Below are 207,936 nucleotides of genomic sequence, written 5' to 3'. Positions count from 1 at the left end.
CGCGGCTCCCTGCCGACGTCACGCCGCTCCTTCGGGTCCTCCCGCGGCTCCCTGCCGACGTCACGCCGCTCCTTCGGGTCCTCCCGCGGCTCCCTGCCGACGTCACGCCGCTCCTTCGGGTCCTCCCGCGGCTCCCTGGCGACGTCCCGCTGATCGTGGGGACTCTCGCGCGGCTCCTTCGGAGAGGGGCGGTGCTCCGTCGAGTCCTTCGGGGTGGGGCGGTCGCGGTCCGGGTCCTCATCCTTGCCGGAGGCGGGCGTGCCGTTCATCGACACGTCCTTGGCCTGCTCCCCCGTCCGGGGCGCGGCCTCCTTCTTCTCCAGCAGCGCGAGCCGCGCCGTGACGTCGCGCGCCATGGTCTCGCACGCGTCGGCCACCTGCGAGGGCCGGTGCGTCGCGGGTGTCGCCAGCCCCGCGGTCCTGGTCACCTGCCCGACCCTGGCCTCGATCGTGCGCATCTGCTCGGCGGCCCGCCGTACCTCGGCCAGCAGGTCGCGTACCAGGGTCGGATCCATACCGTCGAACGAGCCCATGGGCCACACGGTAGGTGCAGGCGGAGCCCCCCGCCTCAGGGATAAACAGACGGCATCAATCGTCGGTGGCGACGTAGCCCACGATGCCGCGCAGCTTCTCCACCGGGATGGCGCCCTTCCTGAGCAGGCGGGGCACCGCCGTGGTCAGGTCGATGATCGTCGACGGCGTGTTGTCGGCGCACGCGCCGCCGTCCAGGTAGACCGTCACCGAGTCGCCGAGCTGCTGTTCGGCGTCGCTCGCGGTCGTCGCGGCGGGCGCGCCGGACCGGTTGGCGCTGGAGACGGCCATCGGCCCGGTCTCCTTCAGCAGGTCGAGCGCGACCGGGTGAAGCGGCATCCGGAGCGCGACCGTGCCCTTGGTGTCGCCGAGGTCCCACGACAGCGACCGGTTCGCCTTGCACACCAGCGTCAGCGGGCCGGGCCAGAAAGCGTCGATGAGGTCCTGGCCGTACGGGCCGAGGTCCTCCACCAGGGCGTTGGCCGCGCGTACGGTGCCGACGAGGACGGGCGGCGGCATGTCGCGCCCCCGGCCCTTGGCCTCGAGCAGCGCGGTCACCGCCGACGGGGTGAAGGCGTCGGCGCCGATGCCGTAGACGGTGTCCGTGGGCAGCACCACGAGCTCACCCTTGCGTACGGCCGAAGCCGCGTCGGTCAGGCCCGCGGCCCGCTGGTCGGGGTCTGCGCAGTCGTAACGTCGTCCCACGGCGTGCATCCTATTCCTGGCCGAACTTGGCGGTGACGAAGCGGTCCCTGCGGGTGAGGTCCTGGCGCAGCCGGGCGTCGCGCCAGCCCTTGTCCTCGGGGAACAGCCGGTAGACGGCCTGGCCCTGCTCGTCGGCGTGCTCGACGGCCACCAGGCCGCCCGGCCTGAGCAGGCGGCGGGCCGTACGCTCGACGGCTCTGACCTCGTTGAGGCCGTCGGCGCCGCTGCCGTACAGCGCCCGCGCCGGATCGTAGTCGCGCACCTCGGGGTCGCGCGGGATCGCGCCGGGCGGGATGTAGGGCGGGTTGGAGATGACGAGGTCGACCTTGCCGTTCAGCTCGGGCAGCGCGTCGGCGAGATCCTCGGGGTGCAGGTGGACCCGGCCCTGGCCGTGCTCGGCGATGTTGCGCTTGGCCCAGCCGTACGCGTCGGGGTCGACCTCGACCGCGTGCACCTGGGCGAGCGCGACCTCCTGCGCGATCGACAGCGCGATGGCGCCCGAACCGGTGCCGAGATCGACCACGAGCGGTTCGGCGACGTCCATCTCGCGCAGGCGCTCGATCGCCCAGCCCGCGACGACCTCGGTCTCGGGGCGCGGCACGAAGACGCCGGGGCCGACCGCCAGCTCCAGGTAACGGAAGTAGGCGTGGCCGGTGATGTGCTGCAGTGGCTCTCTGGCCTCGCGCCTGGCCACGCCCTCCCAGAAGAGGGCGTCGAAGTCGGCGTCCTTGACCGTGTGGAGCGCGCTCCTGCGCACGCCGTGGACGAACGCCGCGATCTCCTCGGCGTCAGTGCGCGGCGACGGCACCCCGGCCTCGGCCAGCCGAGCGGTTGCGAGGGCGATCTCGTCCAGCAGGAATGTCATGAGTGTTGTGCGAGCTTCTCCGCCATTTCGGCGTCGATGAGGGCCTGGGTGACAGCGCTCAGTTCTCCGTCGAGCACCTGGTCGAGGTTATACGCCTTGAACCCGACGCGGTGGTCGGAGATGCGGTTCTCGGGGAAGTTGTAGGTCCTGATGCGCTCGGAGCGGTCCATCGTGCGGACCTGTGACTTGCGCTCGGCCTGGGCGGCGGCCTCGGCCTCCTCCTGCGCCACGGCCAGCAGCCTGGCGCGCAGGATGCGCATCGCCGACTCCTTGTTCTGGAGCTGGCTCTTCTCGTTCTGGCAGGAGACGACCACGCCCGTCGGCAGGTGCGTGATGCGGACCGCCGAGTCGGTGGTGTTGACGCTCTGCCCGCCGGGGCCGCTGGAGCGGTAGACGTCAACGCGCAGGTCGTTGGGGTCGATGGTGACCTCGACCTCTTCGGCCTCGGGGTAGACCAGCACACCGGTGGCGCTGGTGTGGATCCGGCCCTGCGACTCGGTGACCGGCACCCGCTGCACGCGGTGCACGCCGCCCTCGTACTTCAGCCGCGACCAGACGCCCTCGTCGCCCTTGGCCTTGATGGCGATCGTGACGTCCTTGTAGCCACCGAGGTCGGAGTGCTGGGCGTCGATGATCTCGGTCTTCCAGCCGACCCGTTCGGCGTAGCGCAGGTACATCCGCAGCAGGTCGCCGGCGAACAGCGCCGACTCCTCGCCGCCCTCACCCTGCTTGATCTCCATGATGATGTCCTTGTCATCGTTGGGATCGCGCGGGATGAGCAGGTGCTTGAGTTTGTCCTCCAGCTTGGGGACGCGCTCCTCCAGTTGGGCGGCCTCCTCGGCGAAGGCGGCGTCCTCGGCCGCCAGCTCCTTGGCCGCGGCCAGGTCGTCGCGGACGGCCTCGAGCTCCCGGTAGGTGCCGATGACGGGCGTCAGCTGACGGTAGCGCCTGCCGAGCGTGCGGGCCTTGTTCTGGTCGGCGTGCACGGAGGGGTCCGCGAGCTGCTGCTCCAGCTCGGCGTACTCACCGAGCAGTTCGTCGAGATTCACCGTGCGTCCTTCTTCCGCTTTGTCGCCGCCCTCTTCACCACGAACGCCGACCCGGGAGCGCGGACGCGCGTCTCCGGGCCGGCGTGAGGGAAGCTACTTGCTGGCCTTCTTGCCGAAGCGCTGCTCGAAGCGCGCCACGCGACCGCCGGTGTCGAGGATCTTCTGCTTGCCCGTGTAGAACGGGTGGCAGGCCGAGCACACGTCGGCGTGGATGACGCCGTTCTTCGCGGTGCTGCGCGTGGTGAAGGAGTTGCCGCAGGTGCAGGTCACCTGCGTCACGTTGTACTCGGGGTGGATGTCGCGCTTCATGGCTGTCCTTTCGAGATGCGGTCGCCGGGTCGCTCCGTACGGCTTGCGCGCGGTCGCACACGGTCGGTCGCGCGCTGCGGGAACCGGTACCGCTTCGGTTCAGCTACCAGTGTGCCAGATCCTTGAACCATCCCAGGCCACGAGCGATTCCCGCCGATCTTGTGGACGGGTCACACCAGGCACACTAGGCTCCGGTGTCCAAACCGTAACTTTTGTTACATTTCAAACTGATGCAAGGGGCCCCATCACATGAAAAGAAGGATGCGGTTGCTGCTGGCGACCGCAACGGGGGTGGCTGTGCTCGTCGGGGGTGCCGGCCTCTCCTCGGCCAGCGCATCCGTGTCGCGGGCGGTCCACGCGGTGGCCGACGACATCACCAGTGTGTCCGTCGGCAACGCGTACGTGCCCGCTGACAAGGAGATCGAGGTCTCGTTCACCTTCCAGGTGTCGAACCCGCTCGGCACCGGCACCGCCGCCACGACGGACGCCGACAAGGTGACGATCGGCTCGGCCGCCATCACCCCGCCCGGCAAGAACGCCAGGCCGCTGAACGTCTCCTACACCGCGCCCGCCCACGTGGGCGAGAACCAGCCGCGCCCCGCCTCCGCGCCGGGCAGCGGCAAGTTCACCATCTCCAAGGACGACCCGTCCGGCGACTGGACCCTGACCATCGTGACCTCTCGCGGCACGAACAACTTCACCGTCAAGGTCGCGGCCAAGCAGGGAATCACCGGCGCCTCCATCACCCCCAACCCGGTCGACCTGATCAAGGGCAAGGAGGTCAAGGTCTCCGTCCGCGCCGCCGTCAAGGACGCCACGCTCGTCAGCGCCAAGATGGTCAGCGACACCACCTCCGAGTACTACGACCTCGGCAGCCTGGAAGTCGACACCGACGGCTACTACACCGGCGCCGTCTACTTCACCGACGACAGCGCGCCCGGCGCGTGGACGCTGGAGATCTCCGCGAGCCGCGGCAACGAGACCCTCAAGGGCGTCGGCTCGTTCACCGTCAACGCGCCGGCCGGCGGAACGTCGAAGAAGTCGAAGTCGAAGATCACGCTGACCGCGCCGAACAAGGCGACGACCGGCAAGGCCTTCAAGATCTACGGCAAGGTCTATCGGGGGACCAAGGCGTACTCGGGCAAGGTCGTCGAGGTGTACTTCAAGAAGAAGGGCACCAAGTCGTACAAGTTCATGGGCTTCGCGAAGGCCACGTCGACCGGCAAGTACACCAAGGCGGTCAAGCAGCGTTACGACGGTTACTGGCGCGCCAAGGTGCCGGCGTCCGGCAAGACGTACAGCTCCTGGTCGGCCCAGGAGTACGTGGACGTGAAGTAACGGCGTCCCTGATCGGCACGAACGGCCCGCTCCCCTCACGGCACTTTCCAGGGGGCGGGCCGTTTTCCTGTGTCCGGCGGCCGATGGGCCCGAACCCCCGCCGGCAACCGCAGAGCCCAGCGGACGGTCCGGCGGCAACCGTCCGCACGGCGCGGCCCGATCCCCGGCACGCGCCCTGGAAGCCCGAAAGCGCCCCGGGTGCGAGACCCGAGGCGCTTTCGCGTGACGTCGCGCTAGTCGCGGTCGGAGCTGACCGTCGTCTTCTGGACCTGAAGGAGGAACTCCGCGTTGGACTTCGTCTCCTTCATCTTCTCCAGAAGCAGCTCGAGCGCCTGCTGCATGTCCAGTGCGTGGAGCACGCGGCGGAGCTTCCAGACGATCTGGAGCTCCTCCTTGGCCATGAGGATCTCTTCCTTACGCGTGCCGGACGCGTCGACGTCGACCGCGGGGAAGATGCGCTTGTCGGCCAGGGAGCGGTTGAGCTTGAGCTCCATGTTGCCGGTGCCCTTGAACTCCTCGAAGATGACCTCGTCCATCTTGGACCCGGTCTCGACCAGGGCGGTGGCGAGGATCGTCAGCGAGCCGCCGTTCTCGATGTTGCGCGCGGCGCCGAAGAAACGCTTCGGCGGGTAGAGCGCGGTCGAGTCGACACCACCGGACAGGATGCGTCCGGACGCCGGGGCGGCCAGGTTGTAGGCGCGGCCGAGGCGGGTGATGGAGTCGAGCAGGACGACCACGTCGTGGCCCAGCTCGACCAGGCGCTTGGCGCGCTCGATGGCCAGCTCGGCGACGGTCGTGTGGTCCTCGGCGGGCCGGTCGAAGGTCGAGTGGATGACCTCGCCCTTGACCGAGCGCTGCATGTCGGTGACCTCTTCGGGCCGCTCGTCGACGAGGACGACCATGAGGTGGCACTCGGGGTTGTTGCGGGTGATCGCGTTGGCGATCGACTGCAGCACCATCGTCTTACCGGCCTTGGGCGGGGAGACGATGAGGCCGCGCTGGCCCTTGCCGATCGGCGACACGAGGTCGATGATCCGCGTGGTCAGGATGTTGGGCTCGGTCTCCAGGCGCAGCCGCTCCTGCGGGTAGAGCGGGGTGAGCTTGTTGAAGTCGGGCCGGTTGCGGGCCTGCTCCGGGTCCATGCCGTTGACGGTGTCGAGGCGGACCAGGGCGTTGAACTTCTCCCTGCGCTCGCCGTCGCGCGGCTGGCGGACGGCGCCGGTGATGACGTCGCCCTTGCGCAGGCCGTTGCGGCGGATCTGGGCCAGCGACACGTACACGTCGTTGGAGCCGGGCAGGTAGCCGCTGGTCCTGACGAAGGCGTAGTTGTCGAGGATGTCGAGGATGCCGGCGATCGGGATGAGAACGTCGTCGTCGCCGATCACGGGCTCGTTGCTGTCGAAGCGGTCACGGCCGCGGCCGCGGTTGCGCTCCCTGAAGCGACCGCGCCTGCCGCGCCCGCGCTCGTCGTCATCGCCGCCGCCGCGCTGGTCCTGCGAACGGTCCTGCGAACGGTCCTGGACGCGATCCTGCGAACGGTCCTGACGGTCCTGACGGTCCTGGCGGTCACGGTCCTGACGGTCACGGTCCTGACGGTCCTGGCCGCGGTCGGTGCGCTGCGGCTGCTGCTCGCCACGCTCCTGGCGCTCGCCGCCACGCTCCTGGCGGTCACCGCGCTCGCCACGCTCGCGGCGGCTGCGGCGCTCGCCGCGCTCGCGGCGGCTCTCGCCACGCTCGGCGCGGCCTTCGGCCTGCTGGTCCGCCTGCTCGACGGCCGGCTGCTGCGGCTGCTCGACGACGGGCGCGGCGGCGGCCACGGCGGGCTGCTCGGGGGCCGCCACGGGCTCGGCGGCGGTCACGGGCTCGGCGGCCGGCGCAGGGCGGGAACGTTCCCGGCGGCTGCGGGCGGGACGCTCGGCCACAGGCTGCGCCTCGGCGGGCGCGGCGGTCTCGGCGGGCGCCGGGGCACTGTCACCGGCGCCGACTCCCTGCTTCTCCTGGATACGCGCGATGAGCTCGCTCTTGCGCATCCGCCCGGTCCCGCTGATGCCGAGCTCGGCGGCGATCTTCTGCAACTCGGGCAGCACCTTCGCGGACAGTCCGGTGCCGGAGCGACGCGCGCGAGGCTTGGCCGGGGCGCGGGTGGGGGTGTCGCCGGACGCGCTCGCGGCGGAGCCGGAAGCGTCGGAGAGGAGTTCGGTGGTGTCGCTCAACTAAGGGTCCTTCCCAGGGGTCGGGCGTCGGCCGTGATCAGCCGATCGTCCTGGAGGTGCTGTCGATCCGGCGGGACAGACCGGGTCGAGGTGCACTTTGCGATCTTCGGCCGCCGCGCAGGACGGCCGCCACGGTTGGGGAGGGGCTCGTCCAGGCCGCCACAGGACAGTGGCACGTGGAATGAACCCCCCAGATTGCTGTCGCCAGCCAGATGTCGAGGTGGTTCGAACGCGCACTTCCCCGGATTCGCCGCCTCGCGTCGCGCCGACCGGTTGTGGGCCGAACGGGGCGAACGGATTCGGGGAGACAGCCATGCTGCTCACGCCTCGCGACGTGAAGCATGATGCAGCGATGTGTGGCTGACAAGCACGCACCCAACAAGGGGGCATCTGGTGCGGCTACCAGCCTAACATCACCAGCGCACACGGCTATTCCCTGAAGGTCTAAGAGGCATCAGCGTGTCTCGGGGAACTGAACGCTCGCACCATCGTGGTCGACGTCCATTTGCTGGATGTGCCAGTCATTACCCACTTCTGGCGCGATCAAATCCTGCGCATCCGGTGTCGAAAACGCAAGAATTGTGGGACCTGCTCCCGAAACGACGGCGGGTACCCCCACGGCACGCAGTCGTTCCACCAGATCGGCGGTCCGCCGCATGGCAGGCGCGCGATAGTCCTGGTGGAGACGATCTTCCGTGCCGGCCAGCAGCAGCTCGCGATCGGGCAGCCGGGTCAGGGCGGCGATCAGCAGTGCGGCCCGCCCCGCGTTGAAGGACGCGTCCGTGTGGGGCACGTCCTTGGGTAGCAGTCCCCTTGCCGTCTCCGTGGACAGCCGCGTGGCGGGTATCAGCACCACAGGTCTGATGTTCGCGTCGGGGACCAGTTTCACCATACGCGGAACTCCACCGTGGTCGCTCCAGGCGACGGTGAGCCCGCCCGCCAGGCAGGGGGCCACGTTGTCGGGATGCCCCTCCATCTCGGTGGCCAGCGCGAAGACCGCCTCGTCGCTCAGGTCGGCTGTTCGCTCAGAGCCGAGCGCCGTGCCGTCCTCGGCCGTGTACGGCATGCCCGCCAGCGCCCTGGCGGCGAGGATGCCCGCGCAGATGGCCGCCGACGACGAGCCGAGCCCCCTGGCGTGCGGGATGCGGTTGCGACAGTGCAGGCGGATCCCCGCCGGCCGAGGGGCGTTCATCCGGTCGAAGGTCTTGCGCACGGCCTGGATGACGAGGTGCTCGTCACCGAGGTCGAGTTCGCCGAAGCCCTCGCCCTCGACCGAGACCTCCACCACGCGCTGCCCGCTGGGCGGCGTGAACAGTGACGCCTCGATCTCGTCGTAGAGGCTCAGCGCCAGGCCGAGGGAGTCGAACCCGGGACCCAGGTTCGCCGATGTCGCCGGAACCCGGACGATCACCCTGCTGTCGGTCATGCGTCTCCTCAGGGTCGCCGTGACGGCGGGCGCCGGAGTCCTGCTGGGCGGCGCGCCTTCGGCGGACGGCGCCCCGTGACCACGGAGGCGCCGGGCCCGCTTGCCGTAGGGGAGGACAAGGTCATTCGAGGCCGAGGGCGGAGGCCGCGGCGTGGACGTCGATGGGGATGGTGACGGGCGCGGGAGCGCCCGAGATCGCCCAGTCGGGGTCCTTCAGGCCGTTGCCCGTGACCGTGCAGACGATGCGCCGGCCCGGCTCGACCAGCCCCTGCGCGTGGGCGTGGAGCAGGCCGGCGACGCTGGCCGCCGAGGCCAGCTCGACGAACACGCCCTCCTCCTGGGCCAGCAGCTTGTAGGCGGCGGCGATCTGCCGGTCGGTCACCGCCTGGATGAGCCCGCCGGACTCGTCGCGGGCCGCCTCGGCGAGCTTCCACGAGGCAGGGTTGCCGATGCGGATGGCGGTGGCGATGGTGTGCGGGTGGGTGACGGGCGCGCCGTTGACGATGGGCGCGGCGCCGCTGGCCTGGAAGCCGAACATGCGCGGCGCGGTGCCGTACTCCTGGTAGCCCATCCAGTAGGCGGAGATGTTGCCCGCGTTGCCCACGGGGATGCAGTGGATGTCGGGGGCGGCCCCGAGCGCGTCGACGATCTCGAAGGCGGCCGTCTTCTGGCCCTGCAGGCGGTACGGGTTGACCGAGTTGACCAGCGCGATCGGGTAGTTCTCCGACAGCTTCCTGGTCATCTCGAGGCAGTCGTCGAAGGACCCCTCGACCTGCAGCAGCGTCGCGCCGTGCACGAGCGCCTGCGCCAGCTTGCCCATGGCGATCTTGCCGCGCGGCACGAGCACCGCGCAGGTCAGCCCCCCGCGTACGGCGTAGGCGGCGGCCGAGGCGGAGGTGTTGCCGGTCGAGGCGCAGATGACGGCCTTGGCGCCCTCCTCCACGGCCTTGCTGATGGCCATGGTCATGCCGCGGTCCTTGAAGCTGCCGGTCGGGTTGGCACCCTCGACCTTCAGGTAGACCTCGCAGCCGGTCAGAGCCGAGACGCGGTGGGCGGGGACGAGCGGCGTGCCGCCTTCGAGAAGCGTCACCACGGGCGTCTTGTCGCTCACCGGCAGCCGGTCCCGGTATTCCTCGATGAGGCCTCGCCATGCCCTGGTCATGATGTGCTCCTGCGACTACCTGCGGTGTTGGGCACAGAGTCTACGGCCACCCGGCTCGCCCGGCGGAACGCACGTCCACTTGTTGGACAGACTTCTCCGCCAATACCCAGCAACCCCGGATAAGGTCTCCCACAGGGGACGGGGAGGGCTGGAAACACCATGACTGCGATGAGGCAGAACGACTACTCCGCGCTGACGCCGCCGCGGCTGGGCGCGTGGTCGCCCTCCCTGTCGGTGAGCGTGGTCGTCCCCGCCCACGGCGGCCCGCATCTCGACCTCGTCCTGGCCGCGCTGGCCGGGCAGAGCTATCCCGAGCACCTCATGGAGGTCGTGGTCGTCGACGACGGCAGCGAGCCGCCGATCAGGCTGCCGGAGATCCGGCCGGTCAACACGAGGATCGTCCGCGTGACGGACGGCTGGGGCATCTCCGACGCGGTCAACACCGGGGTGAAGGCCGCCGACGGCGAGATCATCCAGCGCCTCGACGCCGACATGGTGGCCTGCCGCGAGCACATCGAGGCGATGGCCAGATGGCACCACGTGTCGGACTACGTGGTGTCGATCGGGATGAAGAGGTTCGTCGAGGCCCCGCCGCTGACGCCGAAGCAGGTCCGCCGCGCGACGGACCTGGGCGAGCTGTTCGACCTGTCGTCGGCGCTTCCCAGCTCGACGGAGGCGACGATCGAGAAGACGGACGGGCTGCGCAAGAGCCGCAATCCCTACCACGTGTGCACGGGCCCGACGTTCGCCCTGCCCCGGGAGGTGTTCCACGCGGTGGGCGGCCTCGACCCGCACGTCTTGCGCGGCGAGGACACCGAGTTCGCCTACCGGCTGGCCATGCACGGCGTGGTGTTCGTGCCCGAGATGGAGGCGCGGGCCGTGCACCTGGGGCTGCCCGCGCAGCACCGCGACCGGGAACGGGCGGTGCGGGTGGTCGAGCCGTTCCTCGCGCACCGCATCCCGCTCCGCCGTGACCTGCGCAAGGACAAGGGCAGGCGGTGGCTGGTGCCGTACGTGGAGATCGTCCTGGATGTCACCGACACCTGCGAGGCCACGGTACGGCAGGCCGTGTCGGCGGCGCTCGACGGCAAGCTGCAGGACGTGGTCGTGACGCTCGTCGGGCCGTGGTCGCGGCTGCACGAGGGCAGGCGTTCGGTGCTCGGCGACGCCTGCTTCGAGCTCAGGGTGATGCGCGAGCTGTACGCGCACGACGACCGCGTCAGGCTCATCGACGAGGCCGCGCCGACGCCTTCGCCGACGCCGTTCCGCTACGTCGGTCCCGTCGACGTGCCGCTGCACCGGGCCACGCTGGAGCGGATGGTCGAGTCCGTGCAGAAGGACCTGGTCGGCGTGCTGGTCGTCGACCTGCCCGACGGGCGCACGGCCCGGCTGGAGCGCACGTCGGCGCTGGGCCGCGCGCGGCTGCTGGCCGCCGCCGGTACCGACCCCGACGAGGTCATCGAGGCCACCCACGGCATCAGGCGTGAGGGCCCGGACCGCTACTGGCCGGCGCCCGCCCCGCCCGCGCCGGTGTCGATCCCCGCGCCCGTGCCCACCCCGCCGGCGGACACCCCCGAGGAGCGCACCCTCCTGCGCCGTCTCAGGTCGGCGCTGCGACCCAACTGAGGCGCCCCGGCCGCGTCCCGCCTGACAGGTTCGTCCCGATTCCCGCCGGGGTAGCTTCGTAACGAGCGTCAGGTCCTCCCCCCGTGCACCTGGACAAGCACGAGACGAACGAGGTGAGGATCATGGGGGAACCGGCCAACGGACTCGAGGCTCTCGCGCGGGGCGACGTGCCCGTGCTGGAGACGCTGACCCAGATGACGGTCAACACGATGGAGCGGTCCGGGCTCGACCCCAAGACCTACATCCTCGTGCGGATCGCCGCGCTCGTCGCGCTGGACGCCTCGCAGCCGTCCTACCTGCTGAACGTCGGCGCGGCGGGTGAGATGGGCGTCTCTCTGGAGGAGATCAGGGGGACGCTCGTCGCGGTCGCGCCGGTGGTGGGCACGGCCAAGGTGGTCTCGAGCGCCGACAAGATCCTCCAGGTGCTGGGGGTCTGACGAGTAGGCGTCTGGCCTGGGAAAAGAGGGTCAGTCCTTCTTGCGCAGGGCGCGGCGCAGCGAGGTGGCGAGCGCGGCGCGCAGTCCGCGCTGCATCCGCCCCGCGGCGGCGAGCTGGCGGCGCAGCGTGCCGACCTCGCGCCGCAGCTCCACCGCGTTCCTGCGCCACTTGCCCGACTCCTCGCGCCACCGCTCGACCTGTCCCCGCAGCCGCTCCACGTCGGCGCGCAGCTTCGCGACCTCCGCCTGCGCGTCGAGCCTGGCCCGGTACACGCTGCCGCGCCCGGGGATCTCGCGGCCCTGCCGGGCGAACCCGTACGTCTCCCCCGCCACCCAGCGCACCCCGGACACCGTGTCCACCGCGTCGTCGAGGTCCTCCTCCGGCCCGGCCACGATCGCGGCCCTGGCGAAGGCGGCCGCGCGTTCGAACCTGGCGGTGACGACGCCGGCGGCCGACTCCGACAGCAGCACGTCGACCAGCCCCTGCCCCTCCGTCGTGGCCAGCTCGATCAGGCGGGCGAGGGAGTCGGGGCCCGGCACCCACCCGGCCGGCACTCTCAGCACGTACGGCACGGCCGGGTCGACCGCGTCGCCGGTCACCAGGCGCACCCTGCCCTCGTAGGCGTAGTGCCCCCGCACCAGCACCAGGTCGAGGCAGGGGTCCCTGAGCGGTGCCCGCCTGTCACGCTCGAGCGTGTCCCACGGTCCGACCAGCGCCACCCGCACGTCGGGGACGGTGCCCGCCAGCAGCGCGTCCACGGTCGCCCGCACGTCCTCGTAGCTGGAACCGGCGGCGTGGACGACGGCCTCGACGAAGGGCACCTTCCACTGGCGGCCGGGGTGCGAGCGCAGCCACCGGTAGGCGGGGATGCGGTCGGCGACGGTGGCGTGGCTGACCCGGTCGATGGGCGCCTTGTCACGCATGCGCATCGTGGGACCGAGGTGGTAGGCGCGGGCCAGCGGCTCCGGCACGAACACCGCGCCCGCCTGGGCCAGCCGGTAGCCCATCTCGGTGTCCTGGCCGAGGATGAGCTCCTCGTCCATGGGCCCCGCGGCGGCGATCAGGCGCGCGTTGACGGAGGTGGCGCCACCCACGTGCAGGCTGAAGGGACGCGTGGGATTGGCGGTGAGACCGTCGGTCCGCTCGACCAGGTCGACGATCCACTGGTGCGGCTCGGCCGGCTCGAAGCTCTTCTCCAGGTCGTCGGGCAGCTGCGCGGGCACGGGCGCGGAGGTGAAGCGGATGTAGCCGGTGACCACCAGGTACGGCGCGGCGTGGTGCCAGCGCATGTGGGCCTCGATGGCGCGCGGCGTGAGCACCACGTCGGAGTCGAGCCAGTGGACGACCTCGCCCGAGGCCACCTCGAGCCCGGCGTTGCGCGCGCAGGCCCGGCCCGGCCGCTCGCAGACGACGAGCTTGACCCACGACGGGACGCGCAGGGCGGGCTCGCTGCCGTTGTCGACCACGATGACCTCGGTCAGGTCACGCGGGTAGCTCTGCCTGCCGAGCGCCTCGACGACCAGATCGAGCTTGTCCTGGTCGCCGTAGGCGGGGATGACCACGCTGACGCTCATGGTGGGGGTCCACGAGCCGAGCGCGGGCACGTCGAGCGTGCGGTAGTCGTTGCCCCGCACCCGGGGAGGGATCATGTGGTTTCCAGGAGCAGACTGGGCCGGAAGCCGCGCCACTGGTTGTGGGCGACGTTGAGGAAGTGCGCCAGCGGTAGCTGCCAGGTGTGACCCTCGCTGAGCGAGCGGCGCAGCACGTAGCCGAGGCCGTGGGCGCGGTAGATCCGCGCGCCCTCGGCGTGCCGCGACTTCAGCAGCGCCGCGTCGACGCCGCGCGTCAGCGGCTCGAAACCGGGGAAGGCGTCCCTGCCGAGCAGGATCGTGCCGCCGGCGACGAAGTCGCTCCACACCTCGCTCTTGTAGGAGGTCCGACGAATCGTCGTCCTGAGCGGCTCGAGGTAGAAGAATTCGGCGGCCGTGCCGACGATGTCGGCGCCGGACGCGCGCTTGGCGAGCAGAAGATCGGAAAGATGCTCGGGGCCGTACCAGTCGTCGTCATCCCATTTGGCGATGAATTCGCCGGAGGCGTGCGCGGCAGCGCGGTTCAGCAGCGCGCCGAACGGCACGCCCGCCTCCGCCGACACCACGCGGATCGGCGCCGCGCAGGTCTCGACGGCCCTGCGGGCCAGCGGATGGTCCTCGATGCCGTGCAGGCCGAGCAGGACCTCCACCTGGACGTGGCGCTGCCGGGCGATCTGGTCGAGCGCGGAGCCGAGCAGGTGCGGCCGCATGCTCGACATCACGACGCTGACCGTGGGCGCGAGCGCGGGCTTGGGCGCGAGCCTGCGCAGCCGCACGCTGTGCTCCTCGCGGCGCAGGTCGGCGACGCAACGCGGCCCCGGCTCCCGCCGTACGGCGAGCCATGCCCGGTCGGCGAGCAGCCCGCCCAGCTCGGCGGGCACCCAGGACGGGACCGGCGCGGAAGGCTCGGCGGTCAGCGGCACGCCCGCGCAGGCGAGGGCGAGCAGCCCGTCGCCGGCCGCCCGCCGTTCGGCCGGCCCGATCTCCTCGGCCGCCGGCCACTCGATCGACAGCCCCGCCAGCGGCCTGAGCGTGTCGAGTTCGGGTAGCGGCGCCCCCTCGACGGTCCACCGCGCGCTCTCCCATCGGAGCGTCGCGATCCCTTTCGCCGGGGTGCGCAGGTAGCCGGCAGCCCCTTGCGTGCCCACGAAGGGGGTGGCGGTCATGGGGGGACTCCTCCTGCCTTCATCGTCGAGCCCGCCCACTTTACGCCGCTCTGACAAGCGCGGCCGAGGGGGCATGCCCAACGGGCACGTGGAGCCCAAGGTTCCCAGGGATCCTCCAGAAACTTGTGGCACGGTAGTGACCAGCCTTGACTATGGTGTAAATATCCAGACTTTTCCCAGGTTGGCGTTCAAACATGGAAAGGTATGCGCGGATGCTCTCGCCCCGCCGGCTGGCCGCGACCGCAATCCTCGGAGCTCTGGTGCTCGGCGCGCTGGCGATAACGGTGTACACGGGCGTCCTGTCCTTCACCGCCGCCCTCGCCGCGACCGCCGTCCTCCTGTCCCTGGGCGTGCCGGCCTTCCTGATGCTGGCCGTACGCCGCCTCGACGGCAAGGCGCACCGCATCGACCTGCGCGTCAAGAAGATCGAGACGGGCCTCGCGCAGACCGGCGCGGGACTCAAGCGGATCGAGACCCGCATCGACGCGCTCACGGCCGCCGTGGAGGAGGTCGCGCGCGGGCGCACCGAGGGCCTCAGCGCCATCCTCGCCTCCCTCGGCGAGGACCGCGTCAACGCGATGGCCCACGCCGAGGAGGTGGCCCTGCTCAGAGCGGAGCTCAGAGAGCTACGCAGGGAAAGCGTATGAGGATCCGCCACAACGACTACGGTGTGCTCAGCCCCGCGGTGATCGGGGCGTGGACGCCTGAGCTGTCCGTCACGGTGGTGATCCCCGCCTACGACTGCCAGGACGAGCTCGACCGGACGCTGGCCACGCTGACGGCGCAGACCTACCCGGCGCACCTGCTCGACGTGGTCGTCGTGGACGACGGCAGCGACCCGCCCCTGCGCGCGCGGCCCACCGGCCCCCTGGCCGTCAGGGTCGTCAGGGTCGAGGACGGCTGGGGCCGCGGCAACGCGAGGAACACCGGGGCGCGGGCCGCGACGGGCGAGGTGATCCACTGGCTCGACGCCGACATGATCCTGGCGCCCGACCACATCGAGGCGCACATGCGGTGGCACCACCTGATCGACCACGCGGTGGTGATCGGCGACATCGTGTTCGGCACCGGCTTCGCCGACGGGGCGGCGCAGCCGTACACGGCGAAGATGCTGGCCGAGACCCGGCGGCTCAAGGACGCGGGCGCCAGTGCCTACCTGCTGCACACCGGCGCGACGACATCGGTCCCGGCACGCCTGCTCGCCGACGCGGGCGGCGTCGACCCGCGCCTGAACATGGCCGAGGACACCGAGCTCGGCTACCGGCTCGCGCAGGCGGGCGCGGTCTTCATCCCCGACGGGGAGGCGCGCAGCCTGCACGTCGGGGAGTCGACGGTGATGCGCAGGCAGCAGGAGGTCCACCGGCACAACTGGTCCTTCCTCGGCGACCACATCCCCGACCTGCGCTGGCTGCGCGGCCACCCGCGCCGGCAGTGGCTGGTGCCGTACGTGCGGGTCGTGGTCGAGGCGGGCGGCTACGAGGAGACCCGCGCCACGGTGGACTCGGCGCTGGCCGGCTCGGTGCCCGACGTGGCGGTCACCCTGGTGGGTCCCTGGTCGCTGCTGACCGGCGGGCGGCGGTCGAGCCTCGACGACCCGCACCTCGACCTGCGGCTGCTGCGCAACCTGTACGAGCACGAGCCGCGCGTCGACTTCGCCGCGGCCGCGCCGGTCGGCGTGGCGCCGACGCCGTACCTGCTGACCGTGCCGCGCGGGTGGGTGCTGGGCGCCGACACCGTCGCCCGGCTCGTCGCCCGCGAGGAGGGGCTGGTCAGCGTGGCGCTGGCCGAGGCGGCCGAGGGGGTGGTCGCCGCGCGTCTGGAGCGCACGGCCGCCTTCGCCAGGGCGCGCAGGATCGGCGGGGACCTCGACGCGCTGGTGGACGAGATGTTCGGGTCGCTGTGGGTCGGCGCGGCCGAGTACGGCGTCACCACCGCGGAGGAGGCCGAGCCGCTCGCGGGCGATCCGGCCAAGTGGCGGGCGCTGGCCGCCCGGCGCAAGGACGAGATCAAGGCGCTGCAGGCCGAGGTGAGCAGGCTGAAGCGGCAGCTCGACACCCCCGCCACGGTGGCGCCGCCGCGCCGGGGCGGCCTGTCGACGTTCCTGAGGCGCGTCATATGATCGCCGACCTGGTGGCCGAGGCCCTGGCCCGCACCCCGGACGTCCGCGTCTTCCACGCGGGGCTCGACGTAGACGTCGAGGGCACCGACCTCGACCACGAGCTGGTCGAGCCGCCCCCGGCCGCCGAACGGGTCGCCGAGGTGCTGGTGCTCGCCGGCACGCCCGCCGACCTGCGCAGGATCGCCACGCTGCACAAGGTGCTGCCGGAAGCCGAGCGGGTCGTCGTCGCGGTCGCCGACACCCCTGCCGCGCACCCGGCCCCGGTGCCCACGCCCACCCCCGCCCATCGTTGGCGGTCACTGGCCGAGCTGCGCGTCCACCGGCCGAAGGACCGGGTGTGGGTGGTCGACGCGCGGTTCTCCGCGCCCACCCCGGCCGGCCGTACGGTCACCGCGACCGCCCGCGCCTTCGCCGGGCACCGGCTCGACGTGATCGCCGCGCCGGCCGCGGCCATCGCGGGCGTCGGCGCGGCGGACTGGCGTCCGGGCGACCCGAACGCGACTCCCGCCGACCTGACCGGTCCCGTGCCGGAACGCGTCGGCGCGCCGGGCGGCGACATCGTCCTGCGTACGGTCGAGACCGAGGTGGAGTGGACGGAGGACGAGCCGCCGGTGGACCGGCCGACGGCCGGGGCGACCAGCTGGGAGCGCATCGGCCGGCCTGGCGGCACCGGTCTGGCCGCCGTCCTCGCCGAGCCCTCGATGATCCCCCCGGTCGACGAGCGCCTGGTGAACCCCATGGGCTTCGTCACCACGCCGTCGCGGGGGACGGCGATGCTGGCCGAGTCGGGCGGCCGGTGGTCGGTCGTGCTGGACGGCAGGCCCGTGGTGACGTTCGCCGACTCCGGTGGCGTGACCGACGCCGACGTGGCCAGGCTGCGGCAGGTGCGCGGCGTGACGATCGACTGGCACCACGCGCACAGCGGGCCGCTGGCGGCCGTGCGGGTGCTGGCCGGGCTGGCCGCGGCGGGAGTGCCGCTGGTCGCCCAGGAGGTGCCGCGCTGGGCCGGCGCGCTCGGCGAACCGCTCGCCCGCCTCGTCACCTCACCCGTCGACCTGGCCGACGACCTGCGGCGCGAGGAGCACAGCGTCAGGCTGCGCCGCGAGGCGCTGCGCACCCACGGCGTGGCCGCCCGCTGGGAGCAGCTCGGCGCGCCGGCTCCCGCTCCCCCGCTGACCTCGGTGCTGCTGGCGACACGCCGGCCTGCCATGGTCGGCTTCGCGCTGGAGCAGGTGGCCAGGCAGCGTGACGTGCAGCTCGAGGTGATCCTGGCCCTGCACGGGTTCCCGGCCTCGCACGCCGACGTCGTGGACGCCGTCAAGCGCTTCGACCGGCCGATCACCGTCTTCGAGACCGAGTCGGTGTTCGGCGAGGTGCTCAACGACGCGGCGGCCCGCGCCTCCGGATCGTTCCTGCTGAAGATGGACGACGACGACTGGTACGGGCCCGACTTCCTGTCCGACCTGCTGCTGGCGCACTCCTACTCCGGCGCGCAGGTCGTCGGCACCGTGCCCGAGTTCGTCTACCTGACCTCGATCGACGTGACCGTGCACCGCAGCCAGGTCACCGAGCAGATCACCAGCTTCGTGGCGGGCGGCACCATCCTGGTCGAGCGGTCGGCGTTCCAGGCGGTCGGCGGGTTCCGGCCGCTGCGCCGTTCGGTCGACACCCAGTTCCAGGAGGCGCTGCAGGCGGCGGGCGGGCAGATCTACCGCACCCACGGCCTCGGCTACGTCCTGCGCAGGGGACCGGCCGCCGACCACACCTGGCAGGAGCCGATCGGCACGTTCCTGCGGCGCAACCGGCGGCAGTGGCGGGGCTTCCGGCCGAGCGCGCTGATGGAGCTGGCGCCATGAGGATCAGGCGCAACGACTTCGGGGTGCTCAGCCCGCCCGAGCTCGGCACCTGGGAGCCGACCATGACGGTGACCGTGGTGATCCCCGCCCACGACTGCCAGGAGACGCTCGACCTCACGCTGGCCGCCCTGTCGACGCAGACCTACCCCGCCCACCTGCTCGACGTCGTCGTGGTGGACGACGGCAGCAACCCGCCGCTCCAGGCGGCCGGCCCTGGAGACCCGCCGCGCCACGTCTCCCAGCCCGGTGACCCGCCGCGTCCTGCCCGCGTGCGGGTCGAGCGGGTGCGGGACAGCTGGGGCCGGGCCGCGGCGGTCCAGACGGGCCTGGAGGCGGCCACCGGTGACGTCGTGCTGGTGCTCGACGCCGACATGGTGCCGCACCCCGACCACGTCGAGGCCCAGATGCGGTGGCACCACCTGGCCCCCTACCTGGTGGTCCTCGGCTGGATCGACTTCACCCAGCCCGAGTCGCCGCCCACCCCGGCCGAGGTGGCCGCCGGGGCGAAGGACCTGTTCCCGATGTCCCCGCACCGGCACGACTGGGCGGAGGAGATCATCGCCGCGCACGACGGGCTCAGATCCGCGCCCAGCTCGCTGGTGTCGCGAGTGCACGTGGGCGCGACCGCGTCGTATCCGGCGTGGCTGCTGCGCGCGTGCGGCGGCATGGACGTCTCGCTCAAGCTCGCCGAGGACACCGAGCTCGGCTACCGGCTGACGCAGGCCGGCGCGGTCTTCGTGCCGGATCCCGAGGCGCGCGCCTGGCATCTCGGGCTGCCGACGGCCATGCGCTCGTTCGCCGAGCTGAAGCGCTACAACGACCCGTTCGTCGCCGACCGCGTGCCGTACCGGCGTTATCTGCGGGGCGATCAGGGGCGGCAGTGGCTGGTGCCGTACGTGGACGCGGTGGTCGAGGCGGGCTCCTACGAGGACGTCCGCGCCACGGTGGACGGCCTGCTGGCCGGGTCGCTGCCCGACGTCAGGGTCACGGTCACCGGGCCGTGGGAGTGGCTGACCGACGCGCGCCGTTCCCCGCTCGCCGATCCGCTGCTCGACCTGCGGCTGCTGCACGCGCAGTTCACCCACGACCCCCGGGTACGGCTGGACGGCCCGCCTTCCGGCGTGGCGCCGTTCCGGCTGCTGTGCCCGCCGGGCTGGATGCCGGGACACGACACGGTGGAGCGGCTGGTCGCGCACCTCGAGGACAGCGACGGCGGCGTCCTGTGCGTCGCGCTCGGCGAGCGGCCCGACGGGGTGGTGGCGGCGCGGCTGGAGCGGACGGCGGCGCTGTCGCGCGCGGCGCTCGTCATCCGCCCCGGCGAGATCCTCGACGACGTGCTGGACGAGGTGTTCGGCGTCGAGTGGGTGGACGGCGCCGAGTTCGGCTTCACGCGCCGGCCGCGCGTCTACCCGCCGCGCAGGCGCCCGCTGCCCGAGCACGAGCGCCTGGCGCGGCAGCGGGAGAAGGAGCTGGCCAGGTTGCGCGAGCGGGCGGCCGCGCTGCGCGCCGAGGTCGCCCAGCTGCGCAGGGAGGCGGCCAAGGGGCGCAGGGACACCGCCAGGTGGAAGGAGAAGGCCGAGCACTGGCGGCGGGAGGCCGTCAGGCTCGCCCGGGAGCGGAACCGCACCGTCCTCAACCGCGCGGTCCGGCGGGTCCGGAGCCTGACCTTCCCCGGCCGCTGAACCGGTCGGGAAAGCTGGGTACCTTCGCCCGCTGACCAGGCCGGGGAAGGCGGGCCGGTGCTCAGGTCCGCCGGCGCGGGTGGTGCTCAGGCCCGCCGGCGCAGGCGGGTGGTGCTCAGGCCCGCCGGCGCAGGTAGTAGGCGTAGGTGGCGGCGGCCAGGGCCAGCCCCCAGGGCAGCCACGCCAGGCCGGGCAGGAACGTGCCCCAGCGCTCGGCGGTGATGGTGATGTCCCCGGTGAGCATCGCCAGGTACAGCCGCGCGCCCGCCTGGACCAGCATGACCGACGCGGCCAGCCCCGGCACGACCGCGAACCAGACCGGCACCCGCCTGCCGCGCAGGAACGGGATCCATCGGGGAAAGACCTCACCCCAGCGCCGCACCAGACCGATCGTGAGGACGGCGCCCGCGACGCACAGGCCGCCGAGCACCGTCTCGGAGATCCACCCGCCATCGGCGTTCCCCGCCGCGATGTCCTCCGCCGGTATCCCGAGCGGGATGCCCGCCGCCCACGAGATGCGCGAGATCGCGTACGGCAGGGCCAGCAGCGCGGCCGCGTAGGTCACCGGCCTGCCCCATCGGACCGGCTCCCGCGTGCCGCCGCCCTGGTGGACCCAGGCCGCCGCCGCCCAGAGGGCTCCGCCCGCGATGCAGAACACCATGAACAGCAGGGGCCCGTCCCACAGGCCGGTGTATCCCATGAACAGGTAGGCGAAGTTCTGGATCACCCTGATGTCGGGCACGGCGACGAGCAGCGCGCCGCTCATCGCCCACGCGAAGACGAGCGGCCCCCTGGCCGGGGTGGCGCGGGCCATCCCCACCGCGACCACGGCGCCGAGCAGTCCGAGCACCGCCATGGCCGCGCCCACCGGCCCCGGCTCCGCCGCCGCGAACAGCGAGCCCACCTGCTCGGCTCGCGGATCGCCCGCGCCGAACGGGAAGCCGGCGCCCCCCACCGCCCAGTAGGCGCCCGCCGCCGCGAACGCCACCGACCACACCGCCGCCGCCGACGCCGCCCACCGTGTCCGGCCCCGCGTCCGGCCCCGTGCCGTGGCGGCCACGCTCACACTCTCTGTCATGGCCACCAGCCTGCTCCGTGCGGGCCCGGCGCCCCTCCCCTGCGCGGGGGAGGCCGCTCCCCTTCGCAGGTGAGCGGCCCCGTGCGGGCCGGCGTGCCAGAGGACGCTCACCTCAGCCGGGAAGCGGCCCCGTGCGGGCCAGCGTGGGGAGGCCGCCCTGCCGGGAGCGGCCCGCCCGTGCGGTCAGCGTGGGGAAGGCCGCCTCTCAGGCGGGGAGCGGCCCGCCTGTGCGGGTCAGCGCGGCGGCCAGCCGGGCGGCCAGTTCCCGGGCGAAGACATCCCGCTCCTGGCGGCGGATCAGGAACAGCCAGGCGAACACGGGACCGACCAGCAGGGCGTGGACCACGTCCAGCTCGGGCCGCTCCGCGAGCTCACCCCGCTGGACCGCGCGGTCCAGGACGGCCGTGACGCAGTCGCGCTGCCGTTCCATGAACGTCCGCTGGAACCTGGCCGTCAGGTCGGTGTCGGCGACGACGTCGGCCAGCAGCCCGGGAACCGTGACCAGGGCGACCGGGTTGCCCAGCGTGGCGAGGACGTCGTCGACGAGCGCGACCAGGTCGGTGACGAAGGAGCCCGTGTCGGGCGGGATCTCCAGGGCCATGGAATGGACGGTGGCGGCGAAGACCATTTCCTGCTTGGTGGCGTAGCGGCGGTAGATGGCGGCCTTGCCGACTCCCGCCCGTACGGCGACCGCGTCGACGGTGAGGCGGGCGTAGCCGGTCTCGGCGAGCACGTCCCTGGTCGCGACCAGGACGGCCGCGTCGACCCTGCTGTCTCTCGGCCGTCCTGTCCGCGTTGCCTGCGCGGCCCGCGTGCCCTGCCGTTCCACTGGCGTTCCTTTCCCGGTCACCGCGGCCCCTGGTCCGCGCCCGGCCCTCCGGCCTGCCCGCGCCGCCGGTCGGCTGCGGGAGCCGCGCTCACCGGCGCTTCCCGGCCGCGACGAGCAGCATCACGGCGGGCACCCAGACGGCGATGAACGGCGACGGCTCGAAGGTGAGCGCTCCGATCGTGCCCCACACGCCGAGCAACCATGCCACGAACGCCGGAGGAGTCGCGCCGCGCCGACCGGCCCAGTCGATCAGCAGGCCCAGCGCGAACAGCGGCAGGGCGAAGGACCCGATCGTGAGCCAGAAGCCGCCCAGTGCGGGAGGGAGCTCGCCCAGGCCGTTGGCGGGGAACCACAGCCCGCCCGAGAACCAGGTGGGCAGGTACCGGATGTTCAAGGCGACGGTGACGGCCATGTGGAACACGCCGAGGAAGGCGATGATCCGGCCGGCGAGAACGACCGTGCGGTGCGGGGAGGTGACAGAGACGTCCATGCTCGCTCCTAACGGAACCATGAGTTTCGGAACTCTTAGTTCCGTATGATGCCATGACGGGTGCACGGTGTCTTCCGCGGGTGACGGTCGGCGCGCCGCGTCGGGTGGCGACCCTCAACGCCGGCCGCGCGCCTGACGCCCCTGTGCCCCTCCGGGCATGGCGCCGGCCTGCCGTTCCTCCCGGGTACGGCAGGCCGGGTCGTCGCGGTTTCGGGTGTGTCGCTAGGGCGCCGGGTCGTCCCGGTACGCCGCGCCGGGTCGCGACGCCTCAGCCATCGCCACGGTCCGACACTTCGGCGGACTCGGCCGCCGATTCGTTCTGCCGCAGAGCCTCCTCGAGGAGGTCTCTGTCGATCCTTCGCTCGACTGCATCCACATAGGCGGAGAAACGGCTTGTTTCTCCACCCTCTTCACCAAAAGGCGGCGAGCACGACAAGGGGATCTCCTTCGGTGGGGAACCGAGAGCGTGGCGCGCCTCTCGGCGGAAAAGGGATATCCGTGCACGACCGCGCCCCGGGCGACCTGGGTGCCTGCATCACCGACGGCATGACCATGGTCGTCACGATCTCTCGATGGGCGCTCTTCAAGAATCGCCCATCGAGCATCTCTTCGCCCGGCGAATCAGATCAGCGATCCGCCATTTCCACAGGGCCGGTCACCGGCCCCGCACCAAATCCCGCAAGAAATCCCACAAGAAATCCCCGTGCCTGCCGGGTCAGTCGTCGCCCTCGACCCGCATCACGCCGGCGATCGCCCGCACGATGTCGAGGTTGCGCAGCCCCTCCATCGTCGCCGACAGCGCCGCGTCCGTCGCCCGGTGCGTGACGATGACGAGCTGGGCGTCGTCGCCGTGGCCCTCCTGGCGGACCGTCTGGATGGACACGTCGTGCTTGGCGAACAGCGTCGCCACCTGCGCCAGGACGCCCGGCTTGTCGGCGACGTCCAGGGACACGTGGCAGCGGGTGACGGTCTCGCCCATCGGGTGGACGGCCAGCGACGCGTAGATCGACTCGCTGGGACCCCTGGTGCCCGCGATCCGGTTGCGGGCCACCGCGACCAGGTCGCCGAGCACCGCGGACGCGGTCGGGGCGCCGCCCGCGCCCTTGCCGTAGAACATGAGCTGCCCGGCCGACTCGGCCTCGACGAAGACCGCGTTGTAGGCCTCGCGGACCCCGGCCAGCGGGTGCGACCTGGGGATCATCGCCGGGTGGACGCGGACCCCGATCGAGCGGCCGTCGTCGGAGCGGGAGCAGATGGCCAGCAGCTTGATGACGTAGCCCATGGCCTTGGCGCTGGCCACGTCGGTCGCGGTGATCTCGGTGATGCCCTCGCGGTGCACGTCGGCGGCGGTGACGCGGCTGTGGAAGGCGAGACCCGCGAGGATGGCGGCCTTGGCCGCGGCGTCGAAGCCCTCGACGTCGGCGGTGGGGTCGGCCTCGGCGTACCCGAGGGCCTGGGCCTCTTCGAGCGCGTCGGTGAACGAGGCGCCGGTGGAGTCCATCTTGTCGAGGATGTAGTTGGTGGTGCCGTTGACGATGCCGAGCACCCGTTTGACGTGGTCGCCGGCCAGCGACTCGCGCAGCGGGCGCAGCAGCGGGATGGCGCCGGCGACGCTGGCCTCGTAGTAGAGGTCGCCGCCGCCCGCGTGGATGGTGGCGCCGTCCTCGGCGAGCAGGGCCTTGTTGGCGGTGACCACCGCCTTGCCGCTGGCCATGGCGGCCAGGATGAGCGAGCGGGCCGGTTCGATGCCGCCGATCACCTCGATGACGATGTCGACGTCGTCGCGGGTGACCAGGCCCTCCGCATCGCTGGTCAGCAGGGCCGGGTCGAAGTGGACGTCGCGCTTGCGGCCGGGCTTCCTGACCGCGACGCCCGCCAGCTCCAGCGGGGCGCCGATGCGCGCGGCCAGGTCGTCGGCCTGCTCCTCCATGAGCCTGATGACCTGGGACCCGACGACGCCGCACCCCAGGAGCGCGACTTTCAGCGGTTTGCCACTCATAGCTGTCCCCTCAACAGGTCATCCTCGGTCTCGCCCTGCACGATGACGCGCGCCTGGCCGCCGGAGACGGCCACGACGGCGGGCTTGGGCAGGTAGTTGTAGTTGCTGGCCAGCGACCTGCAGTAGGCGCCGGTCGCGGCCACGGCGATCAGGTCGCCGGGCACGAGGTCGGCGGGCAGGTAGTGGTCGCGGACCACGATGTCGCCGCTCTCGCAGTGCTTGCCGACCACGCGCGACAGCATGGGGGCCGCGGCGGAGGCGCGGGAGGCGAGGACGGTGGTGTACTCGGCGCCGTAGAGGGCGGTGCGGGCGTTGTCGCTCATGCCGCCGTCGACGCTGACGTAGGTGCGCAGGCCCTCGACGTCCTTGACCGTGCCGACCTCGTAGAGGGTGACCCCGCCGGGGCCGACGATGGCCCGGCCCGGCTCGACCGTCAGGCGCGGCACGGGCAGCCCGGCGCCCGTGCAGACCTTGGCGACGATCTCGCGCAGGGCGTCGGCGATCACCTTGATGTCGGGGGCTTCGTCCTCGTCGACGTAGGCGATGCCGTAGCCGCCGCCGAGGTCGAGCTCGGGCAGCACGACGCCGTGCTCGTCCTTGATCTGCACCAGCAGGCCGGCCAGCCGGCTGGCGGCCACCTCGAAGCCGGCGGTGTCGACGATCTGCGATCCGATGTGGGAGTGCAGGCCGACGAGTTCGAGCTGCGGCAGGGCCAGGATGCGCCGGACGGCCTCGGCCGCGGCGCCCGAGCTGAGCGACAGGCCGAACTTCTGGTCGTCGTGCGCGGTGGCGATGAACTCGTGGGTGTGCGCCTCGACGCCGGTGGTCACGCGGACCATCACCCGGGGCCGCACGCCCCTCTCCTCGGCGAGGTAGCCCAGGCGGGCGATCTCCTCGAAGGAGTCGACGACGATGTGGCCGACGCCGACCTCGAGAGCGCGCGACAGCTCGGCGACCGACTTGTTGTTGCCGTGGAGCGTGATGCGCGAGGGCGGGAAGCCGACGCTGAGCGCCACGGCCAGCTCGCCGCCGCTGGCCACGTCGAGGCCCAGGTCCTCGTCCATCAGCCAGCGCACGATCTCCTTGCACAGGAACGCCTTGCCGGCGTAGTGGACGTCGGAGCCGGCGAAGGCGGTGGCGTACTCGCGCATCCGGGAGCGGACGTCGTCCTCGTCGATGACGTAGAGCGGCGTGCCGTACCGCTGGGCGAGGTCGCGCACGTCGACGCCGCCGATCGTGAGCGCGCCATCCGTTCGCGTCGACGTTCGCGGCCAGATCGAGGGGTTGATCCGGTTGAGGTCGGCGGGCGCCAGCGGCGGGCGCTCGTGGGGCAGCATCTCAGCGTGTCTGTCCCCGGCTGGATGGGCGAATCGACTCACCCGATCGAGGCTATCGGACGTGGTGCAGCTGATGGGACGTCCGACCACGGATCGAGACGAGATCGCGGGATGGAGAGGAAACTTTTGCCCTAAATCGTGCAATGGCCGGATATTTTCAGATTCGCTCTGGTCCGGGGAGCACGGTCCAGACGGCCGCCGCCAGCCGGACGCGCGCCGTGTGCACAGGCTCCGGGCTTCCGTCCCCCCGTGGTACGGCGGGCGCGTGCTCGTGGGCGTCGTGGTAGGCGAGGGCGAGCCGGGGAAGGTAGGACTGCCACCCGGGATCGCGGCTCGCCTCGCGCCCGGGGATCTCGGCCAGCAGCCTGAGCACCGCCCGGTCACGCGGATCGGTCAGCGCCCGCGGGTCGCGGCCGGTGCCGGGCACGCCCAGGTCGGCGGCCCACCTGATGACCGCCGCGGCCCGCGCGTGGGCGTATCGCACGACGAAGCCCGGGTTGTCCCAGGTGCGCGGGAGGTCGGGCCACGCGTCCTCGACCGGGATCCGCGCGAAGGGCTCGTCGAGCACCTCCCCCGGGTCGTCGACGGTGATGCGCAGGAACCCCCTGCCGGAGACCGTCACCGACCGCACGCCGGGAAGGGAGCTGACGTCGGCGGCCAGCCGCTCGGCCGGGATGCCGCGGCGCAGCGCGGCGGTGGACAGGTAGACGCCCTCCTCCGCCCAGCTCCCCTCGGGAGCCGGCGCGGCGCCGAGAACCTCGGCCAGCCGTCTCGGTCTCACGAGCCGAGCGTAGACCCCCGCCCGCGGCCGGGGAGCGGCGGGCGCCCCGGCGCGGCGCGGGGTGCGGTCAGATGAGCGCGTGGGGTTCGGCGGAGCCGTACTCGACCAGGTGGGCGGCGCCCAGCAGCCACCGGTCCTCGTCGCGCACCCGCACGTAGCCGAACCTGTCGGCGGAGAACACCTTGACCCCGTCCGTACGGCACTGCCGCATGAGCACCTCGTCCCACCCCTCGGTGAGGTCGGCGAACCCGACCGCCCGCAACGCGTGCCGTCTGGCCAGCAGCGTCGCCCCTGCGACCTCGGGGGTGTAGGTGTACTCCGCCTCCGGCTGCTTCAGCAGCGTGGCGTGCGCGGTGCGCAGGTGGGCGTAGAAGCAGGCCTTGCCCACGATGTCGGCGGTGGTGAACAGGAAGGCGCGGCTGAGGTCGTCCAGGTAGTGCGAGCCGTAGACGTCGCGCGGGTCCATGATCGCGACCAGGTCGGCCTCGCACAGGTCGAGCCCTCTGTTCAGCAGGGCTCCCGTGCTGGAGACGGGGTCGGGCTCGCGGTAGACGACCTCGCGCGGCGCCAGCACCTCCCGCGCCCGTTCCGCCCCGCCGGCGGGCCCGAAGACGATCACCTGGGTGACGCCCGACTGCTTGGCGACCTGGGCGAGGCCGTGCTCCAGCAGCGCCGGGTCGAGGACCGGGAGGATGACCGAGACGTTGAGCGTCGCGCGGGCGCTCGGCAGCCCGACGGCCTCCAGCAGCTCGTCGACGCGCTCGCTCATGGTGCCCATGGCGTAGGCCCTGCGCAGCGCCGCGTGCGCGCGCCTGGAGTCGCCCTCAGGGCCGATGGAGGTGCCGCAGGCGGCCAGCTCCGCCAGCCGCCACTGCGGCGTGCCGGGCGGGCAGTCGACGGCGATGGGCCAGCGGTAGGAGGTGAGCACGTCGGGGTAGCCGAGATGGTCGGGCAGCAGCTGGTCGAGGGTGAGCACCCGGCCGTAGCGCCCGCCGGACAGCGGCAGCGGGTTGTGGACGCGCGGCTGGACCGCGAACGGCAGGCGGGGCCAGCCGGCGGCCAGGTCGGTCGTGAAACGGTGGTCGAACAGCTCGGCGGCGGCGGCGTAGTCGGCGACGGTGCCCTGCGTGTGCCAGAAGACGGTGCGGATGCCGCGCTCGGCGCACCAGGCCAGCAGCTCGCGCAGCCCTTCACCCGGCTCGCCGGTGACCTCCTCGGCCCACGGCCCCTCCGTGACCGACTCGACGACCAGCAGGTGCGGCACCTCGGCCGCCAGGACGCGGGCGAAGTCGCGGGGCGTGAAGCCCGTGGTCTGCCGCCACTCGTAGCGCAGCAGCGCCTCGGCGTGCGGGTCGGCGATCACGGCGGCGGTCAGGTGCGGGCGCGTGTTGGGGCCCGTCGGGATCCGGAACGGCTTGAGCCGCACCGAGGTGCCCTCGACCGTCCTGGTGGTGCTGGTGGCCTGGAAGGCGGCTCCGGGACGCTCGTCCTTCGGCGCGCTGACGGCCAGAGGCTTGCGCTTGGGCGCCACGGGACGCTTGACCGGCCTGGTCGCGCCCTTCAGCCCCTTGGCGAGGCGGACCGGGTTGCGCTTGCCCGTCTTGATCGCGTCACCGATGCGGTTCCACCGGGCGACCTTGATGGAGGACAGCTTCCACTGGGCGACCTCGGCCTGGTAGCGCTGCTCGGCCAGCTCCTTGCGCAGCTTCTCGGCCGCGGCGCGCTCGCGCTCCAGCTCGCTCTCGGCCTCGGCGAGGCGCTCGCCCATCGTCTTGAGCTCCTCGGTGGCCCGCTCGGCCGCGGCGAGCCTGGCCTGGGCGGCGTCCAGCAGCCTGGCCAGCTCCGCCGCGCGCTCCGCCTCGGCGATGGCGTCACGCAGCGCGCGTCGCGTGCTCTCCAGCTCAGTAGTCACAGGCCCTCCGTCTCTCGGCCCGGCAAAGGATACTCTTTCGCTTGGAATCGGCGTTGAGGAGTGAGATCGCGTGCAGTGGCCGGCGTTCAATGTGAGGCCGTACGTGTGCGGCGCCCTCGGCCGGCTCGATGCGGGCCTGCTCGACAAGCTCGCGGGGTCGGGGCCCAAGGTCAGGCCCGCCCTCCAGACGGCCGAGGCGGCGCTCTACAGCTCCCAGCCGCTGCCGCCCTACCACCGCGCCGACGGCACGTTCGCGTTCGCGTGGGGCGAGCGCAGGCCCGCGGCGCCCGCCGACTGGATCACGGTCGCCGAGACCTACGAGACGCCCGGCCTGATCGGCGACGGCGCCCGCACGGTGCTGCACGCGGGGGCGCTCGGCCTGGTCGACGTCTACTACGTGCGCGTGGGCGAGGCGGTCTACTTCTCCTCGCTGCTGAAGCCGCTGCTGGAGCTGGTGCCCGTCGACATCGACTGGGCGGCGTGGGCGTCGATCATCCAGGTGACGTTCCCGCTCGGCGACGCCACGCCGTACCGGGGGATCAGCCGCCTGCCGGGCTCCAGCGCGCTGGTCCACGCCCACGGCAGGCTCTCGACCGAGCGGCGGCTGCCGCGCTGGCTGCGGCAGGAGCCGTACGAGGCCTGGCGCGGCGCCGGTGAGCTGCTGGAGATCCTGCACGGGGTCTACGACGACTACGAGGGGCGCCCGCTGCTGGTGCCGGTCAGCGGCGGCTACGACTCGCGGCTGCTGTGCTCGGTCGCGGTGGCGCGCGGCGCCGACGTGGAGTCGTGGACGACCAGCCCCGACGACGGCACCGACACCGACATCGCCTTCGCCCGCGCCATCACCCGCGAGCTGGGGGTACGGCACCGCGTCATCACCCAGGAGGCCGCCGCCTATCCGCGCGACGCGCTCGAGGTGGCGCGGCGGCTGGAGTTCATGACCCCGCACCACGCCTGGTACGCACCCTTCGCCAAGCAGGTGCACGGCGCGGGCCGCGTGCTCGTCGACGGCCTGGCCGGCGGCCCGCTGCTGAAGAACTTCATGGTCAGCGGCGCGGCGCTGGAGGCCAGGACGCAGGCCGAGCGCTCGGCGGCCGTGCTCGGCTCGCTGTCGCTCGGCGCGCCCTCGGTGCCCTTCCTGTCGCCCGCGGCAGAGGCGTGGATCGGCGACGTCGTGCGTGAGCAGTTCGCCGCCGCCACCTCGATGCTCCACGGGCACCGGGCCGAGCTGCCGCTGTCGGTGCTGCACACCCGTACCGTGCGCGGCATCGCCCGCTCGGCGGTCAACCTGGTCGGCCCTGAGGCCGGCTTCGCGGCGCCGTTCATCCACCCCGACTTCTTCGACGCGGCCCTGTCGGTCGGGGTGGCCCGCAAGGACAAGGGCCGCTTCTACCGGGAGCTGCTGCACGCGGCCAACCCGAGGGTGGCCGCGCTGCCGTCGACGAACGTGGTCAAGCAGCCGCTCCAGCGGGTGCCGCTGCGCTCGACCGCGGCCCCGGCCCGCGACTACTCGCACCGGATGCTGGTGAAGGTGACCGAAAAGGTGCCGAGCCTGTTTTCGGACACGCTGCACGAGGTGATCGCCTCGGGGCCGGACGCGCTGACCCGGTTCACCGGGTGGAACGACCGGTTCTGGGTGCGTGGCCTGGTGCTCTTCGGCGCCTGGCTGACGGACTACGAGAGCGACCTCGCCGAGCTGACGCCACCCTTCTGACCTGCGGGCATCCCCCGGGAGAACGCAGGGTTACAGAGCGGTTACATACGGATCTCGTGGGTATTACGACCGCTACAAAGAAGCGGGTTCCGGAGGGCCATGGGGCTGGTAGTGTTCGGCCCGAGAGCGTCGCAAGAACCGGGGCATCAGATCACAAATCTGGTCTCGGCCGGGCATGGAGATCGCAGGGATGACGACTCCATGCGACGCGGTCACCACACAACACGCCGGGGAAACCGGTGACTTCGTCCTGCCCACATCTCCTTCTGTGAGCGTCATATGAACAACCCATCGGTCTCCGAGGCCTTCGTCTCGGCCGATCCACGCTGGTACAAGCGGGCGGTGTTCTACGAGGTGCTCGTCCGGGGGTTCAAGGACTCCAACGGCGACGGGACCGGAGACCTGCGCGGTCTCATCGAGAAACTCGACTACCTCCAGTGGCTCGGCGTCGACTGCCTGTGGCTGTTGCCGCTGTACGAGTCGCCGCTGCGCGATGGCGGCTACGACATCTCCGACTACGGGAAGATCCTCCCGGACTTCGGTGATCTCGGAGACTTCGTCCAGCTCATCGAGTCGGCGCACGCGCGCGGGATCCGCATCATCACCGACCTGGTGATGAACCACACCAGCGACCAGCACCCCTGGTTCCAGGCCTCGCGCCACGACCCCGAGGGGCCCTACGGCGACTTCTACGTGTGGGCGGACGAGCCGACCGGTTACCCCGACGCGCCGATCATCTTCATCGGCGCGGAGGAGTCCAACTGGACCTACGACCCGGTGCGCAAGCAGTACTACTGGCACCGCTTCTTCCACCACCAGCCCGACCTCAACTACGACAACCCGGCCGTCCAGGAGGCGATGCTGGAGGTCCTGCGGTTCTGGCTGGACCTGGGCATCGACGGGTTCCGGCTGGACGCCGTGCCGTACCTGTTCGAGAGGGAGGGCACCAGCTGCAGCGGGCTGCCCGAGACCCACGCGTACCTGAGGAAGGTGCGCGCGGAGGTGGACCGCCTCTACCCCGACAGGGTGCTGCTGGCCGAGGCGAACGGCTGGCCCGAGGACGTGGTCGAGTACTTCGGCGACCCGACGACGGGCGGCGACGAGTGCCACATGGCCTTCCACTTCCCGCTGATGCCGCGCATCTACATGGCGGTGAAGAAGGAGACGCGCGAGCCGATCTCGGAGATCATGTCGCGCACCCCCAAGCTTCCCGATAACGCCCAGTGGGGCATCTTCCTCCGCAACCACGACGAGCTGACGCTCGAGACGGTGACCGAGGAAGAGCGCGACTACATGCACGCCGAGTACGCCAAGGACCCGCGCATGCGGGCCTACCTGGGCATCAGGCGGCGTCTGGCCCCGCTGCTCGACAACAACCGCGACCTGATCGAGCTGTTCACGGCGCTGCTTCTGAGCCTGCCCGGCTCGCCGGTGATGTACTACGGCGACGAGATCGGCATGGGCGACAACATCTGGCTGGAGGACCGCGACTCGGTCCGCACGCCGATGCAGTGGAGCCCCGACCGAAACGCGGGCTTCTCGACGGCCGACCCCGGCCGGCTCTACCTGCCCGCGGTCATGGACCCGATCTTCGGCTTCCAGGCGGTCAACGTGGAGGCGCAGCAGAAGACCGAGGCCTCGCTGCTGCACTTCACCAGGAAGATGCTGCACATCCGCCGCCAGCACCCGGTCTTCGGCACCGGCGCCTACACCGAGATGTGGTCGTCGAACCCGGCCGTCCTCACGTTCGTGCGTGAGGAGGGCGACGACCTGATGCTGTGCGTGAACAACCTGTCGAAGTTCCCGCAGCCCGTCGAGCTCGACCTGCGGCGCTTCGAGGGCATGGTGCCCGTCGAGGCCAGGGGCGGCGTCCGCTTCCCCAGGATCGGCGAGTCGCCGTACATGCTGACCCTGCCGGGGCACGGCTTCTACTGGTTCGCGCTCAAGGCCGGCTGAGCGCGCCCCTCCGGGGCGCGCTCTCGCGGGTGCCTGTCAACGGCGACAGGCACCCCTGCGGTTACCTGGCGGTGATCGGCACCTGCGCGCGGGCGGCCCTGCGGGCGGGGATGAGGGCGACGGCCAGCGCCGCCCCGATGGCAACCAGCACCGCCACGGCCAGCACGAGGGGCGAGGGCGGACGGGCGATGCCCGCCCCGACGCCGCTGGTGTGGCCCTGCAGGTCGATCAGGCCCTGCACGACGAACGAGCCCGCCGCGGTGCCGGCGACGACGCCGAGCACCACCAGCACCCCCGTGCCCATGACCAGCGTGGCCATGACCTGGCGCGGGGTGAGCCCCATCGCCTTCAGCACCGCGAGGTCGTAGGCGTGGTCGCGCAGCCCGAGCGCGCTGGCCGTCAACAGGTTGGCCAGGCCGATCAGCGCGAGCACGGCGACGAGCGCGACGATGACGACGCGGATGACCGCCAGGCGTTCGGCGGGGTTGACCACGCGCTGGATCTCCAGCCCCTCGCCCGAGGCCGCCAGGAGCCGGTCGCGCACCTCGGCGGGGTCGGCGCCCGGTTTCAGCGCCAGGCCCCAGAACTCCGGCGGCACCACGTCCTTGGCCGCGAGGCTGTCCACGCCGAGCGAGAGCACCTGGCCGTCGAGGTCGGGCTCCACGGTCCTGCCGACGATCCGCACGATCAGCGGGGTGCCGCCGACCGACAGCCACACCCGGTCGCCGATCTTCACCCGCAGCAGGTCGAGCAGGCCCTGTCCGGCGACCGCCTCACCCCTGTCGGCGTACATGCGTCCCTCGACCACCGGGAAGGGGTACGGCGAGGCCGAACCGCCGATCGCGCGCACCCTGATCGAGCGGGCCTCGCCGGGCACCAGCGCGTCGACCTCGGCCCCCGGATATACCTGCAGGACGGCCGGATCCCGCTCGGACAGGGCCTTGGCCTGCTCGGGGGTCAGCTTGTCCGGGCGCACCAGGAGCCGGGCGTGCTGGCCGACCTGCTCGGGGTGGGCGAGGAAGCCGTCGAGCGTGGCCCAGACGCCGAGCCCGATGGTGATCATCATCATCGGCACGGCCAGGCCGAACGCCGTCAGGAAGGCGGGCACCCGCCTGGAGAAGGCGTCGCGGGCGCCCAGCACGAGCGCGGGCGGCAGCCGTACCAGGAGGGCCAGCCTGGCCAGGCGCGACAGGCGGCCACGGGGCGGCGCCGCGGGCGCGGCGGGCAGGGGCGGCGTACGGCTGCCGCGCCAGGCGGGCACGCCGACGGCCACCAGCACGACCAGCGCGGTGCCCGCGGTGATGGCCAGCAGCGGCACGAGCGCGACGGAGGTCGTGTCGAGCACCAGCCAGGTCACCAGCCAGCCGGGCAGCACGCCCAGCGCGATGCCGAGCAGGCCGAGCGCGCCGTGCTCGACCAGCAGCAGACCCGCCACCTGGCCCCTGGTGAAGCCCATGGACTTCAGCGTCGCCAGGTCGCGCAGCTGCGACAGCACGCGCCCGCCGGCCGCGTTGGCCAGCGCCAGCACGGCGGCCACCAGGCCGACGATGCCGAACAGCGCCAGCAGCGTGCCGAGCAGCCGGTTGTCCAGCTCCATGGCGGCGCGCACCTCGCGCCAGGTGTAGACGCGCTGGACCTCCTCGTCCAGCATCACCACGACGCGCTGGGAGACGAACTGGGTGGCCTCGGGGTCCTCGAGGCGCAGGCCCGTCACCCACTCGCTGCGGCCGAGCTCAGGCTCGACCCGGTCGAGCTTCTCCGGCAGGACCCAGATCAGGCCGGGCGTCCACTCGGGATAGAACCCCTGGTCGGCCGAGTCGGCGATGCCCCGCACGTACAGCACGTGGCGGGCGCCGCTGAGCGCGGTCACGGTGACCGCGCTGCCCAGGCGCAGCCCGAGCGCCCTGGCGAAGGAACGCTCGACGACCACGCTGTCGGGCTGGGCGCGGTCGAGCCAGGCACCCTCGGCGACCACCGGCCTGGCCACCTCGGGGGCGGCGACCGGCATGGCGCGCAGCGCGGCCGGGGCCTTCCTGCGCTCCTGGAGCACGGTCACGGGCGCCGAGCGGTACGGCCCGGTCGCCTGCTCCACCCCGTCGATCTGCCTGAGCGCGACGACCTGCGGCCGGTCCTTGGTGTGGATCCACAGGTGGGCGCCGTTGGTCTCGGCGAACAGGCCGCGCCACGGGTTGGTGCCGTCCTCGAGCAGCGTGGCCGCGGTGATCAGCGCGGCCACGATCCCGGCGATCGTCAGCACGGTGAGGAGGGCCTGTCCGCGCCTGGCGCGCAGGTCGGCCCTGATCCATCGGAGGCCGGCTCTCATCGCAGGTCGATGACCTCTCCGGCGCCGCCCCTGCCGGGCCGCCTGCGGACGATCTTGCCGTCGTCGACGATCTGGCCGTCGAGCAGCGAGACGACCCTGTCGGCCAGGCTGGCCACCCTGGCGTCGTGGGTGACCAGGACGATCGTCTGCCCTTCGCGGTGCACCTCGCTGAGCAGGCGCAGCACGTCTCGGGTGTTGCGGCTGTCGAGGTTGCCGGTGGGCTCGTCGGCCAGCAGCAGGCTGGGTTTGTTGGACAGGGCGCGGGCCAGCGCCACCCGCTGCTGCTCGCCACCCGACAGCTGGGCAGGGGCGGCCTCGACCCGCTCGGTGAGGCCGAGCGCGTCGAGGAGGTACTCCCTGCGCTCGCGCGCCTCCTTCGGCGAGGCCCCCGCCAGCAGGGCGGGCAGCTCGACGTTGTCGGCGACGGTCATGCTGGCGACCAGGTTGAAGAACTGGAAGACGAAGCCGATCTTCTCCCGCCGCAGCAGCGCCCAGGCGCTCTCCGAGAGGGTGTCGGCGCGCTTGCCGTCCAGCCAGATCTCGCCGCTGGTGCGGGAGTCGAGCCCGCCGAGCATGTGCACGAGCGTCGACTTGCCGGAGCCCGAAGGACCCATGATGGCGACGAACTCGCCCTCGTCGACCTGCAGGTCAACCCCTCGTACGGCGGGCACGGGCACGTGGTTGTTCTGGTAGATCTTCACCAGGTTGACGGTCTTGAGCACGGTCACGTCAGGTCCTCCTGGCAGCGTTCGAGCCAGTCGAGGTCGGCCTGCAGGTGCAGCATGGCGCCCTCGATCAGCAGGAGCGCGACCTGATTCCCCGGATCGGTCCGCTCGGCGAGTTCGTTGAGATCGCGCATCAGCGCAAGGTAGTGGCGGCGCTGGCGGTTGATCAACGCCATCCGGTCGGCGATGCCGGTCAGGGGCGCGAGCACGAGCTTCATGAAGAACTCGTCGCGCACCCTCGGGCCCTCCGTCGGCTCGTCCACCCAGTCGGTGAGCACGTCGCGGCCCTTGGCGGTCAGGTAGTAGACCTTCTTGTTCGGCCGGTTGGACTGCTCCACGTCAACGGCTCTGACCAGGCCGTCCTTCTCCAGGCGGCCGAGCGTCACGTATATCTGGCCGATGTTGGGTGAGGGGTAGGCCGTGCCGAACGTCTGCTCCAGAGCCTGCTTGAGCTCGTACCCGTGGGCGGGTTCCTTCGCGAGGAGCGCCAGCAGGTGCAACCGCACGCCCCACCTCCTCGTTACGCGCTCGTTACGGACATATCCGTTGACGTTCAGATTAGCGCTGTGCATAACATGAATGCATCTACCTAACACGAATGTAATCCGGTCGGAATGTGGAGGTCATACGTGTTCCGCCCCATGTCCGTGATGCTGATCGCGCTCCTGGTGGCCGGATGCGCGTCGGTAACGGAAGAGGGCGGGGAGGACCCCAACGGTCCGATCACCTTCGCCACCGGGCGCGACACCACCGGCTACCTGCAGCCCCTGCTGGACCGCTGGAACAAGGCGCACCCGGCACAGAAGGTGACGCTGCTCGAACTGCCGGAAGCGGCCGACGAGCAGCGCGCGCAGCTGGCCGCCAACCTGCAGGCCAGGAGCGACCGCTACGACGTGCTCGGACTCGATGTGGTGTGGACGGCGGAGTTCGCCGACAACGGCTGGATCATCCCCCTGGAGCGCGGGCAGTTCCCGCTCGACAGGTTCCTGCCGCCCGTCGTGGACACCGCGGTCTACCGGGGCAAGCTCTGGGCGGTGCCGTACACGAGCAACGCAGGGCTGCTCTACTACCGCAAGGACCTGGTCAAGAAGCCGCCCACGACCTGGGCCGCGCTTCGCGCCCAGGCCCTTGCGATCACCAAGAAACACGACATCGGCGGCTACGCGGGACAGCTGGCCGCCTATGAGGGACTGACGGTCAACTTCGCCGAGGCGGTCCAGTCGGCGGGCGGGACGCTGCCCGACCTGGACCAGGCCAAGGCGAAGCAGGCGCTCGACTTCTTCACCCAGGGCCTGCGCGAGGGATGGATACCTCCGCAGGCGCTGAACTACAAGGAGGAGGAGTCCAGGCTGGCCTTCCAGAACGGCCAGCTGGTCTTCGCCCGCAACTGGCCCCACGCGTACGGGCCCGCCACCCAGTCCAAGGTGGCCGGCAAGTTCGCGGTGACCAGGCTCCCCGGACCCGACGGACCGGGATCGAGCTCGCTGGGCGGCGCCAACCTGGCCATCAGCGCCTACTCCAAGCGGCAGAACACCGCGCAGGAGTTCATCAAGTACTTCACCAGTCTGGAGAACGAGCGGCGCGTCCTGACCGAGGGTTCCTTCCCTCCGGTGTGGGCCGAGCTCTATGACGATCCTTCGCTGATCAAGCGCTTCCCCTATCTGCCCGTGCTGAAGGAGAGCATCCTCGCGGCCAAGCCGCGACCGGTCAGCGCGAACTACGACCAGCTGAGCCTGGTGATCGCCAGCGCGGTCTCCAAGGCGCTCAGCCCGCCGTACGACCAATCAACCGATGACGTGGCGGCCTCCATGAAGGCAGAGCTAGCCGAGATCATCGCAACCCAGTGATTCGAGGTCAGGCATCATGCGCAAAGCAGTTGTTCTGGCGGGGCTCGCGGTAGCCATCGCCGCCTGCGGCAACGCCCCAACGACCACCCCCCAGCAGACCGGCGCGGCCAGCTCCGCCCCGGCCGCCGGTGCCAAGCCCCTCGAGGGGGTGACCATCGAGGTCGCCGCCAAGTGGACGGGCGAGGAGCAGACGAACTTCGAGACCGTGCTGAAGGCCTTCCAGGACAAGACCGGCGCCAAGGTCACCTACGCCTCCACCGGTGAGGACACCGGCGCCTACCTCGGCCCCCGCATCCAGGGCGGCAGCCCGCCGGACATCGCGATCCTCCCGCAGCCCGGCCTGGTGAAGCAGTACGCCGACCAGAAGGCGCTCAAGCCCCTCAGCGCCGAGGTCCAGAAGCAGATCGACGACAACTACACCCCGTACTGGAAGGAGCTCGGCTCCGCCGACGGCCAGGTGTACGGCGTGCTCGTCAAGGCCGCGCACAAGTCGATCGTCTGGTACCGCGACGCCGCGTTCACCGACGCCGGCGTGCAGGCTCCAACCACCTGGGACGAGCTGATGAAGACCGCCCAGGCCATCGCCGACTCCGGCACCCCGCCGTTCTCGCTGTGCGGCGCCTCCGGCTGGACCCTCACCGACCTGTTCGAGAACGTCTACCTGTCGAGCGCGGGCCCGGAGAAGTACGACCAGCTCGCCAAGCACGAGATCCCGTGGACCGACGCCTCCGTCGTGACCGCGTTGGAGAAGATGGCGCAGATCTTCGGCAAGAAGGAGTACATGGTCGGCGGCAACAGCGGCGCCCTCCAGACCGACTTCCCGACCTGCGTGACCCAGGTGTACGGCCAGGACAAGGGCGCGATGGTCATCGAGGCCGACTTCGTGGCCGCCTCCGCCACCCAGTCCGGCGCCAAGATCGGCGAGACGGCCAAGGTGTTCCCCTTCCCGAAGGTCGGCGACACCGCGCCGGTCGTGCTCGGCGGTGACATCGCGGTCGCGCTGAAGGACTCCCCCGGCGCCATGGCGCTGCTGGAGTTCCTGGCCTCCAAGGAGGGCGGCGAGGTGTGGGCCAAGCTGCCCGGCTACCTGTCGCCGAACCGCAACGTCTCCCCCGACAACTACCCGAGCGACATGACCAAGCAGCTGGCGCAGACGATCATCTCCGCCGGTGAGAGCGTCCGGTACGACATGTCCGACCTCGCGCCGAGCGCCTTCGGCGGCACCGACGGCAAGGGCGAGTGGAAGGTCCTTCAGGACTTCCTGCGCAACCCCGCGGACGCCAAGGCCGCCGCCAAGGCCCTTGAGACCGAGGCCGCCAAGGCCTGGAAGTAAAGGGGCGAGGCCGTGACCGACCGGTTGAACGGCCCGACCGGCCCGCGCGACACCACGTCGCGCGGGTCCACCCCCGGGCCAGAACCCACCCCCCAGACGGAGTCGGGCACCTCCCCCACCGAGAACCCCGATCCCGCCGGCGCCGGCGCGACCGCACGCGCCGCCACCGCCACCGAGACGAGCAGCCGCCCTGCCGCCGCCAAGCCCGGCCGCGGCAAGCTGGGCCCCTCGGCCATCGTGGCCTGGTTCTTCGTCCTTCCCGCGATGCTCCTGCTGGGCATCTGGGTCATCTACCCGATCGTCTACTCGATCTTCCGCAGCCTCTACGACGCCACCGGCACCCAGTTCGTCGGGCTGCAGAACTTCGGCACCATCTTCACCGACTCCGGCACGCTCACCACGATCAGGAACAACCTGATCTGGGTGGTGGTGGGCCCGATCGTGGTCACCACCCTGGGCCTGATCTTCGCCGTCCTCACCGAGCGCATCAAGTGGGCCACCGCCTTCAAGCTCATCGTGTTCATGCCGATGGCCGTCTCGCTGATGGCCGCCGGCGTCATCTTCCGCCTGGTCTACGAGGAGGACCCGGACCGCGGCGTGGCCAACGCGCTCATGTCGACGGTCTCGAGCGTGTTCTCCAGCGGGGGCGGCCTGGAGGGAGCGCGACCGAGGGAGAACGACGCCTCGCCCGTGGCCGAGCAGGACGGCGCCGTCGTCACCAAGCAGCCCGCCCAGGCGGGCCAGCCGGTGCTGATCCCGCTGGTCGGGCTCAAGCCGGAGGCGGTGCCCGCCGACGCCAAGCCCGCCGCGGCGGCCTCGGGACAGGGGCTGAGCGGCACCGTCTGGCTGGACTTCACGCCCGGCGGCGGCGGCAAGGCCGGCCAGGTCGACGGCAGCGAGAAGGGCCTGCCAGGGGTGACCGTGGAGGCGGTCAGCGGCGACTCCGTCGCGGCCACCGCCACCACCGGACCCGACGGCACCTTCACCTTCGCGGGCCTGGCACCCGGCTCCTACACCGTACGGCTGCCGCAGTCGAACTTCGAGGCGCCGTTCAACGGCCTGACCTGGCTCGGCCCGACCCTGATCACGCCCGCCATCATCGGCGCGTTCGTCTGGGTGTGGGCGGGCTTCGCGATGGTGCTGATCGCCGCGGGCCTGGCGGGCATCCCGCGTGACGCGCTGGAGGCGGCCCGCATCGACGGCGCGACCGAGTGGCAGGTCTTCAGGAAGATCACCGTGCCGCTGCTGTCGCCCGTGCTTCTCGTCGTGTTCGTCACGATGATCATCAATACCTTGAAGGTCTTCGACCTGGTCTTCATCATCGCGCCGGGATCGGTGCAGCCGAACGCGAACGTGATCGCGCTGGAGATGTGGCGAGTCTCCTTCGGCGGCGGCAACAACCAGGGGCTGGGCAGCGCACTCGCGATCTTCCTGCTCATCCTGGTCCTGCCGTTCATGATCATGAACATCCGCCGGTTCAGGAGGGAGCAGTGATGGCTCACGTTCACGCGGGAGCCGTACGGCGAGGCCCCATCGGCAGGCTCGTCGACCGCCTCGGCAGCGGCGCGGTCCAGGTCGTGATGATCCTCATCGGGCTGTTCTGGCTGATCCCGACCCTCGGCCTGCTGGTGGTGTCGCTGCGCGACGAGACGGTGAACAACTCCGAGGGCTGGTGGACGATCTTCACCAAGCCGGCGGAGCTGACGATCAGCAGCTACACCAACCTGCTGGCCAGCGGCTTCACCGCCTCCTTCTGGAACACGGTGCTGATCACCGTGCCGACCACGGTGCTGGTGATCGGCATCGCGGCGATGGCGGCCTACGCCTTCGCCTGGATCGAGTTCCCCGGCCGCGACACGCTCTTCCTGGTCGTCGTCGGCCTGCTGATCGTGCCCATCCAGATCGCGCTGATCCCGATCGCCACCCTCTACGGCCAGGTCGGCATCTTCGGCACGATCCCCGGCGTGGTGCTGTTCCACGTCGCGTTCGGACTGCCGTTCGCGATCTTCCTGCTCCGCAACTTCTTCGTCGGCATCCCCTCCTCGCTTCTGGAGGCGGCCAGGATGGACGGCGCGTCGGAGTGGAAGATCTTCTCGACCGTGGTGTTCCCCCTGGGCAAGCCCGCGATCGCCTCGCTGGGGATCTTCCAGTTCCTGTGGGTGTGGAACGACCTGCTCATCGCCCTGGTCTTCGCGGACACCGCGTCCCAGCCGATGACCAAGGCGCTGCAGTCGCAGATGCGGCAGTTCGGCACCAACGTCGACATCATCGCGCCGGGCGCGTTCCTGTCGCTGATCATCCCGCTGGTGCTGTTCTTCGCCTTCCAGCGGTACTTCGTGCAGGGCATGATGGCCGGCTCGGTGAAGTGAGCCACCTGCACTGATCCACGGGCGCCCGCCTGGCTCGGGGCGGCGGGCGCCCGTGGATCACTCGGCCGGCGCCGCTCGCCACCGGCGGGCGGCCTCCGGCCCCGCGCGCTCCTGGCAGCGCTCGGCCCGCGTGCTCCGGGAGGGCGGCGCGCGCTGCGGGCGGGCGCTGCCGGGGTTGGCGACGCGCTCCCGGAACGGGGGCGCTTTCTGGCATCCCGCCTGGAATGGGGCCCTGGCTTCCGCCTGGAATGGGCCCTGGTTTCCGCCTGGAACAGAGGCGCGCCACTCCCGGCGGGCGGCGGGCGGTGGGCATGCGCTCCGAGCGGGCGGTGCGCGTGCGCGAGAATCGCTCTATGAAGCGTCTTCTCGCCGTGGCCGCCTTCACAGTCATCGCCCTTCCGCACGCCTCCGCCGTGGCCGACTCCCCCGGCGCCCCGGGCGCGGGCGACCCGTACTTCCCGGCGCAGGGCAACGGCGGCTACGACGCCCGCCACTACGACCTGGCGCTCGACTACGACCCCCGCACCCGCGTCCTGCAGGGCACGGCGACGATCGGCGCGCGCAGCACCCAGGCGCTCAGCCGGTTCAACCTCGACCTGGTCAGGACCATGACCGTCTCCTCCGTCACCGTCGACGGGACGGCCGCGCGGTTCACCCGCAGGAACGACGAGGTGGTCGTCACGCCGGCCGCCGGCATCGCCAAGGGGAAGGCGTTCACCGTCGCGGTGACCTACAACGGCCGGCCCACCTACGTCGTCGACCCCGACGGCTCCAAGGAAGGCTGGGTGCGCACCCCGGACGGCGTGTTCAACGCCAACCAGCCCCAGGGGGCCATGAGCTGGTACCCCGGCAACCACCACATGACCGACAAGGCCGGCTACCGGTTCAGGGTGACCGTGCCGAACGACCGCGTCGCGGTGGCCAACGGCGAACTGGTCTCCAAGAACGCCGCGATGGGCAAGACGACCTACGTCTGGTCCGCCAAGGAGCCCATGGCCAGCTACCTGGCGACCGTCACCATCGGCGCCTTCACCGTCACCGACACCAAGGTGAACGGCCTGCGCACGATCGTGGCCGTCGATCCCGCGCTCGGGAACGCCGGCAAGCGCCTGGCCCAACGGCACGGTCCCCTGCTCGCCTATTTCAGCCGGATGTTCGGCCCCTACCCGTTCTCCACCACCGGCGCCATCGCCGACAACGCTCCCACCGTCGGCTACGCGCTGGAGGCGCAGACCAGGCCCGTCTACCCGAACGTCCCCGACGACGTCCTGCTCTCGCACGAGCTGGCCCACCAGTGGTTCGGCGACGCCGTCACCCCCACCCGCTGGAAGGACATCTGGCTCAACGAGGGCTTCGCCACCTACGCCGAATGGATGTGGGCCGACAAGCTCGGCACCGTCCGCCTGTCGTCCGCCTTCGCCGACGCCTACGCCAAGCCCGCCGAGGACCCGTTCTGGAAGATTCCGCCCGCCGACCCCGGCGGCCCCAAGCACCTCTTCCACAACGCCGTCTACGTGCGCGGCGCGATGACCCTCCAGGTCCTGCGCAAGGCGGTCGGCGACCAGACGTTCTTCAGGATCCTGCGCACCTGGGTCACCGACCACAAGTACGGCAACGCCACCACCGCCGACTTCGTCGCCCTGTCGGAACGAATCTCCGGCAAGCAGCTCGACACCCTGTTCGATACCTGGCTGTACACACCGGGCAAGCCCGCTTTGTGATCTTTTCGGTACGGCCTGCGGTTTGTCGGAGCTGATCGGTAGGGTGCATGTCCATGGTCGGTCGTCCCCTACACGAAGTAGTCGAACCTGGATGGGCCAGCGCTCTCGAGCCCGTCGCCCAGCGCATCTCGGACATGGGAGATTTCCTCCGCAACGAGATCGCCGAGGGCAGGCAGTACCTTCCCTCCGGTTCCCACGTCCTGCGAGCCTTCAACCAGCCCTTCGACGAGGTCAAGGTGCTGATCGTGGGCCAGGACCCCTACCCCACGCCAGGGCACCCCGTGGGGCTGTCCTTCTCCGTGGCCCCCGACGTGCGCCCGCTGCCCGGCAGCCTGCGCAACATCTACAAGGAGATGGAGACCGACCTCGGCCTGCCGATGCCGTCCAACGGTGACCTGACCCCATGGGCCGAGCAGGGCGTCCTGCTGCTCAACAGGGTGTTGACCGTCATGCCGGGCAAGCCGGCCTCCCACCGCGGCAAGGGTTGGGAAGAGGTGACCGAGCAGGCCATCCACGCGCTGGTCGCGCGTGACAAGCCGATGGTGGCGATCCTGTGGGGCCGCGACGCCCGCAACCTCGCGCCCATGCTCGGACAGGTACCGCGCATCGAGTCCGCCCACCCGTCGCCCCTGTCGGCCCGCAGCGGTTTCTTCGGCTCGCGCCCCTTCAGCCGGGCCAATGAGCTGCTCGTCCAGCAAGGCGCGACGCCCGTGGAGTGGAAGCTGCCCTAGGCTCTTCTGCCATGAGTGATGAAGAAAAGTTCCTCCGCCTCACGGTCGAGCTGACCGTCGAGGTGCTGGACGTCGCCGCCCTGCAGGCGGCCGCCCTCGCCGAGATCCGGCACCCTGACGCCGACCTCGACGAGGACGAGCGCAAGGAGCAGGCGGAGCTGGTCAGCTCCGACGAGACGGGCGCGACCGCGCTGCAGTGGCTTATCGAGCCCGACCATGTCCTGTCGCTGATCGACCACATCCAGGAGGTCGAGCCGCGCGAGGCCGTTCTGGGCGTTGAGCCCTCCGAGGGGCCCAGCGACGAGGACGAGGATGACCACGAAGGTCACGACCACTGAGGCTCAGGGGTGGGAGCCACCGCTCCCACCCACGGCCCTTCCCCGGGAAGGGCACTCCTCCGGCATGCGCGGCGGGGGACGCGGCTCCCACGGGACCGCGACGCCGACGCGCCGGCCCGGCGGACAGCCCGACAACCAAACCGTCTGAGTAAACCGGAAACGTCGCGCACCGCGAACCGACCGGCAGCCGGGCGAGGAAAGCGCAGCAAGCCGGCAGCCCGGCACGGAAGAGCAGCGCGGGGCCGCCCGGCAGGCCGACGCCCGAACGTGGCCCGAGCCGATCGGTCACCCGGCAGCCCGGCGCCCGAACGCGGCCCGAGCCGATCGGTCACCCGGCAGCCCGGCGCCCGAACGCGGCCCGAGCCGATCGGTCACCCGGTAGACAAGCGGCCCGAGCTGATCGGTCACCCGGCGCGCAAGCGCAGCCCGAACCGATCGAGCACCCGATGCGGAAACGCAGCCCGAGCCGATCGGTCTGGCTGGTGCGCGCGCGAAGCGCGAGCCGGCTCGGTGGCATGGTGGTTTCTCGCGGCTAGGATCGAGTCATGATCGTTGCATTCTCCATCACGCCGCTCGGGGTCGGCGAGGGAGTCTCGGAGCCGGTGGCGCGCGCGGTCAAGGTGGTCCGCGACAGCGGGCTCCCCAACCGGACCGACGCCATGTTCACCACCGTCGAGGGCGAGTGGGACGAGGTGATGGACGTGGTGAAGCGGGCCGTCGAGGCCGTGGGCGAGGTCGCTCCCCGGGTCAGCCTGGTGCTGAAGGCGGACGTCCGTCCGGGCGTCACCGACGGTATGACGAGCAAGGTCGAACGGCTGGAGCAGCACCTGCGCGACTGATCGCGCACCACCCGCGCCGGAGCAGGCACGCCGGACACTCCGATCGAGGTGGCCCGCTCTCGGGCGCCTGCGATGCGCAGCCCAGGTGGCGGACTGGACCCGCGCTGGGCGCTGCCGCGTCGTCACGAAGATATGACGGGCGTGGCGAGGCCCCGCTGACTGCTGAGCCCGCGCTGCCGCGGCGATAACCGCTCAGGGGGTGCGACGCCCGTGCGGGAGCCGTACGGAGCGAACCCAAAGCCGGAACCCCGACCCGAAGCCGATGAGTCGAGCAACTCGAGATATATCTTGACGATCGAGAAGTCGCGTCATATCTTGACGATACGCGATATGTCTCGAAGGAGCGAACGATGCGAGTACCCGTACTGATCGTCGGCGGCGGCTACGCGGGCCTCAGCGCCGCGACCATGCTGGCCTGGCGGGGCGTCCCCGTCATGCTGGTCGAGCGGCACGCGAGCACCTCGATCCAGCCCAAGGCGTTCGGCGTCAGCACGCGCGCCGTCGAGCTGCTACGCCCCGTTTCCGGCCTGGAGGAAGAGCTCCGGGGTATCTGGCAGGGCATCGGCGAGAGCATGCGCATCGCGATCGCGGCCAGTCTCACCGACCCCGACGCCAACATCATCCTCGACACCAGCACCACGCCCTTCCCCCGGCACCTGTCACCCGCGCCCGACCTGGGCGCCCCCCAGGCCGAGGTCGAGCGGATCCTGCGCCGCAAGGCCGAAGAACTGGGCGCCGACCTGCGCTTCTCCACCGAACTGGTGTCGCTCGAGCAGGACGAGGACGGCGTGACCGCCCTGCTCCGCGCCGACGGCGTCGAGACGACCGTGCGGGCCGACTACGTCATCGCCGCCGACGGCTACCGCAGCCCGATCAGGGCCGCGCTCGGCGTCACCACCTCGGGCAAGGGGGTGCTCGGCCACATGCGCGCGATCATGTTCGACGCCGACCTCACCGCCCTGGTCAACGAGCGCGAGGTCACCCTCTGGTTCCTGCAGAACACCACCTTCACCGGCGCGCTCATCACCGGGACCGGCGTCGGCGCCCACGTGCTCGGCGTCAACTACGACGGCGAGGAGCCCGGCTTCGACGACGTCGAGATGGTACGGCTCGGCGTCGGCGTGCCCGACCTCGACGTCACCGTCCTGGACACCACGTCGTTCGCCATCGGCCACGTCCTGGCCGACACCTACCGTGTGGGGCGGGTGTTCCTGGCCGGCGACGCCGCCCACACCATGCCGCCGACCGGCGGGCAGGGCGGAAGCACCGCGCTGCAGGACGGCTGCGACATCGCCTGGCGGCTCTGGCTGGTCGTCTCGGGCCAGGCCGACCCCGCCTTCCTCGACTCCTACGACGCCGAACGCCGTCCGGTCGGCGAGCTGGTCGCCGACGCCCAGCTGGCCAACCTCGGCTTCCGCATGCCGCCGGCGGAGCGGGTCGACTACCCCGAGCCGCTCGAGGACCCTTTCGCCGCCATCCTCGGGTGCCGGTACCACTCCGCCGCGATCCTGTCGGAGCCGGACGACGACGGCTCGCTGCTGGAGGACCCGCGCGTCGCCACGGGCCGACCCGGCGGTCGAGCCCCGCACGTCGTCCTCGACTGGGACGGGCGCACGATCTCGACGCTCGACCTGTTCGGGTCGGGGTTCGTGCTGCTCGCCGGGCCGTACGGGCAGAGCTGGGTGGACGCCGGCCGCGCCGTCAGGGACCAGCTCGGCGTGCGCCTGGCGCCGCACCGCATCGGCGGCGAACTGCTGGACGTCGGGGGACAGTGGCTGGAGCGGTACGGCGTGGGCAAGGCCGGCGCGGTCCTCGTGCGCCCCGACGGGTACGTCGCCTGGCGCAGCGCCGGCCCCGACCTCGACCCGGCGGGCACGCTGGAGAGCGCGCTGGTGCGCATTCTCAGTCTCCTTTAGAGACTCGCCCGGCGTACAGTGAGGACATGAACCGAGACCTTCGCGGACAGGACATCCCCTGCTCGATCGCGCAGGCCGCGTCCGTGGTCGGCGACTGGTGGAGCCTGCTGATCGTGCGCGAGGCCACGCGGGGGCGCCGGCGCTTCGAGGAACTGCTGGTCGAGCTGGGCATCTCCCGCAAGGTCCTCACCGAACGGCTGCGGCACCTGGTCGAGCGCGGGGTGCTGGAGCGCAGGCCGTACCAGTCGGGGCCGGTCCGGCACGAGTACGTGCTCACCGACGTGGGATGGGCCCTCGCTCCGGTGCTGATCTCCCTGCAGGACTGGGGCGACCGCTGGCTCGCCGGGGACGGCACGCTGACCGGGGTGGCACCGCCCGGCAGCCCGGAGGCCCAGCGGGTGCGGGCGCTGGCCGGGACCGCGATCCCGGCGCCGGTGGAACTGCCGAGCGCCTCCGGCCCCGTCGAGCTGGTGGACGGTCCCACGGTGCTGTTCACCTACCCGGCCACCGGCGTGCCGTCGCCGCTGCCGCCCGCGTGGAACGAGGTGCCGGGGGCGGTGGGCTGCACCCTGGAGAACCGGCTGTTCAGGGACCACGCCGCCGCGTTCGCGGGCGACGGGATCGCGATTCGGGGGGTGAGCACGCAGCGTCCCGACGAGCAGGCGGTCTTCGCGGAACTGGAGGGGATCCCGTTCCCGCTGCTGTCGGACACCGAGTTGCGGCTGGCGGCGGCCCTGCGGCTGCCGACGTTCAGGGCGGGGCAGACGGTACGGCTCAAGCGGCTCATCCTTGTGGTGGACGGGCAGCGGGTGATCCGGCACACGATCTTCCCCGTCCTGGACATTCCGGCAGCGGTGAAGGAAGCGCACGAGGTCGCCCGCACCCTCCCCACCACCTGAGCTCTCAGCCCCTCAGCCACTCTCTCCCGGCACCCCGGCACCCCGGCACCCCGGCACCCCGGCACCCCGGCACCCCGGCACCGGGGAGTGTGCGTCGGTGTGGGGGGTTTGTCGACCCTGTTGAGGCCGGTGGTACTTCCGTCAGGGGGCGAGCAGTTCGTCGCGGCGGGCCAGGAGGGCGGTACGTTCGGCGGTCAGCTCGGCGCTCCGGCGGGCGATGGCCTCCACCGTCGCCCCGGCCCATTGCGCCACCTCCGCCACCGTGTCGCGCGTGCCGTTGATCCGCTGGTGCTTCAGTACGTCGGTGATGATGTTGTCGAAGAAGGTGTCCACGAACCACCGCGTGTCGACCTCGGGCAACCGAGGACTGGCGGCCACCCCGATGTCGGCCAGTTCCCTGGAGAAGACGTCCAGTGCCCGCTGCGCCTGCCACGCCGCCTGGTCCGCCTCCTCCAGCCGCCTGCGTTCGACCGCGTCCGCCATGTAGCCGCCGCCGAGCATGTCCCACTGCGACGCTCCACGCGCGCTGCCGAGCCGGTCGAGCACGTAGGCGAGTTCCCGCCCCGCGGCGACCCCCGCCTTGTGCGCTTCGTCGTGCTCGCGCAGGTCGGCGGCCCGGTCGCCGAGCCGTTCCGCCAGGTCTGCCAGCTCCCGGCCGCGCGGGTCGCCCGAGTCGATCAGCAGCCGTTCCTTCTCGGCGAGCAGCCTCGCGTACTCGTCGCGGACCGTGCCGAGCCGGGCCAGCTCACCGTCGATGGCTGCGAGGTCGGCCTCGAGCGAGGACACCCGGGCGCGCTGGCCGTCCAGCCGCTGACGTACGGCTTCCGCCTCCGCCCTCTCCTGGGTGAGCCGTTCCTCCTTCGAGCCGACCAGCTTCGCGAGGAACCCGGCGAAACCGGTCTCCAGGCGGGTCACGTCATTCTCTTCCTCGGCGAGGCGGGAGTGGAGGTCGGCGACCGCCTGCCGTACCTGGGACAGCTGGCCGGTGACCGCGCCTCGCTGCCGGGTGAGGTGGTCGAAGCGCCGCACCCGTTCCTTGGTCACCAGGAGCTGCTCGTCGATCCCCGCGAAATCCGTCATATCGGCTACGACGTAGGCCCGCCCACGATCGTTCCCACCCACACGAACCATCCGGGACCCGGCGAAGAGGGCTTGATCCGGCCGGCACAGGGCACACGCGAGCCGAACAAACCGCCCGCGACCCAAGCAACGGGACCCCACCGAACCGGCCGCAGCCGGGCAGGTCATCTCCCCGACATCGTGTACGTCGAGCCTCGCGTGGAAGCCGCACCACCAGGCCGCACAGGCTAACGCTGAGGCGGCCTGAGCGGACCGGCCGAGACCAGCGAAGGGGATCCGAACGAACGCCGCGACCGCACGAAGGCGAGCCCGACGAACCGGCCGAGAGCACGCGGAGCTGGACCGAAACGAACCGGCCGAGAGTGGGCGACGACAAACCGAGCTGGTCGCGCAGACCGGGGCGATGGCGAACCAGGCTGAGGCCGGCCGGAGCCGGAGACCTGGACGGACATGTCCGAACACTGGCCGTTCAGAGCTGCTCGCCGTTCAGAGCTGGCGGCCGGTCAGAGCTGCCAGCCGTTCAAAGCTGTCGGCCGGTCAGAACTGGCGGCCGGTCAGAGCTGGCGGCCGTGAGAGGCTCCGGCGGTTCGGAGCTCATGGCCGTCAGGGCTCCGGCCGGTCAGGGCCAGAAGCCGGTCAAAGCCAGATGCCGGTCAGGGCTCCGGCCGCTGGCGAGCACTGGTCGTTCAGGAGCGTGGGCCGTTCAGGGTTTGCGGCCGATGCCGGCCCAGCCCAGGATCGAGAACCGGCGCAGCAGATGGGCGGAGATGAACTTCCCCGAGTCGAGCAGCTCGAAGTCGCCGAAGAACCGCCTGATGTCGTCGAGGCTTCGGGGCACCACGCCCGAGCTCGCCTTCGAGTAGACCTGCCGTACGGTCTCGGTGTCGTCGCTACGTTCGTCCCGCATGGACAGATGCGTGATCACCAAGTGGCTGCCGGGCGCCATCAACTCCCTGAGCTTGGCGACCTCCTCGTACGGGTCCTCCAGGAAGTGGAGGACGGCGACGAGCAGTACTCCCACGGGTTGGCCGACGTCGATCAGCCCGGTCTCCAGCGCGCGGGACCAGATCTCCTCCGGCCTGCGCAGGTCGCCCTCGACCATGGCGACCGTGGGCGAGTTGGCGAGCAGGGCACGGCCGTGCACGCACACGATCGGGTCGTTGTCGACGTAGACGGCCCGCGCCTCCGGGTTCACGCCGTGGGCGACCTGGTGCACGGTGCTCTGGGTGGGCAGCCCGGCGCCGATGTCGATGAACTGACTGATCCCCGCCTCTGCCGCGAGATGGCGAACGGCGTTGCCGAGGAACTCGCGGTTGAGCTTCACGCCCTCCCTCGATTCGGGGAACGCCTTGATTATCTGCTCGGCCGCTTCCCTGTCGGCGGCGAAGTTGTCCTTGCCACCGAGCATGTAGTCGTAGATTCGCGCGACATTGGGCGTGTTCACATCAATACCCAGGGGAGCGTTCTCGCTCATTCAGTCACCCCTGGCTCGCCGGTCGGCGCTTCTCGGTTACTGAGGTGATTCTCGCGGTTACCGAGATGAATCGACGAGAAGGCGGATGAGATGACGCCGGACTGGGACATCGCGCCGTCGGGCATGCGTGCCCGTGAACGCTGCGCCGCCGCATCGCGTGCCTCCCTCGCGAGGACCCCGTGCGATAAGGATCATGTACGTCCGTGATCAGGGTACCAGCCCGTAACATCCACATAACTCCGGATTTGGCAGGGGTTTCCGGTCATCGGCCTTCGAGCTCGGATGTCCAGGCCGGGTGAATGACCACGACCTGCGGAAACGCCGCATGTCCGGCCGTTTCCGGGGATCATGCGACCACGCGTCCCCGCTGGCGAAGCGAGTCCGGTCGTTTTCGGCGATCATGCGGCTGTGCGTCCCCGTTGGCGAAGCCAGTCCGGATGTTCTCGGGGATCATGCGATTGTGCGTCCCCGCTGGCGAGGTGCAACCGTCCGGCGCGGCTCGCGGAAACGGCAGGAGCGCGACTCCGGTGACGGCCCCCCTGACTCGCCCCGCCCACGCGGCGGGAGGAGCCGTTCGATCGCCACACCAAGGCCGGATGGCATGACCGGCCGTGACGCGGCGAGCCCGCCGCGCGCCTGCCCGGGGCCATGGCGATGGCTCGGACCTGCGCCGAGGCCGCGCGACCAGCGGGATGGACCGAGAGGGTCGGGTCCGCGGTCGTCCAGCGCGCCACCCGTCGGAATCGCCGCCCGGACGTCTGCCGGGCGGTCCAACCAGCCGCCCGGCCGGCGACCCCACGAGATCCCCACACACGTTTGCCGGGCGGTCCAACCAGCCGCCGGGCCGGCGACCCCACGAGATCCCCACACAGACGCCCATCAGGCCGGCCAACCAGCCTTCCCACCGGCCACCCCACAGCATCCCACGCAGGCGCCCGCAGGGCCGGCCAACCAGCCTTCCCACCGGTCACCCCACGGCATCCTCACACCGACACCCGCCGGGCTGACCGACCAGTTGCTCAGCCGGCCACCCCACGAAATCCCCACACAGGCACCCGGCGGGTCATCCCCCTGGTGGCTCGACGGCACCCCCAAGAGGCAGGCCGCATCAAGGCCCGGCAGGGGAGCCGGTCACTCCAACCGGGCGGAGGGCCCCTCCCGCGAGCGGTCTTCCGGGCCCTCCAGCAGCGGAGACGCACCCACGCGGCAGGAACGGCCCACCGCGGTCGGGACCACCGTGGCGGCCGCGGGCCGGGCCGGCGCGCGGCACTCCCGGGAATCGTGCGCCTGAGGGGTGTGACGCTCGTGTACCACAGTGACTGCTGGGGAATGCTCCATCGAGGTTCCTCCCGGGTTGGGGGGTGGGGATCTCAGGATGGAGAATTGCGGCTTGACGAGCTGCGGCGAACGGGATTCTGTGGACGGTCAGGAGGGCTGTGGACGACCAGAGAACGCTCTCCCCCTCTCCGATCACCGTGGGTAACGAATATGTGGTGATTTGCACCTATTCGCCCCAGCTTTGTTACGGAACATGCCTTTGACGGCATCAGGTCTGCAACACTCTGCTGTGACCCCTTACCTCCGTCTACGGAGTAATGCTTCATTTTCCGCAAGACTGGCTGCGAAGTTTCAACCCCCAAGGAGTAAGTCCGTGTCATCTGCACGCAGGGCCGGAAGGTTCCTGGCAGCGGCGACGGGAGCAGCGATCCTGCTGACGGCCTGCGGCGCTACCGACAACGCGCCCGCCGCGGACCCGTCGGCCGGCGCCTCCGCTCCGGCCAGCGGCGCCGCGAACGCCTCGACGATCACGCACACGTTCGAGCAGGAGATCAGCTCCTACAACGCTCAGACCGCTGAGGAGTACTCCTCCAAGAACCACATCGTCCTCAACCGGGTCCTGGCGGACTTCTGGTACTACGGCGCCGACGGGTCCGTCACGCCGGACAAGGACATGGGCACGTACGAGAAGACCTCGGACGACCCGCTGACGGTGAAGTACACCATCAACCCGAACGCGGTCTGGTCCGACGGCAACGCCATCGCCTGCGACGACGTGATGCTCACCTACGCCGCGGCCTCCGGCAAGTTCCCCGAGTTCAGCTACATCAGCACGACGACGTGGGACAAGATCAAGATGCCGGACTGCAAGATCGGTGACAAGGAGGTGACGCTGAACTACACCAAGTCGTACGGTGACTGGGCAGCGGCCCCCGTCATCCAGCTGCCGGCGCACATCGTCGCCCAGCAGGGTGGGCTCAGCGAGCAGGAGCTGTTCGACGCCATCAAGGCCGAGGACCACGGCAAGCTCAAGAAGGCCGCCGAGTTCTTCAACAAGGGCTGGATCTTCAACGGCAAGCTGCCCGACAAGGCGCTCATCCCGTCCTCCGGCCAGTACGTGCTCGACTCGTTCTCCCCCGGCCAGTCCATCACCCTCGCCCGCAACGAGAAGTTCTGGGGCGAGAAGGCCAAGACCGAGAAGATCGTCATCCGCTTCATCGCGCAGGACCAGCAGGTCCAGGCGCTGCAGAACGGTGAGACGAACATCATCGAGCCGCAGTCGAACCCGGACGTCCTGGCTCAGGTGCAGGGTCTGCAGAACGTCACCGTCAAGACCGGTGAGCAGTTCCTCTACGACCACCTGGACTTCAACTTCAACAAGGGCCCGTTCAAGGACGCCAAGCTGCGTCAGGCCATCGCGCTCTGCGCCCCGCGTCAGCAGATCGTCGACAACCTGATCAAGCCGCAGAACCCGAACGCCGCCCCGATGAACGTCCGCAACATCGCGCCGTTCCAGCCGGGTTACGCCGAGGCCGTCACCGCCGCGGTCGGCACCAAGTACGACAAGGTCGACCTCGAGGGCGCCAAGAAGCTGGTGGCCGACTCGGGCGTCAAGACCCCGATCAAGGTCAACATCGGCTACAACCAGCCGAACCCGCGCCGCACCCAGGTCGTCGAGCTGATCAAGGCCTCCTGCGACCAGGTCGGCTTCCAGATCACCGACACCGGTAGCGAGAAGTTCTTCGACGACGCCGGTGACCTGGCCAACGGCAACTTCGACATCGCCCTGTTCGGTTGGGCCGGTTCGTCGCTGAACAGCGGCTGGACCTCCACCTACCAGACGCCCACGAAGTGCACCCCGTCGGCCAAGGGCAACAACAAGGGCTGCTACTCCAACAAGGAGTACGACAAGCTCGCCGAGCAGATCCTGGCCGAGACCGACCCGGCCAAGGTCGCGCCGCTGATCCAGCAGGTCGAGAAGATCCTCTGGGACGACCTGGCGACGATCCCGCTGTACTCGCAGCCGGCGCTGTCGGCCTGGAGCTCTAACCTCCAGAACATCCAGCCCAACCCCAGCCAGGCTTCCATCACCTGGAACATGCAGCAGTGGGCTGCCCAGTAGATTCGGCTTAACCGCCGGCTGACGCGGGGCCCGGTCTCAGACCGGCCCCGCGTCACGGGTGTCCACCCACGTCGTCAACATCGTCAGCCCGTCGAAGCCGCGCCCACGAGGCACCGTGGCGGGCCCGGTTTCCGGCCCGAGACCGGCCACCTCCCGCTGTGGCACCGGAAGCCGTCACCTGCAGGAGGTCGGGGAATTGCTTGTATTCATCGCACGTAGGCTCGCGATATCGAGCCTGACGTTGCTAGGCGCCACATTCATCATGTTCTTCCTGGTGGCGCTGTCGGGAGATCCTCTCGCCGACCTACGCGAGAGCTCGGCCCCCGAGGCTCCGAAGCTCATGGAGGCGCGCATCGCCGCCATGCACCTGAACGAGCCGATCCCTGTCCGCTACCTGTCCTGGCTGGCGGGCATCTTCCAGGGCGAGCTCGGCGTGAACAAGGCGGGGACCACGGTCTCCTCGCTGCTCTCCGCGGCCATGGAGTCGACGCTCAAGCTCGTCGTCGTGGCCACCGTGCTCGGCGCGGTGATCGGTATCACGATCGGCATCATCTCCGCGCTGCGTCAGTACAGCACCTTCGACCACGGGATCACCTTCGCAGCTTTCGTCTGCTTCTCGCTACCGATTTTCTGGGTCGCCACGCTGCTGAAGCAGTACGTCGCGATCGAGTTCAACGACTGGCTGCGTGACCCGTTCATTCCGCTTCCCGTCATCCTGGCCGTGGCGGTGTTCGCCGGCCTGGTGTGGTCGTCGATCTACAACGGCGACCGCAAGGGCAAGCTGATCGCGGCCGGCATCGGCTTCGCCGTGACGGCCGTCATCCTGTTCACGCTGTCGGCGACCCGCTGGTTCGCCGACCCCGGTCTCGGCTTCCCGTTCATCCTGGTCGTCGGCCTGGCCACGGCCGCGGGCGTGACGGCGCTGATCGCGGGCGTCGAGCACCTGCAGCCGATGTACGCCGCGCTGGCCGCCGCGGGCGTCGGCGCGCTGCTGTACTACCCGCTGCAGCCGATGCTGGTTTCTCCGTCGTTCCTGACCCTGCTGGGCCTGTTCGTGGTCGCCGGCCTGGTCAGCGCGGCGATCGGCTGGCAGTTGGGCGGCCTGCTGCGCCGCCAGGCGATCCCGCTGGCGGTCTTCAGCGGCCTGTTCGTCGCCGCCATGATGTTCATGGACCGGCTGCTGGAGGCGTGGGACGGCTACGCGCGGGCGCTCAAGGGCCGTCCGGTGGCCACCATCGGCTCGGAGACCCCGAACTTCATGGGCAACTTCTGGCAGACCACCCTCGACTCCGGCATGCACCTGCTGCTGCCCACGCTGGCGCTGATCCTCGTCGGCCTGGCCGGCCACTCCCGCTACAGCCGGGCCAGCATGCTCGAGGTGATGAACCAGGACTACGTCCGTACGGCACGCGCCAAGGGTCTGCCCGAGCGGACGGTCGTCATCAAGCACGCCTTCCGCAACGGCATGATCCCGATCACCACGATCCTCGCCCTCGACTTCGCGGGCGTCTTCAGCGGCGCGGTCATCACCGAGGCCGTCTTCGGCTGGAAGGGCATGGGGGCGCTGTTCAGCCAAGCGCTGAGAGAGGTCGACCCCATGCCGGTCATGGGCTTCTTCCTGATCACCGGCACCTCGATCGTCGTGTGGAACATGCTGGCCGACATCGCCTATGCCTACCTCGACCCGCGGATCAGGTTGTCATGACAGAGAAGACCGAGACCGAGATGACCATCAACAGGGACGAGAGCACGTCCAGCGCCGCGCAGGGCATGACGATCGTCGCCCGCACGCAGGCCCAGCTCGTCAGGCGGCGGTTCTTCCGCCACCGTGGCGCCCTCGTCGGCATGATCCTGTTCGGCATCGTGTTCGTGCTGGCCTTCAGCTCGATCGGCTTCGGCCCGATCCCCGGCTGGTGGGACAAGCCGTGGACGGGTTCGGGCACCGTGGTCGACAGGGGCCGCCCGACGCTCAGCCTCATCCCCGAGTTCCTCGGCGGCGCGGGCATCCACCTGGGCGAGCACCCCTTCGGCCAGGACAACATCGGCAAGGACTACTTCGCGCTGACCATGCGGGGCGCGCAGATCTCCATCATCGTCGCGCTGACCATCGGCCTGGTCTCCACGGTCGTCGGCACCGTGCTGGGCGCCGCCGCCGGATTCTTCCGGGGCAAGGTCGAGTCGGTCATCATGCGCTTCACCGACATCATGATCACCATCCCGGTGCTGGTGATCGCCGCGGTCGTCGGCAGCGCGACGGGCAACATGGGCCCCTACTTCATGGCCCTGTTCCTCGGACTGACCACCTGGACCAGCGTCACGCGCCTGGTGCGCGGCGAGTTCCTCTCGCTGCGCGAGAAGGAGTTCGTGGAGGCGGCGAGGGCGATCGGCACCTCCTCCTTCCGCATCATCTTCCGGCACATCCTGCCGAACACACTGGGCGTGATCATCGTCTCGGCCACGCTCGCGATCTCCGCCGGCATCCTGCTGGAGACCGCCCTCTCCTTCCTCGGCTTCGGCGTCAAGAGCCCCGACACCTCGCTCGGCCTGCTGATCAGCGACTACAAGAGCGCGATGCTCACCCGGCCGTGGCTGTTCTGGTGGCCAGGCCTGTTCATCATCGCGATCGCGCTGTCGGTCAACTTCATCGGTGACGGCCTGCGTGACGCCTTCGATCCCCGACAGAACAGGGTGCGCGACTGATGAGCTCCGTACACATCGCCAAGCGCCTGTCCGAGGCCACGCGCCCCGGCACGACCGAGGTGCTCAGGGTCGACAATCTCCAGGTGAGCTTCCCCACCGACGACGGCCTGGTCAAGGCCGTGCGCGGCGTGTCCTACGCGGTGCACGAGCGTGAGGTGCTCGGCATCGTCGGCGAGTCGGGCTCGGGCAAGTCGGTCTCCTCGATGGCGGTCATGGGCCTGCTGCCCAAGAGCGCCAGGATCACCGGCAGCATCTCCTACCGCGGTGACGACATCCTCAAGATGCCGGAGCGCAAGCGGCGGAGCCTGCGCGGCAGGAAGATCGCGATGGTCTTCCAGGACCCGATGACGGCGCTCAACCCGGTCCACACCATCGGCGACCAGCTCGCCGAGGCGGTGCTGGCGCACGAGCTGGTGCCGTACAAGCAGGCCCAGGCCCGGGCCAAGGAGATGCTCGACCTGGTCGGCATCCCGCAGGCGGCGGCCAGGCTGAAGTCCTACCCGCACGAGTTCTCCGGCGGCATGCGGCAGCGGGCGATGATCGCCATGGCGATCATCAACAACCCCGACGTGATCATCGCCGACGAGCCGACCACGGCGCTCGACGTGACCGTGCAGGCGCAGATCCTGGAGAAGCTGCTCGAGGTCAAGGACGCCGTCGACGCCGCGGTCGTGCTCATCACGCACGACCTGGGCGTCATCGCGGGCATGGCGCACCGGGTGCTGGTCATGTACGCGGGCAAGCCGGTCGAGATCGGCGACGTCGACCCGGTCTTCAACACGCCGCGCATGCCGTACACGGCGGGCCTGCTGGGCTCCATCCCCTCGCTGGAGGCCTCGGGCGACCGGCTGCGGCCGATCAAGGGCACCCCGCCCTCGCTGATCAACCTGCCGTCCGGATGCCCGTTCTCGCCGCGCTGCCCCATGGCGACGGCCGAGTGCACGGCGTCGGAGCCGGTCCTCGAGGAGACGGACAGCGGCGCGCATTACGCCGCGTGCCACCACTGGCCCAAACTGGCAGAGAAGGCGGATCCGACCGCCATCTTCCGCACGAACAGCGAGACCACCTCATGACCGAGAAACTGCTCGAGGTGACCGACCTCGTCATGAACTTCCCCGTCAGGGGGACCGGCCTCATGCGCCGCGTCGTCTCGCACGTGCAGGCGGTCAGCGGCGTGTCGCTGCACGTCGACAAGGGTGAGACCCTCGGCGTGGTGGGCGAGTCCGGCTGCGGCAAGTCGACCACCGGCCGGGCCATCCTGCAGCTGCACAAGCCGACCTCGGGTTCGGTGAAGTTCGGCGGCAAGGAGCTCACCTCGCTGTCGAACAAGCAGATGCAGGCCGTACGGCAGGACATGCAGATCGTCTTCCAGGACCCGTACGCGTCGCTGAACCCGAAGATGCCGGTCAACGACATCGTCGCCGAGCCGCTGAAGGTGCACGGCCGGTGGGACAAGAACGGGCCGAAGCGGGTCGCCGAGCTGCTGTCGCTGGTGGGCCTGTCTCCTGAGCACGGCAACCGCTATCCGCACGAGTTCTCCGGCGGCCAGCGGCAGCGTGTCGGCATCGCGCGGGCGCTGGCGCTGGAGCCGAAGCTGCTCATCCTGGACGAGCCGGTGTCGGCTCTCGACGTGTCGGTCCAGGCGGGCGTGGTGAACCTGCTGGAGGACCTGCAGGACTCGCTGGGTCTGGCGTACATGTTCATCGCGCACGACCTGTCGGTGGTGCGGCACATCTCCGACCGCGTGGCGGTGATGTACCTGGGCAAGGTCGTGGAGACCGGTCCTCGTGACGACCTGTACGACCGGCCGGCCCACCCGTACACCCAGGCGCTGCTGTCGGCGGCGCCGACGGCGAACCCGGAGGAGGAGCGCCAGCGCGAGCGGATCATCCTGACGGGTGACGTGCCGTCGCCGATGGACCCGCCGAGCGGCTGCCGGTTCCGGACGCGGTGCTGGAAGGCGCAGGAGATCTGCGCGACCGAGGAGCCGGCGCTGGTGGACCGGGGCAACGGGCACCCGGTGGCGTGCCACTTCGCCGAGGTGAACTCCAAGGTCGTCTGACGTCCTGAGTGGTTCAGGGGCTCCGTCGCGGGATGCGGCGGGGCCCTTTCCATGTTCCGGCAACCTGGCCTGTTGATACCTATTGTAAGGAAACTTTCTTGTCCGGATAATCACCCGCAGAGCTTCACCCCGACAGAAGGGTGCCCCCGTGAAGCGAACAACGCGTCCCATCCTGCTCGCCGTGGCCTTCCTCCTGGCCGTCGCCGGCGTATTCGGCGCGCAGACGTCCGCCCGAGCCGCCAACCTCCTCGTCAACCCGGGCTTCGAGACCGGAACGCTGTCCCCCTGGTCCTGCGCCGGCGGGCTGGGGTCGGTGGTCGCCACTCCAGTCCACTCCGGGTCGAAGGCGCTGGCCGGGGCGGCCAGTGGCGCCGACAACGCCAGGTGCGTCCAGACGGTGACCGTACGGCCGAGCACCGCCTACACGCTGACCGCCTGGGTCCGCGGCGGCTACGTCTACCTCGGCGTCACCGGCGGCGGGTCCACCTGGACCTCCTCCCCCGCGGCCTACACCCAGCTGTCGGTCTCCTTCACCACCGCCTCCGGCCAGACGAGCGCCGAGGTCTACCTGCACGGCTGGTACGGCCAGGGCACCTACTACGCCGACGACGTCAGCTTCGACGGCCCGGGCGGCCCGACCCCCACCCCGACGGTCACTCCGACCCCGACGGTGACGCCCACACCCACGCCGACCCCGACACCGACGCCCACACCGACGCCGACCGACACCACGTGCGCGGTGAAGTCACGCCCGGCGGGCAAGGTCCTGCAGGGCTACTGGGAGAACTGGGACGGCGCGGCCAACGGCGTGCACCCGCCGTTCGGCTGGACCCCGATCACCGACCCCCGCATCAAGGCGCACGGCTACAACGTCATCAACGCCGCCTTCCCCGTCATCCGCTCCGACGGGACCGTCCTGTGGGAGGACGGCATGGACGCCACCGTCAAGGTGCCCACCCCGGCCGAGATGTGCCAGGCCAAGGCGGCGGGGGCGACGATCCTGATGTCCATCGGCGGCGCCGCCGCCGGCATCGACCTCAGCTCCAGCGCCGTCGCCGACCGCTTCGTGGCGACCGTCGTGCCGATTCTCAAGCGCCACAACTTCGACGGCATCGACATCGACATCGAGACCGGGCTGACCGGCAGCGGCAACATCAACCAGCTGTCGCCGTCGCAGGCCAACCTCATCCGGATCATCGACGGCGTGCTCGCCCAGATGCCGGCCGGCTTCGGCCTGACCATGGCGCCGGAGACCGCCTACGTGACCGGCGGCAGCGTCGTCTACGGCTCGATCTGGGGCGCGTACCTGCCGATCATCAAGAAGTACGCCGACAACGGCCGCCTCTGGTGGCTGAACATGCAGTACTACAACGGCAGCATGTACGGCTGCAGCGGCGACTCCTACGCGGCGGGCACGGTGCAGGGCTTCACCGCGCAGACCACGTGCCTGAACAACGGCCTGGTCATCCAGGGCGTCACGATCAGGGTGCCGTACGACAAGCAGGTCCCCGGCCTGCCCGCCCAGCCGGGCGCGGGCGGCGGCCACATGGGCCCGTCGCTGGTGAGCCAGAGCTGGAACGCCTTCGGCGGCGCCCTCAAGGGGTTGATGACCTGGTCCATCAACTGGGACGGGTCGAAGAACTGGACGTTCGGCGACAACGTCAGGTCCCTGCAGGGCCGCTAGCGCCAGGCCGCCCATGACTGGATGACGCCCGGCCGGGATCCCGGCCGGGCGTCGTCAGACAGGTGTCGTCAGGCGGGCGTCACTGGGTGAAGCCGACCGTGGACCAGTCCTTGGTCGCGAAGCCGAACGCCCCGTAGTTCGCCAGCGTCTTCTTCGTGGCGTAGATGGCGGGCCGCTGGTACAGCGGGATGGTGTGCACCTCGTCCCAGATCAGCTTGTCGGCCTGGTTGCCGAGCTCGATGTACTTCGCCGGGTCCATCTCCCCCGCCGCCTGCTCGATCAGCGCGTCCAGCTCCGCCGACCCGATGCGCGGGAAGTTGCTGCCGAAGTTGTCCTTGCCGGTGGGCTGCTTGTAGATCTGCGGCAGCGCCCCGTTCGGGAACGGCGTGCCCAGCCACGAGAACGGCACCAGGTCGAAGTTGCCGGGGATGATGTAGTCGTCGAAGAACTTGTCGTCGGGGACCGGCTCCACCTTGACCTTGACGCCGACGTCCTTCAGCATCGCCTGGGTCAGCTCGCCCTCCTGCTTGGCCAGCGGGTAGGCGGCAGGGACGACGAAGCGCAGCTCGAGCTCCTTGCCGTCCTTCTTGCGGTAGTCGCCCTCCATCTTCCAGCCGGCCGCGTCGAGCAGCTGCTTGGCCTTCTCGGGGTTGTACTTCCCGAGCTCTCCGGAGTTGTCGACGTAACCCTTGTGGGTGTTCATGTACAGGTGGTTGTTGAGCACCTGCACCGGCCAGTCGAGGTCCTTGAGGTCGGACTGGGTGATGGCCTCGCGGTTGATGCCGAGCTGGACGGCCTGGCGGACCGACTTGTCGGTGAGGTTGGGCGCGGAGCCGTTGACGGTGATGTGCCGCCAGTTGGGCGCCGCGGCCTTGCGGATGTCGGCGTTCGGCACGTTCTTGGCGCGCTGCAGGTCGGCGGCGATGGGGCTGAGCTCCATCGCGTCGAGCTCGCCGTTGGCGAAGGCGTTCACGGTGGCGCCGGAGTCGAGGGCGCGGAAGATGACCTTGTCGAGCTTGGCCCGCTTGCCCCACCAGGCGTCGTCCCTGACGAGGGTGACGGTCTTGCCGGTCTGGTCGAGGGCGTCGACCTTGAACGGCCCCGCGGTCACCGGGATCCTGTTGATCCAGCTCTTGTTGAACGCGGTGGCGTCGGCGTTGGCGGAGGCCGGAAGGAGCGGGGAGAACATGCCCTTCCAGTCGGGGTACTGCTTGGCGAAGGTGACGACGACCTCGTGGTCGGTCGCGCCCTTCTCCACCGAGGCGACGCGGTCGTAGCCGTCGGTCGAGGTGGCCTGGAACTTCTTGTCGGTGCCGTTGAGCGCCTTCCACTGGGCGACGAAGTCCTTGTAGGTGATCGGCGTGCCGTCGGACCACTTCGCCTTGTCGTTGAGCCGGTAGGTGACGACCTGCTTGCCGCCCTCCAGCTCCGTCTTCCACTCGGTGACGTAGTCGGGGTTGTTGGTCACCTCGGCCTTGTCGTCGGCCTTGCCCATGCTGGGCATGACCGCGTCGAACACGTCGGAGACGGTCGCGTGCGTGCCGTTCACCTGGTTGTAGTTCCACTGCGTCTGCCACTGACTCAGCGCGAGGGTGACGGTCCCGCCGTCCTTGACCTGCTCGTAGGCGACCGGGTTGACGGCGCTTCCGGGCAGCGCGGCGGCCTGCTCCTGCGCCTGTGCGGTGGCCTGCGCCGAACCGGCCTGCGGCTTGTCGGCACCGCCACCGCAGGCGGCGAGGGCGAGAGCCAGCAGGGCCGCGCCCGCGGCGGCCTTGTAGGCGACAACCTTCACGAGTTCCTCACTTCGGGGTAGTGGCAGGCGGCGCCGTGATCGTCGGCGTGCGCGAGCCGTGCAACGGGGGGCTCTTCGGCCGCGCACCGCGCGCGCTCCGGCTCGGGGAGCAGGGCGCGCTTGGGGCAGCGGGTGTGGAAGCGGCAGCCCGTCGGGGGCGCCGCGGGGCTGGGCAGGTCGCCGTCGAGGATGATCCTCTTGCGCGATCGCTCCAGCGCGGGGTCCGGCAGCGGGATGGCCGACATGAGCGCCCTGGTGTAGGGGTGGGCGGGCGTGCCGTACACCTCGGTGACGGCGCCGATCTCGACGATCTTGCCGAGGTACATGACCGCGACGCGGTCGGCCAGATGGCGGACGACGGACAGGTCGTGGGCGACGAACAGGTAGGACAGGCCCAGCCGGGCCTTCAGGTCCTCCAGCAGGTTGATGACGCCCGCCTGGATCGACACGTCGAGCGCGGAGACCGGCTCGTCGAGGACGACCAGTTTCGGCTCCAGGGCCAGCGCGCGGGCGATGCCGATGCGCTGGCGCTGCCCGCCGGAGAAGTGCTGCGGGTAGCGCTCGGCGTAGGAGGCGTCGAGGCCGACGAGGTCGAGCAGCTCGGCGACACGCTTGGCGACGTCCTTGTGGCCGTGGGAGCGCAGCGGCTCGGCCAGGATGTCGCCGACCGGCATGCGCGGGTCGAGCGCGGCCATCGGGTCCTGGAAGACGATCTGCAGGTCGCGGCGCAGTTCCTTGCGCTCGCGGGTGGTGAGCGTGCCGCTGTCCTTGCCGAAGACCACGACCTTGCCACCCTGGGCGGCCTCCAGCTGCATGATCTGCTGGAGGGTGGTGGTCTTGCCGCAGCCCGACTCGCCGACGAGGGCCAGCGTCTCGCCGGAGGCGATGTCGAAGCTGATGCCGTCGACGGCGTGCACGGTGCCGACGCGCCGCTTGAAGACGGCGCCCTTCGTCAGCGGATAGTGCCGGACGAGGCCGTCGAGCTCGAGCACCTTGCCGCGCTCCGCGCGCGGCGCCGAGGCGTCGGGCCGGCCGAACCCCTCGGGTGCGGGGAAGACGTCGGCCCCCCTGAGCTTCTTCAGCTCGATCTCGTGGGAGCGGATGCAGGCCACCCGGCGCGCGCCGACTTCGACGAGCTCGGGCTCGGCGTCGTCGCACGCGGACACCTTCAGCGGGCAGCGGGGCGCAAAGGGGCAGCCCGGCGGCAGCGCGGCGGGCGAGGGCGGGGCGCCCTCGATCGGCACCAGGCGCCGGCTGTCCTGGTCCAGCCGCGGGATCGAGGCGAGCAACCCCATCGTGTACGGCATGCGAGGCTCGTAGTAGATCTCTTCGACCGTGCCCTGCTCGACCGGCTTGCCGGCGTACATCACCAGCACCCGGTCGGCGAGCCCCGCGACCACCCCCAGGTCGTGGGTGATCATGACGATACCGGCGCCGGTCTCCTTCTGCGCCGTCTTCAGCACTTCCAGCACCTGCGCCTGGATGGTGACGTCGAGTGCGGTGGTCGGCTCGTCGCAGATCAGCACGTCGGGGTCGTTGGCGATGGCCATCGCGATCATCGCGCGCTGCCGCATGCCGCCGGAGAACTCGTGCGGGAAGGCCTTGGCGCGCACGTCGGGGTGCGGGATGCCGACCAGGTCGAGCAGCTCGACGGCCTGCTTGGCGGCCTGCTCCCTGGTGACCTTCTGGTGGACGCGGACCGCCTCGGCGATCTGGTCCCCGATGGTGTAGACGGGGGTGAAGGCCGACAGCGGGTCCTGGAAGATCATGCTGATGGACTTGCCGCGCCGCTGGAGCATCTCCTGCTCCCGCATGCCGAGCAGCTCGTGGCCGTGCAGCCTGACCGAGCCGCTCACCTGCGCGCCGGCGGGCAGCAGGCCCATGACGGCGAGTGAGGTCACGGACTTGCCGGAGCCGGACTCGCCGACGATGCCCAGGATCTCACCCCTGCCGACCTGGTAGGAGACACCCCTGACGGCCTTGACGCCGCCGCGGAAGGTCACGTGGAGGTCGCTCACCTCGAGGATCGTCATGAGTTGCTTCCCGGGTCGAGGGCGTCGCGCAGGCCGTCGCCGATGAGGTTGATGCACAGGACCAGCAGGACGAGCAGTCCGGCGGGGAAGAGGAACAGCCACGGGTAGCTGATCGCCTCGCTGCCGCCCGCGGCGGAGATGAGGGTGCCGAGCGAGACGTCCGGCGGCTGCACGCCGAAGCCGAAGTAGGACAGCGCGGTCTCGCCGATGATGGCGGCGCTGACGTTCATGGTGGCGTCGATGATGAGCAGCGACGACAGGTTCGGCACGATGTGCCGGAAGATGATCTGCCGGTCGCTGATGCCCATGTAGCGGGCGGCCAGCACGTACTCCCGCTCGCGCAGGGACAGCGTCATGCTCCTGACCACCCTGGAGGTGATCATCCAGGAGAAGGCGGCGAGCAGCACCACGAACCACAGCCAGGTGGCGCCCTTCAGGCGTGGCGACAGGACCGCGATGATCAGGAAGCTGGGCAGCACCAGCAGCAGGTCGGCGCCCCACATCAGGGCCTTGTCCAGCCAGCCGCCGAAGTAGCCGGCGAACGCGCCGACCACCGCGGCCAGGCCGGTGGAGAACAGGGCGACGAGGAAGCCGATGACGATCGACTTGCGCATGGCGTGCAACGTCACCGTGAACACGTCCTGGCCGATCTGGGTGGTGCCCCACCAGTGGTCGGCGCCGGGCGGGGAGCGGAAGGCGGTGAAGTCCTTGTCCTCCAGGCCGTACGGCGAGACCACCGGGCCCAGGTACGCCAGGACGAGCAGCAGGAGGATTCCGGCCAGGCCGATGATGACCTGCGGCTTGGCCAGAACCCGGCGCAGGACGACCTTGGAACGCATCTCTAGCTCACCCGCACTCTCGGGTCGAGCGCCGCGACGAGCAGGTCGGACAGCAGTCCGGCGACCAGGACGCAGACGGCGGTGAACAGGGCGACGGCGGCCACGGAGTTGACGTCGTTGTGCTGGATCGACTCGACCAGCCAGGCGCCCATGCCGTGCCAGCCGAAGATCTTCTCGGTGAAGGTGGCGCCGGTGAGCATGGTGCCGAAGGCGAAGGCGAAGTAGGTGGCGGCCGGGATGAGCGCGGTGCGCAGGGCGTGCTTGTAGAGCGCGGTTCTGCGGGAGAGCCCCTTGGCCTGGGCCGTACGGACGAAGTCCTGGCCGAGCACGTCGAGCATCATGTTGCGCTGGATGCGGCTGTAGAAGGCGATCTGGCCGAGGCACAGCGACAACGTCGGCAGGATCAGGTGGTTGAGCCGGTTGAGCAACTGGTCGGTGCCGGTGAGCGCGGGGTTGTACTCGCCGGTGTACTCGATGAGCGTGTGCCCGAGCGCGTTGTTGATCCCGGTCGCGCCCATCGTCAGCAGGGTGGCCAGGACGAAGACGGGCACGGCCATGATGACGAACGAGGCCATGCCGATGGCCCTGTCGCTGAGGCGGTACTGCTTGACCGCGGCGAACGCGCCGACGGCCACGCCGAGGACGGAACCGAGGACGGTGCCGATCACCAGCAGGCGGAGGCTGACGCCGACCCGCCTGGCCATCTGGTCGTTGACCGACCCGCCGTCCCACGTCTTGCCGAAGTCGCCCCTGACCAGGCCGGACACCCAGGTTCCGTAGCGCTCGAGCAGGGGTGTCCTGTCGTTGAGGTTGTACTCGCTCAGCGTGCTGTCCACGACCCCGGCGGGGATGGGCGGCTGGCGCCCCTCGTAGTTGGCACGAGGGTTGAGGCTGCCGGCGGCGAGCAGGTACGCCAGGCTCGCGGCGATGGCGACCAGGATGACGCTCGACAGCAGCCTGCGCAGCAGGTACGTGCCCATTGCCCTCCGTTCGGACGAACGGGGGCCCTACAGCATGAAGCCGAGCGACGCCCCCACGACGAGAAAGCCGTGACCGTTCCTTGACGGGAACGTGACGACTCGTCGCAGGTTATCGGGCTGTCCGTATTACGGATTCATCTCGGACCGAAAGATCACCAGCGTCTGGCCCGGTACGGCGAGCCCGCCTGGAGCAGCGGAAACCCCCTCCTCGGAGGAAAGGAGAACCGACCCCACCGACACCGGCAACGTCACAGGATCCGTACAGAAATTTACCATGACGCTCAGTGACGATCTCTTGACAAGGAGCCATTTAGCCTGCTCATCGTAGTCGACCCGGGTCCGGTCCAGGCGCGGGTCCGTGAGCTCCGGCAGCGCCTTGCGCAGCGCGATCAGGTCGCGGTACCAGCACAGGACCGACCAGTGCTCCTCCTCCTTCAGCTCGCTCCAGTCGAGCTTGCTGCGCTGGAAGGTGTCCTCGGCCGACGGGTCGGGCGCGATCCAGTCGTAGCCGAAACCCTCGAACTCCTGAGCTCTGCGTTCGCCCTCGCCCTCGCGGAGGGCGGCCTCGACGTGGTCGGTGAAGAACAGGAACGGCGTGCGGGCCCCCCACTCCTCGCCCATGAACAGCATGGGGGTGAAGGGCGAGGTCAGCAGCAGCCCCGCGCCCAGCTTCAGCGCGGTCACGCCCAGACGGTCGCCGCCCGGCCGGTTGCCGATCTGGTCGTGGTTCTGCAGGCAGCACACCAGCCGGTAGCCGGGCACGCCGGTCAGCGGGGCGCCGTGCGAGCGGCCACGGAAGCCGGAGTAGCCCCCGTCGTGGACGAAGCCCGACGCCAGGGCCTTGGCCAGGGCCGCCATCGAGGCGAAGTCCTCGTAGTAGCCGTGCCGCTCCCCCGACACGGCGGCGTGCAGCGCGTGGTGGACGTCGTCGTTCCACTGGGCGCTCATGCCGAGGCCGCCCGCCTCCAGCGGAGTGATCATGCGCGGGTCGTTGAGGTCGGACTCGGCGATCAGGGTCAGCGGCCGGCCCACCGAGCAGGCCAGCGCGTCCACCTCCTGGGCGAGCTCGGCCAGCAGGTGGACGGCGCGCCGGTCGTGGAGGGCGTGGACCGCGTCCAGGCGCAGCCCGTCGACGTGGAAGTCGCGCAGCCACTGCAGCGCGTTGTCGATGAAGTACCGCCTGACCTCGTCGGATCCCGGGCCGTCGAGGTTGACCGCCTCGCCCCAGAAGCTGCCGCGGTAGCCGCCGAAGTACGGGCCGAAGGGGTGCAGAAAGTTGCCCGACGGGCCGAGGTGGTTGTAGACGACGTCGAGCAGCACGCCGAGCCCCGCCCGGTGGCAGGCGTCGACGAACTCCTTCAGGCCGTCGGGCCCGCCGTAGGTCTCGTTCACCGCGTAGAGGTCGACCCCGTCGTACCCCCAGTTGCGCCCGCCGGGCACCGGGGCGACCGGCATGACCTCGACGAAGTCGACGCCGAGCTCGACGAGGTGGTCCAGGCGCTCGAGCGCCGCGGTGAAGGTGCCCTCGGTGGTGAAGGTGCCGACGTGCAGCTCGTAGATGACCGAGCCGCGCAGGTCGCGGCCCTTCCAGTCGTGGTCGCTCCAGGTGAAGCGGGCATGGTCGTAGACGCGGCTGGGCCCGAAGATGCCCTCGGGCTGCCTGCGGCTGCGCGGGTCGGGGTAGGGCCCTTCGCCGTCGACCAGGTAGCGGTAGTCGGTGCCGTGCCCCGCCCCCGCCACCTCGGCCGACCACCAGCCGCCCGAGCCTGCCCGGAGCGGCTCCCGCCGGCCCATGGTCTCGATCTCAACGGAGGTCGCCTGCGGCGCCCACACCTCAAAGATCATGTCTCTCCAGGAGTGCGACGGGATAGCGGCTGAGCAGGTGGCCGACCGGGACGCGGCCGGTGTGGAGCTCGCGGGTCAGCAGGTCGCGCCAGCGTCCTGCGGGCAGCGTGACGGAGGTCGCGCCCCAGCCGCCGCGCCTGGCCAGCCGTACCGGCAGGCGGGTGGCGACCGCCACGGCGCGCCCCCTGCCGAAGACGACGGCGTGCTCGGCGGCCTCCCCCGAGGCCGCCATCGGCTCGTACGGCGCGGCGGGCCCCAGCCTGCGCCGCAGCCGCAGCGCCTGGGTGGTGACCAGCAGCTTGGCCGCGTCCCACGCCGACTCTGCGGCGCACGGGAAGGTGACGGGCCGCCGGTTGTCCGGATCGACGAGGGAGAAGTCGGTGCGCTCGTTGCCCTGGTAGACGTCCGGCACGCCCGGCATCATGAGCTGCACCAGTTTCTGGCCGAGCGAGTTGGCCACGGCGTACCGGTCCACCTCGGCGGTGAAGTCGCCGACCGGCAGCCCGACCGCCTTGCGGGCGAAGGCGCGCAGCCCGTCCTCGTAGGCGGGGTCGGGGGCGATCCACGAGGTGGCGGTCTTGGCCTCGCGGGCCGCCTTGAGCAGGTAGTCGGTGAACCTGTCGACGGAGATCGGCCAGGCGGCCATCAGCGTCTGCCACGCCAGGTAGTCGAGGCTGGGGTCGAAGGCGAGCTGGCCCGCCCAGCCCTCCACGGCCGCCGCCCACTCCTCGGACAGTTCCGACAGCACCTGCAGGCGGGCGCGGACGTCCTCCGAGCGCTTGGTGTCGTGGGTGGACAGCGTGGTCATCGTGAACGGGCGCATCCCGGCGCAGTAGGCGTGGAAGTCCTCGACCGGCAGCCCGAAGTGGTCGGGCTCGCCGCCCACCTCGTTCAGGCAGGCCAGCGGGAACCACCGGTAGAGCGCGGTGTCCTCCACCCCCTTGGCCATGACGGGGCCGCAGGTCTGCTGGAAGCGGACGACCGCCTCGGGCGGGCCGTCCAGGACCGCGCGGGCGGTCTCCTGGTTGGGCGCGGCTTCCTCCACGATCCGCCTGGCCTGCGGTCCGGCCGGCCGGCCCGGCGTGACGTAGGCCCGGTAGACCGGCATGGCCACCAGCAGGTCGGCCAGGTCGCCGGCCGGCGCGCCGGTGACGCGCGACAGCCGGTCGAGCTCGCCGCCGAAGAACAGCTCGATGACCTCGCGCTTGGCGCGTGTCCGCACGAGCGGGTAGTCGGGGTCCTCGCCGGTCAGGCGGGAGAACAGGGCGACCAGCGGCGCCCTGCCCTCCGGGTCGACGAACAGGCCGTTGACGCGGTTGAGCGCGTCGTAGCCGGTGGTGCCGTCGCACGCCCAGTCGTCGGGCAGCCGCTCCTGGCCGATGAGGATCTTCTCCACGACCGTCCACACGCCGCCGGTCCTGGCCCGGAGCTTGTCCAGGTAGTCGCGCGGGTCGGCGAGGCCGTCGGGGTGGTCGATCCGCAGCCCCTCGACCAGCCCCTCGTCGAGCAGCCAGAAGATCACCTCGTGCGTCGCGGACAGCACGGACGGGTCCTCGACGCGCAGCCCGATGAGCGAGGAGACGTCGAAGAAGCGCCGGTAGCCCGGCCCCTCCCGCCAGTCGACGATGTGGTAGTACTCCGACTCGGGCAGGTCCTCGGCGAAGGAGTGGACGGCCACCCTGCCCTCGCGCCACTCGATGTCGAACCAGTGCGCGTACGGCGAGGCCGCACCCTCGACGAGCACGCTCCTGAACTGCTCGTTGGCGGTGTTCATGTGGTTGGGCACGATGTCGATCACGATGCCCAGATCGTGGGCGGCCAGCGCGTCGGCCATCTCGCGGAACCCCTTGGCGCCGCCGAACTCCTCCCTGATCCGCGAGTGGTCGATGACGTCGTAGCCGTGCAGCGACTCGGGCACCGCCTGCAGGACGGGCGAGAGGTAGACGTGGCTGACGCCGAGGTCGCGCAGGTAGGGGGCGATGCCCGCGACCTCGGCGAAGCCGAAGTCGGGGGTCAGCTGGAGGCGGTAGGTCGAGACGGGCCTAGACACCGCGCAACACCCTCATCGAGCGTCCCGGCACCTGCAACCGCTCCCCTGCCCGCCTGACCCTGGTGTCCAGCATGATCGGCATCGCGGTGTCGATCTCGGTCAGCCACATCTCGCCGTAGTCCTTCGGGATCGTGAACCTGATGGTGTCGTGGTGGGCGTTGAACAGCACGAGAAACGAGTCGTCGACGATGGGTCTCCCCCTCCTGTCCGGCTCCGTGATCGCCTTGCCGTTGAGGTAGACGGCCAGCGACTTGGCGTAGCCCACGTTCCAGTCGGCCTCGGTCATCTCCTCTCCGGAGGGGGTCAGCCAGGCCATGTCGTAGTTGAAGCGCCTGCGCCGGAAGACGGGGTGCTCGCGGCGCAGCTTGGCCAGGCGCTGGGTGAACTCCAGCAGCAGCCAGTTGCGCCGCACGTCGGACCAGTCGACCCAGGTCAGCTCGTTGTCCTGGCAGTAGCCGTTGTTGTTGCCCTTCTGGGTGCGGCCCATCTCGTCGCCGTGGGAGAGCATGGGCACGCCCTGCGACAGGAAGAGCGTGGTCAGGAAGTTGCGCTTCTGCTGTTCCCGCAACGCCTCGGTGCCGGCGTCCCACGAGCGGTTGTCGTCGGTGCCGTCCCTGTTGTCCTCGCCGTTGGCCTCGTTGTGCTTCTCGTTGTAGGAGACCAGGTCGTGCAGGGTGAAGCCGTCGTGGCAGGTCACGAAGTTGACGGAGGCCACCGGGCGGCGGCTGTCGCTCTGGTAGAGGTCGCCGGAGCCGGTGAAGCGCGAGGCGAACTCGGGCAACGTGGCCGGCTCGCCCCGCCACAGGTCCCTGATCGTGTCGCGGTACTTGCCGTTCCACTCGGTCCACCTGGCCGGGAAGTTGCCGACCTGGTAGCCGCCGGGCCCCACGTCCCACGGCTCGGCGATCAGCTTGACCTGCGACAGCACGGGGTCCTGCTGCACCAGGTCGAAGAAGGCCGACAGCCGGTCGACCTCGTGCAGTTCGCGGGCCAGCGTGGCGGCCAGGTCGAAGCGGAAGCCGTCGACGTGCATCTCGGTGACCCAGTAGCGGAGCGAGTCCATGATCAGCTGGAGCACCTGGGGGCTGCGCATGAGCAGGCTGTTGCCGGTGCCGGTGGTGTCCATGTAGTGCTGGGGATCGCCGTCGACCAGGCGGTAGTAGGTGGGGTTGTCGATGCCCTTCAGGCCGAGCGTCGGGCCCAGGTGGTTGCCCTCGGCGGTGTGGTTGTAGACCACGTCCAGGATGACCTCGATGCCCGCCTCGTGCAGGTTCCTGACCATCGCCTTGAACTCCAGCACCTGCCCGCCGCGCTGCCCCTGGCTGGAGTAGCGGTTGTGCGGGGCGAAGTACCCGCTGGTGTTGTAGCCCCAGTAGTTCGTCAGCCCCTTCTCCTCCAGGAACTGGTCGGTGACGAACTGGTGGACCGGCATCAGCTCCAGGGCGGTCACGCCGAGCTTGGTCAGATGGTCGATGATCTCGGGGTGGCCGAGCGCGGCGTAGGTGCCGCGGATCCGCTCGGGGATCCTGGGGTGGGCGATCGTCAACCCCCGCACGTGCGCCTCGTAGATCACCGTGTCGTGGTACGGCTTGGCGGGCGGCCGGTCGTGCCCCCAGCCGAAGAAGGGGTTGATGACGATCGAGCGCGGGACGAAGGGCGCGGAGTCCTCGGGGTTGGGCCGGTCGCCGTCGTAGAGCGCCGCCTCCCAGGTGATGCCACCCTCGATCGCCTTGGCGTACGGGTCGAGCAGCAGCTTGGCGGGGTTGCAGCGCAGGCCGCGCGCGGGGTCGTAGGGGCCGTGGACGCGGTAGCCGTACCGCTGGCCGGGGCCGATGCCCGGCAGGTAGCCGTGCCAGACGAAGCCCTCGCACTCGGTGAGGGAGACCCGCGACTCCTTGTCGTTGTCGTCGAACAGGCAGAGCTCCACGCGATCGGCCACCTCGCTGAACAGCGCGAAGTTGGTGCCCGCGCCGTCGTAGGTGGCGCCGAGAGGATACGGGTCTCCCGGCCAGATCTCGATCATCGAGGCTCCCCTTACGCTCTGGCCCCCATGTTCGCCCAGGAGGCAGCGGCTGCCTAGATGCCCGCTGCGAAGCCACTGGTAACCCCGTCGCGGTCATCGTTCGCCTTCAGGGCCGCTGCCGTCCGGATCCCAGGCAGGAGTGGCAGGCGCCCCTCCTGGTGACCCCTTCCCCCGCGCAGCCGCCGCACGCGACCAGCGAGCCGAAGGCCGCGTGGCGGTAGACGTGGACGAGGGGCTGGGGCTTGACCACGGCCCAGCCCTGCGCCTCGGCCCTGCCGTCCCATCGGGCGAAGGTCCAGATGTCGAGCAGTTCGAGCAGGTTCCTGAACGGCAGGGTCAGCGCCGCTCTGACGTTGAGATCGCTGAGGCGCATCGGCACTCCTCTTTCCTCGCTGGAGATGTGCCCCGCTTGGCGGTCGCCAAAGGAATATGCCGGTTCTCCGCTTCTCGCTCCAGGAGTGGGAGAGTTCCGCGACGAGGTTTGGTGTGGCCCCCCACGGCAATATGCGTCCGCCATGGGTGGATTCAAGAAGTTCTTACTGAGGGGCAACATCGTCGAGCTCGCCGTCGCCGTCATCGTCGGGGCGACGTTCAGCGGGCTCGTGCAGGCGTTGGTCGCCGATCTCATCACACCGCTGATCGGGGCGGTCACCGGGGGCCGGGAGCCCGACTTCGCGCAGTACTCCTTCACCGTCAACGGCAGCGAGTTCAGGTACGGCGACTTCCTCAACCACCTGCTCAGCTTCCTGATCATCGCGGCGGTCGTCTACTGGCTGGTCGTGATGCCGATGACCAGGCTGATCAGCCTCTTCGAGGGCGACAAGGCGGCCACGGTGAAGGAGTGCCCCGAGTGCCTCAGCGAGGTCCCCGTCGCGGCGAGTCGGTGCGCGCACTGCACGGTCGAGCTCGTGCCCGAATCCGAGAAGCCCCAGGTCTGACCGCACCCGGCGGGCCTGCAAGATAGGGGCATGAGCATGGAGTTGATGGTCTGGCGCGCGGACGGTCCGGTCACCAGGGAGCGGGCCGCGGCCTTCTACCGCGCGGTCCGCGGCGCCGCACCCGCGACGGCGCAGACCGCCGCCGAGTCCACCGGGAGCGCCGGACCTGCCGAGAGCACCGGGGACGCCGGACCCGTCGCCGTCACCGGGCACGCCGAATCAGCCGAGGTCGCCGCGTTCGCCAAGGAACTGCCCGGCCACGCCACCGCCCTGGCCGGGCACGCGCTGGTCACCATGGCGCCCGAGGAGGTCGACGACGTCTCCAACGCGGCCTTCTCGCTGGCCCGGCAGTACGGCCTGGTCTGCTACGACCCGCAGCGCGACCTCGTGCACAACCTCGGGCCGCTCGGCGTCGACCCCGAGACCCAGCTCCACACCGGTGACGGCATGATGGTCGTCAACCCCGACCTGGGCCTGGTGCGTGACGTGCTCGCCACGCTCTCCCCGCAGAACCCCTTCGCCGTGCTGGTGACCTTCGGCCGCCACTTCATCCAGGTGTCGCCGGGCTACGAGCTGGAGTACAAGGAGGGCACGCTGCGCACCACGCTGGTGACCCGCCTGGAGGAGGTCCAGCGGGCCTTCGACGAGTACGCCAGGGGCGAGCGCGGCTTCCTCGACCGCTTCGCGTGGGTCGCCGGCTAGGGCGAGGGGTCCAGGTTGCCGCCCGACAGGACGGCCACCGTACGGCCCGGCGGCGTCCTGCCGGCCAGGTAGGCGGCGGTCGCGACCGCCCCGCTGGGTTCGGCGACCAGCCGCGCCCGGGCGGACAGGTGGCGCATCGCGTGGCGGATCTCGTCCTCCGTGACGGTCACGATGTCGTCGACTCGCGCCCGGACGTGGGCGAAGGTCAGCTCGGACAGGTCGGCCCGCAGCCCGTCGGCGATGGTGCGGAAGGTCCGCTCCGGCTCCCACGTGACGCGGCGCCCCGTTGCCAGGCTCTCCGCGGCGTCGGCGGCCAGCTCGGGTTCGACGCCGATCACCCGTACGGACGGGTCGAGCGCCTTGACCGCCGACGCGATGCCCGAGATGAGGCCGCCCCCGCTCACTGGGACCAGCACCACCTCGACGCCGGGCAGGTCGGCCATGATCTCCAGCCCGATGGTGCCCTGGCCCGCGATGACCGCCGGGTGGTCGTACGGCGGGACCAGCGTCAGGCCGCGCTCGGCGGCCAGCTGCTCGGCCGCGACCAGCCGCTGGGCCGGCGGCACGACGACCAGGTCGGCGCCCCACCCGCTGATCGCGTCGGTCTTGACCCGCGGGGCGCCCTCGGGGACGACCACGACGCAGCCGATGCCGCTGAGCCGGGCGGCGTAGGCGAGCGCCTGGCCGTGGTTGCCCGAGGAGTGGGTGACCACGCCGGGGGGTTCGAGGACGGCGAGCGCGTTGACCGCTCCCCTGATCTTGAAGGAGCCCACCCGCTGGAGGCTCTCCGGCTTGACCCAGAGGTCGTCGGCCTGGACCAGCGGGGTACGCAGCACGTGGGGGGCGACGCGGCCGGCGGCGGCCCGGATGTCGTCGATCGTGACCAGCTCCATGGCCCCATTGTCCGCGCCGGACCGCCCGCGGGAAGCCCGCCCGTCGGCCATGATCGACAAGGGGTTCCTGGAGGAGGGCCGGCTCATCCGCGACGTCCACACGATCCGGCACCTGCCCGCCGTCATCGTCCAGGGCCGCTACGACATGGCCACACCCGTCGCCACCGCGTGGGACCTGCACCGGACCTGGCCCGAGGCCACCTTCGAGATCGTGGAGGGGGCGGGGCACTCGGCCGGCGAGCCCGCCATCGCCGACCGGCTGGTCGCGGCCACCGACAGGTTCCGGTATGACAGGAGTCCATGAGCCTGTATCCACCCATTGAGCCCCACGACTCGGGCCTGCTCGACGTCGGCGACGGTAACGAGATCTACTGGGAGGTCTGCGGCAACCCGGAGGGCAAGCCGGCGGTCATGCTGCACGGCGGTCCCGGCAGCGGCTGCTCGGCGAAGCACCGCCGCCAGTGGGACCCGCAGGCCTACCGGATCGTCCTGTTCGACCAGCGCAACTGCGGCCGCAGCAGGCCGAACGCCGGCGACCCCGGCGTGTCGCTCGCGGCGAACACCACCTGGCATCTCGTGCGCGACATGGAACGGCTGCGCGAGCACCTCGGCATCGACGTCTGGCAGGTTTTCGGCGGGTCATGGGGCAGCGCGCTGGCGCTGGCCTACGCGCAGACGCATCCCGACAGGGTGAGCGAGCTGATCCTGCGCGGCATCTTCACCCTCAGGGAGCACGAGCTGCGCTGGTTCTATCAGGAGGGCGCCTCGTTCCTCTTCCCCGACCTGTGGGAGTCCTACCTGGCACCCATCCCGGAGGAGGAGCGCGGCGACCTGATCGCCGCGTTCGCGCGGCGCCTGGACAGCGCCGACGAGCAGGTACGGGTGGCCGCCGCCCGCGCCTGGTCGCAGTGGGAGGCGGCCACCATCACGCTGCTGCCGGATCCGGAGCACGTCGCCGAGTTCGGCGAGGCCCACCGGGCCGTCTCCTTCGCCAGGATCGAGAACCACTACTTCGTCCACGGCGGCTTCTTCGAGCCGGGACAGCTCATCCGCGACGTCGGCAAGGTCAGGCACATCCCCGCGGTGATCGTGCAGGGCCGCTACGACGCCTGCACGCCGATGACCACCGCGTGGGATCTGCACAAGGCGTGGCCCGAGGCCGCCTTCCACGTCGTCGACGACGCGGGCCACGCGTTCACCGAGCCTGGGATCGCGGCTCGGCTGGTCGAAGCCACCGACTCCTTTCGCGGACCCGCCGTACGACGGGGATGAGGGCGCCGACGGCCAGCAACGCCAGGAGGGGTGCCATGAGCACGCCGAACAGGAAGCCGACGGCCACGTCGTGGGGGTAGTGGACCCCGACGAACACGCGGGAGAAGGCCATCACCGCGGCCAGCGGTAGCACCAGCCACGCCAGCCGCCGCCAGACCAGGACCAGTGCGCCTGCCGAGGCGGCGGCGAGCACCGAGTGGTTGCTGGGGAAGGACCAGTCGCCGACCGGCGGGCACGCCGCGATGGTGGCGATCCCGCCCCGGCACGGCCGTTCTTCCTTGATCAGCAGCTTGATGCCCTCGCTGAGGACGTAGGCGCCGATGACGGCGATCGGGCCGGCGACGGCGAGCGCCAGGTCGCGGTCGGGTGCCGCCCGCGACCGCCAGGCGGCCAGCGCGAAGAGCGCGGCGAAGACCAGCAACCCTGCGTCCGTCCCGATCTCGGCGAGGGTGTGCACCCAGACCGGTGTGCTCATGGCGAAGCCGACGATGTCCCCGTACACGGTGGCGTCATGTCCAATCGGTGAAAGATCTATGAACAAGCCACCGTAGAGGGCGGAGCGCCCGTTCGCCTCGATCTTTCGGCCGATCTCAGGACCGTGTCAGGACCTGACGGTCGAGGTCGAGGTACTTCTGGCGTCGCTCGCCCTCGGTGATCAGGCCGCGGCGGTAGGCCTCGTTCGCCGCGTCACGTTCGGCGACGTAGTAGGCGGCCATGATCTCGCTGCGGAGCGGCGTGAAACCGTGCTCGACGCAGTCACAGAACACGTTGACCTTGCCTTCGACCAGCTCGGGTTCGACGGTGCAGGTCAGCTCTCTCGCTCTCAGCCTGCGCACCGCGTCGCGCAGGGTGGTCGGGCCGAGAGCACCGTTGAAACAGGTGTCAAGAGTGATCTTCGTCGTTCTCACCTTCCCCCCGACGTCCCTCTCTGACAACCCTCGTGACGGCATGAATATTCCCAGGTCAAGCGGGGTACGGGCGCATGGTGATCGGAGAGCACGTCGTCGTCGGATACACGCAGGACCCGGGTGGGCGTGACGCCCTCGCGCTCGGGGCGGCCATCGCCCGGCTCACCGGCGGCGAGCTGACGGTGGCCACGATCCACCCTCCCGGCAGCCCCGGGCTCGCCGTCGAGGCCCAGGCGAACCTGGCGCACGCGGCGCAGGCGCTGGGCGAGGTCCCGGCCGAGTACGTCACCTTCGAGAGCCGCGGCGCGGGCCGGGGCCTGTCGGTGCTGGCCGGCCGCATCAGGGCCGACCTGATCGTGGTGGGATCCGCGCAGGGCGGGGTGAGAGGCCGCATCACCATCGGCAGCACGGCCGACCATCTGCTGCACATGTCACCGGAGGCGGTGCTGCTCACGCCGGCCGGCTACGAGCCGCCGGCCGAGCCGAGCCGGCTGACCCTCGCCTACGTGCACCGGCCGCAGGCCGACGAGGCGGTCGAGCGGGTGGCGCAGGCGGCGCTGCGGCTCGGCGTGCCCATGCGGCTGCTCACCTTCGACCTGCGCGTCGACGACCCGGGACGGCTGCGCGACGACCTGGCGCTGGCCGTACGGCTGGCCTGGGAGAGCACGGGGATCGAGGCGGAGGCCGAGACCGCGGAGGGGCACGACGTGGCGAGCGCCCTGGCCAGCGTGGAGTGGCCGGCGGGCGACCTGCTGGTGTGCGCGGCCAGCGAGGACGCCCAGCCGCACCGGGTCTTCCTCGGCGAGGTGGCCAGGAAGGCGCTGAAGGCGTCCACCTGCCCGGTGGCCGTGCTGCCCAGGGGCTTCACCTGAGCCTGGGGTTCCTTTCCGGAGCCGTGTGGCCACTCCTGAGCCGGCGGCGCGCCCGGTCCCGGCAGTGTCGGCCGGGGGCCGGGTTCGCGGTCAGCCGGCCGCGCGCCGGGGCGTGCTGCGTGCGGCGCAGGCCTCGCCGTACAGGCGCAGGTAGCGGTCGGCCATGACCGCGGGCGAGAAGCGCCGGCGCGCCTCGCGGCGGCACTCCTCGGGGTCGATCTCGTCCACCCGCAGCAGCAGCTCGGCCAGTTCCTCCTCGGTGTCGGCGAGCCATCCCGTGCGGCCGTGGTCGACCAGCTCGGGCAGGCAGCCGCGGCGCAGGCCGACGGGCGGCACGCCCAGGGCGAGCGCCTCGACCACGGCGGTGCCGCCGGGTTCGTCCCACTGGATGGGGAACAGGGCCGCCTTGGCCGAGGCGTAGAGCTCGTCCCTCGCGCTCCCGCCCACCCCGCCGATCCAGCGGACCAGGTCGCCGTCCAGGTAGGGGGCGACCTGGTCGTGGTGGTAGCGGACGTCGGGGTGGCCGTGCAGCGGATGGTCGGGATCCTGCAGGACGGCCTCCAGCTCCGCCGGGGTGTTCAGGCCGCTCACCGGGCCCGCCATGACCAGCGGCAGGCCGAGCTTCTGGCACACCCGGGCCGCCAGGTGCTGGCCCTTGAGCGCGCAGACCCTGCCCATGACGACGACCTGCTCGCCGGCGCCGCCGGCCGGGTGCCCGTCGGTGAGCGGCGTGGCCAGATGGACCGCGCCGAGGGCGGCCGCGCGCAGGGCCGCGGGCGCGCGGGCCAGCTGCGACTGGGAGACGCCGTTGACCGCGACGCCCGGCGGGAAGGCGCCGTAGAACGCCGGATGCTTGCGCAGGTCCCAGTGAAGGGTGTGGAGGACGGGCGGGCCGCCGAAGGCCGACAGCGTCGCCGGGCCCACCACCTCCAGGTGGTCGTGGACCAGGTCGATGTCGTCGCGGCTGCGCAGTTCCTCGAGCACGCGCGCCTGGTGCGCGTGGGCCAGGCCCATGACCTGGTTGTACGGCTTGTGCAGCTCGCCGAACCGCCCGTCGGGGAAGGTCCAGACGAGCTCGTCGGCCTCGATCGTGCTGGAAGCGACGGAGGCGAGCACGACGTGCACGCCGCGCGCGCGGAGAGCGGGCACCAGCGTGGCGACGACGTTCTCGATGCCGCCGTAGCCCGAGGGCGGGACCGCGAGCCATGGCCCCGCGTTCACGAGGATCTTCATGCCACGTCCTCCTCCATGACGTCGATCAGGGACGCGAGCGGTGGCCGCTCGGCGACCGACACGTCGGTGACCGTGTCGGGGTGGAACTGGCGCAGCAGGGTGGCCGGCGGCTCGGAGGCGACGATCCGGCCCTGGCGCTCCAGCCTTGACCACGCGGTGAGGATGATCTGGCCCGCCATCCGGCCGAGCGCCGCGGTGCTCTGGTGGGAGTGCTCGCGGGTGCCGAGGTCCACCTGGGCCATGGCGTCCAGGCCGATCAACTCCAGGAGATCGACGAGCAGGCCGAACTCGACGCCGTACTCGGTGACGAACGGCACGCGTTCGAGAACCGACCTCCTGGCGGCGTACTCGCCGCCCAAGGGCTGGGCGAACCCGGCGAGCTCGGGCCAGAACAGGTTGAGCAGTGGCCGTGCGACCAGCTCGGTGACCCGGCCGCCCTCGCCCGGCCGTCCGCGCAGGGGCCGCTCGTAGGCGCCCTTCACGAACTGGACCTTCGGCTCGGTCAGCAGCGGCCCGAGCAACCCCGTGACGAAATGGGAGCGGAAGTTGCGCAGGTCGGCGTCGATGTAGACCACCAGATCGCCATGGCTGGCGGCCAGGCCCTTCCACAACGCCTCGCCCTTACCCGACAGCGGCGGCAGTTCGGGCAGCACGTCGTCCTGGCGGACGACCTTCGCCCCGGCCTTGGTGGCGCGCGCGGCCGTGGCGTCGGTGGAGCGGGAGTCGACGACGAGGATCTCGTCGACCAGTGCGGACAGGTCTCTGCGGATCGCCGAGACGATCGCGCCGACGGTGCGTTCCTCGTCGCGCGCTGGAAGCACCACGCTGACGGTCGTGCCGGTCTTGGCCAGCAGCAACGCGTCAAGCGGCCAGTCGGCGGCGGTGCTGGTACCTGGTTCCATGCAGTCTGCCCCGATCTGATGACGTCATGGATGGCAGAACTGCCCCACCGATAGCGATTCGAACATCATTGTTTGCTCGACCGCAGGTGAGGCATATGCCAGTCCGTGACCTCACTCACCCGTATCGGCATCATCGGAGCGGGAAATGTCGCCGCACGCCACGCTGACGTCCTCTCCACGTTCCCCGACGTGACGATTGCCGGAATCGCCGACACCGATCCCCACAAGGCCGAGGCTCTGGCCTCACGGCATGGCTCCCTCGCCTACGGCGACCACGCCGACCTGCTGGCTGCCGGCAGACTTGATGCGGTTTACGTGTGTGTACCTCCTTTCGCGCACGGTACGCCAGAGCTTGACTGCGTGGAGTCCGATCTACCGATATTTGTTGAAAAACCGCTCGCGCTCGACCTCGAGACCGCCGAGCAGATCGGCGCGGAGATCACGCGCAAAAACCTGCCCTCGGCCGTCGGGCACCACTGGCGCTACCTCGACCTCGTCGACTGGGCAAGGGACCTGCTCGAAGGCCGTCCGATCCAGCTGGCCATCGGCCACTGGCTGGACAAGGTGCCGCCGGTGCCGTGGTGGATCAGGCGCGAGCTGTCGGGCGGCCAGGTGCTGGAGCAGGCCGTGCACGTGCTCGACCTGGCCCGGGTGCTGGTCGGCGAGGTCACCATGGTGCACGCCGTGCCCGGCGGGATCCCCGAGGACGGGGAGGTCGACAGGGCGACGGCGGCGCTGCTGCGGTTCGACTCGGGAGCGGCGGGGCTGCTCGCGGTGAGCTGCCTGCTGCCCGCCAAGGGACGGGTCGGGCTCGAGGTGTGCGCGGACGGGGTCTCCCTGGATCTCAGCGAAACCCGGCTCGTGGCCGACGGACGGAGCATCATGGAGGATCCGGGCAAGGCCAAGACGCGGGTGGACAGAGAGTTCGTGAACGCGGTCCAGGGCAGGGCGAGCGACGTGCGGGTGCCGTACGAGGAGGCGCTGCGCACGCACCGGCTGGCGCACGCGGTGGCGCGGTCGGCCACCGATGGGATTCCCGTGATGCTGAATGGATGAGATCCGCACGCTGAGCATCGAGGCGCCGGGCGAGATCACCTTCGTCGAGGAGAAGGCGGGTCCGCTGGAGGACGGCGGCTTCCGCGTCGAGACCGTCTACAGCGGCGTGTCCGCGGGCACCGAGCTGACCTACGTGAAGGGCACCAACCCCTACCTGAACGCCACCTGGGATCCGGTGCTGGGGCTGTTCACCGAGGGCGTGCCGTCGATCGGGTATCCGGTGCGCGGCATCGGCTACATGCAGGTCGGCATGGTCACCGAGACCAGGACCGGAGCCGTGCACGAGGGCGCCCTGCTGGCGATGGCCTACGGGCACCGCACCGGCTACGTGGCCGACCCGCTCAAGGACCGTTTCGTCGAACTGCCCGACGACCTCGATCCGCTGCTCGGCATCTACGTCGCCCACATGGGCCCCATCTGCGCCAACGGCCTGCTCCACGCCGCCGCCGACCTGTACGGCCCCGCCTTCCACAGCCTGGGCGACGGCGTCAGGGGCCGCAGGGTGGCGATCACGGGCGCGGGCGTGGTCGGCCTGCTCACCGCGTCCTTCGCGATCCGGCACGGCGCGGCCGAGGTCGTCGTGGTGGACGAGACGCCCGAGCGGCTGCGGGTCGCCGAGGCGCTCGGCGCCACGACCGTCGAGGAGGATCCCGCCGTCACGCTGAAGGAGCGCTGGCGGCACACTCCGGGCGACCGGGGCGCCGACGTGGTGTTCCAGTGCCGGGGGCAGGCCCGCTACCTCGCGCTGGCGCTGAAGCTGCTGCGGCCGCAGGGCACGGTGATCGACCTGGCCTTCTATCCGCACGGCGCCGACGAGGTGCGCCTGGGCGAGGAGTTCCACCACAACGGGCTGTCGATCAGGTGCGCGCAGATCGGCAGGGTGCCGCGCGGCCTCGCCCACGCCTGGGACAGGGAACGCCTGTCCTACGAGACGGTCGAGCTGCTCAGGAACGCCAGGGGGCTACGCGAGCACCTGGTCACCGACGTCGTCGGATTCGGCCAGGCCCCCGAGCTCCTCACCGACCTGGCGCATGGACGCCGGCACGCCGTCCAGGCCGTACTGAGCCAGGACGTCGAGGACTAGCGCGGCCGACCAACTGAAGTCGCGGCAGCCGTGTCCCTCCGCGGTGAACGGGTGGAAGTACTCCCTGAAGCCGGAGGTGGTCACCGCCCTGATCATCCCGTCGGCCAGCAGCTCGGCCAGGTCGGCCCTGCGGTGGCGCAGGCCCTGCCAGACCAGCCAGGTCAGGTTGATCCAGCTCGGCCCTCTCCAGTAGCGGACCGGGTCGAACTCCGGCGTGCCGGGCGCGAAGCTGGGCAGCAGCCCGCTCTTGATCTCGAACCGGTCGAGAGCGGTGCCGATGAGCGCGTTGACGATCTCGCGCGGCAGGTCGGGCAGGATCAGCGGCACCAGGCCCGCCGCGCTGTGGGAGCGCAGCAGGATGCCGCTGGCGGTGTCGCGGCTGTGGAACAGGCCGTCGTCGTAGAGGTGCGCGACCATGGCGGCGGTGATCCTGGCCGCCTCGGCGTGATGCGGCGCGGGGTCGTGGCCGCAGACGGCGGCGATCTTCGCGAGGGCGGACTCGGACGCGCCGTAGGCGGCGTTGAACAGCGGGTCCTCCACGGCGAAGGCGCCCGCCCTGCGGTAGCCGGTGTCGCGGTAGGCGCGGGCGAGCGCGGTGTAATGCTCGTAGTCGCGGTCGGTGGGCCGCTCGTCGGCGCTGACGTGGGTGAGGTCGCGGCGCGCCACACCCGCCGGCCCGGTGGCGACGGCGGCCAGCGGGATGTCCCACGCGGGGCTGTTGTCCATGCCCGACTCCCACGGGTGGACGATCGACAGCAGTCCGTCGGCCGACCGGCGCGCCGTCCGCAGGAAGTGCTGCTGGGCGACCAGGCGGGGGTAGAGGCGGCGCAGGAAGGTGGTGTCGGGCTCGGCGAGGTGCACCTGCCAGGCCGCGATGGCGTGCACGGGCGGCTGCACGATGCCCGAGGTGGCGCTGCCGGACGGCGCGCGGACCGCCCAGAACTCCGGTCCGGGGAAGTAGGCGCCGTCGGGCACGTCGGGGTTGAAGACGATGTGCGGCACCCTGCCGTCGCGCCACTGCGCCCCGAACAGCGACAGCAGCTCCGAACGGGCCCGGCGCGGCGACCACCGCGCGTTGCCGATGGCGATGAAGGCCGAGTCCCAGCTCCACTGGTGGGGGTAGAGCCGCCGCGAGGGGACGGTGTAGCTGCCGTCCCAGTTGGCGACCAGGACACGCACGGCGTCGCGTGCGATCATAGGAACTTCCTGATGAAGGCGGCGGTCTGCGGAAGGACGATCTCGGGTTCGCCGCGCAGGCGGCACTCCAGCGCGAGGTAGCCGTCGTAGCCGATGGCGTCGAGCGTGGCCAGCTGCGCCCCCCAGTCGAGGTGCCCGGTGCCCGGCTGGTTCCTGTTCGACTCGCTGATCTGCATGTGGGCGAGGTACGGCCCGGCCTCCACCAGCGAGCGGCAGGGGTCGTCCTCCTCGATGTTCATGTGGTAGGTGTCGCCGGCGATCCTGATGGAGTCCATGGCGCAGTAGGACACCGCCTCGGCCAGGGTGTTGACCATGTGGTTCTCGTACCTGTTGAGCGGCTCCAGCATGATCTTCACGCCGTTGCGCTGGGCGTGCTCGCCCAGCAGGCCGAGCGCCTCGGCCAGCACCTCGCGGTCCTGCTCGGGCCCGCGCGGCGGCTCGAAGGGCGGCAGCCGCCGCGAGAACTGCCCCCAGGAGGCGGGGGTCATCACGCCGATGCCGCCGAGCTCGGCGATCACCGTGAGCTGGGAGCGCAGCTGCTGGATGGCGTCCTTGCGCTTGGCCGGGTCGAAGTCGCCGATGAAGTGCGGCATGTCGACGCAGACCGTCGGCATGACCACCCCGTCGGCCAGCGCGCGTTTGAGCTCGGTCAGCCTGGTGGCGAACTGGAAGTCGCCCTTGCCGCGCAGCTCGATCGCGTCGAACCCGGCGTCGACCGCGAACGCGAACTTCTCCTGCAGCGTGCGCCCCGGCAACAGCTGCTCCTGTACGGCCAGCTTCATACTGTGTTTCCTTCGAAGGCGAAGACGAGTTGCAGAACGTCGGCCGGATGCCGGTCGAGCAGGTCGAAGGCTTCGGCGGCGGACTCGACGGGCATGACGTGGCTGACCAGCTCCCGCGCGTCGACCTCGCCGCGGTAGGTCAGCTCCATGAAGGTGCGCTGCAGCCGCTCGACGTCCCAGCGGTGAGACAGCCACGAGGCCACGCCGCCGATCTGCGAGGAGACCAGCTGCACCTGGTTGTGGTGGAACTCCTCGCCGAGCCGCAGCCCGATCCCGTCGCCCTGGTAGAAGCCCGCCGCGACGACCCTGCCGCCCTTGCGGACGGTCCTGATGGCCTCCTGCAGGCCCTGGTGGGTGCCGCTCAGCTCGATGGCGGTGTCGGCGCCCTCGATGCGCTTGCGCACGAACTCGGCCACCGAGCCGGACCGCACGTCGAAGGTCTCGGCCGCGCCGAAGCGCTCGGCCAGGTCGAGGCGGCCGGGCAGGGCGTCGGCGGCGACCACGCGGGCCCCGTTGAGCACGGCGAGGCGGGTGGCCAGCAACCCGATGACGCCCTGCCCGAACACGGTGACTTGGTCGCCGAGGTGGATGTCGGCGGCGTGGACGGCGTTGAGCGCGATCGCCCCGACCCTCGCGAAGACGCCGAGCAGCGGATCGACGCCGGGCGGGATCAGGTGGCCGACCAGCTTCTCGGCCGGCACGACCGCCTCGTCGCGGTGGCCCCAGATGCCCCACACCAGCGACCCGACGGGCGGGTCGGCGACGTCGGGCGCGGCCTCGACGACCTCGCCGACCTCCTGGTAGCCCCAGCCCGCGAGGGGGTAGGAGTGGCTCTGGCCCTCGACGAACAGCCGGCGCTCGGTGTCCCAGCGGCGGTTGAGGTAGGGGTTGGTCCCTCGGTAGGCGGTCAGCTCGGTGCCCGCCGAGACGCCTGAGTACAGCGTGCGGACCCGCACGGTGCCGGGCGCCAGCTCGCCGGGCTCCTCCCGCGTGACGCGCACCAGACCCGGCTCTTGAATGGTGATGACGTGCATTCCCCACACTTACGCTTATTGATCAAACAAAAGTGGCTGATTTGGCGCATGATTGCAGACCATAGCTGCGCTCAATTCACACTTAAGTCTACGTCTTTAACCGAGCATTGCCGCGAATTGGAGGAGCTGTATCCGGAAAGCAACCTTTCCCATGATCAAACGCTCGGGCACTGACCAGCCACGACGGCCCGCCGAGTTTCTCAACGGATGCCGGAAATTGCACAGGGCGTTGCTCGCCCTGCTCCAGGGGTACTCCAGGCACATCACCTCAGGAGGAGCGAGCCATGCCGTACAAGGTAACCGCCGTCCTCTCCGCCGCGATCCTGGCCGTCACCATGGCCGCGTGCGGCGGCGGCGCGGAGGGTCAGCCCGCCGACACGATCACCGTGTGGACCGAGGAGAACCTCGCCGACCGCATGGCGGTGCAACAGCAGATCGTCGCCGACTTCACCCGGCGGACCGGGATCAAGGTCAACCTGGTCGGCGTCGCGGAGGACCAGTTCAGCCAGATCATCACCTCGGCGGCGGCAGCCGGCAGGCTGCCCGACGTCATCGGCGCGCTCCCGCTCGCCTCGGTCCGCGAGCTGGAGTCCAACGACCTGCTCGACACCGAGACACCGGGCAGGATCGTGGACCAGCTCGGCCGCGACACCTTCTCGGCCAGGGCGCTCCAGCTGGACAGCGCCTCGGGCAAGCTGCTGGCCGTTCCCAGTGACGGGTGGGCGCAGCTCATCCTCTACCGCAAGGACCTGTTCGAGAAGGCCGGGCTCGAACCGCCCGACACCTACGAGCGGCTGGAAGCCGCGGCCAGGAAGCTCCACACCGGCGGCATCGCGGGCATCACCCTCGCCATCGCACCCAAGGACTCCTTCACCGCGCAGAGCTTCGAGCACGTGGCCCTGGCCAACGGCTGCCAGCTGGTCGACGACGCGGGCACCGTCGCCCTCGAGTCCCCCGCCTGCGTGCAGGCCTTCGACTTCTACTCGCGTCTGGCCGGGCAGTACTCGGTGAAGGGCAAGCAGGACGTCGACTCCACCAGGGCCACCTACTTCGCCGGCAAGGCGGCGATGACGATCTGGTCGTCGTTCATCCTCGACGAGATGGCCGGGCTGCGGAACGACGCGCTGCCGTCCTGCGCGGCGTGCAAGGCGGACAAGCAGTGGCTGGCCGCCAACACCGGCGTGGTCACCGCGCTGAAGGGCCCCGCCGGCGGCACGCCCGCCCAGTACGGCGAGATCGTCTCGTGGGCGGTCACCAGGGACGCCGACGCCGCCGCCGCGCAGCGTTTCGTCGCCTTCATGATGAACGAGGGCTACGAGCGCTGGATCGGGATGGCCCCCGAGGGCAAGTTCCCCACCCGCAAGGGCTTCGAGTCGCGGTGGACCGCGCTGCCCGCTGGCGTCGACACCAAGAAGCCGCTGGCCGAGGTCTACCCCGCCGAGGTGCTCGAGGCGCTGCGCCGCAGCCCCGACACCTTCGCCCGGTGGGGCATCCCCCAGGGGCAGGGCAAGCTGGTCGGGGCCACCATGGGCGAGCTGCCCGTGCCCAAGGCCCTCAGCGCGATCGTGGACGGCTCGCTCACGCCGCAGGCCGCGGCCGCCCAGGCCGCGTCGGACGTCGAAGCGATCAAGCGCGGGATCAGGCAATGACCACCGGCATCGGCACCGGCGCGGGTCCCGGCCCCGTCACCGAGGAAAGGCAGGCGGGAAACCGGCCCGGCACGGCGGGCCGGACCAGGAGCAGGACGCTGCGGCAGCGGGAGGCGCGGGCCGGCCTGCTGCTCATCTCCCCCACTCTGGTCATCACCCTGGTCGTCGTGGTCGTCCCGCTGCTGTGGGCGATCATGCTGGCCTTCCAGGACGCCCGGCTCATCTCCATCAGGCGGACGGGCCTGTTCGGCGACTACACGCTCGAGAACTTCTCCTACGTCATCTCCGCGCCGGGCTTCTGGAGCTCCCTGGTCAACACGCTGGTCTACACCGTGGCGGGCACCGCCCTGTCGATCGCGCTCGGCCTGGTGGCGGCGCTGGCGCTGAAGAGCAGGTTCAAGGGGCGCACCCTGGTCAGGGCGGCCATCCTCATCCCCTACGTCGCCCCCGTCGTGGCCGTCGCCTTCCTGTGGGAGGTGATGCTGAACCCGCAGTTCGGCATCGTCAACACCTGGCTCAGCGAGCCGATCGCCTTCCTCACCCAGGCCAGGGGCAGCGTCCTCGGGCTCACCGTGCCGGTCGCGCTGCTGACCGTCATCGCCTTCGAGGCCTGGCGCTACTTCCCGTTCGCCTTCCTGTTCATCCTGGCCAGGCTCCAGGCGCTGCCCCGCGAGCTCGACGAGGCGGCGGTCGTGGACGGCGCGACGCCGACCCAGCGCTTCCGCCACGTGATCATGCCGCAGCTCTGGCGGGTGGTGGCGCTGCTGGCGGTGCTGCGGTTCGTGTTCACCTTCACCAAGTTCGACGACGTCTACCTGCTCACCGGCGGCGGCGCGGGCACCGAGGTGGTCAGCGTCAGGGTCTACACCTTCCTCACCGCGCGTGACGACATCGGCGCCTCGGCGGCCCAGGCGATCGTGCTGGCCCTGGTGCTGGCGGTCTTCCTGGTGGTGTACCTGAGGTCCTTCGGAGGCGAGCGTGAGTAGGGACCGCTTCGAACGCGCGCTGTTCAGGGTGCTCAGACCGCTCGTGATCGGGTTCCTGGCCGTGATCACCGGCTTCCCGTTCCTCTACATGGTGATGCTGTCGGTCCGCGACATCCAGGAGCTGATCCTCGACCCCGGATCGCTGTGGCCGCAGCGCTTCACCCTGGCGACCTACCAGGACGTGCTGGGCAGGCAGGGCTTCCTGACCTTCATGCGCAACAGCGCGATCGTCGCGGTGGCCTCGGTGGCGGTGACGCTGCTCATCTCGATCCCCGGCGCCTACGCGGTGGCCCGGCTGCGCTTCTTCGGCCGCCGTCAGGTGCACTTCCTGTTCCTGGCGGTCTACCTCTTCCCCGCGATCGTGCTGGCGATCCCGCTGTTCGTGCTGTTCACCATGCTCGGGCTGCGCGGGTCGCTGCCGGGGCTGATCCTGGTCTACATCGCCCAGATCGTGCCGGTCACCGTCTACATGCTGCGCAACTACTTCGAGACCGTGCCCCGCAGCGTGGAGGAGGCGGCCGCGATGGACGGCTGCGGCAGGATCGAGACGATCTGGCGGGTGGTGCTGCCGCTGTCGAAACCCGCCCTCATGGCCACCGGGCTCTACGCCTTCATGATCGCGTGGAACGAGTTCCTGTTCGCCCTGCTCTTCCTGGTGGAACGCAGGGAGAGCTGGACGGTCTCCCTCGGGCTGTCGCAGCTGGCGGGCAGTATCGAGATACCGACCACCGTTCTCATGGCAGGATCGGTCATCCTGACACTACCCATCGTCGTGGTGTTCTTCGCCGGCGAGCGGCTGCTGGCGGAGGGCCTGACGGCAGGCGCGGAGAAGGGCTAGTGATGCTGACGGCGGGACACGTCCTCCAGTTGATCAGGCAGGGCACGTGCCGTACCCGCAAGGAGCTGATCGACTACACCGGGCTGTCCAGGTCCACCATCACCGACAGGGTGGACCGGCTGATCGAGGCCGGCTACATCCGCGAGGCCGACAAGGGGGCGTCGGGCGGCGGGCGCCCTCCGTCGGTCCTCGCCCTCGACTCCACCGCCAGGGTCGTGCTCGTCGCCGACCTCGGCGCCGGCCACGCGCGGGTGGCGCTGACCGACCTCGCCGCCCGCCCGCAGGCCGAGGAGTCGGAGAGCATGCGCATCGACCGCGGCCCCGAGGAGGTGCTGGCCTGGGTGCTCCAGGCCTTCGAGCGCCTGCTCGACCGCACCGGCCGCACCAGGGAGCAGGTCTGCGGCGTCGGCCTCGACCTGCCCGGCTCGGTCGACCACACCTCGGGCAAGGTGCTCAGGTCCTTCCTGATGCCGGGGTGGGACGACCTGCCGATCAAGGCGGCCTTCGGCGCCCGGTTCGACGTGCCGATCCTGGTGGAGAACGACGCCAAGGCGATGGCGCTCGGCGAGTGGTGGGCCGCCTACCGGCACTCGCCGTCGCTGCTGCTGGTGAAGGTCTCCACCGGCATCGGCGCCGGCATCGTGCTCGACGGGCGCATCTACCGGGGCGTGGAGGAGGGCGCCGGCAACATCGGCCACGTACGGCTGCGCGAGAGCGACGACAGGGTCTGCACGTGCGGTTCGAAGGGGTGCGTCGCCTCGCTGGCCAGCGGCCACGCCGTGGCCAAGGACCTCGGGCAGAAGAGCAGCCGCGACGTGGTGCGCCTGGTGCAGGCGGGCGACCCCGAGGCCATCGCCCGTACCCAGGAGGCGGGGCGCACGCTCGGCCTGGTGCTGGCCACCGCGGTGAGCCTGCTCAACCCCGGCGTGCTGGTGCTGGCAGGCGACATGGCCGAGACGCGGGAGCACTACCTGACCGGCATCAGGGAGAGCGTCTACCGGCACAGCCTGCCGTACACGACGAGGAACCTGGAGATCGTCACCAGCGGGCTGGGCGGCAGGGCGGGCGTCATCGGGACCGCGGTGATGGTGACCGAGCATGTGCTCTCCCCGGAGAGCGTCGACGCGTCCCTGGGGTGAGCGCGGCAGGAAGCGCGGGCGGGATCGTCGGGGTGAGCACGGCGAGCACCGCGACGCCGAGCAGCATCCCCGCGACCACGTCGCTGACCCAGTGCACGCCGAGGGCGACGCGCGTGTAGGACACCGACAACACCAGGAAGGCGGCGATCCCCCAGGCCAGGACCAGGAGCACGGGCCTGCCGCGCAGCCTCGGGGTGAGCAGCAGCACGATCACCCCCGCGCCGAGCGTGGCGGTCAGCGCGTGGCCCGACGGGAACGACATGCCGACGGCGGTGGCGACCGGGTCGGGGAAGGCGGGCCTGGCCCGATCGATGACGATCTTCAACGCCTCGCCGAGCAGGCCGCCGGCCACGATCACCGTGAGCGCCCAGGCGCCGGCCCCGAGCCTGCCCTTCCAGATCAGCCAGGCCGCGATCGCGATCACCACGATCCGCCATGTGGCCGGGCCCAGGGCGTCGGTCCACAGCAGCAGGAGGCGCGTCCACGCCGGATCGGCGAGCGCCCCGGCGTACAGGTCGTGCGCCACCGCCCGGTCGACCTGGTTGAGCGGCTGCCTGGCCAGCAGGAGCAGCAGCCCGAACGGGATCAGGGACACGACGAGGACGAGCCTGGTCAGCATCACCCCATCCTGCCCGCTACAGGCCGAGACTAGCCCGCAGGACGTCAGGAGCCTCCACCATCGAGGGTCCGTACCAGGTCAGCAGCCGCCCGCTGACCAGCGCGCTGCCGGCGAAGCACTCCGGCCCGTCGTCCGCGCCGAAGGCGTACGGCTCGTCGGGCAGCACCACCACGTCCGGGTCCTTCGCCACGAGCTCCGCGAGAGGGATCTTGGGATAGCGCTCGGGATGGGCGGCGTAGAGGTTGTCGACGCCCAGCCGCCTCAGCACGTCGCCGGTGAAGGTGTCGCGGCCGACCACCATCCACGGCCGCCGCCAGATCGGGATGATCGCGGTGCGCCTGACCGCGGGCTCCGGCAGGTCCCACGCCCGGCGCGCCCGCTCCAGCCACTCCGGCTCCGGGGTGCGGCAGGCCAGCTCGAACATCCTGCCCAGGGAGACGAACGCGGCCTCGACCGTCTCGATCCTGGTCACCCATACCGCGATGCCCGCCTGCCTGAGCGCCTCGAGGTCGGGTTCCCTGTTCTCCTCGGCGTTGGCCAGCACCACGTCGGGCGCCAACGCCATGATCCGGTCGAGGTCGGGGTTCTTGGTGCCGCGCACCCTGACCACGTCGAGGCCGGCCGGGTGGGTACACCAGTCCGTGGCGCCGACCAGCTTGCCGGTGGGCGCCACGGACTCGGTGAGGGAGGGCACGAGGGAGACGACGCGTTCGACCGTCGCGGGCACCCGCACCTCGCGTCCTGTGTCGTCGACGGCCACGGGCTCCTCCTTCGGGCCTGGCGGCGGACCCCGCGGGGGCCCGCCGCGAACGGGCTAGGCCAGGGCCTTGAGCGCGGCCTCGTAGTCGGGCTCCTGGGTGATCTCGGGGACCAGCTCCGAGTAGACGACCTTGTTGTCGCCGTCGAGCACCACGACGGCGCGGGCGGCCAGACCGGCCAGCGGGCCGGACTCCTGGGCCACACCGTAGTCGGCCAGGAACTCCCTGCCCCGCATCAGCGACAGCGTCACCACGCTGTCGAGGCCCTCGGCGCCACAGAAGCGGCCCTGCGCGAACGGCAGGTCGGCCGAGACGCACAGCACGGCCACGTCGGGGTGCTCGGCCGCCACCTGGTTGAAGCGGCGGACCGACGCGGCGCACACGCCGGTGTCGACGCTGGGGAAGATGTTGAGCACCTTGGTCTTGCCGCCGAAGTCGGCGAGCGTCACGTCGGACAGGTCCTTGCCCACGAGGCTGAACGCGGGGGCCGCGTCGCCGGGCTGAGGGAAGGTGCCGCCCACGGTGATCGGGTTGCCCTTGAAGGTGACATCGGACATGAGCGCCTCCCGGCGAAAAGGTGACAAAAGCCAAGGGCTCGATCCTATTGCTTCCCCTTGCTGCGGCTTCCGCCGTACCGGCGCCGTGTGACTCAGTACACTCGGCGAGGTTCGACTGGCCCTCCCCTGGAGTGACATGTGAGCAGCGGTCTCGTGGCCGCCCCGCATCCGCCGTCGCCCTCCGCCGAGCCGCCCGCCGGGCGGCGGCGCTGGCTTCGCCGGGTCGTGGTGGCGACGACGGTGGTGGCGCTCGCCGTCGCCGGCGCGATGGTCGGCGCGTACGTCAAGCTGACCAGCAACGTGAAGCACATCGACGTCACCGGCGACCTCGACGCCACGCGACCGCCCAAGGCCGCCACCACCGCGCTCAACGTGCTGATCGTCGGCTCCGACCAGCGCGACGGCAGGAACGCCAGGTACGGCCGCGCCGTCGAGGGCGAGCGCACCGACACGATCATGCTGGCCCACGTGTCGTCCAGGCGTGACGGGGCCATGGTGATCAGCTTCCCCCGCGACTCGCTGGTCCAGCTTCCCGCCTGCCGCGCCAAGGGCAGGCTGCCGGGCCAGCCGGCCCATCTCGGCATGATCAACGAGTCGTTCAACTCGGGCGGCATCGGCTGCACGTGGAAGACGATCGAGTCGCTGACCGGCATCCACATCGACCACTTCGTGAAGGTCGACTTCACCGGGTTCAAGAGCATGGTCGACGCGGTCGGCGGGGTCGAAGTGTGCCTGCCCGAGCGGGTCGACGACACCAAGGCGCTGCTCCACCTCGACGCGGGACGGCAGTCGCTCGACGGCGAGCAGGCGCTCGGCTACGTCAGGGCCCGCTACAGCATGGGCGACGGCTCCGACATCGGGCGCATCCAGCGGCAGCAGATGTTCATCGCCGCCATGCTCAGGAAGGTCATGAGCGGGCGCACGCTCACCGACCCGGCCAGGCTCTTCGGCTTCCTCGACGCGGCCACCAAGGCCGTCACCACCGACCCGGGGCTCACGCCCGGCGTCATGAAGGACCTCGCCGAGAGCGCGCGGGGCATGACGGCGGGCCAGATCCGGTTCGTCACGACGCCGTGGTACTACTCCGTGTCCCATCCCGGGCGGGTGGAGTGGGTGCAGCCGCAGGCCAGGACCCTGTTCCAGATCGTCGCCAAGGACCTGGAGGTGACGGGGGTCAGGGGCGGGCAGGAGAAGGTGCCGCCGTCGCGGATCCAGGTGGAGGTGCGCAACGGGACCTTCCGGCCGGGCCTGGCCGGCCAGGTGGCGGTGGGGCTCGAACAGCGCGGCTACCACGTCTCCAGGATCGGCGACGCCTCGCGCAAGCCGTACCCGAAGACCCAGCTCGCCTACTCCCCCAACGGGGAGACGCGCGTCCCCACGATCACCCGCGACCTGCTGTCGGCCACGCCGCGGCTGGTGGCGGGGGCGGCCACGCCGCGGCTGGTGCTGACGATCGGGGACGACTGGCAGGGCCTCAAGCCGATGCAGGTGGGCGCCTCCGAGGCGCTGAAGGGGTTCGACGCCACCCACGACACGTGCGCGGCCTGAGAGCGCCGCGCCGGTCAGGCCGGAGGTCGGAGGCGGCCGTCGGCCAGACCCTGGTGGCCGAGCCTGATGAGGGTCTCGCCGAGCTCGGTCGCCTCCCGCAGGGCGTCCTCCATGGCGGCCAGCCGGCGGAAGGCGTCGCCGTAGGCCCGCTGCTCGCTGAGCGACAGCCTGGGCAGGCGGGTACGGCGCGCGTCGACCCTGCTGGAGCCGGCCGGCACCCGGGCCCCGGCCGAGCGCAGGAAACCGGCGAGGAAGTGGGGGTCCACGCGGCGCTGGTCGACCCGGTAGAGGGTGAGCTGCGGGCCGAGGACGGCGCCGTCCTGGCCGACCACCCTCGCGGTGGCGTAGGTGGCCACGACGTCGCCGGGCTGGATCCTGACCAGGCCGGGCTCGGCCGTGGTGGCGCCGGAGGGTGTGGTGGTGCCGCGCTCCACGTCGTCGGCCGTCAGCACCGGCAGGTCGCCGCCGTCGGCCGACATCCTGGGCGGCGCCTGGAGGATCGTGACCAGGCCTGCCTTGACCAGCTCGCCGATCGTGGTGACCGGCCGGTCGCGCGGCTCGTCGAGCACCACCAGATCGGGCGCGTCGACGGAGGCGGCCAGGAAACGGGCGCGGGCGTCGGCGAAGGCGCGCCCCAGGTCGGCTCCGCCGCGCGGGGCGTGGCGGGAGGGGCTGAGGTCCACCTCGTCGTCGAGCAGGTCGATGATGCGGACCCGGTGCGCTCCCTCGCGCAGGCCGGGCTCGACCCTGCTCAGGTCGCCCTCGGCGTCCATGATGACGATCTCGGACGGCGGGCGCTCCCCGCTCTGCGGCCTGCGCAGCAGCCACAGGTCGGGGCCGCCGGGCCAGAGCCCCACCACGGCGCGCAGGGCCCCGGCGCGCAGCAGGTTGCCCCTGATGCGGCGGCCGGCCCTGCGGCCGGCCGCGGCGACGGGCATGAGGATGGCCACCAGGCCGCCCGGCCTGACGTGGGTGAGGCAGTGCTGCACCCACGCCAGCTCGGACTCTCCGCGCGGCGGCAGGCCGTGCTCCCACCGCGGGTCGCCGGTGAGCTCGTCATAGCCCCACGACCGCTCGTTGAACGGCGGGTCGCAGACCACCGCGTCGGCCCGGGGGCCGGGGAAGGCGTCGCGCCTGAGCGAGTCGCCGTGGACGATCTCGGCCTCGACCCCGCGCAGCGCCAGCCGGGCGGCGGCGATGCGGGCCGAGGTGTCCTCCAGCTCCTGGCCGAGCACCCTCACGCCGTCGGGCGCCCCCGTGGCGCGGCCGCGGGGCGACAGCGGCAGCAGGAGGGTGCCGACGCCGCAGGCCGGGTCGAGGACGATGCCGCCGTCGGGGACGGCCAGCCGTACCATCAGGGCCGCGAGGTCCTCACGGGTGACGGAGAGCTTGCGGGAGTGGGCCTCGAAGTAGCGGGCGCACAGGAACTCGTAGGCGGCCGGCGCGCCCTGCTCGGCGGCCAGCTCGCGCAGCACCGCGACCTGTCCCTCGTCGAGCCCCTCGCCCCCGGCCCCGGGATCGGCGAGAAAACCTCCGGCGGCGGCCACGAGCTCGCCAAGCTGAAGATCTCCGGAAGCTTTCAGGCGTTGCCACGCGCGATCTGCCAGCGAGACCTGGTAGGACTTCCCATAGCGACTCAGCCATGCCTCGACCTCGCGCAGCGCGAAAAGCGGCTGTGCGGCGGTTCCGTCGACGGGTTTGGGGAAGTCGTCGTGGCGGCGGCGCCAGTTGCTCACCGCGGCCCGCCCGACACCGGCGAGCCGAGCGATGTCGCCGGCGTTCACGGTCGGGTCGTGGCTCATGGACGCCACATTAGTTCACAACACTCTTCAGCGCATCTGCTTGTGAAGTGTTTCAACCAATGATTTACTGCCTACTATGACGCACAACATCCGCTATGCCGCCGGGTCGGACGTGGGCCGACGAAGGGAGCAGAACGAGGATTCGGGCTACGTGAGCGCCCGCATGCTGGCGATCGCGGACGGGATGGGCGGCCACGCGGCCGGCGAGCTTGCCAGCTCCGCCACGATCGCGGTGCTGCGCGAGCTCGACGTCAGCTTGCCAGAGGCGGGGGCCGATCTCGAAACCGCCCTGGAGGCGGCCGTGCTGGAGGCGGGGCGCAGGCTTGCCGAACTGGTCGAGATCGACCCGGCTCGCAGGGGCATGGGCACGACGGTGACCGCCATGTTGTGGGACGGCGCGAGGTTCGCCCTGGCCCACCTGGGCGACTCGCGGGCGTACTTGCTGCGCGACGGCGCGCTCTACCAGATCACCAAGGACCACACGCTGGTCCAGTCGATGGTGGACGAAGGCCGCATCACGGAGGACCAGGCCGCGGTCCACCCGCGCCGCTCGATGGTGTTGCGCGTGCTCGGCAGCGAGGGCAGGGCCGAGCCCGACATGTCGCTGCGCGAGGCGGAGCTCGGCGACCGCTACATGTTGTGCTCCGACGGGCTGACCGACGTGCTCGGCCCCGAGACCCTCCACGAGATCCTGACCTCGTACGGCGAGCCCGACGCCGCCGTGCACAGGCTCATCGAACTGGCCAACGAGGGCGGAGGGCCCGACAACGTCACCGTCATCGTGGCCGACGTCGTACCGTCCGGCGAGGGCGGCACGTCGATGTACCGGGTGGGCGTCGGATCCTGATCGGTACGGCGGTTCTCAACCCATCTGAAAGCGCGGGAACCCACACTCTCGGTACAACGAGAAGGGACTCCCGATGAGGACCAGCCGTACCATCCTGATCGCCGCCGCCGGCCTGCTGGCGGCCTTACCCGCCACCGTCGCGTCCGCGTCCGCTTCCGCGCCTGATTCCGCCCCCATCTCCGCGTCCGCCGCCACGGGCGTCGGGGCCGGCCCCAGCACGACGTGGGGCCCGACGTTCTCCTCCGGCAGGAAGGCCGTCGCCCAGGGCAGGCTCACCGTGCTCAGCCGGGACACGTCCACCACGCCGACGACCGCCACGGTGGAGATCAATGGCGCGATCACCGACCTGACCAAGGGGCCGGCCTGCGGCTGGGCGGCCTTCCGCGTCTCCTTCCTCAAGAAGGACGGAAGCGTGCCGACCAAGCACCTCTACAGCCTCGACTGCACCAAGGGCACCCCGAAGTCCTTCTCCTTCGTCGAGAAGCGGGTCGTCCTGGTCGAGACGAAGGTCTGCGGCGAGATCAAGGCCTCGAAGCCGTCGGCCACCTGCCTGTACGGCGGCAGCTGGAAGAAGCTCTACAGCTATCTCGACTAGTACGTCCCAGCAGCAACACTGCGCATATTTCGCCTCATATCTAGACACTTTCCGGATGTCCGGCCCGCGGCCACGACGGCACTACTACAGTCCCTCGTTAGTCGCCGGTCTTCTGGGAAGGAGTCGTCCTGGACCCGATCGCTGAAGGACTGCTGAAGGCGGCTCGCCCCGAGCTCGGCTACCGCGAGAAGGGCGGCCAGTACACCAAGTTCGGCACGTGGTACGCCGACCTCGTCCAGGACCCCCAGTATCGCAACGCGCCGTGGTGCGACATGTTCATCACCTGGGCCGCGCACAAGGCGGGCCTGCAGGAGTACGTCGGGCAGTTCGCCTGGACGCCCTCGCACGCGGCCTGGTTCATCCAGCAGGGCGCCTGGTCGCCAAAACCCGAGCCAGGCGCCCTGGTCTTCTACGACTGGAGGGGCGGCAAGAGCTACAAGGGCATCGACCACGTCGGGATCGTCGAGAAGGTCGCCGGATCGAAGATCCACACGATCGAGGCGAACGTCGACAAGGTCTGGCTCAAGCGCAAGATCCGCGACACCGACAAGGTCGTCGGGTACGGGCTGCCCCGCCTGGTCAAGGAACATCCGACGCTGATCGAGGTACGCCCCTCCGACCAGCCGCTCGAGCCCTTCTCCGTCCAGGCGCACGTGCCGCCGGCGATGACACGGGAGTCGCCGTTCGACGTGCTGGGGACGCCGCAGGCCTTACTCGCCGCGATGGTGCTCACCACCGTGGTGGTCTCGTTCCGGATGGCGGGACGCTCCCGCGGCTCCGGGCGCCATCGCCGGGAACTCATCCCATGGGTCAGCCCCGACCCCGCGCCACCGCCACATGTCACCGCCGCCCGCACCACCCCCGCACCACCGCCGCACGTGACCGCCGCCCGCCTCACGCCATCACTCCACGGTCCCGTCCCCGCCCTGCCACCCCAGGCGCGCACCACGACCCCCGCACCGCCCGGCGTCCCCCGCACCCGCGTCCCGGCGGACGAGGCCCGCTCGCGCGCGCAGGCGGAACGCGCTCACCTGCCGTTGGAGCGTTCCGGCGAGCGCGCGCCGGCCGCGCCGGTCGCTGCGCACCCGCTCACCCCGCCGGGCGGTACGGCCAGGCGGCGCAGGCCGTATGAGACGGCCACTGGGAAATAGTAGGACGTCCTAGTATCTTCGAGAGGAGGCCCCTCACCAAGGAGTGATCAGGCGTGCACGTACCGGCCCATCCCGTCCGCTTCGTGACCGCGGCAGCGCTGTTCGACGGCCATGATGCCGCGATCAACATCATGCGGCGGATCCTGCAGTCACAAGGGGCGGAGGTCGTGCATCTCGGACACAACAGATCCGTCGACGAGATCGTCACCGCCGCCATCCAGGAAGACGTCCAGGGCGTCGCGATCAGCTCCTACCAGGGCGGGCACGTCGAGTTCTTCACCTACCTCGTCGAGCTCCTGCGCGAGCGCGGCGCCGGCCACATCAGGGTGTACGGCGGGGGCGGCGGCGTGATCGTCCCCGAGGAGATCGAGCTGCTGCACTCCAGGGGCGTGGCGAGGATCTTCTCCCCCGAGGACGGCCAGCGGCTCGGCCTCCCCGGAATGATCAACAAGCTGATCGAGGAATGCGACGCCGAGCTCGGCGACCCGCCGTCCGTGGAGGCCGTCGCGTCGGGCGACCAGGCGGCGCTGGCCAGGGCGATCACACTGATCGAGTCGGGGCGGGCGCCCGAGGAACTGCTCGCGGGGATCCGCGCCCTGGGCGGCGCGACCCCGGCCCAGAGCGCCACCGGTGTGACCGGCGATGCCGTGGCGGGGGCGGAGAACGTTCCGGGTGACGGTGCCGGATCGACCGTCCGGCGGGCGCCCGTCCTGGGCATCACCGGCACCGGCGGGTCCGGCAAGTCGTCGCTGACCGACGAGCTGCTGCGCAGGTTCCACGTCGACAACGACGACAAGCTGCGCATGGCGGTCATCGCCATCGACCCCACCAGGCGGCGCGGCGGCGGCGCCCTGCTCGGCGACCGCATCAGGATGAACAGCCTCGGCGGGCAGACCTACTTCCGTTCCCTCGCCACGCGAGGCGCGAGCGAGGTGCCCGACTGCCTCGACGACGTGATCGCCGCCTGCCGCGCGGCCGGGTACGACCTGGTCGTCATCGAGACACCCGGCATCGGGCAGGGCGACGCGGGGATCGTCCCGCACGTGGACGTGCCGATCTACGTGATGACGCCGGAGTTCGGCGCCGCCTCCCAGCTCGAGAAGATCGACATGCTCGACTTCGCCGAAGCCGTCGTGATCAACAAGTACGAGCGGCGCGGGGCCGAGGACGCGCTGCGCGACGTGCGCCGCCAGATGGTGCGCAACCGGTCCGCGTTCGGGGTGTCGCCCGACGCGATGCCGGTGTTCGGCACCATCGCCGCCCGCTACAACGACGCGGGGGTGACGGCGCTCTACCACCACCTGCGCGACCAGCTCGTGGAGCGGGGGATGCCGGCCGGCGCCGGCCTGCTGCCCCGGGTCGAGGGGCGCACCTCCAGGACGGCGGCGGCGGTGGTGCCGCCGGCACGGGTCCGCTACCTCGCGGAGATCGCCGAGACGGTGCGCGGCTACCACGCCGAGACGACGGCCCAGGTGGAGGTGGCTCGGCGCCGGCAGCAGCTGGCGGCCGTCCGGGCGCTCTTGGGCGAACCCGCCGGTTCGGCGGGCGGGTCGCAGGCGGGCGCCCCCGCCGACGGGCGAGGCGTGACGGATGCGCGCCTGGACGAGCCGGCTGCCCCCGCCGACAGGCGGGACGTGACGGATGCGCGTCTGGACGAGCTGGCTGCCCAGGCCGAGCGGGAGCTGTCCGACGAGAGCAGGGCGCTGCTGGCGGAGTGGCCCGCGTTGCGGGAGCAGTACACCGCCGACGAGCTCGTCGTACGGGTCCGCGACAGGGAGATCCACACCCCGCTGTGGCGCGAGACCCTCTCCGGCAACAGGATCCCGCGCGTCGCGCTGCCCCGCTTCGAGGACCACGGCGAGCTGCTGCGCTTCCTGCGCTCGGAGAACCTGCCGGGCCGCTTCCCGTTCACCGCGGGCGTGTTCCCCTTCAAGCGGGACGACGAGGACCCGACCAGGATGTTCGCCGGCGAGGGCGACCCGTTCAGAACGAACCGGCGCTTCAAGCTGCTGTCGGAGGGCCAGCCGGCCACCCGGCTGTCCACCGCGTTCGACTCGGTGACTTTGTACGGCCACGACCCCGACGTCCGACCCGACATTTACGGAAAAGTCGGGACCTCGGGGGTGTCGATCGCGACGCTCGACGACATGAAGGTGCTCTACGACGGCTTCGACCTGTCCGCGCCGAACACCTCCGTCTCCATGACCATCAACGGCCCCGCCCCCACGATCCTGGCCTTCTTCCTCAACGCCGCGATCGACCAGGCGCTCGAGCGCTTCGAGTCCGCCCAGGGCCGCCCGCCGTCCCCGCAGGAGGCGGCCGAGCTGCGCGCCAGGACCCTCGCCACCGTGCGGGGCACCGTCCAGGCCGACATCCTCAAGGAGGACCAGGGGCAGAACACCTGCATCTTCTCCACGGAGTTCTCGCTGCGCATGATGGCCGACATCCAGGAGTGGTTCATCCGCAACCAGGTGCGCAACTTCTACTCGGTGTCCATCTCCGGCTACCACATCGCCGAGGCGGGCGCGAACCCCATCAGCCAGCTCGCCTTCACCCTCGCCAACGGCTTCACCTACGTCGAGGCCTACCTGGCGCGCGACATGCGGATCGACGACTTCGCGCCCAACCTGTCGTTCTTCTTCTCCAACGGCATGGACCCCGAGTACTCCGTGCTCGGGCGGGTCGCCCGCCGGATCTGGGCCGTCGCGATGAGGGAGCGGTACGGCGCGGCCGAACGCTCGCAGAAGCTGAAGTACCACATCCAGACCTCCGGCCGGTCGCTGCACGCCCAGGAGATGGACTTCAACGACATCCGCACCACCCTGCAGGCCCTCATCGCGATCTACGACAACTGCAACAGCCTGCACACCAACGCCTTCGACGAGGCCGTCACCACCCCCTCGGCCGAGTCCGTACGGCGCGCGATGGCGATCCAGCTCATCATCAACCGCGAATGGGGCCTGGCGAGGAACGAGAACCCGCTGCAGGGCTCGTTCATCATCGACGAGCTGACCGACCTGGTCGAGGAGGCGGTGCTGAGCGAGTTCGAGCGCCTGTCGGACCGCGGCGGCGTGCTCGGCGCGATGGAGACCGGCTACCAGCGCGGCAAGATCCAGGACGAGTCGATGCTCTACGAGACCCGCAAGCACGACGGCTCGCTGCCGATCATCGGGGTGAACACCTTCCGCAACCCGCGCGGCGAGGTGGAGCACGGGCCGCTGGAGCTGGCCAGGGGGACCGAGGAGGAGAAGCACTCCCAGCTCGACCGGCTGCGCGGCTTCCAGGCGAGGAACCGCTCCACCGCGCCGGCGGCGCTGCGCCGGCTGAGGGAGGTGGCCATGTCGGACGACAACGCGTTCGAGGTGCTGATGGACGCGGCGAGGGTGTGCTCGCTCGGCCAGATCACCGAGGCCCTCTTCGAGGCGGGCGGCCAGTACCGCCGCAACGTCTGACCCCGCCGGAACGACAGGCCTCCCGGGGGCGCGTCACGCGCTCCCGGGAGGCCTTTCCGGTTGTGGGGCCCATGGCTTGACGAAACCAATATGAACGTCCATATTGGACTCATGGCGAGACCATCGAAGAAAGACCAACTCCTCGACCAAGGGATGGAGGCCGTCCGCAGGACGGGACTGGTGGGCGCGAGCGTCCGCACCATCACGGCGGCGGCCGGCGTCCCGCTCGGCTCGTTCAGCAACCACTTCGCCTCCAAGGAGGACTTCGGGCTGGCGGTGATCGACCGCTACTTCACCGACGTCCGCGCGATCGTCGCCGCGACCCTGGACGACACCGGCAGGCCTCCGCTGGAACGGCTGCGCGCCTACTTCGACGCCATCACCGAACGGCTGCGGGCACGCGAATGGCACGACGGATGCCTGATCGGCAACACCAGCCTGGACTCGACCGAGACCAGCGAGGCCATCCGCACGCACCTGGCGCAGATCTTCACCGAGTGGCACGAGCCGTTCGCACGCTGCCTGGACGAGGCGCAGCGGGCAGGCCAGATCGCGCTGCCGCTGCCCGCACCCGACTTCGCCGACTTCCTGATGGCCTCCTGGCAGGGGGCGATGCTGCGGATGAAGGTGGAGCGCTCGTCCGATCCGCTGGAGCGCTTCACCACCGTGGTGTTCGGCACCCTCCTGGCCCCTGCCACCTCACCGACCGAAGGACGACACCCATGACCGCGAGCACCGGCACCGACACCATCTCCGGCACCGACACCGTCTCCGCTGCCGACACCAGCACCAGCCCCGCCGTCGCCGTCACCGACACCGACACCATCTCCGCCGCCGATCCGCACCCGCGGCGGCAGGTGCGCGTGCTGGGCACCCACCTGAGCCACGTGGACACCGGCGACGGCGAGCCGGTGGTGTTCCTGCACGGCAACCCCACCTCCTCGTACCTGTGGCGCAACGTGATCCCCTACCTGGCCGACGTCCGCCGGTGCCTGGCGCCCGACCTGGTCGGCATGGGCCGTTCCGAGCCCGCGGCCGACAGGGCCTACCGGTTCGCCGACCACGCCCGCCACCTCGACGCCTGGTTCGACGCGGTGCTGCCCGAGGGGCAGGTCACGCTGGTGCTGCACGACTGGGGTTCGGCGCTCGGCTTCCACTGGGCGCGCCGCCACCCCGAGCGCGTGCGCGCGATCGCCTACATGGAGGCGATCGTCCAGCCGCGGCTGTGGGCCGACTTCCCCGAGGGCCGCGACACGCTGTTCCGCGCGATGCGCGGGCCCGAAGGCGAGGAACTGCTGCTGGGCCAGAACTTCTTCGTCGAGACGGTGCTGCCCCGAAGCGTGCTGCGTCCGTTGCGGGAGGAGGAGATGGCGGCCTACCGCGCGCCGTTCGGCGACCGGGACTCGCGCCTGCCCACGCTGGTCTTCCCCCGCGAACTGCCCATCGACGGCACGCCTCGGGACGTGGCCGAGGTGGTGGAGGCGTACGGGAGCTGGATGGCCCGCAGCGCCGTCCCCAAGCTGCTGATCTCCGCCGAGCCCGGCGCGATCCTGGTCGGCAGGGCGCTGGAGTTCGCGCGCACCTGGCCGAACCAGCGCGAGGTCGGCGTGCGCGGCATCCACTACGTCCAGGAGGACTCCCCGCACGAGATCGGCGCGGCGATCAGGGACTTCGTCCTGCGGCCGTGACCGACCGGCCCCGCCACCCGACTCCCACCCGGCGCACCCACCCGGCGCACCCACCCGGCACGCCCATCCGGCGCACCCGCCCTGCCCGCCCGCCCTGCCCGCCCGCCCGGCACGCCCGCCCTGCGCGCCCGCCCGGCACGCGCACCCATCCGGCGGCGCGCCTCTCCGTCGGCCTGACGCGCGTGTCCATCCGGCCGCCCGTCAGCCCGCCCGGCAGCCCGCTCGTCCGTCCGGGAGGGTGCGCGTCAGGTCGCCGGCGGACGGTGCCACATCGTCAGCCGCATCAGCCGCAGGTACCCCATCGCCTCGTAGACCGGCTGGCCCTCGTCGCTGGCGATGAGCATGGCCGGCTGGTACGGCTCGGCGAGCGTGGCGGCCCAGGTGACGGCGGCGCCGATGCCCCTGCCGCGATGGGAGGGCAGCGTGGACACCCATTCGACGTCGACGATGCCGTGCCCGAGCCGGGATCCGGAGGTGGCGACGGGCCGGTCGCCGGCGTATCCCACGAACAGCTTGATCGGGCCGTCCAGGACCCGCGCGTCGCCGAACACCGTGCCCTCCGCCTCCGGCATCGGGTAGGCCTCGACGAGCGTGCGGACGAAGTCCGCCAGGCCGCGGCGGTCGGTGACGGGGACGATCCTGAGCCCGTCGGGAAGGGGCGGCGGGCTCCCGCCCTGCGGGCGCAGCATGAGCGGAGGATGGCCCATCAGCCGCAGGCCCGCCGTGGACAGGTCCGGCGTCGGCCAGACCGACAGGAACACGAAGTGGCGTTCGGGCGGGTAGAAGGCGAGCAGCCGCCGCAGCGTGTCCGCCAGGTCGATGTACGGCGGTGGCGCCAGCAGCACGGCGGCGTTGTCGAACAGGACCGGCGAGGCGGGGTCGGCGACCGCGAGGTCCTGCCAGCGTTCGGCGCGCCCGCCCGCGCAGGCGGCGACGAAGGCGTTGCGGTCGGCGTTGGCCAGCACGAACCTGCGCACCAGGGAGTCTCCGGCGTCGAGGTCCTGCTCCCAGCCATGGGTGAGATGCTCGTCGGACACGCGGCGCACCTGCCTCTCGTCCGGGCGACGAGGTCCACGCTCGAGTCTAGAACCGTGGGAGGCCGACGACGAGCCGCGGGCGGCAACGGCCGCCCGCGTCCGCGTGAACCGCCGTGATCTCCTGACGCCCCATGGGCCGATCGTCGGCGGCCACGTCCGGCGCCCGCGGGACCGGGCCCGCGCCGCACGGCGATCAAGATCCACCTGGTTGCTGTAGATTCCCCGGAGAGTCTCAAGCGGGCTGGTCGTGGAGGGGGCAGGAGAGGCGGATGGTCATCGGTGACCGCTACGTGCTCGACGACCTTCCTCTGGGCCGGGGCAGCATGAGCGCCGTCTACCGTGGCCACGACCGGCATCTCGACCGGCGGGTGGCGGTCAAGCTGCTGTACCCGCTGCCCGGCAAGGACGCCGACGAGGAGTTGGAGCGGCGCTTCACCAGGGAGGCGCGCATCCTGGCGCGCCTGGAGCATCCGGGGGCGCCCGTCCTGTACGACTTCGGGACGCACGAGCAGCGGCTGTTCCAGGTGATGCAGTTCATCGACGGGGTCACGGTCGCCGACCTGCTGAGCGAGCACGGCCCGCTGCCGGTGCCGTGGGCGGTGGCGATCGCGGCGCAGGCGTGCGCGGTGCTGTCGGCGGCGCACGCGCTGGAGATCTGCCATCGCGATCTCAAGCCGACCAATCTCATGCTCTGTCGCGACGGCAGCGTCAAGGTGCTCGACTTCGGCCTGGCGATGTTGCGGGAGGCGAACGGCACGCAGTTCACCAGGATCGGGCAGATCCTCGGCACTCCCGCGTACATGGCGCCCGAGCAGATCCAGCGGGGTGTCGCCGAGCCGCGCAGCGATCTCTACTCGCTCGGCTGCGTGCTGCACGAGATGCTGACGGGGCGGCAGCTGTTCACCGGCCCGACGGAGTACGTCGTGTTCGAGAGGCAGGTGAAGGAGCGGCCGCCCCCGGTGCCCGGGCTTCCGGCCGCGCTCGGGAAGGTGCTGTCCGACCTGCTGGAGAAGCCGGTCGAGGACCGGCCGCGCGACGCCGACGTGCTGTACGAACGGTTGCAGGCGTTCGCGGTCGATCTGCCGATGCTGCCGGGGTTCCTGACCTCGCCGGCGACGCCGAGCCCCGGCCGGATGTACGCCAAGGTGCTCGGCCGCGTCCTCGGTTGAGAGAACGCTCTCCCGCTACAGGTAACACTCTGGAAACGGGCCGGCCCTCTGGGAGCGCTCCCATCATTCCGAGGCGTGGCCGCCACCTGGGGAAACACCGCGACGGATGAGAGAGCGCTCTCTGGCGCACCCCGGAAACCCTCCGTTGACATGGCAGGCCCCCGACCCGCAACCTCTGAGAGAGCGCTCTCTCACCGTCACTCCCCACCGCCCTCGAGGAGGGTTCCATGGCCACGCCGTACTCCCAGGCCCGCCGCTTCGGGCGGCTCGCCGTACCGGTGCTCACCGCCTCCGCACTCGCGCTCGCGCTCGCCGCCTGCGGCGGCGGATCACAGCAGACCGCCGCCACGGGCGGCGGCACCGCCGAGAAGGTGACGCTCAGCGTCGCGCTCTTCGGCGACTTCGGCTTCAAGCCGCTGTACGAGGAGTACAGGAAGACCCATCCCAACGTGGAGATCGTCGAGCGGGTCACGCAGTTCAACGACCACCACAACAACCTGGTCAAGCGGCTGGCCACCAACGCGGGCGCGGCCGACGTCGAGGCGGTGGAGGTGGGCTACATCAGCTCCTTCACCTCCCAGCCCGACAAGTTCCACGACCTCAAGCAGTACGGCCTGGACAAGCGGCAGGGCGACTACCTGGACTGGAAGTGGCAGCAGGGCCTGTCGAAGGACGGCTCCCGGCTGCTCGGCCTCGGCACCGACGTCGGCGGCCTGGCCATGTGCTACCGCAAGGACCTGTTCGAGAAGGCCGGGCTGCCCACCGACCGCGAGAAGGTGGCCGAGCTCTGGCCGACGTGGGAGCAGTACATCGAGACCGGCAAGAAGTTCGCCGCGAACGTCAAGGACGCCAAGTTCGTCGACTCCCCCGGCGAGATCTTCCGCGCGATCGTCAACCAGGCGCCCGTCGGCCTCTACGACGCCCAGGACCAGATCGTCGTCGCCACCAACCCCGAGGTCAAGAAGGCCTGGGACCTGTCCAACCAGCTCAGCCTGAACGGCCTGAGCGCCAAGCTGGCCGCCTTCTCCCCACCGTGGAACACCGGCTTCGCCAAGGGCTCGTTCGCCACGATCATCTGCCCGGCCTGGATGACCGGCTACATCCAGGAGCAGGCCAAGGACGCGGCCGGCAAGTGGGACATCGCGAAGGTCCCCGGCGGCTCGGGCAACAGCGGCGGCTCGCACCTGCTGCTCCCCAAGCAGGGCAAGCACCCCAAGGAGGCGGCCGAGCTGATCGACTTCCTCACCTCGAAGGACAACCAGGCCCGCGTCTTCAAGGAGGAGGGCACCTTCCCCTCGATCCCCGCCCTCTACGACGACCCGTCGATCCAGAGCTTCACCAAGCCGTTCTTCGGTGACGCGCCGATCGGCAAGATCTACTCCGACGCGGCGCGCACCCTCAAGCCCCAGCACCTCGGCCCCAAGGAGGGCGACGTGCGCGTGGCCGTCGGCGACGGGCTGGGCCGGGTCGAGCAGGGCAAGCAGACGCCCGACGAGGCGTGGGCGCAGGTCGTCGCGGACGTCCAGAAGATCAAGTAGCCCCCGGTACGGCGGGGCGCCCCGTCCCGCCGTACCGCATCGACCTGGAGGACTTCCGCATGGCCACCCTGCCGGCCGCGGTGCCCGGGAGGCGCCGCCGCCTCGTCAGGCACGCGCTCGACCTCAAGCTCTCCCCGTACGCCTACGTGGCCCCGTTCTTCCTGCTGTTCTGCGCCTTCGGGGTGTTCCCGCTGATCTTCACGGCGTGGGTGAGCCTGCACGAGTGGACGCTCACCTCCGACACGCACACCTTCATCGGGGTGGAGAACTTCGGCACGCTGCTCGGTGACGGCTACTTCTGGAACGCCACGTTCAACACCTTCTCCATCGGCGTCCTGTCGACGGCGCCGCAGCTCGTGCTGGCCATCTGGCTGGCGCACCTGCTCAACCGCCCGCTGCGGGCGCAGACGTTCTTCCGCATCACGCTGCTGGTGCCGAACGTGACCAGCGTGGTCGCGGTCGTGGTCATCTTCAGCCAGCTGTTCGGGCGCGACTACGGGCTGATCAACTGGATGCTGTCGTGGTTCGGGATCGAGGGCGTGGCCTGGGCGGAGGGCACCGCGACCTCGCACGTGGCCATCTCGGTGATGATCATGTGGAGGTGGACGGGCTACAACGCGCTGATCTTCCTGGCGGCGATGCAGGCCGTCCCCAGGGAGCTGTACGAGGCGGCCACGATCGACGGCGCGTCGAACCTGACGCAGCTCAAGAAGATCACCATCCCGATGATCCGGCCCACGATCATCTTCGTCGTCACGGTCTCGACGATCGGCGCGATGCAGATCCTGGCCGAGCCCCTGCTGTTCGGGGCGGGCAGCGGCGCGGGCGGCATCACCAGCGGCGGGCCGGACCGCCAGTTCCAGACGCTCGCGCTCTACGTCTACGACCTGGGATTCACCAAGTTCGACTTCGGCTACGCCTCGGCCGCCTCGTGGGTGATGTTCCTGTTCGTCGTGGTCGCGGCGGGCGTCAACTACCTGCTGACCCGCCGGCTGGGAGGGGCCTTCAAGTGAGACGACGCCTCACTTATCTGACGCTGCTGGCGGTGGCCTTCTTCTCGGTCTTCCCGCTCTACTACAGCGTGGTCGTGGCCTCGCGGCACAACTCGGCGCTGGCCGAGGTGCCGCCGCCGCTGCTGCCCGGCGGCAACTTCCTCGCCAACGTGCAGCGCGTCTTCGACACCGTGCCGTTCGCCCTGGCCCTGCTCAACTCCTTCCTGGTCGCCGGGTCGATCGCGATCGCGGTGATGTTCTTCTCGACGCTGGCCGGGTTCGCCTTCGCCAAGCTGTCCTTCAGGGGCAGGAACATCCTGCTGCTGATCACGGTGGCGACCATGATGGTGCCGGCCCAGCTTGGGATCATCCCGCTCTACATGCTCATGGTGAAGATCGAGTGGACCGGCTCGATGTACGCGCTGGTGGTGCCCGCGCTGGTGAACGCCTTCGGGGTGTTCTTCATGACGCAGTACCTCTCCCGCGCGCTGCCCACGGAGCTGCTGGAGGCGGGCAGGGTCGACGGCGCGACGACCTGGGGGCTGTTCTGGCACGTCGTACTCCCCGCGGCGCGGCCGGCCGCGGCGGTGCTCGGGATGCTGACGTTCATGTCGGCGTGGAACGACTACTTCTGGCCGCTGGTGGTGCTCACCCCGGAGAACCCGACGGTGCAGGTGGCACTGTCGACGCTGGCCAGCGGGTACGTCAACGACTACGTCCTCGGCCTGTCGGGGACGGCGGTGGGTACCCTGCCGCTGATCCTCGTGTTCGTCCTGCTCGGCAAGCAGATCATCGGAGGAATCATGCAAGGAGCTGTCAAGGGATGACGATCACGACCATGGAGGCGCGGGGGACCGTGGTCTTCCCTGAGAACTTCGTCTGGGGCGCGGCCACCGCGTCCTACCAGATCGAGGGGGCCGCGAAGGAGGGCGGGCGCGGCCCGTCGATCTGGGACACCTTCTCCGCGACGCCGGGGAAGGTGCGCGACGGCGACACCGGCGAGGTGGCCTGCGACCACTACCACCGCTACCGCGATGACGTGGCGCTGATGAGGGAGCTGGGCCTCGGGGCCTACCGGTTCTCCGTCGCCTGGCCGAGGATCCAGCCCACCGGCTCCGGACCGGCCAACTCGGCGGGCCTCGGCTTCTACGACAGGCTCGTCGACGAGCTCCTCGAAGCGGGCATCACCCCATACGTCACGCTTTATCACTGGGATCTGCCGCAGACGCTCGAGGACCTGGGCGGCTGGACCGTCCGCGACACCTCCCACCGCTTCGCCGACTACGCCGCGATCATGCACGACCGGCTCGGCGACCGGGTCAGCCACTGGACCACCCTCAACGAGCCGTGGGTCGCGGCGTTCCTCGGCTACGGCAACGGCGTGCACGCGCCGGGCCGTACCTCCGCGCACGACGCGCTCAGGGCCGCGCACCACCTGCTGCTCGGCCACGGGCTCGCGGCCAGGACGCTGCGCGCGAAGGGCGCCGAGGAGATCATGCTGGTGGTCAACTCGGCGCCGGTGCTGACACCCGCCCAGGTCAACGACCCCGACGCGGCGCCGTCCGCGGCCGACGCCGAGGTCGTCCAGCGCATCCACGCGCTGCTGACCCGCCAGTTCCTGGACCCCGCGCTGGCCGGCCGGTACCCGGAGGAGGTGCTGAGCGCCGCCGGTCGCAACGGCGGCACCGCGCACATCCGCGACGGCGACCTGGAGATCGTCAACGCCCCCATCGACCTGGTCGGCGTCAACTACTACAACCCCTGCGTGGTCGAGGCGGCGCCCGGACTGCCCGCCGACGCCGCGTGGCCGGGCTCGGAGGGCGTGCGCTTCGCCCCCGCCGACGCCCCCGTCACCGCCATGGGCTGGCCGATCGTGCCCAGCGGCCTGTCGCGCCTGCTGGTACGGCTGTCGCGGGACTACCCGCGGGTCGGCCTCATGGTCACCGAGAACGGCGCCGCCTTCGACGACGTCGTGGAGCACGGCAGGGTGCACGACGACGGCAGGCTCGCCTACCTCGAGGGGCACCTGCGCGCCGCCCACGCGGCCATCACGGCCGGCGCCGACCTGCGCGGCTACCTGGTCTGGTCGCTGCTGGACAACTTCGAGTGGGCCGAGGGCTACCGCCGCAGGTTCGGCCTCGTCCACGTCGACTACGCCACCCAGGCCCGCACCCTGAAGGACAGCGCTCTCTGGTACAGGTCCGTGATCAGCGACAACGGGTTTACCTGGGGTCCCAACAAACCGTAATCCCCCCGATATTGACCTCGTCATGTGCGCCATCAATTCTCAGAGAACGCTCTCACCGGCACAGGAGGATGCACATGACCACCGCCCCTCGACTTCTCGTCGGAGCCGCGGCGCTGGCGCTCGTCGTCACCGGCTGCGGCTCCACCGGGTCAGGGTCCTCCACCGGCCAGGCGGCCCCCGCGGCCGACTGCGCCGCCTTCCAGCAGTACGGCAAGCACGACGGCAAGAAGGTCACGGTCTACTCCCCCATCAGGGACACCGAGGCCGACCTCTTCCAGCAGAACTGGAAGACGTTCGAGCAGTGCACCGGCATGAAGATCACCTACGAGGGCACGGGCGAGTTCGAGGCGCAGATCCAGGTGCGGTCCGACGGCGGCAACCCGCCTGACCTCGCCTTCTTCCCCCAGCCTGGCCTGCTGGCGCGCTTCGCGAAGGCGGGCAAGCTGAAGCCCGCCCCGGCCGAGGTCAAGGCGCTGGCCGACCAGGGCTGGTCCAAGGACTGGATCGCCTACGGCACCGTGGACGGCACCTTCTACGCCGCCCCGCTGGGCGCCAGCGTGAAGTCGTTCGTCTGGTACTCGCCCAAGACCTTCCAGGAGAAGGGCTGGCAGGTCCCGAAGACCTGGGACGAGCTGATGAAGCTGAGCGACACGATCGCGGCCGCCGGCACCAAGCCGTGGTGCGCGGGCATCGAGTCGGGCGAGGCGACGGGCTGGCCGGCGACCGACTGGATCGAGGACGTCATCCTGCGCGAGCTCGGCCCCGAGGAGTACGACCGCTGGGTCTCCCACGAACTGAAGTTCAACGACCCCAAGGTGGTCGCGGCGGTCGACAAGGTGGGCGCGATCCTCAAGAACGACAAGTACGTCAACGGCGGCTACGGGCCCGTCAAGTCGATCGCCAGCACCGCCTTCCAGGAGGGCGGCGTGCCGATCACGACGGGCAAGTGCGCGATGCACCGCCAGGCCTCCTTCTACGCCAACTTCTGGCCCGAGGGCACCAAGGTCGCCCAGGACGGTGACGTCTTCGCCTTCTACCTGCCGGGCAACGACCCGGCCACGAAGCCGGTGCTCGGCGCGGGCGAGTTCGTCGCCGCCTTCGCCGACCGGCCCGAGGTGCAGGCCTTCCAGCGCTACCTGGCCACGCCCGAGCACGCCAACTCCAGGATGAAGCTGGGCACGTACGTGTCGGCCAACAAGGGCGTCGACCTCGCCAACGCGCAGAACCCGATCGACAGGCTGTCGATGGAGATGCTGCGCGACGAGGCGACGGTCTTCAGGTTCGACGGCTCGGACCTCATGCCGGCCGCCGTCGGCTCCGGCACCTTCTGGAAGGGCATGACCGACTGGATCAACGGCAAGGACACCAAGACGGTGCTCGACTTCATCGACGCCTCCTGGCCCACCTCCTGAAGTCCCCGGTACGGCAGGCAGCCCGCGCGGCGCCTGCCGTACCGGTCAGGGGAACGCCCGCCCAGCCCGCTCACGTCCGCCCCCTCCGGCGCCGCCCCCGGCGCCCGAGGGCCCCCAGGAGGACCCTTGGACCTGGACTTCGACCTGGCCGCCGAGTCGCCCAAACTCATCCAGCTGGTCATCGGCGTCGTCGCGTTCCTCGCGGTCGTCGGCCTGGTCCTGCTGCTTCTCGACCGGGCCCCGATGCGCAGCAGAGCCCGCCTGCACGCCGCGATCCTGCTCGCCCCCGCCGTCGTCCTGCTCGCCGTGGGCCTGGTGATCCCGGCCGTCCGCACCACGCTGCTGTCGTTCATGAGCGGTGACGGCACCGCCTTCGTCGGCCTGGACAACTACGCGTGGATGTTCACCCAGCCGGAAGCCGTCACGGTGCTGCGCAACACGCTCGTCTGGGTGGTCCTCGTCCCGCTGCTGGTGACCGCGATCGGCCTGGTCTACGCGGTGATCGTGGACCGGGCCAGGTTCGAGTCGCTGGCCAAGTCGCTGCTCTTCCTGCCGATGGCCATCTCGTTCGTCGGCGCCGGGATCATCTGGAAGTTCGTCTACGCCTACCGGCCCGAGGGCGTCGACCAGATCGGCTTGCTCAACCAGGTGGTGGTGTGGCTCGGCGGCGAGCCCCGGCAGTGGCTGCTCGACCCGCCGCTCAACACGCTCTTCCTCATCGTGGTGATGGTCTGGATCCAGGCCGGTTTCGCCACGGTCGTGCTGTCGGCGGCGATCAAGGGGATCCCCGCCGACATCGTGGAGGCCGCCAAGCTCGACGGCGCCGGAGCGGCGCAGATGTTCTTCAGGGTGACGCTGCCCTCGATCCGGCCCGCGGTGATCGTCGTGCTGGTCACGCAGTCGATCGGCACGCTGAAGCTCTTCGACATCGTGCGCACCATGACCGGCGGCCAGTTCGACACCAGCGTCATCGCCAACGAGATGTACAACCAGGCTTTCCGCTACGGCGAGACCGGCAAGGGCGCCGCGCTGGCGGTCTTCCTGTTCGTGCTGGTCACGCCGATCGTCATCTACCAGATCCGCAGCAGGAGGGCCCTTCGATGACGACCGCGCCAGCCCGGGTGCGCGCCCGCCTGTCGAGCAGGACGGCCTCCCTCGCCGCGCTGCTGATCGCGCTGCTCTGGACGACACCCACCGTCGGCCTGCTGCTGTCGTCGTTCCGGCCGGAGGACCAGATCAAGACCACCGGCTGGTGGACGTTCTTCTCCGCGCCCGTGCTGACGCTGGAGAACTACCAGGAGGTGCTGTTCGGCACGTCCTCCTCCTCCGGGCAGCTGGCCAGCTTCCTGCTCAACTCGATCGTCATCACGATCCCGTCGGTGCTCTTCCCGCTGGCCTTCGCCGCCTTCGCCGCCTACGCGCTGGCCTGGCTGCCGTTCAGGGGCCGCGACTGGATCTACATCGGGATCTTCGCGCTGCAGGTCGTGCCGCTGCAGATGGCGCTGGTGCCGCTGCTGTCGTTCTTCTCCGAGGGCGTCGAGGTGTTCGGCCTGCAGCTCATGCCCGCCTGGAACCTGGAGGGCACCGGCAGGTTCGTCCAGGTCTGGTGCGCCCACACCTGCTTCGCCCTGCCGCTCGGCGTCTTCCTGCTGCACAACTTCATGTCCGAGTTGCCGCACGAGCTGATGGAGGCGGCCAGGGTCGACGGCGCCACCCACGGCACGATCTTCCGCAGGATCGTGCTGCCGCTGGTGGCGCCCGCGCTCGCCAGCTTCGCGATCTTCCAGTTCCTGTGGGTGTGGAACGACCTGCTGGTGGGGCTGATCTTCGGCGGCGGCACCGCGGAGAGCGCGCCGATGACCGTCCGGCTGGCGCAGATGGCCGGAACCAAGGGCAACGAGTGGCAACGGCTGACCGCGGGCGCTTTCGTGTCTGTCATCATTCCTCTCGTGGTCTTTCTGTCGATGCAGCGCTACTTCGTCCGCGGGCTCCTGGCCGGAAGCGTCAAGGGATGAAGCGCCCCACCCTCGAGGCGGTCGCCGCCAGGGCGGGAGTGTCGCGTGCCACGGTCTCCCGGGTGGTCAACGGGCAGTCGACGGTCGCCCCGCACATCCGCGACGCGGTGCTGCGCGCGGTCGACGAGCTCGGCTATGTGCCCAACCCGGCGGCGCGCAGCCTGGTCACCCAGCGGACCGACTCGATCGCCCTGGTCTTCTCCGAACCGCCGACCAGGGTGTTCTCCGAAGACCCGATGTTCTCCACCGTCATCAGGTCGGCCAGCGTGGAGCTGGAGGCGGCCGACAAGCAGATCGTGCTCATGCTGACCAGCTCGGCCAAGAGCCACGCGCGGGTGGAGCGCTACATCGCCAGCGGCCACGTCGACGGCGTCATGCTCATCTCCATGCACGGCGGCGACCCGCTGCCCGCCGCGATCGCGCGGATGCGGATCCCCGTCGTCTCGTACGGCAGGCCCGCCGTCCCCATCGACATCCCGTTCGTCGACAACGACAACGTCGGCGGGGCGGCCGAGGCCGTACGGCACCTGGTGGAGAGCGGCCGGCGCCGGATCGCCACCATCGCGGGCCCGCAGGACATGATCGCCGGCCTTGACCGGCTCGAGGGGTACCGCACCGTGCTGCGCGGCTCCGACCGGCGTTCCATCGTGGCGATCGGCGACTTCACCAGGGAGTCGGGCGCCGTCGCGATGCGGCAGCTGCTGGAGGACGACCCCCAGCTCGACGCGGTCTTCTGCGGCAACGACCTCATGGCCGTCGGCGCGCTGCAGGCGCTGCGCCAGGCGGGGCGCAGGGTGCCCGACGACGTGGCCGTGGTCGGCTTCGACGACATCGAGGCCGCCAAGTACACCGACCCGCCGCTGACCACGGTCCGCCACCACATCTTCGAGCAGGCCGCGGCCATGACACGGCTGCTGCTGGGGCTGTTCGAGGGCGGTCCCGCCGATCCGGTCATCCTGCCGACCGAACTGGTCATCCGCGAATCCTCCTGAGATGCTGGCCACGGAGGTGGCTGGATGGGTCCTCCTGACGGCTTCACCGATTTCGTGCTCATCAAGGGCATGGGGTTCGTGCGCTACGGCCTCGTGCTCACCGGCGACCAGCGCGAAGGCGTCCTGTTGGCCCAGGAGGCGCTGGCCGGGCTGCGCATGGCGAGGACCGGCCACCCCGACACCTTCGTCGGCACGGCGATGGCCCGCCTGTTCGTGCGCCAGCGGCGGCGCCGGGCGGCCCAGGGGGTGCCCGAGGCCGAGATCGCCGGGCACGGCGGCGATCCGGACGTCTGGCGGCAGCTGGCCGAGCTGCCTCCGCTGGCCAGGGCGGTGATCGTGCTCCGCTCGTACGGCGGGCTGTCGAACGAGGACATCGCGCGCGTCCTCGACCTGCCCGCGGCCAGGGTGCGCGACCAGAGCGTCGCCGTCCGGCAGGACGACCTGGTCAGGACGCTGGAGGCGGCGGCCGCGACGGCTCGCCCCGCCGATTTGCTGTCGGGCCTGTCGCGGTTGCGGCGGCGCCGTCATGGCAGGCGGTTGCGGTCGGCCGCCGCCGCGGGTCTGGCGCTGGCCACGGTCACCGGACTGGTCGTGCTGGTCAGGCCGACGGTCGCGGCGCCCGCCGAGCATGTCTCGGCCGCGGCCAGGCCCGTGCCCGCCAGGGTCGGGCTGGCCAGGGCGGCCCAGGAGGTGTGGCCGCGCGCGGTCTCCAGGCTGCCCGCCCGGTCCGCCGACGGGCTGGTCTACCAGCCGGCCATCGCGATCGACGACCGGCGCGTGGTGCTGCTGGCGCAGAACCGGCTCGGCCACGGCGACGTGCGGCTGGACGTCTACGACGCGGCCACCGGCCGGATCGGCCGGTTCGCGAAGCTGCCGGCGGGCGACGAGGTGCGCTGGTTCGCCACGGACGGCCGGCTTGTGGTGTGGAGCTCGCTCGGGCTGCGCGCGGACGAGACGCTGGAGACGCGGTTCTGGCGCGTGCCGGTGAAGGGCGGCAGGCCGCGCCTGGTCACCAAGGCCGCGCAGGGCGACCGGTCGGCCCCGCCGGAGGCCCGCTTCCAGGTGGGCGACGGCCACCTGTTCTGGAACACCGGCCAGGCGGTCTACCGCCGGCCGCTGTCCGGCAGGGGCGGCAGGGAGAAGGCCGGCGAGGGGCTGTGGCTGCTGGCCTGGCCGTGGGCCGCCGACCTGGCGAAGGGGACGTTGACCGACCTGGAGTCGGGGCGCTCGCGAGCGTTCGTGACCGGCGGGCAGGGGGTGGCGCGGTGTTCGCCCGACTGGTGCGTGGAGCGCCACCCGATCTCGGGGATGACGCTCGCGCGCAGAACGGACGGGTCCGGCACGGTCGAGTTGCCGGGGACGACGGCGAGCGGGCCGGTGCTGAACCGGTTCGTGGTGCTCCGGCTGCGCGCGGGGTTACAGGTCATCAAGGATCTACGTGTGGGGACGTTGGCGACCTTCGACCCCGCCGACCCGTCGATGGCGGTCGGCCTGGGCGACAAGAACGATCCGGGGACCCTGCTGGCCTGGAGTGACACCGACGGCCGCGACCTGTGGATCCTCAACCTGAAAGCGGTGCGCTGACTCCGTAGGCGCGCAGGAACGCCGCCACCGCCGTCTCGGCCAGCCGGTCGAGCTCGGCGTCGGTGTAGGAGGCGTCCCCACCGCAGAACATGACCCTGTTCACCGGGATCCACAGCAGCAGGCCCATGAGGTGGTCGGCGGCCAGCCGGGGGTCGTCCAGGTGGAGCAGGCCGCGCTCCGCCAGGCGCCCGAAGCAGCCGGTCAGCGTCGCCAGCACCCGCTCGAAGCCCTGCTCGTACCAGGTGCGGCCCAGGTCGGGGAAGCGGTCGGCCTCGGCGATGATCAGCCGCCGCAGGCTCAGCACCTCGGGCCGCAGCAGCGAGCCGAGGAAGGCGCGGGCCAGCTCGCTCAGGGCCCGCCGGGGATCGTCGCTGTCGTCGAAGGCCGCCGTGACCATCCGGGTGAGGTGGTCGATCTCGCCGGTCGTGTCGAGCACGAGGTGGGTGAACAGCTGCTCCTTGTCGGTGAAGTACTTGTAGACCGTCTGCTTCGACACCGCGGCGAGGGCGGCGACCTCGTCCATGCTCGCGCCCACGTAGCCGTTGCGCAGGAAGACCGCCTTGGCGGCGTCGAGGATCTGCCTGCGCTTGAGTGCCGTGCGACCCACTTCCGTTGTCATGGTCCGGATAGTACTAGACAGTTCCGTACCGGTCTCAGTACTGTACCGTCTAGTTCCAAACATTGAAGGACGGACATGATGAGCGAACTCCAGAAGCTGGTGCAGCAGGCCGCCGACGACCTGGTCGAGTCGGGCCGGGAGCGGGGCCTCCAGGTGGCCGTCTACCGTGACGGCCGGCAGGTCGTGGACGTGGTCGCCGGTGTGGCCGACCCGGAGACCGGCCGGCTCGTGACGCCCGGCACGCCGTTCTACAACTTCTCCATCGGCAAGGGTGCCACCGCCACCGTCGCCCACGTGCTGGTGGAGCGCGGGTTGTTCGGCTACGACACACGCGTGGCGGAGCTGTGGCCGGAGTTCGGGGCGCACGGCAAGGAAGGCGTGACGGTGCGCCACGTGCTGACGCACACCGCCGGGGTGCCCGGCCTCCCGCTGGACACCACGCCGGAGGACGTCTGCGACTGGGACACGATGGTCGCCGCCCTCGAGAACGCCGAACTGTGGTGGGAGCCGGGCACCCGCATGGGCTACCACGCCTACACGTTCGGATTCCTCGTCGGCGAGATCGTCCGGCGGGCCACCGGCAAGCCGATCTCGCAGGTGCTGCGCGAAGAGGTGAGCGGGCCGCTCGGCGTGGCCGACGAGCTCTACTTCGGCATGCCCGCCTCGGAGCACCACCGGCTCGCCCGTCTGGAGGACGCCCCCATGGACATGTCGGCGTTCGCGGACATGCCCGAGGACCTGCCGATGTTCAAGGCCGGCCCGATGGACCTGATGCCCACCGCCGGGCTGGGCAGCCGCCCCGACTACCTGTCGGCCGACATCCCCGCGGGCGGCAAGACCTCGGCCAGGGCGATCGCCCGCATGTACGCCGCCCTGCTCGGCGAGGTGGACGGCACGCGGCTGATCTCGCCCGACAGGCTGCGCGAGGTGACGACCACGGCCTTCAGCGGCGTGGACGAGGTGTTCGGCATGCCGTCGGCGTGGGGCCTCGGCTACGCGATCGGCCGGCCGGGGTCGGCGCCCGAGGAGACGCCGACGGTGTTCGGCATGGCCGGCGCCGGCGGCAGCGTGGCCTACGCCGACACCGCCACCGGCCTCGCCTTCGCCGTCACCAAGAACCGGCTGACCAACGACTTCGACACCGTCACCACGCTCGGCGACATCGTCGCCCGCGGCTAGCCTCCCCGGCCCCGGGCCGGTCAGGGTTCCAGCCACACCGCCGTGTCGCACGGCAGCAGCCCGTCCCCTGTCGGCCCGCTGGCCAGCAAGACCGCCGAGTGCGGCGGCAGCCGTACCGGGTCGGGGCCGAGGTTCACCACGCACACCACCCCTGTGTCCCGCGTGAACGCCAGCACGTCGGGGCGCAGGTCCAGCCAGGTCAGCGACCCGTCGCCGAGCCGGTCGCGGCGCAGGCGCAGGGCCGTGCGGTAGAGGGTGAGCATGGATCCCGGGTCGCCGGCCTGCGCCTCGGCGGTCAGTTCCTTCCACTCCGGCGGCTGCGGCAGCCACGGCTCTCCCGCGCCGGGGCCGAACCCGAACGGCGGCGCGTCGCCCGACCACGGCAGCGGCACGCGGCAGCCGTCCCGTCCGGGGACGGTGTGGCCGGACCTGGTCCACATGGGGTCCTGGCGCAGGCGGTCGGGGATGTCGTCGACCTCCGGCAGGCCGAGCTCCTCGCCCTGGTAGACGTAGACCCCGCCGGGCAGCGCCATCGCCAGCAGCGCCGCCGCCCTGGCCCTGCGGCGACCGAGCTCCAGGTCGGCGGGCACGCCGTCCCTGCGGTCGGCGTGGTCCCACGAGGTGTCGGCTCTGCCGTACCTGGTGACCACACGGGCGACGTCGTGGTTGGACAGCACCCAGGTGGGCGGCGCCCCCACGGAGGCGTGGGTCGACAGCGTCAGCGAGATGCTTGCGCGCAGCGCGGCGGGCTCCCACGGGCAGGCGAGGAAGTCGAAGTTGAAGGCGGTGTGCAACTCGTCCGGACGCAGGTAGCGGGCGAAGCGCTCCTGGTCGGGCAGCCAGACCTCGCCGACGAGGATCCGGTCGCCGTACTCGTCGGCCACCCGCCGCCAGCCGCGGTAGATGTCGTGCACGCCGTCGAGGTCCTCGTAGGCGGTGGCCGACTTGACCAGCAGCGCGGCGGAGTCGACGCGGATGCCGTCGGCGCCCCTGTCGAACCAGAAGCGCAGCACGTCGTGGAACTCCTGACGCACCTCGGGGTTGTCCCAGTTGTAGTCGGGCTGGCCCGGGTCGAACAGGTGGAGGTACCACTGGCCGTCGGCCACCTGCGTCCACGCGGGCCCGCCGAAGATCGACCGCCAGTCGTTGGGCTCGTCGCGGAACCAGAAGCGGTCGCGCTTCGACCGGTCCCGCAGCGCCTCCTGGAACCACGCGCTGGCGGTGGAGCTGTGGTTGGGCACGACGTCGATGATGACCCTGATGCCCAGCCCGTGTGCCTCCCCGATGAACGTCTCCGCCTCGGCCAGCGTGCCGATCGCGGGCTCGATGTCGCGGTAGTCGGCCACGTCGTAGCCACCGTCGGCCATGGGCGACGGGTACCACGGGGTGAGCCAGATCGCGTTGATCCCCAGGTCCTTCAGGTACGGCAGGCGCTCCCGCAGCCCGGCCAGATCGCCCACGCCGTCGCCGTCGCCGTCGGCGAAGCTGCGCGGGTAGACCTGGTAGATCGCGGCGCCCCGCCACCACGTGTCGGACATTGCGCTCCTAACCCTTGAGACTTCCGGCGGTGAGTCCCGCCATGATGTGCCGTTGGAAGAACAGGAAGATGACGATCGTCGGGAGGCTGGCGATCACCAGGGCGGCGGTGAGCGCGTTGGTCGGCATCGTCTGCGAGAGCGAGTTGATGGCGACGCTCACCGTCATGCGATCAGTGTCGGGCAGCACGAGCAGCGGGTAGACGAAGTCGCGCCACACGTTGACCACGGTGAAGATCGACACGACGCCGAGGATGGGCCGCGAGACCGGCAGCACGATGGACCACAGGATCCGCGCGGGCGACGCGCCGTCCATCTCCGCCGCCTCGATGAGCTCTCGGGGGACGGAGTCGAAGAAGCGTTTGAGCAGGAAGATGTTGAAGCCGTTGGCGGCGGCCGGCAGCCAGATCGCCCACGGGGTGTTGAGCAGGTCCAGGTCGACGACGGTCACGTAGAGGGGCAGGATGAGGACCATCGGCGGGATCATGAGCGTGGCCAGCATCATGCCGGTGATCAGCTTGCCGAACATCGGGCGCAGCTTCGACAGCGCGTAGGCGGCCGAGACGTCCACGGCCAGCGTGAACAGCCAGGCCCCGGCCGCGTAGAGCGCGGTGTTGCGCAGCAGCAGCCCCAGGTCGAGCAGGTTCCACGCCTCGGCGTAGGCCTCGAGGCTCGGATCGCGCGGGATGAGCGTGGGCGGGATCTGGTCGAGCTCCTCCGGCGGCTTGAGCCCGCCGGTCACCATCCAGTAGAGCGGGAACAGGAAGACCGCGGTGCAGCCGGCCACCGTCGTGACCAGCACGGTCCAGTAGATCGCCCGTCCGCCGCGGGTGTTGAGCTGGTGCGGCGAGACCAGGGTGCGGAACCGGGTCTCGATCCGGCGCCGGGCGAGCCTGCGCGGCCGGGGCTCGCGGTGCCGTACGGCGGTGGCGATCATGGGGTCTCCCGCGAGACGCGCAGGTACACGGCGGAGAAGACGATGAGCACGATCATGAGCATCAGGCCCATCGCGCCTCCACCTCCGAAGTTCCCGAAGTTGAAGGCGTACTGGTACATCAGGTACGCGACGGTCACGGTGGCGTTCTCCGGGCCGCCGCCGGTGAGCATGAACGGCTCGATGAACACCTGCATGGTCGCGATGATCTGCAGCAGCAGCATCACCAGCAGGATCAGCCTGGTCTGCGGGATGGTGACGTGCCGGATCCGCTTGACCAGGCCGGCGCCGTCGAGCTCGGCCGCCTCGTACAGCTCGCTCGGGATGGTCTGCAGGGCGGCCAGGTAGATGAGCGTGCCGCTGCCGAGGTTCATCCAGGTCGAGACGATGACCAGGGAGATCAGGGCGGTGTCGGTCGAGTCGAGCCAGGCGAGCGGCGGCAGGCCGACCAGGCCGAGGATCTGGTTGAACAGGCCGGGTCCCGGGTCGTAGAACCACTTGAACAGCAGGACGGACACGGCGGGCGGCAGCATCACCGGCAGGTAGACCACGAAGCGCAGGTACGCCTTGGCGTGGCGGAGCTCGTTGAGGACGATCGCCGCGGTGAAGGGGACCACGTAGCCGATCAGCAGGGCGAGGCCGGTGAAGGCGGCGGTGTTGAGCCAGGCCTGGGCGAAGGCGGGGTCGGCGACGACCGTGGCGAAGTTGTCGAGCCCGACCCAGGTCGGCGGGTCGACGAAGTTGTTCTCCTGGAGGCTCAGCAGGACCTCGCGGACCATCGGCCACCACGAGAAGACGGCGAAGCAGATCAGGGCGGCCGACAGGAAGCCGTAGGCGGTGAGGTTGCGTCTCACCTCCCTGCCGGTCCTGGAAGGGGGCCTGCGTCCCGAGCTTGCGACGTTCAAGGGGTCACTCCTGGTGATCATGACTGCTGCCGCCGGCCCGGGGGACGGGCGGGTCCCCGGCGCCCTGGGCGCGGGGACCCGCCGTCCGCATGGCCGGCGCGCACCGCGGGGTGGTCTAGCTGGACTTGCTCAGCACGTCGTTGACCTTGGCCTCGGCTTCGGCGAGCAGCTTGTCGACGTCCGCGTCCCGCCGGGTGAGGACGGCCGACATCGGGGTGTCGAGGATCTGGTAGATCTGCTGGTTCATCGGCGGCTCGAGCTTGAGCGGGACGGCGGCCATCCCGTCCACGTAGGCGGTGAAGTTCTCCAGCGGCAGCGTCGCGTTGGTCCCGCGCAGGTCGAGCAGCTTCCGCCCGGTCGGGCTGTCGCCCCAGACGTTGTTGTCGGGAAGGCCGACCGCTCTGCCCGTCGCCTTCTGCCGCGCGTAGTCGAACTGGCCCCTGCCGGGGGTCAGGACGTAGTAGTCCAGCCAGAGCAGGCCGGCCTTGATCTGCTCGGGGGTGGCCTTCGGGTTGAACATGTAGCCGTCGCCGCCGCCCAGCGTGGCCTTGGCCTCGGGGAAGGCGGCCAGGCCGAAGTCCTCGTAGGCGGCCTTGCGGTTGTCGTGCAGTTCGGTGATGACGTCGGGTGCGCCGAGGATCATCCCCATCTTGCCCGCGCCCATGAGGCGCATGAGGTCGTCCCACTGGTAGAGCTGCTTGGTCCCCATGCTGTTGTCGGTCCAGCGCATCTCCTTGAGGTTCTGCAGGACCGCCTTGCCCTCGGGGCTGTTGAAGGCGGCCTTCTTGCCGCTGTCGTCGACGATCGCGCCGCCCCTGCCGTAGATGGACTGGGTGAAGTGCCAGCCGCCGGTGTTGCCCGCGCTGTACTCGCCGTAGCCGATGTAGCCGGGGCCCAGCGCGCTGATCTTCTTGGCCGCCTCGCGGATCTCGGCCCAGCTCTTGGGCGGCGTGTTCGGGTCGAGTCCGGCCTGGGTGAACAGCTTGCGGTTGTAGACGAGGCCGACCTTGTAATTTCCGCGCGGAACGCCGTAAGTCCTGCCGTTGACGGTGTATGCCGCCATCACGCTGGGGTCGATGTCCTTGAGCGTGCTGACGGTGTCGACGTAGGCGGTGATGTCGGCGGCCTGGCCCGCCTTGATCGCGGTCTGGACGTCACCGAAGTAGCCGTAGAAGACGTCCTCCATCTGGCCACCGGCCAGCTTGGCGTCGTACGTCTTCACGTCGTGGCAGGGGAAGCCGTCCTTGCTGTCGACGGTGATGTTCGGGTGCAGCTTCTGGAAGGCGGCGACGTCGTCGTCCCAGTCCTTGCGCTGCAGGGGGTTGGTCTTGGGCGGCTGGCAGCCGACGGAGATCGTGACGGGCGCGGCCTGGGCCGTCCCGCTCGCCGCGGGCGCCGGCTTGTCGGGCGTGGAGCCGCAGGCGGCGACCGGCAGGCTGAGGCCGGTGACGATCAGCAGGCCGAGTGCTCTGCGGGAGCTGCTCATCGGTCTGGACCCTTCTGATGGGGATGGGGAGGCCCACACGATAAGCAGCATCGACAGATCATTGCAAGATTTTGACAGTCTATTGAAATATAACGACTCCATGACGGTCGCAGCTCGTGGCGCCCCAGGCGCACACCCGCCCGCCGGCCGCCGGAGGGCGCGGGCGGGGGCCGGGGGGCGGGGGCCGGGTGTGCGGGAACGCCGAGAAGCGTCAGGGCAGGCAGCCGTGCACGGCGGTACCCGGGCGGTCGAGCACCCGACAGGAAGCCGGCCCGCTCCCTACCGGCGGGGCCGCCACGCGGGCCTACTGGACGGGCGGGCCGTGAAGGGCGGGGGCCTACTGGGGGCGCGGGGCACGGAGGGGCGCGGGCCTCCTGGACGCGGGGGCGTGGAGGGGTGCAGGCCTACTGGACGCGGGCCGTGGAGGCGCGCACGACGAGCTCCGGTTCGAACAGCAGCTCGTCGGCAGGCACCACCGCCTTGTCGATCAACGCCACGAGCAGGTCGACGGCCGCCCGCCCCATCGCGTCGATCGGCTGGCGGACGGTGGTGAGCGGCGGGTCGGTGCAGGTCATCAGCGCCGAGTCGTCATAGCCGATCACGGACAGGTCGTCGGGCACCTTGCGCCCGGCCCGCCTGGCCGCCCTGATGGTGCCGAGCGCGAGCAGGTCGCTGGCGCAGATGACGCCGGTGACTCCCTTGCGCACCAGCCTGGTCGCGGCCGCGTGGCCGCCCTCCAGCGAGAACATCGTGAACTCGACCAGGTCGTAGTCGCCGCCCCTTGCCAGGAAGGCGTCGAGCTTGCGCCTGGACGGCACGTGGTCCTTGGGGCCGAGCACCATGCCGATGCGTTCGTGGCCGAGGGCGCGCAGGTGGCCGAGCGCCATCTCGGCCGCCACGGCGTCGTCGGAGGACACCTGCGGGAAGCCCAGGTGCTCGACGGCCGCGTTGACCAGCACGGTCGGAAGTTTGCGTTCGAGGATGAGCTCGTAGTGCTCGTGCGAGGCGTCGCCCTGGGCGTACAGGCCGCCGGCGAAGACCACCCCGGAGACCTGCTGCTGCAGGAGCAGGTCGACGTAGTCGGCCTCGGAGACCCCGCCGACGGTCCTGGTGCACAGCACGCTGGTGAAGCCCTGCTGGGCCAGCGCTCCCCCGACCACCTCGGCGAAGGCGGGGAAGATCGGGTTCTGCAGTTCGGGCAGGACCAGGCCGACCAGCCGGGCGCGGTCACCGCGCAGCTGGGTGGGACGCTCGTAGCCGAGCACGTCGAGTGCGGTCAGCACGGCTTCGCGGGTCGCCTCGGAGACGCCCGGCTTGCCGTTCAGCACCCGGCTCACGGTGGCCTCGCTCACCCCGACTTTCTTGGCCACCTCTGCCAGTCGACGCGTCATGCGCAAACTATACGCCGATCCACGTAAGTCATTGCAAGTGCTTGCAGATTCGCTTGCGTTCATGGAGAACGATCCGGACGCGCCCGTCCATAGCCTCAGCTGCGCCGATGTTCCGTGGAATCGATCCCTATGCTCTGTCGTGAATTTGCGAAAAGTAGTCAAAATATTGCAGATGCCATCTTATAGTGCAGCCACTCCCCCATGACAGACGCACCCTCGCGTTACTCGCCGCGCTGGCGCTCGCGGTCCTCGGCCTGGCGCCCCCGCCTGGTCCGGGGCTGACCGCCGGACAGCGTGCTAGGGGTGCGCCGACGGGCGGAAACGGTATGCGAGTCGATCTGTTCGACCTCACCTGGTTTGCCATCGCTTGAGGAACTGATCATGCTGTAGAGCGTGACTGATCGTGGCCCATCGTTATCGGCGCAGTTACGCATCACGCGAGCGAACGCGCGGTTCCAGCAGTGGCAGGCGCTGCTGGGAAACCGGGCCAAACGGCAGCGGGCCAAGGAGTTCCTGATCCAGGGCGTACGCCCGATCAGCCTGGCAATCGAGTTCGGCTGGCCGGTGCATGCGCTCATCTACGACGCCGAGCGACCGCTGTCGAGCTGGGCGAAGCAGATGCTGAAGGAGGCCGGCGGCGAGCGGGTGTCCATGGCCCCCAACCTGTTGCGGGAGCTGGGCGGCAAGGACGAGGACGTGCCCGAACTCGTGGCGGTGGTCGGGCTGCCCGACGATGAGCTGTCCCGTATCCAGGTGGGGCCGTCTTTCCTGGGCGCGGTGTTCGACCGGCCGAACACTCCCGGCAACATCGGGACCATGGCACGCTCGTTGGACGCGTTCGGCGGCGCTGGTCTGATCGTCACCGGGCACGCCGCCGACCCCTATGATCCTCGTTCGGTGCGGGCCTCCACCGGGTCGCTGCTGGCGCTGCCGGTGGTGCGGTCCCACTCCCACCGAGAGGTGCTGGCGTGGGTGGCAGAGCTGCGCGGCCGGGGCTTGCCGCTGATGGTGGTGGGCACCGACGAGAACGGCAGTCGCGAGGTCGCCGAACTGGACTTGACTGGCCCCACCCTGCTGGTCGTCGGTAACGAGACCACCGGGCTGAGCGCGGGATGGCGGCAGGCGTGCGACACGATGGCGCGCATTCCGATGGCCGGCTCGGCCAGTTCCTTGAACGCCGCCAGCGCGGCGACCGTGGTGTTGTACGAGGCCGCCCGCCAGCGCCGCAGCGGGACGAGCGGGACGAGTCCGTGATGCTGCCCGTGCGCGACCGCGTGACCCTCGTGCGCAAGCGCTGACCCCCCTGACCCCTCCGTCACACCGGCCCCGATGCCGGCTGTGCGCACCTGCCTGCGAACGGGGTGGTCGGCGCGGTGGTCAACGGGTCACGCGACGGTCAGAGACCGCCGAGGTCGAGGCGTGCGCGCAGGGCGCTGGGCGTCTCGGCGAGATGCTTGCGGACCGTCCGGGTCAGGTGCGCGTGATCGGCGAAGCCGTACATGGTGGCCAGTTCGGCGAACTGGGCGCCTCCGTCGGCCATGTGTTCCAGCACGGCCCGCACCCTCAGTTCGTTGCGATACTCGCTGATCGTGCGCCCGGTGACGTGGCGGAAGATCCTTCCGACATGCTTGGGCGAGGCGCCGACCAGCCGGGCCAGGTCCGCGACACTGTCGTTGAGGTGACCGCAGGAGAGCGCCTCTTGCACGGCGATGGTCATGCGGCGGTGGATCACCCGCGTCGTGGGCGGCATACCGGGGCCGGGCCGCTCGGTCCGCGGCGGGAGAGCCGCCAGCAGGCTCTGCAACCGTTCACCCACCTCCAGGTGGTCAGCGCCTCTCCTGCAGGCGGACAGCAGCTCGCGATGGCGCAGGTCGAGCAAGGCGGTGATTGCCAGCATCCAGCCTGGAGCGCCCTGGACGCCCGCGACGTATTCGTCGTAGGCGTCAGGGGTCAACATGATCCAGGTGTAGCGGATCTCGCTCGCCGACGGATAGGCGAAGCGCTCTTCCAGCCCTTTTCTGGTCAGGTAACCGCCGGCCGCGTCGAGGAAGGAGTCCTGCCCCGACGCGTGCCGGCGGAAGCCCCCCATCCGCATCAGCACCACGGCGTCGCCGACGTCCGGAGCCCACGACGACCAGCCCTTGACCTGCCCTCCACTGCGGATGTCATGAACGGACATGCCCAAGCCGGGATCCTTGCCGAGTTCCTGTCGCCGCATGACATCCAGACTCGCCGCCCGATCGCCTTCACCGCCGTCGAAATCATCGCGGTTCGGCAACACATGGACCAGTCGCGCGATCTTCCAACAGAGCGCCACGCCCGCGACGGCCCCGGTGAGGCTCTCGCGGCGGGAGGCGCGGGCGCGGCCGGCGGTGAGGGCCGGCGGCGAGCCGAGGATGCGAATGTCGGACGCCGTGATGGCGAACGACCGGCGTCAGCGAATCGGCTGGATCAGCTGGGTGCGCCAGGTCGCCGGGGCGGGCCAGCTCGACGGATCGGGTTGTGTGCTGAGGTCGAACCAGTGGTAGATCTCCCACGCCCCGCCGTCAGGCTCGCGGTCGTGCTCCTTCAGCCATGCGCCCAGCAGGGCGTAGGTGTCGCCCAGGCTGTCGTGCGATCCGAGGTGCCACGTGGCGACGGCCGTGCCACCCGGCAGCTCGGCGGAGGCGACACGTCCCGCGCTGACAGGACGTCCGGCCACGGGCACGCCGACCTCCACGTCCGTCTCGCCCTCCTCGAAGGTGTGGTACCTGACGAAGGGCTGTCCCTCCACGCTCACGCCGGGCTGCTGGGTGTACTTCCACAGTTCCGAGAACCCTTCGCCCTGAGCCTCCGACAGGCGGGCGATCGCGACCGTCATCCTGATGCTCGCCGTGATCTGGGGATCGCGGTGGAGGATCTCGAAAGTGTGCCCGTGCGGCTGTTCCGTCATCGTCGTCCTTTCCTGGCCTGCAGGTCGTGCCTCATCCTTTCGGAGCCGGTCGGATCGACGCTTGAACATCGGTGCGCGACTGCGCCCGCCCCCTCAAGATCGGCCGATCCACCGCCTACTCAGCACTCGCGCGACGCTGACCAGCAGCTGTCCCACTCGCATACCGTTTCCGCCCATTGGCACCCCTAGCAAGATCGTTCTCATCGACAACGGCTGTCCGGCGGTTCCTCAGCCCCGTGGTCCGCGGGGCCCGACCTCGCCGCGGGCAGGCAGATGTCCGAGAGCAGCCACACCGACGTCTATCCCGCCGCCAATGCCAACGACGGCAACCAGGCCACCTACTGGGAGTGCGCCGACAACACCTTCCCGCGACCAGGTCATGCTCAAGCTGCCGAACGGCTGGCCGAGCCGTACCCGGACGCGGGACGGGTTCCGGCGGGACGGGGCGGTGGCTTGCCGCGCGGGCGGGGTAGAGATCCCGGTATGCGCGCGTTCGCCTCGTCCGCCGACCTGACGGACAAGACCCAGACCCTGGAGATCGTCGGCGAGGGCGTCTACGCGCTCACCGCCGAGGGCGACCCGAACGTCGGCGCCGTCGAGGCCGACGACTTCCTGATCTGCTTCGAGGCCATGGCCACCCCGGCCGCCGCCCGCCAGTGGCTGGAGCGGCTGCGCGAACACACCGACAAGCCCGTCCGCTACCTGGTCCTGTCGCACTACCACGCCGTCAGGGTGCTGGGCGCCTCGGCGTTCGGCGCGGACGTCATCGTCGCGCACGAGAACACCAGGTTCCTCATCGAGGAACGCGGCCTGCAGGACTGGGAGTCGGAGTACGGCAGGATGCCGCGCCTGTTCAAGGATCCCGGCTCGATCCCCGGCCTGACCAGGCCGACGCTGACCTTCACCGACACGGTCCGTATCGACCTCGGCCGGGGCAGGTTCCTCGAGCTCCGGCACCTCGGCAGGGGGCACACCGAGGGCGACATCGTGGCCTGGCTGCCGGACCAGCGGATCCTGTTCGCCGGCGACCTGGTCGAGGCGCGGGCGGCCCTCTACACCGGCGACGCCTTCCACCGCGAGTGGTCGACGACCACGCTCGACCGTGTCGCCGCGCTCGGCGCCGCGACCCTGATCGGCGGACGCGGGGCGGTCACGTGCGACGTGCCGGCGGCGATCGGGCAGACCCGTGACTTCCTCGAGGTGATGCTGCGCGAGGTCGGTGCGGTCCACCGGCGGTCGGGCACGCTGAAGGAGGCGTTCGAGGCCGCCCACGCCGCGCTGGCGCCCCGGTACGGCCGCTGGCCGATCTTCGAGCACTGCCTGCCGTTCAACGTCTCCAGGCTCTGGGACGAACTGGACGGCGTCGAACGGCCCATCATCTGGACGGCGGAACGGGACAGGGCGGTATGGAACCAGCTCCAGTCGTGATCGCGGGGGCCGGCCCGGTGGGGCTGGCCACGGCCCTGCTGCTGGCCAGATGGCGGGTGCCGACGGTGGTGCTGGAGGCGGCGGCCCGCCGCGACCCCACGGGCTCGAAGGCGATCTGCTTCCAGCGCGACGTGCTCGACATCCTCGACCGGGTCGGCGTCGCCGCCCCGATGGTCGCCGAAGGCGTCACCTGGACCACCGGCCGCACCTACTTCCGCGAGCACGAGCTGTTCTCGGTGACCTTCCCCAGGGCGGAGGTACCGCCGTGGATCAACATCTCGCAGGCGCGGGTCGAGGAACTGCTGTGCGCCCGCGTCGCCGCCGAGCCGCTCGTCGACCTCAGGTACGGCAGCGCGGTGATCGGCTACCGCGAGGACGCGGACGGCGTCGACGTTCTCACCGGCGACGGGCCGGTGCGCGGCAGCCACCTGGTCGGGGCGGACGGTCCGCGCAGCGCCGTACGCCGGCTGGCCGGGATCGGCTTCCCCGGCCGGTCGTTCGCCGACCTGTTCCTCATCTGCGACATCAAGGCCACGCTGCCCTTCCCCAGCGAGCGGCGCTTCTACTTCGACCCGCCGTGGAACCCCGGACGGCAGGTGCTCGTGCACCAGTGCCCCGACTCGGTGTGGCGGATCGACTGGCAGGTGCCGCCCGGCTTCGACCCCGGCACGGCCGACGTCGACGCGATGATCAGGCGGATCACGGGCAGCCTGCCGTACGAGATCGTGTGGTTGACCGTCTACCGCTTCCACTCGCGGGTGGCGGCCGCCTTCGGGCGGGGGCGGGTGTTCGTGGCCGGCGACGCCGCCCACCTGTTCGCGCCCTTCGGCGCGCGGGGCCTGAACTCGGGCCTGCAGGACGCCGAGAACCTCGCGTGGAAGCTCGCTCTGGTACGGCGGGGCGCCCCCGCCGCGCTCCTGGACTCCTATGACGTCGAACGGCGGGCCGCCGCGCTGGTCAACCTGGCGGTGACCGGCAGGACGATGGAGTTCCTGGTTCCGCAGAGCGCCGAGCAGTGGGAGTGGCGCAGGCAGGTGCTGGAACGAGCAGTGCGCGACCCGCAGGCGCGGCGGTCGATCGACTCGGGGAAGCTGGCCGAGCCGTACTGGTACGTCGACTCGCCGCTGACGACACCCTCCCCCGTGCCGGTACCGGCCGAACCGGGGGCGGCTCGGCCCCCGGTGCCCGGCGTGATCTGTCCCGACGCGCGGGTGCCCGGCGGGCGGCTGCGGCAGCGCTTCGGCCCCGGCTTCACGGTGCTGGTGGCGCGCGCGGACCGCGTGGAGCCGGCCGCGGCGGCCGTGGCCGGAGTCGCGCCCGCCGAGGTGGTCGCGCTCCCCGGCCTGGGCCTGGACGCGGGCCTGCTCGACGCGGGTGCCGACAGCGTGCACCTGGTCAGGCCGGACGGGCATCTGGCGGCCGTACTGCCTGCCTTCTCCGCCGCCGGCCTGGCCGCCGCGCTCCGCAGGGCGACGGGCAGGGCGACGGGCGATCAGCGGCGCGTGCGGTGATAGTGCAGCACCCCCAGGTCGATGGCGGCGAACAGGGCCACCGCCGCGGCGATGGCCGTCTCCCACCACCAGACCTCCCGGCCCGTGCGCATCGCCAGGACGGTGAACACCACCGTTCCGACGAGCGCCAGGGGCAGCGCGACACTCGACATGATCGTCCTGGCACGCAGCGGGCTCCGCGCGCTGACGGGCTCCGTGCCCTCAGGATGCCGCTGCCACATGACCGCTCCTCTCCGGCTCCTCTCACGCCAGGCAGCGCAGCGCTGTCGCGATCCTCTGGTCGACCGCGTGCTCCGGAGTCGTCCTGCCCACGGTGGCCTCGACGAACGCGGGGAACGACAGGCTGTCGCTGGCCCCGTCGGTGTACACCCACACGTGGTCGGCCATCGTCTCCACCTGCACCTTCGCACCCTGCTCGGCCAGCACCTGCCTGGCCAGCTGCAGCCGCCACCAGGTGCGCTGGTCGCGTTCGTCGTCCGAGACGGGCGCGCCCACGTCGTCGGCGTGCGTGGCGTACTCGGAGTCGTAGTGGTAGGTCTGCATGTCGACCGGGTACGGCCCCGCGGACGTCTGCAGGACGCCTTCGCGGCCGAGGGCGCGCATCCGCTCGCGGGTCTCCCCGTTCTTGGTCCGCCACTCCTCCAGCACCTGCTCGACGGGCAGTTCGCGGCGCTGCTCGACGCACCACTGGTTGAACTGGTCGAACCCCTTGACACCCTCGCGCTCGACCAGGTCGAAGAACCCCTCCACGTCGCCGTCGAGGCAGGCGTGGTTGTAGAGCTCCTCCCCCGCCAGGTGCGCGAGCACGTCACGCACCGACCAGCCGGCGCACCGGGTCGGCCGGTCCCACTCTTCCTCGTCGAGCGAGGAGAAGAACCTGTCGAGCCTGGCCGCCTCGGTGTCGAAGATGTCGAAAGGATCGAATTCCTTCAACTGCTCCATACCGAGAGCGCTACCCCGGCTCCGGGCCGTCACGCCTGCCGGCGGGCACTCACCGCAGGTAGGAGCCTCGGGCTCGGCGATGCCCCGCATCGTCGCGCGAAAAAGCCGGCCCGCGTGCGCGCGGACCGGCTTTCTCAGTGGTGCTCAGTGGTACTCAGCCGAGCTCAGTGGTGCTCAGTGGTGCCAGCTGTAGACGCGGACCCAGTCGGTACGGCTCTCCGAACCGTTGGTCTCGTCGTCACCGTCGTAGACGGCCTTGAACGTGCCGCTCTTCCAGGCGCGGGTCTTGGCGCTGAACTTGCCGCCCCACCGGGTCTCGGTGCTCGTGACGTACTTCCAGCCGCTGGAGCCGTTGGCGCGGAAGTAGATCTCGACCTCGCCGCCGCGCAGGCCGTCCCAGCCCTCGTCGTCGACCTGAAGGCGACCGGAGAACCAGATGCTGCGGCCCTTCTTCACCGGGTCGGGGTTGGCCCTGAAGCTGGTGATGCGGGTGTCGGCCTTGCCGCCCTTCACCTCGACGTCGAAGGTGGCCTTGTCGCGGTCGGTCTCGCCGCCCTTGGTGGCGGTGGCGATGGCGCGCCACTTGCCCTCGTCACCGGAGCTGAAGGGGACCGTGAACTTCCAGTTGTCCCCGTTGGGGATGACACTGACGTTCTTGGCCGCGAACGTGCGGATGTCGCTCACCGGCTCGACCCTGAGCTCGACCTTGGCGTCCTTCGTGGCCTCGACGAAGAACGTGGCCGTCGTCTCGCCGCCCTTGGCGACGACGACGGGGTCGGGCTGGATGTCGTGGATCTGGACGTCAAGGGTGGTGCGAGCCTGAGCGGCGGTGCCGCCGGTGACAAGCAGAGCGCCACCCATGGCGGCGGCGATGAGGCCTGCTGCGATCTTCTTCATGAGGGTGCTGATTCCTCTCCCCGTGTTGATGGGGTCAGGCTCGGGATTGCCCGACCCCCTCTACCACTTAGAGGCACACTAACGAGAAAAGGTTGACTCGAGAGAGGGGAAAGTTTTGCTCACAAAACGATCATTTGTGTGACCTGGGATTCTGATGTGAAAAATTATGATTCTGTAGTGTTGATCACATGAGTGACGTCTACACGATGGGCGAGCCCCTCGGTGTGGTGTCCAGCGGCCGGATCCGCCACGACGGCGAGGCGCGCATCGACGTGGGCGGACCCGAGCTCACCCTCGCGATCGCGCTGGCCAGGCTGGGTCACCGGGTGAGCTTCCTCGGCAAGGTGGGCGCCGACGAGCTGGGCGCGCGGATCACCACGGTGCTGCGCGGCGAGGGCGTGGACGTCTCGGACATGCGCGAGGACGGCACCGCGCCCACCGGCCTGCTGTTGAAGGAGTCGAGAGTCGGCCATGATCCCCGCGTCACCCATTACCGCGTCAGGTCGGCGGGCTCGCGGCTGTCACCGGGAAACGTGCCCATCGACAGGATCGCCGCCTCGCGCCTGCTGCACATCACCGGAGTGACCCCCTCGCTCGGCCTGGACCCGCGCGACGCGGTCGAGACCGCCGTCGGCGCCGCCCTGACCGCCGGGGTCCCCGTGTCGATGTCCGTCGACTACCACGCCGCACTGTGGCCCTCGCTCACCGAGGCCGAGGAGGTGCTGGGCGCGCTGGCGCGCAGGAGCTCGCTCCTGTTCGTGCGGCAGGACGAGCTCGACCTGGTCAAGCCGGCCCTCACTCCCGACAGGGAGGTCGTCGTCACGCGCGGCCCGAAGGGCGCCAGCGTGCGCTCCGGCGGAGTCCGCTACGACGCGCCCGCGCTGCCGGTGCCGGTCGTCGACACCATGGGCGCCGGGGAGGCGTTCGCGGCCGGGTACCTCAGCGCCGTGCTCGACGGGCTGACCCCGCAGGAGCGGCTCGGCAGGGGCGCCGCGCTCGGCGCCGCCGCGGTGACCAGCGCCAGCGACTGGCAGGGTCTGCCCACCCGGGCCGAGCTCGATGGCGGGATCCGGACCTCGTAACGCGGGGTCCGAATCCCGCGAGCCGGGCCGGGCACCGGCGCAGCAGGCTACGGAGCCGTGCTGCTTCGTATCGATGATGTGCGTCGCGACTTCGGCCTGCTGTGGGCAGGGCAGTCGCTTTCCCTGTTCGGCGACCAGTTCATGAAGCTGGCGCTGCCGCTGGTGGCGGTGACCGCGCTGGACGTGTCGCCCGCGCAGGCGGCGTTGCTGCCGTTCGCGCTCTTCCTCCCGTTCCTGCCGCTCGGCCTGCCCGCCGGGGCGATCGTGGACCGGCTGCCGCGCCGTACGGTGATGCTGGTCTGCGACGGTGTCCAGATTGCCGCGTTCGGCGCTGTCTGGGGGTTGCTGGCCACGGGTGCGCTGACCTTCCCGCTCCTGCTCGGGCTGGTGCTGGTGAGCGGCTGCGCGGTGGTGTTCTTCCAGGTGGCCTACTCCTCCTACCTGCCCTCCCTGATCCGCGACCGCGAGCGCCTGCACTCCGGCAACGCCCGCCTGGCGCTGTCGGAGTCGGTGTCCAACACGGTGGGCCCGATGGCGGCGGGCCCGCTCATCCAGGTGCTCGGCGTGGCGGGCGCGGTGGCCGCCAACGTGCTCAGCTTCGCCGCGTCGGTGCTGTCGCTGGCGTTGATCAGGCACCGGGAGCCGGTACGGCAGGCCCCCGCCCGGGAGCGCGGCTGGCTGCGCAGGGACATCGTGGAGGGCCTGCGCTTCGTGGCCGGCCACCCCCTGCTGGAGCCGATCATCGCCTGCGGCACCAGTTACGTGCTCTTCCTGTCGATGCTCGAGACGAGCCTGGTGCTCTACTGCCGCGACGTGCTCGGCCTGTCGCCGCAGTGGATCGGCGTGGTGCTGGGCGCCGCGGCGGCGGGCCACCCCATCGGCACCCTCGCCTCGGCGCGGCTGGTACGCCGGTTCGGCGCGCCGCGCACGCTGGTCGGCGCGGCCGTCGTGTCGGTGGCGGGCATCGTGTCCATGCCGGTGCTCGGCACCACGGTGGGCGCGGCCGGGCTGGTCGCGGCGAGCATCCTGCACTGTGTGGGCGAGGGGGCCTTCAACCCGACCTCGCTGACGCTGCGGCACACGGCCGCCCCCGCCGCGCTTCTCGGCCGGGTCGGCGCGGTGCACCGCTTCCTCATCTGGGGCGCCGTGGCGGTCGGCGCGCTGCTGTCCGCCGCGGCCACCGCCCTGGCCGGGCTGTCGGCCGCGGTGTGGATCGGCGCGCTCGGCACGGCGCTGTGCCTGCCCGCCCTGGTACGGCGGGGCGTGCGCGCCGCCGCGTTCGGCCGGAGGGGCGCGATGTCCTTGCGCGACGGTTTGCCAACCGAGTGATTAACCTATTAAAAAGGTAGGCAATACAGAACATGTTGTCGGAAAGGACTCCATGCCCCCGGACGAGCCCGCCCCCTCCGGCGCGCGACCGACCACGACCGATGCCCACTTCTCCTCCTTCGAGAGCGCCGCGAAGGCCTTCGCCGACGAGCACGACCTGTTCGGCGCCGACCTCACCGGCCTGGTGGCCGCCATCACCGCCATCGGCGACTTCGCCGGCGACGACGACAGAGGCGTGAAGTTCAAGCGCGACTACGTGAAGCACGCCACCGATGCCGCCACCTACGTCGAGGCGCTGCGGGACGCCTACCCGGAGATCGCCGCCCGCCTGCGCCTGTCGACCGTCAGTCTCGACGTGGCCACCTGGGCCACGATCAAGGCGACTCCGAAGGTGCCCGCACCGCCCACCTACCAGCCGTGATCGGAGTTCCCTTGACCGAGCCCACCATCGACACCGAGGTTCGCCGGCTGCTCGCCGACTTCGAGGCGGAGATGCGCCCCCTCCACGAGGCCAGGCAGCGCATGGCCGACGTCCGCGGCCACGGTGAGGCCGCGGACGGGCTGGTCCGCCTGGAGGTCGTCCCCGGCGGCGCCCTGTCCGGCCTGACGATCGATCCGCGCGCGATGAGGCTGGGCTCGGCGGCGCTGGCCGAGGCGGTGCTCGAAGCCGCGCGGGCCGCCGCGGCCGACGCCGCGACACGTGTGTCGGAGACGATCGACGACACCATGGCGCCCTACATCGAGGACGCCAGGCGCTTCTACGACTCCCTCTAGCCTCCCTGGCGGCTCCACCCCTTGCCGAGCTGCCCCGCGCCGACCAGGAACTTGCTGATCATCTGCTGCCAGGTCGGCAGCAGGCCGGCGGGGTCGTCGAGGATGTCGCCAGGCCGGTTCAGGGCGTTCGCGGTCACCGTGAACACGCTCGACCCGGCCAGGAACACCACGTACTTCTGCAGGTCCGCGTTCTTCGGCAGGATCTTGTCGACGCCCACGCGCTTGAAGTTGGCCGGATCGATGCTGTAGAAGACCATGGCGGCGGCGAAGTTCTTGCCCATGGCGACGAGGTTGTCCTCCAGCGAGCCGATGTCGTCGCCGAAGGCGAGCTTGACGCCGTCCACGATGATCTGGTCGGCGATGGCGTAGAACAGGCTGCCCGAGACGTACTCGGCCAGCCTGAGCAGGAGCTTGGCCTGCACCTTCCGCATCGCCCTCCGCGCGAACCAGGTCGTCATCCCGCCGATCTCCGGCCAGGCCATGAACATCAGCATCTCCAGGTAGGAGATGATGGCCATCTGGAGGACCTTGCGCTGGGTGTCGTCCAGCACGTCGGCGTAGTCGTCGCACACCTTGGCCAGGCCGCGCGCGTAGGCGGAGACCTGCGGCGGGTACGGCTTGAGCCGATCCCGCCAGTAGGCCTCGAACGCGTCGACGCCCTCGCCCGTGTTGGTCTTCCACACCGCCTCGGCGACCTCGTCCATGTCGCGCAGGCTGGTGTCGACGCGCGCGGCGATGCGCCGCCACACCGCCGCCACCTCGCGGGCCTTGCCGGGGTCGCCCTCTGGCCACTGGACGAGCAGCATGATCCCGACGAAGGTCGTGATGCTCATGCTGCCCAGGGGATAGACCGTCAGGCGACTGAGGGCCACGCGTCCTCCATTTTCCCTATATTTCAGGTTTGTTCAGTAGCTTATATCCTTCCGAATCAAAGGACCGGTCAGCCGAGGGACATCCGGGTGGAGGCGCGGACGGCGTGCAGCCCGGACAGCACGACGCACACGACCACCACCAGCAGCAGCAGGCGATGGTCGATCAGGGTCACGACGACGGCGCCCGCCGCGACGGACAGCAGCTGCCCGCCGCCGCTCAGGGCGTCGAAGGCGGTGGAGACGCGCCCCACCACCTCGTTGGGGCTGCGGCGCTGGAGCAGGGTGCGGACGGCGACGCCGGCGAGGGTGAGGCTGATCCCGGCCAGCGCCATCGAGGCGACCATCGCGGTCTCGGCAGGCACCAGCCACATGCCGATGGCCACGCCGTACAGGGCGATGCCCGCGCCGACCATGCGCAGCTCGCCGAGCCTGTCGACCAGACGGGCCACCACGAAGCCGGCGGCGATGGCGCCGACGCCCATGGCGGTGGAGGTGACGGCGGTGAACTCCGGCGGGCGGCCCAGGCCCTCGATGACCGCGAAGATGATCGACTCGGTCAGCCCGGCGGCCAGGAACATCAGCACGAACGCGGTGACGGCCGGGCGGATCGTCCGCTCGTGCCTGATGTGCCGCAGCCCCGCGGTGAACTCCTCCCGCCAGTGGCCCGGCGGACGCCGCGCCCCGCGGGCCGGCGCCGGGAGCACGGCGAAGGCGACGGCGGCGAGGACGAAGGTGGCCATGTCGAAGGCGACGGCCGCCCACAGCCCCGCACTGGTGTAGACGGCCACGCCGAGCAGCGGGCCGAGCAGCCTGGCCCCGTGGCGGGTGGTCTGCAGGGCGTTGTTGGCCTGCGCCAGCAGCGCGTCGGGCAGCATGGTCTTGAGCAGGCCGCTCAGCGCGCCGAAGATCACGGTGTAGGAGCAGCCCATCGCGGCCGACACCGGGTAGACCAGCCAGTAGGTCGCCCGGCCTGTCACCAGGGCCAGCGGCAGCAGCGCGACGGCCGAGACGAGACAGGCCCCGACGAGAAACCGCCGCCGGTCCACCCGGTCGATCACCATGCCGAAGAACGGCGCGAAACACATCGGCGCGGTGAAGAAGAACAACGCCAGCCCCGCGGCCCCGTCGGAGCCCGTCATCTTCTTCGCCAGAATCGACGGAATGAGCAGCAGGGAGGCGTCCCCCAGCAGACTCGCGGCCATTCCGAAGAACACCAGCCGGAAATCCCGGCGGCCGAGAACGGCACGCATCAAACCAACCGGCGCATGGCCCGGCCCGTCGGCAGGACGGGAATCGCGTTGTGCACCATGGAGAAGGTGTCCATCCCGGGAACGACGACCGTCACGACCGGGCAGCCGGGGCCGCCGGGATTCCACCGGAACAGGTAGGCCGACAGCCCCGCGGCGGCCAGGGTGTCGAGGACGAGCGCGATCTGCGCCTCGACGCCGGCGGTGGCCGGCGCGTCAGGAGGGGCCCCGGTGTACGTCAGCCGCTCCCGCAGGGGCGCCGGGTCCACCCGCGCGCACCTGTCGAGCAGCGGCCACGGCCGCAGCGACTCCAGCCTGCGCTCCAGGGTGAGGTCCACGCCGAGCGACATGTTGAAACGCGACTGCGCCAGCTCGGTCACCGCCCGCTCGATCGCGTACGCGGGGTCGAGCGACGCCCCCGACCCCAGCACGCCAGGCGGATCACCGGCCGCGACCGGCAGCGCGCAGTAGGCGGGAATCCCCAGATCGGAGGTGATGTCCAGGACCAGAGCCGCCTCGTGCGGCACGGCGGCGATCGGCCCGTCGCCGAGATACCAGTCGAGCAGGGCGTGCGAGAGCGCGTCCCTCTCGACGACCTCCAGCAGGCCGTGCAGCACCGCCTCGTTCTCCGTCACGCCCGTGGCGGTGCCGCTGTCGTAGGCGTAACGCAGGTACGGCACGTAGCCCCGCAGGTCGTCGCCGGGAATCGGATGCTCCCTGCAGGCGGGCGACCTGGTGAAGGCCGGGTACCACAGCGGCCGCCCACCGGTCAGCGGCTCCAGCAGCAGGCAGGCCGGCGAGGCGGAGGGAAAGTCGCGGCCGAGCCTGGCGAGCATCTCGTCGCCCCCGATCCCCTCCTGGTCCAGGACGGCGGCGACGGGAAGCACGCGGACGCGCTCGGTGTCGAAGGGAAGCGCGGCCTGGCCGCGCTCGTGCTGGAGATGCTGCCACGCCTCGAAGAGAGCGCTCGCCCTGCTCTGTTCGCCACGCCCCTTGCCGAGCGACTCGGCCACGATCTCGCCGGAAGGGGCGAGGACCGAGCAGCGGTGGACGGGAAACTCCGACGTGCCGGCGGACACCAGTTCCACCGACAATCCCGCGTCCCTGAACAAGGACTCGATGATGCCGAGCGAATCGGCGAGGCTCACCTCGCGCTCTCTCCGGGCGCGCGAATCCACGGTCAGCGGACCGTGAACGACTCGTCGAGCAGCACCATTTCCGCGAGCGTGAGCGAGAATTCGTCTTCCAGGACGGAGGCACCTGGCTTGAGCAGGGTCACGCCGTCGGAATTGCTGTTTCCCATGACGCTCCTTTCTCGTGTTGATCACCACCGAAACACGAGAAAGGAAGGCGGTCAAGAATGGGCGGCGGTGCGCAGGGCGCGGTAGAGGAGTTTGGGATCCCCGAGGCGATGGCGCAGCAGCTTCTCCAGGCCGCCGATCGGCACGAGGTTCTGCGGGGCGCGCGGATCCTTGTAGTCGACCCCGGCCAGGGCGGGCAGCACGAGCGTGAGCGTGTCGGCCAGCCGTACGACCTCGTCGCGGGGCAGGTCCGCGCCTGCCTCGCAGCGGGCGATGCCCGCCCACGGCGCGGCCGAGCGGACGGGCAGCCGCACGTACCAGGCGTGCCGCCGCCAGCTGGTGCCCATGAGGAAGACCGGGGTGCGCTGGCCAGGCGCGAGCGCCGAGACCACCGCGCTCTGCGGGCCCGGCAGGTAGGCGGTGTGGTGGGTCTTGATGTAGCCGACCGTGCGCGGCAGATGGGTGCGCCCGCGCAGGGGCCCGTCGACCAGCAGCAGGTCGTCGGTCCGCGAGCGGTACCTGACCGCCAGGTCGACCTCCAGCTGCGTGACCTGCCGCTGCAGGGCCAGCGACAGCTCGTCCATGCTCGGCCCCGAGGCCCGCTCCGCCCGGTAGGTCGCGTGCGGTGTCTTGACCTCCGGCGTGTACGGCGAGGCGCTGAACAGCGACCTGCCCACCTCGAGGGCCGCGAGCGTCGCCCCCGAGGGTCCGCACTCGACGATCCCGGCCGCGTAGGAGGCGGCGATGCCCGGGATCGGCATCGGCGAGGAGGGATCGTGCACCCACACGCGCGCGTCGACCCTGCGGACCCCGTCGGCGATCAGCAGCGCCTGCGGCGCGGTCGTGCCGGGCGACGGGTCGACCGGCTTCCAGTCGGCCGCGTCGCGCTCGATGTCGAGGACCAGCTCGGCGCTCGTCGGGCCCAGCTCGGCCAGCGCCTCGACGGCCAGCGCCGCCGCGTAGCCGGGGTCCCAGGGATCGACGGTGAACTCCGTCACGGACGCCGTCATGCTCCCACCCTCCGCAGGTGCGACCCCTTGGCGTCGCGGCCGATCTCGAACCGCACGGGCACCCGGTCGGCCAGCGCGGGAACGTGCGTGACGACGCCGACCATGCGGTCCTGTCCCGCCGCCAGGCGTTCGAGGGTGGTGGCGACGGTGTCGAGAGTGGCGGGGTCGAGGGTGCCGAACCCCTCGTCGAGGAAGATCGAGTCGAGGCTGCGCGCCACGGTGCCCGACAGCGCGAGGGCCAGGGCGAGGGCGGCCTGGAAGGTCTCGCCGCCCGACAGCGTGCGCGCGCTGCGCCGCATGCCCGCCTCGCCGTGGTCGATGACCTCGATGTCGCCCTTGCCGCCGAGGGTCAGCTCGTACTGCCCGTCGGACAGCTCGCGCAGCGTGTCGGAGGCGGTCACGACCAGGAGCTCCAGCGCCTCGGCGCACAGCCACCGCTCGAAGGCGTTGGCGCGCAGGAGCAGGGTCAGCTCGTGGGCGACCCTGGCCTCCTGCTCCTTCTCGGCGGCCAGCGCCTCGAGCGCGCGGGCGCGCTCGCGGTCCTCCCTGACCCGGTCGAGCCTGCTCTCGGCGCGGGCGACGGCGGTGGCGAGGGCCGCGCCGATCTGGTCGGGCCCCGCCTGGGCCGGGACGGCGATCTCGTGCTCGGCCAGCAGCCCGGTGAGCCTGGCCCGTTCCTCGGCCCGGCTGGTCTCCGCGCGGGAGAGTTCCGCCTCCCGTTCGGTCAGCGCGACTCGGGCCGCCCGCCCGGCCTCGTCGCGCCAGGCGATCAGCGCGCTCCAGGCCCGGTGCAGGTCCTCCCGGTCGACGGGAGGAGGAGGGGTGCCGTCGGGGTGCGCGCCGAGGGTGAGCACGCCGTCACGGGCCTGCTCCAGCTCGCGCCACGCCTGCTCCGTCCGGCGCCGCGTGCTGTCGGCGGTGCGCTGGGCCTGCTCCAGCCTGGCCCGGCCGGCCCGTACGGCCTTGCGCGCCTCGGCCACGGCCGCGTCGGCCTTGCGCACGGCGGTCATGCGCTCCTCCAGGGCGGTCCGCTCGCTGGGCGGCGGCAGCTCGGCCAGCCTGGCCGCGAACGCGGCGACCTGCGAGTCGAGCATGGCGGCCTCGGTCTCGGCCTTGCCGAGGCCGGTCCTGGTGCGCTCGGCCTCCGTCCTGGCGGCGCGCAGCGCGCGCTCGGCCGCGCCGACGTCGGCGAGCGCGGGATGGTGCGGCAGCTCGGTCAGCGGGCGCAGGCAGGTGGGGCACGGCTCGCCGACCGACAGGCGGGCGGCCAGGTCGGCGGCGGTGTGGGCGTCGCGCAGCCGGTCACGCTCGCGCTCGGCGGCGGCCAGCGCCTCCGTGGCACGGCGCGCCGCCTCCGACAGGCCCGGCAGCGCGTCACGGACCCGGGCGGCCGCGGTCGTGGCCTCGCCGGCCGCGGCGGTCACCCGCTCCCGCTCGTCGAGGGCGGCCAGGCGGTGGGCGATCGTGTGCCGGTCGCCGAGCGCCGCCAGCTCGTCGTGGGCCCGGTGCTCGGCCGCCTCCAGCGCCGCCACCTCCTCCGCGAAGGCCGTCACGGTCGCCGCGGCCTGCCGGGCGCTCTCGGCGAGCGTCGGCACCTCCTGCGGCATCAGCAGCGACTGCAGCGCCTTGACCCGGACGGCGACCGCCTCGCGGTCGGCCGCCGCCCTGCGGATCTCCTCCTCGCGGGCGCGCAGCAGGTCGAGGTCGATCCGCTCGGCGAGCGCGCGCAGCGTGGCGACCTGGTCGGCCGCCGCCCGCTCGGCGTCGGCGTCGGCGCCGGACAGCTTGCCGAGCTGGTCGCGGGCGAAGGCGGCGGCCTGCTTGCTCGCCTCCTCCTCGCGGACGGCCCGCTGCCTGATGCGCTCGTAGACGTCGGCGTCGAGGAGCTGGACCAGCAGGTCCTGCCGCTCGCGCGGCGCGGCGTGCAGGAACTCGGCGAAGCGGCCCTGCGGCAGCACCACGCACTGGGTGAAGAACTTGTACTCCAGGCCCGTGACCCGCTGCACCTCCGGGGTGACGGCGTCGCCCTCGGCGACCGGCCGCAGCACCGCCGCCAGCACCTGCGCCAGCTCGCCCGTGACGGCGGGGTCGAGCTCGTCGAGCCTGGCCTCCTTGGTGCGGACGGTGCCCTTGGCGTCGCGCTGGAGCGCGCGGACCACGCCATGGCGGCGTCCGGCGCTCTCGAAGACCAGCGCCACCTTGCCCGCGGCGGCCGAAGGCGCCAGCGCGTGGGCGATCACGTTCTCCTTGCCCCAGCGCGGCACCGTGCCGTACAGCGCGAAGCAGATCGCGTCGATCACCGTGCTCTTGCCCGCGCCGGTCGGGCCGACCAGGGCGAAGTAGTCGATGTCGGAGAAGTCGATCGTGACGGGCGCGCGGAAGCTGCCGAAGTTCTCCAGGTGCAGCAGGAGCGGTCGCATCAGCCGGTCACCTCGTCGTAGAGCCGGTCGAACAGCCCGGCCACCTGGTCGTCGTGGCGTCCGGCGCTGGTGAGGTAGTCGCGGAACAGCTCGCGCGGGCTGCGCGAGGCGGTCGACGCCTTCGGTACGGCCCGCACCGGCCGGAACCGCTCGTCGAGCGCCACGTCGAGCGCACCCGGCAGCAGCTCCCGCACCGTGTCGGCCAGCCCCGGGCGCGGTTTCTCCTCCACGATCACCTTCACCCACGCGTCGCCGAGATCCATGGCCTCGAGCTGCTCCAGCGTGCCGGTGACCGTGCGGAGCGTCCTGGCCTGCCTGAACGTCACCTCGCGCACGACCGCCGGCCGTCCCGGTGAGACGTCGACCAGCAGCGCGCCGGGGGTGTTGGCCTCCTCGCCGAAGTCGACGGCGAGGGGCGAGCCGCTGTACCAGATCGGGCACGGCCCGGCGATCTGCTGCCTGCGGTGCAGGTGGCCGAGCGCGGCGTACTGGGTGGCGGAGGGGAACGCGGTGGCCTCGAAGTAGTAGGAGAAGATCGACTGCGCCTCCCGCTCGCCGCCGCCGAACGCCCCGCCGGGCAGCGTGCCGTGGGTGGCCACGATGTTGACGGTGTCGGCCTGGAAGGGGGCGGTCAGGGCGCCGAGCAGCTCGCCGATCCTGGCGGCGTAGTCACGGTTGTGCTCGGCGGGGGTGCCCGTCAGCACCTCGGCCGCGCGCACCACGTACCGGTGGGACAGGAAGGGCAGGACGGCCAGCCGCACGGGCTCGCCGGTCCTGGCGGTGAAGGACAGCGTGCCTCCCCTGTCGGGGCGGCGGAAGGCGCCGACGACCTGGATGCCGAGCGCGCCGAGCACCGGCCGGTAGACCTCGAGCAGCTGCGGGTTGTCGTGGTTGCCGGCCAGCACCACCACGTCGCGCCCGTCCTCGCGCAGCGCCATCAGCGCGGGCATGACCAGCGCCTGCGCCTCCGGGGTGGGCGCGGAGGTGTCGAAGACGTCGCCGGCGACGATGACGGCGTCCACGTTCTCCTCGCGGGCGGTCGCGACCAGTTCCCTCAGCACGGCGCGGTGCTCGTCGATGCGGGAGCGGCCTTTGAGCACCTTGCCGACGTGCCAGTCGGCGGTGTGCAGGATCTTCATCGGGCTCCGATCAGAACGGCGGGATGTCCTCTTCTTCGACCAGTCCGTGGAACGGGTCCTCACTCGCCGGTCTGATCGGCACCGCCTCCGACGGCCGGGTGGCCCAGGCGGGGAAGGGGAAGGCGACGGCGAGCGGCACCGGGATCTCCGGCTGGGCGACGAACATGGTGCCCGGCTTGGCGATCGTGGCCCGGTCCCTGACGGCCGGCGGCAGCCAGCCGTACTCCGAGCGGCCCGCCTCGGCGGGATCGAGGCGGCCCGCCACGCGCACCGCGCTGTTGGAGACGATGCGGCGCTCCACCTCGGAGGCGGTCTGCTGGGCGCCGATGAGGATCACGCCCAGCGACCGGCCGCGCTCGGCCACGTCGAGCAGGATCTCCTTGATCGGCGAGTCGCCCTCGCGGGGGGCGTACTTGTTGAGCTCGTCCAGCACGACGAACAGCAGCGGCCTGGCCGTGCCCGAGCTCTCCTTCCTGGCGAACTCGCCGCGCAGGACCACGCCGACGACGAACCGCTGGGCACGCTCGGGCAGGTTGTGCAGGTCGACGATGGAGACCTGCGCGTCGGACGTGCGGATCGAGTGCGGACGGCCGCCCGACACGTCGGCCCTGATGATCGGCGACAGCGGCCTGACCGCGCTGCGCAGGCGGCGCAGGAAGGCGTTGACGGTGCCGAGCGGGGTCTGGGCGCCCGCCCAGGTGACCCTGCTCGCTTCGTCCATGAGCTGGTCGCTGAGCAGCTCGACCAGGTCGGAGAACGTGCGGCACACCCCGCCCTCGGGCAGCTTGATCGCGCCGCCTTCCACCGGGACGGCCCACGCCGCCAGCCGCGCCGCGACCTGGCCGACGAGCAGGGAGTAGCCGGCCCGCTCGTCGTCGGCGTCGGCGAAGACGAAGCGGAGCAGCTCCTCCTTGCAGAACTCCTCGAGCGTCCAGTAGAAGGCGCTGACACCGTGGGTGCGGGCGGCGACGTGCGGGACCGCGTTGGGGTCGTTCGGGCGCGGAGGGGCGAAGACGTGCACGCTGCCGAACGGCTCGGCGGGCAGGCCCAGGCGCTCGTAGGCGGCGGCCGAGGCGGCGTCGAGCCGGCTGTTGGGGTGGTCGAGGAAGAGCAGGTCCTCGCCCTTCACCGAGAAGATCAGCGCCTTGGTGTTGGCGGCGTCGCCCTGCAGGACGCCCGAATGGAAGATCGAGTACAGCAGGAAGGTGGCGAAGGAGGTCTTGGTCGCCACACCCGAGACGCCCGAGATGGACACGTGGGCGCCGCGCGTGCCGTCGAGGAAGTCGAAGTTGACGAACAGCGGCTGGCCGTCGCGGCCCATGCCCATGGGGACGCGGCGCTCCATCACGTCGAAGTAGAGCGCCTGGTCGCGGTCGCCGGCGCCGGCACGGTAGACGATCTCACCGGGCAGCGGCGGCACGAACACCTCAGGCTCGACCCTGGTGACCCGCACCTCGGCCACCTCGACGACGGCGGCGGGCAGCGCGCCGTCGGCGATGAGGAAGACGTCGGAGTCGTAGGCGGCGCCCTCGTGCCTGGCCTCGACGGTCGCGACCACGCCCGCGACCAGCACCTGGCCGTAGCCGGGGACCTCCCTGCGGGTGACCACGACGTCGTCGAGCTGGACGACCCGGCCTGGTTCGAGGCCGATCCAGAAGGAGAGCGGGGAGGCCGCCTGCGTGCCGAGCACCCTGCCGACCGCCTCACCGGACGCGACCGTCCCAGGCATCGCCGTACGGCTCGCCACTCCGTTCTCGATCACTCAGCCCCTCCGCCCCATAACGCCCTCAACCGCAGCGTAATGGGGTTGGGGGTGTGGGTTCGGCATCTTCCACGGGTCCGGCGGGTTTCCGCGCGGTCGCGCCCCCGCCGATCCGGGGTCAGGAGTCCTCGGGCGAGACCATGACGTAGCCGAAGTTCGGCGGCTTGCCGACGGCGCGTTCGAGCTGGCGGAGCACCTTGCGGGGCTCGTCGTTCGGGCCCACGACGTAGAACGGCCTGCCGTCCCTGCCGAAGGTGACGGTCCCGGCGATCTCCTCCTCGCCCAGGTGGCGGGCGAGCGGCGCGAAGTCCTCGATCGGGTCGAGGCCGAGGCTCCTGGCGTACTCGACCGAGCCCAGCACCAGCTCCCTGGCCAGCTCGAACGGCGCCTCCTGCCAGCCGGGGAAGTCGGAGAAGAAGTAGTCGCGGAAGCGGCGCAGCTCGCGCTCGTCCATGACGTCGGGGCCGACGGTGTGCCTGACGCCCAGGCAGTAGGTGTCGACCAGGTAGCCGCAGACCACGTACTTGTCCCAGCCGTGCCGGCGGGCGACCAGCACGCAGACGGTGCCGTTGGTGCCGTGCTCCTCCGGGGCCTCGTCGACCCACCCCGGCGCGGTGAGGCCGACGCTCCAGCCGGTGGTGACCCAGCTCCCGGCCACCTCCCCCATCTCCTCGGCGGGGGCCTCGGCCGCGACCGCCCGCACCAGCGGCGCCACCTTCGACGGCGGTACGCCCAGCGCGCGGGCGATCTCCTTGGGCGACTTGCCCTGGCCGCGCAGTTCGCGCACCTTGTCAATCAGCTCCATAAGGATGGGACTTTATCCGCTCCCCTCCGATCACCGGCCCGAGGGCGGGCGACCGGCGCCCTACCAGGTGATCGGCGTGTGGACGTTGCGCAGCGGCTCGCCCGCCCCTTCGGCGGGCGCCGCCCACAGCACGGCGTTGGCCAGCACCCGCAGGACGCCCTCGTGGTAGAAGACCGGGTACTTCTGGTCGCCCGGGCTGAAGTAGAAGATCCGTCCCTTGCCCCTGCGGTAGCAGCAGCCGGCCCGGAAGACCTCGCCGCCGGTGAAGGAGCTGATGAAGACCAGCTCGTCAGGGGTGGGGACGCCGAACGGCTCGCCGTAGGTCTCGTGCTGCTCGATGACGAGCGGGTTGGGCACGCCCGCCGCGATCGGGTGCGCGGGGTCGACCGTCCACACCAGCTCGCGCTCTCCCGCGTCACGCCAGGTCAGCGTGCAGGTCGTGCCCATCAGCGCGCGGAAGATCCGGGAGAAGTGCCCCGAGTGGAGCACCAGCAGGCCCATGCCGCCCAGCACGCGCTCGTGGACGCGGGCGACCACCTCCGCCGAGACCTCCTCGTGGGCGGCATGGCCCCACCAGGTCAGCACGTCCGTCTCGGCGAGGACCTTCTCGGTGAGGCCGTGCGCCGGCTCGTCCATGGTCGCGGTCCGCACCGCGACCCGTTCGCCGAGCCGGTCACGCAGCCCGGCGGCGATCGCGCCGTGCATCCCCTCCGGATAGCGCAGCCGGACGTCCTCCTCCCGCCGCTCGTGCACGTTCTCGCCCCACACCGTGACGTTGATGGCCACGCCGCCTTCTCCCTTCGGTCAGCACTCCGGTCATCGCCGCCAGCAACCACGCGGCGGTGAACCCGACCAGCCAGCTCCAGCCTGCCCTGCCGTACACGATGCTGCCCAGCGTGCCACCGACACTGCTGCCCACGTAGAAGAAGAGCGTGTACATGCCGGAGACGTGGCCGCGGGCGCCTTCGGGGGCCTCGGCGGCCGCCCAGCCGTTGGCGACGGCGTGCGCGGCGAAGAAGCCGCCGGTCAGCACCACCAGCCCGGTGACCACGAGGGCCAGGGAGTCGGGGATGGTCAGCAGCGTGCCGAGAACGGTGACCAGGAGCGCGGCGACGAGGACCGGGCGCTTGCCGTACCTGGCGACGAGCCGGCCGGCGGCGCCGGAGGACAGCGTGCCCATGGCGTAGGCGAGGAAGACGAGGGAGGCGACGGCGGGGGCGAGGCCGAGCTCGCGGATCAGCCTGAACCCGGCGGCGTTGTAGACGGCGACGAAGGAGCCCACGCCGGCGGCGGCCACGCCGTACTGGGCGAGGAGCACGGGGCGGCTGAAGGCGGCCCGCAGGCCGCCACCCGGTCGGACCCGCGGGCGCGGGGGCGTGGGCGGCAGCGTGAGGGCGGCGACCGCCGCGCAGACCGCGCAGACGCCGCCGACGACGGCGAGCGCGCCGTGCCAGCCGAGCGGTTCGGTGACCAGCCCGGCCACCAGGCGGCCGGCCATGCCGCCGACCGAGTTGCCGGCGATCATCGCGCCGACCGCGGTGGCCACCCCCGCCGCGCCCAGCAGGTCCATCAGGTACGCCGCGGCGACGCCGGGGAAGCCCGCGATGGCCACGCCCTGCAGGGCCCTGAGCACCAGCAGCGTCTCGAACGTCGGCGCCAGCGGCAGCAGCAGGCCGAGCACGGCGGAGGCGATGACGGAGACGAGGATGATCCGCCGCTTGCCGACGACCTCCGACAGCGCGGCGACGGGCAGCACGGCGACGGCCAGCGCGCCGGTGGCCACCCCGACCGCCAGCGAGGCGCTTCCCGGGTCGAGGTGGAACTCAGCGGCGAGCTGAGGCAGGACGGGCTGCGGCGCGTAGAGCAGGGCGAAGGAGGAGATGCCCGCGGCCGCGACGCCGACAGCCACTCGAGGTGCGATAGCCACGAGTACGAAACTAAGCAACGCTAATAAATACGTCCAATACCGCAATATGCGAAAATTCATACCGTGATGCATGAATGGGCGCCGAACCTCGAACTGCTGGCCGCGATCAAGGAAACCGAGCACGTGACCAGGGCGGCGGAACTGCTCGGCGTACCCCAGCCGACGGTGAGCAGGCGGCTCGCCGCGCTGTCGGAGGCGGCCGGCACCCCGCTGGTCGTCCCGCACGGCAGAGGCGTCAGGTTGACCAGGGCCGGTCGCACCCTCGCCGACGCGGCGGTCCGCGCGCTGGCGGTCATGGCGACGGGTGTCCGGGAGGTGCGGGAGGAGATCGACCCCGGCAGCGGCCGGATCGTGCTCGGCTTCCTGCACCTGCTCGGCCGCTCTCTCGTGCCCGCGCTGGTGGGCGGCTTCCGCGAGCGGCGTCCGGGGGTGCGCTTCAGCCTGGTGCAGGGCTCGCGGCAGGACATCCTGCGGCGGCTGCGCGAGGGCGAGATCGACCTGGCGTTCGTCGCGCCGCTCCCCTCGGGCGACGCCGAGCTGACCGGCACCCCGCTGGCCCGGCAGGAACTGGTGCTCACCGTCCCCGCCTCGCACCGGCTGGCCCGCCGCCGCCGGGTACGCGCCGCCGAACTGGCCGACGAGGACTTCGTCACGCTGGAGCAGGGGTACGGCGTGCGCCAGATCACCGACGAGCTGTGCGCCGCCGCCGGCTTCCGGCCCCGGATCACCTTCGAGGGCCAGGAGTCCGACACCGTGCGCGGACTGGTCGGCGCGGGACTCGGCGTCGCGCTGCTGCCCGGCTACGGGGTCGCGCCGCTGCCGGGCGTGGTCGAGATCCCGCTGTCGCCCGCCGTGTTCCGCACGATCGGCATCGTCAGGCCCGCCCAGCTCACCCCTGTGGTGCGGGCCTTCCACGCGCACGTGGTGGCGGAGACGCGCGACGTCGGGCCCGAGTTCAGCCCCCTGGCGGAGAAGGGGAGCCGTTCCCGCGCAGCCGGCCGACCATGAGGTGAACGGTCGCCGGGCTCGTGTTGTCTCCCCTCTGGGCGTGGCTTTACGACGATCCGGGCAGTCCACCCATATGACTGGGTCAAAACGGACAAAAGCCATCATCGGTGCCGGAGTTGCGGGTGCGGCCCTGCTCGCGGCCGCCGCATGCGCCGGCACGCCGACCGACGCCGCCAAGGCGGCGCCCGCACCCGCCGTCGGAGGCGCCGTCGCCGGCCTCGCGTCGCCGACGATGCCCCCCGAGCCCAGCCCCGGCGAAATGAGCCCCGGGGAGCCGAGTCCCGGAGTCGGCGGCATGGAGGACATCACCCGGGCGGGCACCGCCGCCATGGACGCCGTCGAGGGCGGCACGGTCGTCTCCCTCGAGGCCGAGGAGAACGGCAAGATCTGGGAGGTCGAGCTGGCCGAGAAGAACGGCACCGAGCAGGAGCTCGAAGTGGACTCCTCAGGAAAGGTCGTCTCGGGACCCACGGCCAGGGAAGGCGACGCCGAGGACAAGGCCAAGCTCCTCGCCCTCGTCAAGGGTGCCGAGCTCACCTACCAGGACGCGGCCGAGAAGGTGGCCGCCGCGGTGCCCGAAGGCAAGATCACCGAGCTGAAGCTCGACCGGCACAAGGGCGCCGTGGTCTGGGAGTCCGACGTCGTCGGGTCGGACGGCACCAGGCACCAGATCAGGGTCGACGCCAAGGACGGCACCGTGACCAAGAGCGGCCAGACGAGCTGAGAGCCCACACCGCACACCCGACGCCCTGATGCGCCGCGCGCCTCCCCCACGCGCGGCGCTGCCACCGCTGCCCCGCGTCTCCCGTGCGGCCGGGCGCCTCCGTGCAGCCGGAGATCGCCGGATGGTCGCCGGATGACCGGCGGCGCGGCGGGCAGGACGGGAGGGTGGGCAGGATGGGGAGATGAGCGCCGCGTACACGCCCGCGTGGCCCGCGATCCGGCGCAGGCTGGAGACCAGGCCGTGGGCGGCGGAGATCCTCACCGCCATCAGATCGGACTTCACCCGCTGGTCGCGCGACCTGGTCATCCCCGGCCCCGACCAGCCCTCGGCGTGGACGCACCACTACTTCTGCGACGCCGACGGCGCCCCCCTGGTGTTCGACGCCGCCACGCCCGCGCGGCACGCCTGCTCCGCCTGCGACCGGGTCTACCGGGGCGAGCCGTGGGACGGCGCGTGGCGCACCACGATGCACGACGCCGCGGCCGTCCAGGCCCAGCGCGCCGCCCTGCTCGTCCGCCTGTCGGACACCGCCGCGGAGGCCGCCGCCGAACTCGAACGCCTCGCCGCCGCCTACGCCCGCCACTACCTCTCCTACGAACCCCACGGCGGCAACGCGGGCCAGGGCCGGGTCCAGCCGCAGTCGCTCGACGAGGCGGTCTGGGCCGTCGGCCTGCTGCGCGCGCTGCGCTGGGCGGGCGACGTGCTCAGCCCCGCCACCTCCGCCGCCGTCGACGCCATGGCGAGCGCCATCGCGGATCTGCTGCGCCCGCAGGCCGGCATGGTGCACAACATCCACTGCTGGCTGCTGGCCGCGCTGGCCGAGTGCGCCGCCCGGCTCGGCGACCGGAACCTGACGGAGTGGTGCCGCGACGCGCCCTTCGGCGCGGAAGCCCAGGTCATGGAGGGCTTCCACCCGGAAGGTCTCTGGTACGAGATCAACGCCCACTACCACTACTACGCGGTCGCCGCCCTCCTGTCCTACCGCGAGGCCGCCGGACCCGAAGGACTGTCCGAGCGGGCGGCACGACGGCTCGCGCGCGCGATCGCCGCCCCGCCGTCGCTCGCCTACGCCGACACTCGCCTGCCCGCCTACGGCGACGGCTGGGCCGAGTGCCACGTCGGGGACTTCGCCGCCCAGGCCGAGGCGGCCTGCACGCTCCTCCCCGAGGCGGCGGTCGACCTGGCCCCCTACTACGAACGCCGCCGTCCCGGCCCGGTGCGTCCGTGGTTCGGCCGCCCCGACGCCCTGCCCGGCGGCGTGGAGGTCGGGTACCGCTCGTCCGTCGCCGCCCTGCTCTTCGGCCCGGACGAGGTGCCCGCGGCCTCACCGTCCACCGCCCCGGCCTCCGAAACCGACCGGAAACCAGCAGGCTCGTCCGCCGCCCCCGCCTTCGGAACCGACCGGAAGCCCGCGGGCTCGCCCGCCGCCCCGGCCTCCGGAACCAGCCGGAGTCCCGCGGGCTCGCCCGCCGCCGCCCGCGACTTCGCGCCGGACCGGGTGGCCGGGCGTCGCTCGTCCTTCGTGTGGCCGCACGCCGGGATCGGGGTGCTGCGCTCCCCCGCGGTACGGCTGGCGATGCGGTTCGGCCCCGACGCCGGCTGGCACGACCACCGCGACAAGCTCAACGTCGACGTCGAGACCGCCACCGGCTGGTACAGCCTCGACCTCGGCACCAGCGGGTACGGCTCGGCGTTCACGGCGTGGATGCGCTCGCCCCTCGCGCACAACGTGGCGATCGTCGACGGGGCCCGGCAGCCCCCGCACACGGGACGCCTGCTGGAGTCGTCCGAACGCCGTCTCGTGGCGGAGTCGGCGTGGGAGGGCAACGTGCTGCGCCGCTCGGTCGCGGTGACGGACGACGGGTGGACCGACGAGGTCACGGTCACGCTGCCCTCGGCACGGCGCATCGAATGGGCCTTCCACGGCGACGGCCTCTTCTCCCCCGACCCGCCCCGGGACCACCCCGCCGCCCCCTCCACCTGCCCACCCTCCGACTCACCCGACCCGACCCCGGACCACCCCGCCGCCCCCTCGACCCGCCCACCCTCCGACTCACCCGACCCGACCCCGGACCACCCCGCCGCCCCCTCGACCGGCCCACCCTCCGGTTCTCCCGCCCAGGGGGTTCGGGAGCCCTCGGCCTCCGCCCGCCACGGCCGGGAGCCCTCTTCCTCCCGGCCCGCGTGCGAGCCGCGTGATCCCAGCGACTCCGCCGCTCACTCCACCGGCGTCTCCTGCTCCTCCACGATCTCGCCCTCGGGCCCTTGCGACGCCGGCTCCAAGGTCCCCCGCGATGTCCGACCCGAGAACGTGGGCGCCGCCGGCTCCGCGAGCCCGCGTGACGCCCGACCCGGGAACGGTGGCGACGCCCGACCCGAGGGCCGTGACGCGGGCGTCCTCGGTCAGGAGGCGGCGGCGTTGCGTGATGTCCGCCGGCTCGCCGTCCCCGCCGACGGGATCCTGCGCGGCACCTGGGACTTCGACGGCGCCCCGCACCTCGCGCTCGCCGTGCCCGACGGGTTCGCGGCCTACGCCGCCACGGCGGAAGGGAACCCGAACGGACGCCCGCTCGGCCTGCTCATCCTGCGCGGGCACGCCGCCCGTGCCCGCTTCCGCGCGACCTTCACCGTCAGCGAGGGGCGCCGGCGAGCAGCCCCTGGCACAGCTCCATGAGAGTACGGCGCAGCGGCGCGGCCCGCTCGGCGAACCCGCGCTGGGCGGCCGCGTAGGCGACCCTGCCCTCGGGCGTCTCGATCGGGACGGGTGCGTAGCCGAGGGCGCTCAGGTCGTAGGGGCTGGCGCGCATGTCGAGCGTCCTGATGTCGCGGGCCAGCTCGAAGCAGTCGGCGACCAGCTCGCTCGGCACGAGGGGCGACAGCTTGTAGGCCCACTTGTACAGGTCCATGTTGGCGTGCAGGCAGCCGGGCTGTTCGAGCTCCACCTGGCGTTCGCGGGTCGGCCGCAGGGCGTTGAGCGGGCGTGCGGCCTCGGTGAAGAACCTGAAGGCGTCGAAGTGGCTGCACCGGGCGCCACGGCGCTCGACGACGGCGGCGATCTCCTCGGACGGCATGCGCAGCGGCTGCGCGGCGTGCCGTACCTGGTCGGCGGGCAGTTTGTAGACCATCGCCCACTCGTGCATGCCGAAGCAGCCGAAGTTGCCCTGCCGTGCGGCGGTCGCCGACAGCAGCGCGGCCGTCCACTCGACCATCGCGCGCCGCTTGTCCAGCAGCCGGTCGACGTCGACGGTGGCGCCCTCGCCGGTGTCGAGGTAGTCGGCTCCGTAGCCCTGGGCGTCGGCCAGCACGACGCCCGCTCCGGGATGCCACCTGCGCAGCCGCCCGGGGCGGTAGCCGTAGTAGTCGAACAGGAAGTCTTCGACCGGGTGGGCCCTGCCCTCCTTGCGGCGGCTCAGGTGCGGCCCGACCCAGGCGTCGACCCTCCGCTGATGCGCCTCGGCCCGTGCCTGCCACTCCCGCTTGTCGAGGATCCTCACGGCTTCATCGTAGGAACCTCCGCCCGGTGCCGGATCCCGAGCCGGGTCACCGGGCGAGCACGAACGCGAGCCGCCGGGCCAGGCCGGTGTTGCGGCGCAGGCCGAGCCGGTGGACGGCGAGCTCCAGCGCCTCACGCTGCCCGACCAGCACCACCCACGCCTTGGCCCTGGTGACCAGCGTGTAGAGCAGCCTGCGGCGCAACATCACCCCGCCCGCCTCCACCACCAGCGGCGCCACCACGAACGGGTACTCGCTGCCCTGGGAGCGGTGGACGCTGATCGCGTAGGCGTGGGTGAGGTCGTCGAGCTCGTCGAACCCGTAGGACACCACCTCGCCCTCGTCGATGAGCACCTCGACGACGCGCTCCTCCCTGTCGAGGGCGACGATCGTGCCTGTCTCGCCGTTGAAGACGCCCTTGTCGTAGTTGTTGCGGATCGGCATGACGCGGTCGCCGACCCGGTAGACCGACGCGCCCGACCAGTGCTCGGCCGTACCGTCGCGGGCCGGGTTGAGCCGCTCCTGGATCAGCCGCCCGAGCTCGGCGGTGCCCGCGTCGCCCTTGCGCATGGGGCACAGCACCTGAACCTGCTCGGGACGGACGCCCTGTTTCGCGGGGATCGCCTCGGTCGCGAGATGCACCACCCGCGCCGCCACCGCCGACGGGTCGTCGAGCTCCTCGAACCAGAACCCGCCGCCGCCCGGTGTGTACGGCACCGCACCCGACCTGATCTGGTGGGCGGCCTGGACGATGCCGCTGCCCTCGGCCTGCCTGAAGACGTGGGTGAGCCGCATCCGGGGGATCGTCTCGACCCGCAGCAGGTCGGACAGCACGCTGCCGGGCCCGATGCTCGGCAGCTGGTCGCTGTCGCCCACCAGCAGCAGGTGGCTGCCGTCGGGGATGGCCGAGCACAGCCGGGTGGCCAGATGGAGGTCGAGCATGGACGCCTCGTCGACCACGACGAGGTCGGCCTGCGCCGGGGTCTGGTCGAAGAGCTTGTCAGGATCGGGCTGTACGGCGAGCATCCGGTGGACCGTCGTCGCTGGCAGCCCGGTCAGCTCCGACAGCCGCTTGGCCGCCTTGCCCGTGGGCGCGCAGAGCGTGACGGCGCCGCCCATCGCCCGCACGGTCGAGGCGATCACTCGCACGGTGTGGCTCTTGCCGCACCCGGGGCCTCCGGTGAGGACCGAGACCGTGCTGGTCAACGCCATGGTCACGGCGGCCTGCTGATCGTCGTGCAGGCCGGGGTCGTCGCTGAAGGCGCGCAGCGGCAGCGTCGACCTGGCGGCGCAGAGCCTGGCCAGCTCCGCCGCCAGCTTGACCTCGCGGCTGTGGTGCTCCTTGGAGTAGACGACCAGGTCGTCGTCGGTCTCCTCGACGACGACACGGCGCTCGGACAGCAGCGCGTCGACCATCCGGCCGACCAGCTCCTCCTCCAGCTCCAGCCGTTCGGCGGTGCGGGCGACCAGCGCGGGCAGCGGCAGGAAGCAGTGACCGTCGCGGGCGGCGGCCGCCTCCAGCCGGTCGACGAGGGCCGCCTTGATCCGCTGCGGGCTGCGCTCGGGGACGCCCGACCGCAGCGCGATCCTGTCGGCCGTGGCGAACGCGACGCCCCTGACCCTGCCGATGAGCTGGTAGGGGTCGGTGGCCAGGATCTCCGCCGACGCGTCGCCGTACACCTGGTAGATCTTGGCGGCCAGCAGCGGGCTGACCCCGTAGCCCTGGAGCACCACCATCAGCGCGGCGACGGCCTTCTGCTCCTTCCACGCCTCGACGATCTGCGCCTGGCGGGCGGGGCCGATGTTGATCACCTCGGTCAGCCGCTCGGGGGCGGTGTCGATGACGGTGAGCGTGTCCTCGCCGAAGTGGCCGACGATCGCCTGGGCCAGGCGCGAGCCGATGCCGCGGATGAGCCCCGAGCCGAGATAGAGCTGGATGGCGTGAACGGTGGACGGCACGACACGCTCGCACGCGGTGACCGCGAAGCGCTTGCCGTAGGTGGCGTGCTCCTCCCACTGGCCGTCCAGGCGGAGCGTCTCGCCCGGCTGCGCCCCCGCCAGCGCCCTGCCGGAGGCGACGAAGCCGGACCCGCCCGCCTCGCTGCTCATGCGGGCGACGGTGTACGCGTCCTCCCTGACGTACACCAGGTGCTCGACGGATGCCTCCACGTAGGGGATCCAACCACGCGGCGCCGACATTCGGCGGCACCCCACCGCCCCGAACGGTCCGGCCAGGGGCGCCACCTCCACCGGCCCGGCCCGAGGGACGCGGCGGCACGGAACAGACAGCGCCGGACAGACGACGCGGGAAAGCCCACGCGGGACAGGACCGAGGCGGGACAGGCCACGCGGGACAGGGCCGAGGCGGGACAGGACCGAGGCGGGACAGGGCCGAGGCGGGACAGGACCGAGGCGGGACAGGGCCGAGGCGGGGGAGGGGCACGAAAGGGGCAGGAGAAGGGCGGGCGACGGAGGGGCAGGGCAGGAGAGGGGCGGTGCGGGGGAGGGGCAGGGGGCGGCGCGGGGGGGTTCAGGACAGGGGTGGGGTTCAGGACAGGGGTGGGGGTCGGGAGGGCTGCGGGGTCAGGACAGGGGTGGGGCTTTGCGGGCGGAGCCGCGGTAGAGCTCCGGGTCGTAGCGGCGCTCGCTCTCGTCCAGCTTGGCGTGCGCCGCCGCCACGAGGTCGACGCCGAGGACGTCCGCCAGCCGTACCAGGTAGCCGGTCACGTCGCCGAGCTCGGCGCGCACCCGCGCCATCGTCTCCTCGTCGGGCCGCTCAGCCTCGGCGAGCCACTGGAACTCCGCCACCAGCTCGCCGACCTCTCCCGCCAGCGCCATCACGAGGTTCTTGGGCGTGTGGAACCGCTCCCATTCGCGGTCGCTCGCGAACCCGCGCAGCCGTACCGCCAGCTCCTCCAACGGGGACGTCATGGCTGGTGACACTACCCCCTGTGTCACCCGCCGGTTCGCGGGGACCGCACCACACGCCGCTGCCGGCGGCGGTGGGAGCGGGGCTCGCCCGGGGCCGGTGCACCCCGCGGACTCCATCGATGGCGGACACGGCCGGTCTCACCCGACAATGGGCTGATGCCAGGCGTTGAGACACCTGAGACACCGTGGGGCCGCTGGGAGCCGGCGCCGCTGGAGGAGGTCGTCGCCCTGTTCGGGGCCTCGACGGTGCCGTGGTGGGTGAGCGGCGGCTACGCGATCGAGCTGGCCGTCGGGCGGGCCTTCCGCGAGCACGGGGACGTGGACGTGTCGGTCCTGCGCCGGGACCAGCTCGCGGTACGCCGCCTGCTGGCCGGCTGGGACTGCCACGTGGCCGATCCGCCGGGAACGCTGCGGCCGTGGCCGGTCGGCGAGGTGCTGCCGGAGCGGGCGCACGACGTCTGGGTGCGCGAGAGCGCCGGAGGGCCGTGGCGGTTCCAGCTCATGCTGGACGACGCCGAGGGCGAGGAGTGGGTCTACCGGCGCGACCGGAGGATCCGCCGCCCGCTCTCCACGCTGGGGGTTCCTGAGGACGGTTTCCAGCGGATCGCGCCCGAGGTGCAGCTGCTGTACAAGGCCAAGGACACGCGTCCCAAGGACGAGGCCGACTTCGCCGAGGTGCTGCCGCTGCTGACCGGCGAGCAGCGGCGCTGGCTCGACGACGCGCTGGCGATCGCCTTCGGCGCCCACCCGTGGCGGCCTGCCGTCCAGACCGGGGCCGCCCCGCAGGGGACGCCTGCCGTCCAGACCGGGGCCGCCCCGCAGGGGACGCCTGCCGTACAGATCGAAGGAGCGGACGCGAGGACGCGTGCCGTACAGATCGGGTCGGCCGCCCCGCAGGAGACGCCTGCCGTACAGGAGGAGAGACCGTGATCGACCGTGACCGGCTGCGCGCGCTGATGGTGCGCGAGCAGGCCGACTACATCGCCCGCCATTCCGCCTCCCGCAGGGCGTTCGCCGCGGCCGACCACCTGTTCGGCAGGGTGCCCATGACGTGGATGAACAAGCGGGCCGGCGCCTTCCCCCTCTACCTGCGCGGCGCGCGGGGCGCGCGCGTCACCGACCTCGACGGCCACGACTACATCGACTTCGCGCTGGGCGACACCGCCGCGATGGCGGGCCACTCCCCCGCCCCGACGGTGGCGGCGGTCGCCCGGCGCTTCGGCGAGGACGGCGGGGCGAGCACGATGATGCCCACCGAGGACGCCGAATGGGTGGGCGCCGAGCTCACGCGCAGGTTCGGCCTGGCACTGTGGAGCTTCTCCCTCACCGCGACCGACGCCAACCGGTGGGCGATCAGGATCGTCCGCGCGGTCACCGGACGGCCCAAGATCCTCTTCCACAGCTACTGCTACCACGGCAGCGTGGACGAGTCGCTGATCGTCCGCGGCCCCGACGGCGAGGGCGTCAGCCGCGAGGGCAACGTCGGCGCGCCCGTCGACGTGACGGCGACCAGCAGGGTCGCCGAGTTCAACGACGTCGAGGGCCTCGAGCGGCAGCTCGCGCACGGCGACGTGGCGGCCGTCCTCATGGAGCCGGCGCTGACCAACATCGGGATCGTGCTCCCCGAGCCCGGTTACCTGGAGAAGGTGCGCGAGCTGACCCGCGCGTACGGCACGCTGCTGATCAACGACGAGACCCACACCTTCTCCGCCGGCCCCGGCGGCGCCACCGGGCTGTGGGGCCTCGAACCCGACATGCTGACCATCGGCAAGGCCATCGGCGGCGGCGTGCCCGCGGGCGCGTACGGCATGTCGGCCGAGCTGGCCGAGCGGGTGCTCGCCCGCACCGACCTGGACCTGGTCGACATGGGCGGCGTCGGCGGCACGCTGGCGGGCAACGCGTTGTCGATGGCCGCCGTCCGGGCGACGCTCGGCGAGGTGCTCACCGACGCGGCGTTCGCCCGCATGATCGCGCTGGCCGAGGTCTTCGCCGACGACGTGCGCGCCGTCATCGCCGACGCCGGCCTGCCGTGGAGCATCCAGCGGCTCGGCGCGCGGGCCGAGTACCGGTTCGCCTTCCCCGCTCCGGTCAACGGCACCGCCTCCCGCGCGGCCACCGACGACGAGCTGGACGACTACCTGCACCTCTACCTCGCCAACCGGGGCGTCCTGCTGACGCCGTTCCACAACATGGCGCTCATGTGCCCCGACACGACGCGCGCCGACGTCGACCGGCACGGCGTGCTGTTCCGCGAGGCGGTGGAGGAGCTGGTCGGCTGACGTTCCCCCGCCAGGGGGAGGCGCCTCCCCCAGCCGGGCGAATCGCGGCGGGGCCGCCGGGCGCGAAGCTCGTGAGCATGACGCGATGGATGACGTGGGTCCCGTGGGCCGCCGCGGCCGGCGCTGTCGCCTACGGGGCGGTGCAGGCCTCCTGGGCGCTGGGCGACGCACCGTCCTGGGTGCTCGGCTTCGACCTGACCTTCCCCGCGTGGGTGGTGGTCGGGCTCTGCGCCGGCGTCGTGCTCGTGGTGGCGGGGTTGCGCGCCACCGGGGGCCGGCTGCCGCTGGTGCTGGCGGCATGGGCGCTGAGCGCCGCGCTGGTGTCGGCGTCGGCGGTGCTGCTGCTCGACGTCGTCGGCGGCATCCTGCCGGGGCTGGGGCTGCCCCGCGACCTGCCCGCCTTCCTCAGCAGGGCGAGCTGCGCGACCGTCGGGCTGCTGGCGGGCGCCACCGCCCTGTCGTGGCAGCGCCGCCGTACGGCAGGCTGCCTGCGCTGCGTCCGCCTCCCGCGCCTGGAGGCGACCCCTCGCTGGGGTTACGCCGCCGCCTACGCGGCGGTGGCGGGCTGCCTGCTCAGGATCGTCGCCCAGCTGACCATGGGCGTCGCCATCCCCTACGCCGCCAGCCCCTCACTGCTGGTCTTCGAGTTCGGTTTCCTGCTCGCGGGCGTCCTGCTGCCCCTCGCACTGGTGCACGGGTGGGGCAAGGTCTGGCCGCGCTGGGTGCCGTTCCTCGCGGGGCGGGGGGTGCCGCGCTGGCTGGTCGTCGGCCCCGGGTTCGCGATCGCGGGCGCGATGCTGGCCTACTTCGGCACCGGCATCACGCAGATGGTGACCGAGACGATCGACGGCACCCTGGAGGAGCCCGCGTTCATGTGGGTGGCCGTCCCCGCCTACGTCGTGTGGGGCGCCGGGCTCGCCGTCGCCTCCGTCTCCTACTACCTGATCACCCGCCCCGCGTGCGCGGCCTGCGGCCGTTGACCGTGCGCACCCGGGACGACAGCGCGCACCCGGGACGACAGCGTGCACCCGGGACGTCAGCCGCCCTGGGTGTAGACGGTCCTCCAGCGGGAGCAGCGGCCCGTCGGCCCGGTGGCGGTGCCCCTGCACACCCTGACCCTGATGTGCAGGACACCGCCGACGTCCCGCCGGAAGCCCTTCGTCCCCGGCACGCAGGCGCCGGCGGACGCGGTCCGCCAGCGCCCGTTCTCGCTGCTCATCCCCTTGATCTGGACCCAGGAGCAGCCGGCGCCCCTGGTGTCGGCGAGCATGCCGGACACGACGAGGCCCGACTGGCCGGCGGCCACCTTGCCGGCGGCCTCGGCGTGGCCGTCGGTGGAGCGGACGGGGCCCCACCTCCAGACGGTGGGATCGGCGGCGGCGGGGACGGCGCCGGAGACGGCGACGACGGCGGCGGCGATCAGGCCGAGGAGTGTTCTCATGCCTCAAGAGCTACGCCCTCCGACTTGTGCCCGGCTTGGAGCCCCGTTGCACCCCGATGGAGCCGCTCGGCGGGGCGGGCATGGGGGCGGCCCGGCGGAGCGGCCCGGAGGCGGCCCGAGAGGGAGCGGCCCGGAGGAGCTGGACTGCGTGGCGGCTCGGCGGGCAGGTGGAAACCCGCATGCGGCCGGACGGGAGTTCTCGTAGGCTGCGGCCGTGCTGCCCGACCTGCCCTGGCCCTCGATGACCCACCGCCACGCCACGGCCGAGCTGGTGCTGGCGGGCTGGACCCCGTGCGGCGTCGGCGACTGGGCGACGGGGTTGCGGTCGCCCGACGGGCTGTGGGTGGCCAGGGTGTGCCCGTTCGACCCGGCCTATGCCGCCTTCCTGGAGCTGTGCCGCCGCCGGCCAGGCAACCCGTACCTGCCGCGCGTCGCCTTCGACTCCCCGCTGGAGGGCGGCGGCACGCTGGCCGTGCTGGAGTTCCTGGCGCCGCTCGAGCCGGCGCGGGCCGAGGAGGTGGCCCGCCGGTGGCGGGAGGGCGGGGGCGACGACCGGCACCTGGCGGAGGTACGGCAGGCGGCCGCCGCCGTCGACGCCGAGTTCCGGGCGCGCACGCCCTGGTGGGACGGCATCGACCTGAACCCCGGCAACGTGCGGCGGGCCCTCGACGGGCGGGTGGCGGTGATCGACGTGTTCTGCATGGACGGCGCCTCCGTCTACGCGCAGGTGCTCGAGGACGCCGGCGTGGTCAGGCGGAAGCTGCCGGGCAGCCGCCACCTCCTCGACATCCCCTACATCGCCCGCGAGAGCACCCCCGACGAGATCCGCGCCCTCCAGGCCGCCTGGTACCGCACACCGTAGGGTCGGCTACGTGGACCTGCTCGTTCGCAACGCCACCCGGCGCGATCGCCCGGGCCGCTGGATGCTGGCCGCCGACCACGGGATCCTCACCGTCGTGGCGCCCGAGGACCGCGACGCCCCGGGCGGCGCCACCACGGTGATCGACGCCGAGGGCAACCTGGTGACCGAGCCGTTCGCCGACGCCCACCTGCACCTGTGCAAGGTCCACACGCTCGACCTGGCGGGCTCGCGGGCGCTGGAGGCGTACACCGGGGGCTCGATGGGCGCGGCGATGGCGGCGATCGAGGCCGCCGCCGCGGTCAAGCGCGACCAGACGGCCGCCGCCGTCGCCGAGCGGGCCCGGCGGGCTCTCACGGAGTCGGTACGGCACGGCGTCCGGGCCGTGCAGGCGTTCGCCGACGTGGACCCCGACGCCGGACTCACCGGGGTGGAGGCGCTGCTGGCGCTGCGGGAGGAGTTCCGCGACCGGGTCGAGGTGCGCGTCGTCGCCTTCCCTCAGGACGGCCTGCTGCGCCGGCCCGGCACCGAGGAGCTGGTCTCGGAGGCGGTACGGCTAGGCGCCGACGTCGTGGGCGGCATCCCGTGGATCGAGTACACCGACGCCGACGCCGCCGAGCATGTGCGCCGCATGGTCGAGCTGGCCCGCCGTACGGGCAGGCGGGTGGCGATGCTGGTCGACGACGCCGGCGATCCGGGCCTGCGCACGACCGAGATGCTCGCCTCGGCATTGCTGTCCACCGGGGTGCGCGGCAGCGCGCAGCACGCCCGCGCGATGGCGCTGTATCCCGAGCCCTACCTGCGCCGACTGGTGGGGCTGTGCCGGGCGGCCGACCTGGGCTTCGTCAGCGACCCGCACACCGGGCCGCTCCACCTGCCGGTCTTCGCCCTCGCCGACGCGGGGCTGCCGGTGGCGCTCGGCCAGGACGACATCGAGGACGCCTACTACCCCTTCGGCCGGCACAACCTGCTGGAGGTCGCGTTCTTGGCCGCCCACCTGCTGGACGCCCGCGCCGACGCCGACCTCGACCGGCTGTACGACATGGTGAGCCTGGAGGCGGCCCGCGTGCTGGGCCGTCCCGTCCACCGGCTCGTCCCGGGAGCGCCGGCGGACCTGGTGGTCCTGGAGGGCCGGACGGTACGGCAGGCCCTGGCCCTGCACGCCCCGCCGCGACACGTCGTCGTGGGCGGTCGGGTGGTCGCGAGTACGCGCACGCGGACGGAGTTCTCGCCCCCCGCCCGTTGACAGGCATACCAACCAAGCGCATGCTTCGTTCGGCGCCCGGGCGCGAGGTGCCGGTCAAGGATCAGCCTCACGTCGAAGGGATGCGCCATGCCCGCGGACCACACCCCCCAGCCCGCACCACGGCACACCAGGCGGCAGGTGTTACGCGGCGCCGCGGGAGCCGTGCTCACCACCGGTGTCCTGGGTGGTCTCGACGGCACCGCCCACGCGGCCGTCGCGGACTACGACGTCGTCGTGGTCGGCTCCGGCGCCGCCGGGATGACCGCGGCGCTGCGGGCGGCCAAGCGGGGGCTGCGGACGGTGGTGATCGAGAAGGCGCCGACGTTCGGCGGCTCGGCGGCGCGTTCGGGAGCGGGCATCTGGATCCCGAACAACGAGGTCATCCTGGCCGCCGGGGTGCCCGACACGCCCGCCAAGGCGGCCACCTACCTCGAGGCCGTGGTGGGCGGCGGCGTGCCGGCCGACCGCCGGGCCGCGTTCCTGTCCGCCGGGCCTGCCATGATCTCCTTCGTCACGCGCAACAGCCCGCTGCGCTTCCGCTGGATGGAGGGCTACTCCGACTACTATCCCGAGCTGCCCGGCGGGATGCCGAACGGCCGCTCCATCGAGCCCGACCAGCTCGACGGCAGGGTCCTCGGCCCCGGGCTGGCCCACCTGAACCCCTCCTACATCCCCACGCCGCCCGGCCTGGTCGTCTTCAGCGCCGACTACAAGTGGCTCACGCTGGCCGCGGTCAGCCTCAAGGGCGCGGCCGTCTCCGCCGAGTGCGTCGCCAGGTACACCGCCGCCAAGCTGCGCGGCGAGATCCCGCTCACGATGGGCCAGGCGCTGGCCGGCGGCCTGCGCGCGGGGCTGACGGCCGCCGGCGTGCCGGTGTGGCTGAACACCCCGCTGCTGGACCTGCGCTTCGACGGGGACGGCCGGGCCACCGGCGTGCTCGTGTCGCAGAACGGCACGCAGGTGCTGGTCAGGGCCGCGCGCGGGGTCATCGTCGGCTCGGGCGGCTTCGAGCACGACCTGGCCATGCGCACGGAGTTCCAGCGGCAGCCCATCGGCACGGACTGGACCGTCGGCGCCAAGGAGAACACCGGCGACGGCATCCGGGCCGGCCGCCGCGCCGGCGCCGCCCTCGACCTGATGGACGACGCCTGGTGGGGCCCGGCGATCCCGCTGCCCGGCGAGCCGTACTTCTGCCTGGCCGAGCGCACGCTTCCCGGCTGCATCCTGGTCAACGGGGACGGCGTGCGCTTCGTCAACGAGGGCGCGCCGTACAGCGACGTCGTGCACGTCATGTACGACCGCAACGCCACAGGCCCGCACATCCCGGCGTGGCTGATCACCGACCAGAACTACCGCAACCGCTACCTGTTCAAGGACGTCGCGCCGACGCTGCCGTTCCCCGACTCCTGGTACGCCGCGGGCGCCGTCCACAAGGCGTGGACGGTCGGCGACCTGGCGACGAGGATCGGCGTCCCTGCCGCCGCGCTGCGCCAGACGGTCACCAGGTTCAACGGCTTCGCGATGACGGGCAAGGACCTCGACTTCCACCGCGGCGACAGCGTCTACGACCACTACTACACCGACCCCGCCGTGGCGCCGAACTCCTGCCTGGCGCCGCTCTGGCTGCCGCCGTTCTACGCCTTCAAGATCGTCCCGGGCGATCTCGGGACCAAGGGCGGGATGCGGACCGACGCGCGGGCGCGCGTCCTGCGCGCGGACGGGTCGGTCATCCCCGGCCTGTACGCCGCGGGCAACGCCAGCGGAGCGGTGATGGGCAACAGCTACGCCGGCGCCGGCTCGACGCTCGGCCCGGCGATGACGTTCGGCTACGTGGCGGCCGACGACATCGCCGGCGCCTGACGCGCGGCGGCCTCCCACCGGTCAGGCCGTGGTGGGCTCCCACCGGTCACGCCGAGGTGGGTTCCCACCGGTCACACGGAGGCGTGGCGGGCACCCGCCCCTCACGCGATGCCTGGGGGCGCCCCTCACGCCGAGGCCTGGCGGGCGCCCGCCGGTCAGGCCGAGGCGCGGCCGTGCAGGACCAGCGCCCAGACCAGCAGGCCGAAGGCCGGAAGGCTGGTGAGCACGCGGACCATGTTGAACGTGGCCCACCTGGCCTCGTCGAACCGCCGGCGCACCGCGGCCACGTCGATCCGGTCGGGATCCCCTGCCGCCTTGATGGCGTCGTTGCGCGGCACGTTCACCCCGACCGTGATGACGAACGTCACGACGTACAGCACGAGCGCGACCACGATCCACGGGAAGGCCGGCCGGCCGATCTGGGTGACGGCGGCGGCGACGGTGAACAGCAGGGCGCCGAAGAAGCCGCCGCCGATGAACCACGGATTGATGATCGCCCGGTCGATGGCCTGGAAGGCGCCGACGAAGGTGCGGTCGTCGGTCTTCCCGAGCCCCGGCATGATGGTGTGCGCGTAGAGCACGAACGCGCTCGCCGACATTCCCATCGACAACGTCGCGGCGATCAGTGACAGCGTGCGCAGTACGTCCATCGGACACTCCCAACAGGCGAGAAACGGGCCGGGACGGCCCGCGGAAGCGAAGGTAGCGGACAAATCCCATCGCGCGCGGCGCGAGCCGGACGGTAGCGTTCTCCGGTGCCCGAACTCCAGCGCCTGCGCCCCGACCACATCCCCGCCGTCCTCGCGTTCGAGCTCGAGAACCGGGCCTACTTCGCCGCGTCGGTGCCCGACCGTGGCGACGACTACTTCGCCGAGTTCGACGCCCGGCTCAGCGCCCTGCTCGCCGAGCAGGCCGCCGGCATCTGCCACTTCCACGTGCTGGTGGACGGCGACGCGGTGGTGGGGCGCGTCAACCTGGTCGACGTGGAGGACGGCGCCGCCGAGCTCGGCTACCGCATCGCCGAGAAGGCCGCCGGGCGTGGCCTGGCCACCGCCGCCGTCCGCCGGATCTGCGAGCTGGCGGCCACGGAGTACGGCCTGACCGAGCTGCGGGCTGTCACGACGCTGGACAACACCGGATCGCGGACCGTGCTCACCCGCGCCGGATTCGTTCCCGCCGGCGAGACGGTGCTGGAGGGCCGGCCCGGCGTGCGCTACGCCCGCGCGCTGACTGACACCGCCTCCTGACCGGGGCGGTGCGGGAGGCCGGGGCTGCCGGTCGTGCCCGGCAGCCCCCAGGACCTCAGTGGGCCTTCGGCAGCGCGTCGATGAGCTTCTTCGGCGCCGGCTCGAGGGATTCCTCGAGCGCGGGAACGTCCTCGCTGCGCGTGACCAGGTCCGCGGGCGGCGGCTCGACCGTCACCTTGGCGCCCCAGCCGGTGAAACGCACGTCCGCGCTGACGTCCAGCCGGCGGTCGGAGAGCCGCTGGTCGGCCAGCATGGTGGTCAGGCGGGTCACCCTGCCCTTGTCGTCGAACCAGAGCGCCCAGGCGATCTTCACGCCGTTCCGGGAGCCGAAGGGCCGGCCCGGGATCTTGCGGATGTCGATGGCGCCCTCGGCGGAACGGGAGCTGACGGAGGAGGCGGTGGCGAGCAGCGCCTTCAGCGCCCCTGGCTGGAAGAGATCGACCGTGAGGTCCGCGGGGCGGGACTCGCCGGGAATGTCGCGCACCCACTTCTTGTCCAGCGGCAGCATGCCAATCAGCTCGCCGCCGGAGGTGTAGCTCACGCCCTTGGCCCTGATGACGAGCGTCGGGAAGCGGAAGTCCGCCTGGAGGCTTTCGGCGCTGTCGGGCGCGTAGACGCTGGTCGTCTCGTCGGTGTCGACCTGCCATCCCTTGCGGAAGCCGGCGACGCGCTCGGTGCGGATGGTGGCCAGCCGCTTGCCGTCCAGCGCGATGCGGGTGATCAGGGAGACGTTGACGCCCTTGCCGGGCGCCACCTGGGCCTGAAGCGCCTTGACCGGGTCGGCCTTGGGCGCTGCCTGCGCCGGCGGAGCGGCGACGAGCGCGGCACCCGTGGTGAGGGCGAGGCCGACGATGATCCTCTTCATGCGATTTCCTTCAACATCTGGAGGGAGGAGGAGCATCCTGCCAAAAGAAGATCACGGCCCCGTCTCGACCAGCGGCGGGCCCCCACTACGGGTGGTGCCAGGGGATGACCACGGGCTCGGCGGGCAGGTCGCCCTGGAGGAGGCGTTCCAGCAGGTCGGCCAGGTTGAGCGGGATCACGCGCTCGGCGGTGGCGCGCAACTCGGCCACGCTCCACCACCGGTGGGTGCCGAACAGGGAGCGTTCGAGGTCCTCCATGCCGGAGGTGTCCACCGTGAACTCCGGGACGCGGAGGAAGAAGAAGGAGTCGTCGGCGTGGACGCGCACGCCGTCGTTCCGGACCCAGGGGCCGGAGCTGACCGCCACCACCGGGCCGACCGCTTCGGGGACGACCGTGTGCCCGGTCTCCTCGCGCAGTTCTCTGGCGGCGGCCACGGCCAGGTCCTCGCCCGGCCGGACACCGCCGCCCGGAGTGAACCAGGCGTGGCCGGAGTTCTTCGTCAATCCCCGCCCGTGGTACAGCAGGATCCTGTCGCGGTCGTCGACGAGGAGGACGCGGGCGGAGGGACGCGATATCGCTTCAGGCACGGGCGCGAGCATAGGGAGACCCGGCGGGCCTGTCATCGCCTTTTCCGGCGACCGCGAGACGGGCCGGGAGCGTCACCGCTGTTCGTCCGGGCCGCGGTCGCGGATACGGGCTCGTACGACGTCGGGGTACCACTGGGTGAAGCGAACGGCGCCGACGATCGCCGCGATCTGGATGATCCAGCCGGTCCAGATGTTGTCCGGGTCGCGCAGGACGAGGTCCCCGAAGAGGCCCGCGATCGCCGCGACCAGGAAGGCCAGCCCCCAGACGCCGGTGATCACATAGTTGGTGCGGAGGAAGACGGGCGAGTTCCAGTAGGCGCGGTCGACCTGCTCGCGGGCGTACTGCAGGGTGAAGGGCCGCCGCGCCGCCATCGACCCGAACGCGATCAGGGTCAGGGCGATGTTCGACATCTCGCCCGCGTACGTCTCCAGCCAGCGGCGCGTGTCCTCGCTCGCCGCCCCGCCCACCATGGCCGTGACGGCGAAGAACAGCACGGTGGCGACTTCGAGGAGCTTCCAGGAACTGCCCGGCCTGGCGATGCGGGCGGCCACGATCAGGAAGAGGGAGGCGGCCAGCGCCAGCATCACCGCCGACTCGAACCGCCCCGGGCCGACGAGCACGGAGAAGATGATCCACGGGGCCATGCCGACGGCCGGATTGTCCAGGACGCCGGTCGGTTTCCCGCGAGCCTGGGCGTTCATGGGCGCGCCTTACGTCACGGGTTCCTCACTGCCAGTGTGCCCTCCTCGTTCGGCCATCTGCCAGGGGGACGCGCCCCGTCGCGGGGGCCGCCGCGCCTCCGGTGGTGGTGTCAGGCGCCCGGTCAAAGCCGGTCGAGGATTTGGCGCAGCTGGTCCACCTCGGCCTGCTGGGTCGACGCGATGGTCCTGGCCAGTTCCCTGGCCTCGGGGTTGACGCCCCGTGCCTGCTCGGCCTCGGCCATCTCGATCGCGCCCTTGTGGTGAGCGATCATCAGCTGGCCGAACAGCTTGTCGAAGGCGGCGCCCTCGGCGGCCTCGAGCCGCTTCATGTCGTCGGCGGACATGATGCCCGGCATGTCGTGGTGCATGCCGTCCGAGGGCATGGGCCGGCCCCAGGCCCCCAGCCAGCTCCGCATGCTCTGGATCTCCGGCTCCTGGGCCGCCTTGATCCTGGCGGCCAGCTCCTTGACCTCGGGGTCGGCCGCGCGGGTCTCGGCCAGCTCGGCCATCTCCACGGCCTGCTCGTGATGCGGGATCATCATCTGCGCGAACATCACGTCGGCCTCGTCGAAGGCGGCGCCGGGCTGCGCGGTGGCCGTGGTGGCGACCGCGCCCGGCGCCGCGGCGGGCCCTTCCGGTCCGGCCGTCGCGGTGCCGCAGGCGGCGACGAGCAGCGTCGTCGCGGCGCCCACGGCGAGCCGCAGCCGCCGGGCGCCCGATCGGTCGGTGGACATCATGGCTGGGTGCCTCCTGGTGATCGGTGTGCACACAAACCGGAAAACTCCTCACATATCACTATGAGCCATAGTAAGAAGGAGCTGCTAGAAGGAGCTATCCAGGCCAAGCCTTACGACTATGGGTAGTAGCTATCCGACGCCCCAGCGCACCCAGTACTGGAGCGCTCCGGCGACCAGTTGCACCGCCATCGCGGCGGCGAGCAACCCCATGACCCGCGTCACCAGGTTGAGCCCGTTGTCCTTGAGCAGCCGCCCGATGAGCGAGGAGAAGCGCAGCGTGAGCCAGGTGATCGCCAGAGCGGCCACCATGGCCAGGACGACGGCCAGCGTGGCCGGCCCGCTGTCGGCCTTCTCCATGTAGAGCATGGTGGCCGCGATCGCGCCCGGCCCGGCCAGCAGGGGCGTGCCCAGGGGCACGAAGGCGACGGCGCCGCTCTCGGCCCTGGCCCGGTCGCGGGCGCAGTCCGCCTTGAGCAGGTCGAGCGCGATGAGACCCAGCAGCGCACCGCCCGCGACCTGCAACGCCTGCAGGGAGATGCCGAGCGCGTCGAGCAGCCGGTCGCCGAGCACGGCGAAGACGGCGACGATGCCGGCCGCGACCAGCACCGAGATCCTGGCGGTACGGCGCCGCGCCGCCGGCGTCTGGGCGCGGGTGAGGGTGAGGAACACCGGGATGGCGGCGAGCGGATCGAAGATGACCAGAAGCGTGACGAAGGCCTGGACGAACAGGGCGGTGGACATGAGACGACCCCACGGGTGAAAGGGAGGATCCCGCCCGCCGTCAGGAAGCCTCGGCGGGCAGGCTGGACCAGGTCGCCGCCCACTCGCAGGGCACGGTCCAGCGCAGCCACACCGCCACGCCACGCCGTCCGTCGATCATGCCCGCCGTAACCGCGGGGCTCTCCGAGCTATTCCGTCAGTCAGCGCCCGGATGGCCATCCGGGTGGCCACTGGACCAAACTTGACCTGCGCGAGCCTGACTGGAGGGTTTACTACTTCGTATAGTTATTTTGTCGGATCGACGCAAGCTGCGAACGCCCGGCGGCCCGACAGGGGTGGACATGTCCGACAGTTTCCCCGTGATGCCGGACATGTCCACCCGGTTTTCGCCTATATACCCCCCACCCGTATATGATGCGGACGTGACCTCTCCGGAACGACGCCTCGTCGAGCACCTCACCCGCTGGCTCGGCGGCTGGCCGGCCACCACCGGCCTCGACATCATCGCCGAGCCCGGGCGCGCGCTCCCCGGCTGGGACGGCCTGCTCCACCCCGTCCTGGGCGTGGCCGGACCGGCGGGCGGAGTCCTCTCGGTCCCCCCTGCGCATGCCGAGACGATCGCCGCGCGGTACGCCGAGAGCCAGGACCTGGCACACTTCGGCCCCCTGGTCCCCGCGATGGCGGGCTTTCCCGAGCGCGGCTGGTTCACCGCCGTCTACCGCTGGACGACGCGCCCCGCGCCGCTGGCCGACGCCGGTGTCTGGGTGCCCGCCCAGGACCCCGCCGTGCCGGAGTGGCTGCGCCCCTTCAACGGCGACGTGCTGGTCGCCCACGACCCGGAGACCGGCGAGCATCTGGCCGGCGTGGGGATCAAGCGGCACGACGACTACGGCCGCGAGCTCGCCGTCGTGACCGCTCCCGCCGCTCGCGGCCGCGGCCTGGCCCGCGGGCTGGTCGCGCAGGCGGCCCGCCGTGTCCTGGACGAGGGCGGGATCCCCACCTACATGCACAGCCCGGACAACCTCGCCTCCGCCGCCGTGGCAGAGGCGGCCGGGTTCGCCGACGCCGGCTGGACCGCCTTCGGCGCCACCGAACAGGCGACGCAGCAGAAGACCGCCGGCTGACGCTCCCCGCCATGCGGGGAAGGCGGCCGACCGACGTCCAGGCCGCAGGGCCGGCCGACGCCCGGTCCGCGGGAGGACGGCCGGGCCGGTCTCCGGTTTCCGGCTATCCCACCGCTGGGTCGGTGACAGCGTGGCGCCGGACGGGCTCGTCGTCGTCATGGTCGTGCCCGCGGCGGGCCGAGGCCAGCGCCGCCAGCGCGGTGGTGATGGGCACCGCGGCGATCAGGCCGAGGGTGCCCACCACGGCCCGGACGATCTCCTGGGCCATCATCGGGTTGGTCACGGTCTCGCCCAGCGGCTGGTCGCCGATGCTGATCAGCAGGAGCAGCGGCAGCGAGGCACCCGCGTAGGCCAGGATGATCGTGTTGATCACGGAGGCGATGTGGGCGCGGCCGACCCGGGCGGCGGCCCGGTACAGCCGCCTGGCGGTGAAGGCCGGGTTGGCGTGGGCCAGCTCCGCCACCGTGACGGCCTGGGTGACGGTGACGTCGTCGAGCACGCCGAGCGTGCCGATCAGGATGCTGGCCAGGAGCAGCCCCTGGGTGTTGATCCCATGGCCGGTGTCCAGGTAGAACGAGCTCTCGTCGGTGATCCCGTTCAGCTCCGCGAGGCCGATGGCGGCGTAGGCCAGCGCGCCGGTCAGCGCCAGGCTGGTCAGCGTGCCCACGATCGCGATCGACGTGCTGACGGTGAAGCCGTGCGTCAGGTACAGCACGGCCAGCATGATCGCGGCGGCGCCGACGACGGCCACGAGCAGCGGAGGCCGGCCGTCCAGGATGGCGGGGATCACGAAGAGCAGCAGCAGCGCGAAGGTGATGGCCAGGCCGACCAGCGCGCTGAGCCCGCGCCAGCGTCCGAAGGCCAGGACGGCCAGCGCGAACGCCGCCCCCGTCAGCCACAACGCCGAGGAACGATCGTGGTCGGAGATCCGGTACGGCGAGGCGTCCAGCGTCTCCTCCGGCGTGTAGATCACCACCACGGAGTCGCCCGCCGCGAACGTCTGTGCCCCCGGCCCGCTCGGCAGAGGCGTCGAGACGATCTGGCCGCGCTGGCTGCCGGTGGTCAGCTCGATGCTCGCGGTGCCGCAGGTCCGCGGGTCGGCCGGCGGCCGGTCCTCGGCCGCCACGCCGTCCGGAGCCGGTTCCCTGGGGCACGGCTTCGGCGTGACGGCGATGACGGTGGCGTGCATCCGTTCCAGACCGGCGGGTTGGGGCACGTCCGCCTGCCGCCGGTCGGGCCACAGCCACAGCAGCGCCACCACGGTGGCGAGCGCGAGCGGGATGATGACCGCCAGCGTCGCGACCACTGTGGTGCGGGAACTGCTCGCGACCGAGCCGTGATGGTGGTTGGCACCCACGAACGCGATCTCCTCGGGTGACGAGCGGAGGGGTTTCCGCGGCAGACGGCTACCGCCGCGCTGGGGTCGGCGGCGGCAGGCCCCGATTCCATCAGAGAAGGCCACGGGACCCAAACCGCCACCGGGCAGTCCGCCCGTCCCGCTCATCACTTCCGCGGTGTCGACGAGCCGTCCTTCTGTCGTCTTCGTCACAGCGCGCGCGATCGCCGCGAGGACAACCCGAGAGGGGGAAGGAAACCGTCATGCCCGACCGATATCCCACCGCCGCCCGGCAGGTGGTCCGGTGCCGCCATCGGCCGATCGGCTGCCAGGGGGTGTCCTGATGAGCACGACGGACAGGCGATCCGCCGTCCCGGCCACGGGCCGCGGCCGTTCCGCGGGCGGCCGGCGGATCGTCGCGGCGCTGTCGGTCACCCAGACCATCGGCTACGGCGTGCTCTACTACGCCTTCTCGGTGTTCCTGGGGCCCATGACCGCCGCGCTCGACGCGAGCGGAGCGCAGGTCACCGCCGCGCTCACCGCCGCGGTGCTGACCACGGCGCTGTGCGCGCCGCTGGTCGGCAGGTGGCTGGACGCCCACGGCGGACGCGCCCTGATGACCGCCGGATCGGTGCTCGGCACGCTCGCCGTCCTGGCCTGGTCCCAGGTGACCTCCCTGCCCCAGCTGTACGGGGTGTTCCTGGCGATCGGCGTCGCCTCGGCGATGGTGCTGTACGAGCCGGCGTTCGCGGTCATCGTCCACTGGTTCGACGGCAACGGCCGCGCCAACGCGCTGCTCGCGCTCACCATCGTCGCCGGATTCGCCTCCGCGGTCTTCCTGCCGCTCACCGGCCTGCTGGTCGACCGGTACGGCTGGCGCCAGGCGCTGGTCGTCCTCGCCATCGGCTACGGCGTGACCGCGATCCCGCTGCACGCCTGCGTGGTCCGCCGCCGCGCCGACCCGGCAGCGGCGGCGCGACCGCCCGCGCAACGCGCCGACCTGGTCAGGGCGGCGGTGCGGGGCCGGCCGTTCTGGCTGCTCGTGGCCGCCTTCACCGCCCACAGCGGGGCCGTGGCGACGATCGCGGTCCTGCTCGTCACCTACCTCGTCCGTCTCGGCCATCCGCCGGTGTTCGCCGCCACCGTCGCGGGGCTGCTGGGCGTGCTGTCGGTGACCGGCCGCCTGGTCACCACCGGGCTGCGCCGCCGCTGGTCCGCCGCGCCGGTGGCCGCCGCGGTCTTCACCCTGCAAGGCGTGGGAGCGCTCCTGCTGCCCCTCGCCGGCCGGACCGTCGCGGGCGCGATCGGCTGCGTGCTGCTGTTCGGGCTGGGGTTCGGCGTCGGCACCATCACCCTGCCCCACCTGCTCGCCGAGCGGTACGGCACCGCCGCCTACGCCACCCTGTCCGGCCGCGTCGCGATGTTCTCCGTCGCCGACCGGGCGGCCGCCCCGCTGGCCGCCATGGCCCTGGCCCAGGCGGCCGGCTACGGCTGGGTGATGGCCGCCGTGGCGCTGGCGTGCGCGACCGCGGCGTTGGCCCTGCTCGCCTACCACCGCCGCTGACCGGCGCGAGGTCCGGACGAGGTGCTGCCGTCCGAGCCCCGGCGGGGAGGGACACCAGGAGTGTTCAGCGAAGCATGGGTCACTCCAGGTTGGTGTGGCGGGCGCGCAGGGCCCGCGGCGGTTCCGACCGCCGAGTCCGGACCCGGTTCGTGACCAGGTCGGCCAGCACGAGCAGGGCGATCTCGTAGGCGCTCCCCATGGGCAGCACGGAGGTCGAGGCACGATCGTCGGCCATGGTCTGCGCGGTGACGCGGACGACGCGATCGGCCTGCCCGGCCGGCGGGCGCTCGGGCTGGGCCGTCAGGTAGAGCACGCGGGCGCCCGCGCACCCGGCCACGCCGGCCAGCGCCGCGACCGTGGACAGCTCCCCGGGACCGCAGGAGAGCACGACCAGGTCGCCCTCCCCCACCGCCGGGCAGGTCATCTCCCCGACGTAGTGCGCGTCGAGCCCCGCGTGGAAGAGCCGCATCACGAGGCCGCGCAGGACCAGCCCCTCCCTGCCCGGCGCGTAGCAGGCGATCCGCCGGGCGGCGAGCAACTCCTCGGCGATCGCGTCGAGCTCGGTCCCTGGCACGCTCCCGACCGCGGCGGCGATCTCCTCCATGGCCTGTGCGGCGTCGTCGGCGAGCCGGCTGTCAGTCGTCATCGCGACCTCCTCGAGCGGCGCCGCTGATCCGGTGAACGAAGCGGTGATCAGCGGAAACTCTGTCCCAAGAATCATTCTGCTGTTCGTGCTTCTCCTGCGGCGCGCCGCCGCGTGCCGTACTGGGCGGATCTACCGTGAGCGCCAGGGCCGACGTGATCGGGGGATGCACGTGCCACAGAAGACAGAGGAAGTTCCGCCCGCCCGCTTCGTCCGGAGCGGTCCGTTGCCGCCCCATCGCGACATCGTGTTCTCCCAGCGCCTGGCTCTGGCCACCGTTCTCGTGCTCGCCATGGCCGCGGGTGTCGGCGGCTGGCTGGGCTCGGCGTCGGCCAGGCAGCCCGCGCTCCCCGCGCCGGCCGCGGCGCCGCGCGCCGTAATCACCGTCACCGCCTCGCCGCACGCCCAGGCGAGGAGCACGGCGTCGCCCGCTCCGACCCCGTCCGCGACTCCCGCCGCCAGGAAGCCGGAACCGCGCACGAAGGAGGAGAGCATGCGCGCGCGGCAGCGGCTGCTGCTGCAGACCGCCACCCGGCGCGAGCTCACGAAGGGGTTCTGCGCCGCTTTCACCGGCCTGCGGCGCGACTACTGCTGGGAGTTGCTCCTGAGGCGCTGATCACCTCGGGGGGCGGGCCGTGCTGTTCCTGACCACGAGGCGGGGCGGGACCAGGTCGGTGCCGGGCTCGGCGGCACGGCCTTCGCGGATCTGGCGCAGCACCCGCTGCACGCATCTCCTGCCCACCTCGGCGAAGTCCTGGTGGACCGTGGTCAGGGGCGGGACGAAATGGGCGGCGTCGGGGATGTCGTCGAAGCCGACCACGCTGATCTGGTCGGGGATCGCCCGGCCGCGCTCGTGGAAGGCGCGCAGCAGCCCGAGAGCCATCTGGTCGTTGGCGGCGAACACCGCGGTGCAGCCGGGTTCGCCGGCGAGGCGGAGACCGGCGCCGTAGCCGGACTCCGCCGACCAGTCGCCGTGCAGGGGCGGAGGGACCGGACGGCCCGCCGATTCGAGCGCGCCGCGCCAGGCCTGGGCGCGGCGCTGGCCGGCGTAGGACGTCCGCGGCCCGGTGACGTGCCAGACGGTCCGGTGTCCGAGGTCGAGCAGGTGGTGGACGGCCCGCCGCGCCCCGTCGGCCTGGTCGGTGTCGACCACGCTGTAGCGGTCTCCGGCGTCGGAGTCCACGACGACGACGTGCACACCGGGCGGCAGGCTCACGGTCCCCGCGTCGAGCAGATGGATCCCCATGATGACGATGACCGCGTCGACGGCCAGCTCCCCCATCCGGGTGAACGCCCCGAGCACGTTGTCCTGGGTCGGCACGTCGATGGGAATCAGCGTGATGGCGTAGCCCTCGGCCGCCGCGTGCGTGGCGATGGCCTCCACCGTGCGGCTGTTGCCGGTCGACGCCAGGTCGAAGAGGATGACCCCGATGGTGTTGAACCGGCCGTACCGCAGCGCGCGGGCCGCGCTGTTGGGCCGGTAGCCCAGCTCCCGCATCGCCGCCAGCACCTGCTCGCGGGTCGACCCGATGACGCCGGGCTGGCCGTTGGAGACGCGGGAGACGGTCTGCGCCGAGACGCCCGCCAGCTTGGCGACGTCCGCCATGGAGACGCGCTGCTTGCGGCGGCCGCCCGGGATGCCCGACCCGCCACGCTGGACACCACCGGTGGGCGTGGCGCCCCCGTCCATAGCCTCACCCCTTGCCTGCCCTCGGCCGATGCTCTACCGTACCGCAACAAGTTTACGTAAACATCACCCTGAGGAAATCTCTGACTCCTCTGCGTCGCCATCGATCGCGGTGATGTCGACGTCGCGGGCGGCCGGCCTTCTCATGGCGGTTCGCCGGTCAGGAGGCGGGCCCCGGCTCGTGCGGCCGGCGCAGGACGCACACCTGGCGGGGGGCCAGGGTGAGGCCAGGGGCGAGGCAGGGAGCCTGCACCACCTCGCCCGCCACGTCGCCCACGGCGACGCTCCGGTCGGTGCGGTTGATGAGGAACCAGTAGTCGGCGTCGCCGCCGGTGCGGATCGCCAGCTCCACCGCTCCGGCGACGGCTGCCGGGAGTTCGGGGCGCACCCCGCTGAAGGCGAGAAGCCGGGACAGCACCGGGCCCAGGCCCTCGGGCCCCAGCCTGGTCGAGACGTAGGACGCCGAGCCCGGCCCGAAGGGCCGCGTGGTCACGGCGGGCCGTCCCGCGTGGTCGCCGGACGCGTACGAGGCGACGATCTCGACATCCGGCGCGACGACGTCGATCCGATCGGTCCACAGCGTGCCGGACACGCCCAGATCGAGGTCGACGCGGTCGCCCTCCAGCAGCGGCCCGAACTCCTCGATCCGGATGCCGAGCAGATCCCGCAAGGGGCCGGGATAGCCGCCGAGCCAGACGTGGTCGTTCTCGTCCACGATGCCGGAGAAGTAGGTGGTGACGAGATGGCCGCCGCCGGCGACGAACCCGTTCAGGCGCTCGGCCAGCTCTGCCGGCACGACGTGCAGGATCGGGGCGACCACCAGGTCGTAGTGCGAGAACGAGTCGCCGGAGGAGATGACGTCGACCCGCACGCCGGCCGCGGCGAAGGCCGTGTACCAGTCGAGGGCCTCCTGGCGGTAGCGCAGCCGCGAGGTGGGATGGGAGTCCAGCTCGCCGGCCCACCAGGAGTCCCAGTCGAAGACGATCGCGGCCGCGGCCCGCCGGCGGCGCGTCCCGGCGACCGGCGCGAGCGCTCGCAGCGTCGCGCCGAGATCGACGACCGACCGGAAGACCTCGCTGTCGGTGCCGGCGTGGGGAACCATCGCCGAGTGGTACTTCTCGGCTCCCGCCGCCGACTGCCGCCACTGGAAGAAGCACACGGCGTCCGCCCCGTACGCCACATGGGTCAGCGAGTCGCGGGCCAGGCCCCCCGGCTTCTTGGCCAGGTTGACGGGCTGCCAGTTGACCGCGCTGGTCGAGTGTTCCATCAGGAACCAGGGCCGTCCCCCGGCGAGCGAACCGGTGAGATTGGCCGAGAACGACAGCTCGTCCTGCGCCTGCGGTCCGGTCAGCAGGTAGTGGTCGTTGGACACGAAGTCCACCTCGGGCGCCCAGTCGGCGTAGTTCATGCCGCTGGTGTCACCCATGACCATGAAGTTCGTGGTGACCGGGATCCGCGGCGTCAGCTCCCTCAGCACGCTCCGCTCGGCCCGCAGGTAGTCCTTGAGCGCGTCGGAGGAGAAGCGTTTGAAGTCGAGCTGCTGGGTCGGGTTCGGGTAGGAGGCGGCCAGCCGAGGGGGCAGGATCTCCGCCCAGTCGCCGTACCCCTGGGACCAGAACGCCGTCGCCCACGCCCGGTTCAGCTCCTCGATCGTGCCGTACCTGTCGCGCAGCCAGATCCGGAAGGCCGCCGCCGCGTCATCGGAGAAGTCGTAGACGTTGTGGCAGCCGAGCTCGTTGGAGACGTGCCAGGCGGCCAGGGCCGGATGCGTTCCGTATCTTTCCGCCATGGCGCGGACCAGGCGCAGGGCGTGCTCGCGGAAGATCGGCGACGTCGGGCGCCAGTGCTGGCGCGCGCCCTGCCACAGCGTGCGGCCGTCACGGTCGACGGGGAGGATCTCCGGATGCCTGGTGGTCAGCCACGGCGGCGGGGACGCGGTCGCGGTGGCCAGGTCCACGGCGATGTCGTGGGCATGGAGCAGATCCATCACCTCGTCCAGCCACTCGAAGGTCCACACGTCCTGGCGGGGCTGGAGCCGCGCCCACGAGAAGATGGCCAGCGAGACGATGTTCACCCCGGCCCGGCGCATCGCCCTGACGTCCTCCTCCCACACCTCCCTGGGCCACTGCTCGGGGTTGTAGTCGGCACCGAAGGCCAAGCGTCCGCGCGAGCTGTCCGAAGGCCAGCGAAGCCAGCCCGGCCTGGACTCGTCATTGATCGTCACAACCACTCCTGCCCGGTCACCCAGTCTCATGTTTACGTAAACATACGCTATCGGGCCCGCCCGGTTCGAGCCGTCCGGGCGGGCCCTCTTACCAGGTGACAGGGAGCCGGCGCACGCCGTAGATGGTCATGTCCGTCCGCAGCGGGATCTCCTCGTGCGGTACGGCCAGCCGCAGGCCGGGGAAGCGGTCGAGGAGCGCGCGGTAGGCGACGCGGAGCTCGATCCTGGCGAGCTGGTGGCCGAGACACTGGTGGATGCCGTGCCCGAAGGCCAGATGCCCGGCCGTCGGCGGCCGGGTGACGTCGAGGACCTCCGGGTCGGCGAACCGTTCGGGATCGCGGTTGGCGGCGGGGATGGAGACCGTCACCACCTGCCCCTTCCTGATCGTCCGGCCGCCGATCTCGACGTCCTCCAGCGCGGCCCTGAGCGGACCGAGATGGGCGACGGACAGGTACCGCAGCAGCTCCTCGACGGCACCGTCCAGCAGGGACGGGTCCTCACGCAGGGCGGCGAGCTGCGCCGGGGCGCTCAGCAGGGCGTAGGCGCCCAGCCCCAGCATGTTCGCCGTGGTCTCGTGCCCGGCGACCAGGAGCAGCAGCCCCATCCCGGCGATCTCCTCGTGGGTGGCCTCCCCGGCGGCCACCAGGCCGCTGAGCAGGTCGTCGCCCGGTTCGGCCCGCTTCCTCGCGACGAGCTCGAAGAGGTAGCCGAACAGCGCCGCCGTCGCCGCCCCCACCTCCTCCTTGCCCGACCCCACCCGCAGCGCCGTGGCGGCGTCGCGCTGGAAGCGCTCCCGGTCGGCGTACGGCACGCCGAGCAGCTCGCAGATCACCAGGGACGGGACGGGCAGCGCGAACTCCTGGACCAGGTCGGCGGGCGCGCCCCCGTCCTCCATCGCGTCCAGCGCGTCCGCTGCGATCCGGGCGATACGTGGTTCGAGCCTGTTCATCCGGCGCACGGTGAACTGGGCGGCCAGGTGCCTGCGCAGGCGGGTGTGGTCGGGCGGGTCCATCTGGAGGAAGAAACCGGGAGGCGTGGCGAAGTTCTCCGGAGCGAGCCCCTCCCAGCGGATCGGCCAGCGCAGATTCTCCATGCGGCTGCTGAAGCGGGGGTCGGCCAGCACGGCCCTGACCGCGGAGAAGCCGGTCACCAGCCAGCCCTCGTGGCCGTCGGGATAGCTCAGCGGCCGGACGGGCGCTTCCTCCCTCCAGCGGCGAAGCACCTCGGGAGGGTCGAAGGGGGACGGGCGCTCTGTCGGAAAGGTGACGGGGGTGGGTGCCGCATCGGGCATGAGACGCTCCTTCGTCGGGCTCTACGCCTGTAGATGCCTCTACAGAAGTAGAGTATCGAGGAGCCGCCGCGGCCCGGTGACGAGGTCTTCCTGGAAGGCCGGCGGTGCCCTCCGGTCACCGCTCGCCGGCGGCGCTCAGCAGCGAGCCGATCGCGGGGCGCAGGTCGGGAACCTCGTCCGAGTCCGCGCCGACCAGGCGGTCGAACAGCAGCCCGTCGGCGAAGGCCAGCAGGTCACGCGCCCACAGGTCGGCGTCGGGCACGCCCCAGGCGGCCAGCAACTCGACGACCATGGCGCGCAGCCGGGCCCCGCCGGCGACGAGCACCCCGCGCAGCTCCGGTCGCCGCGTCGCCTCCAGGGACAGCTCGTACCTCGCCAGCTGGCGATCACGGTCAGTGGTGAGCCACCGCCCGATCACCTCCGCGACGGCGTCGACCAGACCGTCCCGGCCGGGCGTCGACGACTCCGCCGGCTCCCGCAACGCGGCCAGGTCGGCGGCGGTGTGCTCGGCCAGCCGTTCGACCGTCGCCTGAAGCAGCGACTGACGGGTGCGGAAGTAGTACGAGGTCGACCCCTCCGGCAGGCCGGCGGCCCGATCGACGGCACGGTGGGTCAACCCGCGCATGCCCTCCGCGGCGAGGAGGGAGATCGCCACGTCGGCGATCTCTTGTCTTCTGGACACTCACCAAGTGTAGAGACGGGCGCGCCTACTCCTCCAAAGCGGCGAGCAGCCGGTCGCTCTCGCCCGTCCAGTAGGCCAGTCCCAGGCGGGCGTGGGTCTCCCGGGCCCGCCGGGCGTGCCGGCGCGCGAGGTCGCGATCGCCCGTCGCGCCGGCCAGTTCGGCCAGCACCATGTGCATCGATCCCCACGCGGCACCGCCCATGCCGCTCACGACAAGCCGTTCGGCGTACGGCGCGAGCCTGCGGTAGTGGGCGGCGGGGTCGGGCGCCCGCAGCCGCGCGGCGACATGACCCCAGACGACCGTCAGGAACTCGGTGGCCCAGTCCTCGCGGACCTCGCTGCCCCACCGCTCCAGCAGCCGGCGGGCGAGCGCGGTGTCGCCGACGTCGAGAGCGGCCAGCACGGCGACGGGGCGCAGCGGCACGAGGCCGGGGTCGTGCGCCCGGGAGATCAGCCGGTCGGCGATCTCGGCCACCCGGCCCTGACCGCGCCTGCAGGTGTACAGGGTGATCAGACCGGGATAGTCGACCGCCCACATGCCGATCCCCTCGAGCAGCGCGGTGAACTCGGCGGCCAGAACCTCGGCCCGTTCCCAGTGGCCGCGCAGGTTGTGGCCCGCGGCCTCGGCGATCCGGGCCATGCCGGTGAGCTCGGGCCGCTTGAGCTCGTCCACCAGCCACCGGCAGCGGGACAGGTCGCGCTCCCACGCGACCAGTTCGCCGGCCCGCAGCAGGTGCGCCATGCGGAAGACCCGCGCCACCGCCTCGGTCGGCGGGTCCAGCGGCAGGGACAGCATCTCCTCGACCGCCTGGCGGCGCTGCTCCTCGCGTTCCGGCACCCATGCCGCCACCAGGTAGTTGTTGAGCGAGCGGGCCAGCAGGCCAGGATCACCCGTACGGCGGGCCACCCGCACGCCCTCCTCGGCCAGCCGTTCCCCCTCGGCGCGGCGCGGGGAGTAGTAGAGCTCCAGGCCGAGGTTGCCCAGCACGGTCGCCCGTTCGGCGTCGCCGAGCGGCTCGGCCACCAGGCTCTCGAGCAGGGCGATCATCGTCGCGTCGACCTCGCCGTAATGGCGCCAGTTCCACACCGACAGGCCACCGAACACCTTGACGGCCTCGATCAGCGTGGCGCGGTCGCCGATCCGGGCGGCGAGCGTGATCGCCTCCTCCAGCGCCGACCGCGCCCCGCTCAGATCCCCGACCACTCTCAGCGCCTCGCCGTGGCCGACCAGCAGGGCGCAGCGCCGCGCGGGATCGGCGGGGCCGAGCGCGGTGAGAGCCTTCGCCCACCAGGTGACCGCCTCGGCGTACGCGCATCGCGAGGCGGCCTGGCCGGCCGCCCGGACGGCGTAGTCGACCGCCTGCGCCGCGCCGCCGGCGCGGGAGGCCATGACGAAGTGATGGGCGAGCACGGACACCTCGACGCCGGGCAGCGTCTCCAGCGCCAGTCCCGCACGCAGGTGCAGCTGAGCCTTGCGGACGCGACCGAGGTCGGCGTAGAGGGCGTCGCGGACGAGGGCGTGCGAGAAGCGGTAGTCGAAACCGTCCGGGACCTCGACGAGCAGCCCCGTCGCCACGGCCGGTTCCAGCAGCGCCATGACCTCCTCCGCGGGTGTGCCGCTGACGGCTTCGAGCGCGTCGAGGCTCACCTCCCGGCCGAGAACCGCTGCCGAGCCGAGCAGGGCGCGGGTCTGCTCCGGCAGCCGGGCCACGCGGCGGCCGATCACCTCCCGCACCCCGGCCGGGACGCCGAGGGAGGCCGCGTCGAGCCGGTGCTCGCTGTCCAGCAGCCTGATCAGTTCGCCCAGGTAGAAGGGATTGCCGGCGGTCCGGTCGAAGAGCACGCCGGCCAGCCGTGGGTCGGGCAGGCCGCGCCCGGTCAGGTAGGTGAGGACGTCCTCCCTGGTGAAGGGCGGGAGCGCGAGGCGCTCGGTGCCGCGTTCGCGGGCGAGGGCGGCCAGGGTGTCGCGCAGTTGGTCGGGGTCGCCGCCGGGTTCCGGCCGCATGGTCGCCAGCACCAGCACCGACGTCCTGTGCAGCGCTCCCGCCGCGAAGGCCAGCAGGCGCAGGGACGACGCGTCGGCCCAGTGCAGGTCCTCCAGCACGACGAGCACCGGGCCCACCGACCTGAGCGCGTGGACCACGCGTTCGTGCAGCTCGAACAGGGCGGCGCCGGGGTCACCGTCCCGTCTCGCGGTGACCCCGGACAGCGCGCCCAGCGCGTCGGCGGCGTCCTCGCCGAGGTCGCGCAGCACCTGCAGCCATGGCCAGAAGGCCGGGGCGCCCGTGTCCTCGGCACAACGTCCCCACGCGACAGCCAGTCCCAGCGCGTCCGTCTCGTCCGCCACCGCCTCCGCGAGGCTGGTCTTGCCGATCCCCGCCTCGCCGGAGACCAGGAGCACGCCGCCCCGGCCGCGCCGGGCTTCCGCCAGGCGCTCGCCGACCCGCTGGAGCTGCTCCTGCCTGGCGACCAGCCCGTCCCTCACGAGGGTGCCGGCCGGCCCAGGACTGACGGGGACGGGACCGACCGGGACAGAGCCGGCCGGGACAGAGCCGACCGGGACCGGACCGGCAGGGACGGCGGCGGCCCGGGCGGGACCGGCAGGGGCCGGTTCCAATACCGGCGACTGGTCGAAGACGTCCCGCTCCAGCCGCCGCAGCTCCGGACCCGGCTCCAGGCCCAGCTCGTCGGCGAGCCGCGCCCGGACCCTGCGCAGTGCCGCCAGGGCGTCGGCCTGCCGTCCCGAGCGGTAGAGGGCCAGGACCAGCAGCCGCCACAGGCGCTCCCGGAACGGGTACTCCTCCACCAGGCGTTCGAGATCGGCCACGCACGAACCGCTGTCACCCAGCGCCAGCCGGGCCTCGAACCAGTCCTCGGTCGCCGCGGCACGCAGCTCGGTGAACCGCGCGACGACCGGCTGGACGAAGTCGTGGCCGGCGAACTCGGCGAGCGGCTCGCCGCGCCACGTCTCCAGCGAGCGGCGCAGGAGATCGGCCGCCGTGTCGTGGTCGTGCTGGACGAGCGCCCTGCGGCCGTCCTCGGCGAGGGTGGTGAAACGGACCAGGTCCACCTGGTGGGGTGCGACGGCCAGCAGGTAGCCGGGCTCCCTGGTGATCAGCACCTTCGGCGGCGTGCGCGGCGGCCGCCCCGGCTCCAGGGCGCGGCGCAGCTGGGAGATGTAGGCCTGGAGCGTTCCCGTGGCGCTCGACGGCGCCTCCCCTGACCACAGCTCGTCGATGAGGCGGTCGAGGGAGACGACGCGCCCCGGCTCCAGGGCGAGCACGGCCAGCACCGCCCGCTGCTTGCGCCCCCCGAGATCGACGGCGTGCCCCGCCGAGTCCGTCACCTCGAACGGGCCGAACAGCCGAAAGTCCACGCTTCCTCACCAGAGCCGGAAAAACACTCGAAAGTGTAGGGCCATGCCGCGGGAACCCGTGGACTCCTAGTCACCTCCTACTCGCCTGCAAACCAGCTGCGGCAGGCTATGGCGCGAATGCCGCAGTGATCAGGAGGAAAGTGTGACATCCATCGGAACCGACCTGCGCCGCGTGGTGCGCGGCCGTGTCCTCGCGCCCGGCGACGACGCGTTCGAGACCGCCAGGCTGCCCTGGAACCGGGCGATCGACCAGCAGGTACGGGCGGTCGTCGAGATCGAGGACGCGGCCGACGCCGCCGCCGTCATCCGCTACGCCAAGCTGCACGGCGTCGGTGTCACCGCGCAGGCCGGCGGGCACGGCGCCTCGTCCCATCTCGACGGGACCATCCTGGTCCGCACCGGACGCCTGCGGGGGATCGACGTCCGGCCGGAGCAGCGGATCGCCCAGGTCGAGGCGGGCGTGCAGTGGGGCGACCTGCTCCTCGCGACCGGCAAGCACGGGCTGACCGGCCTGCCGGGCAGTTCCCCCGTCGTCAGCGTCACCGGTTACACCCTCGGCGGCGGCATGAGCTGGTTCGGCCGCCGGTACGGGCTGGCCGCCAACGCCGTGCGCGCGTTCGACGTCGTCGACGCCGACGGCGCTCGCGCCCACGTCACGGCGGAGTCGGACCCGGACCTGTTCTGGGCCCTGCGCGGCGGAGGCGGCGACTTCGCGCTCGTGACCTCGATGGAGGTGGACCTGCACCCGGCGCCCCTCCTGTACGGCGGGCGGCTGCTGTGGCCGGCCGACCGCGCCCCGCAGGTGCTGGACGCCTTCAGGGAGGTCACCGCCACGGCCCCGGACGAGCTGACCGTCTGGTTCACCATGCTCAGGTTCCCGCCGCTCCCCCACGTGCCCGAGCCGTTGCGCGGCCTCGCCGCCGTCGCGATCGACACCACGTACCTGGGCGCGGACGACGAGGCGCGGGCCCTGCTCCAGCGCTTCGAGACCATCCCGGGCACGATCCTCGACACGCGCGCGCCCATGGCGCTGGACGCCCTCGGCGGCATCTGCGCCGAGCCGACCCAGCCCGTGCCCGGGATGCAACGCGGCGACCTGCTGGTCGGGCTCGACGACGACGTGGCCGCCGACCTCCTCGCGGCGGCAGGCGGCATCGCGCCGCTGGCCGCCGTGCAGGTGCGTCACCTCGGCGGCGCCCTGAGCCGCCCGACCCCCGGCTCCGGCGCGTGCGGCCATCTGGCGGAGCCGTACCTGCTGGGGTTGCTCGGCCCCGTCCCGACTCCTGAGGCGGCACAGGCGGTCAGGGAACGGCAGGCGGAGATCTCGCGCGCGATGATGGCCCACACCACCGGCCGCAAGCCGTACACCTATCTGGGCGGCGGGGAGAAGACCGCCGCCGCCTTCCCCCGGGACGTCATGTCGCGGCTGCGCGACATCAAGCGCCGTCGGGACCCTGCCGGAGTCATCCGGAGCAACCACCCCGTGCTCATCTCGTGAGACGGTCCGCCCGCGGGCGAGGGCGGACCGGCGGTCATCGCGGAGCGGACGGACGACGGCGTCCTCCGGATCCGCGGCCTCCGGCCCGCCCGGGACCGTCGGGCAGGCCCTAGTTGTACTTGTACAGCCGCGTCGCCACCTGGCGGTCGTCGTCGAACACCGAGGCGCGGTACATGCTCACCGGAAGGTCGTCGTGCACGGCCTTCCCGCAGGTGTTCAGCCCGGCCAGCTGGTGGATCTCGAAGCGCGCCGTGGGGTCGCCGTCCAGGAAGTACTCCGCCCGCGCCTGGTGCCGGTCGGCGCCGGTGTCACACGCGTAGACGAAGGTCTTCTTCCCGCCGAAGCACATGCTGGCGGCGCCCTTCGTCGAGGTGCAGATCTCGGAGCGGGCCCGCGCACCGGCCGGGGTCACGCGGGTTTCCCGCTTGACGGGGTTCTTGGTGACGTCGCGGACCGTCCGCCACGCGCTGACCCTGATCCGCTCGTCACCGCTGTAGACGGCGGCCCGGAACGTGACGGTCTTGCCGATCCGGCGGTTCCCCTTGATCTCACCCTTGCGGGCGAGGTTGTGGATGACGTACTTCGTGCCCAGGTAGCCGTTCTGGTAGTACTCGACCGCGGCGTGGAGCCTGTCCTTGCGCGTGTCCTCGATCGTTATGCCGGGCAGGGAGCCCTGGTCCACTCCCACGCACGCCCTCGCGCCTTTGACGCGGACGCACTCGGCCGGCGCCGAACCCACCGTCGTGGACACCGCGGCCGGAGTGACCACGCCGACCGCCGCGGTGCTGACGCGGGCCACCGGAGCAGGGCGGGCCTGGACCTCCGCCGCGGCTCCCTCCACGCCGAACGCCGCGGTCATCACCATGACCACGGCGGCCAACCTGCGATCTAATACCATTCGTCCCTCCAACCTCAGCTGTCACATGTTCCAGGTGTGACGCGCCGCATGCGGTAAAGGTTCGGATGTGGAGGGATATGACCGTCAGGCCGTGGCCGGTCGCGCTCCCGGGCCGTACCGGTGAAGCAGCGGCTCGCCGCGGTTATCCCGCGCCGGGCCAGGCTCACCGCGGCTCGCGTCAGGCGGGGGCGACGCGGGCGAGCGCGTTCAGCAGGTGCGGCAGCGCGGGCCCCGGTGGGCCCGGGGGTACGGCCAGCGACGTGGTGAGGGCGGGCTCGGCCAGCGGCCGCAGCGTGACACCCGGAAGCACCGGCAGCCCGTTGACCTCGTAGAAGACCGTCCACGACGGTGTCCCGGCGCCGATCGCGGTGAGGGTCTCCTGGAAGCCGGTGAACGGCGGCCCGAGCGTGGGTTCGGCGCCGGCCGCGCGCATCGTCCCGACGACCAGGTCGTGGAACGGGGGATTGTCCTGTCGTGGCGCGAGGCGGAGCGGCAGGTCGGCCAGGTGCGCCAACCGCAGGTCGGGCGTCTCGGCCCGGGGATCGCTCGAGGGGAGCGCGACGTACAGGGCGTCGGTCCAGACCGGGAGCAGTTCCAGCCCCGGTGCCGCGGTCATCGCCCGGACGAACGCGGCGTCCAGTTCCCCGGAGCGCACCGCGGCCAGCCGCTCGGCCAGCGGCAGCCGCCGCGGCCTGACGCGCAGCCGCGGAGCGAGGCGGGACAGCTCGGCGAGCACCTGGAAGATCCGGTCACCCGGCCCCTGGATGACGCCCAGCCGGAGCACGCCGTCCGTGCCCGCGGCGATGTCGGCGGCCACCTGCCTGGTGCGATCCGCGGCGGCCAGGACGCCACGGGCCTCGGCGAGCAGCCGCTCGCCCGCACCGGACAGGCTCACGTGCCGCGTGGAGCGGTCGAACAGCCGCACGCCGAGTTCCCGCTCCAGCCGCTGGATCTGCTGGCTGACCGCCGACTGCACGATGCTCAGCCGCTCGGCCGCGCGGGCGAACCCGCCTTCCTCGGCCACCGCCACGAAGTACTGCAGCTGGCGAAGCTCCACGCGTTACCCCGATTTATCGCGATCGGTGATTTCTGCAGGTGACAACTGCCGGTGGCTCCGGTGATGTTCCCGCGATCGAATGAGAGCCCGCTCTCGATCAAGGAGATGACCATGACGTCCATCGGTGGAGCGCTTGTCGTGCGCCCGGAGGAGGCCGAGGAGGTGGCCCTGCCGCACGGCGGCGGTTTCCGCCTGCTGGCCGACGCCGGCCATACCGGGGGTGCGCTGGGGGCCAACCGCCTCGTGCTGGGCGAAGGCGCCGTCGGCGCCCGCCCGCACCACCACGTCCGGTCCACGGAACTGTTCTACGTCGTCGACGGCGAGCTGGAGTTCTGGCTCGACGGCGCCACGACGCGGGTCGGCAGGGGCGCCGTGGTCGTGGTGCCGCCACGGATGCCGCACGCCTTCGGCGCGGCGCCCGCCCGCACCGCCGAACTGCTGGCGATCCTGGCACCCGGCGTCGACCGTTTCGGCTACTTCCGCGCTCTCGGGCGCATCCAGCACGGGCTGGACTCCTTCGAGAGCCTGCTGCCCGAGCAGGAACGGTACGACGTGCACTTCCTCGACGCCACCGTCTGGCCCCGCTGAGCAAGGAGTTCGCATGTCACACACCATCGCGACCACGGGCGCCTCGGCACCGGACAGGGATCACGGACCGCTGTCGACCGCGCTGCGCCTGGGGGCGCTCTTCGGGCCGGCGGTCTTCGGGGTCACGGCGGCCGGTGTGGCGCTCCCCCAGGTCGCGGCCGAGCTGCGGGCGCAGCCGGACGCCGTGGCGTGGGTGCTGACCGCCCACGCGCTGGCCCTCGGTGTGGGCACGGCCGTCTTCGGCCGCCTGGCCGACACCCGCGGCCTGCGCGTCGCGCTCTGGATCGGCGCGCTCCTGCTCGGCGCCGGAGCGATCATCTGCCTGGCCGCGCCGGGGCTGGGCGTTCTGGTGGCCGGGCGGCTGGTCCTCGCGGCCGGATCCGGCGCGATGGCCGCCGGCGGGGCGGCCCTGGCCGCGGCGGTGCCACCGGACCGCCGCTTCCGCGTCCTGGCCGGGTACGGCGTCGTCATCGCGGCGTTCGCGGCCTGCGCCACCCTGGTCGGCGGTGTCGTCGCGACGTGGGTCTCCTGGCGCGCGACGCTGATCCTCCCGGCGCTGTCGCTGGCCGCCGTACCCCTCTGCCTGCCCCTGGTACGGCGGGCCGGGACCGGCCGTAGCCTCGACGTGACCGGCGCCGCCCTGCTGACGCTGGTCGCGACCACGCTCCTGGTGGCCATCCAGTCCGGGACCCTTCGGCTGCCCGCCGCGCTGGTCGTCGCGCTGGTCTGCTGCCTCGTCCCCGCCGCCGCCGCGCTGGCCTGGTGGACCCGGCGGCACGCGGACGGCTTCCTCCCCCACGCGGTGATCACCGACCGCGCGTTCCTGGCGGCGGTCGCCATCGGCGCGAGCGTCTTCGCCGGGCTGTTCGCCACCATGTACGCGGCGCCGCAGATCCTGGCCCGATCCCACGGCTGGAGCGTGCTCGCCATCGGGGCGGCGCTGTTGCCCGGCGCCGTCGTGGGCGCCGTCCTCGCCCGTACGGCGGGAAGGTTCCACCCCGGCGACCGGCGCCGCCTGCTGGCCGCGACGGCGCTGGTCACCGCCGCCGCACTGGCCGTCGCCGCGACCGGCGCGGCCGGGCCATGGGCCGTGGTGGCCGCCGCCTCGCTCAGCCTGTCCGCCTTCGCCGTCACGCAGGTCGTCCTGACCGGCGAGATGTCGGCGCGGCTTCCGATCCAGCTACGCGGTGTGGGGATGGGGCTGCTCAACCTGACGTTCTTCGTCGGCGGCGCGGCCGGTTCCGCGGTGACCAGCGCGCTGTCGGGAGGACTGGGGCTGACCCGGGCGCTGGCCGTGGTCGCGGCGTTCTCGGTCGCCGCGGCGGTGCTGGCGCTGTCCACCCGCCCGGCCGAGACCGCGTGATGTGACCCGCCGGGGCGGTCCGCCGGTTGACCGGCCCGGATGGCGGGATCCGGGGTGGGCGGCCGCGCCCGCCCGCGCTCCGACGGCGTGCCCGATTCGGGTGGTTATCGCACCACAGGGGAAATGTTGCGGGATTGATGGCTGTGTCCTGAATGGATACCCTCCGGGAGGATTCACCTAGCCGTTCGGAGTCGTTCATGCGCGATGTGGGCGGGTTAGTCGGGCGTGAAACCGCGTTTCAGGCCCTCCTGGAGGCCATGACGCACCCACCGTCGGTGGCCCTGGTGGAGGGAGAGCCGGGCATCGGCAAGACCACGCTGGTGCACGCGGCGGCTCAGGCGCGCGGAACCGGCAGCACGCTCCTGCTCGGCCACTGCCACCAGCTGCGCGAGCCGTTCCCCTACGGCCCCGTCTTCGAGGCGCTGCGCGACCTGACGGACCGGCTGCCTCCCGTGGGGCGGCTCAACCCGGTGACCGGGGCGCTGCGCGGCCACCTGCCCGAACTGTCGGACGTGCTGCCCCCGGCGCCCGCCGAGCTGGCCGACCCCGGAGCCGAACGCCACCGGCTGTTCCGCGCCGTCCACGAGCTGCTGGCCGCGGCCGGCCCCGCCGTACTCGTCGTCGAGGACCTGCACTGGGCGGACGACGGCACCCAGGACCTGCTGCACTTCCTGCGGCGCAGGCCCCCGGAAGGGCTCACGCTCGTCCTGACCTACCGCAGGCAGGACCTGCCCGCCGCCGGGCTGCCGCTCGTCGCCTCCTACCGCCAGTCGCCCGAGGCCACCAGTGTGCTGATCCCCCTCGGCCCGCTCGACGCCCGCGACGTCGGCACGCTGGCGGCCACCCTGCTCGACCGGCCCGAGCTGCCGCCGGAGTTCGTCACCCGGCTGCACGAGCGCACCTCCGGCATCCCGTTCCTGGTGGAGGAGGTGGTGCGCTCGCTGGGCGACGACTGGCGTCCCGAGGCGCTCGACCGCGCGGGGGTGCCGCTGCTGCTGCGCGAGTCGATGACCGAGCGGCTGGCCAGGCTCTCCCCCGCGGCTCTCGGCATCGTCCGGGCCGCGGCCGTCCTGCGCCTGCCGGTCGGAGAGGCGCAGCTCGCCGCGGTGGCCGGCGACACGGGCGGGCTGGTCGAGGCGCTGCGGCTCGGCGTGCTCCACGAGTACCCCGACGGCAGGTACGGCTTCCGCCACACCCTCGCCCAGGAGGCCGTGTACGACACGATCCCCGGCCCCGACCGCAGGCTCGCCCACGAGCGGGCCGTCGCCACGCTGGCCACGGGCGACCCCCCGCCCCTGGTCCAGCTCACCTTCCACGCGCGCAGGTCGGGCGACACGGCGGCCTGGCTGAGGTACGGCGCCGCGGCGGCGGCCCGCGCGGCGGCCGTGGGCGACACCCCTCTCGCGGTCGAGGTTCTGGAGGAGATGCTCGCCGACCCCAAGCTGCCGGAATCCGAGCAGGCCGCGCTGGTGCTCATGCTGGGCCGCCTGTCGCTGGCCGGCCTGTCCTACCCGCGGGTGATCAGGCTGCTCAGGCACCTGCTCGCCGACGACCGGCTCTCCCGCGACCTGCGCGGCGAGGCGCGGCTGTCGCTCGGGCTGATGCTGTTCGGTCAGGGCGGCGACGTGGCCGCGGGACGCTCGGCGATCCTGACAGCCGTGGAGGAGCTGGGCGACCGGCCCCTGGCGGCGAGGGGCCTGGCCGCGCTGGCGATGCCCGCGTGGGGCGAGGAGAGCCTGCCGACGCACGAGAAGTGGATGGCGTGGGCGGAGGAGCTGGCCGCCACCTCCGACGACGCCGAACTCACGGCGGCGGTGCGCGGGAACAGGGCGGCGCTGGCCATGGCGGTCGGCGCGCCGGAGGCCGGCGCCCTGGCCGCCGCGCTGCCCGCCACGGACCCGTCGGCCGCCGTCCGCAGGCAGGTGGCGCGCAGCTACTGCAACCTGTACGACATGGCGGCCAACCTGGGCCGCTACGCCGAGGCCGAGACGTACGGCAGGCAGGTGCGCACGCTGGCCGAGGAGACGGGGGCGTTCTTCCCCGCCCAGCTCGCCCAGGGGGTGACGCTGCGCGTCGACCTGATGACCGGCCGGTGGGACGGCCTGGCGGCCAGGGCGGCCGCCGCGACCGAGGCCGTGGACGAGTCGCCGGTGGCGGCGATGGAGGCGCACTTCGTGCTCGGCCGGCTCGCGCTGGCCTCGGGCGAGTGGGCCGAGGCCGCCGCCCGCCTGCGCGCGGCGGGGCTCGACGACCCCGGCGAACGCTACCTGCCGCTGGTGCTGGCCGCGTGGGGCGGCCTCATCGAGCTGCTGCTCGCCAGGGGCGAACTCGCGCGCGCGGTGGCGGAGTCGGGCAGGGCGGTGGCCAGGCTGCGCGACAAGGGGGTGTGGGTCTGGGGCGACGAGGTCGTGCCGCCCGCCGTCACCGCGCTTGTCGAGGTCGGCCGGGTGACCGAGGCGGCCGAGCTGACGTCGTTGTTCGCCGAGGGGATCGCCGGGAGGGCGGCGCCGTCCGCGGCGGCCGCGGTGCGTCTCGCGCGGGGCGCCGTCGAGAGCGCGCAGGACAGGCACGAGAGCGCCGCCGAGCAGTTCGCGCTGGCGCGGGCCGCCTACGCCGCCATGCCGCAGCCGTATGCCGCGGCCCGCGCGGGAGAGGCGGAGGCCCGCGCCAGGCTCGCGCTGGGTGACCGTACGGCTGCCGCCGCGGCGCTGGCCGAGGCCGCCGAACGCTTCACCGCGCTGGGCGCCACCCGTGACGCCGCCCGATGCCGTCACGAGCTGCGCGAGTGCGGCGTGCCCACCCCCGGGATGCGCCGCAGGGCCTCCGGCCTGCTGTCGCCCCGGGAGCGGGAGGTGGCCAGGCTGGTCGCGCTCGGCCGGACCAACAAGGAGATCGCCGAGGTGCTGTTCCTGTCGCGCCGTACGGTCGACACCCACGTGGCCACCCTGCTGCGCAAGCTCGGGGTGCGCTCGCGCACCGAGATCGTGGTCCCGGCCGAGGATCCGGCCGGGACCACGGGTGCCTCCTAGACGGTGATGCTCCAGGAGTCCAGGATTCCGTTGTCGAAGAAGTAGACGTCCTCGATCTCCAGCACCCATGTGCCGGCCGCCGGCTGGGTCACGGGCACCGAGAAGTTCCTGGTGCCGAAGACCGAGCAGGAGGTGCCGCCGGCCGACCTGAGCTTGTACCACGCGCCGTTCGGGCCGCGCAGCCAGATCTCCAGGTCCTCGATGCAGGTGTGCGTGCTGGTGATCGAGACCTTCACCGGCGAGACGGCGTTACCGCTGGCGGTGGAGGTGATCGGGCTCTGGACGGTCGAGAAGTCGTTGATGCGGTAGTCGGTGTCGTTGCGGAAGGTGCGCCCGGGCTGGGAGGTCTGCACGGTCAGCGTGTACACCGTGGTGTGGCTGCCCGTCTCGCCGGTGCCGACGATCGTCAGCTGGTGGTTGCCCGCCGGGGTGCCGGCACCGGTGGTGATCGTCAGCGTGGAGCTGGCGCCCGAGGTCACCGACGACGGGTTGAAGTTGACCGTGACCCCTGCGGGCAGGCCGGTGATGGTCAGGTTGACCGTCTGCGCGGTGCCCGCGGTGGTCTGGGTGGCCACCGTCGTGGTGGTCGCCTGACCGGCCTGGACGGTGCCCGAGGAGGGGTTCACCGCGACGGAGAAGTCACGCGAGGTGGGCGTGCCCACCGCCAGCTTCCAGATGGCGTACGCCGAGGCGTCGGCGGCCCGGTCCAGGATCGTGTCGTTGATGTTGGTGGTGGTGTCGCAGGAGGCGTGGTAGCAGGAGTCGTAGGCCTGGCCTGCCGTGCCGCCCCACTTGGCGGCCTGCGCCGACGACTTGGTGTTGCTGGCGCCGGCCGCCACACCCGAGGTCGCGATGCCCGCGTTGCGGAAGGAGGCGTCGTCGGAGCGGTTGGCGCCCTCGGTGTTCTCCTCCGGCTGCAGGTTCAGCGCGTCGTAGAACGCCTTGAGGTGGGTGGCCGCGGTGGTGGTGATGTTGTTGATGAAGTAGCCGCCGTTGCGCGAGCCGACCATGTCGAAGTTGTGGTAGACCTGGATCTTCGAGCGCTCGGCCGAGCTGAGAGAGGCGACGTAGCCCTCGGAGCCGTTGAGACCCTGCTCCTCGTCGCTCCACCAGCCGAACCTGACGTGCTTGGCCATCGTCGGGTTCTTGGCGGCCAGTGTCAGCGCGACCTCGAGCAGCGCGCCGGAGCCCGAGCCGTTGTCGTTGATGCCGGGTCCCGCGGAGACGCTGTCGAGGTGCGCGCCTGCCATGATCACCTGGTTGGCGTCACCGCCCGGCCAGTCCGCGATCAGGTTGGGTCCCGCTCCCGAGCTGCAGGTGGAGCCGCAGTTCTGCCGTACGACCGTGTACCCGGCGGCGCGCAGCTTGTCCTCCAGGTAGGTGACCGAGGCGGTGTAGCCGGGGCCGGTGGACCTGCGGTTGCCGCCGTTGTTCGTGGCGATCGTCTGCAGCTGCGCCAGGTGCGCTTTCACGTTGGCCAGGCTGACGTCCGGCGGGTCGGTCGGGTTGGGGCCGCCGCCCACGGTCAGGGCGTAGGTGGCGGTGTGGGTCGCCGTCTGGCCGGTGCCGGTGACGGTCACGGTGAAGGTGCCGGCCGGCGTCGAACCGGTCGTCGCGATCGTCAGCGTGGAGGAGTTCCCGCTGGTCACCGAGGTGGGGTTGAACGTGGCCGTGGCACCGGCGGGGAGCCCGGAGGCGGTCAGGTTCACCGTCTGCGCGGCGCCCGCCGTGGTCTGGGTGCCGACGGTGGTGGTCGCCGACTGCCCTGCCTGGACGGTGCCGGAGCCCGGGTTGGTGCTGATGGAGAAGTCCTGGCTCTGCCCGGTGCAGGTGGGCTCGCCGGCCTGCGCGGGCACGCTCACCGCGTTCCACGCCGCCTTGGTGGTGGCGCACTCGGGGCTGTTGGCGCCGTACAGCTCGGCCGCCGCGGCCAGCGACGCGGAGCGGACGTTCGCGTACCGCCAGGAGGAGGTCTTGCGGGCCAGCGCGCCCATGAAGATCTTGCCGGCCTTCTGGACGCCGACGCCGGTCACCGACGAGGGCCCGCCGGAACAGATCGGGCTGGGCGGCTTGCCGCCGCCCGGCGCCGACCCTTCGGCCAGCAGGTAGAACCAGTGGTTGAGCGGGCCGGCCGCCGCGTGCACCTCGGTGTTGGGAATCGAGGTCGACCAGCAGTTCGGGTCGCCGACGCGCGACGGGTTGTACATGTACCTGATCGGGCCGTCGCCGACCAGGTTGACCTCCTCGCCCACCTCGTAGTCGGGCGGGTCTCCCGCGTTGTTGGCGTAGTGCTCGGTCAGGGCGCCGAAGATGTCGCCGGTGCCCTCGTTGATACCGCCGTTCTCGTTGCCGGACCCGGCGCCGCCGGGAGTGGTCTGGAAGATGGCGTGGCCGAACTCGTGGCCGACGACGTCGATCGGGGTCGCCTGGCGCTGGTTGTCCTGGGAGTGGCCGAAGTTGGTGTAGCTGCCGTTCCAGTAGGCGTTGACGTCGGAGAGCCCGACCCTGGCGGGGAATCCGCGACCCTGGCCGTCGATGCCGTTGCGGCCGAGCCAGTCACGCAGCATGTCCCATTCCCGCTGCACGCTGTACAGCGCGTCGACGCAGGCGGTCTCCAGGTCGGTGCCGGAGTTGTTGCCCCAGGTGTCGTCGGGTCCCGTGTACGGCTGGCCGTTCTGGCCGCCGCACTGGATGCCGGGGCGGGAGGTGTCGACCATCCGGTAGGTGCCGCTGGACTGGCTGGTGTCGATGGTCACGCCGGAGTAGTAGTTGCCGTTGCCCGTGCCGGCCTTGACCTCGTCGTAGAAGTCGGCGACCCGGCCCGTGCGGGCGTCGACGAACACGTGCTGGCGACTCGGCTTGCCGTCGGCGACGCCGGAGACGACGGTCTCCCACGCCAGCCTGGGTTGCCCGCCCCAGGCGAGCACGACCAGGCGGGGCGCCTCGCTGTCGTCGACCTTCGACAGCCTCCCCCTGGAGACCTCGATCGCCCGCTCGGCGGTGACCCGCGGCCGGACGTTCAGGTTCTGGGGGGCGGGGCCCGAGGCGGCGGTGGTGTCGCGCACCCGCCCCTCTGAGTCGGTGACGACGACCGCGTCGCCGCCGACGACCGGCAGGCCCTTGTAGGTGCGGTCGTAAGAGACGTAGAACATGCCACTGGCGCCGGCCGTCACGGCGCGGCGCCAGTAGGTCTCGTCAGGTCCCTTGCGTAACTCGTCCAGGCCGCTGGAGACGGCCTGGTCGGCCGCCTTCGCGGCCAGGCTCGCGGGATCGTTGCCCGCTGTCAGGTTCTGCTGGGGTTTCACGCCGGGAGGCGCGCTTGCGGCGGCGGGGTTGACCACCAGCGCAGTCGTGGTCGCCAGCCCGGCGACTGCCGCGAGAACGGATCTGCGTCTCACTCGCCAGTCCTTTCATGCGGCCGTCCACGCCGGCCCGTTCGCTGAGCGGGCCGTGTGGAGGGCGGGGGGGTGTTCGGCGGCTTGACAGTAGATCCGAACTGGCGGACAAGATATCCGTATGAATATCGGTACCAGTACCGAATTAGGACACGGGAGGAGTGGGCGGGCGGCGCCCGTGGCGCGGCGGCCACCCCCTCCAGGACGGCACGGCACCGTCTCGTAGGCGGATGCACGAGGGCGGCTCGGCCCGAGGTCGGTGCTAGCGTGTGCCCGTGTCGAAAACAGACAAGGTGCGCCGTCGCTGAGAGCGACGGCGCAAAACCCCAGTTCTCGCCGTCGCTCCTGACCCTGTGGCCAGGAGCGCCTTCGGGGCGCTCGGACTTCCCTTGTTCCGGAGCGCATCCGTGTTCGCCTTGTCTCTTCGTCAACGTCGGCGTGTCCTTGTCGCCGACCTCATCTCCACCGCGGTCTTCCCGCTCGCGATCACCGGCGCGACGGCGATCGTCCCCGATGTGAGCGCGCGGCTCCCAGGTGCGGACGCCCTGGGTCCGTGGATCGTCCTCGCCTACAACGGGCTCTTCGCCGCGGCCCTCCTGCTGGCGGGGGCGAGCGCGGATCGCACCGCCCGCACCCGGTTCTTCGCCGTCGGCAACATCGTCGTCGCGGCCACCGGGATCCTGTCCGCCTTCGCCCCGGACCTGCCGTCTCTGGTCGCCCTTCGCGCGGTCGCCGGCGTCGGGGCGGCCATGTGCGCCGCCGGCGGATCGTCGATGGTCCTGGCCGTCTACCCGCCGGAGGAGCGTCCTCGGGTGTACGGCTACGCGGGCGCCGTGCTGGGCAGCAGCCTGGCGCTGGGACCGGTCGTCGCCCAGGCCCTCACGGCCGTCGGAGGCTGGCCCCTCGTCTTCGTCGCGCCGGCGGCCGTCGCCGCCGTCGCGGCCCTGACCACACTCGGGCTTCCTGGTCTTCGCAGCCCCGAGGTGCCCGACGACTTCGACCGTGCCGGAGCCGTCCTGTTCGGGCTGACCATCGCCGCCGCGGTGACCGCACTCGGGCTGGGCCTGGGGACCGGCGTCGCCTGGTGGGGGCCGGGCGCGCTCGTGCTCGTCGCGGCGGCCGCCGCCACCGGGCTCGTCCGCGTGGAACGGCGCGCGTCCGATCCCGCGATCCCCCTGGACCTGTTGCGGATCCCCGCCTACCGGGCGTACGCCCTGGCGACGGGCGCCTTCATGGGGATGCTCGTGGTGGGGTTGACCGTGCTCCCGCAGCTCGCCGCTGTCCGAGACATGGGCCCAGGCGAGGCCGCGGTCATGCTCAGCCTGCTGACCGTGCCGTCCACGGTCCTGCCGCTTGTCGCCGCACGGCTCGCCCGCCGGGCGGCTCGGCCGCTGGTGACAACCGCGTTGTCGGCCTGCACCGCCACCGCGCTCGTCCTGCAGGTCACCGACCATCCTGCCGTTCTTCTCGCCGCGGCCGGGGTCATCGGACTGTGTCTCGGCCTGACCGAAGGCGTCCCTGACGGGCAGGCACTGACGTACGTGCCCTCCCAGCGCGGAGGTGCGGGCGCCGCACTGTTCAGCACGGCGCGGATGAGCGTGGAAACACTCACCCTGGCGGCGGCCACCGGGGTGATGGCGGCGCTGGGTCCTGCATCCGGCATGGCGGTCGCCGGCGCCATGTGCCTCCTGGCCGGCTTCGCCGTCCGCCGGACCGCCTCCTCCCGCGACGCATAGCCGGGGAACGCACTCCCCTGGGCGCACGCCGTCGCGGCGTGCGCCCCGCTCGCTCATGGGACCGGCTCATCCACCGGCGGCCATCACCTCCTCGGGGAGGGCGGCCGAGGTCTTCCGGCGAGTGACGAGGGTGACGGCCAGCGAAGCCGCCATCAGCGCCACACCGAACCAGAAGGCACTCCTGACACCCACGTTGTCGGCGAACACCCCACCGAAGAACGCTCCGAGCGCGATGGCCGTGTTGTATCCCAAGGTGTTGAGTGACATGGCCGCTTCGAAGGTGTCGGGCGCGGCGGCGAGCGTCATGTTGATCTGGCACAGGTTCACGGCGCCGAAGGAGACTCCCCACAGGGCCACCGAGACGATCAGGCCGACCTGTACGTGACCGATCGTGAGCAACAGCAGCAAGGACGCCACGAGTCCCGCGCAGGCGACGACGAAGCTCGCCCTCAGATTCTTGGTCGCGGTGTATCCGGCGACGAAGTTCCCGGCCGCGCCTCCGACACCATAGATCACCAGCAGTGCGGTGATGAAGGCGGGCGTGGCGGCTGAGCCGTCCTCCACGAAGGGGCGCAGAAAGGTGTACGCCCCGAAGTGGCCGAGCACGTACAGCACGACGGTGAACATCACCGCACGTAGCCGGGTGTTCTTGAGCGGGAGCCCGAAGACCTCCCGGACCGGGACCGCGTTCTCCGACGGCAGCGAGGGAATGACGGCAGCGACCGCGAGGAACACCAGCGCGCCGAGGCCGCTCCAGATGAGAAACGTCGTGCGCCAGCTGGTGAGGCTCTCGAGGAAGGTTCCCAGCGGGATGCCCACCACCGTGGCGATCGAGATGCCGGACAACGCGACCGCGGCCGCCCTGCTCGCGTGGCGGCCCGGAACGAGGCGCATCGCCATGCTCACGCCGATGGCCCAGAACACCCCGTTGGCGAATCCCATGACCAGCCGCGTCGTCAAGACCAGCGGAAAGTTCGGCGAGACGGCGGTGACCAGGTTGCCCAGGACCAGTACCGCCAGCAGCGCGGACAGCAGGACGCGCCGGTTGACCCGCCTGGTCCAGGCCACGATGAACGGGACGCCCAGCCCGGCCGAGATGCCGTACAAGGTGACCATCAGCCCGGCGATTCCCACAGATATGCCCAGGCTTGCGCTCACCGGAGTAAGAAGGCCGACGGGCATCAGCTCGGTCGTGACGAAGACGAACAGGCTGGCCGTGATGACGGCGACACCCAGCCATGACCTCAGGGCCGAGTGCGGGTGCTCATCGTGTGTGGTCTGTGTGGTCATTGCTTCTCTCTGTTTGTCCGGATGAACGGCGATGGCGCCCGAAATCGGGCGCCGCCCCCTGCGTCGCCCGGCCAGGGTTGCGCGAGCAGGACGGCAGCGATGATCACCACGGTTCCGGCCAGCTGCGGAACCGACAGCGTCTGGCGGAGGAACAGGTATCCGAGGAGGGTCGCGACGATCGGGCTGACCAGGGCGAGGAAGGAGACCGCCGGGGCCGGCAACCGTTCGATCCCGCGGAACCAGATCGCATAGCTGATGACGGCGCCCAGGGACATCAGATAGCCGAACCCGATGATGTTGGTGCCGCTGATGGTGGTCGGCAGCCCTTCGACGGCCAGCGTGAAGGGCGACAACACGAGTCCGCCCGCGACGAGTTGCCAGCCGGTGAAGGGAAGGAGTCCCACTCCGGCCGGGCGTCCCCACAGTTTGGTCAGCGTGATGCCGGCAGCCATGCAGGCCGCTCCGGCCAGGGCCGCCGCCACACCGACGACATCGGCTGCCGCCGTCCCCTTGAACACCAGCAGCGCCACGCCGCCTGCGCCCAGGACGCAGGCTGCCACCTGCTGGTACCGGATGCTGTCCCCGATGAGGAGCGCCGCCAGGACCAGGACCAGCATCGGCTGCACCGCCATGATCATCGCCGCTGTACCCCCTGGCAGGTGGTAGGCCGCGACGAACAGCAGGAAGTTGAACGCGCCGATGTTGAGCGTCCCGAGCACCAGGGCGCGCCATAGCCAGATCCCGGTCGGCAGCGTGCGGGCGAAGACCATCAGGATGAGACCCGCGGGAAGCGCCCGCACGGTGGCGGCCAGCAGCGGGCGGTCCGGCGGCAACCACTCGGTCGCCACCAGATAGGTGCTCCCCCAGATCGCCGGTGCCAGCGCCGTCACACCCGCGGCGAGGAGTGGCCGGCCGCTGCGGCGGCATTTATCTTCCACGGAAGATAACTTATTTTCCGGGGAAGCTATAGTCAAGGCATGACAACGCCCACCGACCCTGACGGCGTGGATCGGATCGTCGCGCAGTGGCGCCGCGAGCGGCCTGACCTCGACCCCAGCCCGATGCACGTGATCGGGCGGATCAGCCGGCTGCACTGGGCTTTCCACGAGCGGCTGCTGCGCGTCTTCGCCCGCTATGACCTGGGCCGGGGCGAGTTCGACGTGCTGGCCACGCTGCGCCGCGCCGGCGAGCCGTACGAGCTGACCGCCGGCGAGCTGTGGGGGGCGACCATGGTCACCTCCGGGGCCGTCACCAAGCGGGTGGACCGGTTGGAGCGGGCCGGGCTGGTCGCCCGCCGAGCCGCCGAGGACGACGCGCGCGGCCGGCTGGTCAAGCTGACCGACCAGGGCCTGCAGGTCATCGACGACGCCATCGTGGCGCACGTGCGCCATGAGACCCAGCTGCTTTCCGGCCTGACCGATTCGGAGCGAAGCACCCTCACCGACCTGCTGCGCAAGCTGGGCCAGACGCTGCCCGAGGACTAGCGATCGGGATCGGGCGGCACGCCGACGGCGCCGGCCGTCCCGGCTGAGACCCACCCGACGCGCCTTGCCGCGGCTGGGCGACGTCCTGCATGATCGACTCTTCGGCAAGGCTGGGAGGGCGGATGCGGGACAACGGCTGTCGGCACGGCAGGCTCGGCGGCGCGGGCGCGTGAGGGATCGGCTGATCGAGATCGCCGCGGCGGTCCTGCCGGGGACGCCCGTGGACGGCGCCGTCCTGGCCGGCGGGCAGTTCCACGACGTCGTGCTGCTGCCGGGCGTGGCGGCCGTACGGGTGGCGCGCCACGAGAGCGCCGCGGCCGAGCTGCCCAGGCGTACGGCGCTGCTGGCCCGCCTGGCCGCGCTCGGCCTCCCGTTCCGCGTGCCCGAGCCACTCGGTCCTGTCACGACGGTCGACGGCCTCGCGGCCGTGGCGCTGAGCTGGGTCGGCGGCGCCGCGCACCCCAAGGGCAGCGGCGATCCCGTACGGCTGCGCGGACTCCTGGAAGCTCTCGCGGCCGTCGACGTCACCGCCGTCGAGGACCTGCTGGACGTCCCGCACGCCTACGCGGGACGGGAACGCTGGGAGGAACTGCTCCTCGAGGAAGTCCTGCCCAGGCTGCCGGGTCACGTGCGCGGCGAGGCGCGGCGCAGGATCGAGGCCGCCGCCGGACTGGGGCCGGTGCCGGCCCGGCTCGTCCACGGCGACCTGGCGGGCGACAACGTGCGCTGGGGGCCGGACGGCGCCGTGGTGGGCGTCCTCGACTGGGACCTCGCCTCGCCCTTCGACCCCGCGGTCGACGCCGCCTGCCTCGCCTGGCACGGGTGGGAGGCGGTCGCGGCGGCCGTCGACGGCGAGACGTACCGGAGGGCACGCGTGTGGGCGGCGACCTTCGCCGTCGAGGGGGTCGGCGCCGCGCTGCTGAACGGCGAGCCGGTGGATCGGCAGATCGCGGCGGCGACCCGAACGCTGGAAACCATGAGGTGAGGCGGTGCACGACCGCTCGGGCAGGCGAGCCGGCCCGCACCGCTGCCTGTCCGGCCAGGCGTCGAGACAGGGGAAACCTGTGCCCGCCCCTCGGCGAGGCCGGACCGAAGGTTACGCCGTCTCCCCGACGGCCGAGGCCGCCGCGGCCCGCTGCCGGGTGACGCGGCGGCGCCGGGTCGGCAGCCGGAGCGTCGGGTTGGCGACGGCCCATGCGGCGCTCTTGCAGATCAGCTCCTTGTAGACGGCGGCGAGCCGTCCGGTCAGGACCGCCCGCACGGCGCGGTCGTCGGCGGTGACGTACTGGATCAAGCCCTCCTGACGGCCCAGCGAGACGCACTGGTTGAAGTAGCGGATCGGCACGTTCGGGAGCTTCCCGCCGGTCAGGCGCGCCGCGATCGCGCCGGCGGCCTGCCACGCGGTCGGGGTTCCCGAGGCGCACGACATCCGCAGCGGCTTGCCGCCGGGACCCGTCACCATGGCCGCGTCGCCCACGGCGTACACGTCCGGGTGCGAGACCGAGCGCATCGTCCCGTCGACCACGATCTGGCCGCTGGCGGTGACCTCCAGGGCGGTCGCCTGCGCGATCGGGTGGACCGCGAAGCCGGTGGTCCACACGGTGACCGCGGCCGGGATGACCTTGCCGTCGGCGGTGGCGACGTGATCGGCTTCGACGCCGGTGACGGCGGCGTGCTCGTGCGCGGTGATCCCGAGCTTGCCGAACACTCTGCGCAGGTGCTCGCGGCCCTTGGGCGAGAGCCAGTCGCCGAGGCCGCCGCGGGCGACGAGGGCGACGTCGAGGTCCGGCCGGGCCTCGGCGATCTCGGTGGCGGCCTCCAGGCCGGTGAGACCGCCGCCGACGACGACCACGGCCTGCCCGGCGTCGAGGCGGGCCAGGCGCTCGCGCAGCCGGAGCGCTCCGGGACGGCCGGCGATCTCATAGGCGTGCTCGGCGGTCCCGGGGACGTCCTGGGCGTTCGAGCCGCTGCCGAGGGCGTAGACGAGCGTGTCGTAGGCGAGCTCTCCGGCGCCGTTCGCGTCGACGACGGCGACCGTCTTGCGGTCGACGTCGACGCCGGTGACCTTCGCGAGCCTCAGTTCGACGCCGGTGCCCGCGAACATCTCGCTGAACGGCCGGGGCCTGAGGTCCTGGCCGGCCGCCAGCTGGTGCATGCGGACGCGTTCGACGAAGTCGGGCTCGGCGTTGACGAGGGTGATGGCCACGTCCTCGCGGTGGAGCCGCTTGGCGAGGCGGCCGGCGGCGACGGCTCCGGCGTATCCGGCTCCGAGGACGACGATGCGGTGCTGCATGTCCTTGCTCCTGTCCTACGCGGGTTCGCCCCTTGAACCGGGCAGCCCGCCGTTTCCTGACAGGAACGCGATGTGAAACACCTCACATGACGGGTCAGACGCTGAACAGGGGCTCCCCGTGGTCGGTGGCCGCCCACTGCGCGGTCGCGCGTTCGAGCTTGTCGGGGTTGACCTGGTGACGGAATGCGGCGATGCCCTCGGCGGTGACCTCCAGACACATGACGCCGACGACCCGGCCGCCCACGACGGCCACGACGGCGGGGTCGCCGTTGGCGGTCCAGGCGTAGATCTCGGATGTGCCGCCGACCAGGGCGCGCTTCGCCTTGCCGGGTTTGAACAGGCCCCACAGGAACCTCGCGACCGCGACTGCGCCCTCGAACGCCTTCGCACGGGCCGGGACCTTCCCGCCGCCGTCGCCGACGGAGACGGCGTCCGCGGTGAGCAGGCGCACGAGCGGCTCGGTCCGGCCGCTGGTGGCGGCCGCCAGGAACTCCTCGACGATCCGCCGGGCGGTGGCCTCGTCGATCTCGGTGCGGGCCTTGCCGTCCGCGACGTGCTTCTTGGCACGGTGGAAGATCTGCTGGCTGGCGGCCTCGGTGACGTCGAGGATCTCGGCGATCTCCCGGTGCGGGTAGTCGAAGGCCTCCCGCAGCACGTACACCGCCCGCTCGTTGGGGGAAAGGCGCTCCATGAGGGTGAGGACCGCGTACGAGACCGATTCGCGCTGCTCGGCGGTTTCGGCCGGGCCGAGCATCGAATCCCCGCCGAGCAGCGGCTCGGGAAGCCATTGGCCCACGTAGGTCTCCCGGCGCGCCCGCGCGGAGGTGAGCTGGTTGAGGCACAGGTTGGTGAGGGCCTTCGTCAGCCAGGCCTCGGGGACCTCGATACGGTCGACGTCGGCGGCCTGCCAGCGCAGGAACGTCTCCTGCACGGCGTCCTCCGCCTCCCCGGCGGAGCCGAGCAGACGGTAGGCGATGGCTTCCAGACGCGGCCTGGAAGCCTCGAACCGGTCGACGTCGTTCACGGTCAAGGGCATGACCCGATCCTAGGCCGCGTGGCATCGACCGCCGCGGCGACGGGGCCCTTCGCCGTTCGATACGCCATCCGACCTCGCGGACGTCGCCTCGCCCAGGCGGAGCTCACGGACGCAGCAGTTGCCGCACCCGTGCCGCCTCCCGCGTGAGGTGGTCGCGCTCCGGCACGCTGGTAGCGGCGCGGGAGGCCTCGGCATACAGCTCGGCGGCGTGCTCGAGGTTCCCGGCGCGTTCGTGCAGGTATGCCGTCACCGCGGCGTAACGCGGCAGGTCGGGGCGCACGTCAGCCAGCGCCGCCAGGCCGGCCTGCGGACCGTCGGCCTCCCCGACCGCCACCGCGCGGTTGAGCCGCACCACCGGGCTGCCGGTGAGGAGCAGCAGTTCGTCGTACCACTCCACGATCTGCACCCAGTCCGTCTCGGCTGCCGTCCTGGCGTCCGCGTGCAGGGCGGCGATCGCGGCCTGCGCCTGGTATTCGCCCAGCCGGTCGCGGGCCAGCGCGGCCTGCAGGATCGTCACCCCCTCGGCGATCAGGCCGGTGTCCCAGCGCGAGCGGTCCTGCTCACCGAGCGGCACCAGGCGACCTCCCGGGCCGGTGCGAGACGCGCGGCGCGCATGGTGCAGCAGCATGAGCGCGAGCAGCCCCGCGACCTCGGGCTCGTCGGTCAAGGCGACGACCTGGCGGGTGAGGCGGATCGCCTCGGCCGCCAGGTCGACCTTTCCGCTGTACCCCTCGTTGAAGACGAGGTAGAGCACGCGCAGCACCGTCCCCAGATCGCCGGGCTGGTCGAGCGGCAGCCCCGCGATCCGCCGCTTGGCCCGGCTGATCCGCTGCGCCATGGTCGCCTCGGGGACGAGGTACGCCGTCGCGATCTGCCGCGTGGTCAGGCCACCGACCGCCCGCAGCGTCAGGGCGACGGCCGAGGTCTGCGGCAGGGTGGGGTGCGCGCACAGGAAGTAGAGCCGCAGCGTGTCGTCCGTGGCGGGCACCGGACCGGCGGGAGGCTCGACCTCCACGGCCAGTTCGCGCCCCCGCCGCGACGCCTCGGCACGGGCGGCGTCGAGGAACCTGTGCCACGCGACCGCGACGAGCCATGCCTTCGGATCGCGCGGTGGATCGTCCGGCCAGGTTTCCAGCGCCCGGATCAGGGCCTCCTGCACGGCGTCCTCGGCCGACGCGAAGTCGGCTCCGCGCCGGACGAGGACCCCGATCACCCCGGGCACGAGCTCCCGCAGCAGCGACTCTTTCACTCTTTTACTTTTTCACTTTTTCACTCGGTCACTCGGTCACTCGGTCTCTGCTCACTCGGTCCTTGGTCCGTGGTCACTCGGTCACCGTGGGCGCCTCGGCGAGAAACGGCCGGACCTCGAGCCACTCGTGGATCGGCTCGCCGCCGGCCCCGGGAGCGGCGGACAGTTCCCCGGCCAGCTGGACCGCGCGATCCCAGGACTCCACGTCGATGACCATCCAGCCGGCGATGAGGTCCTTGGTCTCGGCGAACGGTCCGTCGGTCACCGGTGGGCGCCCCTCGCCGTCGTACCGCACGAACGCGCCCTCGGGCGCCAGTGCCTGTCCGTCGACGAACTCACCCGTCTCCTCCAGGCGGGCCGCGAAGTCGCTCATGTACTGCACGTGCGCGTCGACCTCCTCCGGCGTCCATCGGTCCATCGGCACACAGTTGACAGCGGGGGTGGGGCCGCCTCGGTAGTGCTTCAGCAGCAGGTACTTCATGGTGGTTCTCCCTCTTCGTCACGCGGCCCACCGTGGCCACTCGTGTCCCTGGGACGAAGCCGACACCACATTCTCGACATCCAGCGGCACACAGACTTCCAGAACCTTCTTCTGCCCGTCACCGCCCTGCCGAGCCGCCCGTACCGCATGCCGCCGACGACGAGGGCGATCGATTGAGCCACGGACAGATGGCGTCCTCCATGAGGCGGTGCCGGACCCGGGCTCGGCAGGGCCGGGCAACCCAAGAAGAGGCGCAGACATGGGTCGAAGCCGGGAGCTCCTTGGTCTCCGGCACTTTATTCGTCATGGCGTCGATCAGGGCCGCCTTGTCGACGGGCTTGGTGCCGGCATCGCCTGCGGTGCCCGCACCTCCTCCGCAGGCAGAAGCTGCCGAGACCAGGGCGACGGCCGTAAAGGCCATCACACAGGTTTCGCATCGTTCTCCCCTCATGCTCTTGTCCAGGACGTGCCGTTCGTTTCTATGAGCCGTCACAACGAGCGGATGTGACCGACAAAAGATCACGATCTTCTAACGGGACGGCTCTCATGCCCGAGGCGCGGCAGGGACAAACCGTGCATGCGATCAGTAATCAGATAATCACAAAATGTCACCGAATGTGGCGTGGTCCACATGTGCCCCCGAACCCCCGGGAACAGACAAAACGGGCAGAAGGCCCACAAAACGGGTGTTGGGGGGTTCGGATGTCACTGCGCGTCCCGTTCGTAGCGGTCGCAGTCGCGGCCGCCACGCTGCTCCTGGCCACAGGCCTGGCGGCGTCAGCGACGGCCAAGGTTCCCGAGCAGGACACACTCTTTCTCCGTCAGGCACACCAAGGAAACCTCGCCGAGATCGCCGCCGGAACCGCCGCGCAGGAGAAGGCCGAGGCCGACGTCGTCCGGGCGATCGGAGCCGATCTCATCGCCGACCACACCAGGCTCGATGCCGCGCTCAAGCAGACCGCGCGCGCCTTGCGGGTGTCACTGCCATCACGACCGTCGGCGAACCAGCGGGCCGCTCACAAGCGGCTGGCAGCCCTGTCCGGCGCCGCCTTCGACCAGGCGTGGACGCAAGCGATGATCGAAGGACACCGGATGGCGTTGCAGCTGGGCGAGCGGGAACTACGGGAAGGCACCTCGGCGAAGGCCAAGGAGATCGCCTCATCCAGCACACCGGTCATCCAAGGGCATCTGGACCGGCTGCTCGAAGCGCAGAAGACGCTGGGCGCACCACGGGCGGTTCCAGCCGGCGACGGCGGCCAGGCCGGCGCCGGGACGATGCGACAGCAGGGCCTCGGCGCCGGCGTGCTCGCCGCCGGTTTGGCGCTCGCCCTCACCGGCATCGTGGTGTGGAGGCGTGCCCGCGTGAGGCAGCGCTGAAGCAGGCGGGTGCGACGATGACGCTGCTCGGTACGGTGCTCGCCTGCTGCGGCGGCACCGTACTGCTCGGCAACGCCCTCACCTCCGCACCCTCATCGCTGAACGCCGGTCTCGTCCCGTCAACCGCGGCCGGTCTCGTCCCGCCGACTGCGGCCAGTCTCGTCCCGCCGAATGCGGCCGGGTCCACCTCGCGTGCCGGCGGTGGAGGTTCGCCGCCGGTGCGCCTCTTCATTCCCGCCCTGCAGATCAGCGCGGACATCCGTCCGGTCGGCGTGGACGCGCACGGGGCTTTGCGGGTCCCCTCAAGTGCGCGCGTGCTGGGCTGGTGGAGCGGCGGGGCCGGTCCTGGATCCGGCGCGGGCCGCGTAGTGATCGCTGGACATGTCGATTCCATCCGGCAAGGTCCTGGGGCCTTCTTCCGGTTGACCCAAGTGGTGCTGGGACAACAGGTGCTGCTGCGTACCGCCGACGGACGCTCCCGCTCCTACCGCGTCGTCGCTCGCCGCTTCTACCGCAAGGAGCAACTTCCAGCACAGGTCTTCGCCCGCACGGGTCCGCCGTGCCTGGTACTCATCACCTGCGCGGGCCCTTTCGACCGACGAACCGGCCACTACCGGGACAATTTCGTGATCTACGCTTCGCCCGCCTGAAGACCACGTACGTCAATGGGCAAACCCATGCGGTCCCGTCCGAACGTGATCCCCGCGATGCGGGCGGTCCGGCCCATCAAGCCTGTGCTTTCGACGAGGCGTGCACCTGCGCGGCTCCACCGAACCCACCCCGGCGATGACCGAGGCCCGCCAACCCGAAGGGCGGCATGACGGCGGGGACATCGCCGTCGAATAAGTTGGCTGACTGACTGTAGACGCCTGCCTTCGGCGACTGCTACGGTTCCAATCAGTCAGCCAACTAACTAACTCACTCACGGAGACCTCCCATGATCGTTGTCACTGGCGCCACAGGTAATGTCGGACGCGAGCTGACCGGATCGCTCGCCGCCGCCGCCGAACAGGTGACCGCGGTGTCCCGCCGCCCAGGGCCACTGCCGGAAGGGGTACGGCACAGCGCCGGCGACCTGGCCGACCCGGCGAGCCTGAAGGCGGCCTTCACCGGTGCCGACGCGTTGTTCCTTCTGGTGGCGGGCGAGGATCCGCAGGAGATCCTCGAAGTGGCCAAGGCGGGCGGGATCCGCCGGGTGGTGCTGCTGTCCTCCCAGGGCGCCGGGACCAGGCCGCAGGTCTACCGCCATGCGGTCACCTTCGAGGAGGCGGTCCGGGCCTCCGGGCTGGAGTGGACGATCCTGCGCCCGACCGGGTTCGACTCCAACGCCCTCGCCTGGGCCGAACCGATCCGCGCCGAACGCACGGCCGCCGCCCCCTTCGCCGATGTGGGACTGCCCACCATCGACCCGGCCGACATCGCCGACGTCGCGGCCGTGGTGCTGCGGGAGCCCGGGCACGCCGGTCGTGTCTACGAGTTGACCGGACCCGAGCCTGTCACCCCGCGGGAACGCGTCTCGGCGATCGCCGCGGCGCTGGGCGTGAAGGTGCGGTTCGTGGAGCAGACCCGCGAGCAGGCCCGGGCGCAGATGCTGCAGTTCATGCCGGAGGCGGTCGTCGAGGGCACGCTCGCCATCCTCGGCGACCCGACCGAGGCCGAGCGGCGGGTCAGCCCGGACGTCGAGCGGATCCTGGGTCGCGCGCCGCGCACGTTCGCCGAGTGGGCGGCCCGCCACGTGGCGGCGTTCCGATGAACGCCCCGGCCGCCGCCCTGAGCCCGCGCGTCGCCGCGTTCCTGGCGGAGCCGTACGTCGCGACCCTCACCACGTTGCGTCCCGACGGGTCCCCGCACGTCGTGGCCGTCCGGTTCACCTGGGACGCCGCCGCGGGCCTGGCCCGGGTGCTGACCGTCGCGACGACGCGCAAGGCACGCAACCTGCTCGCCCGGCCCGGCGGTCGGGCCGCGCTCTGCCAGGTCGACGGCTACCGCTGGGTCACCCTCGAAGGCTCCGCCACGGTGTCGGACGATCCGCCGCGGGTGGCCGAGGCCGTCCGCCGCTACACCGAACGCTACTTCTCGCCGCCACCCGCTCCACCCGGCAGGGTCGTCCTGGAGATCGCGGTGCACCGGCTGACACAACTCAACATCTGAAGGAAAGCACGATGCCGAACCAGCAAGTCCTCGACTCCACGATGTTCTATCGGGAGACCGGCGCCGGGAGACCGATCGTCTTCCTGCACGGCAACCCGACCTCCTCCCACCTGTGGCGCCATGTCCTGCCCGCCATGGGACCGGGACGCCTGCTGGCCCCCGACCTGATCGGCATGGGCGAGTCCGGCAAGCCGGACGTCGAGTACACCTTCGCCGACCACGCCCGCTACCTGGAAGCCTGGTTCGACGCCCTCGCGCTGGACGACGTGGTCCTGGTGGGCCACGACTGGGGCGGCGCGCTGGCTTTCGACTGGGCCGCACGCCACCCGGGCCGGGTCAGCGGCATCGCCTTCACCGAGACCATCGTCAAGCCGATGACCTGGGAAGAGTTCCCCGAGGGCGGCCGCGAGCTGTTCCGGGCCATCAAGACCGACGGCGTGGGAGAGAAGATGATCCTCGACGACAACGCCTTCCTCCTCCAGGGCCTCCCCGGCACGATGGCCACCGCGATGTCACCGGAGGACCTCGAGGTGTACGGCCGGCCGTACCCGACCAGGGAAAGCCGCCTGCCGCTGCTGCGATGGCCGCGTTCGATGCCTCTGGGCGGCGAGCCGGAGGACGTCGTGGCCAGGGTCGAGGCCTACGACAGGTGGCTGGCCACCAGCGTCGAGGTGCCGAAGCTGCTGATCACCTTCCGGCCCGGTCCTGGCACCATGATGGGCCCCGCGCTCCTCGACTGGTGCGCGGCCACCATGGCGAACCTGGAGATCGCCGGGCACGACGCGATCGCCGGACACCACACGCCCGAGGACCAGCCCGAGGCCATCGCGTCGGCGATCCGGTCCTGGATGGATGCCCACGGCCTGGCTCCCTGACGGACAGGATCAACGCCCAGGTCCGGATCTCCCCGGCCTGGGCTGTCTCATGAGGGCTCCGCCATCGTGAGCTGGGCTGCGGGGAGCCTGACCGGCACGGCGCCGAACCCCTGAGACCCCCCGACACCTGGCAGCTTGGGGCGTAGGCCGCCTACGACGTGTCCGATCGGGGTGATCCGTCATGTCGCCGGGCAGGGCACCTCAAGCGGCGCGCGTGCTCACAGGTCTTGCGTCCATACGCCGGGAAGGTGTTCGTCGGGTCTCACCCACAGGCGGGGCTGGTGGTCGCGGTAACGGTCGTCCCCCTCCGGTTGCCAGGGGAAGAAGCCATCCGGGGCAGGCCATACGACCTGGAGGAACGGGAAGGGAGGCCGCTGGTAGAAGTCGATCGCCGTGCCGAAGAAGGCTCGATGCCAGCGATGGTCGACTGCCTTGAGAGCGACGGGGTGCCGGTCGACGATGTCGTGCCACTCTTGACCAGCCTCCAGCGTCAGGCCGGCGGCCACCTTGTCGCCGAGGGCGTTGAGGCAGGTCTGCATGTCGTGGATGTCCAGGCCGAACATGGCCAACTCGGGTGAGCGGTAGTGGTGCCACAGCCCGATGGTGAAGGCCCAACCCGGCCCGTGCTCGTCATGGGGAATCATCACGACTTGCCAGCCGTACTCCTGAACCTTCTCGATCGTCAGCTGAGCACGACGATCCAACTCGCCGGGGTCGTTGCAGAGGACACAGTGGCATGCGGTCAGATCGACAGGCATGGGCGTGAGCGTACGGGATGTCAGTGAACAGGGCGGCCTCCAGTCCGCCCTCGATCCGGGCGAGACAGTGCACCAGGGACTCTCGGCGCATCGTCATGTCCTCCGTGGTGACACCGAGACCGGGAAGCCGGTCCCAGATCGCGCGGGCGCGGTCGGGTGGCACGGCCCGAACGCCGTTGGCGAGCCGGTGCAGCGTGTCGCGCCGCGCCGTCAGATCGTCGATGCGGCCGGCGAGGCGCCGTTCGACGTCGACGAGCGCGGCGCCGAACCGGTCGGGATCGGCGTCCGGGGCGAGTGCACGTTGCTCGTCCGATCAGCGTGCGCCCTGACGTGATGCCAAGGGCAGCGAAGTCCGGTCATGTCCGCCCGCCCTCAACCCCGAAACCGGCGAACAGGGGTCGCCGTAGCATCCGCCGGCGGCGATCAGGTCTGATGCGGTGTCGTGTCAGCGCCGTGTCAGCACGGCAACGGCCCGGTATCAGGGCGGTCGGGGATGGTGGACGCCATGGAACACACCGTCACAACGCTGCCGACCTCGCGTCAGCCCGGCTGTCCCTTCGACCCGCCCAAGGAGCTGATCGAGGCGCGCGAGCACGGTCCGATCAGCCGCTTCCCCTTCCCCGACGGGCACGAGGGCTGGCTGGTCACCGGATTCGACCTGGTCA

At 71.4% G+C, this 207,936-nt stretch carries 177 protein-coding genes and 3 pseudogenes; 88 read left to right on the top strand and 92 right to left on the bottom strand.

The window, feature by feature from the left end; genetic code table 11:
• From ACWENQ_RS27970 to rpmE, 5 genes and pseudogenes are all read right to left on the bottom strand, one after another.
• A pseudogene (locus tag ACWENQ_RS27970) lies at positions 1–533 on the bottom strand (hypothetical protein); the annotation flags it as partial.
• A gap of 55 nt (positions 534–588) precedes the next feature.
• Positions 589–1,236, bottom strand: a complete 648-nt coding sequence (locus tag ACWENQ_RS27965) for an L-threonylcarbamoyladenylate synthase (RefSeq protein WP_354917221.1) — start codon at positions 1,234–1,236, stop codon at positions 589–591.
• 10 nt (positions 1,237–1,246) lie between these two features.
• Positions 1,247–2,101 (bottom strand): peptide chain release factor N(5)-glutamine methyltransferase, encoded by an 855-nt coding sequence (prmC, locus tag ACWENQ_RS27960; protein WP_354917218.1) that lies wholly within the window; start codon positions 2,099–2,101, stop codon positions 1,247–1,249.
• Positions 2,098–3,150 carry a peptide chain release factor 1 gene (prfA, locus tag ACWENQ_RS27955; protein ID WP_449926650.1) on the bottom strand — a complete coding sequence of 351 codons (1,053 nt, stop codon included), beginning with the start codon at positions 3,148–3,150 and terminating at the stop codon, positions 2,098–2,100. The genes prmC and prfA overlap by 4 nt, the downstream gene beginning before the upstream one ends.
• 93 nt (positions 3,151–3,243) lie before the next feature.
• The gene (gene rpmE, locus ACWENQ_RS27950) at positions 3,244–3,459 is read right to left on the bottom strand and encodes a 50S ribosomal protein L31 (RefSeq protein WP_354917212.1); all 216 of its coding nucleotides are present in this window, start codon (positions 3,457–3,459) and stop codon (positions 3,244–3,246) included.
• 249 nt (positions 3,460–3,708) lie between these two features.
• Between rpmE and ACWENQ_RS27945 the strand changes: the two genes are divergently transcribed.
• Positions 3,709–4,797 (top strand): hypothetical protein, encoded by a 1,089-nt coding sequence (locus tag ACWENQ_RS27945; protein ID WP_452416918.1) that lies wholly within the window; start codon positions 3,709–3,711, stop codon positions 4,795–4,797.
• 233 nt (positions 4,798–5,030) lie between these two features.
• On the opposite strand, the gene rho is transcribed toward ACWENQ_RS27945, so the two are convergent.
• The 3 genes from rho to thrC all read right to left on the bottom strand — a co-directional run bounded on the left by rho (position 5,031) and on the right by thrC (position 9,598).
• Positions 5,031–7,010: a transcription termination factor Rho gene (gene rho / locus ACWENQ_RS27940; protein WP_449926656.1), complete on the bottom strand. Its 1,980-nt coding sequence runs from the start codon at positions 7,008–7,010 to the stop codon at positions 5,031–5,033.
• A 454-nt stretch (positions 7,011–7,464) separates the two neighbouring features.
• A complete protein-coding gene (thrB, locus tag ACWENQ_RS27935) occupies positions 7,465–8,436 on the bottom strand; it encodes a homoserine kinase (RefSeq protein WP_452416916.1) in 972 nt (323 codons plus the stop codon).
• Positions 8,437–8,557: 121 nt separating this feature from the next.
• On the bottom strand, positions 8,558–9,598 hold the full coding sequence (gene thrC / locus ACWENQ_RS27930; RefSeq protein ID WP_449926662.1) for a threonine synthase: 1,041 nt from the start codon (positions 9,596–9,598) through the stop codon (positions 8,558–8,560).
• 168 nt (positions 9,599–9,766) lie between these two features.
• Between thrC and ACWENQ_RS27925 the strand changes: the two genes are divergently transcribed.
• Together ACWENQ_RS27925 and ACWENQ_RS27920 are read left to right on the top strand one after the other, a co-directional pair.
• Entirely contained in the window at positions 9,767–11,224 is a 1,458-nt protein-coding gene (locus ACWENQ_RS27925; protein ID WP_449926665.1) for a glycosyltransferase, read from the top strand.
• An 83-nt stretch (positions 11,225–11,307) separates the two neighbouring features.
• Entirely contained in the window at positions 11,308–11,661 is a 354-nt protein-coding gene (locus tag ACWENQ_RS27920; protein WP_354917196.1) for a carboxymuconolactone decarboxylase family protein, read from the top strand.
• Positions 11,662–11,691: 30 nt separating this feature from the next.
• Here the strand turns inward: ACWENQ_RS27920 and ACWENQ_RS27915 are convergent, their stop codons facing one another.
• Together ACWENQ_RS27915 and ACWENQ_RS27910 are read right to left on the bottom strand one after the other, a co-directional pair.
• A complete protein-coding gene (locus ACWENQ_RS27915; protein ID WP_449926668.1) occupies positions 11,692–13,311 on the bottom strand; it encodes a glycosyltransferase in 1,620 nt (539 codons plus the stop codon).
• The gene (locus tag ACWENQ_RS27910; protein ID WP_452416914.1) at positions 13,308–14,417 is read right to left on the bottom strand and encodes a glycosyltransferase family 2 protein; all 1,110 of its coding nucleotides are present in this window, start codon (positions 14,415–14,417) and stop codon (positions 13,308–13,310) included. Before ACWENQ_RS27910 ends, ACWENQ_RS27915 begins: the two co-directional genes overlap by 4 nt.
• A 212-nt stretch (positions 14,418–14,629) precedes the next feature.
• Here ACWENQ_RS27910 and ACWENQ_RS27905 point away from each other — a divergent pair, with 212 nt between their 5' ends.
• The 4 genes from ACWENQ_RS27905 to ACWENQ_RS27890 are packed head-to-tail and all read left to right on the top strand — an operon-like array spanning position 14,630 to position 20,074.
• Positions 14,630–15,064: a hypothetical protein gene (locus ACWENQ_RS27905; RefSeq protein WP_449926674.1), complete on the top strand. Its 435-nt coding sequence runs from the start codon at positions 14,630–14,632 to the stop codon at positions 15,062–15,064.
• Positions 15,061–16,536, top strand: coding sequence for a glycosyltransferase (locus ACWENQ_RS27900; RefSeq protein ID WP_452416912.1), 1,476 nt, complete (start codon positions 15,061–15,063; stop codon positions 16,534–16,536). Before ACWENQ_RS27905 ends, ACWENQ_RS27900 begins: the two co-directional genes overlap by 4 nt.
• Entirely contained in the window at positions 16,533–18,392 is a 1,860-nt protein-coding gene (locus ACWENQ_RS27895; RefSeq protein WP_452416910.1) for a glycosyltransferase, read from the top strand. Before ACWENQ_RS27900 ends, ACWENQ_RS27895 begins: the two co-directional genes overlap by 4 nt.
• Positions 18,389–20,074: a glycosyltransferase gene (locus ACWENQ_RS27890; RefSeq protein WP_452416909.1), complete on the top strand. Its 1,686-nt coding sequence runs from the start codon at positions 18,389–18,391 to the stop codon at positions 20,072–20,074. Before ACWENQ_RS27895 ends, ACWENQ_RS27890 begins: the two co-directional genes overlap by 4 nt.
• Before the next feature lie 115 nt (positions 20,075–20,189).
• On the opposite strand, the gene ACWENQ_RS27885 is transcribed toward ACWENQ_RS27890, so the two are convergent.
• The 7 genes from ACWENQ_RS27885 to ACWENQ_RS27855 form a co-directional block, all read right to left on the bottom strand.
• Positions 20,190–21,152: a hypothetical protein gene (locus ACWENQ_RS27885; protein ID WP_452416908.1), complete on the bottom strand. Its 963-nt coding sequence runs from the start codon at positions 21,150–21,152 to the stop codon at positions 20,190–20,192.
• A gap of 205 nt (positions 21,153–21,357) precedes the next feature.
• Entirely contained in the window at positions 21,358–21,981 is a 624-nt protein-coding gene (locus ACWENQ_RS27880) for a TetR/AcrR family transcriptional regulator (RefSeq protein ID WP_354917173.1), read from the bottom strand.
• Positions 21,982–22,069: 88 nt separating this feature from the next.
• The gene (locus ACWENQ_RS27875) at positions 22,070–22,471 is read right to left on the bottom strand and encodes a DUF6463 family protein (RefSeq protein WP_452416907.1); all 402 of its coding nucleotides are present in this window, start codon (positions 22,469–22,471) and stop codon (positions 22,070–22,072) included.
• Positions 22,472–23,186: 715 nt separating this feature from the next.
• Positions 23,187–24,470 (bottom strand): homoserine dehydrogenase, encoded by a 1,284-nt coding sequence (locus ACWENQ_RS27870; protein WP_449926695.1) that lies wholly within the window; start codon positions 24,468–24,470, stop codon positions 23,187–23,189.
• Positions 24,467–25,849 (bottom strand): diaminopimelate decarboxylase, encoded by a 1,383-nt coding sequence (gene lysA, locus ACWENQ_RS27865; RefSeq protein WP_452416905.1) that lies wholly within the window; start codon positions 25,847–25,849, stop codon positions 24,467–24,469. The genes ACWENQ_RS27870 and lysA overlap by 4 nt, the downstream gene beginning before the upstream one ends.
• 115 nt (positions 25,850–25,964) lie before the next feature.
• Positions 25,965–26,588, bottom strand: coding sequence for an anticodon-binding protein (locus ACWENQ_RS27860; RefSeq protein WP_449926701.1), 624 nt, complete (start codon positions 26,586–26,588; stop codon positions 25,965–25,967).
• A gap of 67 nt (positions 26,589–26,655) precedes the next feature.
• Positions 26,656–28,500 (bottom strand): hypothetical protein, encoded by a 1,845-nt coding sequence (locus ACWENQ_RS27855; RefSeq protein WP_452416904.1) that lies wholly within the window; start codon positions 28,498–28,500, stop codon positions 26,656–26,658.
• Between the two features lie 70 nt (positions 28,501–28,570).
• On the opposite strand from ACWENQ_RS27855, the gene ACWENQ_RS27850 reads away from it, so the two are divergent.
• Positions 28,571–30,214 carry an asparagine synthetase B family protein gene (locus tag ACWENQ_RS27850; RefSeq protein ID WP_452416903.1) on the top strand — a complete coding sequence of 548 codons (1,644 nt, stop codon included), beginning with the start codon at positions 28,571–28,573 and terminating at the stop codon, positions 30,212–30,214.
• A 279-nt stretch (positions 30,215–30,493) separates the two neighbouring features.
• On the top strand, positions 30,494–32,170 hold the full coding sequence (treS, locus tag ACWENQ_RS27845; RefSeq protein ID WP_354917152.1) for a maltose alpha-D-glucosyltransferase: 1,677 nt from the start codon (positions 30,494–30,496) through the stop codon (positions 32,168–32,170).
• 61 nt (positions 32,171–32,231) lie between these two features.
• On the opposite strand, the gene ACWENQ_RS27840 is transcribed toward treS, so the two are convergent.
• From ACWENQ_RS27840 to ACWENQ_RS27830, 3 genes are read right to left on the bottom strand one after another with little or no spacing between them, the layout of a single operon-like run.
• A complete protein-coding gene (locus ACWENQ_RS27840) occupies positions 32,232–34,493 on the bottom strand; it encodes an FtsX-like permease family protein (RefSeq protein WP_452416902.1) in 2,262 nt (753 codons plus the stop codon).
• Positions 34,490–35,221: an ABC transporter ATP-binding protein gene (locus ACWENQ_RS27835; RefSeq protein WP_449926712.1), complete on the bottom strand. Its 732-nt coding sequence runs from the start codon at positions 35,219–35,221 to the stop codon at positions 34,490–34,492. The genes ACWENQ_RS27840 and ACWENQ_RS27835 overlap by 4 nt, the downstream gene beginning before the upstream one ends.
• Positions 35,218–35,724 carry a PadR family transcriptional regulator gene (locus tag ACWENQ_RS27830; RefSeq protein ID WP_354917144.1) on the bottom strand — a complete coding sequence of 169 codons (507 nt, stop codon included), beginning with the start codon at positions 35,722–35,724 and terminating at the stop codon, positions 35,218–35,220. The genes ACWENQ_RS27835 and ACWENQ_RS27830 overlap by 4 nt, the downstream gene beginning before the upstream one ends.
• Before the next feature lie 135 nt (positions 35,725–35,859).
• Here ACWENQ_RS27830 and ACWENQ_RS27825 point away from each other — a divergent pair, with 135 nt between their 5' ends.
• From ACWENQ_RS27825 to ACWENQ_RS27780, 10 genes are all read left to right on the top strand, one after another.
• Positions 35,860–37,065, top strand: coding sequence for an ABC transporter substrate-binding protein (locus ACWENQ_RS27825; protein WP_452416900.1), 1,206 nt, complete (start codon positions 35,860–35,862; stop codon positions 37,063–37,065).
• Positions 37,066–37,081: 16 nt separating this feature from the next.
• Positions 37,082–38,398 carry an ABC transporter substrate-binding protein gene (locus tag ACWENQ_RS27820; protein ID WP_354917138.1) on the top strand — a complete coding sequence of 439 codons (1,317 nt, stop codon included), beginning with the start codon at positions 37,082–37,084 and terminating at the stop codon, positions 38,396–38,398.
• A 12-nt stretch (positions 38,399–38,410) separates the two neighbouring features.
• On the top strand, positions 38,411–39,892 hold the full coding sequence (locus ACWENQ_RS27815) for an ABC transporter permease subunit (RefSeq protein ID WP_449926716.1): 1,482 nt from the start codon (positions 38,411–38,413) through the stop codon (positions 39,890–39,892).
• A complete protein-coding gene (locus ACWENQ_RS27810) occupies positions 39,892–40,767 on the top strand; it encodes a carbohydrate ABC transporter permease (RefSeq protein WP_354917132.1) in 876 nt (291 codons plus the stop codon). Before ACWENQ_RS27815 ends, ACWENQ_RS27810 begins: the two co-directional genes overlap by 1 nt.
• 353 nt (positions 40,768–41,120) lie before the next feature.
• A complete protein-coding gene (locus ACWENQ_RS27805; protein ID WP_452416899.1) occupies positions 41,121–42,488 on the top strand; it encodes a M1 family metallopeptidase in 1,368 nt (455 codons plus the stop codon).
• Positions 42,489–42,541: 53 nt separating this feature from the next.
• Positions 42,542–43,219 (top strand): uracil-DNA glycosylase, encoded by a 678-nt coding sequence (locus ACWENQ_RS27800; RefSeq protein ID WP_354917126.1) that lies wholly within the window; start codon positions 42,542–42,544, stop codon positions 43,217–43,219.
• Positions 43,220–43,230: 11 nt separating this feature from the next.
• Positions 43,231–43,557, top strand: coding sequence for a hypothetical protein (locus tag ACWENQ_RS27795; protein ID WP_354917124.1), 327 nt, complete (start codon positions 43,231–43,233; stop codon positions 43,555–43,557).
• 545 nt (positions 43,558–44,102) lie between these two features.
• Positions 44,103–44,396: an MTH1187 family thiamine-binding protein gene (locus ACWENQ_RS27790; RefSeq protein ID WP_449926723.1), complete on the top strand. Its 294-nt coding sequence runs from the start codon at positions 44,103–44,105 to the stop codon at positions 44,394–44,396.
• A gap of 350 nt (positions 44,397–44,746) precedes the next feature.
• Positions 44,747–46,312, top strand: coding sequence for an FAD-dependent monooxygenase (locus ACWENQ_RS27785; RefSeq protein ID WP_452416897.1), 1,566 nt, complete (start codon positions 44,747–44,749; stop codon positions 46,310–46,312).
• 26 nt (positions 46,313–46,338) lie between these two features.
• Entirely contained in the window at positions 46,339–47,211 is an 873-nt protein-coding gene (locus ACWENQ_RS27780) for a winged helix-turn-helix transcriptional regulator (protein ID WP_452416895.1), read from the top strand.
• A 141-nt stretch (positions 47,212–47,352) separates the two neighbouring features.
• Here ACWENQ_RS27780 and ACWENQ_RS27775 read toward each other — a convergent pair whose 3' ends face one another.
• Both ACWENQ_RS27775 and ACWENQ_RS27770 read right to left on the bottom strand, forming a co-directional pair.
• Entirely contained in the window at positions 47,353–48,291 is a 939-nt protein-coding gene (locus ACWENQ_RS27775) for a hypothetical protein (protein ID WP_452416893.1), read from the bottom strand.
• Between the two features lie 703 nt (positions 48,292–48,994).
• On the bottom strand, positions 48,995–49,765 hold the full coding sequence (locus ACWENQ_RS27770) for an SAM-dependent methyltransferase (RefSeq protein ID WP_452416892.1): 771 nt from the start codon (positions 49,763–49,765) through the stop codon (positions 48,995–48,997).
• A 1,651-nt stretch (positions 49,766–51,416) separates the two neighbouring features.
• On the opposite strand from ACWENQ_RS27770, the gene ACWENQ_RS27765 reads away from it, so the two are divergent.
• The 6 genes from ACWENQ_RS27765 (at position 51,417) to ACWENQ_RS27740 (ending at position 59,611) form a co-directional block, all read left to right on the top strand.
• Positions 51,417–53,165, top strand: coding sequence for an ABC transporter family substrate-binding protein (locus tag ACWENQ_RS27765; RefSeq protein ID WP_449926736.1), 1,749 nt, complete (start codon positions 51,417–51,419; stop codon positions 53,163–53,165).
• A gap of 262 nt (positions 53,166–53,427) precedes the next feature.
• Complete coding sequence (locus ACWENQ_RS27760; protein ID WP_449926739.1) at positions 53,428–54,870, top strand: ABC transporter permease; 1,443 nt, start codon at positions 53,428–53,430, stop codon at positions 54,868–54,870.
• Positions 54,867–55,865: an ABC transporter permease gene (locus ACWENQ_RS27755; protein ID WP_449926742.1), complete on the top strand. Its 999-nt coding sequence runs from the start codon at positions 54,867–54,869 to the stop codon at positions 55,863–55,865. Before ACWENQ_RS27760 ends, ACWENQ_RS27755 begins: the two co-directional genes overlap by 4 nt.
• The gene (locus tag ACWENQ_RS27750) at positions 55,865–56,938 is read left to right on the top strand and encodes an ABC transporter ATP-binding protein (RefSeq protein WP_354911111.1); all 1,074 of its coding nucleotides are present in this window, start codon (positions 55,865–55,867) and stop codon (positions 56,936–56,938) included. Before ACWENQ_RS27755 ends, ACWENQ_RS27750 begins: the two co-directional genes overlap by 1 nt.
• Positions 56,935–57,927: an ABC transporter ATP-binding protein gene (locus ACWENQ_RS27745; protein WP_449926746.1), complete on the top strand. Its 993-nt coding sequence runs from the start codon at positions 56,935–56,937 to the stop codon at positions 57,925–57,927. The genes ACWENQ_RS27750 and ACWENQ_RS27745 overlap by 4 nt, the downstream gene beginning before the upstream one ends.
• Positions 57,928–58,075: 148 nt before the next feature.
• A complete protein-coding gene (locus ACWENQ_RS27740; RefSeq protein ID WP_452416890.1) occupies positions 58,076–59,611 on the top strand; it encodes a glycosyl hydrolase family 18 protein in 1,536 nt (511 codons plus the stop codon).
• Between the two features lie 79 nt (positions 59,612–59,690).
• Here ACWENQ_RS27740 and ACWENQ_RS27735 read toward each other — a convergent pair whose 3' ends face one another.
• The 8 genes from ACWENQ_RS27735 to ACWENQ_RS27700 form a co-directional block, all read right to left on the bottom strand.
• Complete coding sequence (locus ACWENQ_RS27735; RefSeq protein WP_452416889.1) at positions 59,691–61,403, bottom strand: ABC transporter family substrate-binding protein; 1,713 nt, start codon at positions 61,401–61,403, stop codon at positions 59,691–59,693.
• Positions 61,400–63,436 (bottom strand): dipeptide ABC transporter ATP-binding protein, encoded by a 2,037-nt coding sequence (locus tag ACWENQ_RS27730; protein WP_452416887.1) that lies wholly within the window; start codon positions 63,434–63,436, stop codon positions 61,400–61,402. Before ACWENQ_RS27730 ends, ACWENQ_RS27735 begins: the two co-directional genes overlap by 4 nt.
• Positions 63,433–64,275, bottom strand: a complete 843-nt coding sequence (locus ACWENQ_RS27725; RefSeq protein WP_354911100.1) for an ABC transporter permease — start codon at positions 64,273–64,275, stop codon at positions 63,433–63,435. Before ACWENQ_RS27725 ends, ACWENQ_RS27730 begins: the two co-directional genes overlap by 4 nt.
• Before the next feature lie 2 nt (positions 64,276–64,277).
• Positions 64,278–65,255 (bottom strand): ABC transporter permease, encoded by a 978-nt coding sequence (locus tag ACWENQ_RS27720; protein ID WP_354911097.1) that lies wholly within the window; start codon positions 65,253–65,255, stop codon positions 64,278–64,280.
• A 126-nt stretch (positions 65,256–65,381) separates the two neighbouring features.
• On the bottom strand, positions 65,382–67,100 hold the full coding sequence (gene treZ / locus ACWENQ_RS27715) for a malto-oligosyltrehalose trehalohydrolase (RefSeq protein WP_452416885.1): 1,719 nt from the start codon (positions 67,098–67,100) through the stop codon (positions 65,382–65,384).
• Positions 67,090–69,150, bottom strand: coding sequence for a malto-oligosyltrehalose synthase (gene treY / locus ACWENQ_RS27710; protein ID WP_452416884.1), 2,061 nt, complete (start codon positions 69,148–69,150; stop codon positions 67,090–67,092). The genes treZ and treY overlap by 11 nt, the downstream gene beginning before the upstream one ends.
• A complete protein-coding gene (gene glgX / locus ACWENQ_RS27705; RefSeq protein ID WP_449926769.1) occupies positions 69,143–71,173 on the bottom strand; it encodes a glycogen debranching protein GlgX in 2,031 nt (676 codons plus the stop codon). The genes treY and glgX overlap by 8 nt, the downstream gene beginning before the upstream one ends.
• 106 nt (positions 71,174–71,279) lie before the next feature.
• Positions 71,280–71,546, bottom strand: coding sequence for a hypothetical protein (locus tag ACWENQ_RS27700; RefSeq protein WP_449926772.1), 267 nt, complete (start codon positions 71,544–71,546; stop codon positions 71,280–71,282).
• 142 nt (positions 71,547–71,688) lie between these two features.
• Between ACWENQ_RS27700 and mscL the strand changes: the two genes are divergently transcribed.
• The gene (gene mscL, locus ACWENQ_RS27695) at positions 71,689–72,111 is read left to right on the top strand and encodes a large conductance mechanosensitive channel protein MscL (protein ID WP_452416882.1); all 423 of its coding nucleotides are present in this window, start codon (positions 71,689–71,691) and stop codon (positions 72,109–72,111) included.
• A 30-nt stretch (positions 72,112–72,141) separates the two neighbouring features.
• Complete coding sequence (locus ACWENQ_RS27690; RefSeq protein ID WP_449926778.1) at positions 72,142–72,813, top strand: hypothetical protein; 672 nt, start codon at positions 72,142–72,144, stop codon at positions 72,811–72,813.
• On the opposite strand, the gene ACWENQ_RS27685 is transcribed toward ACWENQ_RS27690, so the two are convergent.
• Positions 72,810–73,706 carry a threonine ammonia-lyase gene (locus ACWENQ_RS27685; protein WP_449926781.1) on the bottom strand — a complete coding sequence of 299 codons (897 nt, stop codon included), beginning with the start codon at positions 73,704–73,706 and terminating at the stop codon, positions 72,810–72,812. The two genes, ACWENQ_RS27690 and ACWENQ_RS27685, sit on opposite strands and share 4 nt — an antisense overlap.
• 49 nt (positions 73,707–73,755) lie before the next feature.
• Between ACWENQ_RS27685 and ACWENQ_RS27680 the strand changes: the two genes are divergently transcribed.
• Together ACWENQ_RS27680 and pip are read left to right on the top strand one after the other, a co-directional pair.
• The gene (locus ACWENQ_RS27680) at positions 73,756–74,010 is read left to right on the top strand and encodes an alpha/beta hydrolase (RefSeq protein WP_452416880.1); all 255 of its coding nucleotides are present in this window, start codon (positions 73,756–73,758) and stop codon (positions 74,008–74,010) included.
• Positions 74,007–74,978, top strand: coding sequence for a prolyl aminopeptidase (pip, locus tag ACWENQ_RS27675; protein WP_452416879.1), 972 nt, complete (start codon positions 74,007–74,009; stop codon positions 74,976–74,978). Before ACWENQ_RS27680 ends, pip begins: the two co-directional genes overlap by 4 nt.
• On the opposite strand, the gene ACWENQ_RS27670 is transcribed toward pip, so the two are convergent.
• Positions 74,902–75,480, bottom strand: a complete 579-nt coding sequence (locus ACWENQ_RS27670) for a phosphatase PAP2 family protein (RefSeq protein WP_452416877.1) — start codon at positions 75,478–75,480, stop codon at positions 74,902–74,904. The two genes, pip and ACWENQ_RS27670, sit on opposite strands and share 77 nt — an antisense overlap.
• Positions 75,481–75,568: 88 nt before the next feature.
• Complete coding sequence (locus tag ACWENQ_RS27665; RefSeq protein WP_354911071.1) at positions 75,569–75,886, bottom strand: hypothetical protein; 318 nt, start codon at positions 75,884–75,886, stop codon at positions 75,569–75,571.
• A gap of 74 nt (positions 75,887–75,960) precedes the next feature.
• Here ACWENQ_RS27665 and ACWENQ_RS27660 point away from each other — a divergent pair, with 74 nt between their 5' ends.
• Complete coding sequence (locus ACWENQ_RS27660; protein ID WP_449926793.1) at positions 75,961–76,758, top strand: universal stress protein; 798 nt, start codon at positions 75,961–75,963, stop codon at positions 76,756–76,758.
• A 90-nt stretch (positions 76,759–76,848) separates the two neighbouring features.
• Here ACWENQ_RS27660 and ACWENQ_RS27655 read toward each other — a convergent pair whose 3' ends face one another.
• Both ACWENQ_RS27655 and ACWENQ_RS27650 read right to left on the bottom strand, forming a co-directional pair.
• Positions 76,849–77,991, bottom strand: coding sequence for a glycosyltransferase (locus ACWENQ_RS27655; RefSeq protein ID WP_452416875.1), 1,143 nt, complete (start codon positions 77,989–77,991; stop codon positions 76,849–76,851).
• A complete protein-coding gene (locus tag ACWENQ_RS27650) occupies positions 77,988–78,893 on the bottom strand; it encodes a glucosyl-3-phosphoglycerate synthase (RefSeq protein ID WP_354911062.1) in 906 nt (301 codons plus the stop codon). The genes ACWENQ_RS27655 and ACWENQ_RS27650 overlap by 4 nt, the downstream gene beginning before the upstream one ends.
• Positions 78,894–78,998: 105 nt before the next feature.
• Here ACWENQ_RS27650 and ACWENQ_RS27645 point away from each other — a divergent pair, with 105 nt between their 5' ends.
• Positions 78,999–79,949: a Gfo/Idh/MocA family protein gene (locus ACWENQ_RS27645; RefSeq protein ID WP_449926800.1), complete on the top strand. Its 951-nt coding sequence runs from the start codon at positions 78,999–79,001 to the stop codon at positions 79,947–79,949.
• A complete protein-coding gene (locus ACWENQ_RS27640; protein ID WP_354911058.1) occupies positions 79,942–81,033 on the top strand; it encodes a zinc-binding dehydrogenase in 1,092 nt (363 codons plus the stop codon). The genes ACWENQ_RS27645 and ACWENQ_RS27640 overlap by 8 nt, the downstream gene beginning before the upstream one ends.
• 18 nt (positions 81,034–81,051) lie before the next feature.
• Here the strand turns inward: ACWENQ_RS27640 and ACWENQ_RS27635 are convergent.
• From ACWENQ_RS27635 to ACWENQ_RS27625, 3 genes and pseudogenes are all read right to left on the bottom strand, one after another.
• Positions 81,052–82,230 (bottom strand): annotated as a pseudogene (locus ACWENQ_RS27635) (MGH1-like glycoside hydrolase domain-containing protein); the annotation flags it as partial.
• Complete coding sequence (locus tag ACWENQ_RS27630) at positions 82,227–83,012, bottom strand: sugar phosphate isomerase/epimerase family protein (RefSeq protein WP_449926803.1); 786 nt, start codon at positions 83,010–83,012, stop codon at positions 82,227–82,229. The gene ACWENQ_RS27630 and the pseudogene ACWENQ_RS27635, both read right to left, overlap by 4 nt.
• Positions 83,009–84,046 carry a zinc-binding dehydrogenase gene (locus ACWENQ_RS27625; RefSeq protein WP_354911053.1) on the bottom strand — a complete coding sequence of 346 codons (1,038 nt, stop codon included), beginning with the start codon at positions 84,044–84,046 and terminating at the stop codon, positions 83,009–83,011. Before ACWENQ_RS27625 ends, ACWENQ_RS27630 begins: the two co-directional genes overlap by 4 nt.
• A gap of 284 nt (positions 84,047–84,330) precedes the next feature.
• On the opposite strand from ACWENQ_RS27625, the gene ACWENQ_RS27620 reads away from it, so the two are divergent.
• From ACWENQ_RS27620 to ACWENQ_RS27605, 4 genes are read left to right on the top strand one after another with little or no spacing between them, the layout of a single operon-like run.
• Complete coding sequence (locus tag ACWENQ_RS27620; protein ID WP_452416873.1) at positions 84,331–85,695, top strand: ABC transporter substrate-binding protein; 1,365 nt, start codon at positions 84,331–84,333, stop codon at positions 85,693–85,695.
• Positions 85,692–86,681: a carbohydrate ABC transporter permease gene (locus tag ACWENQ_RS27615; protein WP_449926812.1), complete on the top strand. Its 990-nt coding sequence runs from the start codon at positions 85,692–85,694 to the stop codon at positions 86,679–86,681. Before ACWENQ_RS27620 ends, ACWENQ_RS27615 begins: the two co-directional genes overlap by 4 nt.
• Complete coding sequence (locus ACWENQ_RS27610; RefSeq protein ID WP_354911045.1) at positions 86,674–87,519, top strand: carbohydrate ABC transporter permease; 846 nt, start codon at positions 86,674–86,676, stop codon at positions 87,517–87,519. Before ACWENQ_RS27615 ends, ACWENQ_RS27610 begins: the two co-directional genes overlap by 8 nt.
• A 2-nt stretch (positions 87,520–87,521) precedes the next feature.
• Positions 87,522–88,658, top strand: coding sequence for an ROK family protein (locus ACWENQ_RS27605; protein WP_452416872.1), 1,137 nt, complete (start codon positions 87,522–87,524; stop codon positions 88,656–88,658).
• On the opposite strand, the gene ACWENQ_RS27600 is transcribed toward ACWENQ_RS27605, so the two are convergent.
• From ACWENQ_RS27600 to tpx, 3 genes are read right to left on the bottom strand one after another with little or no spacing between them, the layout of a single operon-like run.
• A complete protein-coding gene (locus ACWENQ_RS27600) occupies positions 88,588–89,277 on the bottom strand; it encodes a phosphatase PAP2 family protein (RefSeq protein WP_452416870.1) in 690 nt (229 codons plus the stop codon). The two genes, ACWENQ_RS27605 and ACWENQ_RS27600, sit on opposite strands and share 71 nt — an antisense overlap.
• Before the next feature lie 16 nt (positions 89,278–89,293).
• Complete coding sequence (locus ACWENQ_RS27595) at positions 89,294–90,037, bottom strand: helical backbone metal receptor (protein ID WP_452416868.1); 744 nt, start codon at positions 90,035–90,037, stop codon at positions 89,294–89,296.
• Between the two features lie 54 nt (positions 90,038–90,091).
• A complete protein-coding gene (gene tpx / locus ACWENQ_RS27590) occupies positions 90,092–90,592 on the bottom strand; it encodes a thiol peroxidase (RefSeq protein WP_449926825.1) in 501 nt (166 codons plus the stop codon).
• Positions 90,593–90,730: 138 nt separating this feature from the next.
• Between tpx and ACWENQ_RS27585 the strand changes: the two genes are divergently transcribed.
• On the top strand, positions 90,731–92,140 hold the full coding sequence (locus tag ACWENQ_RS27585; RefSeq protein ID WP_452416866.1) for an LCP family protein: 1,410 nt from the start codon (positions 90,731–90,733) through the stop codon (positions 92,138–92,140).
• Between the two features lie 14 nt (positions 92,141–92,154).
• On the opposite strand, the gene ACWENQ_RS27580 is transcribed toward ACWENQ_RS27585, so the two are convergent.
• Entirely contained in the window at positions 92,155–93,942 is a 1,788-nt protein-coding gene (locus tag ACWENQ_RS27580) for an N-6 DNA methylase (RefSeq protein ID WP_452416865.1), read from the bottom strand.
• A 76-nt stretch (positions 93,943–94,018) separates the two neighbouring features.
• On the opposite strand from ACWENQ_RS27580, the gene ACWENQ_RS27575 reads away from it, so the two are divergent.
• From ACWENQ_RS27575 to ACWENQ_RS27550, 6 genes are all read left to right on the top strand, one after another.
• A complete protein-coding gene (locus ACWENQ_RS27575; RefSeq protein WP_449926834.1) occupies positions 94,019–94,789 on the top strand; it encodes a PP2C family protein-serine/threonine phosphatase in 771 nt (256 codons plus the stop codon).
• 73 nt (positions 94,790–94,862) lie between these two features.
• Positions 94,863–95,384 carry a hypothetical protein gene (locus ACWENQ_RS27570; protein ID WP_449926837.1) on the top strand — a complete coding sequence of 174 codons (522 nt, stop codon included), beginning with the start codon at positions 94,863–94,865 and terminating at the stop codon, positions 95,382–95,384.
• 128 nt (positions 95,385–95,512) lie between these two features.
• A complete protein-coding gene (locus tag ACWENQ_RS27565; RefSeq protein WP_452416980.1) occupies positions 95,513–96,535 on the top strand; it encodes a CHAP domain-containing protein in 1,023 nt (340 codons plus the stop codon).
• A 53-nt stretch (positions 96,536–96,588) separates the two neighbouring features.
• Positions 96,589–99,987 (top strand): methylmalonyl-CoA mutase family protein, encoded by a 3,399-nt coding sequence (locus ACWENQ_RS27560; protein WP_452416863.1) that lies wholly within the window; start codon positions 96,589–96,591, stop codon positions 99,985–99,987.
• Positions 99,988–100,098: 111 nt separating this feature from the next.
• Complete coding sequence (locus tag ACWENQ_RS27555) at positions 100,099–100,713, top strand: TetR family transcriptional regulator C-terminal domain-containing protein (protein ID WP_452416861.1); 615 nt, start codon at positions 100,099–100,101, stop codon at positions 100,711–100,713.
• The gene (locus tag ACWENQ_RS27550) at positions 100,710–101,675 is read left to right on the top strand and encodes a haloalkane dehalogenase (RefSeq protein ID WP_452416860.1); all 966 of its coding nucleotides are present in this window, start codon (positions 100,710–100,712) and stop codon (positions 101,673–101,675) included. Before ACWENQ_RS27555 ends, ACWENQ_RS27550 begins: the two co-directional genes overlap by 4 nt.
• Positions 101,676–101,920: 245 nt before the next feature.
• Here ACWENQ_RS27550 and ACWENQ_RS27545 read toward each other — a convergent pair whose 3' ends face one another.
• On the bottom strand, positions 101,921–102,712 hold the full coding sequence (locus tag ACWENQ_RS27545) for a GNAT family N-acetyltransferase (protein WP_452416859.1): 792 nt from the start codon (positions 102,710–102,712) through the stop codon (positions 101,921–101,923).
• Positions 102,713–102,981: 269 nt separating this feature from the next.
• Here ACWENQ_RS27545 and ACWENQ_RS27540 point away from each other — a divergent pair, with 269 nt between their 5' ends.
• The 10 genes from ACWENQ_RS27540 (at position 102,982) to ACWENQ_RS27495 (ending at position 114,662) form a co-directional block, all read left to right on the top strand.
• On the top strand, positions 102,982–103,881 hold the full coding sequence (locus ACWENQ_RS27540) for a serine/threonine-protein kinase (protein WP_452416858.1): 900 nt from the start codon (positions 102,982–102,984) through the stop codon (positions 103,879–103,881).
• A gap of 227 nt (positions 103,882–104,108) precedes the next feature.
• On the top strand, positions 104,109–105,419 hold the full coding sequence (locus ACWENQ_RS27535) for an ABC transporter substrate-binding protein (RefSeq protein WP_449926852.1): 1,311 nt from the start codon (positions 104,109–104,111) through the stop codon (positions 105,417–105,419).
• Between the two features lie 59 nt (positions 105,420–105,478).
• Positions 105,479–106,432 (top strand): carbohydrate ABC transporter permease, encoded by a 954-nt coding sequence (locus tag ACWENQ_RS27530; protein WP_354919035.1) that lies wholly within the window; start codon positions 105,479–105,481, stop codon positions 106,430–106,432.
• On the top strand, positions 106,429–107,238 hold the full coding sequence (locus ACWENQ_RS27525; protein ID WP_449926856.1) for a carbohydrate ABC transporter permease: 810 nt from the start codon (positions 106,429–106,431) through the stop codon (positions 107,236–107,238). Before ACWENQ_RS27530 ends, ACWENQ_RS27525 begins: the two co-directional genes overlap by 4 nt.
• Positions 107,235–108,659 carry a GH1 family beta-glucosidase gene (locus ACWENQ_RS27520; RefSeq protein ID WP_452416857.1) on the top strand — a complete coding sequence of 475 codons (1,425 nt, stop codon included), beginning with the start codon at positions 107,235–107,237 and terminating at the stop codon, positions 108,657–108,659. The genes ACWENQ_RS27525 and ACWENQ_RS27520 overlap by 4 nt, the downstream gene beginning before the upstream one ends.
• Positions 108,660–108,733: 74 nt before the next feature.
• Positions 108,734–110,071: an ABC transporter substrate-binding protein gene (locus ACWENQ_RS27515; RefSeq protein ID WP_354919028.1), complete on the top strand. Its 1,338-nt coding sequence runs from the start codon at positions 108,734–108,736 to the stop codon at positions 110,069–110,071.
• Between the two features lie 132 nt (positions 110,072–110,203).
• Positions 110,204–111,175, top strand: coding sequence for a carbohydrate ABC transporter permease (locus tag ACWENQ_RS27510; protein WP_354919055.1), 972 nt, complete (start codon positions 110,204–110,206; stop codon positions 111,173–111,175).
• The gene (locus ACWENQ_RS27505; RefSeq protein WP_354919026.1) at positions 111,172–112,086 is read left to right on the top strand and encodes a carbohydrate ABC transporter permease; all 915 of its coding nucleotides are present in this window, start codon (positions 111,172–111,174) and stop codon (positions 112,084–112,086) included. The genes ACWENQ_RS27510 and ACWENQ_RS27505 overlap by 4 nt, the downstream gene beginning before the upstream one ends.
• Positions 112,083–113,078 carry a LacI family DNA-binding transcriptional regulator gene (locus tag ACWENQ_RS27500; protein ID WP_354919023.1) on the top strand — a complete coding sequence of 332 codons (996 nt, stop codon included), beginning with the start codon at positions 112,083–112,085 and terminating at the stop codon, positions 113,076–113,078. The genes ACWENQ_RS27505 and ACWENQ_RS27500 overlap by 4 nt, the downstream gene beginning before the upstream one ends.
• Before the next feature lie 24 nt (positions 113,079–113,102).
• Positions 113,103–114,662 carry a sigma factor-like helix-turn-helix DNA-binding protein gene (locus ACWENQ_RS27495; protein WP_452416855.1) on the top strand — a complete coding sequence of 520 codons (1,560 nt, stop codon included), beginning with the start codon at positions 113,103–113,105 and terminating at the stop codon, positions 114,660–114,662.
• Here ACWENQ_RS27495 and ACWENQ_RS27490 read toward each other — a convergent pair.
• Complete coding sequence (locus ACWENQ_RS27490; protein WP_452416853.1) at positions 114,640–115,281, bottom strand: TetR/AcrR family transcriptional regulator; 642 nt, start codon at positions 115,279–115,281, stop codon at positions 114,640–114,642. The genes ACWENQ_RS27495 and ACWENQ_RS27490 overlap by 23 nt on opposite strands.
• A gap of 75 nt (positions 115,282–115,356) precedes the next feature.
• Between ACWENQ_RS27490 and ACWENQ_RS27485 the strand changes: the two genes are divergently transcribed.
• Positions 115,357–116,460, top strand: a complete 1,104-nt coding sequence (locus ACWENQ_RS27485; protein ID WP_452416851.1) for a serine hydrolase domain-containing protein — start codon at positions 115,357–115,359, stop codon at positions 116,458–116,460.
• 20 nt (positions 116,461–116,480) lie between these two features.
• Here ACWENQ_RS27485 and ACWENQ_RS27480 read toward each other — a convergent pair whose 3' ends face one another.
• The 5 genes from ACWENQ_RS27480 to ACWENQ_RS27460 form a co-directional block, all read right to left on the bottom strand.
• Positions 116,481–117,998, bottom strand: a complete 1,518-nt coding sequence (locus tag ACWENQ_RS27480; protein ID WP_452416849.1) for a glycoside hydrolase family 13 protein — start codon at positions 117,996–117,998, stop codon at positions 116,481–116,483.
• Positions 117,999–118,005: 7 nt separating this feature from the next.
• Complete coding sequence (locus ACWENQ_RS27475) at positions 118,006–118,932, bottom strand: carbohydrate ABC transporter permease (protein ID WP_449926880.1); 927 nt, start codon at positions 118,930–118,932, stop codon at positions 118,006–118,008.
• The gene (locus ACWENQ_RS27470) at positions 118,929–119,783 is read right to left on the bottom strand and encodes a carbohydrate ABC transporter permease (RefSeq protein WP_452416848.1); all 855 of its coding nucleotides are present in this window, start codon (positions 119,781–119,783) and stop codon (positions 118,929–118,931) included. The genes ACWENQ_RS27475 and ACWENQ_RS27470 overlap by 4 nt, the downstream gene beginning before the upstream one ends.
• Positions 119,784–119,949: 166 nt before the next feature.
• The gene (locus tag ACWENQ_RS27465; protein WP_452416846.1) at positions 119,950–121,320 is read right to left on the bottom strand and encodes an ABC transporter substrate-binding protein; all 1,371 of its coding nucleotides are present in this window, start codon (positions 121,318–121,320) and stop codon (positions 119,950–119,952) included.
• Positions 121,321–121,724: 404 nt separating this feature from the next.
• Complete coding sequence (locus tag ACWENQ_RS27460; RefSeq protein ID WP_449926889.1) at positions 121,725–122,711, bottom strand: LacI family DNA-binding transcriptional regulator; 987 nt, start codon at positions 122,709–122,711, stop codon at positions 121,725–121,727.
• A 393-nt stretch (positions 122,712–123,104) separates the two neighbouring features.
• On the opposite strand from ACWENQ_RS27460, the gene ACWENQ_RS27455 reads away from it, so the two are divergent.
• Positions 123,105–123,965 (top strand): TrmH family RNA methyltransferase, encoded by an 861-nt coding sequence (locus ACWENQ_RS27455; protein ID WP_452416844.1) that lies wholly within the window; start codon positions 123,105–123,107, stop codon positions 123,963–123,965.
• 142 nt (positions 123,966–124,107) lie between these two features.
• Here ACWENQ_RS27455 and ACWENQ_RS27450 read toward each other — a convergent pair whose 3' ends face one another.
• The gene (locus ACWENQ_RS27450) at positions 124,108–124,890 is read right to left on the bottom strand and encodes a helix-turn-helix transcriptional regulator (RefSeq protein ID WP_452416843.1); all 783 of its coding nucleotides are present in this window, start codon (positions 124,888–124,890) and stop codon (positions 124,108–124,110) included.
• Positions 124,891–125,145: 255 nt separating this feature from the next.
• Complete coding sequence (locus ACWENQ_RS27445) at positions 125,146–125,643, bottom strand: GyrI-like domain-containing protein (protein ID WP_449926897.1); 498 nt, start codon at positions 125,641–125,643, stop codon at positions 125,146–125,148.
• Positions 125,644–126,126: 483 nt separating this feature from the next.
• Between ACWENQ_RS27445 and ACWENQ_RS27440 the strand changes: the two genes are divergently transcribed.
• Both ACWENQ_RS27440 and ACWENQ_RS27435 read left to right on the top strand, forming a co-directional pair.
• Positions 126,127–127,071 carry an MBL fold metallo-hydrolase gene (locus ACWENQ_RS27440; protein WP_449927083.1) on the top strand — a complete coding sequence of 315 codons (945 nt, stop codon included), beginning with the start codon at positions 126,127–126,129 and terminating at the stop codon, positions 127,069–127,071.
• Positions 127,050–128,582 carry an FAD-dependent monooxygenase gene (locus ACWENQ_RS27435; protein WP_452416842.1) on the top strand — a complete coding sequence of 511 codons (1,533 nt, stop codon included), beginning with the start codon at positions 127,050–127,052 and terminating at the stop codon, positions 128,580–128,582. The genes ACWENQ_RS27440 and ACWENQ_RS27435 overlap by 22 nt, the downstream gene beginning before the upstream one ends.
• Here the strand turns inward: ACWENQ_RS27435 and ACWENQ_RS27430 are convergent.
• The 3 genes from ACWENQ_RS27430 to ACWENQ_RS27420 all read right to left on the bottom strand — a co-directional run bounded on the left by ACWENQ_RS27430 (position 128,564) and on the right by ACWENQ_RS27420 (position 130,421).
• The gene (locus ACWENQ_RS27430) at positions 128,564–128,803 is read right to left on the bottom strand and encodes a DUF6343 family protein (RefSeq protein ID WP_449926903.1); all 240 of its coding nucleotides are present in this window, start codon (positions 128,801–128,803) and stop codon (positions 128,564–128,566) included. The two genes, ACWENQ_RS27435 and ACWENQ_RS27430, sit on opposite strands and share 19 nt — an antisense overlap.
• 22 nt (positions 128,804–128,825) lie before the next feature.
• Positions 128,826–129,524 carry a maleylpyruvate isomerase family mycothiol-dependent enzyme gene (locus ACWENQ_RS27425; RefSeq protein WP_354918985.1) on the bottom strand — a complete coding sequence of 233 codons (699 nt, stop codon included), beginning with the start codon at positions 129,522–129,524 and terminating at the stop codon, positions 128,826–128,828.
• 174 nt (positions 129,525–129,698) lie between these two features.
• Positions 129,699–130,421 carry a hypothetical protein gene (locus tag ACWENQ_RS27420; RefSeq protein ID WP_354918982.1) on the bottom strand — a complete coding sequence of 241 codons (723 nt, stop codon included), beginning with the start codon at positions 130,419–130,421 and terminating at the stop codon, positions 129,699–129,701.
• Positions 130,422–130,609: 188 nt separating this feature from the next.
• Between ACWENQ_RS27420 and ACWENQ_RS27415 the strand changes: the two genes are divergently transcribed.
• Genes ACWENQ_RS27415 through ACWENQ_RS27400 form a run of 4 tightly spaced genes read left to right on the top strand, consistent with a single transcriptional unit; the run spans position 130,610 to position 133,606 of the window.
• Positions 130,610–131,503 (top strand): sugar kinase, encoded by an 894-nt coding sequence (locus ACWENQ_RS27415; protein WP_452416840.1) that lies wholly within the window; start codon positions 130,610–130,612, stop codon positions 131,501–131,503.
• Between the two features lie 57 nt (positions 131,504–131,560).
• Complete coding sequence (locus tag ACWENQ_RS27410) at positions 131,561–132,832, top strand: MFS transporter (protein ID WP_452416838.1); 1,272 nt, start codon at positions 131,561–131,563, stop codon at positions 132,830–132,832.
• A gap of 52 nt (positions 132,833–132,884) precedes the next feature.
• Positions 132,885–133,253: a hypothetical protein gene (locus ACWENQ_RS27405; RefSeq protein WP_449926913.1), complete on the top strand. Its 369-nt coding sequence runs from the start codon at positions 132,885–132,887 to the stop codon at positions 133,251–133,253.
• A gap of 11 nt (positions 133,254–133,264) precedes the next feature.
• Positions 133,265–133,606 carry a YbaB/EbfC family nucleoid-associated protein gene (locus ACWENQ_RS27400; protein WP_354918970.1) on the top strand — a complete coding sequence of 114 codons (342 nt, stop codon included), beginning with the start codon at positions 133,265–133,267 and terminating at the stop codon, positions 133,604–133,606.
• Here ACWENQ_RS27400 and ACWENQ_RS27395 read toward each other — a convergent pair.
• The 11 genes from ACWENQ_RS27395 to ACWENQ_RS27345 all read right to left on the bottom strand — a co-directional run bounded on the left by ACWENQ_RS27395 (position 133,603) and on the right by ACWENQ_RS27345 (position 146,071).
• A complete protein-coding gene (locus ACWENQ_RS27395; protein ID WP_449926917.1) occupies positions 133,603–134,478 on the bottom strand; it encodes a WXG100-like domain-containing protein in 876 nt (291 codons plus the stop codon). The genes ACWENQ_RS27400 and ACWENQ_RS27395 overlap by 4 nt on opposite strands.
• Before the next feature lie 68 nt (positions 134,479–134,546).
• Positions 134,547–135,728 (bottom strand): MFS transporter, encoded by a 1,182-nt coding sequence (locus ACWENQ_RS27390; protein WP_452416836.1) that lies wholly within the window; start codon positions 135,726–135,728, stop codon positions 134,547–134,549.
• Complete coding sequence (locus tag ACWENQ_RS27385; protein ID WP_452416835.1) at positions 135,728–136,873, bottom strand: YcaO-like family protein; 1,146 nt, start codon at positions 136,871–136,873, stop codon at positions 135,728–135,730. Before ACWENQ_RS27385 ends, ACWENQ_RS27390 begins: the two co-directional genes overlap by 1 nt.
• A gap of 32 nt (positions 136,874–136,905) precedes the next feature.
• On the bottom strand, positions 136,906–137,028 hold the full coding sequence (locus ACWENQ_RS27380; RefSeq protein WP_449926922.1) for a hypothetical protein: 123 nt from the start codon (positions 137,026–137,028) through the stop codon (positions 136,906–136,908).
• Between the two features lie 51 nt (positions 137,029–137,079).
• Entirely contained in the window at positions 137,080–138,036 is a 957-nt protein-coding gene (locus ACWENQ_RS27375; protein WP_452416834.1) for a hypothetical protein, read from the bottom strand.
• Entirely contained in the window at positions 138,033–140,456 is a 2,424-nt protein-coding gene (locus tag ACWENQ_RS27370; RefSeq protein WP_452416833.1) for an AAA family ATPase, read from the bottom strand. Before ACWENQ_RS27370 ends, ACWENQ_RS27375 begins: the two co-directional genes overlap by 4 nt.
• The gene (locus tag ACWENQ_RS27365) at positions 140,456–141,595 is read right to left on the bottom strand and encodes an exonuclease SbcCD subunit D (RefSeq protein WP_354918949.1); all 1,140 of its coding nucleotides are present in this window, start codon (positions 141,593–141,595) and stop codon (positions 140,456–140,458) included. Before ACWENQ_RS27365 ends, ACWENQ_RS27370 begins: the two co-directional genes overlap by 1 nt.
• 10 nt (positions 141,596–141,605) lie before the next feature.
• On the bottom strand, positions 141,606–143,357 hold the full coding sequence (locus tag ACWENQ_RS27360; RefSeq protein ID WP_452416831.1) for an ATP-binding protein: 1,752 nt from the start codon (positions 143,355–143,357) through the stop codon (positions 141,606–141,608).
• Positions 143,358–143,475: 118 nt separating this feature from the next.
• Positions 143,476–144,162 carry a helix-turn-helix domain-containing protein gene (locus ACWENQ_RS27355; protein WP_449926934.1) on the bottom strand — a complete coding sequence of 229 codons (687 nt, stop codon included), beginning with the start codon at positions 144,160–144,162 and terminating at the stop codon, positions 143,476–143,478.
• Positions 144,163–144,222: 60 nt separating this feature from the next.
• Positions 144,223–144,948 (bottom strand): ThuA domain-containing protein, encoded by a 726-nt coding sequence (locus tag ACWENQ_RS27350; protein WP_452416829.1) that lies wholly within the window; start codon positions 144,946–144,948, stop codon positions 144,223–144,225.
• A complete protein-coding gene (locus tag ACWENQ_RS27345; protein ID WP_452416828.1) occupies positions 144,836–146,071 on the bottom strand; it encodes an MFS transporter in 1,236 nt (411 codons plus the stop codon). Before ACWENQ_RS27345 ends, ACWENQ_RS27350 begins: the two co-directional genes overlap by 113 nt.
• A gap of 84 nt (positions 146,072–146,155) precedes the next feature.
• Here ACWENQ_RS27345 and ACWENQ_RS27340 point away from each other — a divergent pair, with 84 nt between their 5' ends.
• From ACWENQ_RS27340 to ACWENQ_RS27330, 3 genes are all read left to right on the top strand, one after another.
• A complete protein-coding gene (locus ACWENQ_RS27340) occupies positions 146,156–147,097 on the top strand; it encodes a LysR family transcriptional regulator (protein ID WP_452416978.1) in 942 nt (313 codons plus the stop codon).
• Positions 147,098–147,392: 295 nt separating this feature from the next.
• Complete coding sequence (locus ACWENQ_RS27335; protein ID WP_449926942.1) at positions 147,393–147,821, top strand: PepSY domain-containing protein; 429 nt, start codon at positions 147,393–147,395, stop codon at positions 147,819–147,821.
• 181 nt (positions 147,822–148,002) lie between these two features.
• Positions 148,003–150,495 carry a heparinase II/III domain-containing protein gene (locus ACWENQ_RS27330; protein ID WP_452416826.1) on the top strand — a complete coding sequence of 831 codons (2,493 nt, stop codon included), beginning with the start codon at positions 148,003–148,005 and terminating at the stop codon, positions 150,493–150,495.
• Here ACWENQ_RS27330 and ACWENQ_RS27325 read toward each other — a convergent pair.
• From ACWENQ_RS27325 to ACWENQ_RS27315, 3 genes are all read right to left on the bottom strand, one after another.
• Positions 150,452–151,315: a 3-methyladenine DNA glycosylase gene (locus ACWENQ_RS27325; RefSeq protein ID WP_452416824.1), complete on the bottom strand. Its 864-nt coding sequence runs from the start codon at positions 151,313–151,315 to the stop codon at positions 150,452–150,454. The two genes, ACWENQ_RS27330 and ACWENQ_RS27325, sit on opposite strands and share 44 nt — an antisense overlap.
• A gap of 46 nt (positions 151,316–151,361) precedes the next feature.
• On the bottom strand, positions 151,362–153,482 hold the full coding sequence (gene recD2 / locus ACWENQ_RS27320) for an SF1B family DNA helicase RecD2 (protein ID WP_449926951.1): 2,121 nt from the start codon (positions 153,480–153,482) through the stop codon (positions 151,362–151,364).
• Positions 153,483–153,896: 414 nt separating this feature from the next.
• On the bottom strand, positions 153,897–154,244 hold the full coding sequence (locus ACWENQ_RS27315) for a nucleotide pyrophosphohydrolase (protein ID WP_449926955.1): 348 nt from the start codon (positions 154,242–154,244) through the stop codon (positions 153,897–153,899).
• Positions 154,245–154,400: 156 nt separating this feature from the next.
• Here ACWENQ_RS27315 and ACWENQ_RS27310 point away from each other — a divergent pair, with 156 nt between their 5' ends.
• The 3 genes from ACWENQ_RS27310 to ACWENQ_RS27300 all read left to right on the top strand — a co-directional run bounded on the left by ACWENQ_RS27310 (position 154,401) and on the right by ACWENQ_RS27300 (position 157,503).
• Positions 154,401–155,174 carry a nucleotidyltransferase domain-containing protein gene (locus ACWENQ_RS27310; protein ID WP_452416822.1) on the top strand — a complete coding sequence of 258 codons (774 nt, stop codon included), beginning with the start codon at positions 154,401–154,403 and terminating at the stop codon, positions 155,172–155,174.
• Entirely contained in the window at positions 155,171–156,523 is a 1,353-nt protein-coding gene (locus tag ACWENQ_RS27305) for a transaminase (protein WP_452416820.1), read from the top strand. Before ACWENQ_RS27310 ends, ACWENQ_RS27305 begins: the two co-directional genes overlap by 4 nt.
• A gap of 77 nt (positions 156,524–156,600) precedes the next feature.
• Positions 156,601–157,503, top strand: coding sequence for a hypothetical protein (locus tag ACWENQ_RS27300; RefSeq protein ID WP_452416819.1), 903 nt, complete (start codon positions 156,601–156,603; stop codon positions 157,501–157,503).
• Between the two features lie 56 nt (positions 157,504–157,559).
• Here ACWENQ_RS27300 and ACWENQ_RS27295 read toward each other — a convergent pair whose 3' ends face one another.
• The gene (locus ACWENQ_RS27295; protein WP_452416818.1) at positions 157,560–157,964 is read right to left on the bottom strand and encodes a hypothetical protein; all 405 of its coding nucleotides are present in this window, start codon (positions 157,962–157,964) and stop codon (positions 157,560–157,562) included.
• 214 nt (positions 157,965–158,178) lie between these two features.
• Between ACWENQ_RS27295 and ACWENQ_RS27290 the strand changes: the two genes are divergently transcribed.
• From ACWENQ_RS27290 to kstD, 3 genes are all read left to right on the top strand, one after another.
• Positions 158,179–158,826, top strand: a complete 648-nt coding sequence (locus tag ACWENQ_RS27290; protein WP_354918916.1) for a hypothetical protein — start codon at positions 158,179–158,181, stop codon at positions 158,824–158,826.
• A 10-nt stretch (positions 158,827–158,836) separates the two neighbouring features.
• Complete coding sequence (locus ACWENQ_RS27285; protein ID WP_452416816.1) at positions 158,837–160,069, top strand: amidohydrolase family protein; 1,233 nt, start codon at positions 158,837–158,839, stop codon at positions 160,067–160,069.
• Positions 160,070–160,156: 87 nt separating this feature from the next.
• Positions 160,157–161,929 (top strand): 3-oxosteroid 1-dehydrogenase, encoded by a 1,773-nt coding sequence (kstD, locus tag ACWENQ_RS27280; RefSeq protein WP_452416815.1) that lies wholly within the window; start codon positions 160,157–160,159, stop codon positions 161,927–161,929.
• Positions 161,930–162,084: 155 nt separating this feature from the next.
• Here kstD and ACWENQ_RS27275 read toward each other — a convergent pair whose 3' ends face one another.
• On the bottom strand, positions 162,085–162,579 hold the full coding sequence (locus tag ACWENQ_RS27275) for an anthrone oxygenase family protein (protein ID WP_354918908.1): 495 nt from the start codon (positions 162,577–162,579) through the stop codon (positions 162,085–162,087).
• Between the two features lie 105 nt (positions 162,580–162,684).
• Between ACWENQ_RS27275 and ACWENQ_RS27270 the strand changes: the two genes are divergently transcribed.
• Positions 162,685–163,176: a GNAT family N-acetyltransferase gene (locus tag ACWENQ_RS27270; RefSeq protein WP_452416813.1), complete on the top strand. Its 492-nt coding sequence runs from the start codon at positions 162,685–162,687 to the stop codon at positions 163,174–163,176.
• A gap of 55 nt (positions 163,177–163,231) precedes the next feature.
• Here the strand turns inward: ACWENQ_RS27270 and ACWENQ_RS27265 are convergent, their stop codons facing one another.
• From ACWENQ_RS27265 to ACWENQ_RS27245, 5 genes are all read right to left on the bottom strand, one after another.
• Positions 163,232–164,041 carry a hypothetical protein gene (locus ACWENQ_RS27265; protein ID WP_449926977.1) on the bottom strand — a complete coding sequence of 270 codons (810 nt, stop codon included), beginning with the start codon at positions 164,039–164,041 and terminating at the stop codon, positions 163,232–163,234.
• Positions 164,042–164,126: 85 nt separating this feature from the next.
• Positions 164,127–164,627 (bottom strand): NUDIX hydrolase, encoded by a 501-nt coding sequence (locus ACWENQ_RS27260; RefSeq protein ID WP_449926980.1) that lies wholly within the window; start codon positions 164,625–164,627, stop codon positions 164,127–164,129.
• Positions 164,628–164,699: 72 nt separating this feature from the next.
• Positions 164,700–165,329, bottom strand: a complete 630-nt coding sequence (locus ACWENQ_RS27255) for a hypothetical protein (RefSeq protein ID WP_354918896.1) — start codon at positions 165,327–165,329, stop codon at positions 164,700–164,702.
• 122 nt (positions 165,330–165,451) lie between these two features.
• Complete coding sequence (locus ACWENQ_RS27250) at positions 165,452–166,066, bottom strand: DUF305 domain-containing protein (protein ID WP_449926985.1); 615 nt, start codon at positions 166,064–166,066, stop codon at positions 165,452–165,454.
• A gap of 129 nt (positions 166,067–166,195) precedes the next feature.
• On the bottom strand, positions 166,196–166,807 hold the full coding sequence (locus ACWENQ_RS27245) for a MarC family protein (RefSeq protein WP_449926988.1): 612 nt from the start codon (positions 166,805–166,807) through the stop codon (positions 166,196–166,198).
• A 401-nt stretch (positions 166,808–167,208) separates the two neighbouring features.
• Here ACWENQ_RS27245 and ACWENQ_RS27240 point away from each other — a divergent pair, with 401 nt between their 5' ends.
• Positions 167,209–167,910 (top strand): GNAT family N-acetyltransferase, encoded by a 702-nt coding sequence (locus ACWENQ_RS27240; protein ID WP_452416812.1) that lies wholly within the window; start codon positions 167,209–167,211, stop codon positions 167,908–167,910.
• A gap of 103 nt (positions 167,911–168,013) precedes the next feature.
• Here ACWENQ_RS27240 and ACWENQ_RS27235 read toward each other — a convergent pair whose 3' ends face one another.
• The gene (locus ACWENQ_RS27235; protein WP_452416810.1) at positions 168,014–169,267 is read right to left on the bottom strand and encodes a YibE/F family protein; all 1,254 of its coding nucleotides are present in this window, start codon (positions 169,265–169,267) and stop codon (positions 168,014–168,016) included.
• Positions 169,268–169,589: 322 nt separating this feature from the next.
• On the opposite strand from ACWENQ_RS27235, the gene ACWENQ_RS27230 reads away from it, so the two are divergent.
• Positions 169,590–170,810, top strand: coding sequence for an MFS transporter (locus tag ACWENQ_RS27230; RefSeq protein ID WP_452416808.1), 1,221 nt, complete (start codon positions 169,590–169,592; stop codon positions 170,808–170,810).
• 79 nt (positions 170,811–170,889) lie between these two features.
• Here ACWENQ_RS27230 and ACWENQ_RS27225 read toward each other — a convergent pair whose 3' ends face one another.
• Positions 170,890–171,456: a hypothetical protein gene (locus tag ACWENQ_RS27225; RefSeq protein WP_452416807.1), complete on the bottom strand. Its 567-nt coding sequence runs from the start codon at positions 171,454–171,456 to the stop codon at positions 170,890–170,892.
• A 244-nt stretch (positions 171,457–171,700) separates the two neighbouring features.
• Between ACWENQ_RS27225 and ACWENQ_RS27220 the strand changes: the two genes are divergently transcribed.
• The gene (locus ACWENQ_RS27220) at positions 171,701–172,069 is read left to right on the top strand and encodes a hypothetical protein (RefSeq protein WP_449927001.1); all 369 of its coding nucleotides are present in this window, start codon (positions 171,701–171,703) and stop codon (positions 172,067–172,069) included.
• Here the strand turns inward: ACWENQ_RS27220 and ACWENQ_RS27215 are convergent, their stop codons facing one another.
• From ACWENQ_RS27215 to ACWENQ_RS27195, 5 genes are all read right to left on the bottom strand, one after another.
• The gene (locus ACWENQ_RS27215) at positions 172,070–173,143 is read right to left on the bottom strand and encodes a LacI family DNA-binding transcriptional regulator (RefSeq protein WP_452416806.1); all 1,074 of its coding nucleotides are present in this window, start codon (positions 173,141–173,143) and stop codon (positions 172,070–172,072) included.
• Between the two features lie 157 nt (positions 173,144–173,300).
• Positions 173,301–175,364 carry a beta-galactosidase gene (locus tag ACWENQ_RS27210; protein ID WP_452416804.1) on the bottom strand — a complete coding sequence of 688 codons (2,064 nt, stop codon included), beginning with the start codon at positions 175,362–175,364 and terminating at the stop codon, positions 173,301–173,303.
• A gap of 88 nt (positions 175,365–175,452) precedes the next feature.
• Positions 175,453–176,655 (bottom strand): cytochrome P450, encoded by a 1,203-nt coding sequence (locus ACWENQ_RS27205; RefSeq protein WP_452416803.1) that lies wholly within the window; start codon positions 176,653–176,655, stop codon positions 175,453–175,455.
• Positions 176,656–176,770: 115 nt separating this feature from the next.
• Positions 176,771–177,337, bottom strand: coding sequence for a TetR/AcrR family transcriptional regulator (locus ACWENQ_RS27200; protein ID WP_452416802.1), 567 nt, complete (start codon positions 177,335–177,337; stop codon positions 176,771–176,773).
• A 25-nt stretch (positions 177,338–177,362) separates the two neighbouring features.
• Positions 177,363–180,713, bottom strand: coding sequence for a BTAD domain-containing putative transcriptional regulator (locus tag ACWENQ_RS27195; RefSeq protein WP_452416800.1), 3,351 nt, complete (start codon positions 180,711–180,713; stop codon positions 177,363–177,365).
• 142 nt (positions 180,714–180,855) lie between these two features.
• Here ACWENQ_RS27195 and ACWENQ_RS27190 point away from each other — a divergent pair, with 142 nt between their 5' ends.
• Positions 180,856–182,211, top strand: a complete 1,356-nt coding sequence (locus ACWENQ_RS27190) for an FAD-binding oxidoreductase (RefSeq protein WP_452416798.1) — start codon at positions 180,856–180,858, stop codon at positions 182,209–182,211.
• Between the two features lie 109 nt (positions 182,212–182,320).
• Here the strand turns inward: ACWENQ_RS27190 and ACWENQ_RS27185 are convergent, their stop codons facing one another.
• Entirely contained in the window at positions 182,321–183,109 is a 789-nt protein-coding gene (locus ACWENQ_RS27185) for a hypothetical protein (protein ID WP_449927021.1), read from the bottom strand.
• A gap of 178 nt (positions 183,110–183,287) precedes the next feature.
• Entirely contained in the window at positions 183,288–184,166 is an 879-nt protein-coding gene (locus tag ACWENQ_RS27180; RefSeq protein ID WP_449927024.1) for a LysR family transcriptional regulator, read from the bottom strand.
• 111 nt (positions 184,167–184,277) lie between these two features.
• Here ACWENQ_RS27180 and ACWENQ_RS27175 point away from each other — a divergent pair, with 111 nt between their 5' ends.
• The 3 genes from ACWENQ_RS27175 to ACWENQ_RS27165 all read left to right on the top strand — a co-directional run bounded on the left by ACWENQ_RS27175 (position 184,278) and on the right by ACWENQ_RS27165 (position 189,146).
• Positions 184,278–184,754, top strand: a complete 477-nt coding sequence (locus ACWENQ_RS27175) for a cupin domain-containing protein (RefSeq protein WP_452416796.1) — start codon at positions 184,278–184,280, stop codon at positions 184,752–184,754.
• Positions 184,755–184,767: 13 nt separating this feature from the next.
• Positions 184,768–186,117 carry an MFS transporter gene (locus tag ACWENQ_RS27170; protein WP_449927029.1) on the top strand — a complete coding sequence of 450 codons (1,350 nt, stop codon included), beginning with the start codon at positions 184,768–184,770 and terminating at the stop codon, positions 186,115–186,117.
• Positions 186,118–186,374: 257 nt separating this feature from the next.
• Positions 186,375–189,146 carry a helix-turn-helix transcriptional regulator gene (locus ACWENQ_RS27165; RefSeq protein WP_452416794.1) on the top strand — a complete coding sequence of 924 codons (2,772 nt, stop codon included), beginning with the start codon at positions 186,375–186,377 and terminating at the stop codon, positions 189,144–189,146.
• Here ACWENQ_RS27165 and ACWENQ_RS27160 read toward each other — a convergent pair.
• Positions 189,143–192,544: a M28 family peptidase gene (locus tag ACWENQ_RS27160; RefSeq protein ID WP_449927033.1), complete on the bottom strand. Its 3,402-nt coding sequence runs from the start codon at positions 192,542–192,544 to the stop codon at positions 189,143–189,145. The genes ACWENQ_RS27165 and ACWENQ_RS27160 overlap by 4 nt on opposite strands.
• Before the next feature lie 404 nt (positions 192,545–192,948).
• On the opposite strand from ACWENQ_RS27160, the gene ACWENQ_RS27155 reads away from it, so the two are divergent.
• A complete protein-coding gene (locus ACWENQ_RS27155) occupies positions 192,949–194,277 on the top strand; it encodes an MFS transporter (protein WP_452416792.1) in 1,329 nt (442 codons plus the stop codon).
• Between the two features lie 66 nt (positions 194,278–194,343).
• Here the strand turns inward: ACWENQ_RS27155 and ACWENQ_RS27150 are convergent, their stop codons facing one another.
• Positions 194,344–195,567 (bottom strand): MFS transporter, encoded by a 1,224-nt coding sequence (locus ACWENQ_RS27150; RefSeq protein WP_449927037.1) that lies wholly within the window; start codon positions 195,565–195,567, stop codon positions 194,344–194,346.
• Complete coding sequence (locus ACWENQ_RS27145; protein ID WP_452416791.1) at positions 195,564–196,457, bottom strand: EamA family transporter; 894 nt, start codon at positions 196,455–196,457, stop codon at positions 195,564–195,566. The genes ACWENQ_RS27150 and ACWENQ_RS27145 overlap by 4 nt, the downstream gene beginning before the upstream one ends.
• Before the next feature lie 87 nt (positions 196,458–196,544).
• Here ACWENQ_RS27145 and ACWENQ_RS27140 point away from each other — a divergent pair, with 87 nt between their 5' ends.
• Both ACWENQ_RS27140 and ACWENQ_RS27135 read left to right on the top strand, forming a co-directional pair.
• A complete protein-coding gene (locus ACWENQ_RS27140) occupies positions 196,545–197,051 on the top strand; it encodes a MarR family winged helix-turn-helix transcriptional regulator (RefSeq protein WP_354918835.1) in 507 nt (168 codons plus the stop codon).
• Positions 197,052–197,220: 169 nt separating this feature from the next.
• Positions 197,221–198,036: a phosphotransferase family protein gene (locus tag ACWENQ_RS27135; RefSeq protein WP_452416789.1), complete on the top strand. Its 816-nt coding sequence runs from the start codon at positions 197,221–197,223 to the stop codon at positions 198,034–198,036.
• Positions 198,037–198,147: 111 nt separating this feature from the next.
• On the opposite strand, the gene ACWENQ_RS27130 is transcribed toward ACWENQ_RS27135, so the two are convergent.
• From ACWENQ_RS27130 to ACWENQ_RS27115, 4 genes are all read right to left on the bottom strand, one after another.
• Positions 198,148–199,344: an NAD(P)/FAD-dependent oxidoreductase gene (locus tag ACWENQ_RS27130; RefSeq protein ID WP_452416787.1), complete on the bottom strand. Its 1,197-nt coding sequence runs from the start codon at positions 199,342–199,344 to the stop codon at positions 198,148–198,150.
• Between the two features lie 94 nt (positions 199,345–199,438).
• Positions 199,439–200,380 carry an RNA polymerase sigma-70 factor gene (locus ACWENQ_RS27125; RefSeq protein ID WP_449927044.1) on the bottom strand — a complete coding sequence of 314 codons (942 nt, stop codon included), beginning with the start codon at positions 200,378–200,380 and terminating at the stop codon, positions 199,439–199,441.
• 103 nt (positions 200,381–200,483) lie between these two features.
• Positions 200,484–201,629, bottom strand: a complete 1,146-nt coding sequence (locus tag ACWENQ_RS27120; protein WP_449927047.1) for an RNA polymerase sigma factor — start codon at positions 201,627–201,629, stop codon at positions 200,484–200,486.
• A 73-nt stretch (positions 201,630–201,702) separates the two neighbouring features.
• Entirely contained in the window at positions 201,703–202,110 is a 408-nt protein-coding gene (locus tag ACWENQ_RS27115; protein WP_449927049.1) for a YciI family protein, read from the bottom strand.
• Positions 202,111–202,812: 702 nt separating this feature from the next.
• Between ACWENQ_RS27115 and ACWENQ_RS27110 the strand changes: the two genes are divergently transcribed.
• The 5 genes from ACWENQ_RS27110 to ACWENQ_RS27090 all read left to right on the top strand — a co-directional run bounded on the left by ACWENQ_RS27110 (position 202,813) and on the right by ACWENQ_RS27090 (position 206,513).
• Positions 202,813–203,487, top strand: coding sequence for a DUF4142 domain-containing protein (locus ACWENQ_RS27110; RefSeq protein WP_452416786.1), 675 nt, complete (start codon positions 202,813–202,815; stop codon positions 203,485–203,487).
• A gap of 17 nt (positions 203,488–203,504) precedes the next feature.
• Positions 203,505–204,137, top strand: coding sequence for a class F sortase (locus ACWENQ_RS27105; RefSeq protein ID WP_452416784.1), 633 nt, complete (start codon positions 203,505–203,507; stop codon positions 204,135–204,137).
• Positions 204,138–204,424: 287 nt separating this feature from the next.
• Positions 204,425–205,240, top strand: a complete 816-nt coding sequence (locus ACWENQ_RS27100; RefSeq protein WP_452416783.1) for an NAD(P)H-binding protein — start codon at positions 204,425–204,427, stop codon at positions 205,238–205,240.
• Positions 205,237–205,638, top strand: coding sequence for a pyridoxamine 5'-phosphate oxidase family protein (locus ACWENQ_RS27095; protein ID WP_449927059.1), 402 nt, complete (start codon positions 205,237–205,239; stop codon positions 205,636–205,638). Before ACWENQ_RS27100 ends, ACWENQ_RS27095 begins: the two co-directional genes overlap by 4 nt.
• 11 nt (positions 205,639–205,649) lie before the next feature.
• Positions 205,650–206,513, top strand: a complete 864-nt coding sequence (locus ACWENQ_RS27090; protein ID WP_452416781.1) for a haloalkane dehalogenase — start codon at positions 205,650–205,652, stop codon at positions 206,511–206,513.
• Positions 206,514–206,731: 218 nt separating this feature from the next.
• On the opposite strand, the gene ACWENQ_RS27085 is transcribed toward ACWENQ_RS27090, so the two are convergent.
• Positions 206,732–207,271, bottom strand: a complete 540-nt coding sequence (locus ACWENQ_RS27085; protein ID WP_452416779.1) for a DUF4262 domain-containing protein — start codon at positions 207,269–207,271, stop codon at positions 206,732–206,734.
• Between ACWENQ_RS27085 and ACWENQ_RS27080 the strand changes: the two genes are divergently transcribed.
• Together ACWENQ_RS27080 and ACWENQ_RS27075 are read left to right on the top strand one after the other, a co-directional pair.
• Positions 207,270–207,605, top strand: coding sequence for a hypothetical protein (locus ACWENQ_RS27080; RefSeq protein ID WP_452416778.1), 336 nt, complete (start codon positions 207,270–207,272; stop codon positions 207,603–207,605). The genes ACWENQ_RS27085 and ACWENQ_RS27080 overlap by 2 nt on opposite strands.
• Positions 207,606–207,776: 171 nt before the next feature.
• Positions 207,777–207,936 (top strand): annotated as a pseudogene (locus ACWENQ_RS27075) (cytochrome P450); the annotation flags it as partial.

The organism is Nonomuraea sp. NPDC004354, assembly GCF_053602555.1.
This window is presented reverse-complemented; position numbering and strand designations above follow the sequence as displayed.

Excerpts from the sequence above, each read along its gene's own strand:
- prmC (WP_354917218.1), bottom strand. The coding sequence starts at position 2,101 with ATGACATTCCTGCTGGACGAGATCGCCCTCGCAACCGCTCGGCTGGCC.
- rpmE (WP_354917212.1), bottom strand. The coding sequence starts at position 3,459 with ATGAAGCGCGACATCCACCCCGAGTACAACGTGACGCAGGTGACCTGC.
- ACWENQ_RS27945 (WP_452416918.1), top strand. The coding sequence starts at position 3,709 with ATGAAAAGAAGGATGCGGTTGCTGCTGGCGACCGCAACGGGGGTGGCT.
- thrB (WP_452416916.1), bottom strand. The coding sequence starts at position 8,436 with ATGACCGACAGCAGGGTGATCGTCCGGGTTCCGGCGACATCGGCGAAC.
- thrC (WP_449926662.1), bottom strand. The coding sequence starts at position 9,598 with ATGACCAGGGCATGGCGAGGCCTCATCGAGGAATACCGGGACCGGCTG.
- ACWENQ_RS27925 (WP_449926665.1), top strand. The coding sequence starts at position 9,767 with ATGAGGCAGAACGACTACTCCGCGCTGACGCCGCCGCGGCTGGGCGCG.
- ACWENQ_RS27915 (WP_449926668.1), bottom strand. The coding sequence starts at position 13,311 with ATGATCCCTCCCCGGGTGCGGGGCAACGACTACCGCACGCTCGACGTG.
- ACWENQ_RS27910 (WP_452416914.1), bottom strand. The coding sequence starts at position 14,417 with ATGACCGCCACCCCCTTCGTGGGCACGCAAGGGGCTGCCGGCTACCTG.
- ACWENQ_RS27905 (WP_449926674.1), top strand. The coding sequence starts at position 14,630 with ATGCTCTCGCCCCGCCGGCTGGCCGCGACCGCAATCCTCGGAGCTCTG.
- ACWENQ_RS27900 (WP_452416912.1), top strand. The coding sequence starts at position 15,061 with ATGAGGATCCGCCACAACGACTACGGTGTGCTCAGCCCCGCGGTGATC.
- ACWENQ_RS27895 (WP_452416910.1), top strand. The coding sequence starts at position 16,533 with ATGATCGCCGACCTGGTGGCCGAGGCCCTGGCCCGCACCCCGGACGTC.
- ACWENQ_RS27890 (WP_452416909.1), top strand. The coding sequence starts at position 18,389 with ATGAGGATCAGGCGCAACGACTTCGGGGTGCTCAGCCCGCCCGAGCTC.
- ACWENQ_RS27885 (WP_452416908.1), bottom strand. The coding sequence starts at position 21,152 with ATGACAGAGAGTGTGAGCGTGGCCGCCACGGCACGGGGCCGGACGCGG.
- ACWENQ_RS27875 (WP_452416907.1), bottom strand. The coding sequence starts at position 22,471 with ATGGACGTCTCTGTCACCTCCCCGCACCGCACGGTCGTTCTCGCCGGC.
- ACWENQ_RS27870 (WP_449926695.1), bottom strand. The coding sequence starts at position 24,470 with ATGAGTGGCAAACCGCTGAAAGTCGCGCTCCTGGGGTGCGGCGTCGTC.
- treS (WP_354917152.1), top strand. The coding sequence starts at position 30,494 with ATGAACAACCCATCGGTCTCCGAGGCCTTCGTCTCGGCCGATCCACGC.
- ACWENQ_RS27840 (WP_452416902.1), bottom strand. The coding sequence starts at position 34,493 with ATGAGAGCCGGCCTCCGATGGATCAGGGCCGACCTGCGCGCCAGGCGC.
- ACWENQ_RS27825 (WP_452416900.1), top strand. The coding sequence starts at position 35,860 with ATGTCCGTGATGCTGATCGCGCTCCTGGTGGCCGGATGCGCGTCGGTA.
- ACWENQ_RS27820 (WP_354917138.1), top strand. The coding sequence starts at position 37,082 with ATGCGCAAAGCAGTTGTTCTGGCGGGGCTCGCGGTAGCCATCGCCGCC.
- ACWENQ_RS27810 (WP_354917132.1), top strand. The coding sequence starts at position 39,892 with ATGGCTCACGTTCACGCGGGAGCCGTACGGCGAGGCCCCATCGGCAGG.
- ACWENQ_RS27805 (WP_452416899.1), top strand. The coding sequence starts at position 41,121 with ATGAAGCGTCTTCTCGCCGTGGCCGCCTTCACAGTCATCGCCCTTCCG.
- ACWENQ_RS27800 (WP_354917126.1), top strand. The coding sequence starts at position 42,542 with ATGGTCGGTCGTCCCCTACACGAAGTAGTCGAACCTGGATGGGCCAGC.
- ACWENQ_RS27795 (WP_354917124.1), top strand. The coding sequence starts at position 43,231 with ATGAGTGATGAAGAAAAGTTCCTCCGCCTCACGGTCGAGCTGACCGTC.
- ACWENQ_RS27790 (WP_449926723.1), top strand. The coding sequence starts at position 44,103 with ATGATCGTTGCATTCTCCATCACGCCGCTCGGGGTCGGCGAGGGAGTC.
- ACWENQ_RS27785 (WP_452416897.1), top strand. The coding sequence starts at position 44,747 with ATGCGAGTACCCGTACTGATCGTCGGCGGCGGCTACGCGGGCCTCAGC.
- ACWENQ_RS27780 (WP_452416895.1), top strand. The coding sequence starts at position 46,339 with ATGAACCGAGACCTTCGCGGACAGGACATCCCCTGCTCGATCGCGCAG.
- ACWENQ_RS27775 (WP_452416893.1), bottom strand. The coding sequence starts at position 48,291 with ATGACGGATTTCGCGGGGATCGACGAGCAGCTCCTGGTGACCAAGGAA.
- ACWENQ_RS27770 (WP_452416892.1), bottom strand. The coding sequence starts at position 49,765 with ATGAGCGAGAACGCTCCCCTGGGTATTGATGTGAACACGCCCAATGTC.
- ACWENQ_RS27760 (WP_449926739.1), top strand. The coding sequence starts at position 53,428 with ATGTTCTTCCTGGTGGCGCTGTCGGGAGATCCTCTCGCCGACCTACGC.
- ACWENQ_RS27755 (WP_449926742.1), top strand. The coding sequence starts at position 54,867 with ATGACAGAGAAGACCGAGACCGAGATGACCATCAACAGGGACGAGAGC.
- ACWENQ_RS27750 (WP_354911111.1), top strand. The coding sequence starts at position 55,865 with ATGAGCTCCGTACACATCGCCAAGCGCCTGTCCGAGGCCACGCGCCCC.
- ACWENQ_RS27745 (WP_449926746.1), top strand. The coding sequence starts at position 56,935 with ATGACCGAGAAACTGCTCGAGGTGACCGACCTCGTCATGAACTTCCCC.
- ACWENQ_RS27730 (WP_452416887.1), bottom strand. The coding sequence starts at position 63,436 with ATGACGATCCTCGAGGTGAGCGACCTCCACGTGACCTTCCGCGGCGGC.
- ACWENQ_RS27725 (WP_354911100.1), bottom strand. The coding sequence starts at position 64,275 with ATGCGTTCCAAGGTCGTCCTGCGCCGGGTTCTGGCCAAGCCGCAGGTC.
- ACWENQ_RS27720 (WP_354911097.1), bottom strand. The coding sequence starts at position 65,255 with ATGGGCACGTACCTGCTGCGCAGGCTGCTGTCGAGCGTCATCCTGGTC.
- treZ (WP_452416885.1), bottom strand. The coding sequence starts at position 67,100 with ATGATCTTTGAGGTGTGGGCGCCGCAGGCGACCTCCGTTGAGATCGAG.
- glgX (WP_449926769.1), bottom strand. The coding sequence starts at position 71,173 with ATGATCGAGATCTGGCCGGGAGACCCGTATCCTCTCGGCGCCACCTAC.
- ACWENQ_RS27700 (WP_449926772.1), bottom strand. The coding sequence starts at position 71,546 with ATGCGCCTCAGCGATCTCAACGTCAGAGCGGCGCTGACCCTGCCGTTC.
- mscL (WP_452416882.1), top strand. The coding sequence starts at position 71,689 with ATGGGTGGATTCAAGAAGTTCTTACTGAGGGGCAACATCGTCGAGCTC.
- ACWENQ_RS27690 (WP_449926778.1), top strand. The coding sequence starts at position 72,142 with ATGAGCATGGAGTTGATGGTCTGGCGCGCGGACGGTCCGGTCACCAGG.
- ACWENQ_RS27685 (WP_449926781.1), bottom strand. The coding sequence starts at position 73,706 with ATGGAGCTGGTCACGATCGACGACATCCGGGCCGCCGCCGGCCGCGTC.
- ACWENQ_RS27680 (WP_452416880.1), top strand. The coding sequence starts at position 73,756 with ATGATCGACAAGGGGTTCCTGGAGGAGGGCCGGCTCATCCGCGACGTC.
- pip (WP_452416879.1), top strand. The coding sequence starts at position 74,007 with ATGAGCCTGTATCCACCCATTGAGCCCCACGACTCGGGCCTGCTCGAC.
- ACWENQ_RS27660 (WP_449926793.1), top strand. The coding sequence starts at position 75,961 with ATGGTGATCGGAGAGCACGTCGTCGTCGGATACACGCAGGACCCGGGT.
- ACWENQ_RS27655 (WP_452416875.1), bottom strand. The coding sequence starts at position 77,991 with ATGAAGATCCTCGTGAACGCGGGGCCATGGCTCGCGGTCCCGCCCTCG.
- ACWENQ_RS27650 (WP_354911062.1), bottom strand. The coding sequence starts at position 78,893 with ATGGAACCAGGTACCAGCACCGCCGCCGACTGGCCGCTTGACGCGTTG.
- ACWENQ_RS27640 (WP_354911058.1), top strand. The coding sequence starts at position 79,942 with ATGGATGAGATCCGCACGCTGAGCATCGAGGCGCCGGGCGAGATCACC.
- ACWENQ_RS27630 (WP_449926803.1), bottom strand. The coding sequence starts at position 83,012 with ATGAAGCTGGCCGTACAGGAGCAGCTGTTGCCGGGGCGCACGCTGCAG.
- ACWENQ_RS27625 (WP_354911053.1), bottom strand. The coding sequence starts at position 84,046 with ATGCACGTCATCACCATTCAAGAGCCGGGTCTGGTGCGCGTCACGCGG.
- ACWENQ_RS27620 (WP_452416873.1), top strand. The coding sequence starts at position 84,331 with ATGCCGTACAAGGTAACCGCCGTCCTCTCCGCCGCGATCCTGGCCGTC.
- ACWENQ_RS27615 (WP_449926812.1), top strand. The coding sequence starts at position 85,692 with ATGACCACCGGCATCGGCACCGGCGCGGGTCCCGGCCCCGTCACCGAG.
- ACWENQ_RS27605 (WP_452416872.1), top strand. The coding sequence starts at position 87,522 with ATGCTGACGGCGGGACACGTCCTCCAGTTGATCAGGCAGGGCACGTGC.
- ACWENQ_RS27600 (WP_452416870.1), bottom strand. The coding sequence starts at position 89,277 with ATGCTGACCAGGCTCGTCCTCGTCGTGTCCCTGATCCCGTTCGGGCTG.
- tpx (WP_449926825.1), bottom strand. The coding sequence starts at position 90,592 with ATGTCCGATGTCACCTTCAAGGGCAACCCGATCACCGTGGGCGGCACC.
- ACWENQ_RS27580 (WP_452416865.1), bottom strand. The coding sequence starts at position 93,942 with ATGAGCCACGACCCGACCGTGAACGCCGGCGACATCGCTCGGCTCGCC.
- ACWENQ_RS27575 (WP_449926834.1), top strand. The coding sequence starts at position 94,019 with ATGACGCACAACATCCGCTATGCCGCCGGGTCGGACGTGGGCCGACGA.
- ACWENQ_RS27570 (WP_449926837.1), top strand. The coding sequence starts at position 94,863 with ATGAGGACCAGCCGTACCATCCTGATCGCCGCCGCCGGCCTGCTGGCG.
- ACWENQ_RS27555 (WP_452416861.1), top strand. The coding sequence starts at position 100,099 with ATGGCGAGACCATCGAAGAAAGACCAACTCCTCGACCAAGGGATGGAG.
- ACWENQ_RS27550 (WP_452416860.1), top strand. The coding sequence starts at position 100,710 with ATGACCGCGAGCACCGGCACCGACACCATCTCCGGCACCGACACCGTC.
- ACWENQ_RS27540 (WP_452416858.1), top strand. The coding sequence starts at position 102,982 with ATGGTCATCGGTGACCGCTACGTGCTCGACGACCTTCCTCTGGGCCGG.
- ACWENQ_RS27535 (WP_449926852.1), top strand. The coding sequence starts at position 104,109 with ATGGCCACGCCGTACTCCCAGGCCCGCCGCTTCGGGCGGCTCGCCGTA.
- ACWENQ_RS27530 (WP_354919035.1), top strand. The coding sequence starts at position 105,479 with ATGGCCACCCTGCCGGCCGCGGTGCCCGGGAGGCGCCGCCGCCTCGTC.
- ACWENQ_RS27520 (WP_452416857.1), top strand. The coding sequence starts at position 107,235 with ATGACGATCACGACCATGGAGGCGCGGGGGACCGTGGTCTTCCCTGAG.
- ACWENQ_RS27515 (WP_354919028.1), top strand. The coding sequence starts at position 108,734 with ATGACCACCGCCCCTCGACTTCTCGTCGGAGCCGCGGCGCTGGCGCTC.
- ACWENQ_RS27505 (WP_354919026.1), top strand. The coding sequence starts at position 111,172 with ATGACGACCGCGCCAGCCCGGGTGCGCGCCCGCCTGTCGAGCAGGACG.
- ACWENQ_RS27500 (WP_354919023.1), top strand. The coding sequence starts at position 112,083 with ATGAAGCGCCCCACCCTCGAGGCGGTCGCCGCCAGGGCGGGAGTGTCG.
- ACWENQ_RS27495 (WP_452416855.1), top strand. The coding sequence starts at position 113,103 with ATGGGTCCTCCTGACGGCTTCACCGATTTCGTGCTCATCAAGGGCATG.
- ACWENQ_RS27490 (WP_452416853.1), bottom strand. The coding sequence starts at position 115,281 with ATGACAACGGAAGTGGGTCGCACGGCACTCAAGCGCAGGCAGATCCTC.
- ACWENQ_RS27485 (WP_452416851.1), top strand. The coding sequence starts at position 115,357 with ATGATGAGCGAACTCCAGAAGCTGGTGCAGCAGGCCGCCGACGACCTG.
- ACWENQ_RS27480 (WP_452416849.1), bottom strand. The coding sequence starts at position 117,998 with ATGTCCGACACGTGGTGGCGGGGCGCCGCGATCTACCAGGTCTACCCG.
- ACWENQ_RS27475 (WP_449926880.1), bottom strand. The coding sequence starts at position 118,932 with ATGATCGCCACCGCCGTACGGCACCGCGAGCCCCGGCCGCGCAGGCTC.
- ACWENQ_RS27465 (WP_452416846.1), bottom strand. The coding sequence starts at position 121,320 with ATGAGCAGCTCCCGCAGAGCACTCGGCCTGCTGATCGTCACCGGCCTC.
- ACWENQ_RS27460 (WP_449926889.1), bottom strand. The coding sequence starts at position 122,711 with ATGACGCGTCGACTGGCAGAGGTGGCCAAGAAAGTCGGGGTGAGCGAG.
- ACWENQ_RS27450 (WP_452416843.1), bottom strand. The coding sequence starts at position 124,890 with ATGTCCGTTCATGACATCCGCAGTGGAGGGCAGGTCAAGGGCTGGTCG.
- ACWENQ_RS27445 (WP_449926897.1), bottom strand. The coding sequence starts at position 125,643 with ATGACGGAACAGCCGCACGGGCACACTTTCGAGATCCTCCACCGCGAT.
- ACWENQ_RS27440 (WP_449927083.1), top strand. The coding sequence starts at position 126,127 with ATGCGCGCGTTCGCCTCGTCCGCCGACCTGACGGACAAGACCCAGACC.
- ACWENQ_RS27435 (WP_452416842.1), top strand. The coding sequence starts at position 127,050 with ATGGAACCAGCTCCAGTCGTGATCGCGGGGGCCGGCCCGGTGGGGCTG.
- ACWENQ_RS27430 (WP_449926903.1), bottom strand. The coding sequence starts at position 128,803 with ATGTGGCAGCGGCATCCTGAGGGCACGGAGCCCGTCAGCGCGCGGAGC.
- ACWENQ_RS27425 (WP_354918985.1), bottom strand. The coding sequence starts at position 129,524 with ATGGAGCAGTTGAAGGAATTCGATCCTTTCGACATCTTCGACACCGAG.
- ACWENQ_RS27420 (WP_354918982.1), bottom strand. The coding sequence starts at position 130,421 with ATGAAGAAGATCGCAGCAGGCCTCATCGCCGCCGCCATGGGTGGCGCT.
- ACWENQ_RS27415 (WP_452416840.1), top strand. The coding sequence starts at position 130,610 with ATGAGTGACGTCTACACGATGGGCGAGCCCCTCGGTGTGGTGTCCAGC.
- ACWENQ_RS27405 (WP_449926913.1), top strand. The coding sequence starts at position 132,885 with ATGCCCCCGGACGAGCCCGCCCCCTCCGGCGCGCGACCGACCACGACC.
- ACWENQ_RS27390 (WP_452416836.1), bottom strand. The coding sequence starts at position 135,728 with ATGCGTGCCGTTCTCGGCCGCCGGGATTTCCGGCTGGTGTTCTTCGGA.
- ACWENQ_RS27380 (WP_449926922.1), bottom strand. The coding sequence starts at position 137,028 with ATGGGAAACAGCAATTCCGACGGCGTGACCCTGCTCAAGCCAGGTGCC.
- ACWENQ_RS27375 (WP_452416834.1), bottom strand. The coding sequence starts at position 138,036 with ATGACGGCGTCCGTGACGGAGTTCACCGTCGATCCCTGGGACCCCGGC.
- ACWENQ_RS27370 (WP_452416833.1), bottom strand. The coding sequence starts at position 140,456 with ATGCGACCGCTCCTGCTGCACCTGGAGAACTTCGGCAGCTTCCGCGCG.
- ACWENQ_RS27365 (WP_354918949.1), bottom strand. The coding sequence starts at position 141,595 with ATGAAGATCCTGCACACCGCCGACTGGCACGTCGGCAAGGTGCTCAAA.
- ACWENQ_RS27355 (WP_449926934.1), bottom strand. The coding sequence starts at position 144,162 with ATGGAGCTGATTGACAAGGTGCGCGAACTGCGCGGCCAGGGCAAGTCG.
- ACWENQ_RS27340 (WP_452416978.1), top strand. The coding sequence starts at position 146,156 with ATGCATGAATGGGCGCCGAACCTCGAACTGCTGGCCGCGATCAAGGAA.
- ACWENQ_RS27335 (WP_449926942.1), top strand. The coding sequence starts at position 147,393 with ATGGAGGACATCACCCGGGCGGGCACCGCCGCCATGGACGCCGTCGAG.
- ACWENQ_RS27330 (WP_452416826.1), top strand. The coding sequence starts at position 148,003 with ATGAGCGCCGCGTACACGCCCGCGTGGCCCGCGATCCGGCGCAGGCTG.
- ACWENQ_RS27315 (WP_449926955.1), bottom strand. The coding sequence starts at position 154,244 with ATGACGTCCCCGTTGGAGGAGCTGGCGGTACGGCTGCGCGGGTTCGCG.
- ACWENQ_RS27310 (WP_452416822.1), top strand. The coding sequence starts at position 154,401 with ATGCCAGGCGTTGAGACACCTGAGACACCGTGGGGCCGCTGGGAGCCG.
- ACWENQ_RS27300 (WP_452416819.1), top strand. The coding sequence starts at position 156,601 with ATGACGCGATGGATGACGTGGGTCCCGTGGGCCGCCGCGGCCGGCGCT.
- ACWENQ_RS27295 (WP_452416818.1), bottom strand. The coding sequence starts at position 157,964 with ATGAGAACACTCCTCGGCCTGATCGCCGCCGCCGTCGTCGCCGTCTCC.
- kstD (WP_452416815.1), top strand. The coding sequence starts at position 160,157 with ATGCCCGCGGACCACACCCCCCAGCCCGCACCACGGCACACCAGGCGG.
- ACWENQ_RS27275 (WP_354918908.1), bottom strand. The coding sequence starts at position 162,579 with ATGGACGTACTGCGCACGCTGTCACTGATCGCCGCGACGTTGTCGATG.
- ACWENQ_RS27265 (WP_449926977.1), bottom strand. The coding sequence starts at position 164,041 with ATGAAGAGGATCATCGTCGGCCTCGCCCTCACCACGGGTGCCGCGCTC.
- ACWENQ_RS27255 (WP_354918896.1), bottom strand. The coding sequence starts at position 165,329 with ATGAACGCCCAGGCTCGCGGGAAACCGACCGGCGTCCTGGACAATCCG.
- ACWENQ_RS27250 (WP_449926985.1), bottom strand. The coding sequence starts at position 166,066 with ATGATGTCCACCGACCGATCGGGCGCCCGGCGGCTGCGGCTCGCCGTG.
- ACWENQ_RS27245 (WP_449926988.1), bottom strand. The coding sequence starts at position 166,807 with ATGTCCACCGCCCTGTTCGTCCAGGCCTTCGTCACGCTTCTGGTCATC.
- ACWENQ_RS27230 (WP_452416808.1), top strand. The coding sequence starts at position 169,590 with ATGAGCACGACGGACAGGCGATCCGCCGTCCCGGCCACGGGCCGCGGC.
- ACWENQ_RS27225 (WP_452416807.1), bottom strand. The coding sequence starts at position 171,456 with ATGACGACTGACAGCCGGCTCGCCGACGACGCCGCACAGGCCATGGAG.
- ACWENQ_RS27215 (WP_452416806.1), bottom strand. The coding sequence starts at position 173,143 with ATGGACGGGGGCGCCACGCCCACCGGTGGTGTCCAGCGTGGCGGGTCG.
- ACWENQ_RS27205 (WP_452416803.1), bottom strand. The coding sequence starts at position 176,655 with ATGCCCGATGCGGCACCCACCCCCGTCACCTTTCCGACAGAGCGCCCG.
- ACWENQ_RS27185 (WP_449927021.1), bottom strand. The coding sequence starts at position 183,109 with ATGGTATTAGATCGCAGGTTGGCCGCCGTGGTCATGGTGATGACCGCG.
- ACWENQ_RS27175 (WP_452416796.1), top strand. The coding sequence starts at position 184,278 with ATGACGTCCATCGGTGGAGCGCTTGTCGTGCGCCCGGAGGAGGCCGAG.
- ACWENQ_RS27170 (WP_449927029.1), top strand. The coding sequence starts at position 184,768 with ATGTCACACACCATCGCGACCACGGGCGCCTCGGCACCGGACAGGGAT.
- ACWENQ_RS27165 (WP_452416794.1), top strand. The coding sequence starts at position 186,375 with ATGACGCACCCACCGTCGGTGGCCCTGGTGGAGGGAGAGCCGGGCATC.
- ACWENQ_RS27150 (WP_449927037.1), bottom strand. The coding sequence starts at position 195,567 with ATGACCACACAGACCACACACGATGAGCACCCGCACTCGGCCCTGAGG.
- ACWENQ_RS27140 (WP_354918835.1), top strand. The coding sequence starts at position 196,545 with ATGACAACGCCCACCGACCCTGACGGCGTGGATCGGATCGTCGCGCAG.
- ACWENQ_RS27130 (WP_452416787.1), bottom strand. The coding sequence starts at position 199,344 with ATGCAGCACCGCATCGTCGTCCTCGGAGCCGGATACGCCGGAGCCGTC.
- ACWENQ_RS27125 (WP_449927044.1), bottom strand. The coding sequence starts at position 200,380 with ATGCCCTTGACCGTGAACGACGTCGACCGGTTCGAGGCTTCCAGGCCG.
- ACWENQ_RS27115 (WP_449927049.1), bottom strand. The coding sequence starts at position 202,110 with ATGAAGTACCTGCTGCTGAAGCACTACCGAGGCGGCCCCACCCCCGCT.
- ACWENQ_RS27110 (WP_452416786.1), top strand. The coding sequence starts at position 202,813 with ATGTCACTGCGCGTCCCGTTCGTAGCGGTCGCAGTCGCGGCCGCCACG.
- ACWENQ_RS27105 (WP_452416784.1), top strand. The coding sequence starts at position 203,505 with ATGACGCTGCTCGGTACGGTGCTCGCCTGCTGCGGCGGCACCGTACTG.
- ACWENQ_RS27100 (WP_452416783.1), top strand. The coding sequence starts at position 204,425 with ATGATCGTTGTCACTGGCGCCACAGGTAATGTCGGACGCGAGCTGACC.
- ACWENQ_RS27095 (WP_449927059.1), top strand. The coding sequence starts at position 205,237 with ATGAACGCCCCGGCCGCCGCCCTGAGCCCGCGCGTCGCCGCGTTCCTG.
- ACWENQ_RS27090 (WP_452416781.1), top strand. The coding sequence starts at position 205,650 with ATGCCGAACCAGCAAGTCCTCGACTCCACGATGTTCTATCGGGAGACC.
- ACWENQ_RS27080 (WP_452416778.1), top strand. The coding sequence starts at position 207,270 with ATGGGCGTGAGCGTACGGGATGTCAGTGAACAGGGCGGCCTCCAGTCC.
- ACWENQ_RS27085 (WP_452416779.1), bottom strand. The coding sequence starts at position 207,271 with ATGCCTGTCGATCTGACCGCATGCCACTGTGTCCTCTGCAACGACCCC.